The sequence below is a fragment of the Xanthomonas sp. NCPPB 3582 genome, assembly GCF_041475735.2.
GTDB classification, from domain to species: Bacteria; Pseudomonadota; Gammaproteobacteria; order Xanthomonadales; family Xanthomonadaceae; genus Xanthomonas; species Xanthomonas codiaei.
On the sequence record NZ_CM192968.1, the window covers coordinates 2,954,244 to 3,184,929 of the forward strand.

At 65.3% G+C, this 230,686-nt stretch carries 167 protein-coding genes, 5 tRNA genes, 2 other RNA genes and 6 pseudogenes (2 of these 180 only partly in view); 63 read left to right on the forward strand and 117 right to left on the reverse strand.

Annotated features, from left to right (window positions below; genetic code table 11):
- From ACCQ05_RS12425 to ACCQ05_RS12440, 4 genes are all read right to left on the reverse strand, one after another.
- Nucleotides 1-1,224, reverse strand: the 5' portion of a protein-coding gene (locus tag ACCQ05_RS12425) for a hypothetical protein (RefSeq protein ID WP_372390573.1). The gene continues 63 nt to the left of window position 1, outside the view; only the first 1,224 of its 1,287 coding nucleotides appear in the window; the start codon lies at nucleotides 1,222-1,224; its stop codon lies off the left edge, out of view.
- A gap of 27 nt (nucleotides 1,225-1,251) precedes the next feature.
- On the reverse strand, nucleotides 1,252-1,977 hold the full coding sequence (locus ACCQ05_RS12430) for a hypothetical protein (RefSeq protein WP_372390575.1): 726 nt from the start codon (nucleotides 1,975-1,977) through the stop codon (nucleotides 1,252-1,254).
- Between the two features lie 611 nt (nucleotides 1,978-2,588).
- Nucleotides 2,589-4,151, reverse strand: coding sequence for a sodium/sugar symporter (locus tag ACCQ05_RS12435; RefSeq protein ID WP_104540481.1), 1,563 nt, complete (start codon nucleotides 4,149-4,151; stop codon nucleotides 2,589-2,591).
- Between the two features lie 259 nt (nucleotides 4,152-4,410).
- Nucleotides 4,411-7,026: a glycoside hydrolase family 3 protein gene (locus ACCQ05_RS12440; protein WP_372390577.1), complete on the reverse strand. Its 2,616-nt coding sequence runs from the start codon at nucleotides 7,024-7,026 to the stop codon at nucleotides 4,411-4,413.
- Between the two features lie 431 nt (nucleotides 7,027-7,457).
- Here ACCQ05_RS12440 and ACCQ05_RS12445 point away from each other — a divergent pair, with 431 nt between their 5' ends.
- Complete coding sequence (locus ACCQ05_RS12445) at nucleotides 7,458-9,413, forward strand: PhoX family protein (RefSeq protein ID WP_228962099.1); 1,956 nt, start codon at nucleotides 7,458-7,460, stop codon at nucleotides 9,411-9,413.
- A 1,020-nt stretch (nucleotides 9,414-10,433) separates the two neighbouring features.
- Here ACCQ05_RS12445 and ACCQ05_RS12450 read toward each other — a convergent pair.
- The 8 genes from ACCQ05_RS12450 to pcnB all read right to left on the reverse strand — a co-directional run bounded on the left by ACCQ05_RS12450 (nucleotide 10,434) and on the right by pcnB (nucleotide 17,193).
- Nucleotides 10,434-11,060, reverse strand: coding sequence for an ATPase (locus ACCQ05_RS12450; RefSeq protein WP_372390579.1), 627 nt, complete (start codon nucleotides 11,058-11,060; stop codon nucleotides 10,434-10,436).
- A 3-nt stretch (nucleotides 11,061-11,063) separates the two neighbouring features.
- Nucleotides 11,064-11,408 carry a type II toxin-antitoxin system prevent-host-death family antitoxin gene (locus ACCQ05_RS12455; RefSeq protein ID WP_372394071.1) on the reverse strand — a complete coding sequence of 115 codons (345 nt, stop codon included), beginning with the start codon at nucleotides 11,406-11,408 and terminating at the stop codon, nucleotides 11,064-11,066.
- 157 nt (nucleotides 11,409-11,565) lie between these two features.
- Entirely contained in the window at nucleotides 11,566-13,080 is a 1,515-nt protein-coding gene (gene pgi / locus ACCQ05_RS12460) for a glucose-6-phosphate isomerase (protein WP_372390581.1), read from the reverse strand.
- Complete coding sequence (gene panD / locus ACCQ05_RS12465; RefSeq protein WP_104540474.1) at nucleotides 13,077-13,457, reverse strand: aspartate 1-decarboxylase; 381 nt, start codon at nucleotides 13,455-13,457, stop codon at nucleotides 13,077-13,079. The genes pgi and panD overlap by 4 nt, the downstream gene beginning before the upstream one ends.
- A gap of 189 nt (nucleotides 13,458-13,646) precedes the next feature.
- A complete protein-coding gene (panC, locus tag ACCQ05_RS12470; protein ID WP_104540473.1) occupies nucleotides 13,647-14,489 on the reverse strand; it encodes a pantoate--beta-alanine ligase in 843 nt (280 codons plus the stop codon).
- Entirely contained in the window at nucleotides 14,486-15,301 is an 816-nt protein-coding gene (gene panB / locus ACCQ05_RS12475; protein WP_372390583.1) for a 3-methyl-2-oxobutanoate hydroxymethyltransferase, read from the reverse strand. Before panB ends, panC begins: the two co-directional genes overlap by 4 nt.
- A gap of 35 nt (nucleotides 15,302-15,336) precedes the next feature.
- Complete coding sequence (folK, locus tag ACCQ05_RS12480; protein ID WP_372390585.1) at nucleotides 15,337-15,822, reverse strand: 2-amino-4-hydroxy-6-hydroxymethyldihydropteridine diphosphokinase; 486 nt, start codon at nucleotides 15,820-15,822, stop codon at nucleotides 15,337-15,339.
- Between the two features lie 3 nt (nucleotides 15,823-15,825).
- Nucleotides 15,826-17,193 carry a polynucleotide adenylyltransferase PcnB gene (gene pcnB, locus ACCQ05_RS12485; RefSeq protein ID WP_372390587.1) on the reverse strand — a complete coding sequence of 456 codons (1,368 nt, stop codon included), beginning with the start codon at nucleotides 17,191-17,193 and terminating at the stop codon, nucleotides 15,826-15,828.
- 48 nt (nucleotides 17,194-17,241) lie between these two features.
- Here pcnB and ACCQ05_RS12490 point away from each other — a divergent pair.
- Nucleotides 17,242-17,316 (forward strand) — tRNA-Glu (locus ACCQ05_RS12490).
- Nucleotides 17,317-17,591: 275 nt separating this feature from the next.
- Here ACCQ05_RS12490 and ACCQ05_RS12495 read toward each other — a convergent pair.
- From ACCQ05_RS12495 to ACCQ05_RS12510, 4 genes and pseudogenes are all read right to left on the reverse strand, one after another.
- Nucleotides 17,592-17,738: a hypothetical protein gene (locus ACCQ05_RS12495; protein ID WP_372390589.1), complete on the reverse strand. Its 147-nt coding sequence runs from the start codon at nucleotides 17,736-17,738 to the stop codon at nucleotides 17,592-17,594.
- A gap of 9 nt (nucleotides 17,739-17,747) precedes the next feature.
- Nucleotides 17,748-18,671, reverse strand: a complete 924-nt coding sequence (gene folE2, locus ACCQ05_RS12500) for a GTP cyclohydrolase FolE2 (RefSeq protein ID WP_372390591.1) — start codon at nucleotides 18,669-18,671, stop codon at nucleotides 17,748-17,750.
- Nucleotides 18,672-18,736: 65 nt separating this feature from the next.
- Nucleotides 18,737-19,543 (reverse strand): IS5 family transposase, encoded by an 807-nt coding sequence (locus tag ACCQ05_RS12505; protein ID WP_372360436.1) that lies wholly within the window; start codon nucleotides 19,541-19,543, stop codon nucleotides 18,737-18,739.
- Between the two features lie 42 nt (nucleotides 19,544-19,585).
- Nucleotides 19,586-20,433 (reverse strand): annotated as a pseudogene (locus ACCQ05_RS12510) (N-acetylmuramoyl-L-alanine amidase).
- Between the two features lie 220 nt (nucleotides 20,434-20,653).
- Here ACCQ05_RS12510 and ACCQ05_RS12515 point away from each other — a divergent pair.
- Nucleotides 20,654-20,878, forward strand: coding sequence for a hypothetical protein (locus tag ACCQ05_RS12515; RefSeq protein ID WP_372390593.1), 225 nt, complete (start codon nucleotides 20,654-20,656; stop codon nucleotides 20,876-20,878).
- 206 nt (nucleotides 20,879-21,084) lie between these two features.
- The gene (locus ACCQ05_RS12520) at nucleotides 21,085-21,555 is read left to right on the forward strand and encodes a hypothetical protein (protein WP_228962088.1); all 471 of its coding nucleotides are present in this window, start codon (nucleotides 21,085-21,087) and stop codon (nucleotides 21,553-21,555) included.
- Here ACCQ05_RS12520 and ACCQ05_RS12525 read toward each other — a convergent pair.
- The 12 genes from ACCQ05_RS12525 to ACCQ05_RS12580 all read right to left on the reverse strand — a co-directional run bounded on the left by ACCQ05_RS12525 (nucleotide 21,509) and on the right by ACCQ05_RS12580 (nucleotide 46,678).
- Nucleotides 21,509-23,047 carry an MASE1 domain-containing protein gene (locus ACCQ05_RS12525; protein ID WP_228962087.1) on the reverse strand — a complete coding sequence of 513 codons (1,539 nt, stop codon included), beginning with the start codon at nucleotides 23,045-23,047 and terminating at the stop codon, nucleotides 21,509-21,511. The two genes, ACCQ05_RS12520 and ACCQ05_RS12525, sit on opposite strands and share 47 nt — an antisense overlap.
- Nucleotides 23,048-23,380: 333 nt before the next feature.
- Entirely contained in the window at nucleotides 23,381-24,808 is a 1,428-nt protein-coding gene (locus ACCQ05_RS12530; RefSeq protein ID WP_372390595.1) for a sugar porter family MFS transporter, read from the reverse strand.
- A gap of 85 nt (nucleotides 24,809-24,893) precedes the next feature.
- On the reverse strand, nucleotides 24,894-26,231 hold the full coding sequence (gene xylA / locus ACCQ05_RS12535; protein WP_372390597.1) for a xylose isomerase: 1,338 nt from the start codon (nucleotides 26,229-26,231) through the stop codon (nucleotides 24,894-24,896).
- A gap of 33 nt (nucleotides 26,232-26,264) precedes the next feature.
- A complete protein-coding gene (xylB, locus tag ACCQ05_RS12540) occupies nucleotides 26,265-27,758 on the reverse strand; it encodes a xylulokinase (protein WP_372390599.1) in 1,494 nt (497 codons plus the stop codon).
- Nucleotides 27,755-30,127, reverse strand: coding sequence for a glycoside hydrolase family 95 protein (locus ACCQ05_RS12545; protein WP_372394073.1), 2,373 nt, complete (start codon nucleotides 30,125-30,127; stop codon nucleotides 27,755-27,757). The genes xylB and ACCQ05_RS12545 overlap by 4 nt, the downstream gene beginning before the upstream one ends.
- Nucleotides 30,128-30,218: 91 nt before the next feature.
- The gene (locus tag ACCQ05_RS12550; protein WP_372390601.1) at nucleotides 30,219-33,122 is read right to left on the reverse strand and encodes a TIM-barrel domain-containing protein; all 2,904 of its coding nucleotides are present in this window, start codon (nucleotides 33,120-33,122) and stop codon (nucleotides 30,219-30,221) included.
- 183 nt (nucleotides 33,123-33,305) lie between these two features.
- Nucleotides 33,306-34,976: a GH35 family beta-galactosidase GalD gene (galD, locus tag ACCQ05_RS12555; RefSeq protein ID WP_372394075.1), complete on the reverse strand. Its 1,671-nt coding sequence runs from the start codon at nucleotides 34,974-34,976 to the stop codon at nucleotides 33,306-33,308.
- An 83-nt stretch (nucleotides 34,977-35,059) separates the two neighbouring features.
- Nucleotides 35,060-36,982, reverse strand: coding sequence for a sialate O-acetylesterase (locus tag ACCQ05_RS12560; protein WP_372390603.1), 1,923 nt, complete (start codon nucleotides 36,980-36,982; stop codon nucleotides 35,060-35,062).
- Between the two features lie 106 nt (nucleotides 36,983-37,088).
- Nucleotides 37,089-39,350 (reverse strand): WD40/YVTN/BNR-like repeat-containing protein, encoded by a 2,262-nt coding sequence (locus ACCQ05_RS12565; RefSeq protein WP_372390605.1) that lies wholly within the window; start codon nucleotides 39,348-39,350, stop codon nucleotides 37,089-37,091.
- 111 nt (nucleotides 39,351-39,461) lie between these two features.
- Complete coding sequence (locus ACCQ05_RS12570; RefSeq protein WP_372390607.1) at nucleotides 39,462-42,182, reverse strand: TonB-dependent receptor; 2,721 nt, start codon at nucleotides 42,180-42,182, stop codon at nucleotides 39,462-39,464.
- Nucleotides 42,183-42,517: 335 nt separating this feature from the next.
- A complete protein-coding gene (locus ACCQ05_RS12575) occupies nucleotides 42,518-45,448 on the reverse strand; it encodes a TonB-dependent receptor (RefSeq protein WP_372390609.1) in 2,931 nt (976 codons plus the stop codon).
- A gap of 258 nt (nucleotides 45,449-45,706) precedes the next feature.
- A complete protein-coding gene (locus ACCQ05_RS12580) occupies nucleotides 45,707-46,678 on the reverse strand; it encodes a LysR family transcriptional regulator (protein ID WP_372390611.1) in 972 nt (323 codons plus the stop codon).
- 415 nt (nucleotides 46,679-47,093) lie between these two features.
- On the opposite strand from ACCQ05_RS12580, the gene ACCQ05_RS12585 reads away from it, so the two are divergent.
- From ACCQ05_RS12585 to fdxA, 5 genes are all read left to right on the forward strand, one after another.
- Complete coding sequence (locus tag ACCQ05_RS12585) at nucleotides 47,094-47,726, forward strand: 2-dehydro-3-deoxy-6-phosphogalactonate aldolase (RefSeq protein WP_372390613.1); 633 nt, start codon at nucleotides 47,094-47,096, stop codon at nucleotides 47,724-47,726.
- Complete coding sequence (gene dgoD, locus ACCQ05_RS12590) at nucleotides 47,723-48,871, forward strand: galactonate dehydratase (protein WP_104540455.1); 1,149 nt, start codon at nucleotides 47,723-47,725, stop codon at nucleotides 48,869-48,871. Before ACCQ05_RS12585 ends, dgoD begins: the two co-directional genes overlap by 4 nt.
- Nucleotides 48,865-49,776, forward strand: coding sequence for an SMP-30/gluconolactonase/LRE family protein (locus ACCQ05_RS12595; protein WP_372390615.1), 912 nt, complete (start codon nucleotides 48,865-48,867; stop codon nucleotides 49,774-49,776). Before dgoD ends, ACCQ05_RS12595 begins: the two co-directional genes overlap by 7 nt.
- Nucleotides 49,773-50,651 carry a 2-dehydro-3-deoxygalactonokinase gene (locus ACCQ05_RS12600; RefSeq protein WP_372390617.1) on the forward strand — a complete coding sequence of 293 codons (879 nt, stop codon included), beginning with the start codon at nucleotides 49,773-49,775 and terminating at the stop codon, nucleotides 50,649-50,651. The genes ACCQ05_RS12595 and ACCQ05_RS12600 overlap by 4 nt, the downstream gene beginning before the upstream one ends.
- 586 nt (nucleotides 50,652-51,237) lie before the next feature.
- Nucleotides 51,238-51,561 carry a ferredoxin FdxA gene (gene fdxA, locus ACCQ05_RS12605; protein WP_039404267.1) on the forward strand — a complete coding sequence of 108 codons (324 nt, stop codon included), beginning with the start codon at nucleotides 51,238-51,240 and terminating at the stop codon, nucleotides 51,559-51,561.
- 106 nt (nucleotides 51,562-51,667) lie between these two features.
- Here fdxA and ACCQ05_RS12610 read toward each other — a convergent pair whose 3' ends face one another.
- Nucleotides 51,668-52,186: a hypothetical protein gene (locus ACCQ05_RS12610; RefSeq protein WP_372390619.1), complete on the reverse strand. Its 519-nt coding sequence runs from the start codon at nucleotides 52,184-52,186 to the stop codon at nucleotides 51,668-51,670.
- Nucleotides 52,187-52,202: 16 nt separating this feature from the next.
- Nucleotides 52,203-53,111, reverse strand: coding sequence for a 4-hydroxy-tetrahydrodipicolinate synthase (dapA, locus tag ACCQ05_RS12615; protein ID WP_372390621.1), 909 nt, complete (start codon nucleotides 53,109-53,111; stop codon nucleotides 52,203-52,205).
- 92 nt (nucleotides 53,112-53,203) lie between these two features.
- On the opposite strand from dapA, the gene ACCQ05_RS12620 reads away from it, so the two are divergent.
- The 9 genes from ACCQ05_RS12620 (at nucleotide 53,204) to ACCQ05_RS12660 (ending at nucleotide 58,742) form a co-directional block, all read left to right on the forward strand.
- Nucleotides 53,204-53,830, forward strand: a complete 627-nt coding sequence (locus ACCQ05_RS12620; RefSeq protein ID WP_011036914.1) for a glycine cleavage system transcriptional repressor — start codon at nucleotides 53,204-53,206, stop codon at nucleotides 53,828-53,830.
- Nucleotides 53,831-53,844: 14 nt separating this feature from the next.
- Nucleotides 53,845-54,195: a ribonuclease E inhibitor RraB gene (locus ACCQ05_RS12625; RefSeq protein WP_372390623.1), complete on the forward strand. Its 351-nt coding sequence runs from the start codon at nucleotides 53,845-53,847 to the stop codon at nucleotides 54,193-54,195.
- Between the two features lie 39 nt (nucleotides 54,196-54,234).
- A complete protein-coding gene (locus tag ACCQ05_RS12630) occupies nucleotides 54,235-54,717 on the forward strand; it encodes a peroxiredoxin (protein WP_372390626.1) in 483 nt (160 codons plus the stop codon).
- 82 nt (nucleotides 54,718-54,799) lie between these two features.
- A complete protein-coding gene (locus tag ACCQ05_RS12635; protein WP_104540448.1) occupies nucleotides 54,800-56,197 on the forward strand; it encodes a PhoH family protein in 1,398 nt (465 codons plus the stop codon).
- Nucleotides 56,197-56,679, forward strand: coding sequence for a hypothetical protein (locus ACCQ05_RS12640; protein ID WP_372390628.1), 483 nt, complete (start codon nucleotides 56,197-56,199; stop codon nucleotides 56,677-56,679). Before ACCQ05_RS12635 ends, ACCQ05_RS12640 begins: the two co-directional genes overlap by 1 nt.
- 82 nt (nucleotides 56,680-56,761) lie before the next feature.
- On the forward strand, nucleotides 56,762-57,571 hold the full coding sequence (gene thiD / locus ACCQ05_RS12645) for a bifunctional hydroxymethylpyrimidine kinase/phosphomethylpyrimidine kinase (RefSeq protein ID WP_167394517.1): 810 nt from the start codon (nucleotides 56,762-56,764) through the stop codon (nucleotides 57,569-57,571).
- Nucleotides 57,568-58,449: an alpha/beta hydrolase family protein gene (locus tag ACCQ05_RS12650; protein WP_372390630.1), complete on the forward strand. Its 882-nt coding sequence runs from the start codon at nucleotides 57,568-57,570 to the stop codon at nucleotides 58,447-58,449. Before thiD ends, ACCQ05_RS12650 begins: the two co-directional genes overlap by 4 nt.
- 40 nt (nucleotides 58,450-58,489) lie before the next feature.
- Nucleotides 58,490-58,566 (forward strand) — tRNA-Arg (locus ACCQ05_RS12655).
- A gap of 99 nt (nucleotides 58,567-58,665) precedes the next feature.
- A tRNA-Arg gene (locus ACCQ05_RS12660) sits at nucleotides 58,666-58,742 on the forward strand.
- Nucleotides 58,743-58,903: 161 nt separating this feature from the next.
- On the opposite strand, the gene ACCQ05_RS12665 is transcribed toward ACCQ05_RS12660, so the two are convergent.
- Complete coding sequence (locus ACCQ05_RS12665; RefSeq protein ID WP_372390632.1) at nucleotides 58,904-59,896, reverse strand: DedA family protein/thiosulfate sulfurtransferase GlpE; 993 nt, start codon at nucleotides 59,894-59,896, stop codon at nucleotides 58,904-58,906.
- Between the two features lie 44 nt (nucleotides 59,897-59,940).
- Nucleotides 59,941-60,885, reverse strand: a complete 945-nt coding sequence (locus ACCQ05_RS12670) for a LysR family transcriptional regulator (RefSeq protein ID WP_372390634.1) — start codon at nucleotides 60,883-60,885, stop codon at nucleotides 59,941-59,943.
- Nucleotides 60,886-61,021: 136 nt separating this feature from the next.
- Here ACCQ05_RS12670 and ACCQ05_RS12675 point away from each other — a divergent pair, with 136 nt between their 5' ends.
- Nucleotides 61,022-61,723, forward strand: coding sequence for a pirin family protein (locus ACCQ05_RS12675; protein WP_372390636.1), 702 nt, complete (start codon nucleotides 61,022-61,024; stop codon nucleotides 61,721-61,723).
- Between the two features lie 505 nt (nucleotides 61,724-62,228).
- On the opposite strand, the gene ACCQ05_RS12680 is transcribed toward ACCQ05_RS12675, so the two are convergent.
- The 16 genes from ACCQ05_RS12680 to rlmE form a co-directional block, all read right to left on the reverse strand.
- Entirely contained in the window at nucleotides 62,229-64,181 is a 1,953-nt protein-coding gene (locus tag ACCQ05_RS12680; protein ID WP_372394077.1) for a methyl-accepting chemotaxis protein, read from the reverse strand.
- An 887-nt stretch (nucleotides 64,182-65,068) separates the two neighbouring features.
- Nucleotides 65,069-65,161: transfer RNA gene (locus tag ACCQ05_RS12685), tRNA-Ser, on the reverse strand.
- 83 nt (nucleotides 65,162-65,244) lie between these two features.
- The gene (gene csrA, locus ACCQ05_RS12690) at nucleotides 65,245-65,457 is read right to left on the reverse strand and encodes a carbon storage regulator CsrA (protein ID WP_003481884.1); all 213 of its coding nucleotides are present in this window, start codon (nucleotides 65,455-65,457) and stop codon (nucleotides 65,245-65,247) included.
- 139 nt (nucleotides 65,458-65,596) lie between these two features.
- Nucleotides 65,597-68,245, reverse strand: a complete 2,649-nt coding sequence (gene alaS / locus ACCQ05_RS12695) for an alanine--tRNA ligase (RefSeq protein ID WP_372390638.1) — start codon at nucleotides 68,243-68,245, stop codon at nucleotides 65,597-65,599.
- 101 nt (nucleotides 68,246-68,346) lie between these two features.
- Nucleotides 68,347-68,835 (reverse strand): recombination regulator RecX, encoded by a 489-nt coding sequence (recX, locus tag ACCQ05_RS12700; RefSeq protein WP_372390640.1) that lies wholly within the window; start codon nucleotides 68,833-68,835, stop codon nucleotides 68,347-68,349.
- A gap of 252 nt (nucleotides 68,836-69,087) precedes the next feature.
- Nucleotides 69,088-70,122: a recombinase RecA gene (gene recA, locus ACCQ05_RS12705; protein ID WP_104540439.1), complete on the reverse strand. Its 1,035-nt coding sequence runs from the start codon at nucleotides 70,120-70,122 to the stop codon at nucleotides 69,088-69,090.
- Between the two features lie 172 nt (nucleotides 70,123-70,294).
- Entirely contained in the window at nucleotides 70,295-70,936 is a 642-nt protein-coding gene (lexA, locus tag ACCQ05_RS12710; protein WP_104540438.1) for a transcriptional repressor LexA, read from the reverse strand.
- 83 nt (nucleotides 70,937-71,019) lie between these two features.
- Nucleotides 71,020-72,696 carry a 2-polyprenylphenol 6-hydroxylase gene (gene ubiB / locus ACCQ05_RS12715; RefSeq protein WP_372390646.1) on the reverse strand — a complete coding sequence of 559 codons (1,677 nt, stop codon included), beginning with the start codon at nucleotides 72,694-72,696 and terminating at the stop codon, nucleotides 71,020-71,022.
- 426 nt (nucleotides 72,697-73,122) lie between these two features.
- Nucleotides 73,123-75,672 carry a TonB-dependent receptor gene (locus ACCQ05_RS12720; RefSeq protein WP_372390648.1) on the reverse strand — a complete coding sequence of 850 codons (2,550 nt, stop codon included), beginning with the start codon at nucleotides 75,670-75,672 and terminating at the stop codon, nucleotides 73,123-73,125.
- A gap of 238 nt (nucleotides 75,673-75,910) precedes the next feature.
- Nucleotides 75,911-76,411, reverse strand: a complete 501-nt coding sequence (locus ACCQ05_RS12725; protein ID WP_104540436.1) for a CinA family protein — start codon at nucleotides 76,409-76,411, stop codon at nucleotides 75,911-75,913.
- Between the two features lie 453 nt (nucleotides 76,412-76,864).
- Complete coding sequence (gene hflX, locus ACCQ05_RS12730; RefSeq protein WP_104540435.1) at nucleotides 76,865-78,184, reverse strand: ribosome rescue GTPase HflX; 1,320 nt, start codon at nucleotides 78,182-78,184, stop codon at nucleotides 76,865-76,867.
- Between the two features lie 11 nt (nucleotides 78,185-78,195).
- Nucleotides 78,196-78,474 carry an RNA chaperone Hfq gene (hfq, locus tag ACCQ05_RS12735; RefSeq protein ID WP_005915027.1) on the reverse strand — a complete coding sequence of 93 codons (279 nt, stop codon included), beginning with the start codon at nucleotides 78,472-78,474 and terminating at the stop codon, nucleotides 78,196-78,198.
- A gap of 77 nt (nucleotides 78,475-78,551) precedes the next feature.
- Nucleotides 78,552-79,535: a tRNA (adenosine(37)-N6)-dimethylallyltransferase MiaA gene (gene miaA, locus ACCQ05_RS12740; protein WP_372390651.1), complete on the reverse strand. Its 984-nt coding sequence runs from the start codon at nucleotides 79,533-79,535 to the stop codon at nucleotides 78,552-78,554.
- Nucleotides 79,535-80,437, reverse strand: coding sequence for a dihydropteroate synthase (folP, locus tag ACCQ05_RS12745; RefSeq protein ID WP_372390653.1), 903 nt, complete (start codon nucleotides 80,435-80,437; stop codon nucleotides 79,535-79,537). The genes miaA and folP overlap by 1 nt, the downstream gene beginning before the upstream one ends.
- A 340-nt stretch (nucleotides 80,438-80,777) precedes the next feature.
- On the reverse strand, nucleotides 80,778-82,718 hold the full coding sequence (gene ftsH / locus ACCQ05_RS12750; RefSeq protein ID WP_228962061.1) for an ATP-dependent zinc metalloprotease FtsH: 1,941 nt from the start codon (nucleotides 82,716-82,718) through the stop codon (nucleotides 80,778-80,780).
- 60 nt (nucleotides 82,719-82,778) lie between these two features.
- Nucleotides 82,779-83,411: a 23S rRNA (uridine(2552)-2'-O)-methyltransferase RlmE gene (rlmE, locus tag ACCQ05_RS12755; RefSeq protein WP_372390655.1), complete on the reverse strand. Its 633-nt coding sequence runs from the start codon at nucleotides 83,409-83,411 to the stop codon at nucleotides 82,779-82,781.
- Nucleotides 83,412-83,476: 65 nt separating this feature from the next.
- Between rlmE and yhbY the strand changes: the two genes are divergently transcribed.
- Nucleotides 83,477-83,782: a ribosome assembly RNA-binding protein YhbY gene (gene yhbY, locus ACCQ05_RS12760; protein WP_372390657.1), complete on the forward strand. Its 306-nt coding sequence runs from the start codon at nucleotides 83,477-83,479 to the stop codon at nucleotides 83,780-83,782.
- A gap of 16 nt (nucleotides 83,783-83,798) precedes the next feature.
- Complete coding sequence (locus ACCQ05_RS12765) at nucleotides 83,799-84,179, forward strand: Mth938-like domain-containing protein (protein WP_228962058.1); 381 nt, start codon at nucleotides 83,799-83,801, stop codon at nucleotides 84,177-84,179.
- A gap of 193 nt (nucleotides 84,180-84,372) precedes the next feature.
- On the opposite strand, the gene ACCQ05_RS12770 is transcribed toward ACCQ05_RS12765, so the two are convergent.
- From ACCQ05_RS12770 to surE, 4 genes are read right to left on the reverse strand one after another with little or no spacing between them, the layout of a single operon-like run.
- A complete protein-coding gene (locus tag ACCQ05_RS12770; protein WP_372390659.1) occupies nucleotides 84,373-85,149 on the reverse strand; it encodes a peptidoglycan DD-metalloendopeptidase family protein in 777 nt (258 codons plus the stop codon).
- Nucleotides 85,146-85,760 carry a YqaA family protein gene (locus tag ACCQ05_RS12775; RefSeq protein WP_104540427.1) on the reverse strand — a complete coding sequence of 205 codons (615 nt, stop codon included), beginning with the start codon at nucleotides 85,758-85,760 and terminating at the stop codon, nucleotides 85,146-85,148. Before ACCQ05_RS12775 ends, ACCQ05_RS12770 begins: the two co-directional genes overlap by 4 nt.
- 18 nt (nucleotides 85,761-85,778) lie before the next feature.
- A complete protein-coding gene (locus tag ACCQ05_RS12780) occupies nucleotides 85,779-86,456 on the reverse strand; it encodes a protein-L-isoaspartate(D-aspartate) O-methyltransferase (protein WP_010365684.1) in 678 nt (225 codons plus the stop codon).
- Nucleotides 86,453-87,232 (reverse strand): 5'/3'-nucleotidase SurE, encoded by a 780-nt coding sequence (gene surE / locus ACCQ05_RS12785; protein ID WP_104540425.1) that lies wholly within the window; start codon nucleotides 87,230-87,232, stop codon nucleotides 86,453-86,455. Before surE ends, ACCQ05_RS12780 begins: the two co-directional genes overlap by 4 nt.
- Nucleotides 87,233-87,331: 99 nt before the next feature.
- On the opposite strand from surE, the gene ACCQ05_RS12790 reads away from it, so the two are divergent.
- Complete coding sequence (locus ACCQ05_RS12790) at nucleotides 87,332-87,871, forward strand: Smr/MutS family protein (RefSeq protein ID WP_104540424.1); 540 nt, start codon at nucleotides 87,332-87,334, stop codon at nucleotides 87,869-87,871.
- A 135-nt stretch (nucleotides 87,872-88,006) separates the two neighbouring features.
- On the opposite strand, the gene truD is transcribed toward ACCQ05_RS12790, so the two are convergent.
- The 9 genes from truD to ACCQ05_RS12835 form a co-directional block, all read right to left on the reverse strand.
- Complete coding sequence (truD, locus tag ACCQ05_RS12795) at nucleotides 88,007-89,116, reverse strand: tRNA pseudouridine(13) synthase TruD (RefSeq protein ID WP_372390662.1); 1,110 nt, start codon at nucleotides 89,114-89,116, stop codon at nucleotides 88,007-88,009.
- A 102-nt stretch (nucleotides 89,117-89,218) separates the two neighbouring features.
- Nucleotides 89,219-89,710, reverse strand: a complete 492-nt coding sequence (gene ispF, locus ACCQ05_RS12800) for a 2-C-methyl-D-erythritol 2,4-cyclodiphosphate synthase (RefSeq protein WP_372390664.1) — start codon at nucleotides 89,708-89,710, stop codon at nucleotides 89,219-89,221.
- A 3-nt stretch (nucleotides 89,711-89,713) separates the two neighbouring features.
- Complete coding sequence (gene ispD / locus ACCQ05_RS12805) at nucleotides 89,714-90,514, reverse strand: 2-C-methyl-D-erythritol 4-phosphate cytidylyltransferase (RefSeq protein ID WP_372390667.1); 801 nt, start codon at nucleotides 90,512-90,514, stop codon at nucleotides 89,714-89,716.
- On the reverse strand, nucleotides 90,511-90,867 hold the full coding sequence (gene ftsB / locus ACCQ05_RS12810; RefSeq protein WP_372390670.1) for a cell division protein FtsB: 357 nt from the start codon (nucleotides 90,865-90,867) through the stop codon (nucleotides 90,511-90,513). Before ftsB ends, ispD begins: the two co-directional genes overlap by 4 nt.
- A 3-nt stretch (nucleotides 90,868-90,870) precedes the next feature.
- Nucleotides 90,871-92,163: a phosphopyruvate hydratase gene (eno, locus tag ACCQ05_RS12815; RefSeq protein ID WP_372390673.1), complete on the reverse strand. Its 1,293-nt coding sequence runs from the start codon at nucleotides 92,161-92,163 to the stop codon at nucleotides 90,871-90,873.
- A gap of 125 nt (nucleotides 92,164-92,288) precedes the next feature.
- Nucleotides 92,289-92,576 (reverse strand): hypothetical protein, encoded by a 288-nt coding sequence (locus tag ACCQ05_RS12820; RefSeq protein WP_372390675.1) that lies wholly within the window; start codon nucleotides 92,574-92,576, stop codon nucleotides 92,289-92,291.
- Nucleotides 92,577-92,647: 71 nt separating this feature from the next.
- Nucleotides 92,648-93,478 (reverse strand): 3-deoxy-8-phosphooctulonate synthase, encoded by an 831-nt coding sequence (gene kdsA / locus ACCQ05_RS12825; RefSeq protein WP_104540417.1) that lies wholly within the window; start codon nucleotides 93,476-93,478, stop codon nucleotides 92,648-92,650.
- Between the two features lie 471 nt (nucleotides 93,479-93,949).
- Nucleotides 93,950-95,614, reverse strand: a complete 1,665-nt coding sequence (pyrG, locus tag ACCQ05_RS12830) for a CTP synthase (RefSeq protein WP_372390677.1) — start codon at nucleotides 95,612-95,614, stop codon at nucleotides 93,950-93,952.
- A 172-nt stretch (nucleotides 95,615-95,786) separates the two neighbouring features.
- Nucleotides 95,787-96,029: a hypothetical protein gene (locus ACCQ05_RS12835; RefSeq protein WP_104540495.1), complete on the reverse strand. Its 243-nt coding sequence runs from the start codon at nucleotides 96,027-96,029 to the stop codon at nucleotides 95,787-95,789.
- Nucleotides 96,030-96,190: 161 nt separating this feature from the next.
- Between ACCQ05_RS12835 and parE the strand changes: the two genes are divergently transcribed.
- Nucleotides 96,191-98,080: a DNA topoisomerase IV subunit B gene (gene parE, locus ACCQ05_RS12840; protein WP_228962049.1), complete on the forward strand. Its 1,890-nt coding sequence runs from the start codon at nucleotides 96,191-96,193 to the stop codon at nucleotides 98,078-98,080.
- Between the two features lie 416 nt (nucleotides 98,081-98,496).
- On the opposite strand, the gene ACCQ05_RS12845 is transcribed toward parE, so the two are convergent.
- The 3 genes from ACCQ05_RS12845 to ACCQ05_RS12855 all read right to left on the reverse strand — a co-directional run bounded on the left by ACCQ05_RS12845 (nucleotide 98,497) and on the right by ACCQ05_RS12855 (nucleotide 101,130).
- Entirely contained in the window at nucleotides 98,497-99,258 is a 762-nt protein-coding gene (locus tag ACCQ05_RS12845; RefSeq protein ID WP_372390679.1) for a YdcF family protein, read from the reverse strand.
- Between the two features lie 108 nt (nucleotides 99,259-99,366).
- The gene (locus ACCQ05_RS12850; protein ID WP_104540414.1) at nucleotides 99,367-100,494 is read right to left on the reverse strand and encodes an inorganic phosphate transporter; all 1,128 of its coding nucleotides are present in this window, start codon (nucleotides 100,492-100,494) and stop codon (nucleotides 99,367-99,369) included.
- Between the two features lie 9 nt (nucleotides 100,495-100,503).
- Nucleotides 100,504-101,130, reverse strand: coding sequence for a DUF47 domain-containing protein (locus ACCQ05_RS12855; protein WP_372390681.1), 627 nt, complete (start codon nucleotides 101,128-101,130; stop codon nucleotides 100,504-100,506).
- Nucleotides 101,131-101,403: 273 nt separating this feature from the next.
- On the opposite strand from ACCQ05_RS12855, the gene ACCQ05_RS12860 reads away from it, so the two are divergent.
- Both ACCQ05_RS12860 and ACCQ05_RS12865 read left to right on the forward strand, forming a co-directional pair.
- Nucleotides 101,404-102,744 carry a hemolysin family protein gene (locus tag ACCQ05_RS12860; protein WP_104540413.1) on the forward strand — a complete coding sequence of 447 codons (1,341 nt, stop codon included), beginning with the start codon at nucleotides 101,404-101,406 and terminating at the stop codon, nucleotides 102,742-102,744.
- A complete protein-coding gene (locus tag ACCQ05_RS12865) occupies nucleotides 102,728-103,399 on the forward strand; it encodes an exopolysaccharide biosynthesis protein (RefSeq protein ID WP_372390683.1) in 672 nt (223 codons plus the stop codon). Before ACCQ05_RS12860 ends, ACCQ05_RS12865 begins: the two co-directional genes overlap by 17 nt.
- A gap of 310 nt (nucleotides 103,400-103,709) precedes the next feature.
- Here ACCQ05_RS12865 and ACCQ05_RS12870 read toward each other — a convergent pair whose 3' ends face one another.
- On the reverse strand, nucleotides 103,710-104,210 hold the full coding sequence (locus ACCQ05_RS12870; protein WP_372390685.1) for a pyridoxamine 5'-phosphate oxidase family protein: 501 nt from the start codon (nucleotides 104,208-104,210) through the stop codon (nucleotides 103,710-103,712).
- A 60-nt stretch (nucleotides 104,211-104,270) separates the two neighbouring features.
- Complete coding sequence (locus ACCQ05_RS12875; protein ID WP_372390687.1) at nucleotides 104,271-105,272, reverse strand: LLM class flavin-dependent oxidoreductase; 1,002 nt, start codon at nucleotides 105,270-105,272, stop codon at nucleotides 104,271-104,273.
- Nucleotides 105,273-105,558: 286 nt separating this feature from the next.
- Here ACCQ05_RS12875 and ACCQ05_RS12880 point away from each other — a divergent pair, with 286 nt between their 5' ends.
- The gene (locus ACCQ05_RS12880) at nucleotides 105,559-106,962 is read left to right on the forward strand and encodes an MFS transporter (protein WP_372390689.1); all 1,404 of its coding nucleotides are present in this window, start codon (nucleotides 105,559-105,561) and stop codon (nucleotides 106,960-106,962) included.
- Between the two features lie 24 nt (nucleotides 106,963-106,986).
- Here the strand turns inward: ACCQ05_RS12880 and ACCQ05_RS12885 are convergent, their stop codons facing one another.
- Nucleotides 106,987-108,711: an ATP-binding cassette domain-containing protein gene (locus tag ACCQ05_RS12885; protein WP_372390691.1), complete on the reverse strand. Its 1,725-nt coding sequence runs from the start codon at nucleotides 108,709-108,711 to the stop codon at nucleotides 106,987-106,989.
- Nucleotides 108,712-108,769: 58 nt separating this feature from the next.
- Nucleotides 108,770-109,816 (reverse strand): phosphoenolpyruvate carboxykinase (ATP), encoded by a 1,047-nt coding sequence (locus ACCQ05_RS12890; RefSeq protein ID WP_372390693.1) that lies wholly within the window; start codon nucleotides 109,814-109,816, stop codon nucleotides 108,770-108,772.
- 155 nt (nucleotides 109,817-109,971) lie between these two features.
- Here ACCQ05_RS12890 and ACCQ05_RS12895 point away from each other — a divergent pair.
- A pseudogene (locus ACCQ05_RS12895) lies at nucleotides 109,972-111,526 on the forward strand (B12-binding domain-containing radical SAM protein).
- 245 nt (nucleotides 111,527-111,771) lie between these two features.
- On the forward strand, nucleotides 111,772-112,986 hold the full coding sequence (locus ACCQ05_RS12900; RefSeq protein WP_372390696.1) for a nucleotidyltransferase family protein: 1,215 nt from the start codon (nucleotides 111,772-111,774) through the stop codon (nucleotides 112,984-112,986).
- Nucleotides 112,987-113,236: 250 nt separating this feature from the next.
- On the opposite strand, the gene ACCQ05_RS12905 is transcribed toward ACCQ05_RS12900, so the two are convergent.
- From ACCQ05_RS12905 to ACCQ05_RS12955, 11 genes are all read right to left on the reverse strand, one after another.
- Entirely contained in the window at nucleotides 113,237-114,349 is a 1,113-nt protein-coding gene (locus tag ACCQ05_RS12905; protein ID WP_372390698.1) for a glycosyltransferase family 4 protein, read from the reverse strand.
- Nucleotides 114,346-115,476 carry a glycosyltransferase family 4 protein gene (locus tag ACCQ05_RS12910; RefSeq protein ID WP_372390700.1) on the reverse strand — a complete coding sequence of 377 codons (1,131 nt, stop codon included), beginning with the start codon at nucleotides 115,474-115,476 and terminating at the stop codon, nucleotides 114,346-114,348. The genes ACCQ05_RS12905 and ACCQ05_RS12910 overlap by 4 nt, the downstream gene beginning before the upstream one ends.
- Before the next feature lie 115 nt (nucleotides 115,477-115,591).
- Nucleotides 115,592-116,290 (reverse strand): class I SAM-dependent methyltransferase, encoded by a 699-nt coding sequence (locus tag ACCQ05_RS12915; protein ID WP_228962036.1) that lies wholly within the window; start codon nucleotides 116,288-116,290, stop codon nucleotides 115,592-115,594.
- Nucleotides 116,287-117,507, reverse strand: coding sequence for an amidohydrolase family protein (locus tag ACCQ05_RS12920; RefSeq protein ID WP_228962035.1), 1,221 nt, complete (start codon nucleotides 117,505-117,507; stop codon nucleotides 116,287-116,289). The genes ACCQ05_RS12915 and ACCQ05_RS12920 overlap by 4 nt, the downstream gene beginning before the upstream one ends.
- Nucleotides 117,508-117,519: 12 nt before the next feature.
- Nucleotides 117,520-118,362, reverse strand: a complete 843-nt coding sequence (locus tag ACCQ05_RS12925) for a class I SAM-dependent methyltransferase (RefSeq protein ID WP_372390702.1) — start codon at nucleotides 118,360-118,362, stop codon at nucleotides 117,520-117,522.
- A gap of 268 nt (nucleotides 118,363-118,630) precedes the next feature.
- The gene (locus tag ACCQ05_RS12930) at nucleotides 118,631-119,479 is read right to left on the reverse strand and encodes a Wzz/FepE/Etk N-terminal domain-containing protein (protein WP_372390704.1); all 849 of its coding nucleotides are present in this window, start codon (nucleotides 119,477-119,479) and stop codon (nucleotides 118,631-118,633) included.
- Between the two features lie 40 nt (nucleotides 119,480-119,519).
- Nucleotides 119,520-120,608: a hypothetical protein gene (locus ACCQ05_RS12935; protein WP_267475668.1), complete on the reverse strand. Its 1,089-nt coding sequence runs from the start codon at nucleotides 120,606-120,608 to the stop codon at nucleotides 119,520-119,522.
- 37 nt (nucleotides 120,609-120,645) lie between these two features.
- Nucleotides 120,646-121,599, reverse strand: coding sequence for a glycosyltransferase family 2 protein (locus ACCQ05_RS12940; RefSeq protein ID WP_372390706.1), 954 nt, complete (start codon nucleotides 121,597-121,599; stop codon nucleotides 120,646-120,648).
- The gene (locus ACCQ05_RS12945) at nucleotides 121,596-122,849 is read right to left on the reverse strand and encodes an O-antigen translocase (protein WP_372390708.1); all 1,254 of its coding nucleotides are present in this window, start codon (nucleotides 122,847-122,849) and stop codon (nucleotides 121,596-121,598) included. Before ACCQ05_RS12945 ends, ACCQ05_RS12940 begins: the two co-directional genes overlap by 4 nt.
- The gene (locus ACCQ05_RS12950) at nucleotides 122,846-123,970 is read right to left on the reverse strand and encodes a DegT/DnrJ/EryC1/StrS family aminotransferase (protein ID WP_372394079.1); all 1,125 of its coding nucleotides are present in this window, start codon (nucleotides 123,968-123,970) and stop codon (nucleotides 122,846-122,848) included. Before ACCQ05_RS12950 ends, ACCQ05_RS12945 begins: the two co-directional genes overlap by 4 nt.
- A gap of 149 nt (nucleotides 123,971-124,119) precedes the next feature.
- Complete coding sequence (locus tag ACCQ05_RS12955) at nucleotides 124,120-124,548, reverse strand: sugar 3,4-ketoisomerase (RefSeq protein WP_372390710.1); 429 nt, start codon at nucleotides 124,546-124,548, stop codon at nucleotides 124,120-124,122.
- A 314-nt stretch (nucleotides 124,549-124,862) separates the two neighbouring features.
- Between ACCQ05_RS12955 and ACCQ05_RS12960 the strand changes: the two genes are divergently transcribed.
- The 14 genes from ACCQ05_RS12960 to ACCQ05_RS13025 all read left to right on the forward strand — a co-directional run bounded on the left by ACCQ05_RS12960 (nucleotide 124,863) and on the right by ACCQ05_RS13025 (nucleotide 136,364).
- Nucleotides 124,863-125,483, forward strand: coding sequence for a cytochrome b (locus ACCQ05_RS12960; RefSeq protein ID WP_228962028.1), 621 nt, complete (start codon nucleotides 124,863-124,865; stop codon nucleotides 125,481-125,483).
- A gap of 71 nt (nucleotides 125,484-125,554) precedes the next feature.
- Nucleotides 125,555-126,901, forward strand: a complete 1,347-nt coding sequence (locus tag ACCQ05_RS12965; protein WP_372390712.1) for a cytochrome C — start codon at nucleotides 125,555-125,557, stop codon at nucleotides 126,899-126,901.
- 35 nt (nucleotides 126,902-126,936) lie between these two features.
- Entirely contained in the window at nucleotides 126,937-127,326 is a 390-nt protein-coding gene (locus tag ACCQ05_RS12970; RefSeq protein ID WP_104540388.1) for a c-type cytochrome, read from the forward strand.
- A 535-nt stretch (nucleotides 127,327-127,861) separates the two neighbouring features.
- Nucleotides 127,862-128,527: a hypothetical protein gene (locus ACCQ05_RS12975; RefSeq protein WP_372390714.1), complete on the forward strand. Its 666-nt coding sequence runs from the start codon at nucleotides 127,862-127,864 to the stop codon at nucleotides 128,525-128,527.
- Nucleotides 128,528-128,578: 51 nt separating this feature from the next.
- Complete coding sequence (locus ACCQ05_RS12980; RefSeq protein WP_208622709.1) at nucleotides 128,579-129,172, forward strand: RNA polymerase sigma factor; 594 nt, start codon at nucleotides 128,579-128,581, stop codon at nucleotides 129,170-129,172.
- Entirely contained in the window at nucleotides 129,169-129,819 is a 651-nt protein-coding gene (locus tag ACCQ05_RS12985) for a zf-HC2 domain-containing protein (protein ID WP_372390716.1), read from the forward strand. Before ACCQ05_RS12980 ends, ACCQ05_RS12985 begins: the two co-directional genes overlap by 4 nt.
- Nucleotides 129,816-131,150, forward strand: coding sequence for a S8 family serine peptidase (locus ACCQ05_RS12990; protein ID WP_372390718.1), 1,335 nt, complete (start codon nucleotides 129,816-129,818; stop codon nucleotides 131,148-131,150). Before ACCQ05_RS12985 ends, ACCQ05_RS12990 begins: the two co-directional genes overlap by 4 nt.
- 10 nt (nucleotides 131,151-131,160) lie before the next feature.
- Nucleotides 131,161-131,919 carry a heme ABC transporter permease CcmC gene (gene ccmC / locus ACCQ05_RS12995; RefSeq protein ID WP_104540383.1) on the forward strand — a complete coding sequence of 253 codons (759 nt, stop codon included), beginning with the start codon at nucleotides 131,161-131,163 and terminating at the stop codon, nucleotides 131,917-131,919.
- Nucleotides 131,916-132,116: a heme exporter protein CcmD gene (ccmD, locus tag ACCQ05_RS13000; protein ID WP_104540382.1), complete on the forward strand. Its 201-nt coding sequence runs from the start codon at nucleotides 131,916-131,918 to the stop codon at nucleotides 132,114-132,116. The genes ccmC and ccmD overlap by 4 nt, the downstream gene beginning before the upstream one ends.
- On the forward strand, nucleotides 132,113-132,583 hold the full coding sequence (gene ccmE, locus ACCQ05_RS13005; RefSeq protein WP_104540381.1) for a cytochrome c maturation protein CcmE: 471 nt from the start codon (nucleotides 132,113-132,115) through the stop codon (nucleotides 132,581-132,583). Before ccmD ends, ccmE begins: the two co-directional genes overlap by 4 nt.
- A gap of 61 nt (nucleotides 132,584-132,644) precedes the next feature.
- Nucleotides 132,645-134,633 carry a heme lyase CcmF/NrfE family subunit gene (locus tag ACCQ05_RS13010; RefSeq protein ID WP_372390721.1) on the forward strand — a complete coding sequence of 663 codons (1,989 nt, stop codon included), beginning with the start codon at nucleotides 132,645-132,647 and terminating at the stop codon, nucleotides 134,631-134,633.
- Entirely contained in the window at nucleotides 134,630-135,172 is a 543-nt protein-coding gene (locus tag ACCQ05_RS13015; RefSeq protein WP_372390723.1) for a DsbE family thiol:disulfide interchange protein, read from the forward strand. Before ACCQ05_RS13010 ends, ACCQ05_RS13015 begins: the two co-directional genes overlap by 4 nt.
- Nucleotides 135,169-135,654, forward strand: coding sequence for a cytochrome c-type biogenesis protein (locus ACCQ05_RS13020; protein WP_104540378.1), 486 nt, complete (start codon nucleotides 135,169-135,171; stop codon nucleotides 135,652-135,654). Before ACCQ05_RS13015 ends, ACCQ05_RS13020 begins: the two co-directional genes overlap by 4 nt.
- The gene (locus tag ACCQ05_RS13025; protein WP_506191523.1) at nucleotides 135,654-136,364 is read left to right on the forward strand and encodes a tetratricopeptide repeat protein; all 711 of its coding nucleotides are present in this window, start codon (nucleotides 135,654-135,656) and stop codon (nucleotides 136,362-136,364) included. Before ACCQ05_RS13020 ends, ACCQ05_RS13025 begins: the two co-directional genes overlap by 1 nt.
- Before the next feature lie 170 nt (nucleotides 136,365-136,534).
- Here ACCQ05_RS13025 and ACCQ05_RS13030 read toward each other — a convergent pair whose 3' ends face one another.
- The 4 genes from ACCQ05_RS13030 to ACCQ05_RS13045 form a co-directional block, all read right to left on the reverse strand.
- Nucleotides 136,535-138,607 (reverse strand): PAS domain-containing protein, encoded by a 2,073-nt coding sequence (locus ACCQ05_RS13030; RefSeq protein ID WP_372390727.1) that lies wholly within the window; start codon nucleotides 138,605-138,607, stop codon nucleotides 136,535-136,537.
- A complete protein-coding gene (locus ACCQ05_RS13035; protein WP_372394081.1) occupies nucleotides 138,594-140,108 on the reverse strand; it encodes an ATPase domain-containing protein in 1,515 nt (504 codons plus the stop codon). The genes ACCQ05_RS13030 and ACCQ05_RS13035 overlap by 14 nt, the downstream gene beginning before the upstream one ends.
- A gap of 344 nt (nucleotides 140,109-140,452) precedes the next feature.
- A complete protein-coding gene (locus ACCQ05_RS13040; RefSeq protein WP_372390729.1) occupies nucleotides 140,453-142,024 on the reverse strand; it encodes a PAS domain-containing hybrid sensor histidine kinase/response regulator family protein in 1,572 nt (523 codons plus the stop codon).
- Nucleotides 141,960-143,270 carry a PAS domain-containing protein gene (locus ACCQ05_RS13045; protein WP_372390731.1) on the reverse strand — a complete coding sequence of 437 codons (1,311 nt, stop codon included), beginning with the start codon at nucleotides 143,268-143,270 and terminating at the stop codon, nucleotides 141,960-141,962. The genes ACCQ05_RS13040 and ACCQ05_RS13045 overlap by 65 nt, the downstream gene beginning before the upstream one ends.
- A gap of 618 nt (nucleotides 143,271-143,888) precedes the next feature.
- Between ACCQ05_RS13045 and ACCQ05_RS13050 the strand changes: the two genes are divergently transcribed.
- A complete protein-coding gene (locus tag ACCQ05_RS13050) occupies nucleotides 143,889-146,000 on the forward strand; it encodes a methyl-accepting chemotaxis protein (protein ID WP_372390733.1) in 2,112 nt (703 codons plus the stop codon).
- Between the two features lie 389 nt (nucleotides 146,001-146,389).
- On the opposite strand, the gene ACCQ05_RS13055 is transcribed toward ACCQ05_RS13050, so the two are convergent.
- From ACCQ05_RS13055 to ACCQ05_RS13065, 3 genes are all read right to left on the reverse strand, one after another.
- The gene (locus tag ACCQ05_RS13055) at nucleotides 146,390-148,423 is read right to left on the reverse strand and encodes a TonB-dependent siderophore receptor (protein ID WP_372390735.1); all 2,034 of its coding nucleotides are present in this window, start codon (nucleotides 148,421-148,423) and stop codon (nucleotides 146,390-146,392) included.
- A gap of 367 nt (nucleotides 148,424-148,790) precedes the next feature.
- Nucleotides 148,791-148,880 (reverse strand) — tRNA-Ser (locus ACCQ05_RS13060).
- Nucleotides 148,881-149,257: 377 nt separating this feature from the next.
- Entirely contained in the window at nucleotides 149,258-150,274 is a 1,017-nt protein-coding gene (locus ACCQ05_RS13065; protein WP_228961943.1) for a LysR family transcriptional regulator, read from the reverse strand.
- 100 nt (nucleotides 150,275-150,374) lie between these two features.
- Between ACCQ05_RS13065 and ACCQ05_RS13070 the strand changes: the two genes are divergently transcribed.
- Both ACCQ05_RS13070 and ACCQ05_RS13075 read left to right on the forward strand, forming a co-directional pair.
- Nucleotides 150,375-150,953, forward strand: a complete 579-nt coding sequence (locus ACCQ05_RS13070; RefSeq protein ID WP_228961944.1) for an FMN-dependent NADH-azoreductase — start codon at nucleotides 150,375-150,377, stop codon at nucleotides 150,951-150,953.
- Nucleotides 150,954-151,013: 60 nt separating this feature from the next.
- A non-coding RNA gene (locus tag ACCQ05_RS13075) (sX9 sRNA) lies at nucleotides 151,014-151,090 on the forward strand.
- A gap of 373 nt (nucleotides 151,091-151,463) precedes the next feature.
- On the opposite strand, the gene serS is transcribed toward ACCQ05_RS13075, so the two are convergent.
- Nucleotides 151,464-152,744, reverse strand: a complete 1,281-nt coding sequence (gene serS, locus ACCQ05_RS13080; RefSeq protein ID WP_372390737.1) for a serine--tRNA ligase — start codon at nucleotides 152,742-152,744, stop codon at nucleotides 151,464-151,466.
- Nucleotides 152,745-152,855: 111 nt separating this feature from the next.
- Between serS and ACCQ05_RS13085 the strand changes: the two genes are divergently transcribed.
- Nucleotides 152,856-153,521, forward strand: coding sequence for an energy transducer TonB (locus ACCQ05_RS13085; protein ID WP_372390739.1), 666 nt, complete (start codon nucleotides 152,856-152,858; stop codon nucleotides 153,519-153,521).
- A 244-nt stretch (nucleotides 153,522-153,765) separates the two neighbouring features.
- Complete coding sequence (locus ACCQ05_RS13090) at nucleotides 153,766-154,332, forward strand: energy transducer TonB (RefSeq protein ID WP_228961947.1); 567 nt, start codon at nucleotides 153,766-153,768, stop codon at nucleotides 154,330-154,332.
- Here the strand turns inward: ACCQ05_RS13090 and aroA are convergent.
- The 3 genes from aroA to serC all read right to left on the reverse strand — a co-directional run bounded on the left by aroA (nucleotide 154,316) and on the right by serC (nucleotide 158,140).
- Nucleotides 154,316-155,632: a 3-phosphoshikimate 1-carboxyvinyltransferase gene (aroA, locus tag ACCQ05_RS13095; RefSeq protein ID WP_372390741.1), complete on the reverse strand. Its 1,317-nt coding sequence runs from the start codon at nucleotides 155,630-155,632 to the stop codon at nucleotides 154,316-154,318. The genes ACCQ05_RS13090 and aroA overlap by 17 nt on opposite strands.
- A gap of 120 nt (nucleotides 155,633-155,752) precedes the next feature.
- Nucleotides 155,753-156,988 (reverse strand): prephenate dehydratase, encoded by a 1,236-nt coding sequence (pheA, locus tag ACCQ05_RS13100; RefSeq protein WP_372390744.1) that lies wholly within the window; start codon nucleotides 156,986-156,988, stop codon nucleotides 155,753-155,755.
- Nucleotides 156,989-157,054: 66 nt separating this feature from the next.
- Nucleotides 157,055-158,140 carry a 3-phosphoserine/phosphohydroxythreonine transaminase gene (serC, locus tag ACCQ05_RS13105; protein ID WP_104543807.1) on the reverse strand — a complete coding sequence of 362 codons (1,086 nt, stop codon included), beginning with the start codon at nucleotides 158,138-158,140 and terminating at the stop codon, nucleotides 157,055-157,057.
- 175 nt (nucleotides 158,141-158,315) lie between these two features.
- On the opposite strand from serC, the gene msrP reads away from it, so the two are divergent.
- Together msrP and msrQ are read left to right on the forward strand one after the other, a co-directional pair.
- Nucleotides 158,316-159,284 carry a protein-methionine-sulfoxide reductase catalytic subunit MsrP gene (gene msrP, locus ACCQ05_RS13110; RefSeq protein WP_372390746.1) on the forward strand — a complete coding sequence of 323 codons (969 nt, stop codon included), beginning with the start codon at nucleotides 158,316-158,318 and terminating at the stop codon, nucleotides 159,282-159,284.
- 147 nt (nucleotides 159,285-159,431) lie between these two features.
- A complete protein-coding gene (msrQ, locus tag ACCQ05_RS13115) occupies nucleotides 159,432-160,088 on the forward strand; it encodes a protein-methionine-sulfoxide reductase heme-binding subunit MsrQ (protein ID WP_372390748.1) in 657 nt (218 codons plus the stop codon).
- On the opposite strand, the gene ACCQ05_RS13120 is transcribed toward msrQ, so the two are convergent.
- Nucleotides 160,030-160,839, reverse strand: coding sequence for an FHA domain-containing protein (locus ACCQ05_RS13120; protein ID WP_372390751.1), 810 nt, complete (start codon nucleotides 160,837-160,839; stop codon nucleotides 160,030-160,032). The two genes, msrQ and ACCQ05_RS13120, sit on opposite strands and share 59 nt — an antisense overlap.
- Nucleotides 160,840-161,075: 236 nt before the next feature.
- Between ACCQ05_RS13120 and ACCQ05_RS13125 the strand changes: the two genes are divergently transcribed.
- The 3 genes from ACCQ05_RS13125 to ACCQ05_RS13135 all read left to right on the forward strand — a co-directional run bounded on the left by ACCQ05_RS13125 (nucleotide 161,076) and on the right by ACCQ05_RS13135 (nucleotide 163,409).
- On the forward strand, nucleotides 161,076-161,351 hold the full coding sequence (locus tag ACCQ05_RS13125; protein WP_372390754.1) for a polyhydroxyalkanoic acid system family protein: 276 nt from the start codon (nucleotides 161,076-161,078) through the stop codon (nucleotides 161,349-161,351).
- A gap of 159 nt (nucleotides 161,352-161,510) precedes the next feature.
- Nucleotides 161,511-162,077 carry a phasin family protein gene (locus ACCQ05_RS13130; RefSeq protein ID WP_372390756.1) on the forward strand — a complete coding sequence of 189 codons (567 nt, stop codon included), beginning with the start codon at nucleotides 161,511-161,513 and terminating at the stop codon, nucleotides 162,075-162,077.
- 339 nt (nucleotides 162,078-162,416) lie between these two features.
- Entirely contained in the window at nucleotides 162,417-163,409 is a 993-nt protein-coding gene (locus ACCQ05_RS13135) for a restriction endonuclease (RefSeq protein WP_372390758.1), read from the forward strand.
- 382 nt (nucleotides 163,410-163,791) lie between these two features.
- On the opposite strand, the gene hutC is transcribed toward ACCQ05_RS13135, so the two are convergent.
- Nucleotides 163,792-164,529, reverse strand: a complete 738-nt coding sequence (gene hutC / locus ACCQ05_RS13140; RefSeq protein ID WP_372390760.1) for a histidine utilization transcriptional repressor HutC — start codon at nucleotides 164,527-164,529, stop codon at nucleotides 163,792-163,794.
- 107 nt (nucleotides 164,530-164,636) lie between these two features.
- Here hutC and ACCQ05_RS13145 point away from each other — a divergent pair.
- Nucleotides 164,637-164,713: non-coding RNA, sX9 sRNA (locus ACCQ05_RS13145), on the forward strand.
- 4 nt (nucleotides 164,714-164,717) lie between these two features.
- On the opposite strand, the gene ACCQ05_RS13150 is transcribed toward ACCQ05_RS13145, so the two are convergent.
- Nucleotides 164,718-166,094, reverse strand: coding sequence for a formimidoylglutamate deiminase (locus ACCQ05_RS13150; protein ID WP_372390762.1), 1,377 nt, complete (start codon nucleotides 166,092-166,094; stop codon nucleotides 164,718-164,720).
- 60 nt (nucleotides 166,095-166,154) lie between these two features.
- Here ACCQ05_RS13150 and hutI point away from each other — a divergent pair, with 60 nt between their 5' ends.
- From hutI to ACCQ05_RS13185, 7 genes are all read left to right on the forward strand, one after another.
- On the forward strand, nucleotides 166,155-167,360 hold the full coding sequence (gene hutI / locus ACCQ05_RS13155) for an imidazolonepropionase (RefSeq protein WP_372390764.1): 1,206 nt from the start codon (nucleotides 166,155-166,157) through the stop codon (nucleotides 167,358-167,360).
- A gap of 17 nt (nucleotides 167,361-167,377) precedes the next feature.
- Nucleotides 167,378-168,919, forward strand: a complete 1,542-nt coding sequence (gene hutH, locus ACCQ05_RS13160; protein ID WP_372390766.1) for a histidine ammonia-lyase — start codon at nucleotides 167,378-167,380, stop codon at nucleotides 168,917-168,919.
- 187 nt (nucleotides 168,920-169,106) lie between these two features.
- Nucleotides 169,107-169,964 carry an N-formylglutamate deformylase gene (gene hutG, locus ACCQ05_RS13165; RefSeq protein WP_372390768.1) on the forward strand — a complete coding sequence of 286 codons (858 nt, stop codon included), beginning with the start codon at nucleotides 169,107-169,109 and terminating at the stop codon, nucleotides 169,962-169,964.
- Between the two features lie 16 nt (nucleotides 169,965-169,980).
- Entirely contained in the window at nucleotides 169,981-171,648 is a 1,668-nt protein-coding gene (gene hutU, locus ACCQ05_RS13170; RefSeq protein WP_372390770.1) for a urocanate hydratase, read from the forward strand.
- A gap of 465 nt (nucleotides 171,649-172,113) precedes the next feature.
- Entirely contained in the window at nucleotides 172,114-173,238 is a 1,125-nt protein-coding gene (locus ACCQ05_RS13175) for an acyltransferase family protein (RefSeq protein WP_372390772.1), read from the forward strand.
- 236 nt (nucleotides 173,239-173,474) lie between these two features.
- Nucleotides 173,475-174,569, forward strand: coding sequence for an acyltransferase family protein (locus tag ACCQ05_RS13180; protein WP_372390774.1), 1,095 nt, complete (start codon nucleotides 173,475-173,477; stop codon nucleotides 174,567-174,569).
- A gap of 125 nt (nucleotides 174,570-174,694) precedes the next feature.
- Nucleotides 174,695-175,426 carry a hypothetical protein gene (locus ACCQ05_RS13185; RefSeq protein ID WP_372390776.1) on the forward strand — a complete coding sequence of 244 codons (732 nt, stop codon included), beginning with the start codon at nucleotides 174,695-174,697 and terminating at the stop codon, nucleotides 175,424-175,426.
- Nucleotides 175,427-175,552: 126 nt separating this feature from the next.
- Here the strand turns inward: ACCQ05_RS13185 and gyrA are convergent, their stop codons facing one another.
- The 5 genes from gyrA to ligA all read right to left on the reverse strand — a co-directional run bounded on the left by gyrA (nucleotide 175,553) and on the right by ligA (nucleotide 185,037).
- Nucleotides 175,553-178,252, reverse strand: a complete 2,700-nt coding sequence (gyrA, locus tag ACCQ05_RS13190; RefSeq protein ID WP_372390778.1) for a DNA gyrase subunit A — start codon at nucleotides 178,250-178,252, stop codon at nucleotides 175,553-175,555.
- 209 nt (nucleotides 178,253-178,461) lie between these two features.
- Complete coding sequence (gene mtnA, locus ACCQ05_RS13195) at nucleotides 178,462-179,526, reverse strand: S-methyl-5-thioribose-1-phosphate isomerase (protein ID WP_372390781.1); 1,065 nt, start codon at nucleotides 179,524-179,526, stop codon at nucleotides 178,462-178,464.
- A 1,094-nt stretch (nucleotides 179,527-180,620) separates the two neighbouring features.
- Nucleotides 180,621-181,304, reverse strand: a complete 684-nt coding sequence (locus ACCQ05_RS13200; RefSeq protein WP_167394726.1) for a DUF3011 domain-containing protein — start codon at nucleotides 181,302-181,304, stop codon at nucleotides 180,621-180,623.
- Nucleotides 181,305-181,576: 272 nt separating this feature from the next.
- Nucleotides 181,577-182,539: an EF-P lysine aminoacylase EpmA gene (gene epmA / locus ACCQ05_RS13205; protein WP_372390784.1), complete on the reverse strand. Its 963-nt coding sequence runs from the start codon at nucleotides 182,537-182,539 to the stop codon at nucleotides 181,577-181,579.
- Nucleotides 182,536-185,037: an NAD-dependent DNA ligase LigA gene (gene ligA, locus ACCQ05_RS13210; RefSeq protein ID WP_372390786.1), complete on the reverse strand. Its 2,502-nt coding sequence runs from the start codon at nucleotides 185,035-185,037 to the stop codon at nucleotides 182,536-182,538. Before ligA ends, epmA begins: the two co-directional genes overlap by 4 nt.
- A gap of 334 nt (nucleotides 185,038-185,371) precedes the next feature.
- Between ligA and ACCQ05_RS13215 the strand changes: the two genes are divergently transcribed.
- The gene (locus ACCQ05_RS13215; RefSeq protein ID WP_372390788.1) at nucleotides 185,372-186,496 is read left to right on the forward strand and encodes a pyridoxal phosphate-dependent aminotransferase; all 1,125 of its coding nucleotides are present in this window, start codon (nucleotides 185,372-185,374) and stop codon (nucleotides 186,494-186,496) included.
- A 249-nt stretch (nucleotides 186,497-186,745) separates the two neighbouring features.
- Here ACCQ05_RS13215 and ACCQ05_RS13220 read toward each other — a convergent pair whose 3' ends face one another.
- The 6 genes from ACCQ05_RS13220 to rpsF all read right to left on the reverse strand — a co-directional run bounded on the left by ACCQ05_RS13220 (nucleotide 186,746) and on the right by rpsF (nucleotide 193,072).
- Complete coding sequence (locus tag ACCQ05_RS13220; protein WP_372390790.1) at nucleotides 186,746-187,150, reverse strand: hypothetical protein; 405 nt, start codon at nucleotides 187,148-187,150, stop codon at nucleotides 186,746-186,748.
- Nucleotides 187,151-187,158: 8 nt separating this feature from the next.
- The gene (zipA, locus tag ACCQ05_RS13225) at nucleotides 187,159-187,893 is read right to left on the reverse strand and encodes a cell division protein ZipA (RefSeq protein ID WP_372390792.1); all 735 of its coding nucleotides are present in this window, start codon (nucleotides 187,891-187,893) and stop codon (nucleotides 187,159-187,161) included.
- 56 nt (nucleotides 187,894-187,949) lie between these two features.
- Complete coding sequence (gene smc, locus ACCQ05_RS13230) at nucleotides 187,950-191,453, reverse strand: chromosome segregation protein SMC (protein WP_372390795.1); 3,504 nt, start codon at nucleotides 191,451-191,453, stop codon at nucleotides 187,950-187,952.
- A 209-nt stretch (nucleotides 191,454-191,662) separates the two neighbouring features.
- The gene (rplI, locus tag ACCQ05_RS13235) at nucleotides 191,663-192,112 is read right to left on the reverse strand and encodes a 50S ribosomal protein L9 (protein ID WP_372390797.1); all 450 of its coding nucleotides are present in this window, start codon (nucleotides 192,110-192,112) and stop codon (nucleotides 191,663-191,665) included.
- Between the two features lie 286 nt (nucleotides 192,113-192,398).
- Nucleotides 192,399-192,629, reverse strand: coding sequence for a 30S ribosomal protein S18 (gene rpsR, locus ACCQ05_RS13240; RefSeq protein WP_002804494.1), 231 nt, complete (start codon nucleotides 192,627-192,629; stop codon nucleotides 192,399-192,401).
- An 11-nt stretch (nucleotides 192,630-192,640) separates the two neighbouring features.
- Nucleotides 192,641-193,072 carry a 30S ribosomal protein S6 gene (rpsF, locus tag ACCQ05_RS13245; protein WP_104540626.1) on the reverse strand — a complete coding sequence of 144 codons (432 nt, stop codon included), beginning with the start codon at nucleotides 193,070-193,072 and terminating at the stop codon, nucleotides 192,641-192,643.
- A 738-nt stretch (nucleotides 193,073-193,810) separates the two neighbouring features.
- Between rpsF and ACCQ05_RS13250 the strand changes: the two are divergent.
- Nucleotides 193,811-194,104, forward strand: a pseudogene (locus ACCQ05_RS13250) (transposase); the annotation flags it as partial.
- A 9-nt stretch (nucleotides 194,105-194,113) separates the two neighbouring features.
- Here the strand turns inward: ACCQ05_RS13250 and ACCQ05_RS13255 are convergent.
- A pseudogene (locus ACCQ05_RS13255) lies at nucleotides 194,114-194,218 on the reverse strand (IS5/IS1182 family transposase); the annotation flags it as partial.
- A gap of 1 nt (nucleotide 194,219) precedes the next feature.
- On the opposite strand from ACCQ05_RS13255, the pseudogene ACCQ05_RS13260 reads away from it, so the two are divergent.
- Nucleotides 194,220-194,456: pseudogene (locus ACCQ05_RS13260) on the forward strand (transposase); the annotation flags it as partial.
- Nucleotides 194,457-194,823: 367 nt separating this feature from the next.
- Here ACCQ05_RS13260 and ACCQ05_RS13265 read toward each other — a convergent pair.
- From ACCQ05_RS13265 to ACCQ05_RS13320, 12 genes and pseudogenes are all read right to left on the reverse strand, one after another.
- A complete protein-coding gene (locus ACCQ05_RS13265) occupies nucleotides 194,824-195,846 on the reverse strand; it encodes a 2-ketoarginine methyltransferase (protein ID WP_228964079.1) in 1,023 nt (340 codons plus the stop codon).
- Nucleotides 195,833-196,900 carry a pyridoxal phosphate-dependent aminotransferase gene (locus tag ACCQ05_RS13270; RefSeq protein ID WP_372390799.1) on the reverse strand — a complete coding sequence of 356 codons (1,068 nt, stop codon included), beginning with the start codon at nucleotides 196,898-196,900 and terminating at the stop codon, nucleotides 195,833-195,835. The genes ACCQ05_RS13265 and ACCQ05_RS13270 overlap by 14 nt, the downstream gene beginning before the upstream one ends.
- A gap of 35 nt (nucleotides 196,901-196,935) precedes the next feature.
- On the reverse strand, nucleotides 196,936-198,180 hold the full coding sequence (locus ACCQ05_RS13275) for an ABC transporter permease (RefSeq protein ID WP_228964077.1): 1,245 nt from the start codon (nucleotides 198,178-198,180) through the stop codon (nucleotides 196,936-196,938).
- An 18-nt stretch (nucleotides 198,181-198,198) separates the two neighbouring features.
- Nucleotides 198,199-199,437 carry an ABC transporter permease gene (locus ACCQ05_RS13280; protein WP_228964076.1) on the reverse strand — a complete coding sequence of 413 codons (1,239 nt, stop codon included), beginning with the start codon at nucleotides 199,435-199,437 and terminating at the stop codon, nucleotides 198,199-198,201.
- Nucleotides 199,434-200,156 (reverse strand): ABC transporter ATP-binding protein, encoded by a 723-nt coding sequence (locus ACCQ05_RS13285; protein ID WP_372390801.1) that lies wholly within the window; start codon nucleotides 200,154-200,156, stop codon nucleotides 199,434-199,436. Before ACCQ05_RS13285 ends, ACCQ05_RS13280 begins: the two co-directional genes overlap by 4 nt.
- Before the next feature lie 10 nt (nucleotides 200,157-200,166).
- Entirely contained in the window at nucleotides 200,167-201,402 is a 1,236-nt protein-coding gene (locus ACCQ05_RS13290; RefSeq protein WP_372390803.1) for an efflux RND transporter periplasmic adaptor subunit, read from the reverse strand.
- 127 nt (nucleotides 201,403-201,529) lie between these two features.
- A complete protein-coding gene (locus ACCQ05_RS13295; protein ID WP_372390805.1) occupies nucleotides 201,530-202,534 on the reverse strand; it encodes a TauD/TfdA family dioxygenase in 1,005 nt (334 codons plus the stop codon).
- Nucleotides 202,531-215,901 (reverse strand): non-ribosomal peptide synthetase, encoded by a 13,371-nt coding sequence (locus ACCQ05_RS13300; RefSeq protein WP_372390807.1) that lies wholly within the window; start codon nucleotides 215,899-215,901, stop codon nucleotides 202,531-202,533. The genes ACCQ05_RS13295 and ACCQ05_RS13300 overlap by 4 nt, the downstream gene beginning before the upstream one ends.
- 87 nt (nucleotides 215,902-215,988) lie before the next feature.
- Nucleotides 215,989-216,609: a DUF6817 domain-containing protein gene (locus ACCQ05_RS13305; RefSeq protein WP_372390809.1), complete on the reverse strand. Its 621-nt coding sequence runs from the start codon at nucleotides 216,607-216,609 to the stop codon at nucleotides 215,989-215,991.
- A 53-nt stretch (nucleotides 216,610-216,662) separates the two neighbouring features.
- The gene (locus ACCQ05_RS13310; protein ID WP_228964084.1) at nucleotides 216,663-217,844 is read right to left on the reverse strand and encodes a cation:proton antiporter; all 1,182 of its coding nucleotides are present in this window, start codon (nucleotides 217,842-217,844) and stop codon (nucleotides 216,663-216,665) included.
- 72 nt (nucleotides 217,845-217,916) lie between these two features.
- Entirely contained in the window at nucleotides 217,917-218,723 is an 807-nt protein-coding gene (locus ACCQ05_RS13315; RefSeq protein ID WP_372390811.1) for a thioesterase II family protein, read from the reverse strand.
- Nucleotides 218,724-218,875: 152 nt separating this feature from the next.
- A pseudogene (locus tag ACCQ05_RS13320) lies at nucleotides 218,876-230,686 on the reverse strand (non-ribosomal peptide synthase/polyketide synthase) (its annotated part continues 5,646 nt past the right edge of the window); the annotation flags it as partial.

Below are 230,686 nucleotides of genomic sequence, written 5' to 3' on the forward strand. Positions count from 1 at the left end.
ATCCTGCGGAATAATCAAAAGTGTCATATCTACGGTTCCATCACTCTTTTTAAATTTTGTGTAACGCCAGTCCTCCAGTTGGCCAATTTCACCATAGGTCGGGTGGTCGACAAACTCCATTGCCTTAAGGGCATTATGGTAATAATTGAAGTCAATTTCACAGATCTGCGTCATATTTGCAAAACGTGCTACGGAATTCCTAAAATCCAAATACACCGATTTTTGGTTTGATTTGGTTTCTTCAAGGTACCCAACAATATAACTCCAATTTGAGCCGAGACTCGCTTCTGCAACATAGTGGCTTTCATCACCAGGAATAGCCGAAAACTTCAGCCCCATTGATTCTCGAACAAGGTTCAAACTTAGGTCGTTGCGCGATTCCAACCCCTCAATCAACTTCAAAAAACGCTTACCGATCTCTCCGGCGCTGAGTGTCGGATTCTCGGTGGTGGCAACCGGCTGCATGGTGGTGGTCTCTTTGGCAGGTGGGCGCCGTTCGGCAGCGGATGCGCAGGCAGACAGCGCTAACGCGCACGATAGCGCAAGCCATCGCGCCGTTGATCTTGTCAGTTTGCCATATCCAGCATGACGGGAAATCAGGCCTGGCGCACTGACCGGCATATCCAACGCAGCGTAGTTAAGTTGGTCGCTAGCGGCTTGCAACCCCAGCGACGGCCGATTGATCCCCCTTGGCGTGCCGTCCTGCTGCACGGTATTGCCGTCGTAGGTGGCGCCGGCTGCCATGCTGTTGCCCAGTAGGCTGATGTGCTGCACATGCCCCTGGCCTACCGCCTGCTTGATCTGCGCCGCAAGCACCGGCGAACCATTCAAAGTGGCCTGCAGATTGCTCACCATGTCCTGATCCACAGTGTGCGTTTGCCCGGCAGGGTCCTGCCAGGTCCTGTAGGCAAAATCGACACTCATGCCCTGCAGCCCGATCACCGCCTTCAGATCGCTACTCGCTGCGCTGCCGCTGGGCTGGAAACTCGCAGCCGGAATCGTCACCACACCCGTGGCCTTGTCGTAACTGCCGGTCAGGTTGGGCGAGCCGCCCGGCACCTCCAACGCAAAACCCTTGAGTTGCCCGGACGCGGCCTGCTGGTTGAGCCGGGCAGCATCGGCGAGTACCGCTGCACGCAGCTGCGCCTCCTGCGCCAGCGTGGTGCCTGGCTGCGCGACAAAATGCGCCAGGGCGGCTTCGAGTTGAGGATTCGGACTCGTCATGCAACTGCCCTCCTTAGACGATCAATTTCAATTCAAAGTGCCGATGGATTTGACGCACAAGCGCCCGGCCTTCCCCGCAATCACGTTCTGCGGAATGATCGACAGTGTCATATCCACCGTCCCATCGCTCTTCTTGAACTTCGTGTAATGCCAGCTTCGCAGCTCGCCAATTTCCCCATAATTCGGCTCGACCAGGAACCCCATGGCGACCAAAACATTATGGTAATGATCGAAATCAAGTGCGCACACCGGCGTCATGTCGCCAAACTCTTCCTTCGAGTTGATGAACATGAGGCTGGCACCATTCTTCAACGAGCCGGATTCGGGGATGTACCAAAGCATGTAATACCACCCATCCCCAAGCGCCTGGCTGTACGAATAATGTTCACCCTTTGGCACGTAGGACAATGTGATTCCCGTAACATCCTTGATCCGCTCCACGCTCAAGTCGTCGCGTGATCCCAGCCCCTCGATCAGCTTCAGGAACCGCTTGCCGATCTCGTCGGCGCCGAGTGTCGGATTCTGGGTACTGGCAACCGGATGCATCGTGGTGGTCTCCTTGGCAGATTGCGGTGACTCCGAAGCGGTCGCGCAGGCGGTCATGGCCAAGACGCACGACAGCGCAAGCCAGCGCGCCTTTGACGCTTTCACCTTGGACACCGGCCTGGCGTAGTGCCAGATTAAATCCGGCAGTCCACCCGGCACCTGCAATGCAAAGCACTTGAGATGCGCATTGACTAGCTGTTCCGACATAAAGTCGTAACCCTCTTATTTGATGTATCAAGCATCAAGGTCAGCACATCAGCACTCGGATGGCTTTTTTCTTTCTCGGTTTAACAGCGCAATCCAGCCCGCAATCTCTGCAATAGCCTAATCCTCACGTCAAGACTGGATGCAAGCCCGCAATTTGCATGTGAGGATTGGCAGCCGTTTTGGTCTGCAATCCCATCCGCGGCAGATTGATACCCTTGGGCGTCCCGTCCTGCTGCACAGTCTTGCCGTCATAAGTGGCGCCAGCCGCCATGAGCGCACTGTAACAGGGACGCCATTAGAAACTGCAAGAACGGCCCACAAGCTGTGGGCAACCGCCAGACGGGAACGGAGGCGCCTCGGAAGCCTCATGCACAACGTGTACAAGGCCGCTTGTCCGCACGGTCCGTGCCGCTCTACCGGCTTCTTCAGCCACGAGGTGTCTGTGCCCGTTGACCAAAAGCGTCCGCCGGCAGTAAACCGCATGCGCAAGAGCGCATCGGCCGCCGAGCGGGCAGCCTCTTTCGGGCTGCCCGTCGGCGCGTTTGCGTGCGATGCCACAGAAGACGTTGCGAGCGCCTACCGACGCGAACGCACAGTGGCGCTGTGCGTTTCTACCAGAACACCGTATACAGCACGATCAGGATCGCGATCACGCCGGCCGCGCCGAGCTTGAAGCCCAGGGTGGTGCCATAGGCCACATCGTCGGTACGGATCAGGTCGCGCGCCTGCGTGGCCGGCGTCATCAGCGAGACCAGCACCGCCAGCACCAGCGCGGCCAGGAACACCACCCCGATGCGGTCCATGAACGGCAGTTCCGGCCACGCGAACTTGAGCGCGAACGACAACACCACCGAGCCGATCGCCGCGGTCAGTGCGCCGGCTTCGTTGGCGCGCTTCCAGAACAGGCCGAGCATGAAGATCACCACCACGCCCGGGGTGAAGAAGCCGGTGAATTCCTGGATGAACTGGAAACCCTGGTCGAAGTTGCCCAGCAACGGCCGCGCGGTGAGGATGCCGATCAGCACCGACACCGCGGCCACGATGCGGCCCACGCGCACCAGCGTCTTCTGCTCGGTGTGCGGACGGAACTTGGCGTAGAAATCCAGGGTGAAGATGGTCGCCACCGAGTTGATCTTCGAGGCCAGCGAGGCCACGATCGCCGCCACCAGCGCAGCGAACACCAGGCCCAGGATGCCGGTGGGCAGCAGCTGCATCATGGTCGGATAGGCCTGGTCGGGCTTGGCCAGGTCCGGCGCCAGCACCACCGCGGCGATGCCGGGCACCACGATCACCAGCGGCATCAGCAGTTTCAGGAACGCGGCGAACACCATGCCCTTCTGCGCCTCGCCGATGTTCTTGGCCGCCAGCGCGCGCTGGATGATGTACTGGTTGAAACCCCAGTAGCTGATGTTCATGATCCACAGCCCGCCCAGCAGCACGCTCAGGCCCGGCAGATCCTTGTAGAACGGGTTGTCCTTGCTCAGGATCATGTGGAAGTGCTCGGGGTGCGCACTCCACAGATGCTGGAAGCCGGCCAGCACGCCGCCGCCATCGCCGATCCGCGCCAGCGTCAGCCCGGCCACCAGCAGCCCGCCCAGCACCAGCAGCGTGACCTGCACGATGTCGGTCAGCGCCACCGCCTTCAGGCCGCCATACAGCTGATAGACCAGCGCGAACACGCCGATCAGCGCCAGCGCCAGGGTCTGGTCCATGCCGGTGACCTGGCTGACCGCGATCGACCCCAGCCACAGGATCGAGGTGAGGTTGACGAACACGTACAGCAGCAGCCAGAACACCGCCATCAGCGTGCGGATCCACTTGCCGTAGCGCTGCTCCAGGAACTGCGGCATGGTGTAGATGCCGTTGCGCAGGAAGATCGGCAGGAAGAACTTGCCGACGATCAGCAGCGTCAACGCCGCCATCCATTCGTAGGAGGCGATCGCAAGACCGATGGCATAGCCGGACCCGGCCATGCCGATGATCTGCTCGGCGGAAATGTTTGCGGCGATCAGCGACGCGCCGATCGCCCACCACGGCAACGACTTGCTGGCCAGGAAGTAATCCTCGGCACTCTTGCTGTGGCCTGCCTTCTCGCGCGAGACCACTTGCGCGAGCACGAAGATGCCGGTCAGGTAGACCAGCACGATCACGATATCCAACGTCGCCAAACCCACTGCACTCTCCTGTCTGGCTCTGGGGTATGCGCCGACGATCAGGCAGGGCTGCAGAATGCCGCCGCCGCGCAACAGGTGCGCAATGGCAGCGCGGCGAACCGCGTCTGCAGGCCATCCCGGCCGATCGACAACACCGCCCCCGCGGCGGCTGATGACGCCACCGCGATCGGTGGCCGCTGAGTTGCGTCGCCGATGTCGGCGACGCGCTTGTTTCGATGAATCGACGCATCGCCCGCAGGCACGCCTGCGGACCTGCGGCTTACTTGACCGGGCAATCCACCGTGACTTCGGCTTCGTTGAGCGCGCCCAGCGCCACCTTCGACACCGACAGGTCCAGCGCCGCGCCGCTCTCGATGCTGGCGACCTGGGTCAGCCTGGTCACGTCGGCACCGGCTGCGGCGAAGCACTTGAGCGGCACCCCCACCACCTTCCACTGGCCTTGCGGCAGTGCGGCCAGGGTTTTCTGCGCGTCCACACGGCCACCGCACTTGTCGCCGCAGCCCACGCCCAGCCATACCGGCGCCGTCACCGCGCTGTCGCGACGCACGGTCAGCTGCAGCTGCACATCGCCATTGCTCTCGCGCGACACGTCCAGCGGCTTGCCGGACACCAGCAGCACGCTGGCCGGCGTGGCACCGGACCACACCAGGCGGCGCGCGTCTTCCTGCGCCTTGTGATCGACTGCGGTCATCTTCAGGCTGCCATCGGACAGGCCCACCGGCAGCGTGGTTGCCGGCATGTTGGCCTGGCCGGCGTTGGACAGCTGCATCGCAATGCCGAGCGCCGGCTTGCCACGCACGAAGTACACCCCGCCCACCGACTGCTCGCCGGACACGCCGGATTCTTCCGGCAGCGCCGCCACATCGCCCTTGTCGGCGTAGGTCAGGCCGTAGCCGAACTTGAACTGCGGGTCGTAGTCCTTCTGGCCCACGTTATTGGCGAACTGCACCGCGGTCTTGGGCCAGGAGAAGCTGAGCTTGCCCTTGAAGTCGTTCTGCACGCTGCCATCGGCCTTGCGCAGCAGCACGTCGGCAATGCCCTCGCCTTCCGAACCCGGCAGCCACGCAGCGACGAACGCATCGGCCGCGTTGATGTACTGGTTCATCCACAGCGGGCGGCCGCTCAGGAACACCGCCACCACCGGGATGCCGTCGGCCTTGAACTTCTTCAGCAGTGCCAGCTCGCTGTCGTCGCCCGGCTTGTACAGCAGGGTGGCGATGTCGCCCTGGAATTCGGCGTACGGATTCTCACCGAACACCACCACCGCCACGTCGGGCTTGGTCTTGTACGCACCATCGACTGCCAGCTCGGCCTTGCCGCCGGCGGCCTTGATCTGCTTGTCCAGGCCTTCCCAGATGGTGTTGCCGTTGGGGTAGTCGCTGCGCTTGGTGCCGGTGCCCTGCCAGTTCAGCGTCCAGCCGCCGGACTGCTTGCCCATGTCGTTGGCGCCATCGCCGACCACCAGCACGCGCTTTTTCGGATCCAGCGGCAGGATGCCGGCCTGGTTCTTCAGCAGCACCAGCGACTCGCGCACCGCCTGACGGGCGATGGCGCGGTGCTCGGGCGCACCCAGCAGTTCGTACTTGCCGCCGAGCGGGCGCTTGGACGGCTTGCCGGCTTCGAACAGGCCCAGGCGCATCTTGACGCGCAGGATGCGGCGCACCGCATCGTCCAGGCGCTCGGTGCTGATCTGGCCGGATTTCACTGCGGCCAGTTCGGTTTCGTAGATGCCTTTCCAGCTGTCGGCGGCCATCGCCATGTCGACACCGGCAATGAACGAGGCCGGGCAGTTGTCCTTGGTGCAGCCCTTGACCTGCCCATGACCATTCCAGTCGCCGACCACGAAGCCGCCGAAGTTCATCCGGCCCTTGAGCACGTCGGTCAGCATGACCTTGTTGCCGTGCATCTTCTCGCCGTTGAAGCTGTTGAACGAGGCCATCACCGTCTGCGCACCGGCCGCAATCGCGGGCGGGTAGCCTGCGGCGTGGATGTCGCGCATGGTGGCTTCGGACACCTTGGTGTCGCCCTGGTCCTTGCCGTCGGTGGTGCCGCCGTCGCCGACGAAATGCTTCACCGACGAAATCACGTGGCTGCCGTCCAGGAACTGCGGCGTGCCCGGCGTGCCCTGCACGCCTTCGACCATCTTGCCGGCGAAGCTGGCCACCACGTCGGGCGACTCCGAATAGCCTTCGTAGCTACGGCCCCAGCGGTCGTCCTGCGGCACCGCCACGGTGGGCGCGAAGGTCCACTCCATGCCGGTGACGCGGGTTTCGGCGGCGGTGACTTCGCCGATCTTCTTGATCAGCTCCGGATTGCGCGTGGCGCCCAGGCCGATGTTGTGCGGGAACAGGGTGGCGCCGACGATGTTGCTCTGGCCGTGCACTGCGTCGATACCGAAGATGATCGGAATCGCGTTGCCGCCCTTGGAAGTATCCATCGACGCTTCGTAGAAGGCGTCGGCCAGCTTCAGCCATTCGGCCGGGCTGGCGTTGTACTTGCCGCCCGGATCGGAGTTGCCGCCGGCCAATACCGAGCCGATACGGTACTTGCGCACATCGTCCGGGGTCAGGCTGGCGATGTCGCCCTGCACGGTCTGGGCAACCTTTTCTTCCACGCTCATCTTGGACATCACATCGGTGATGCGCTGCTCCAGCGCGGCGTCCTGCGCGAACGGCCACTTCGGCGAAGGCCACTGGTCCGGATGGATGGTGGTGGAGGCCTCGGCGGGCGCTGCAGCCGGCGCGGTCTTGCCGGCCTCGGCGGAGGCGGTGTCCTTGCCTTGGCACGCGGCCAGCATCAGCACCGCTGCGGCGGTGGCCAGAGAGAGCGCGCGACGCGCGACGGGCGCGGCGGTACGACGAAGCAACATGTCCAAGATACGGGTCTCCAGGGTGGTTCTCCCACGACGCTGCGTGCGCCGCAGGCCATTAGGCGGCGTACGCTTGCGTGAATCCCCTACCCTGTCAACCGCGCTCGCCCCTATGCCAAATCACGGCCAACTTATTGGCCGGAGCTATAGCCTTGGAATACCGGCAGCTGCTGTCAAACCACGGAAATTCGCTGAATCCGGCGCGCCGCCTGGGATTGGGCGGAGGCCCACTTTGCTGCATCGCACCACCCGACGACCGCCCTAGTGCGCAGCCGTCGCCGACCATATGGGCGATGGCGCTTGCCCGGCCCAGCACATCCCAACGCAAGCCAACGGGTGAGCTCGCTGTCAAACAAGCGTCATCTGCCGAGCCTAGCGTGACCAGCCTGCCGGTGTGTATCCGCCACCGTTGATCGTCGCCTTTGCCTGGAGTTTCGATGTCCGCCTCCCCCGACCCCACCCGTCGCCGCCTCATGCAAGTGATGGCGGCCGTTCCTTTGTTGCCGCTCGGCAGCGCCAGCGCCGCCGCACTCCAGCAGCTGGGCAGCGCCGCATTGGCGGCGCGCCCGCTGCGGCCTTCGGAAACGCCGGCCCGACTGGTGTCGGCCACCTTCCATGGCATGCCTGCCCCCAGCCTGGCCAATCCTGCCGCCATGGCCACCACCACGGTGGGCTCGTCGCTGAGCGTGGCCCGCAGCGACGGCACCAACCAGCGCTATGCGCTGGCCTACCACCCGTTCTTCGTCACCGGCGACCAGGTGCCCGACGGCAAGGGCGGTACCGTGCTGGCCGGCGGCTACTACGACATCCAGCACCGCCCCATCATCGACCGCTCCAAACCCGGTGCCGAACGCCCGTTCTTTTCCGACTGCCCGGACGGCTCCTCGCTGCTGACCCTGCCCAACGCCAAGGTCCCGGGCGTCAAGGGCAACCACGTGTTCGCGGTGGTGCAGTTCGAATACACCACCCGCGACCAGGCCGGCAACGACACCAATCGTCACCTGCCCGCGCCCATCGCCGTGCTCACCCTGGATCAGGACCCGGCCACCGGCAAGCTGTCGCTGGTGAAGTACCACAACGTCGACACCGCGCCAGTGCACGGGTTGTGGACCACCTGCGGCGCCAGCCTGTCGCCGTGGAATACCCACCTGTCCAGCGAAGAGTACGAACCCGACGCCACCGCGCTGGCCGGCAATACCCAGTTCCGTAGCTACAGCACGCACCTGTACGGCGACCCGGAAAAGGCCAATCCGTACCACTACGGCCACCTGCCCGAGATCACCGTGCATCCGGACGGCACCGGCAGCGTGCGCAAGCACTACTGCCTGGGCCGCATTTCGCATGAGCTGGTGCAGGTGATGCCCGATCAACGCACCGTGCTGATGGGCGACGACGCCACCAATGGCGGACTTTTCATGTTCATCGCCGACCGCAAGGCGGACCTTTCCGCTGGCACCCTGTATGTCGGCAAGTGGCACCAGACCTCCGGCGTCGGCCCGGGCGCGGCCACGCTGAGCTGGATCAGGCTGGGCCACGCCACCAGCGCCGAGATCCAGGCGCTGGCCGACCGCCTTACCGCCGCCGACATCCTCGACGTGCATCTGAGCGACCCGGGCGATGCCAGCTTCACCAAGATCCCGTTCAACGGCACCTTCAACTGGATCCGCATCAAGCCGGGCATGGAAAAGGCCGCCACCTATCTGGAAACCCACCGCTATGCCGCGCTGGCCGGCGGCAGCCTGGGCTTCACCAAGCTCGAAGGCACCACCGTCAACGCCCGCGACAAGATCGCCTACATGGCCATGTCCTACATCGTCACCAGCATGCGCAACGGCTCGGGAGACGTGAAAGTGGAGGGCCCGGATGCCGGTGCGGTGTATGCCTTGAACCTGCGCGGCGGGCGCCGCGACAGCAGCGGTGCACCGATCCACAGCGACTGGGTGCCGATCGACATGGCCGCGCCTGCCGCGCTGACCGGCCACGACCTGGCGCAGCCCGACGCGCTGGGCAATCTGGCCGACCCCGAGCGGCTGGCCAACCCGGACAACCTCAAGTTCTCCGAATCACTGCGCACCCTGTTCATCGGCGAAGACAGCAGCCTGCACGTCAACAATTTCCTGTGGGCCTACCACGTGGACAACGGCACGCTCACACGGCTGCTGTCGGTGCCGGCGGGCGCCGAATCCACCGGCCTGCACGCGGTGGACCAGATCCACGGCTGGACCTATGTCATGAGCAATTTCCAGCATCCAGGCGACTGGGAAAGCCCGCTGCACGATACCGTCAAGGCCACGCTGGATCCGCTGGTACGCGCCAACTACAAGGACCGCTTCGGGGCCGCGGTGGGCTATCTCACTGGCGACCCGGTGGCGGTGCAATTGAGCAAGGCGTAAGCGCAGATGGTGTCGCTCGCAGTGCTGGCAAGGCGCTGCGAGCGGCATCGTCTTTCGTCCGTCGTATCACTGCGCGACGGAGGCTTGCATGAGGGCCTGCTGATGTATGGCCATCGCGCAGCGTCAAGGGCGCGGCACCCTCATCGCTTGCAGGACACGCCGCAAGTACGTCCCTGTAGACTCGGTGGCGGCATCCGTGCCGCCAAAGGTCCCCCAATCGGCGAGGACACCGCACCAGAGAGTCAGCTGGTGGTTCTTTGAAGAGCAAAGGACATCAGGTCGCGCGGTCCAGGGTTACTCGTTGCCGTGTTGAAACTTTGCACACCGACCTGCCCGACTGGTCCTTGTCCGCCCACCGTCGCGGGACCTTATGCGGCATGGATGCCGCATAAGAGCCTCCATGGACGGATTCACGGCGTGTCCCGCGATGGTGGGCGGGCAAGGGCCTTGCAGCCAAGCCGCGGCCCTATCGCTAAGTGACTGAAGCATCCACTGGATTTTCCTGCCACATTGAACAGCGCTGCGCAGGATGTCGTCATCCTCTCGGATGCAGTCAAACGCCTGATGGGTCGAGAGCGCGGTGCCCTTACCGCTCGCGGGACACGCCGCAAGTACGTCCCTGTAGGCTCCGTGGCGGCATCCATGCCGCCACAGGGTCCCGCAAACGGTAAGGACACCGCACCAGAGAGTTTGCTGGCTGCTTCATCGAAAAACATGCACACCGACCATCTCGACTGGTCCTTGCCCGCCCACCGTCGCGGGACCTTATGCGGCATGGATGCCGCATAAGAGCCTCCACGGACGGATTCACGGCGTGTCCCGTGATGGTGGGCGGGCAAGCGCCCTGCAGCCAAGCTGCAAGTCATTCGCCCTGCAGTGGGTCTATCCGAACGTCTAGTCCATCCAGGCACAAGATGTAAAAGCAGCCAAGAAGTTGCGTCGTCGCAGTGTCTGGATACAGTCAGAAGCTGAGTGAGTCGTGCGCATGGCACCCTCACCGCTCGCAGGACCGGACGCGCGTCAAGACACGCTGCGCGCTTCCAATGCCGCCATCACGATGGGCTTGGCCCACTGGGGCACCTGCGCCAATTCGGCCGGCGTTTGCGGGTAGTGCAGGCCGCTGCGGTCCAGTTCCAGCACGAGCATTGGCCTCGCCTGCCCCACCGCGTCGGCCGGCGCGCTGTTGTCGTAGACATGCAGTACTGCCAGATGCGGCAGCAACGCGATCAGGTTGGCGCGCGATGCGTCGTAACGCTCGCGGATTTTATGCTCAGCAATGGCATGGCCGCCGGCAGCGACCCGCGCTGCCACGCGCTGGAGGTGCAGGTCCACTGTCGCCAGCCCGCAGAACCAGACCGCCACCGTGTGCTGCGCGCAGGCCTCGCGCAGCACACGCGGAATGGTCCTCGCGCCCAACGTCGTTTCAAATGCGAAATCGCTGCCATCGGCCATGGCCCGGCGCAGTCGCCGTACGCCTTCCTGCCAGGCCTGCGCGTTCGCCTCGTCCTGCGCCCACCCCTGCTCCACCAGTTGCCGGGTGAACGCGTCCGGATTGAACCAAGTGGCGCCGTCTTCCTGCAGCATCTGCCCCAGCAGTGAACTCTTGCCGGCGCCGTTGACGCCAGCCAGTACCAGGATGTTGCCCACGGGTCAGAGCGAAGGCCCCAGCCTCACCTTCCTGCCGCGGCGCGCCGGCCGGACGATCGCCTGGGTCAACGCTGCGCCATCGCTCAGCGCGGCAAGATGCGTATCGAACCGGGTCTGCAGCGCCTGCAATGCCTGCGCGCGCGCCAGCGCCTGGTCCGACGCGCTTGCCTGACTCACCAAACGGCGATATTCCTCCGCATCCACCACCACCGCCTCGGGGTGATTGTGGTTGGTGATGACCACCGCTCCATGCGAGCGCACCTTGCGCATCAGGCTGGGCCAGCCCTTCACCTTGATGTCGGCGGCGGGCGATTTTTCGAGCTCGGGCAGATCGTGGAGGCGAGACATGAGACGGTCCTGTGCGCGGTGTTGGTCACCAGCGTACTCCTGACGTCCCATTTTGGGAAATTTGGCCATTTCTAAATGGCTGCACGACTGCCAGCCATTTCGAAACGAAACGGGGCCCGCAGGCCCCGTCGTCTTGCCACGAGCACTGCGCGAGCGCTCAGCCGCGCAGCTTGCCCAGCAGCTCGCGCGTCACCGGGTCGGCGACATCGGCAGACTCACCCTTGAGCGCCGGCAGCAACTGGCTGGCCAGCTGCTTGCCCAGTTCCACACCGAACTGGTCGAACGCGTTGATGCCCCACATCACCGACTGCACGTACACACTGTGCTCGTACATCGAGATCAACGCGCCCAACGCCTGCGGGGTGAGCGCATCGAGCAGGATCACCGTGCTCGGGCGGCCGCCCGGATAGCTGCGGTGCGGGTCGCTGCTGTCCTGGCCATTGGCCAGCGCCTCGGTCTGTGCCAACACGTTGGCCATCAGCGCGACATGGTTTTCCGCATACGGGTCGTCGTTGTGCACGGTGCCGATGAAATCGGCCGGCACCACGCTGGTGCCTTGGTGCAGCGCCTGGAAGAAGCTGTGCTGCACATCGGTACCTGCACCGCCCCACCACACCGAGACGGTGTCGCTGTCCACCGCCGAGCCATCGAGCTTGACGCGCTTGCCCAGGCTCTCCATCACCAGCTGTTGCAGATAGGCCGGCAACAGCGCCAGGCGCTGGTCGTAGGTCATCACCGCATGGGTGGCGCTGCCGAGCAGATTGCGGTTCCACACCGCGGTCAGCCCATGCAGCACCGCAACGTTTTCTTCCAGCGGGGTATCGAGCGCATGCGCGTCGAACTGCGCAGCGCCCTCCAGCAATTGTTCGAAACGTTCGAAGCCGATCGCCAGCGCGATCGGGAAGCCCACCGCCGACCACAGCGAATAGCGGCCGCCAACCCAGTCCCACATCGGCAACACCCGGCCCGGTGCGATGTCGAAGGCCTTGGCGGCGCGCTCGGGATTGGCGCTCACTGCGTACAGGCGTTCGCTGCCGCCCAGCCAGGCGTGCAGGATGCTGCCGTTGAGCAGGGTTTCCTGGGTGCCGAAGGTCTTGGAGATCAGGATGCCGGCGGTGCGCGCCGGGTCCAGCGTCGCCAGGGTGCGCTGCATGGCGGCACCGTCGACGTTGGAAACGAAGTGCACGCGAAAGCGCGCACCGGAGACCGGCCGCAGTGCATCGGCCACCAGACGCGGGCCCAGGTCCGACCCACCGATGCCGACACTGACGATATCGGTGACGTCGGTGCCTTCGAGCTGCTGGATCAGCGCACCCATCCGCTGCCGCACTTCTGCAGCGGTGGCATACGCCTCCGATGCCACCGGCGCGTCGGTCAGATCGCCACGCAATGCGGTATGCAAGGCGGCGCGCTGCTCGGTGACATTGACCTGCTCGCCACGGAACAGGCGCTGGAACGCGCCTGCCAGATCGCGCTCGCGCGCGATGGCGAACAAGGCGTCGAGCGCGGCGCGATCGTACTTCTGTCGCGCGAAATTGAAATACAACGGACCGACTTGCCTGGCGTACTGCGTAGGCCGCTGCGGCTCGGCGGCAAGCAATGCGGGGATGGCAGCGCCGCGCAGGCGCTGGGCGTGGGCGTGAAGCGCGTCGAATCCGTTGGTGTGTGTCATGCGGCCTGGGTGGGGATGCTGTGGTTGGTGTGGGAGATCGCGTTGTTCGCGCCCACATATACCAGATTGGGCTTGAAGGTCTTGGCTTCGTCTTCGCTCATGCTGGCAAACGCGGCCACGATGATCAGATCGCCCACCTGCACGTGACGCGCGGCGCCGCCGTTGAGCGAGATGATGCCGCTGCCCTCTTCGGCGCGGATGGCGTAGGTGCTGAAGCGCGCACCGTTGGTGACGTCCCAGATGTGGACCTGTTCGAATTCGCGGATGCCGGTCGCTTCCAGCAGCAGGCCGTCGATGGCGATCGAGCCCTCGTAGTTCAGCTCGGAGTGGGTGACGGTGGCGCGGTGGATCTTGGCTTTCAGCAGGGACAGATGCATGGACGGAAGGCAACGACGAAAGGAAAGCCGGCATTTTAGCGGAAAGCGCCCGCGCCCACCGGTTTGCGCTGCAGGCGGTCGTGAGGGCTTCAGGCCGCTGCCGAGGCGACAGCCTGACCTCGCCCAGGACAGGCCACGCAGCCAGCCATCAGCGCCGGCGGCTGGCGCACGACCGGCCGGCCGGCCGGATCAGAATTCCAGGTTGTCGATCAGCCGCGTGCCGCCCAGCCGCGCGGCGATCAGCGCCACGCGTGCACCGGAGGTGCCCTCGCCCGGCTCGCTCAGGTCCGGCAGCCGCACCACCGCGTAATCGACCTGGAATCCGGCCTGCTGCAGCGCGCCGGTGGCGGCCTGTTCGACCTGCGCACGCGGCGTGCCGGCGGTGTAGCTGTCGCGCATCTGCAGCAACACCTTGCGGATCTGCGCGGCAGCCGGGCGATCGTCGGCCGACAGATACTGGTTGCGCGAGCTCATCGCCAGGCCGTCGGCCTCGCGCACGATGCTGCCGCCCAGGATCTCGATCGGAAACGCCAGGTCGGCCACCATCTGCCGGATCACCGCCAGCTGCTGATAGTCCTTCTTGCCGAATGCCGCCACGTCAGGCTGCACCTGGTTGAACAGGCGCGCCACCACGGTGCAGACACCGTCGAAATGGCCTGGCCGGCACACGCCTTCGAGCACGTCGCTGACGCCCGGCGCGTGGATCGGCGTGGCCAGCGCCGTACCCAGCGGGTACATCGTGTCCACGTCCGGCAGCCACAGCGCATCGCAGCCGGCATCTTCCAGGCCGCGCAGGTCGGCCTCGGGGGTGCGCGGGTAGCGGGCGAAATCCTCGTTCGGGCCGAACTGGGTCGGGTTGACGAACACGCTGGACACCACCCGGTCGGCGTACTGGCGTGCCAGCATCACCAGCGAGTAATGCCCAGCATGCAGGTTGCCCATGGTGGGTACCAGCGCTACGCGCAGGCCCTCGCGCTTCCAGCCGGTGACCAGGGCGCGCAGGGCGGAAAGATCGGTAATGGTCTGGATCATGCGGCGTACGCGTGCTCTGCATCGGGGAAACTGCCATCGCGCACAGCCTGTGCATAGGCACGCACCGCGCCCGCCACCGAGCCGCCCTCGGCCAGGAAATCCTTGACGAACTTGGGACGGCGATGGCCGCTGTCCAGGCCCAGCATGTCGTGCATCACCAGCACCTGGCCGTCGCAACCGGGGCCGGCACCGATGCCGATGGTGGGCACCTGCAGCTCGGCGCTGATCTGCGCGGCGATCGGCGTCGGCACGCATTCCAGCACCACCATGCTGGCGCCGGCATCGGCCACCGCCTGTGCGTCGCGGCGCAATTGCTCGCCGGCTTCGCCACGGCCCTGCACCTTGTAGCCGCCGAAGCGCAGCACCGATTGCGGGGTCAGCCCCAGGTGCGAGCACACCGGGATCTCGCGCTCGACCAGGTAGCGGATGACCTCCAGCTTGTGCCCGGCGCCTTCGATCTTGACCATCTCCGCGCCGGCCTGCAGCAGCTGGGTGGCCGCATCGAGCGCACGCTCGGGCGTGGCGTCGGCCTGGAAAGAGAGATCGGCCACCAGCAGCGCCTGCCGCAGCGCCCGTGCCACCGCAGCGGTGTGATAGACCATGTCGGCAGTGGTCACCGGCAAGGTCGAATCGTGCCCCTGCACCACCATGCCCAGCGAGTCGCCGACCAGGATCAGGTCCACGCCATTGGCGTCGAAAGTGCGGGCAAAGCCGGCGTCGTAGGCGGTCAACATGACCAGTTTTCGACCCGCCCGCTTGGCCTCGGCCAGGGCGGGCACGGTCCAGGGCTTGCTGTCGCTATGGCTGCTCATGAAGTCATTACGTGGGGTGATGAGCCGGCCATTATCTACCCAATCGGCTCCAGCCCGCAGGCATCGATGGATTGCAGGGCGTGCCGCACTGTTCCATGTCCCGGAATGATCGCCTCCGGCGCCAGCTCGGACAGCGGCAGCAGCGCAAAGGCGCGCACATGCAGATGCGGATGCGGCACCTGCAGCCGGGGCAGGTCCAGCACCTGGTCGGCATAGAGCAGCAGGTCCAGATCCAGCGTGCGCGGGCCCCAGCGCTCGCCGGCCAGACGCTCGCGGCCAAAGGCCCGCTCGATGCCAAGCAAGGCCTCCAGCAGCGCCAGCGGGGCCAGCGCGGTATGCAGCTGGGCGACGGCATTGATGAAATCGGGTTGGTCTTCGCGCCCCCAGGCCGGGGTCCGATACAGGCGCGAAGCCGCGACCAGCGTGGACTGCGGCAACCCAGCCAGCGCGGCGATGGCCGCACGGACGCTGGCCTCGGCCGGGCCCAGGTTGGCACCCAGGCCGACAAAGGCGGTGTGCATGCCCTACTCGCCTGCCGGTGCGCCGGTGCGCCGACGGCGGCGGCGACGCTTGCGCGGCGCGCCGTCCTCGCCCTCGTGGTCGGCCTGCGCTGATTCGATCGCATCCACCAACTCCTGGCCGGATGACTTCTGCGCTTCGCGCCAGAACTCGACATCGGCCGCATGATCGGGCGAGGCGAACTGGCGCAAGGCCAGGAAATCGAACGCGGCACGAAAGCGCGGATGCGACAGGGTGCGGAACACGCGCTTGCGCTGACGCGAGGAGAAGCGCGTCTGCAGCAGCCAGATTTCCTGCATCGGCAACGAGAAACGGCGCGGCAGGGCCACACGCTCAAGTTGGTGCAAGGTGACCCGGTCGGCCGCTCGGCGCTGCGCATCTTCCGGCTGCACGCCCTGCGCCTGCAGCCCCATCAGCGTGCGGCAGAACGCCGGCCACAGCAGCAGCGCGAACAGGAACGCCGGCGACACCGGCTCGTCGTTGGCCACCCGCGCATCGGTATTGCGCAAGCCTTCCAGCACCATCGCGCGCAGCGCGCCGCTGCGGTTGGATTTCAGCGCCGCCGCGCTTTCCGGAAACAGCACGCCGAGCAGGCCATAGCGTTCCAGGCCTTCGAAACTGGCCACGCCATGCCCGGACAGGAACAGCTTGAGGATTTCTTCGAACAGGCGCGCCGGCGCAGCTTCGGACAACAGCCCGGCCAGGCGCGGGATCGGCTCGGCGGTACCGGCCTCGATCTCGAAGCCGAGCTTGGCCGCCAGCCGCACCGCGCGCAGCATGCGCACCGGATCTTCCTGGTAGCGCAGTTCCGGATCGCCGATCAGCTTCATCAACCGCGCCTGCACGTCTTCGAAGCCGCCGCAGTAATCGCGCACCGAAAAATCCTCGATGGCGTAGTACAGCGCGTTGCAGGTGAAGTCGCGGCGGATCGCGTCGTCTTCGATGGTGCCGTAGACGTTGTCGCGCACCAGCCGGCCGTTATCCAGCTCGCGGTCGCCGCTGCCGTCGTCGCTGTTGGCGCGGAAGGTGGCCACCTCGATGATCTCGCGGCCGAACACCACATGCGCCAGGCGAAAGCGGCGGCCGATCAGGCGGCAATTGCGGAACAGCGCCTTGACCTCTTCCGGCGTCGCACTGGTGGCCACGTCGAAATCCTTGGGATGGCCGCCGACCAGCAGGTCGCGCACCGCGCCGCCGACCAGGTAGGCGCCAAAGCCCGATTCGCGCAGGCGGTACAACACGCGCAGCGCGTTGGGGCTGATGTCCTTGCGCGAGATGGTGTGCTGATCGCGTGGAATGACGCGCAGCGTGAACGGGGATGTAACTGAGGGTTCGATGATGGCGCTTCCGTCTTGTGTTGCAGGATTGCCCAACGGCTATTACCTCACTATACTAGCGCGCTGCACAAGACGCGACAAAACGCTCCCTTCGTCTAGTGGTTAGGACGTGGCCCTCTCAAGGCTAAAACAGGGGTTCGAGCCCCCTAGGGAGCGCCACGTTGGTCCTGCCGCAGAGGACGCCAAGACCCCGCAATGCGGGGTTTTTGCGTTATGGCACCGGTGTCCTGCGCTAGGCGAGCCGCCACGCCACTACAGGCGGCAGCGCCGCGGCAACGGCACGCGCGGCTCGGATCTGGTGCATGCTGCTTGGAACTGCATGGTCGAGGCCGGTTCTCGTCCATTTCCCGTGGCCTACCAGCGTGTTCGACCTGCGATGGTCGCTCCACCCCGAGCCCGGCGCCCTATCCCGGCGCGCCTACCAGCGGCGTCGCTCACACCAGCCACATCAGTGCCAGCAGCACGGCAGGATCGACGAACAACGCGCCACGCAAGGCGTGTTCGCCACACTTCATTGCACTGAACGACACCGCGCGCTTGCGCAGCGTAGGTGTGATGCGTCTGCGGCCTTTGCAAAACATGCGCGCTCCTCAACTGGACAGCGGATGGATGTCGGCACGATCGCTGCCGGTTTCGGCAACGGCATCGTGCGCATGCAGGCTTTCCAGATGGCGCACTGCCACGTGGAATGCCGCGTGGCGCTCGGCCAATGCCGCACGCAGCCGACGGGCGGCGTCTTCGACGTACATCAGGTTGGCGCCGTTCAACCGCGCAAATGCCTGTTCGTCGATGCGACGTACCGCAGCTTGTACCGGCGTAGCGAGTGCGCGTTCGCACAGCATGACCAACGCACGAATGTCCAACCGCGATGCGCCATCGTCCAGATCAACGCGCACTTGCGCCACGCTGCGCTGGCTATGCGGGGTGGCGTACGAACCGTGTGCCTGCAGCCACTGCGCAATCTCGTCGAGCGGCATCGCGGTGCGGCCGTGGTGGTGCTGCACAAACGCCTCGCTCAACAGCTGCCGCGACAACGCCGCCGAGCACGGGCAGGTCGAGGCGTACAGGACCTCAATCTGCAGCTGCACCTGGCAGCGCCCTGCCCCGCGCTGCGCATCGATGCGCACCGGGTATGCGCGCCAGCCGGAAAGGCCTTCGCTGAGCAAGGCCGGCGTGCGCAGCATCACCTCGAACGCCAGCGAGACCCGCGCGGCACGGCTACCGCAATCGGCGTGGCTGTCGATCAAGACCTGCAGCAACTGCGACAGCATCGCCGGCGCCACCGGCTGCTCCAGGTGTCGGTCCAGCAGGCGATACAACCGCGACATATGGATCCCCCTGAGGTCGGCGCGCGGCAGATCCACCTGCACGCTGGCGCGCGCATTCACCGTCCCGCTGGGTGCGGCCTCGTCCAGGCGCACCGGAATGGCGATGTCATGCATACCCACCCAGCGCAACGGCGCGCCCGGCGCGGAAGGTTCGGAAACGGCAACATCGGGAAGCGTGGCGGACATTGCAAACTCGTCGATCAAAAAGTGGGAGTACGCGTCATACGCGAGCGGGGAAGGCCTAGAGCGTGTTATGAACTTTGAAATAGAGACGCGGCATTTCCAAGCATGAGGATGGAGAAGACGACGAAGTGGAGTCCGGCCAGGGTTTCCGGTAGGCGTTCGTAATCACGGGCCAGGCGTCGGAACCGATTGACCCAACCGAAACTGCGCTCTACGACCCAGCGGCGCGGTAGCAATACAAAGCCTTTCTTGGCCTCCGGCAGTTTGACGACGTGCAGCTCGATGCCTTCCTCCAGCGCAGCTTCGGCCGGCCCTTCGCCGGTGTAGCCTTGATCGACGAACGCCAGTTTCACCGTCTCGCCGGTGACATACTGAACTTCCTGCGCCAGCGATCGCACCTGGGCGCGTTCCTGCTCGTTGGCTGGGGTGACCTGCACTGCCAGCAGGTGGCCGAGCGTGTCCACCGCCATGTGCACCTTGCTGCCCTTCTTGCGCTTGTAGCCGTCGTAGCCGGCACGTGGTCCGCTTTCGCATGTGGACTGCACCGTTCGGCCATCCAGGATCACAGCACTGGGCTGCCCCTGCTTGCCTTGCGCCACTCGCAAGATCGAACGCAAGTCGTTGACCATGGCCTCAAAGCAGCCGGCCTGCAACCACCGTTGGGTTTGCTGGTAGACCGCCTCCCACGGCGGAAACTCGTGGGGAATCAAGCGCCAGGGCGCTCCAGCACGCGCCATCCAGCGCAACGCGTTGAACATCAAGCGCAGGTCATACTTGCGCTGCGGTGCCTGTGGATCCATCAGCGTCAAGTAGGGTGCAGCGAAGGCCCATTCTTCATCGGAAACGTCGGTCGGATAAGGGCGTGGCGGCTTCATCCGCTTACGATAGCCGCGAAAGCCTCAAGTTCATAACACGCTCTAAGAGCGGCTGATGTGCTGGGCGTTGAGGGCGAAGTAGTCGTCGATGCCGGCGTGCAGCGTTTGCGCAAGCTCGTCCTGATGGCTGTCGCCGCACAGGCGTCGACAGTCGTCGCGATTGCTCATGAAGCCGGTCTCCACCAGCAACGACGGAATATCCGGCGATTTCAGCACCGCAAAACCGGCCTGCCCGACCTCGCCCTGATGCAGGTGCGTGACTTGCTGCAGACGCCCGAGCATCAACTTGCCGAACGCCACACTGCTGGCGATGGTGCCGCTCAACGACAGGTCGGCCAGCACCTGCGACAGCACCGGATTGCTGGGCACCCGCAATCCGCGCTGACCGCGCCGGGATCCTTGCCGCCATGGCCAGCGTCGATGGCGATCACGTACGGATGCAGGCGTGAGCGTGTGACCGCTGCCGTCGCAGCAGCCGGATCCGCCGCGGGCAACGACGCAGCGCCGGGAGCGGCAACAAGATCGAACACCAGCACGCTGTCCTCCCATCGCGCCGTAGCCGTCAGCGGCTGCGCCAGATCGAGCACGACGCGCAGCCCATCACCATGCGGGCCGCTGCGGATGGCGGTGACTGCAGAACCTTCGGGCACTGGATCCATCTGCGGTGCCTGCGTCGAAATACCCGACAGGTCGACGACCAAGCGGGCCGGATTGGACAAGCTGAAACTGCGGTAGGCGACCTGCGTACCCAGAGCGAGTCGAAGCCGCAGCCCTCCATCCTGACGCTGCAGGTCGCAGGTGCGCAGCCTCGGCAGCGACTGCGCATGGACCAGGCTCGGCGACAGCACCAAGGCTGTGCCTGCCAAACCCAACACCTGCCGCCGCCTCATCGGGCCAATCCCGAAGAGCGGGCGCAGCCACCGCCCCACTTGGAGCATGGAAGGTCCGGCATGGTGAGTAGGCAAACAACACTCGGCAGCAAGGAACGCGACACAAGGTGACCAGAAGAAATGACAGATGAAGTGTTATAAAGTAACACTTTCTGCACAAAATCAAGCCCAGCGCGCACCGCCAATACCCCGACGTTCACTCTTACCAGAGAGCATCACGATGTCCGCCGTCATCCCAGCCAGCTATGGCGCCTGGCGCCACTGCATCGAAGTCGACTGCGCCCAGCCACTGACCGCGCCTTTCATCGCCCAACGGCTCGCCAGTCTGCGCAATCCCAGGGAACACCACACCCAGCAATTCCTGCGTCGCTGGGGCGAACCTCATCACCGGCGGGTGATTGCATGGTTTGAGCGTGCAGATGGCGAACTCAAGCCAAGTCGCTAGATAGCGCGCCTCAGCACCGTACATCGCGCTTGATCGGATAAGTCCAACTAACAGCTGACACGGTTAACTAATGCTCGCTGATCGGAGGACGGTATGCCGCAACGATTTTCTGCGACAAACGATCAACAAAATGTGCCATTCAACACGTAACGTATAGGCGCCTGAATCGCAGGCGGAGTTGCCCCATGCAGGGGGAAGGCAAAATCATGAAGAACGCAAAAATTTGGCTTATGGCTTTTTGCGCCATTTCTGGAATGTTGGCATCAGGCGTGACCATGGCTCAGTGCTGTGGCAATGGTGGTGTCGGCATACATGCAACGACAGGACTTGGCGATAGCAACCCCAAGGCTGCCAACCTGACCATGGACCCTTCGTTTGCCATTTATGAACTCCATCGTGATGGAGTGACATATCTTCAGATCAACGATGTAACGGGAGTCGTCCACGCAGTGGTAGCAAGAGTAGACAACGCACTCTGGACCTTGCCAATGGGCAAGGATGTAGAACGCGTCGTGTTGCCTGCAGCAAACAGGATTTCGGCAAGCACGAGTTCAAACAATCCGACGGTGGTTGATGCAACTCAGAGCGATCAAGCACGACTCGTCTACAAGACAAAGAACTTCACGGTGTTCAACCGGCGGGAAGCAACTGGGGAATACTGGATAGTCTCCCCCTGACTTCAACGGAGATGGGCTCGGCAACCATAAAGGTTAGAACCGAGGCATGGCGGCGGCGAAATATGCCGCCATGCGCTTTCAATCGCGCCTTCAGTTCGGCCTCTGCATCGTTTGTGTCGCACTTGGCCGCTTTAGCTGACGACGAATCCGAAATCACACGCAGCAAAACGCCTCTAGCACCTTTCCCTGTCCACGCACGAGCCTGGATGAAGTGTCTACTAGCCGATGGCAAGAGCTCAACACAATTTAGCGCACTGCGATAAGCGCTCAACTGTAGTTCCAATGATAGTTTCCTACAGTCACCACGAAACACGCATTGAAACTGAGATTGGCAGAAACGTTCAAGCGCTGGCGAACGCAACGCCTGATACAGCCCATGTGTCTCGATTTCCAGCGGGTACAGCGCAGCCACATACTGCTGAAGCAATCGCGACTCAAGAACACCGACTCGCGTCATTTCCATCGCCACAGAATGTTGCCCTTTCAGCCTCAAATCGGCTACCACGTCTTTGCGCATCTTGTTGATCTGCACGTTGATATCCGAGTATTCGAGTACCCGATTGCGCAGCATGCGTTCAGCGCTGGAATAGCTCGCCCGGGCTAGGGTGAAGGCGTCATCTCCTGGCTGATTCGAAACCTTATCGCGGGCAGGCTCGCGCAAACGAGCATTGAAGACAAAAAGAGCTGTCGTGGTGACCGCATAAAGCAACTGGATACTAAAAACCTCTTGATCAAAGAACCCGATCTGATACACCCGAGGAAGCGAGAACTCAATTGCGAAGCTTGCCAATAGTGATCCAAGAGCGCCGCCTCTCCACCCATGCCTGAAAGTCAACACGACCATTGGCACAAGCATCGCAATCATCAAGATGTTTCGGGTCGATGGATCTTGTGAAACCCCCAACAAGAAAAACAGGCTTAGAATAACAGCTACCGCGATTGCGAGATCTCGTTGAAGAGTCAGGCGTACAGGACCATCGTTCCAGTTCGACCACAAGATCGCAGGAAGAACCAAGACCAGCATGCCCAGATAGCTGCCCGACCAATAGCGCAATAGCAGGTCAAGCACGGGGTCAGCCCGCGGTCCGCCTAGGGTCGAATTTAATACTAAGCTACATATAGCATTCCAGAGAGCCACGACAAGAACAGCAGGAATAAACCATTGCTGGCTTTTGACAATGTGAGGGACCTGGTACCGAAGCAGGCCAATCGCCCCAGCAATCAAAGGCGCATGCAGGAAGGGACTCAGATATGACCATAATGGATTGAAGCCTTGCAATTCTCCAAGCGGAATACGCAAGAACAACATTGCCGCAGCGTCACCTGCCAACAGAAAAGGCCATTCACGATAAGGCCGGAAGAGCAAGGTGACTACACGCAAACCAACCGGCAGATACCATTGGTCGATCGACAAACGCCAAAGCATCAGAAACACCAAGCAGTAGCACACGCTGATCAGCATGCCCCTGACAAGCTCTTTAGCTACCGCCATACCACCGCTCCTTGGTCCCACGATTCGCCCTAGTTTGGAGGGAAACTGCCTACTGGAGTATAGCGGTGGCGCACAATTTGCAAAAAGAGCCGGTGCACTTCCAGGCGGTTATCGCCGTTGAAGATGTGCATTGCACTTTGCTGGTGCGTTGGGCCACGCGGAATCAAGCGGCCTGACACAACGGAGGCCATCACTGCAGGCAGTCGAGGCGCCTGAAGCGATGCAGGCATGCGGGACTTTGGAAAGACCTCATGCGGGATCATTAACGAAGAAGGCCGCGCATTGCGCGGCCTTCTTCGCTTCCCATGCCGATATCGGCACAACGCACTGAAATCACCCCTCCATCTGCTCCAATTCCTTGCCCTTGGTCTCGTAGACATACTTGAGCACGAAGAACACGGAGATGAACGCGGCGACGGTGTAGATGCCGTAGGCGCCGGCCAGGCCGATGCTGCCCAGCAGGATCGGGAAGCTAACAGTGATGGCGAAGTTGGAGGTCCATTGCGCGGCCCCGGCGATGGCCAGGCCCGAACCGCGGATCTGGTTGGGGAACATCTCGCCCAGCATGACCCACATCACCGGGCCCCAGGAGGCGTTGAAGAACACCACGTAGACGTTGGCCGCCACCAGCGCCAGCATGCCCATGGAATCGGACATGGCGAGCTTGCCGTTGGGGTCCAGCGAGGCGGTGGCGAACGCATAGGTCACCAGCGCCAGCGACACCGCCATGCCGGCCGAGCCTATCCACAGCAGCGGCTTGCGGCCGATCTTGTCGACCAGCATCACCGTGACCAGGCAGGCGCCGATGCTCAGGCCGCCGGAGAGCACGTTGATCAGCAGTGCGTCCTGTTCGGAGAAGCCCACCGCCTGCCACAGCACCGCGCCGTAGTAGAACACCACGTTGATGCCGACCAGCTGCTGGAACACCGCCAGGCCGATACCGATCCAGACGATGGGGCGGATCTTGCCGGTGGCCTTGTTGATCAGGTCGGAGAACTTGGGCTTGTGCTGGTCGGCCGACATCGAAGCGGCGATTTCGGCCAGCTTGGTCTGCGCGGCCGCGTTGCCGTACAGGCGCTTGAGCACCACCAGCGCCTGCTCGCGGCGGCCCTTGACCACCAGAAAACGCGGGCTCTCAGGGATGACCAGCAGCAACACCAGGAACAGGATCGAGGGAACCGCCTGCATCCAGAACATCCAGCGCCAGGCGGCCTGCCCCGCCCATAGCGGCTCGGTGGAGGCACCGGCGGCGTTGGCCAGCAGGTAATTGCTCAGGAACGCGCAGAACAGCCCGCTGATGATGGCGATCTGCTGCATCGTGGCCAACCGACCGCGATAGCGCGCCGAAGCGACCTCGGCGATGTAGGCCGGCGAGATGACGCTGGCCGCACCCACCGCGAAGCCGCCCATGACGCGGGCGAAGATGAAGAAGCCAGAGCTGTGCGAGGCGCCGGCACCAATGGCCGAGAGCAGGAACAGCGCGGCGGAAATGATCAGGACCGCACGGCGGCCCCAGCGGTCGGCCAGGCGGCCGGCAAAGAAGGCGCCGATGGCGCAGCCCAGCAGCATCGAGGCGACCTCGAAACCGGTCTCGGCGGCGGTGGAGTGGAAGGTCTGTTTCAGGCCATCGACGGTGCCATTGATCACGCCGCTGTCGAAGCCGAACAGGAAGCCGCCGATGGTGGCCACGCAGCTGATCAGGATGATGAAACGGGTGTTCTCGCCGGCATCGGGGGCGCCGTCAATGGAAACACTGGACATGGGTTCACCTGGGAACATGCAAGGGAGCGGCCACGGGGGTGGGCGCCATCGGCTGGCGACGCAATGCGCCGCCAGCCACGGGACATCAACGCGTCAGATACTGATTGATCAGATTCTCGTAGGCTTCCTGGCGGCCGCTGATCTGCGTGGGCGCATGGCCGGCGGCGTAGCTGGCCAGGTCCGCCAGCGTGCTCTTGCCCGCCGCAAAATCCGCACCGGCACCGCTGTCGAAGCTGGCGTAGCGCTCCTTGCGCCAGGTTTCCAGCGGCGAGGAGGTCAGCAGCGCGTTGGCTACTTCCAGCCCGCGTGCGAACGCGTCCATGCCGCCGATATGGGCCAGGAACAGGTCCTGCGGGTCGGACGATTCGCGGCGCACCTTGGCGTCGAAATTCAGGCCGCCCGGGGCCAGCCCGCCCTGGCGCAGCACCACCAGCATCGCGCCGACGGTGTCGTACAGGTCGGTCGGGAACTGGTCGGTGTCCCAGCCGTTCTGCGGGTTGCCGCGGTTGGCATCGATGCTGCCCAGCAGGCCGGCGTCGGAGGCGACCTGCAGGTCGTGCTCGAAGCTGTGGCCCGAGAGCGTGGCGTGGTTGGCTTCGATATTGAGCTTGAAGTCCTGATCCAGGCCGTGCTGACGCAGGAAGCCGATCACCGTGGCGCTGTCGAAGTCGTACTGGTGCTTCATCGGCTCCATGGGCTTGGGCTCGATCAGGAAGTTGCCGGTGAAGCCGATACTGCGTCCGTAGTCGCGCGCCAGGGTGAGGAAGCGCGCCATGTTGTCCTGCTCGCGCTTCATCTGGGTGTTGTGCAGGCAGGCATAACCTTCGCGGCCGCCCCAGAACACGTAGTTTTCGCCACCCAATGCAACGGTGGCATCGATGGCGGCCTTGACCTGCACCGCCGCACGCGCGACCACGTTGAAGTCCGGGTTGGTCGATGCGCCATTCATGTAGCGCGCATGCGAGAACAGATTGGCGGTGCCCCACAGCAGCTTGATGCCGGTGTCGGCCTGGCGCTGCTTGGCGATGCCCACCATGTGGGCCAGATTCTTTTCGTACTCGCCGATGTCATCGGCATCCGGCGCCAGGTCCACGTCGTGGAAGCAGTAGTACGGCACGCCGAGCTTGGTGAAGAACTCGAAGGCGGCATCGGACTTGGCTTCGGCGCGCGCCAGCGCGGTGTTGCCCACATCCCACGGATACGCACGCGTGCCGGGGCCGAACGGGTCGGCGCCATTGCCGCAGAAGCTGTGCCAGTAGGCCACCGCAAAGCGCAGGTGCTCGGCCATGGTCTTGTCGCCGATGGTCTTGTTGGCGTCGTAGACCTTGAACGCCAACGGGTTGTCCGAATCGCGGCCTTCGAAGCCGATCTTGCCGATGCCGGGAAAGTATTCCTTGGCGCCGATGTAGACGGTGTTGCTCATGGGGTGTGATGTCCTTGGTTCTGGGGGAGTGAATCAGTCAGCGTAGAGCGGGCTGACAACGTGCAGGTGCTTGAGGAAGGTCTGGTAATGATGCTGGTAGCGGGCCACGCGCTGCGGATCCGGCTGGGCGGCCAGCGCGTCGTCCACCTGCAGATGCTCCAGCACCACGTCCGACAACGCGTCGGTGCCACCGTCGTCGCGGTCGCAGGCCCATAGCGCCTGCAGGGCGGCACCGAAGGCCGCGCCCTCGGGCTGGGTCGGCACCACGACCGGCAGGTTGAACACGTCGGCGACCATCTGCCGCCACTGCGCGCTCTTGCTGCCGCCGCCGGTGAGCAGGATGGTATCGAACTGCAGGCCGGCAGCGACGAAGGCATCGAAGCCATTACGCAGGCTGTAGGTCGCCCCTTCCATCGCGGCGCGATAGAAATGCGCAGCAGTGGTGTTGTGCAGATCCATGCCGAACAGGCAGCCGCGCGCATCGGGCAAATTGGGCGTGCGCTCGCCATTGAAGAATGGCAGCAACACCAGCCCGTCGGCGCCCGGCGCGGTGTCGGCGATCATCGCTTCGGTCTGCTCGCGGGTGATGGAGAACATACGCATCACCGCTTCGGTGGCGACAGTGCAGTTCATCGTGCAGATCAGCGGCAGCCAGCCGCCGCTGGACGAGCAGAACGCGGCCCAGCGCGCCTCGTCGTCCACCACCGGGTGATCGGCGTAGGCGAACAAGGTGCCGCTGGTGCCCAGGCTCATCGTGAGGCGGCCCGGCACCACGTTGCCGGTACCGATGGCGGCCATCATGTTGTCGCCACCGCCGGTGGTCACGCGCACGCCGGCCGGCAGGTTCAGCGCCTCGGCCGCCGCGTCGGACAAGGCATAGACCGCGCCGGTGTCCACCAGCGGCGGCAGTGCGGTACGCAGATCGCGCTGCGCATCCACCGCACCGAGCATGCGCTCGGACCACTGGCGCGTGCGCACATCCAGCCAGCCGGTGCCGGAGGCATCGCCGACTTCGGCGAAGCGCTCGCCGGTGAGCCAGAAATTGATGTAGTCGTGCGGCAGCATCACCGTGGTCATGGCCGCGTACGCGTCGGGGCGATGCTTGCGCGTCCACGGCAGCTTGGATGCGGTGTAGCCGGCCAGGATCGGGTTGCCTGCGGCCGCCACGCTACCAGCCGCGCCGCCTACCGCGTCCATGATTTCATCGCATTCCAATGCAGTGCTGGTGTCGCACCACAGCTTCACCGGCGCGGTAACGCTGCCGTCGGCAGCCACCGGCACGAAGCCGTGCTGCTGGCCGGACACCGAGATGCCGCGCACCTGCGCGCGCTGCCCGGCATCGAGCTGTGCGAAGCAATGCACGATGCCGTCGATCCACCACTGCGCCTGCTGCTCGCGGGTGCCGTCGTCGCGGCTGATCAGCTCCATGGGCGCTGCGATGGTGGCGACCACGGCGCGGTCCTGCGGATCGTAGGCCACTAGCTTGACGCTCTGCGTGCCCACGTCCAGTCCTACGTACAAGCTCATTGCTTCACCAATCGGTTGTTGTTGAGTCCCACCTGCTGGGTGCGGCCCGCGCCCAGTTCCAGGTCCAGGGTCTGCCCTGCGTAGGACAGTTGATAGCGCCCGCCACGATCGCTGTGCAGGCGTGCCTGCTGCAAGCGACCGCCATCCCATTCCAGGTCGATGCTGGCACCGCCGCGCACGCGCAGGCCACGCACGCTGCCGCGCGGCCAGGCGCTGGGCAAGGCCGGCAACAGAAACACGCTACCGCCCCAGCTTTGCAGCAGCATCTCGGTGATGCCGGCGGTGCCGCCGAAGTTGCCGTCGATCTGGAATGGCGGGTGTGCGTCGAACAGGTTCGGATAGGTGCGCTCGGGCGAGATCAGCAATTGCAGGATGCGATACGCATGCTCGCCGTCTGCCAACCGTGCCCACAGATTCAAGCGCCAGCCGATGCCCCAGCCAGTGGCATTGTCGCCACGGATTTCCAGCGAACGCCGTGCGGCAGCCGCGAGCTCGGGCGTATCGCGCAGGTTGATCTGGCTGGAAGGATGCAGCGCGTACAGATGCGAGACGTGGCGGTGATGGATCTCCGGCGCGTCCATATCCCAATCCTGCTGCCACTCCTGGAACTGCCCGGCCTTGCCGATGCGGTTGGGCGGCAATTGCTCGCGCAGGCGTGCCAACTGCTGTGCCAGCTCGGCATCCACGCCCAGCAGCTTGCCCATGGCGATGCATTGCGCAAACAGGTCGCGCAACAGCTGCGCGTCCATGGTGGGACCTGCGCACACGGCCGCGCCGAACGGGTGCTGGTTTTCCGGCGACATCGACGGATTGGTAACCATCGCGCCGGTTTGCGGGTCGCGCACCAGGGTGGCAACGAAGAACTCGGCGGCGCCCTTGAACAGCGGGTAGATCTTGCTCAGGTACGCCCGGTCGCGGCCATAGTCCCAGCGGTCCCACAGCTGCTGCAGCAGCCAGACGCCGCCCATCGGCCACAGGCTCCACTTGGCGCCGTCGATCGGCCCGGCCTGGCGCCACAGATCGGTATTGTTGTGCACCACCCAGCCCGGCGCGTCGTACAACTTGCGCGCAGTGTGCGCGCCGGTCTGGGCCAGGTCGAACAGCATGGATTCCAGCGGCTCCACGCACTCGTGCAGTGCGTTGGACTCGCTGGGCCAGTAGTTCATCTCGGTGTTGACGTTGATGGTGTACTTGCTTTCCCACGGCGGCTGCATCAGGTCGTTCCAGATGCCCTGCAGGTTGGCCGGCTGGGTGCCGGGCCGCGAGCTGCAGATCAGCAGGTAACGGCCGTACTGGTGGTACAGCGCCGCCAGGGCCGGATCGTTGCCGGTGGCGAACCGCTGCACGCGTTCGTCGGTGGGCAGGCGTGCGGCCTCGCTGGTACCCAGGTCGATCGCCACGCGCCGGAACAGGCGCCGGTGATCGGCCAGGTGGGCGCGCAGCAATGCGGGGTAATCGGATGTGGCGGCCTTCTGCAGGCTTGCCGCCGTCAACGCCAGCGGATCGCCATCCACCGCGTCGAAACGCTGGAAACTGGTTGCGGCCGTCAGCAGCAACACCACTTCATCGGCAGCGTCGATACGTAGCCGGTCGCGCACATGGGTGACGGTGCCACCGGTGACCTTCGGCACTACGCGCAGGGCAAAACGCAGCTTGCCGTCGATACCGGCAAAGCCACCGTTGCGACCACTGAACAGCAGGCCGCCCTGCTCCACCGTGACCTCGCCGCCCTGCGGGCTGTCGATGCCGATCCGCAACGAAATGCCGCCCGGCCGATCGCAGGACAGGCGCACCACGATGCACTGCGACGGTGCCGACACGAACACCTCGCGACGGTGCACGGCACCACCGGAGCGGAACGTGGTGGTGGCCACCGCGGTGTCCAGATCCAGCTGGCGGCGGTAGTCGCTGATGCCATCGGCACGATCGAAATCCAGCAACAGATCGCCCAACGGCTGGTAAGGCATTTGCTTGAGCGGGCGCGACAACAGCGTGGCGTCGGCCAGTTGCTCGGCCTGCGCATAGCGGCCGGCAAAGATCAGCGCACGCACCTGCGGCAACGCGGCCAGACCCTCCGGGCTGGTGGAATCGTAGGGCCCGCCCGCGTAGAGCGTGTCTTCGTTGAGTTGCAGGCGCTCGTGGGCAATACCGCCCCACACCATCGCGCCGAGCCGGCCATTGCCGACCGGCAAGGCCTGCACCCATTCGTTGGCCGGTTCGCGGTACCACAGCTGCAGGGCGTCTGCCGGCGCCACGGCCGGCAACCCCGCGTCGCTGCCGGAGCGTGCGGCCTGCACGGCCACCGGTGCGGCACCCAGGACCGCAAGCGCGGCCCCGCTGGCCTTGCACAGCTCGCGCCGGGTCAGCACGGCCACCGCCGTGCTGCCTCACCGGAACCGCCCGCGACTGCCTTGCGGCGTTCCGGCATCTGCTCGCTCATCGACTGAAGACAGCCTGCGATCATCGACGACGCGCTTTGCCGGACGCAATCTTGCGCTGCAACACGCTGACCGGCTTGCCGTCGTACTGGATGCTGGTGTCGGACTTGGGCTCCAGCGCACCGGCATCGCTGCGTGGACCATCGACGAAACGCACGTTGATGGTGCGCTTGGCCTGCATGCCGGTCCAGCTGCCTTCGCGCTTGCCGATGCTCAGCTCGCCCTTGGCCTGGTTCCAGACCAGCGGGATGCGGCTGAACTCGCCCTTCTCGTAGCCGTAGCCCTTGCCGTCATCCTCGTACAGCGAGAACTCACCATCGGCACCGGTGTAGACCACCACGGTGAGCGGCGCATCCGGCGTCTGGTCCACGTATTCCTGCACCGGGCCGGTCGGCACGATGGAGCCGGCACGCACGAACAGCGGCATGCGTTCGATCGGCGCGGCCGCTTCGATGCTCTGGCCGCCTTCGTAGCGCTTGCCGGTGGCGAAATCCAGCCAGCTGGTGCCGGCCGGCAGGTACACCTGGCGCGAGGTGGCGCCGAAGCGGGTCACCGGTGCAACCAGGAACGCCGGTCCGAACAGGTACTGGTCGTTGATGTCGCGCACCTTCGCGTCATCCGGGAAGTCCATCATCATGCCGCGCATGATCACGCCATCGCGCTGATAGGTATCGCCGGCCAGACTATAGATGTACGGCAGCAAGGCGTAGCGCAGGCGGTTGTAGTAGGCCATGCTCTCGTAGAAGGGCGTGCCTTCCGGGGCGATGTTCCAGATTTCGCGGTACGGGAACTGGCCATGCGAGCGGAAGATCGGCACGAACGCACCGAACTGGAACCAGCGCGTATTGAGCTCGCGCCATTCGGGCAGGTGCGCAGGATCCTGGTTCTCGTAGCGCTTCTCCACCGCGAAACCGCCGATGTCGAAGGTCCAGTTGGGCAGGCCCGACAGCGCCATGTTGACGCCAGCGGAAATCTGTTCGCGCATATCGTCCCAACGCGACACGATGTCGCCGCTCCACACCGCCACCGCATTGCGCTGGGTACCGGCGTAGCCCTTGCGGGACAGGATGAACACGCGCTTGTTGTCGGCCGCACGGTCGCCCACGTACACCCCATGGGTGTGCGGCAGCGGGTACGAATTGAAGTACTCGGTGGACGTGCCCAGCGCGTTGGGCGTGGTGCGTGCCTTGCGCTCGCCGATATCCAGGTTGGAATGCACGTCCGGTTCGTCGGCGTCCAGCCACCAGGCATCGAAGCCCTTGCTGTTGAGCTTTTCGTTGACCTGGCGCCAGAACATCGCCTGCGCCTTCTCCGAGTACGGATCGTAGAACGAGTTCTTGTAGCCCTTGCCGATCCAGTCCAGCTCGCCCACTTCCACATTGCGCTTGAACATGAAACCGGCGGCATCCAGTTCCTTGTAGTTGGCGGTGGTGGGATAGAACTTGGGCCAGACCGAGATCATGATCTGCGCGTGCATGTCGTGCACGGCCTTGACCATGCCGTCCGGATCGGGGAAGTGCTGCGGATCGAAATCGTGCGAGCCCCAGGCGTTTTCCGGCCAGTACGACCAGTCGAGCACGATGTTGTCCAGCGACAGCTTGCGCTTGCGGTATTCGGCCACCGCGCCCACCAGCTCGTCCTGGCTCTTGTAGCGCTCGCGGCTCTGCCAGAAGCCGTAGGCCCACTTGGGCAGCATCACCGACTTGCCGGTGAGCTCGCGGTAGCCGGCCACGGCCTGATCGTAGGAATCGGCGGAGACGAAGTAGTAGTCGATCATCTGGCCTGCTTCGGACCACAGCGACAGGTCTTTCGCTTCGGCGGCAGGCAGCGGATCGCGGTGCAGCAGCGCGATGTAGCTGGGGTCGATCAGGTCCCATTCGATCTTGACGGTGTGGCGCTGGCCCGGCTGCAGATCGAGGGTGAACTCATGATTCCACGGGTTCCAGTTCTGGCGCCAACGATCGATCACCAGCTTGCCGTCCACGTACAGCTTGGCGTACTCGCTCGAGTACAGCGAGAAGCTGTGCTTGCCACCGGTGAGCGCTTCGATCTCGCCCTCCCAGCTGACCTGCATGCGGCTGTCCTTGTCCTTGGTGATCGCCTTCTTGGGAAACTTGGTCAGGTCGCTGAGGTACTGGTAGTTCACCTCCTTCTCGCGACGCTCGAGCACCTGCTTGCCGTTGATGGCATAGCGTGCGGTCAGCGCGCCGGCCTTGCCCTTGGCGTCGTACAGCTTGAGCGTCTTGGGCAGCGGCTGCAGGCCGCGTGGGTCGCCCAGGCGGCTGATCGAGTTGTTGTCCCACAGCAGGCCGTAATTGCGGCTGGACACCAGGTAAGGCACCGCCATGTCGATGTTGTTCTGCTGCAGTTCGACGTTGCGGCCCTTCTGGTTCATCCAGCCCTGCTGGTGCTGGCCGAAGCCGTACAAGGCTTCGTCGTCGGGCGACTGGAAGCGCTGGCGCACGCTCAGATACTGCTTGCCTTCGACCTTGAGCGGCGCAAAGCTGCGCCCGCCCGCAACTTCGGCCAGCACCGGTTTGCCGTTGGCATCGGCGAAGCTGACATGGCCGTCGACGGTGGACACGGTGGCGGTGACCTTGCCGGTCTTCAGCTGCACGCTGTCGCCCTGCTCGGCCAGCTGGAATGCGGTGTCGCCCTGCACCGGCACGCGCATCAGGCTGGGGCTGCGTGCGAAGTCGCCATCCGGATCGGCGCTGACGCGAATGATGCCGGCATCGACCACCTGCAGCCGCACCGGTGCGGCGCCCTTGGTGCTCGGCACCACGGTGACGCCATCGGCGGCCTTGCGTACTTCCTGCGCGTGCGCGGCGTTGGCCAGCAACGCCAACGACAAGGCTAGGCAATGGGCAAGCGGTGTACGTCGGTTGGCAGGCGCGGAGCCGGCGGAACGGATGGTGGTTTGCATGGTCACTCCCTTTGAATGTCGAATCGCTGCTGCGGGGGCGGCAGCGCATGGCTTTCGTTTATGAAGAAGCACGCAAGGCGGCGATGGTCGGGCAAGCCCTGTCGATGCGACGGAATCGACGTGCGGCATGACGATTCCGCGCAGCGGCCGCCCGCCCGAAGGCGGCGCCGTCTCACGTGGCGATTACTTGTAGGTGGCGAGCTTGATCTTGAGCAGTTGCGGCACGCTGGAGAAATTGACCCCGTAGTCGGTCTGATCCCCGTTCCAGTTGCGCTGGAACTTCCACTGCGTGCCCTCGTACACGCCCTCCTCGACGCGTTCGTAGATCATGTTGGCAGTGGCGTCGCTGGCCGGGTGCAGGGTCACGCGCGCATGGTAGCCGGTGACCAGGAACTCGTCCGGCCCCAGCTCGGCGATCAGGGCGGCGCCAATCGGTTCGGGATTGCCCGGTGGATCGCCCTTGAACCAGAACTGCGGCACGCCGTAGGTGATGGTGGCGCTCCAGCGATCGTTGAGCTTGAGTTCCTGCACGGCCTGGCCGGGTTCTTCGGCGGTGCCGTGCAACTTGCCTTCGGACGCGGCCTTGGCGAACGGGCGCATGCCCATGCTGACCGCCTTGTAGCCCAGTGCGAACGGCGCCAGGGTCTCTTCGTTGACGTGCTTGGCGCCCAGCGGGTAGTTGGAGTAACGGGTGAAGTCGATACCGAATGCCGACCAGCCGATGCCGTCCTTGCCCAGCGCCGGGAACAGATAGCGCGCGTACTCAGGACGGTTGCCGGTTTCGGCCACGAACAAGGCATTGTCCGGGCGCGCATAGCGGTCCAGCACCGTGGTGTACATGCGATATTCCGGCATGTAGATGTCCGGTGCCAGCAGGTCGATATGCGGGCCGGCGGCTTTCCACACGTCCAGCACGTTATCGGTGGGCCCGCCGCTGGCGTACTGGCCAGGTTGGCCCGGATTGAACGGCCCGCGCAAGGCGGCGTTGACGTACATCGGCAGCGGATATTCGGCCTTGCCGGCTTCGGTCACCTGATCGATGTAACGGCCGATCGACCATGCATGGAAGAACTCATCGGCATCGGCGCCGAATACTTGTGCCCAGGTGCCCGGCTGCTTGTTCAAGCGCTTGATCAGCTCATCCGGCACCGGCCCGTCGAACAGCTTCTGCGCCATCGGCGAAAAGTCGCGCACGCTGCCATAGGTGCCCGGCTCGTTCTGCGGCTGGATCATGATGACGGTGTGCTGCGGATCCACCTTCTTGAGATGCTGCATGAAGGCCACGAACGCCTTGCGGTCGGCGTCCAGTGTGGCCTGCGCATGCGGCGACAACGAGCCGATCGCCTTGCCCTCGCGGGTCATCACACGCGGGAAGCGCTGGTTGTCGGCCTTGACCCACAGCGGCGTGTAGGAGGGGCTGTTGTTCTTCCAGGTGGCGAACCACAGCAGCACCAGCTTCACCTTGTGCTCGCGCGCCTGGCTCAGCAGGGTATCGACGAAGGAGAAGTCGAACTTGCCTTCTTCCGGCTCCACCTGTTCCCAGGCGATCGGCACCTGCACGGTGTTGGGGCCCAGCATCTGCATCGCCGGCCATACCTTGTCCATGATGCCGGGATAGTTGCTGGAGTTGTTGACCTGCGCGCCGAGAATCAGGAACGGAGCGCCGTCGACCATCAAGACGTGCTTGCCGTCCTTGCTGACGAACTGCGGCATCGGCGTCTGCGTGGCAGGCGCCTGCGCAGAGGCAGGCGGAGTGGCTGGCGCAGTCGCCGCGGGAGCGGCGGTGTCGGGCTTGGCAGCGCTGTCCTGCTCGCCGGATTGACAGGCCGCCAGGGCCAGCGTCAGTGCGGACAACAGCAGAGGACGCAGACTGTGATGGACATTGGAACGGGAGGCTGCAGGCGTGACGGGGGAATGCATGGTCATAAGACTCCGTGTCACCAGGTATCGGTGCGGAAGGGGGAAATGGGTAACTGCTCGCGGTTGATCAGGTTGGCGTCGTCGGGGTTCTCGCTCCAGCCATAGCGCACCGCAACCGGCGCGCTCACCGCGTCGCTGTGCACGGTGATGCGGTCACCGTCGATCTGCGCGGTGGCCGGATGGAAGCGACGGTCGGCACCGGCGATGCGAAAGCCCTGCACCGCACCGCCGCCGCGCACCTGCAGCGCACTGCCTTGCAGATCGAATGTCAGCACCGCCTTGTCGCCGTCGAAACGCGCGCGCTTGAATACCGGCGCGCTGTACACCAGTGTCTCGCCATAGGCCACGTGCCGCGCAGCCAGCGCCAAGCGATGCCCGACATCGCGCTTGTTGGTGGGATGGATGTCGGTGGGGTTGCCGATATCGATGATCACCGCCTGCCCGGTTGCCGGCAGTGTCAGCGTCTTGGATTGCGACTCGCGCAGCAGCGCCCACGGGCTCAGCTCGCCCCTGTCGCCGCCGGCCCTGAAGTTGGCCAGCTGCACCCACAAAAACGGTAGCGCCTTCTGGCCACGTTCGGCGCGCCATTGCTGGATCATGGCGGCGAACTGCTCGCGGTATTTCACCGCACTGTTTTCGCTCGCATCTGTATTGGTTTCGCCCTGGTACCAGATCACGCCCTTGACCGGGAACGGCTGCAGCGGATGGATCATCTGGTTGTACAGCAGCGTGGGCAGCTTGTTCTTGTTGTCGACCAGCGAGACGCGCACCGCCGCAGGGCGGAACTTCCAGCCGCTCAATGCACGCCTGGCGCCATCATTGGTCTGCACGAAGCGCTGCTCGTCCGGGCCGTGCATGCCGCCACCGCCGCTGAGATCTTCCACGCGCACCGCGATGTGGTTGACGCCGGCCTTCAACGCCGCCTCCGGCACCTGGTAGACGCGCGGCAGGTTCCACTGCTTTTCGGTACTGCCCACCTGCTGGCCGTTGACGTAGGTGATGTCCGAGTCGTCGATCTGGCCCACGCCCAACGCGATGCCGGCCTTGGCTTGCGCCGCAGTCAAGGTGAAGGTGGTGCGGTACCAGGCAATGCCATCCATGCCATCGAAACCGCTGGCCTCCCATTGCTGGCTGGTCGGGATGCTGTCCCAGTCGCTGTCGTCGAAGTCCGGCTCACACCATTGCGGCGTGTCGCCATCAACCTTCGGCCAGCGCGCGATGCGTTTGCCGGTGGCGGCCTGCGCCGCTGCATCGCGCTGCTTGATCGCCTCGATGGCGCCCTGATTCTGGGTGGCGTTCAAGCCCAGCGAGGCGGCGTCCATCCAGGCCTCGATCGCGCTGCCGCCCCAGGTACTGTTGATGATGCCGATCGGCACGCCGGTACTGGCGCGCAGTTCCCTGGCGAAGAAGTAGCCCACCGCGGTGAACTCGCCGGCGTTGGTAGGCGTGGCGGCTTTCCAGTCTCCGCTGGCCAGGCGCGCTTCCGGTTGCACCGACCACGACTTGGGGACCTTGAAGTGACGCAGCTGCGGATCGTTGGCCGCCGCCACCGCCTGCGGGCCGTCGCTGGCCTGCGCCAACGGCCATTCCATGTTGGATTGACCGCTGGCCAACCAGACGTCGCCGACCAGCACGTCGCGCACCTGCAGCTGGCCACCGTCGCCCTGCACGCTCAGCACATAGGGGCCGCCCGCCGTGTGCGCCGGCAGGCTGACCTTCCATGCTCCCTGCGCATCGGCCTTGGCGGTGGCCCGCTTGCCGTCCAGGCTCACGCTGATGGACGCATTCGGTGTCGCCCAGCCCCAGACCGGCATTGGCTGGTCGCGCTGCAGTACCGCGCCATCGCCGAACAACAGTGGCAGGGCCGGCTGCGCCGCTGCGAGCGGGCTGACCAGCGCCAGGCCCAGCAGGCAGGCGCGGCGGACGAAGGTGACGGTCATGCAGTGATCTCCAGGGGCAGCGCGGCCAGTCGGCGCGCAACGAGGCAACGGGGGACGAAGCTGGACACGCTAGGACAACGCGATGACACGCATAGGGACGGCGCGCTCATCGCGGATCCCCGTAGAAGATGCCACGTCCGCCGGTCGCGAAATACACCCGGCCGGGAAGCCGTGGGTCGCCGGTGACGCTGTATGGCTTGCCGAAGCGATGCGCGTCGTCGTTGATGCGCCGCCAGTGCGCACCCTCGTCGTCGGAGCGGAACACCCCATCCACCCCGGCCACGCGACCGGCCAGGTACAGCGCCGGCGGCGCGCCGTCGCGCACCGGCTTGCCGATGCCGAGCGAGCGTGCCTCGTCCGGTGTCGACAGGGTCTGCAGGCGGCCGTCCTGCCAGCGCATCACGCCACGCGCAGGACTGGCCAGATACACCACGCCGGCGCGCCAGGGATCGGGCCGCAACTGCGGACGCCTGCGCTCGTCGCGCGCCGGCGTGCCCAGCGACTGCCCGGTATCGCGGAAACTGGCCGCACCATCGGTACTCTCGTACAGGCGCCCACTGAGCGCATCGGCGGCATACCAGCGCTGGGCATCGACACGGTCGGCCACCACCACCGCGGTCTCGGGCAGGCCCTGCACGCGCTGCCAGTGCCTACCGAAATCCGCGGTGCGCCACACACCGCCGTGCTCCGGCGCCCACACCACCTGCGCCGCATCGGCACCGATGGCGATCGTACCGGCGCCCTGCCCGGCCGGCGGCTCGCTGGCGAATGCACGCCAGTGCGCACCGCCATCGCGCGAGTAGAGCGCGCGGATTTCGTTGTTGCGGCGATTGCGCACGGTGCCGCTGCGGACCACCGTCAACGGTGCCTGGCCGGCGGCGTCGATGCTCTCGCCATTGGTCAGGCGCGGGCCGGCGTATTGCAGCTGCGCGCTGTCCAGATCGTCGTGGCGGAAGCCATCGATATCGCCGAGCGCGCTGAGCAGATGCGCACCGGCCATCGGGCTGAGCAGATCCAGCGGCACGGTTTCCTCCAGCCCACGGTCCTGGAACCACCAGTGCAATTGCTGCTGCGTGCGCGCGAACTCCTGCAGATTGCGCGAGGCCCAGATGCCGTAGCCGGTGACGAACAGCGCGTGGTTGCTGTCGAACGGATCGATCGCCAGCGCGCCCATCCAGTGCGGGGTTGCCTGCGCGGTCCACGGCGCAGTGCTGTGGTCGAACTGCGAGTCCGCCAGCAAGGGCGTCCAGCTGCGGCCGCCGTCGGTACTGCGGAACAGCTCATCGCGTGGCGTGCGGCGGCGGAAGGTACTGGCCAGCACGACCTGCGGCTGTTGCGGATCCACCGCCACCGCGCCCCAACCGAAGCCATCGCCGTTGGCCGGCTGCGCGATCGGGCTGATCTCGTTCCAGCGTGCCTGCGCCGGGGTGTACTTCCACAACGCGCCGCCGGCCATCAGGTCCGGGCCGGGCTGGTCGCCGTAGCTCAGGTACCAGTGTCCGTCGCTGCCGCCGGCCATGTGGCTGGGGCGCAGGCCCTTGGGTTGTCCAGCCACGGCAGACCATGTGCGGCCCGCATCGTCGGAGACGTAGAGGCTGGTCTGTTCGGTGGACACCCCGACATAGATGCGTGGCGTCGGCATCCCCTGCTTGCCGCTGGCCGCGTCGAACACCACGAACGCCACGCCCACCGCCTGTTCGCGCCCGACATGGTTGCGCGCGTGCGCTCCTGCAAACGCCTCGGCAGGAAAACCGGCGACGCGCGACCAGTGCGCGCCACGATCCTCACTGCGCCACAGGCCGGCATCGCGCGAGCCCAGCAGCAGCACGCGGCCATCGTGGGGGTCCACCGCCAGCCGCTCGCCATTGGCGCGGCCGAGCTGGTTGCCCCCCAGTTTGAACGGCAGGTCCGCACGCTGGAAACTGCGGCCGCGATCGAACGAGCGCAGCAGGGCCGCATGGCCGGCGCGTTCGTGCATATAGGTGCCCGCCGCCAGATAGATGGCCTCGGGGTCGGCAGGGTCGATGGCGAAGGCATCGATGCCCATCAGGTTCCAGTCGTTCGCACCCAGCCAATCGGTCAGGGCAATCCACTGCTGCGCTCGCGCGTCCCAGCGATACGCGCCACCGACATCGGTGCGTGCATAGGCAAGATCGCGCTCGGCGGGATGGAACAGCACGCCGGTGACGAAGCCGCCACCGCCGATGGCGACACTGCGCCAGTGATAAGGCCCGGGCGTGCCGGGCTCGGCCGCAGACACGTGGGGCGTCATGAAGGGCAACACCAGCGTCAGGCAAACGGCAGTCAGCCACGCATGTGCTGCGGAAAGGCGGCGCTTAGCAGTAGGCGGATCGATCATGGCGATCATTCCTCCAGCTCCCCTCGCGATCGATGGCATCGCCATCGATAGGAAAAACACCGGCCCGACGAGCTGCCTGCACAGCTCGCCGGACCGGAGACGCACTTCCTACGGCGCGTTCTACAGGCTGGCCCGCAGTGTCAGGCCATACCGACGATCGTTGATCACGAAGTCGCGGTAGCGCGACTCGTTACCCAGGTAGCTTTCGCGGCGGGTGTCGAGCAGATTCACGCCATCCAGCGAAATCGACCACACATCATTGAGGTTGAAGCGCAGCGAGGCATCCAGCTGGCCGAAGCCCTTGTTGTAGACCGGCAGGTTGCCGGTGCCGTTGCCCGCGGTGGTCACCAGCCAGTCGCTGCGCCAGTTGTAGGCCACGCGGCCCTGGAAGCGCTTGTTTTCGTAGCTGAGGATCGCGTTGTAGCTGTTCTTGGACAGGCCTTCCAGCGGCACCGTCAGTGCCTGGCCATTGGTATCGGTGGCGGTGGGGCTCGGCGCCTCGCTGTCGACGTAGGTGTAGTTGGTCTGCAGGCCGAAGCCGCTCAGCCAGCCCGGCAGGAAGTCGAAGAACTGCGTATAGCCCAGTTCCGCACCGCGGATCTTGCCCGAGTCGCCGTTGACCGGACGGGTGATCTGCCACACCTGGCCGTCGTACACCTCGTTGAAGACGGCGTTGGCGATGAAACCTTCCACCTTCTTGTAGAACACGGTGCCGTACATCATCGAGCCCTGGCCGAAATACCACTCCAGCGCGGTGTCGAACTGGTCGGCCTTGACCGCTTCCAGGCTCGGGTTACCCGCGTTGCCGGTGAAGGTCGAGGCGCCGTTGGAGGTACCGGTGCTCAGGCTCAGGTTGGGGTTGAGCTTGTCGAACGTTGGGCGCGAAATGGCGCGCGACGCCGCAAACCGCCACTGCAGCTGGTCGCTCAGCATCCAGCGCAGGTTCAAGCTGGGCAGCACGTCGGTATAGGTCTGCTGCGCGTCCACCGGGATCAGGCCGCCGCCTTCGGCATCGGTGCCGGTCCGCACGCCCTGCGAGCCCACTTCGGTACGCACCACGCGCACGCCGATGTTGCCGTCGAACGGGATGTCGCCATCCACGCCGAAGCGCAACACACCGTAGGCCGCGTAGGTCTTCTCGTTCTGGGTGTTGATGTTGTTGGGCGCAAATTCCAGCGGGCTGGCACCGAAGGTCGCCAGGCTCTGTTCGTAATTGGCCACCGCTGCGTCCGAGGCGGTCAGCGTGCGACCGAAGGTGCTGCTCTCACCGCGGAAGAAGTCGGTGATGGGGTTGGCCACCAGACCGATGCTGGGGAACTGCGAGAACGGCGTGCCCGAGCAATCGTTGATGCACATGAAGCGCCACACGTTGCCCTTGGTCTCGGCATCGCGGTCGGTGTAGCGCACGCCGGCCTTGAAGCTGCGCACGAAATCGCTGTCGAACGCCAGATCCATGTCCGAACGCCAGGCGAACTCGGTGCCCTTGTTGTCGTCCTTGTTGTCCAGGTGCCAGCGCCAGCCGTCGTAGTTGTTGACATCGGCCAGGTAGCCTTCTGCGCCGCTGGCATCGGTCACCGACAGGCGCGGCAGATCGCCACGAAAGTCGACGTTGAACTGCGGGCTGGTGTCCTGCCCGGTGGCGATGATGTAGCGGGTGCCCTTGGTGGTGGCATCGACATACTGGAAGTCGGTGCTCAGGGTCAGCTTCTCGTTGACCGTCCACTTGGCGCCCAGCGAGTAGTCGGTGGTCACCGAGTGGCGCTCGGTCAGGCTGGTGTTGGATTCGGTGGGCACATTCTGGAACGAGCCGTTGACGAATTCATTGCGGCTGTTGACCTGAATGCCAGGCAGACCCTGCATCGGACTCGCACCGGTCAGCGCGAAGAACGAATAGTCATGCCAGCTGAAGTCGTAGTCCGACCGCAGCACCTGCGTATAGACCTCGACATCGTCGTTGGGACGCCACTGCATCGCGAACGCACCGGTCTTGCGTTCGCGCTCGCCGACGGTGGTATTGATGCCGGCACCATGCGGCACCGATACGCCCTGGCCTTCATAGCCCGGCAGATCGGTCTGGGTGTACCACGGCTCGATCGAGATGGTGTCCTGGCGGAACGGGCTCTTCTGCTGCGAGTAGTTCACCAGGATGCCGATCTCGCCGATGCCGGTCTGCCAGCGATCGCTGAACAGGCCCGAGAACGCCGGCTTGCCGTCGTCGGCCAGATCGTAATGGTTATACTGCACGCTGCCGGCGATCTTGCGGCCGTCGTAGTCGAACGGCAGGCGCGTACGCAGGTCCACGGTGCCGCCCAGCCCGCCTTCGATCATGTCGGCCGACGGATTCTTGTAGACGTTGACGCCGCCGAGCAGCTCGGCCGACACGTCTTCGAAGCTCAGGCCACGGCCATCGTTGGCAGTGAAGATGTCTCGACCATTGAGTTCGGTACGCACCTGGGTCAGGCCGCGGATCGCGATCGAGCTGCCTTCGCCGTAGTTGCGCGAAATCTGGATGCCGGAGATGCGTTGCAATGCTTCGGCGACGTTGTTGTCGGGCAGCTTGCCGATGTCTTCGGCGACGATGGAGTCGACGATCTGTTCGGCATTCTGCTTGACCAGTTGCGCCTTGGTGACGCTGCTGCGCGTGCCGGTGACCTGCACCGTGTCCAGCTGCTGGGTGGTGGGGTCCTGAGCCGGTGTCGCAGTGGTGCTCGCATCCTGCGCATAGGCCTGCGCGCTCAACAGCGTGGCCACACTGATGGCCATCACGGAGCGGCGGAAATCACGGATCGAACGCTGACCCACAGCCCGGCCTGCCGGAATGTGGCGATGTTGCACTGACATGGTGCTCCCTCCCAGGACGCATGTACTGCTCGTTTTAGCGGGCCGGTGCGCAAACGCCCTGCCCGTCGTTGTTGCTGGCCTGCATCCGCCATCCGGCCATTGCCGGTCATGCGGATGCGTGGTCGCCCTGACGGGCAGACCTGCGACTGCGGCGGGAGCATAGGGTGCGGCCGTCATGCCACACCAATGAAATATTCCTGGAAATCTATTCTTTAAACCTATAGCAACCGCGCGAAACCTGACAGGTCTGGCATTGCGGGCCAGACCTGCCGATCAGCGCGAAAACAGCCTCGACTGCGCGGTTGGCTTCACAGTCGAGGCGTGACTGCGCGCACTTACCAGTTCATGCGCAGCACCAGCGAGTAGCGCCGGTCGTTGACGAATTGGCTACGCGTGTACAAACGTGTATCGACCTCGCCATCGGCATACGAGGTCGGCCCCATCAACACCTTGGTCTCGGTGTTGGTCAGGTTGTTGGCCTGGATGCCCAATTGCAGATGCTCGTTGAAACGATAGAAGAACGAGCCGTCGAGCTGGCCGTAGTCGTCCGACCATGTCGGCAGGCGCGTGGCCGCGTCGCTGGTGGTCAACAGGTAGCGCGAGCGCCAGCTATAGGCCAGACGGAACGAGAGCGGCCCCTTCTCGTAGATACCGGCCAGGTTGTAGCTGCGCCGCGACAAACCTTCCAGCGGCAGCTGCACCCCGGTGACGTTGGTACGTGTGTACGGATCGGTCGCAGTGTTCACGCCGCCCCGGCTGTCGACGAAGGTGAAGTTGGCATTGACGCCGAATCCGCTCAGCCAGCCCGGCAACGAATCGAAGAACTGCGTGTAGCCCAGCTCCGCACCACGAATGGTGCCTTCGTCCATGTTGTACGGCCGGGTCACCAGCCACTCGCGGTTGTCGTAGATCTCGGTGCGGTTCTGGGTGGCGAAGTAGTCCTTCACCTTCTTGTAGAACAGCGTGGCGTACAGCATGTCGCTGGTATCGAAGTACCACTCCAGCGCGGTATCGAACTGATTGGCCCGCATCGGCTTGAGCATGGGATTACCGGCCGAGCCCACGAAGCCGATCGGATTGCCTGACGGATCGGTATCCACCGACAGCTGGATGAACGGCTGCAGCTGGGTGTAGTCCGGTCGCGCCATCGCCTTGGAAGCGGCGACACGCCACTGCAGCGAATCGGTCAGGCGCGCGCGCAGGTTGAGGCTTGGCAACACGTTGGTGTAGCTGCCTTGCGAGTTGTTCTCGAAATACTGCCCTCGGTAGCGCGCCTGCAGCTCGGGCGTCACGTTGAGCTGGCTCATGTCCTGGAACTGGCCGAAGCCTTCGGCCTCGGCCTTGGTCTGCACGACGCGCACGCCGACATTGCCGTCCACAGGCACGCCCAACGCTTCATCGTTGCCGAAGTACACCACCATGTAGGCCGCCTGGGTGCGTTCGAACTGGTTGTTGGTGTCCTGCGGCCGATACATGTCCGGCGCCCACCCCGAGCCGCGCAGCGCGACGATCTGCTGCGACAGCAGCTGCGAAGCCCGGGCGTAGTTGGTGGCCAGCCCGCCATTGGGGAAGTACAGGTTGCTTGGAACGGCAACCTTGCCGCGGAAGAAATTGGAGAAGGCGAACTGCGAGGACTCGTTGGGCAGGAACTGCGACATCATCGCCAGCCCATTGGGCGTGCCCGGCACCGCGGCCCAGTTGTCCGACAGCACGCCCCAGTTGTAGCCGGAGTTCTTGTTGATCTGGTTGCGGTCGGTGGAGCGCATGCCGAAGCGCGCAAAGCGCAACCAGTCGCTGTCCTGGAAGGTGTATTCCAGGTCCACGCGCGCAGAGAACTGGCGACCCTCGTTCCTGCCGAGGTGGTCCATCGCCGCAGCCCAGAAATAATTGGACTGGGTTCCGGCGAACGCCGGATCGGCGATGGTGATACGCGGATAGCGGCCGGACACGTCGTAGCTCAGCCCCGGCAGATAGATCGCACTGAAGACGGTGAAATCCAGTTGGTCGTTTTCCGACTGCACCAGTTGCAGATCGCCCTTCAGTTGCAGGTTGTCGTTGAGGTAATGGCTGAAGCCCACCGACAGATCCGAGGTGGTGGTGCGCTGCGCGGAGTACCGGTTGTCGGTGTTGAAACGCACGCCGTCGCCGGTGAGCAGGCCACGCCAGGAGTTGGAAGAAGGCGAGCCGCTCTGGAACACGCCATCCTGGTCGTAGCGGAAGGTTGTGCCCGGCGCCGGAACGATGTTGTTGGTGCCATCGTTGAAGAACGCCGCACGCTCCTGCCAGTTCATGTCGTAGCGCGACCGCAGGTACTGCGCATAGATCTCGGTGGAATCGCTGGGACGCCACTGGAACGAGGCCGCGATGCCGTTGCGCTTGCGTTCGTAGTCCAGCTGCCGCCAATTGACGCCGCCCGGCACGTAGACCTCGCTACGATTGCTACCGGCCAGCACCGGCGCATCGCTGCGGCGAACGTACGGCTCGGTCTGGATGCCGTCCGAGCGGGTGGCCAGTTCCGAATGCGCGATGTCGAACATGAAGCCCATCTCGCCCACGCCGGTCTGCCAGCGGTCGCTGAACAGGAACGAGGCCGACGGCTTGTACTTCTTGCTCATGTCGCCCCAGTTGACGTCGACGTTGCCGCCGATGATGCGGCCCGGATTGTCGAACGGCATGCGCGTGCGCAGATTGATCGTGCCGCCCAGGCCGCCTTCGATGATTTCGGCCGACGGATTCTTGTACACGTCCACGCCGGCCATCAGTTCCGCCGGAACATCCTCGAAGCTCAGGCCACGGCCGCTCCCGGCGCTGAAGATGTCGCGCCCGTTGAGTTCGCCGCGCACCTGGGTCAGGCCACGGATCATCACGCCGCTGCCTTCGGCGGAGAAGTGATCGGGGTCGCTGCGCGCGGCGAATTGGTCGATGGTCACGCCGCTGACGCGCCGCAGGGTCTCGGTGACGCTGCGGTCGGGCAAGGCGCCGATGTCCTCGGCGCTGACCGAATCGACGATCTGCGCGGCATCGCGCTTGATCACCTGCGACTTGATCAGGCTGGCGCGCACGCCGCGCACCTCCACCGTATCCAGGTCGACCGCGCTGCTGGCTTTGCCCGAGGGTGCGCTCTGCTGGGATGCGGCCTGCTGGGCATACGCCGGCGCAGCGAGCAACAGCCCGATGCTCACGGCCATCGCCGAACGCGGCAGGTGCGACAGATAACGCGCGCGCACGCCCGTTCCCGCCGAGGCATGGCTTGAAAACTTGAACATCTGAATCCCTCCCAGGACGCAAGACGACTGAAGACTGGTTGTCGCGACGCAAGGCGCGCCGCGTGATCGAGCAGAACAGGCGCTGGCGCCCGCCCCCACTTAACTCCTACAAGGCGGCTTGGCCGCCGATCACCTGCCCGACTTCACGTGCGCTTCAGCGTGCGATCTGGCGCACAGATATAGGCGTCCGGTCTAGCGCCAGCCAATGAAAAATTCACAGCCTGGTATTACCTCAAGGAATACAAATGGAAGAGCCTGTTAAGCAAGGGATTCCGGCCCGCGCAGCGCGGGGTATAGGCGCCTGGCGGTGGAGCGCAGCGCCTGCAAAATCCGCTCGGCACCCGGCGGGAGGATGTAATCGCGCCGACGGATGATGCCGAAGGACTCCATCCGCACGCCCAGTTCGATCGGCAGCACAGTCAGCAACTTGGCCTGGATCAGCGGCGCCACCGACTCCACCGGCAAGGCGGTCAGCATGTCGGTGCCGCGCAGCAGGGTCGAGGTGACCGGCAGCGACGAGGTTTCGATGGCATTGGTCGGCGTCTGCACGCCATGCTCCATGAACATCGAATCCAGCCGTGCGCGCAGCACGCTGTCGGCCGGCGGCAGGATCCAGCCATGCCGCACCAGATCGGCATGCTGCAGGCCGGCGCGGCTGGCCAGCGGGTGGCCGGCGCGGGCGATCACCGAATGCGGCTCGTCGGCCAGCGGCTCGAACTCCAGCTCGCCCACCCCTTCCGGCCCCAGGATGCGGCCGATCACGATATCCAGCTGGCCATCCAGCAACTTGGCCACCAACGGGCGGCTGTAGTCCATCTCCACCCGCACCAGGATGTCGGGAAACTCGCGTTTGACCTCGGCAATGGCCTGCGGCACCAGGTTGGTGCCCGGGTTGACCACGGTGCCGATCGACGCCTGCCCCATCCGTCCGGCGCGCAGGGCGGCGATTTCCTCCTGCGCGCGGCCGATCTCCGACATGGCCGCGCGGGCGCGCCGGATCAGCACATGTCCGTACCAGGTCGGCTCGACACCCCGGGCATGCCGCTCGAACAGCTTCACCCCCAGCATGTCCTCCATTTCGGCCAGCAGCTTGGAGGCGGCCGGTTGCGTCATGCTGGCGGCCTCGGCCGCGCGCAGGACCGAGCGTTGTTCGTGCAGATGCAGCAGCAGCAACAGTTGACGGGTTTTCAGGCGGGCTGCGTTGAACCAGGGAGTACCGGAATTTGCCATGGGGTGCGGTTGCGGCCGTGTATTCGTCGGAGGAATAGAATATGCCGAAAATTTCATTTGCAGCACATATCTCACCGCGCGAGGCTAGCGCTCGCCGCAACAGGAGCCTCTACCTCCCGGGCGCGGCCAGAACAGACGTGACCCGCCTCGACCAGGCGATAACACGCACGCCATGACCGCGGAGGTGGACGACGATGACGGCAACTTGCCGGCCGCTTGCGGGCCGTAGCGGCATGCGTGTGCATGCCGGGCGTGCCCATCGGCGTCGCATCGCGGCGCTGCCACCGCACTTCGTTTTTCTTCCCGGATTGCGCATCGGCGGCGACCTGTCGCCTGCGCAGTTGCGCAAGCTCCCCCGACGTTGCCGGCCGCTTGGCCGCCAATGGCCGCTTTCCGCTCTATCGCGAGTAACCGCATGACCTCAGACACCACCGCCAGCCTGTTCGCCCTGCCGCTGATCGCCATCCTGCGTGGCATCACGCCGGAAGAGACGCCCGCCCATGTCGGCGCGCTGATCGACGCCGGCTTCGATGCGATCGAGATCCCGCTCAATTCGCCGCGCTGGGAGCAGAGCATTGCCCTGGCCCAGCAGACCTATGGCGAGCGCGCCTGGATCGGGGCCGGCACCGTGCTGCGCAACGAAGACGTGGACACCCTGGCCGGGATCGGTGCGCGCTTCATCGTCACCCCCAATACGCGCCCCAGCCTGATCCGCCATGCGGTATCGCGCGGGCTGACCGTGGTGGCCGGCTTCGCCACCGCCAGCGAAGCCTTCGACGCCATCGACGCCGGTGCCACCATCCTGAAGCTGTTCCCGGCGGCAACGTATGGCGCGGCACATGTGCGCGCGCTGCGCTCGGTGCTGCCCACGCACATCCCGGTCTACGTGGTCGGCGGCGTCAGCCCGCAGACCCTGGCCGGCTTCATGGCCCAGGGCGCGGCCGGCGCCGGCATCGGCGGCGAACTGTACAAACCCGGCCAATCCCTCGAAACAACCCAGACGCATGCACGCGCGTTCGTGCAGGCCTACCAGGAACTGCAAGGATGAAGATCACCCGCCTCACCACCTACCACGCCGCACCGCGCTGGCTGTTCCTCAAGGTCGAGACCGACGAGGGCATCACCGGCTGGGGCGAGCCTGTCATCGAAGGCCGCGCGCGCAGCGTTGAGGCCGCCGTGCACGAACTGGCCGGCTACATCGTCGGCAAGGACCCGGCGCGCATCAACGACCTGTGGCAGACCATGTACCGCGCCGGTTTCTATCGCGGTGGCGCGATCCTGATGAGCGCCATCGCCGGTATCGACCAGGCGCTGTGGGACATCAAGGGCAAGGCGCTGGGCGTGCCGGTGTACGAGCTGCTGGGCGGGCTGGTACGCGATCGCATGAAGACCTATCGCTGGGTCGGCGGCGACCGCCCCGGCGCCATCATCCAGCAGATCACCGACTACCGTGCGCTGGGCTTTGACACCTTCAAGTTCAACGGTACCGAGGAAATGAAGCTGATCGACAGCGCGCGCGCGGTCGATGCGGCGGTGGTCAAGGTGGCCGAGATCCGCGAAACCTTCGGCAACGCCATTGATTTCGGCATCGACTTCCATGGCCGCGTCGGCGCACCGATGGCCAAGGCGCTGCTGCGCGAGCTGGAGCCGTTCAAGCCGTTGTTCGTCGAAGAACCGGTGCTGGCCGAACAGGCCGAGTACTACCCGCGCCTGGCCGCGAGCACCTCGATTCCGCTGGCCGCCGGCGAGCGCATGTTCTCGCGCTTCGAGTTCAAGAACGTGCTGTGCGCCGGTGGCATCGGCATGGTGCAGCCGGACCTGTCGCATGCCGGCGGCATCACCGAATGCGTCAAGATCGCCGCGATGGCCGAGGCCTACGATGTCGGCTTCGCCCCGCATTGCCCGCTCGGCCCGATCGCGCTGGCCGCCTGCCTGCACGTGGACTTCGTCTCGCACAATGCGGTACTGCAGGAACAGAGCATCGGCATCCACTACAACGAAGGCGCCGACCTGCTCGATTACGTCGTCAACAAGGACGATTTCCAGTGTATCGATGGCAGTATCGCCGCATTGCCCAAGCCCGGGCTCGGTGTGGAGATCGACGAAGACATGCTCAAGCGCGCCAACGAAAATCCGCCCGACTGGCGTAACCCGGTGTGGCGTCACGCCGATGGCAGCATCGCCGAATGGTGAGCACGCCCGAACACACCGCCGTACTGGCGGTCGACAGCCGCTGCACGCACGGCGAAGGCGTGCTGTGGTGCGAACAGCGCCAGGCGCTGTACTGGGTCGACATCGTTGAAAAGCGCCTGTGGCGGCATCATCCGGCCACCGCGCAATCGCGTTACTGGACGCTGCCCGATCGCCCGGGCTGCCTGGGCCTGATGGACGATGGCCGCGTGCTGGTTGCGCTGGCCAAGGCCATCGGCATCGTCGACCCGGACAATACCGAGGCAGACGCGCTTGCCTTCGAGAAGCTGGCCGACATCGAAGCCGACAACCCGCTCACGCGCAGCAACGATGGCCGCGTGGATCGGCACGGCAATCTGGTGTTCGGCACCATGGACGAACACGACAGCAAGGCCGCACGCGGCGCGTTCTACCAGTTTTCGCTCAGGCACGGCTTGCGCGCCTTGCCGTTGCCGGGCGTCTCGATCCCCAACTCGATCTGCTTCAGCCTCGACGGCCGCACCCTGTACTACTGCGATTCGGTGCGCCCGCAGATCCTGTGCTGCGATTACGACCCGGAGACTGCGCAGACCAGCAATACGCGTGTGTTCACCACCCTGGACCGCGACGACGCCGAACCGGACGGCTCGATCATCGACAGCCAAGGCCATCTGTGGAATGCGCAATGGCGCGCCTGCCGCGTGGTGCGCTACCGCCCCGACGGCAGCGTGGAGCGCATCGTGCAGTTGCCGGTCAAGCACCCCACCTGCGGTGCGTTCGGCGGCGCGGCGCTGGATCGCCTGCACGTGATCTCCTCGCGCCTGGACCATAGCGCCGAAGAACTGGCGCGCATGCCCGAGGCCGGCAGCCTGTTCGTGTGCGACCTCGCCATCGCCGGCCTGCCCGAAAGCCGGGTGGCCAGCGCATGATCGCCATCGACTGGGGCACCAGCAGTCTGCGCGCCTACCTGCTCGACGCCAGTGGCGCCGTGCTCGACCAACGTCGCGGCAGCGACGGCATCCTCGCCTGCCAGGGCCGTTTTGCCGACGTGCTGAGCGCATTGATCGACGGCTGGGAGGGTCCGGTGCTGCTCTCGGGCATGATCGGCAGCCGCAATGGCTGGGTCGAACAGGCCTACCTGCCCTGCCCGACCGACACCGCCACCCTGGCCGCGGCCATGCGCCGCTACGACGACCTGCTGCCCGGCCGCACGCTGTGGTTCGTGCCCGGCGTCAGCACCGGCGAGCGGACCGGCGTGCCCGACGTCATGCGCGGCGAAGAGACCCAGCTGGTCGGCCTGCTCGCCAGCCTGGGCCAGGGCGACCACGTGGCCTGCCTGCCCGGCACCCACAGCAAGTGGGCCACGCTCGCCAACGGCCAGTTGACCGACTTCGCCACCGTCATGACCGGCGAGCTGTACGCGGTGCTGTGCCAGCACAGCATCCTCGGCAAGCTGATCCCCGACGCCCATGCCGAGCTCGACGCGCCTGCGTTCCTGCTCGGCATCGAGCGCAGCGCCGAAGCGGGCGGGCTCAGCCATCACCTGTTTGGCACTCGCACGCTGGGTTTGTTCGACCGCCTGGACGCGCAGGCCCTGCCTTCGTACCTGTCTGGCCTGTTGATCGGCCACGAACTGCGCGAGCACCGCGGCACGCACGCCACCGTGCACCTTGTCGGTAGCCCCGCGCTGGCGCAACGCTACGCACTGGCGTTGCAGCATCTGGGCGTTGAGAGCCAGTTGCACCCGGAAGATCTGGCGGCGACAGGGTTGTTCGCGCTGGCCAGGCAGCGCGGGCTGGTTTGAGGCAAGCCCCTCTCCCGCGGGGCGAGAAAGCACGGCTTACGCGCCACTGGCGCGTGTGCATTGGAGCGCCAGCGCCGCCCGCGCGGACCGGGGCGCAGAGCGCGGGTCCGGGTGAGGATACGTGGCAAAGCCACAACGCCACTTGGTGCGTCACTCGTGAAGGCGCGTGGCGACGCGTTTGACGTCGCAGGCGGTGACAACTTCCGAGGCGCCCCTCATCCGGCGCTGCGCGCCACCTTCTCCCGAAGGGAGAAGGAGCTAAAGCCCCTCTCCCTGCGGGGCGAGAAGGCACGGCTTACGCGCCACTGGCGCGTGTGCCTTGGAGCGCCAGCGCCGCGGGCGCGTGCCGGGGCGCAGAGCGGGGGTTGGGGTGAGGGTACGGCGGCAGGCAGCCAACTCGACGAACTCACCCAACACCGCTCCAAGCGAGCACCGCCATCAGCCAAGCTCACCAACCGACAGGCACCACCTGCACAGGACGGCACGCAGCCGCCCACCAGGATCGCGGGCCAACCCCAACGATCGCCAACCCCACACCCACCGCCGGACTGCTTTAGAATTGTCAGGCTAAACGCCGGATTCCGCCATGCCTTTTGTTGTCACCGAAAACTGCATCAAGTGCAAATACACCGACTGCGTCGAGGTCTGCCCGGTGGACTGCTTCCACGTCGGCCCGAACTTCCTGGTCATCGATCCGGACGAGTGCATCGATTGCACCCTGTGCGAACCGGAATGCCCTGCCAACGCGATCTATCCGGAAGACGATGTGCCGGCAGGCCAGGAGGCCTTCGTCGCGCTCAATGCCGAGCTCGCCAAGGCCTGGCCGGTGCTGACCGTGCGCCAGGAGCCGCTGCCCGATGCCGCCGAATGGGACGGCAAGCCGAACAAGCTGCCGCTGCTGCAGCGCTGAGGCCGCCTGTTCCTGGCGCAATCGCCCAGCGCCATCACCACAAGCGACGCAAAACGAAACGGGCGCCTCAGGCGCCCGTTTCGCTGTCCAGCGGTGCCGAGACCACTCAGCCGCCGAGCTTGCTCTTCAGCGAGGAGATCACCGCCACCGGCGCGGCCGCCGTGGCCGGCATGCCACGCGGGTCCACCGCCGACACGTAGCTGCCGGCTTCCACCTTGACCACGCGCACCAGGAAGCTGGACCCCTCGTAGCTCACGTCGTAGGAGCCGAGCATCTGCGCCTTGCTGGCGATGGTCAGGCCCGGAATATCGGCCAGCGCGGCGCCCACCTTCGCGAACACCTCGTCGCGCTCGCCCGGCACGTTGAAGCCGCTGTTGGCGCTCGCCGACGGCGGCATGTTGGTGTTCTGCTGCGCGGTGGAGGCCAGGGTCGGCACCTTCATCGCACCGGAGGTGTCGGGCAGGTTCAGATCCGGCGGCACTTCCAGCGGGCGGGCTTCCGGTGCCAGCGCATAGTCGCCGCGCGCGCCCTTCTTGAACCAGCTGCAACCGCTCGTGGCAGCGACAGTGGCGGTCGCCAGCAACGCGAGCGACAGCACGCGGACGGGGGAAACGGAATGACGCATCGATAGATCTCCTGGGTCAGGCCGCGAGCATTTCGCGGCTGGAAAGCGCTTCCAACGCAATGGCGTCGGCGGCAAGGCGGTCGGCGGCAGGCTGGTGCGCCGCGGAAAGTGGGAGCAGCGGCAGGCGCAGGCCTTGCCCGATCCCGGCGCGTTGCAGCAGCGCCTTGACCGGGATGGGATTGGATTCGATACCGCAGAAGCTGTGGTACTCGCTCAGGCGTGCGTCCCAGGCCAGGGCGGCCTCGCGCCGGCCGTTGCGCGACAGATCGCACAGGCGGCGGTAGGCCGAAGGCAAGGCATTGGAGGCCACCGAAACCAGACCATCGGCGCCGGCCAGCATCGCCTGCGCCGCACTGCCATCGTCGCCGCTGAGTACCACGAAGGAGCCACTGCGCAGCGCCACCAGCGCGGCCACGCGCTCGGATTCGCTACGCGCCTCCTTGATGCCGACGATGTTGGGGTGATCGACCAGTTCGGCCACCGTCTCCGGCAGCAGGTCGCAACCGGTGCGGCCGGGCACGTTGTACAGCACCACCGGCAGCCCGCCCTGATCGGCCACGGCCTGGAAATGCGCCTTCAACCCAGCCTGGGTCGGGCGCACGTACGGCGGCGTGACCACCAGCGCGTATTGAGCGCCCAGCGCCGCGGCGCGGCGCGTCTGCGCAATGGTCTTGGCGGTGCCGGACAGGCCGGTACCGGCCACCACCGGCACGCGGCCGGCCACCTGGGCCACCGCTGCACGCAGCAGCGTGTCGTATTCGTCGTCGCTCAGGGCGGCCGCTTCGCCGGTGGAGCCAGCGACCACGATTCCCTGCACACCACCGTGCAGCTGCTGCTCCAGCAGCCGCCGCCAGGCATCCAGGTCGAGTGCGCCATCGGGACCGAAGGGGGTCGCCAGCGCGGTGATGATGCCGGAAAGGGACAAGATTCTGCTGCTCTTACGTGACAGGAAAGGCCCGCGCGGGCGCGGGTTGAGACCACCTGCATGTTACTTGCGGCGCGAAAGCACGGGCAAGTATGCTGGTCACCGCCAGGGCGCCTGCCCGGGCGGCCATTCAGCCTGATGCAATGCCGGAAGCCCCTTTGACCGACTCCACTCCCCGGCCTTCGCCGACCGAAAACCACCTCCTGATCAACGCCTACACGACGCATCCGGAGTCCCCCCTGTTGCCCGTCACCCGCCGCATCGCCGACAGCGGCTGCAATCTCGTGGACGCCCGCCTGGCCACGGTCGGGCGCGATGTCTCGGTCACCGCACTGGCCACCGGCTCGTGGGACTCGGTCGCCAAGCTCGAAGCCATGCTGACCCGCCTCGAACGCGAGGAAGGCCTGAAACTGGTGTGGTACCGCACCGGCCCCAAGCAGGCGCAGTCCAACCTGCTGCCCTACATCGTCGAAGTGATTGCCGCCGACAAGCCCGGCATCCTGTTCCAGCTGGCCGATTTCTTCGACCGCCAGGGCATCACCATCGAAAACCTGCAGAGCACCCGCTATCGCGCGATGCAGACCGGCGCGGAGATGTTCTCGGCGCAGGTGACCATCGGCGTGCCGGCCAACATGCACATCGCCGCCTTGCGCGACGATTTCCTGGAATTCTGTGATCACCTCAATCTCGACGCGATCATGGACCCGATGAAGTTCTGAGGCAGGAGTTCTCCATGGCCATCGCACTGTCCGCGCTGAAACAGATGTTCGACCACATCCGCTCGGAAACCGACTGGAATCTGGACGGTCCGCTGCGCTGGGAATACTTCTTCGCCGACCCGGCGCAACAACCGCTGCAACAGCTGGCCGAACAACTGACCAAGGACGGCTACCGCGTCATCGACATCTTCCTCGGCGAACGCGACGAAGACGATGGCGACGACGAGCAGTCGTATTTCCTGCACGTGGACAAGCGCGAGCATCACACGCTGGAGTCGCTGCATCAGCGCAATGCAAAGTTCGATGCGCTCGCCAAACGTTTCCATGTGGCTGCTTATGATGGGATGGATGTCGGCCCGGCCTGATCGGCCGCCGACCGCCTCTCCCCTTTAGGCCAAGCAATGATGACCGACGCAGCAACCGAACTTTCCGCCGCAACCCTCGACCTGCCGCTGGCCCTGTCCGGCGGCGCGCAGACCAGCTTGCGCCACTACGCCGGCAAGTGGCTGGTGCTGTACTTCTATCCCAAGGACAGCACTCCGGGCTGCACCACCGAAGGGCTGGACTTCAACGCGCTGCTGCCGCAGTTCAAGAAGGCCGGCGCGGCGGTGCTGGGCGTCTCGCGCGACTCGGTGAAGTCGCACGACAACTTCTGCGCCAAGCAGGGGTTCGCCTTCCCGCTGGTCAGCGATGGCGACGAGGCCTTGTGCCGCGCCTTCGACGTGATCAAGGAAAAGAACATGTACGGCAAGCAGGTGCTCGGCATCGAGCGCAGCACCTTCCTGCTCTCGCCCGAGGGGCGCATCGTGCAGCAATGGCGCAAGGTCAAGGTGGCCGGCCATGCCGACGCCGTGCTGGCTGCGTTGAAGGCGCACGCCAAACAGTGACATCCCTCGTTTCCCGCGTCCTCCATCACCCTGCCCCGGCAGGCGTGATGGCTCGCCCCTGCTCCATCACCTGGAAGACCCAATGACCCGAGGCAAGCGCATCTACGTGCTGGACACCAACGTGCTGATGCACGATCCCACCGCGCTGTTCAAGTTCGAGGAACACGATGTGTTCCTGCCGATGCAGGTGATCGAGGAGCTGGACAACGCCAAGAAGGGCACCTCCGAAGTCAGCCGCAACGCGCGCCAGGTCAGCCGCTTCCTGGACGAATTGCTGGAAAACACCAATGCCGAGCAGATCCAGGCCGGCATCCTGCTCAGCCACCCGCAAGGTATCCAGCTCAAGGGCCAGGCGGCGATCGGCCGGCTGTACTTCCAGATCCACCCGATCGACCCCGGCCGTACCTTCGGCGCGATGTTGCCGGACAACAAGATCCTGGCCTCGGTGCTGGCGCTGCGCGAGGAAAACCCGGATGTGCCGGTCATCCTGGTGTCCAAGGACATCAACCTGCGCATCAAGGCCTACATCAGCGGCCTGGTCGCCGAGGACTACCAGAACGACCGCGCGCTGGACGATTTCAGCCTGCTGTTCACCGGCGCAGTCGAACTGCCGGAAGATTTCTGGCAGAAGCACAACGAAGACCTGCGCAGCTGGAACGAGCGTGGCCGCACCCATTACGAGATCGTGCTGGCCGAGGACGAGGACTGGTATCCCAATCAGTACCTGTACCTGCCCGGCGACGACGAGGTGGAACTGCGGGTGGCGCGGGTCGGCGGCGGCAAGGCCACGCTGTGCCTGGTCGACGACTTCCGCCACACCCAGCACGCGGTATGGGGCATCGCGGCGCGCAACCGCGAGCAGAATTTCGCGCTCAATGCCCTGATGGACCCGGAGATCGACTTCGTCACCCTGCTCGGCACCGCCGGCACCGGCAAGACCCTGCTCGCATTGGCTGCCGGCCTGGCGCAGACGATGGACCAGCAGCGCTACCGCGAAATCATCATGACCCGCGCCACGGTCAGCGTGGGCGAGGACATCGGCTTTCTGCCGGGCACCGAAGAAGAAAAGATGACCCCGTGGATGGGCGCGCTGACCGACAACCTGGAAGTGCTCACCCACAACCAGGAAGGCGGCTCGTGGGGCCGCGCGGCCACCAACGACCTGCTCGCCAGCCGCATCAAGATCCGCTCGATGAACTTCATGCGCGGGCGCACCTTCCTGTCGCGCTATCTGATCCTGGACGAGGCACAGAACCTCACCCCGAAGCAGATGAAGACGCTGATCACCCGCGCCGGCCCCGGCACCAAGATCGTGTGCCTGGGCAATGTCGAACAGATCGACACGCCCTACCTCACCGAAACCACTTCGGGCCTGACCTACGCGGTGGACCGCTTCAAGGCCTGGCCGCACAGCGCGCACATCACGCTGCGCCGTGGCGAGCGCTCGCGCCTGGCCGACTTCGCCTCGGAGGTGTTGTGATGCGCCCCCTGCGCGGCGCCTTGGCGCTTGCGGCGATCGCGCTGGGCGGCTGCGCCAGCACGCCCTCGCCGTCCAGCGTGCCGACCAACCTCAAGAGCGGGCAGTCCTGGATCATCAGCCGCCAGGGCATCGCCGAGCAGGTGCTGGACACCTGCTCGCGCGACAGCCCCGCCCGCCAGCCCGGACGCATCAGCGGCTACTGGGCACCCAGCCCGAAGCAGATCGAACTGCTGGAGTCGCGCCAGGATGCACTGACCCCGACCATTGCCGAACCGCGCGAGTACGACCGCCAGTACGTGGGCGTGGTGATCCAGGGCCAGCAGCTGATCTACATCAACGCCTTCAAGCTGCCCAACGACCCGCCGGTCAAGCCGGCCCGGGAGGCGATCCGGGTCTGCGACGGTGGCAGCGCGTTCTGGGGTGCGCTGTACGACCCGCAGACCGGGGCGTTTTCGGAAATCGCCGTCAACGGCAGTCCCTGACGCGAGGCTGCTTCGCGCCAGCGGGCGCACGCCTCGCATCCGCTTGTGCACAGGCGCCGCCCGGGCAGTGCAGAATCGGCACATGACCACGCCCAGCACGCTGTCCGCCTTGACCATCGCCGGCTCCGATTCCGGCGGTGGTGCCGGTATCCAGGCCGACCTGAAGACCTTCGCCGCGCATCGCGTGCATGGTTTGTCTGCCATCACCGCGCTGACCGCGCAAAACACCCGTGCGGTCACCGCGGTGCATGTTCCGCCGGTCGCCTTCCTGCAGGCGCAGGTGCAGGCCTGTTTCGACGACTTCCAGATCCAGGCGGTGAAGCTGGGCATGCTGGCCAATGCCGAGGTCATCCATTGCGTGGCCGACCTGCTCGAAACGTATCGCCCCCCGTTCGTGGTGCTGGACCCGGTGATGGTGTCCACCAGCGGCGCGCGCCTGCTCGAGGACGCCGCGCTGGACGCACTACGCAGCCGCCTGCTGCCGCTGGCAACGCTGATCACGCCCAACACGCCCGAAGCCGAGCTGCTGACCGGCCGCCGCATCGACGATGCGGATGCCGCCGAGCACGCCACCGCGGCCCTGCTCGATCTCGGCGCACAGGCGGTGCTGCTCAAGGGCGGTCACCTGCTGGAGGGCGCGCGCGTGATCGATCGCTTCGATGACGGCGTCACCCAGGACGTGTTCCTGCATCCGCGCCTGCAGGTGGATGCGCACGGCACCGGCTGCAGCCTGTCGGCGGCGATCGCCGCACAGCTGTGCCAGGGCCTGTCGCTGCTCAACGCCTGCGAAGCGGGCATCGACTATGTGGCGCGCGCCATCCGCATCGGCCAGCGCCCGGGCCATGGCGAGGTGCTGGTGCTCGACCACTTCGGCGCCGCGCCCGGCGCATGAGCGTGCACAGCCACACCCTGACCGCCAGTGCGGCGGATGGACACCGCTGGCAGGTGATCCGCTGCGCGCCCGTACAGCCGGTCGCCTCGCCGCTGTGGCTGCCGGCATTGGGCGTGGCGGCACGGCATTACCTGCCTTTTGCGACGGCGCTGGCCTCCATAGGCATCGCGGTGTATCTGCACGAATGGCGCGGCAACGGCAGCAGCACGCTGCGCCCATCGCGCCAGCACGACTGGGGTTTTCGCAGCTTGCTGGCCGATGACATCCCGGCCAGCCATGCGCTGATGGCGCTGCACGATCCGCAGCACCCCCACATCGTCGGCGGCCACAGCCTGGGCGGGCAGCTGGCCTGCTGCCATGCAGCCTTGCAGCCGGCGCGCATCGCGCAGCTGTGGCTGGTCGCCAGCGGCTCGCCGTACTGGCGACGGTTCCCGCGCCCCATGCGCTACGGGCTGCCAGTGGCGTATCGCCTCCTGCCCTGGCTGGCACGCGTGCAAGGCGTGCTGCATGGGCGCTCGCTGCGCTTTGCCGGCACCGAGGCGCGCAGCCTGATCGCCGACTGGGCCCGGGTCGGTCGCAGCAATCGCTATCGCGCCGCAGGCACCGCATGGGATCTGGAACGCGCGCTGGGCGCGCTCACCGTGCCGATCACGGCGGTGACCCTTGCCCGCGATCACTTCGGCCCGCCTGCAGCGCTACAGACATTGCTGCGCAAGATGCCGCACGCACCAGCCGCTGTGCAGCCGCTGGACGATCTACAACTTGGGGTGCGCAGCGATCATTTCGCCTGGATGAAAGCGCCCGCCGCGGTGGCTGCAGCGCTGCTGGGTATGCGAAACAACGCGGTCGACGGCACCCGAAGTTCACAAAGGGATTGACGACCCATGCGGGCATCCGCATAATTCCGCTCCTGACGAGGCGCCCGTAGCTCAGTTGGATAGAGTACCTGGCTACGAACCAGGCGGTCGGGAGTTCGAATCTCTCCGGGCGCACCATCTTCAGAGAAGTACAAAAAGACAGCAGTGAAGCGCTGTTTTTTTCCAGTTAAACGTCCGCTTGCAACGCATCGGATGGGCAAGACAAAAACAAGATATGCGCCCGTAGCTCAGTTGGATAGAGTACCTGGCTACGAACCAGGCGGTCGGGAGTTCGAATCTCTCCGGGCGCACCAATCTTGAAGAAAACGACCAGCTTGCTGGTCTTTTTTTTGCCTGTCGTCCTGGCCCGGATTCATCGATGAGGCAGCATCGTCGCCGATCGCACCACCGCGCAGGCCGTGGCACCGTCGGTCGTTGATCGCCGCGCTCCTTTCACGCACGCGCGCGCCGATGATCACATCGTCGCACCTCGCGCCTCCACGTCGACGGCCACCACCACCGGCGGCAACGAGGTCACCGGGTAGCCGGCGGCGTGCCATGCGTCCAGCCCACCCAGCAACGGCCGCACGTCGCGATAGCCGCGCGCGCGCATGCGCCCGGCCAGCCATGCGGCAGACACTTCGCCCGGGCACGCGCAATAGATCACCACCGTACGTTCGCGCGGCACGCTGGCAAGGATCTGCGCAAGCTGTCGCTCATCGGCGAACACGGCGCCGGGAATCGTGTACGGCTGCAGATCGCGGTACCCGGGTGCACGAATGTCCAGCACCGTCGGGCGCTGCTGCGCATCGCCATCCAGCAACGGCAGCAGTTCGTCCACCGCGATGCGCGCCTGTTCCAGCGACCGCAGCAGGCTATGCCGGCGCCACCAGCGCCAACCGACATAGCAGGCCAGCAGCGCCGCCAGCACCACCACCGCACCGGACCCCAGCTCGGACAGGAACGCCAACACGTCCTGCACCTGGTCGGCGAACAGCGCCCCCAGGCTCAGGCCGGCCAGCGCCCACAGCGCGGCCCCGAACGCGTCGTAGCGCAGGAACGCCGCCAGCCGTACCTGGCTGGCACCGGCCATCGGCACCGACACCATCGACAGGCCGGGCACGAACTTGGCCACTGCCAGCACGCGCACGCCCCAGCGCGAAAAGAACCGCTCGGTCTTCTTCATGCAGGTGTCGCGCGACAACGACAGGCGGCACAGCGACTGCAAGGTGCGGTTGCCGAAGCGGCGGCCGGCCAGATACCAGGCCAGATCGCCAAGCAGGCTCGCCAGCACCGACAGCCCCCACGCCGCCAGGCCTGCCAGCCAGGCATCGCCGCCGCCCGCCAGCGCGTAGCCTGCGCCCACCAGCACCAGCGTCGGCAGTGCCGGCACCGGCAGCCCGAGCGACAACGCCAGCACGTTGGCGAACACCAGTGCCAATCCGTACTGTTCGATCAAGCCTTGCATGCGGGGATCCTGCGCGACGGCAAGCAGGCATTATCCGCGCTTGCCTAACCGCGCGACTGCCCGGCGGCAACGGAACGATACGTTTCAGCCAGCGACTGCGACCAGCGCTCGAACAGCCCCGGGCGACGCAGCGCCTGGCGCCACCAGTTCAGGGCCTCGCCCTCCTCGCCCGGCCGCCACGCCAGGTAGAAGGTTTCATCGGCCTTGCGTGTCTCCACCGGCACCTCCTGCAGGCGCCCATCCTGCAACGCGCCGCGCGCATAGGGCTCGGGCAGGAAGCCATAGCCCACACCGGCCAGCTGCAGCAGCAGCTTGGTGTGCATGTCGGGCACGGTCAGCACATCGCGCCCGGACAACAGGCCCACGGTGCGCGGCAGCAACCGCCGTGCCGAATCGGCCACCGCGATCGCCCGGTGGTCGGCCAGCTCGGCCGGCCCCGGCAGGTTGGCGCCCGCCAGCGGATGGCTGGACGCCACCGCGAACACGAACCGCACGCTGCCGATCGGTTCGGCCACATAGCCGCCACCGCTCGGCCCCTCGCCCGCCGCCACGATCAGGTCCACCCGCCGGTCCAGCAAGGCCTCCCAACCGCCGGATAGCGATTCGCTCAGCACCCGCAGCCGCGTGCTGTCGGCCACCTGGTAAAACGCCAGGATCTGCGCCTGCAGCAGTGTCGTCGGCAGGATCGCATCCAGCCCGATCGCAAAGTCCGATTCCCAGCCCGAGGCCACCCGCTGCACCCGCACTTCCAGCTCCTGCGCCGCGCGCAGCAGGTGGCGGCCTTCGCGCAGCAGTTCGCGCCCGGCCTGGGTCGGGGTTGCCTTCGGCCCAAACCGCTCGAACAGCTGCACACCCAGGTCCTCTTCCAGCCTGGCCACCGTGTAGGAGATGGTCGAGGGCACTTTGAACAACATCTTGGCGGCGGCGGCGAACGAGCCGCGCCGGTCGATCGCATCCAGGATCTGCAACGCGTCCAGGCTGATTTTCATTGTTCGATTTTTTCGATAATAGCGGCCAAATCTACTCGCTTTTTCTTCCTCGTGCAGAGGCGGAGACTATGCCTCAAGCCGCTGGCACACCGATCCACACCCCAGCGCCAATTCGAATCTACCAAGGAGAAGCAGCATGTTGAATGTCCGCAAGAGCGAAACCCGTGGCCGCGCCGAGCATGGCTGGCTGTCCTCGCGCCACACCTTCTCCTTCGCCAGCTACCATGACCCGCGCCATATGGGCATCGGCCCGCTGCGGGTGATCAACGAGGACAAGGTGCAGCCGGGCGAAGGCTTCGGCACCCACGCCCATCGCGACATGGAGATCATTTCCTACGTGCTGGGCGGCGCGCTGGAACACAAGGACAGCATGGGCACCGGCTCGGTGCTGCACTATGGCGATGTGCAGCGCATGAGCGCCGGCAGCGGCGTCACCCACAGCGAGTTCAATCATTCGTCCAGCGAGCCGGTGCACTTCCTGCAGATCTGGGTGATGCCCGAGCGCGCCGGGATCGAGCCGAGCTACGAAGAAAAGCACTTCGCTGCCGACAGCAAGCGCAACCAGCTGCGCCTGATCGCCTCGCCGGGCGGTGACGATGGCTCGCTGCGCCTGCATCAGGATGCACGGCTGTATGCGTCGATCCTCGATGGCGAGGTCCGCCTGCAGCAACCGCTGGCCGAAGGCCGCATCGGCTACGTGCAGGTGGCGCGCGGCAGCCTCACCGTCAACGGGCAGGTGCTGTCGGCGGGCGATGCGGTGCAGGTCATCGGCGAGCCGGAGATCGTGCTGGCCGATGCCCGCGATGCCGAAGTACTGGTGTTCGACCTGCCCAAGTAAGCGGACAGGCGTACACGCTTCCCTCGCCGACAGATGGGCGTAGCAGGCAATGAGCGGCGCCCTGCTTCAGTGAGGCGTCGTCTCTTTCTGCGCAGGCACTGGCCTGGCCGGTCTTCTGCGGACGCGCCGATCTGCAGCCATTGCCTGCACCTGGCCTGCGCTTTGGCACCGCATCCAGACAGCGCGCACTGGGTGGCCTCCAGCCGCATCGTCAGGTGACGGCAAGGCGCCCGGGATCCCCGAGGGTACAGGCGCGATCGAAACTGGCGAGGCAGAAGGCAACGCGGGCAGCATTCGCGCTTTAGGGCGGCAGTGTCGCTCTTCGCTCGGGACCGGGCAGATCCTGCGCGGACGTACCGCTGTCCGGATTGCCCTGCAAACACGCGGCCGTGCAACTTCCATCTGCGTCGTATCGACGCTGCGCCAGGGCGCGGGACGATGTGTCGATCCGCCATCGACCTGGACCAGGCACCGTCGTCGCGGCGCCCTGCCCGGCTGATACGCATCAGGCAGCCTGCGGGCGGAGCCGCTGCGCGGTAGCATCCGCAGTGACGGCATGCGGGACAGCGCCCTCGGCGTCGCCGTTGACCAGCGCAAACAACGCATCGGCATCGGCCTCCAGCACACGTGCCGACCGCGCCAGGTCATCCACCATCTGCGCCTGGTCGCGCGCCTGCACGCCGATCGATTGCAAGGCGGTGTTGGCGGTGGAGATATCCTGCGCCTGCTGGTGACTGGCAGCGGCGATCTGCTCCACCGTCGCGGTCACGCGCAGCACCGATGTCACCAGATCCTGCATCACCACACCCGCCTGCTCGGCCAACCGCGAGCCATCGCCCACCTGGTCGGTCGCATTGTCGATCAACGAGCGGATCTCCCGGGCCGACACGCTGCAGCGCTGCGCCAGGCTGCGCACTTCGGTGGCCACGACCGCAAACCCACGCCCCTGTTCGCCGGCGCGCGCGGCCTCCACGGCTGCATTGAGCGCCAGGATATTGGTCTGGAAGGCGATGCCGTCGATGACCTCGATGATCTGCCCGATCCGGTCGGTGGCCGAACGAATGCCGGCGGTGGTCTGCACCACCTCGGCGATGACATCGGCACCGCGCCGCGCCACTGCCGCGGAATCTTCGGCCATGCGCTGGGCCGAGCCGGCGTTCTCGGAATTGGTGCGCACGGTGGCAGCCAGCTGATCGATGGTACCGGAGGTCTGCGCCACCGCACCGGACTGCGCGGAGGCGCGCTTGACCAGCTCCTGGTTGCTGACGGAAATATGGTGCGACTCGCGCTGCACGTTCTGCGCAACGCTCATGGTCTGCCGCATGAGATCGCGCATGCGCTCGGCCGAGCGCACCTGGTCGGTCACGTCGGTGGCGTACTTGACCACCTTGTACGGCCGCCCGGAGACATCCAGGATCGGGTTATACGAGGCCTGGATCCACACCGGGCTGCCGTCCTTGCGCAGGCGGCGGTAACGCCCGGCGTCGAATTGGCCACGCGCCAGCTTCGCCCAGAAATGCCGGTAGTCCTCGGACGCGCGGTAGGCCGCATCGACGAAGATCCCGTGATGCTGGCCGATCGCCTCTTGCGAGGAGTAACCCAGGATCGCCAGGAAATTGTCGTTGGCCGTCAGCACCCGACCGTCCAGGTCGAATTCGATCACTCCCATCACCTTGTCGATGGCCTGGATGCGACCATCCGCATCGGCCGAATCGATCACCTGGCGGGTGACGTCGGTGGCGTACTTGACCACCTTGTAGGGCCGCCCGCGCTCGTCGAGCACCGGGTTGTAGGAGGCCTGGATCCAGACGTCCTGGCCGTTCTTGCCGATGCGCTTGTAGCGACCGGCGTCGAATGCGCCGCGTCCGAGCGATTCCCAGAACGCGCGATACGCCGCGGACTGACGCGTGGCCGCATCCACGAACATGCCATGGTGCTTGCCGCGGATCTCCTCCAGCCGGTAACCCATGACCTGCAGGAAATTCTGGTTGGCATCGAGCACCGTGCCGTCCAGCGAAAACTCGATGACCGCCATGACCTTGTCGATCGCATCGATGCGTCCTTCGAAATCGGCGGTCTGGCGCACCTGCGCGGTGATGTCGGTGGCGTACTTCACCACGCGATAGGCCTTGCCCGCGCGATCGAGCAAGGGGTTGTAGGAAGCATTGATCCAGACTTCGCGCCCGTGCTTGTCCAGCCGGCAGAAGCGCCCTGCACTGAAGTCGCCGCGACGCAGCGCCTCCCATAACTGGCGGTAGCTTTCGCTGTCGCGATCGTTTGCGGTGACGAACATGCGGTGGTGCTGGCCGACCACCTCCTCCAGCCGGTATCCCATCAGCGACAGGAAGTTCTGGTTCGCATCCAGGATGCGCCCATCCAGATCGAATTCGATCACCGCCATCACCCGGTCCACTGCGTTGGCCTTGTGCTGCAGACCGCGACCCCGGGAAGAGAACAAACGTCCAAGCAACGGTAGGCGCATCACGTCGAAATCCGGGATAGGGGTCACGTCCCTTAGCGACATCCGTGCGCATAACTTGATCCTTATTCACCCAACGCATCGTCGAGCGATTCGGACGTGGCGAACCTCGATCCAACCGAACCGACCAGGCCGCTACGCCACGGACGCGGCAACGGCAGGGCCGTGGCCAGGCACTCAGCTCGCAAGGCAGCTGCTGTCGGAGCAACAACGCCGACCATCTGGTCATGAGCAACGTGCAACTACGACCAGCGCAGACGTCGTCTCGGACACCGCTTGCGCAGCTGCAAGGGCGAGCGCCGCACTGACACAAGCAGCCCTGCATTTTCCGGACACACGCGACTGGCTCCCAACGCTTTCCCGACAGGCACCGAGCGACTCAGGCAGGCAGCAGACCGGTCGTCAGCAAACCAGGTTGCAAGCAACCAGCCTGCATCGCCGTGCCGCAGGTTGGCGGGCCGATCGGAGCGTTGCAGCGTGCCGAGGCCCCACGTGTCGTTTTGAATCCAACGGCAGGCGCGCGTAGAACCACGCGCCGATAGCGATGCCGGCAGCGCCGAGGTCGGGTCCTTGCAGATAAAACTCAAGCTCGTCCAGCGAACGTGCAGGCACGCAACCCTGCGGATGCACGTATAAGCGACCAGCTCCAATCGCCCCGGCGACCACGATGGGAGCCCTCGGCCAGGAACACGCAGACCGACACGGCGACCACAAGGTGATGCATCACAACCGGCTCGGCCGTGTGTCTGCACTGCACCGGTGCTCATCGGCGCTGCTGTCGTGCCGGCCCTCGCAAGCCGAATGCGCACACCGAGCATGCAAAATAAAACGCCCGCAAATCAATGATTTGCGGGCGTCTAGAACGCTGGCGGAGCGAGAGGGATTCGAACCCTCGATAGAGCTTTTGACCCTATACTCCCTTAGCAGGGGAGCCCCTTCAGCCACTCGGGCATCGCTCCAGTTTTTGCGGCCTGCCGCGATGTCCGTGGCAGGCCGCGAAGAATACCGGGTAAGAGGGGCTAACGTAAACCCTTTAGTACGATCAATTCGAAGAATCGTCGCCGTGGTGCGCGCCAGAGGCCACCGGCTCGTCCCCACGCTGGATGCGCTGGTAGATTTCTTCGCGATGCACAGCAACATCCTTCGGTGCGGTGATGCCAATACGCACCTGATTACCCTTGACGCCGAGCACGGTGACAGTGACCGAGTCGCCGATCATCAAGGTTTCGCCTACCCGGCGAGTGAGGATCAACATTTTGCAAATCTCCTGGAACCGGTGGGTTTCCCACCAGCGTCGACGGCCTCCTGAGTGAGACGCGCCCTAGGTAAAGGGAATAGACCAGAAATGGTAGCGGGACATCCTGCTAGCCAGCAAGGCATAGCAGGACAAGTGTTCAGCCCAAGTGTTGCTTGACCCAGGAGGGCACGCCGTCGAGAGCGGTCGCAAGGGCGGGCCCATCCTCGCCACCACCCTGGGCGAGATCCGGACGGCCGCCGCCCTTGCCCCCGATCTGACTGGCGATATGGCCGAGCAGTTCCCCTGCCTTTACCTTGCCAGTTGGGCTCCCGTTCACACCGGCAACCAGGGCGGCCTTGCCCGCCGATGCACCGGCCAGCACGATGACCGAATCGCCCAGCTGTTGCTTCAGGCGGTCCATCGCCTCGCGCAAGGCCTTCGCATCGAATCCTTCCAGACGCACGGCGACGACCTTGACCCCGGCCACATCGACTGCACCGGCGCCGAGATCGGCAGTCGCGCCGGAGGCCAGCTTGGCCTTCAACGATTCCAGCTCACGCTCCAGGCGCTTCTGACGCTCGGTCAGCGCGCGTACCTTGTCCACCACTTCACCGGCATTGCCACCCAGCAGACCGGCGGCCTCGGACAGACGCCGCTCCTGGTCGGCGACATAATCCAGCGCACCCTGCCCGGTCACCGCTTCGATGCGACGCACGCCCGAAGACACACCGCCTTCGGAAGTGATCTTGAACAGACCGATGTCGCCGGTGCGGCTCACATGCGTGCCGCCACACAACTCGGTCGAATAGCCACCCATCTTCAGCACGCGCACGCGCTCGCCGTATTTCTCGCCGAACAGTGCCATTGCGCCGAAATCCAGCGCTTCCTGCATGGCCATGTTGTGCACTTCGACGCTGTGGTTGGTGCGCACCTCGGCATTGACCTTGCGCTCGATCACCGCGAGTTCTTCCGCGGTGATCGGCTGGAAATGCGAGAAGTCGAAACGCAGCCGGTCCGGCGCCACCAACGAGCCCTTCTGCTGCACATGTGTGCCCAGCACTTCGCGCAACGCAGCGTGCAGCAGGTGCGTGGCCGAATGGTTGAGGATGGTCTTGCCGCGGCGCTGTACATCGATGCCGCCCGCCAGCACATCGCCCAGCGCAAGCGCGCCTTCGGTGATGCGCCCCACGTGACCGTGGAACTGGCCGGCGAACTTCTGGGTATCGGTGACGTCGATCGACACATCGGTGTTGCTCAACTGCCCGCTGTCGCCGACCTGACCGCCGGACTCGGCGTAGAACGGCGTGCGATCGGTGAACACGATGACCTCGTCGCCGGCCTCGGCACGTTCGACCGGGCGGCCCTGCTTGAGCAGGGCGACGACCTTGAGGGCGTCGGCGTCATGCGCCTCGTAACCCAGGAAGACGGTTGGCGACATGCTGGCGACCAGATCGGCCGGCAACGCGACGCCGCCGCCGAACTTGCCTGCTGCACGCGCGGTCTCGCGCTGACGCTCCATGGAAAACTCGAAGCCCTCCATGTCCACCCGCATACCGCGTTCGCGCGCGATATCGGCGGTCAGATCGACCGGAAACCCATAGGTATCGTAGAGACGGAACACATCTTCGCCCGGGATGACGTCCTGCGACCGCGCCGCCACGTCGTCGAAGATCTTCATGCCGGCATCCAGCGTCTCGGCAAAGCGCTCCTCCTCGGCCAACAGGGCGCGGGCAACGGTGTCCCTGGCCACCACCAGTTCGGGATAGGCCTCGCCCATCAATTCGACCAGGGTGGGCACCATCTTGCTGAAGAACGGCTGGCGCACGCCCAGCATCCAGCCATGGCGCAGCGCACGCCGGATGATCCGGCGCAGCACATAGCCCCGCCCTTCATTGGACGGCAGCACGCCATCGACGATCAGGAACGAACAGGCGCGGATGTGATCGGCAATGACCCGTAGCGACTTGTTTTCCAGATCGCTGACGCCGGTCAGCTCACTGGCCTTGCCGATCAGGGTCTGGAACAGGTCGATTTCGTAGTTGGTATGGACGTGCTGCAGGATCGCAGCCAGCCGCTCCAACCCCATACCGGTATCCACGCACGGCGCCGGCAACGGCACCAGGGTGCCGTCGGGTTGGCGATCGAACTGCATGAAGACCAGGTTCCAGATCTCGATGAACCGGTCGCCATCTTCGTCCGGAGAGCCCGGAGGACCGCCGGCGATATGGTCGCCATGATCGAAGAAGATCTCGGTGCACGGGCCGCAGGGGCCGGTGTCGGCCATCTGCCAGAAGTTGTCCGAGGCGTACGGGGCGCCTTTGTTGTCGCCGATACGCACGATACGGCTCTCGGGAATGCCGATCATGTCGCGCCACAGCGCGAAGGCCTCTTCGTCGGTGTGGTAGACGGTGACCAGCAGGCGGTCGGCCGGCAGCTTCCAGACCTGGGTCAGCAGCTCCCAGGCCCAGGCGATGGCGTCCTTCTTGAAGTAATCGCCGAACGACCAGTTGCCCAGCATCTCGAAGAAGGTGTGGTGACGCGCGGTGTAACCCACCGAATCCAGGTCGTTGTGCTTGCCGCCGGCACGCAGGCAGCGCTGCACGTCTGCGGCTCGCACATAGCTGCGCTTCTCTGCGCCAAGAAAGACGTCCTTGAACTGGACCATGCCGGAATTGGTGAACAACAGGGTCGGGTCGTTGCCCGGCACCAGCGGCGCGGAGGGCACGATGGTGTGACCCTTGCCCTCGAAAAACGCAAGGAAGTCGCTACGGATCTGGGAAGTGCTGAATTTGGCAGGTGCGTTCATGTGCTGGCATTGGGCGGGCGGCAGTCCCGGTCACCCAATGAGATGTGGGCGCAGATGAGCGGAACAACCTGAAACCACGAAGGGTAGCAGGCCTGACGCCCTCAGTCCTCAAGGTCGAAGCGCGTAGCGCTGCGAATGCTGTTGCCGTCGAAACCCCGCCGGGCCAGCAGATCGGCGGCCTTGCGCCGCTGCGGCAGATCCACCGGTCCCTGCTCGCCGAACCGGCGGCGGACCAGCTCGCGCGCATTTTCGGTCCAATCGCCCTCAAACGTCGCCATTGCGGCGCTGATGGCCTCGCTGTCCAGGCCATGGGTACCGAGCTCGGCACGGATATGCAATGGGCCGTAGCCCGAATTTGCCTTATTCCGCACCACTGAAGCGGCAAACCGGGTGTCGTCCTGCCACCCCTCGCCGGCCAGGCGATCAACGGCCGCCTGCGCGGCGTCCGGCTCGATCCCGCGCGCCAGCAGCTTGCGATTCAATTCCTTGCGCGAGTGCTCGCGCCGCACCAGCAGCCCCAGTGCGCGTTGGACCGGCGTCTGCTCCTTGAACCGGCGGCCCCGCTTGGGTGCGGGCTCTTGCTCGTCCATCGTGACGTATCCCTCGATTGCTGCATCAATGCGCCGTCCCTGGCGCCTGCCCTCCTGGCCCTCGATAGATCTACCGCGGGACGCGACGGCACTGACTCCGCCGTTCCCGCGATAGAAAAACCTGAAACGACCTCACGCACCGCATCGGTAAGAAGCAGAGCGGCCGAGGCTGCCACACCGCCCTGGAAAGCAACGCGCCGCAGCCTGCCGGTCGCGCCAGCCGTCGCCAGCGTGCCCGGTCACCGATGCCGCTTATTCCTTCTCGGCGTCGTCGCCTTCTTCGCGCGGCGCCTCGGCGGGCTGGAACTTCTCGCGCAGCTCGGCCTCGAGCTTGGCCGCTACCTGCGGGTTGTCGCGCAGATAGCCACGCGCGTTGTCCTTGCCCTGACCGATACGCTCGTCGCCGTAGCTGTACCAGGCACCAGCCTTGTCCACCAGCTTGGCTTCCACGCCCATATCGATCAGTTCGCCTTCGCGGCTGATGCCTTCGCCGTAGAGGATCTCGGTGACGACCTGCTTGAACGGAGGCGCCAGCTTGTTCTTGACTACCTTGATCTTGGTCTGGTTACCGATGATCTCGTCGCCCTTCTTGATCGCGCCGATGCGACGGATGTCCAGGCGGACCGAGGCGTAGAACTTCAGTGCGTTGCCGCCGGTGGTCACTTCCGGGCTCTGGCCCGGCATCATGACGCCGATCTTCATGCGCAACTGGTTGATGAACACCACCAAGGTGTTGGAGCGCTTGATGTTGCCGGTGAGCTTGCGCAGCGCCTGGCTCATCAGGCGGGCCTGCAGGCCCGGCAGCTGGTCGCCCATCTCGCCTTCGATTTCCGCCTTTGGCGTCAACGCGGCGACCGAGTCGACCACCACGATATCGACCGAACCAGAGCGCACCAGCATGTCGGCGATTTCCAACGCCTGCTCACCGGTATCGGGCTGCGACAGCAGCAGGTCGTCGACATTGACGCCCAGCTTGGCGGCGTAGATCGGATCCAGCGCGTGCTCGGCGTCGATGAAGGCCGCGGTGCCCCCCTTCTTCTGGCATTCGGCAATCGCCTGCAGGGTTAAGGTGGTCTTGCCCGAGGATTCCGGGCCATAGATTTCCACCACCCGGCCCTTCGGCAGACCGCCGATCCCCAGTGCGATGTCCAACATCAGCGAGCCGGTCGGAATGACTTCGACCGCCTCGATCACGCGGTCGCCCATGCGCATCACCGAACCCTTGCCGAATTGCTTTTCGATCTGGCTCAGTGCGGCGGAAAGGGCGCGCTTCTTGTTCTCATCCATCTGGGTGATCCTTGTCAGTGATTTCGGTGTGGAGCCAATGTAGCGGTGGTGTATCGCACAGACTGAGACTGCAGGCGACACACTCAGATTAACGATGCGATCCGTTCCCAGGCAGCGGAAAAGACTGCAATGCCGGCTGGGAAAACGACCAGCGCAGGCATCGGTACAGCGCTCAGCGATTGGGTCTCAGCAGCCCGCAATACAGGCCTTCGATGGCGAAGTCCTGATCCGGCTGCACTTCGATCGGGGCATAGTCGGGATTGCGCGGCAACAGCCGGATCCGGTCCTTGCCGATCTTCAACAGCTTGACCGTGATTTCTTCATCGATCCGGGCCACCACGATCTGCCCGGAGCGCGCATCGCGGGTGCGGTGCACACCGATCAGGTCGCCGTTGAAGATGCCTTCGTCGCGCATGGAATCGCCTTGCACCTTGAGGAGATAGTCCGGCGATGGCGAGAAGAACACCCGATCCAGCACCACGAAGTCGTCCGAGCCGATGTCGGCACCGATCGGCAGGCCGGCCGCCACGCGCCCCAGCACCGGCAACCGCAGCACGTCCTCGCGCGGCGGTGCGCTCACCGCCGGCATGCGCGCCACCGCGCCCTGCCCGGCCAGGCGAATGCCGCGCGCCTGCCCCGGTACACGGCGGATCGCGCCAGCCTGCTCCAGGGCCTCAAGGTGATACTGCGCCGCGCGTACGCCCTTGAAGCCGAACGCACGGGCGATTTCGGTCTGCGAGGGCGGGACGCCATCGGCGTCGATGCGCTCGGCGATCAAGGCAAGGATGGCGTGCTGGGTATCGGTCAGGTCCATGGTTAGTAGTATTACTACTAACCGCGCAGTGTGCAATCCCCTCCCGGCCCGCTCAGCCGAGCAGCACGTGTCGATGGCCCTGGCTAGCGCCGACTGCGCCAGATCGAAAACAGGATCCAGATGCCGCACAACCCCGCGCCGATGAAGCCGCCCACGCCCAGGCCGAGCAGCCAGCGACTGGCGCTGCTGCCGACGCTGTTCATCACGATGGACGAGCCGATCACCAGCGCGGCAGTCACGATCCCCATGGTGAGCCGGTTGGCGGCGCGATCCACCTGCTCGCCGAATTCGCGCAGGGCGCGCGTCTCCACATGCAATTGCAGCTTGCCGCGACGCGCCGCCTGGATCAGGCGCTTGAGATCGCGCGGCAGGTCGCCGATCAGGTCGATCGCGCCAGTCACGGTACGGCGGCTGCGCCGCAGCATGGCACTGGGCGCATAGCGTTGCAGCACCACGCGTTCGAGATACGGCCGCGCTTCGGTGGCCATGTCGAAGTCCGGGTCGAGCTGGCGTCCCATGCCTTCAAGAGTAAGAAACGCCTTGATCATCAGCGCCAGATCCGACGGCAGCGTGAGCCCATGGTCGCGCAGGATGGCGGTGACATCGCCGAGCATCGCACCGATGCGCAGTTCCTTCAGCGGCACGCCGCGGTATTCGTCGACGAATGCGCCGATGTCCTGCTGCAGGCGCGCCTCGTCGATATCCAGACTGGTGCCGGCCCACTCCAGTAGCACATCGATGACCGCGTCGGCGTCGTAGCTCACCATGCCGTGCAGCAACTGCGCCACCTGGAAACGGCGCTGCTCGGACACCCGGCCGACCATGCCGAAATCGATGATGGCGATACGACCGTCGCGCAGATAGAAAATATTTCCCGGGTGCGGGTCGGCGTGGAAACAGCCGTCCTGCAAGACCATCTTGAGCACGATGCCGGCGCCGGCGCGCGCCAATGCCTGGCGATCCAGGCCTGCGGCATCCACCGCCGGCATGTCGCGGCCGGGAATGCCATCGATGAATTCCTGCACGTTGAGCGCATCGCAGGTCCACTCCCAATACACCGCCGGCACCACCACCTGCGCATCGTTGGCGAAATTGGCGGCGATGCGCTCGGCGTTGCGGCCCTCGGCAGCGAAATCCAGCTCGCGCCGCAGCGAGACGGTGAATTGCTGCACCACTTCGGCCGGGCGATAGCGCTTGAGGTCCGGAGCGCGGGTTTCGACGATGTCGGCCAGCCGCGCGAGCAGGCGCAGATCCGCGTCGATGGTGTCGCCGATGCCGGGGCGGCGGATCTTCAGTACCACCGGCGTGCCGTCGGCCAGCCAGGCACGGTGGGTCTGCGCCAGCGAGGCAGCCGCCAGCGGCTGCTCGTCCAGCCGGGCGAACACGCCCTCCGGTTCCGCGCCCAGCGCGGCAACCAGTTGCGGCCGGATCTGGTCGAACGGCAAGGCCGGCACCGCGTTCTGCAGTTCGCTGAGCTCCTCGATCCAGTCCGGCGGCAGCAGGTCCACGCGCGTGGCCAGCACCTGCCCCAGCTTGACGAAGGTAGGGCCGAGTTCCTCCAGCGCGCGGCGCACGCGCAGCGCGGCCGACATGCGCAGGCGGCCTTCGACATTGTTCCAGTGCAGCAACCTGCCGGCGCGATCGAGCACATCGGCCAGCCCGATGCGGCGCACCACATCGCCAAAGCCATAGCGAATCAGGACGGATGCGATTTCCTGCAGGCGCCCCAGATCCCGCACCGTGCCAAGCGCTTCCCACATCAGCGCACCGCCTGCTGCGACGCACACACCCGGGACTGCGGGGCGCTCGGCTGCACGGCCCGCATGCGCCGGGTAATCAGCCGGTACCGCCGCGAGATGCCATGAGCGAACCGCCGCATCCGGACAGATGCGCACGCATCGCGCAGGCGCAAGACCGGGCCGTGACGGTCGTCCGTCTGCGCCATCGCAGCCTGGACAGGCGATGCAGACCAACCGATCCGCGCACCTGGCCGCTCATGCAGAACAGGAGGCGGCAAGGCGTCGGGCACGGCAGCAGGAAACGAAAACATCGGCACGCAGCGTTGGCAATGAGACCTTGTTTGTAGCCGATCCATCCGCCAATGTCGCGCCCCGGACCGATCGGTACTCAGCGCGCAGTGGGCTGCATGCTGACGCCGTGCCGCTGCACGCAGGTGGTTGCACGGCTCAGTAGCGCAAGCGCAACGTCAGCCCGTAGGTACGCGGCGCACCCAGGAATGCATTCCACGAGCCGGCCTGCAACGGCGTGTCGATGACGATCTGCCGATAGGTCTCGTTGCCCAGATTTTCCGCCCATGCCTCCAGCAGCCAGCGTTTATCGGTAGCCCCGATGCCCACCCGCGCGTTGAGCAAGGTGTAGCCCGGTTGTGCCTTCTGCGGATCAAGATCCGAACCGGCGTTGTATTCGGAGGTGTATTTGGCGCCGATATTGACACGGCCGGTCAATCGGTTGCCTATCGCATGTTCGTAGGTCGCCGACAGGTTGGCCGACCAACGCGGCGCAAAACTCAGGCGACTGCCTGGCAACAGCGCAAGCTCCGCATCCGGCAGCGGGTCGTTGCCATAGGTGGTGTCCGCATAGCTGAGCCCGCCTTGCAGCATCAGCCCGGGGAGTGCGCCCTGCCACAGAACCTCGGTGTCGATGCCACGCGACACCACGGTGGGAATGGAGCGCACCACGAAGCTGGTGCCGAGGAAGTTGTTGAGCTGGAAATCGCTGAAGTCCTGGTAGAACAGCGCCGCGTTCAACAACAGATTGCCGCCCAGCCAGGTGCTCTTGGCGCCGAGCTCATAGCTGTCGACGAACTCGCCCGGGAACGAGGTGTCGTCCACCGGCACGATGCCCTGCACACCGCTGGACAGGCCGTCGGACGATTGCACGCGATCCAGGTTGAATCCACCGGCCTTGTAGCCACGCGCTGCCGATACGTATGTCATCAGCGCCTCGTTCCAGCGATACGCCAGCTTGGCGGTGCCGGACCACTCGCGCTCGGTACGGCGCTGCTCGGTCATGCGACCGGCGTGAGCGATGTTGGCCCAGGGCAGACAGGTGAAACCGATGACTTGCGGTGCGATGGCCGGCACGGCGGCCGCAGGTACGCCACGCGCGGTGAGCGCCGCGCCGATGCGCCGCACGGCCGCCGGGTCGACCTGCCCGTCCGGGGAAAAATAGCGGGCGCAGGCAGGGCTGCCATCGGGATTGGCGAAGGCCGATCGCAGCGCCTTGTGTTCGTAGGTGTAGCGCAGGCCGACCACCACATCCAGCGCGTCGGTGGCGTGCCAGGTGTTGTTGGTGAACAGCGCCGCGCTGGTACCGTCCTGACGGAAACGGTCCTGGCTGCCCTGGCCGCGAAACAGGCTTCCCGTCGGCAGCCCGGTGACGTCGGCGAGAAAACGCGGCGCATCGGCACGTGCGGCCAAGGCCGGATTGATGCGCGCCAGCAGCACACTGGAGAGATACGGTTCGTACGCGTCACCGAAGCGGTAGGACTCGTTGCGATGCAGGGTTTCATCGGCATAGAACGCGCCCACCAGCCAGTCCACGCGTTCGGTGGAACCGGCAAAGCGCAGTTCCTGGCTGAAGGTCCTGAACTTTGTGAGCATCTCGTCCTCGCGCGCGTCGCGATACAAGATGTCGGCCGCGCCATAGTCGAAGTCCAGGCCGTTGACCGACTTCCAGTCGCGTAGTGCGGTGATCGAGGTCAGCACCGCAGCGTCGAGCCAGGGCGTGGTCCAATCGACTTGCGCCGACACGCCCTTGTCGTGAATGTCCTGCGCCGTGCTGCGGTTGCTGTAGGCACGCCGGCGTTGCGGCTCGGCACGCGGGCTGGTGCCCTGCCCGCCCGGCGCCAGCGCATCGATCAGGGCGGCGGTGGGGCCACGCTCGGTGGTCACGGTGACGCAGCAGTTTTCCTTGCGGCTGGTGGCATCGGCGGCAAGGTTGATCTCCAGATCGGCGCTCGGCTCCCACAACAACTGCACGCGTGCGGTGCGCAGGTTCTGGTCGCCGTCATCGGTGGCCGTGCGCGGGCCGGCGCCGGTCACCACCTGTTCGAAGCCGTCGCGCTGCCGTCTGGCGGCATAGACACGCAACGCAGCGCTGTCGCTCAGGGCGTCGTTGAACGCAGCGGCCACCCCCAGCGCGCCATAGTTGCCGGCCGTGAGCTCGGCATCGGCGCTGCGGGTGAAACTGGGCCGGCGCGTGACCACGTTGATGACGCCGGCCGAGGTATTTTTGCCGAACACCGTGCCTTGCGGCCCCTTCAGCACCTCGATGCGTTCCAGCTCGCCCAGATCGGCGAAGCCCACGCCATTGCGCGCACGCGCGACACCATCGATGACTACACCCACCGACGATTCCAACCCGGCGTTGTCGCCCACCGTGCCGATCCCGCGAATGCGCGCGGTGGTCTGCGCCGCACTTTGCGAACTGGTGACGATCAGGCCTGGCACCAGTGCCTGAAGTTCCTTGATGTCATGCACGCCACTGTCCTGCAGCAGCTGCTCGGGCAACACCGATACCACGACAGGGACGTTCTGTAGCGCTTCCTCGCGTTTTTGCGCGGTGACCTTGAGCGCCGCCAAGGTGGCAGGTTCGGAGGGCACCGTAGTTGACTGCTCCGCGGACGAGGCGACCTGCGCATGGAGACAAGGCGCAGGTAGCGCCATGAGCAAGGCGAGCGCCAATGCGGCGCGAGGTTGCTGCTGCAGATTCATGCGTTTCCCCCCGGCGAAGGCGCGAACAAGGCAGTGCCACCGACCCTGCATGCGCACACGAAGCTCCATCATCATTCAATTGCGCAGCGCGTCATATGCAACGAACCGAATGCGCCGTGCGCGTGGCGAACCCGACCGCGCGCCAATGCGCATGCAAGCCATGCGCCGGACCGGCTCATCACAGGACGAGTCGATGTGCTTGCGACCACATCCAGCCGTCGCCAAGCAGCCGCAGCAGTTACATCTGAAGCAGCGCGCTCAACCCGTGGAGCGCAGCCACCACCGTCTGACGACGCACGGCATCACGATCGCCGTCGAACCGGAACAACTGTGCGGATGCGTAACCGCCGCGCCGCTTCCAGCCGATCCAGACCGTACCCACCGGCTTGTCCTCGCTACCGCCGCCCGGGCCGGCGATGCCGGTCACCGCCACCGCGATGCTGCCGCCGGAGGTCACCAGGGCGCCGGACACCATTTCGATCACCGTTTCCCGACTGACTGCGCCATGGACTTCCAGGGTCTGCGGACGCACCCGCAGCAGGGCCTGTTTCGCCTCATAGCTGTAGGCCACCATGCCGCAATCGAACCAGTCCGAGGAACCGGCGATATCGGTCATGGCCTTGGCGATCCAGCCACCGGTACAGCTTTCCGCGGTCACCAGACGCTCGCGCGCCGCGCGCAACTGCGCGCTCAGGGATTGGGCAAGCTGCAGCAGATCGTGATCAGTGGGAGACGTCATTGCGGGGATCAGGCATGGGCAGCGATCACTTTTATCCGAATTTGTGCGTGCTGTCTCCCCGCACCGTGCGCGCGGTGATCGGCCGCACGCCTGTCGTTCCCATCGACTGGACGACGGTTGCAGATTGCCCACGCGTGCCCACGATGCGCGGCCACCGCTGATTTGCCGCAGCAGGTGGCATGGCATGCAGCTGCACGCTGTGCATGCATCACCATTCCACGATCAGCTGCTCGCTGCCTGGCGTCGATGGCGTTTGCTGACGCGCACCGCATCGCCTTCGAGCTTGCGCAGGGCAGCGCGGTGGCAGGCCCATGTCGCTGGCGATCGCCCCGCCCTTGCGTGGTGAAGCACACGACCGGCCGGATGCGGCGTGCGTTCCACCACACCCGGCACAGCAGGCCATTGGTTGGCCGGTTGCTGTCCACCGCCCGGCAGGCCGGACGGGCGCGGGGATCAGGTTTCCCAGTCTTCGCGGCGATCCGGCAACATCGCCCGCAGGGGCGCACCGTCATCGCCGGCGGCCAGACGCTCGGCCTCGACCATCGGCAGATCGACCTCGAGCAGCCAGCCGTCTTCATCGACCTGCTCGCCGCGTACCACTTCCAGCTGATGCAGCTTGGAGCGCAGGCGGCCGGCCGAGGGCGGCAGCCGCAGTTGCCCGGTCACATGGCGCAGATCCAGGCGCTGGCCGAGCGCGTGTTGCAGTTCTTCCAGCCCGCGGCCATCGCGCGCGGAAATCCATACGCGCTCGCGGCGCGCCGGATCGGGAATGCCGTCCTGGGCGTCGTGGCGCACTTGCGCACCTTCGATCCTGTCGATCTTGTTGAACACCAGCAGCTGCGGCAGATCGCCGGCACCTACGGCATGCAACACCTCGTCCACCTGCAGGATGCGTTCTTCGCGCAGCGGGTCGGCGGCGTCGACGATATGCAGCAGCAGATCGGCCTCGCGCGCCTCGGACAGGGTCGAACGGAACGCGGCCACCAGTTCGTGCGGCAGATCGCGCACGAAGCCGACCGTATCGGCCAGGATCGCGCTGCCTCCCGGCAAGGCGATGCGCCGCACGGTGGGATCGAGCGTGGCGAACAACTGGTCGGCCGCGTACGCATCGGCGCCGGTCAACGCATTGAACAGCGTGGACTTGCCGGCATTGGTATAGCCAACCAGCGCAATGCGCGGCAGCTCGCTGCGCAGCCGCGCGCGGCGCATCTGGTTGCGCTGCACCTCGACCTTTTCCAGCCGTTTCTGCAACTGCTCCACCCGCTTCTGCAGCAGACGGCGGTCGGTTTCCAGCTGGGTTTCGCCAGGGCCGCGCAGGCCGATCGCACCGCCGCGCTGGCGCTCGAGGTGGGTCCAGCCGCGCACCAGCCGGGTGGCCATATGCCGCAGCTGCGCCAGTTCCACCTGCAACTTGCCTTCGTGGCTGCGCGCACGCTGCGCGAAGATGTCCAGGATCAGCCCGGTGCGGTCGATCACGCGCCGTTCCAGATAGCGCTCCAGGTTGCGTTCCTGGCCGGGCGACAAGGTGTGGTTGACCAGCACCAGATCCGCGCCGGTGGCCTCGGCGGCCGCCTTGACCTCTTCCAGCTTGCCACTGCCGATCAGGGTCGACGGGCTGGGTTTGTCGATGCGCGCGGTGAGCGTCGCCGCCACCGTGGCGCCCGCCGACTTTGCGAGGTCGGCGAACTCCTCCAGCACATCTTCTTCGGCAGGCCCACCGGAGTGGGTCTGAATCAACAACGCGTGTTCACCCTTGCGTGAGCGATCAAACACGCACTACTCCATTACTGCTCGACGTCGTCATCTTCCGCCTGATTGCCTTCATTGGATTGCACATACCCACCACCCGGCCCCACACGCACGTTGCGCGCCGGCACGACCGTGGAAATGGCGTGCTTGTAGACCATCTGACTCACGGTGTTGCGCAGCAGGACCACGAACTGGTCGAACGACTCGATCGTGCCCTGCAGCTTGATGCCGTTGACCAGATACACAGACACCGGCACCCGCTCGCGCCGCAGCGCATTGAGGAACGGGTCCTGTAAAGATTGCCCCTTAGCCATCGAAAACTCCTGTTCATTATTGTTCTTATTGTCCCGGTCGACACCTGCCATCCCCAGCCGGTCCCGGAAACGGGATGTTACACGCCTGAAGCCTGCCGTACAGCGGGACGATGGGCGAGGAAGCCGACAAGTGCGTCCTCCAATTGATGTCGGTCACGCTCCGGGTCGAACCAGCGCGCGTCGAGCTCGCCACGCAGCCAGGTGAGCTGCCGCTTGGCCAGTTGCCGGGTCGCCTGCACCGCCTTGTCGCCAAACTCCGCCAGGCTGCCGGCGCCGTCCAGATACTCCCAGGCCTGGCGGTAGCCCACCGCGCGCACTGCCGGCAGATCCAGCGGCGCGGCCACCGCACGCATCTGCGGCAGCGCCCGCAACGCTTCCACTTCGCCGAGAAAACCCTGCGCAAGCATCTGCTCCAGCCGCTGCGCAATCCGCGCATGCAGTACCGCCCGCTCGCGCGGGGCCAGGATCAGCTTCAGCACCCGCACCGGCAACCTTGGCGGCGCCGGCAGGCTCTGCCAGTAGGTGAGCGGCCGGCCGCTGATGCGATGCACCTCCAGCGCGCGCTGGATGCGTTGCGGGTCGGTGGCATGAATGCGCGCCGCGGCAACAGGATCGATCCGTGCCAGCTGCGCATGCAGGGCGGCCCATCCGAGCTGCTCGGCCTGCGCTGCAATCGCCGCGCGCACCGCCGGGTCGGCCTGGGGCAGTTGCGACAGGCCCTCCAGCAGCGCGCGGAAATACAGTCCGGTGCCGCCAGCCAGGATCGGCAGCTTGCCGCGCGCAAGGATGTCGTCGATCGCGCGCCGCGCATCGCTGGCGAACTCGGCGGCCGAATAGGTCTGCCACGGATCGCGCAGATCGATCAGATGGTGCGGCACCGCCGCGCGCATCGCCGCGTCCGGCTTGGCTGCACCGATATCCAGCCCGCGATAGACCAGTGCCGAATCGACGCTGACGATCTCGCCATTCCAGCGCTGCGCCGCCTCCACCGCCAGCGCGGTCTTGCCGCTGGCGGTGGGGCCCATCAGCGCGATCGCCAGCGGGCGGCGGTCCGCTGGCATCAGTCCTCGTCCGGCCAGCGGATCGTCGGCGCAGCCGGCGCCGTCACCCGCGGCACCGGGATCGCAGCGACCGCGCTCCAGACCTTCAGCGCGTCCACGGTCGCGGCCACGTCGTGCACGCGCAACACCAGCGCGCCGTGCTGGGCGGCGATCAGATGCGCGGCCACCGAACCGTGTACCCGCTCGGCGGCCACTTCGCGGCCGGTCACCTCACCGATGCTGCGCTTGCGCGACAGCCCCGCCAGCACCGGCAGGCCGAATTCCTGCAGGCGCTGCAGTTGCGCCAGCACGGTGAGATTGTGTGCGGTGGTCTTGTCGAAACCGAAGCCGGGGTCGAGCAGCAGCCGACGCTTGTCGATCCCTGCCATTTCCGCGGCGAAGATGCGCTCGGCGAGGAAACGATGCACCTCCCCCACCACGTCGTCGTAGTGCGGGGCCTGCTCCATCGCATGCGGCGCGTTGCGCGCATGCATCAACACCACCGGCACCTGCAACTCTGCCGCCGCCTGCAATGCGCCCGGCGAGCGCAGCGCATGCACATCGTTGATCATGCCGGCCCCAGCCGCGACGGCTGCGCGCATGACCTCCGGCTTGAACGTATCGATGCTGATCGGCACTCTCGTCTGATGCGCCAGCGCCTGGATCACCGGAATCACGCGCTGCAGTTCGTCGTCCAGCGACACCGGCGCTGCTCCGGGACGGGTGGATTCGCCACCGATATCCAGTACCGCCGCGCCCTGCTCCACCAGCCGCAGGCCATGGGCGATTGCCGCATCGCACGTGGCATGCTGGCCGCCGTCGGAGAACGAGTCGGGCGTGACATTGACGATGCCCATCACCTGCGGCGCGTCCAGTCGCAGGCTGCGACCGGCGCAATCCAGTTTGAGGGCGGTGTCGAACATCGGGAAGCTCCTGCATCGGTGGTACGAGGTCATGGGCGGCACGCCGCGCTGGCATGAGCGCACTGCAGCGATGGCGACGGCCGCCGTGTCGTGTCATCGCAGCCGGCCAGCGCTGCGGTCAGCGGTCAGCGTGTCTGCCATTGTCGCGCAGCGCGCGGCATCTGGCATCTTGCGCAACCGCGCGCCTGTCCGGTCACCACAGCCTGCGCACCACCAACACAGTATGCGTATTGCCGCCCTTCCCGCAGACGTTCCCACATTGCCTGACGCTGCAACGCATCGGGGCCAGGAATCGCTTCCTGGCCCCGACGCTTGTTACGTCACGCTGGTCGGCGGCAGCTTATAGCTGCTCGGCGGGACCTGCGATCGGCGGCAACGGACGCGGGCTGCCCTTGTCGTTGTTGTTGCCACCGTCCTTGTCCGACTTGCCCCAACCGGCCGGCGGCGGCGGGTCGCGGCCTTCCATGATGGCGTCGATCTGCGGCACGTCGATGGTTTCGTACTCCAGCAACAGCTTGGCCATCACGTGCAGCTTGTCGATGTTCTCGGTCAGGATGGTCTTGGCGCGGTTGTAGGCACCATCCAGGATGTCGCGCACCACATCGTCGATCTTGCGTGCGGTTTCATCGGACACGCTCTTGTGTTGCGTCACCGAACGCCCCAGGAATACCTCGTCCTCTTCCTCGCCATAGGCGATCGGACCGAGCTCATCGGACAGGCCCCACTTGGTGACCATGTTGCGCGCCATCTTGGTCGCGCGTTCGATGTCGTTGGAGGCGCCGGTGGTCACCTTGTCCGCGCCGAAGATCAGCTCTTCGGCAACGCGTCCGCCGTACAGCGTGGCCAGACGGCTATGCAGGCTCTCGCGGGTGGAGCTGTAGCGATCGCCCTCGGGCAAGAACTGGGTGACGCCCAGCGCACGCCCACGCGGGATGATGGTGACCTTGTAGACCGGATCGTGATCCGGGACCAGGCGACCGATGATGGCGTGGCCGGCCTCGTGATAGGCGGTGTTGGTCTTTTCTTCCTCGCTCATCGCCATCGAACGACGCTCGGCGCCCATCAGGATCTTGTCGCGTGCGCGATCGAAATGATCCATCCGCACTTCCTTGACCGCCTCGCGCGCGGCGAACAGCGCCGCCTCGTTGCAGAGATTGGCCAGGTCCGCACCCGAGAAGCCAGGCGTCCCTCGCGCAATGAACATCGGCGCCACGTCGTCGGCCAGCGGCAGCTTGCGCATGTGCACGCGCAGGATCTGCTCGCGTCCCTTGACGTCCGGCAGGCCCACCACGACCTGGCGGTCGAAACGGCCCGGACGCAGCAGCGCCGGGTCCAGCACGTCCGGACGGTTGGTCGCGGCGATCACGATCACGCCTTCGCCACCCTCGAAGCCGTCCATCTCGACCAGCAACTGGTTCAGGGTCTGCTCGCGCTCGTCATGACCGCCGCCCAGGCCGGCACCGCGGTGACGGCCCACCGCATCGATTTCGTCGATGAAGATGATGCACGGCGCATGTTTCTTGGCCTGCTCGAACATGTCACGCACGCGGCTGGCGCCGACGCCGACGAACATTTCCACGAAATCCGAACCGGAAATGCTGAAGAAAGGCACCTTGGCCTCGCCGGCGATCGCCTTGGCGAGCAAGGTCTTGCCGGTACCCGGCGGACCCACCATCAGCACGCCGCGCGGGATCTTGCCGCCCAGCTTAGTGAACTTGGTCGGGTCACGCAGGAATTCGACCAGCTCGCCCACTTCTTCCTTGGCCTCGTCGCAACCGGCAACGTCGGCGAAGGTGATCTTGATCTGGTCCTCGCCCTGCAGCTTGGCGCGCGACTTGCCGAAGCTCATCGCGCCCTTGGCGCCACCGCCGCCACCCTGCATCTGGCGCATGATGAACAGCCAGAAGCCGATGATCAGAATGACCGGCAGGAAATTCAGCACCAACGACCAGAACCCGGGGCCGGTGGACGGCTTCTGCCGGGTCATTTCGATGTTCTTGCTGTACAGCACGTCGACCAGCTTGTCGTCGCGCGGACCGTAGACGGTGGCTTCGCTGCCGTCGGTGCGCTTGAAGCGGATCGCGTTGACGGCCAGGTTGGTCTCGTCGGTGTAATCCACCGACTTGACGCGCCCGGAATCCACTTCCTTCAGGAACTGGGTATAGGTGATCGAGTCGGCACCGACACCGCCCGCCATCCGCGGCGAGAAGCTCTGGAAGACGACCATCAGCACAACCGCGACGACCACCCACAGCAGCAGATTCTTGGTCAAGTCGTTCATCCTCATTGGCTCCGGTGCCCTCTACTCTTTAATTCTTGAAACACGGTGGTCACTGCCAGCTTACTTGATCTGGACACGCTTGCCCTGACCGAGCGCATAAACTTCCGGGGAGCGCTTGCGCGAGGCCGCCGGCTTGCGGATCGTCACCTTGTCATAGCGGCGGCGAAGCTCGCGAATGTAGTCGTCGGATCCCACACCCTGGAACAGCTTGATCAGGAACGCCCCGCCCGGTTTGAGGTGGGTGTCGGCAAAGTCCATCGCCAGTTCCGCCAGGTGCATCATCCGCGGTTGGTCGACCGCATCCATGCCACTCTTATTGGGGGCCATATCCGACAGCACAAGGTCCACCGGCACATCGCCCAGCAGCGCTTCGAACTGCGATAGGACGGCTTGCTCCCTGAAGTCGCCGTGAAGGAACTCCACGCCGGCCAGGGCGGGCATCTCCAGGATGTCCAAGGCCACCACCCGGCCGCTGTCGCCCATGGACTTGCGCACCTGCTGCGACCAGCCGCCCGGCGCGGCGCCGAGGTCCACCACCACCATGCCGGGCCTGAGCAGGCGGTCGCGCTGCAGCAGCTCCTCCAGCTTGTAGGCCGCGCGCGAGCGCATGCCCTCGGCCTGGGCCTTCTTGACGTAAGGGTCGGCGAAATGTTCCTTGAGCCAGCGCTGGCTGCTTTTACTGCGGGAAGGCATTGGCAAAGGGGTCCGAACGGGCCGCCATGATACCCTGAACGCCCTTTGCTGCCCTTCGATCCTGCATGTCCATCGTTCTCACCTCCGCCCAGACCCGTTTCCTGCGCGGCCAGGCCCACGACCTCAAGGCGCTGCTGCAGACCGGCGGCAAGGGCGTCACGCCGGCATTCCTGGCCGAACTCGAGGAAGTGCTCGAGCGCCATGAACTGATCAAGGTGAAGGTGGCTTCCGAGGACCGTGAGACCCGCGATGCATTGATCGCCGAGTTGGTCGGACAGACCGGCAGCGCCCTGGTACAGCGGATCGGCCACATCGCCATCCTGTACCGCCCCAGCAAGGAAAAGCGCCAGATCGTGCTGCCGCGCGGTTGAACCTGCGAGTGCCTTCATGCCTTTGAGCCAGGAACACCCCGATTACACCTACGCCTTGCGCGCGGCCGATGGCCGCCATGCCAAGGTGAACGAGCAGATCCTGCAACGCAGCTTCGTGCTGATGCCGGACGAACTGGTCGACCATTGGCCGGTGCAGGACCTGGCGCACCTGCAGGCCAGCCACATGGACGCGGTCCTGGCGCTGGCCCCGGCCGTGATCCTGCTGGGCACTGGCGACCGCCAGCAATTTCCCAGTGCCCAGGTCCTGGCCGCCTGCCTGACCCGCGGCATAGGCCTGGAAGCGATGACCAACGCCGCCGCCGCCCGCACCTACAACGTGCTGGCCAGCGAAGGCCGCCGGGTGGCACTGGCGATGATTCTGGAAGGGCGGGATTAGGGAGTCGGGATTGGGGATTCGCAAGAGCGGACTACTGCAGTGTTTCGCGCTCGCGCGTGCAGCCAGGCCGGCTCGCCGATGAGGCGCTGCCGCTGACGACCGCCGAGCGATCGAACGCCACACCCCGCGCAGGGCGCCCGCCTAGGCGCTGTTGCGAATCCCAAATCTCGAATCCCGATTCCCCGCGCCCGAATCACTTCCTGGGCAAATAGAGCAACGGATCCACCGGCTTGCCGTTGTAGCGGATCTCGAAGTGCAGCATGTCGCGCGCGGCGCCGCTGCGGCCCATTTCGGCGATCTGCTGGCCGGCCTTGACGTTCTGGCCCTCGTTGAGCAGGCGCTTGCGGTTGTGGCCGTAGGCCGACAGCCACTGGTCGTTGTGCTTGATGATGATCAGCTCGCCATAGCCGACCAGGCCGGCGCCGGAATAGACCACGACACCATCGGCGGCCGCACGCACGGCCTGGCCGCTGGTGCCGGCGATATCTACGCCCTGCCTGGTGGTCTCGCCGCTCACGAACGTACCGACCACCACGCCATCGGCGGGCCAGCGCCATGAAAAACCGCTGCTGACCGGCGCGGCGACCGGTGCGGCCGGACGCGCCGGGACCACGGTACCGCCAGCCACCGGGGCACTGCTGCCGGGCTTGCTCGCCCCGCCGGGATACAGCTTGAGGATCTGCCCCGGATAGATCGTGTTCGGAGACGACAGGCCGTTCCAGGCGGCCAGATCGGCGGCCGTGATATTGGTCCGGCGCGAAATCGCATACAGGGTGTCGCCGCGCTGCACGGTGACGGTGGCACCGGGGCGCGGTATCGACGGCCGCGGCGGCGCCGCAGGGCGCGACGACGCAGAAGCGCCGCCGGCACCGGGCGAACGCACCACCGTGGCACTGCAGGCGGTCAGCCCGATGGCGACCATGAGCATGACTGCTGTCTTGCGTACCGAATTCATCTGCGTCTTGCTCATCCGTTCGTTGTCTTCCATACCAGCCAGCCGGCGCCGGCCGCGAGCACCGCCATCGCCACCCAGCCCAGCGGCTCGATCCACCTGTGCAAGGCGGCCTCGGCCCGCGCGCCACCCAGGCGGATGGCACCGGCCACCAGGTACACGCGCTTGCCGCGCCCCACCAGCATGCTGGCGATGAACGGCAGGATCGGCACGCCGACCACGCCCGACGCCCAGGTGAAGATCTTCAGCGGGATCGGGGTGAAGCCAACCAGCACCAACGCCCAGAAGGCCTTCCAGGGCGAGTCGGCCACCAGCACGCGCAGGGTCTCGATCTGCGCCTGGATCTTCGTGCTCCAACCCAGCCATTCGATCAACGGCTGCAGTGCGGCGAAAGCGAAGTGGCCCAACAGATAGCCGACCAATGCGCCGCAGATCGAACCGATCAGGCTCAAGGTGGCGAACCAGAGCGAGCGTTTGGGCTCGGCCAGCGACATCGGCGCCAGCATCACCTCCGGCGGCACCGGGAAGATGAAGCCCTCCACGAAGCTGAGGCCGGTCAGCAGCGCGGGTGCGCGGCGGTGGCGCGACCAACGGATGGCCACGTCGTACAACGGCCCGAAAATCTTCATCGTGAAACTCTCATGGGGTCAATCCAGCATGCCCGACAACAGCGGGACGAACGTGACCGGGGCCAGAACCTGTTGCTCGATCGCCCCGTCGGCAGCGCGAGTGAGTTGCACCAGCGACTGCGAGGACGCACCACCGACCGGGGCGACCAGCCGACCGCCGACCGCCAGCTGATCGACCAGCGCATCGACCAGCGCCGGCGCAGCAGCAGTCACCACGATGGCGTCGTACGGACCATGCTCGGGCCAGCCGATGCGGCCATCGTCGTGTTTGCTGCGCACATTCATACCGAGATGGCGGAAGCGCTTGCGCGCCTGCCGCAGCAGATCGCCGATGCGCTCGACCGTGTAGACCTCCAGCCCCAGCGCGGCGAGGATCGCGCCCTGGTAACCGGAACCGGTGCCCACTTCGAGCACCTTGGTCGGCGCCACCTGCAGCACCGCTTCGGTCATGCGCGCCACCACCCAGGGCTGGGAGATGGTCTGGCCATGGCCGATCGGCAGCGCGGTGTCTTCGTAGGCGCGCGAGGCCAGTGCCTCATCGATGAACAGATGCCGCGGCACGGTGCGCATCGCATTGAGTGTGGCTTCGTCCTGGATGCCGGCCTCGCGCAGGCGCTCGACCAGGCGGTCGCGCACGCGTTGCGAGGTCATGCCGATCCCCACCGACTCCGGTTGCAGGCGCAGCCTGGGCGTCATGCCGGTCCGTCCAGCGCGGCGGTCAGGCCGCCGACCCAGCCGGCCACGGTCTCCAGCGCCTGGTAGCGGGTGAGATCGACATGGATCGGCGTGATCGAAATCCGCCCGGTGCGCACGGCGTGGAAATCGGTGCCGGCGCCGGCGTCCTGTTCGGGACCGGCCGGGCCGATCCAGTACACGGTGCGGCCGCGCGGGTCGCGCTGCGGCACGCACGGCTCGGAACGGTGGCGGTTGCCGAGCCGGGTAACCTCGAAACCGAGCACATCCGACCAGGGCAGATCCGGCACGTTGACGTTGAGGATGGTGTCGGCCGGCAACGGATCGGCCTTCAACCGCGCAACGATTTCCACTGCAGCGCGTGCGGCGGTCTCGTAGTTGTGCGCTTGGTGATTCTGCGTGACCAGCGACACCGCCACGGCGGGCAGGCCCAGGAAACGGCCCTCCATCGCGGCAGAGACGGTGCCGGAATAGATCACGTCGTCGCCCAGATTGGCCGAGTTGTTGATGCCGGAGACCACGATATCCGGGTCGTAATCCAGCATGCCGGTGAGCGCCAGATGCACGCAGTCGGTCGGCGTGCCGGCCACCGCGCAGGTCTGCGCGTCGATGCGGCGGGTACGAATGGGAACATCCAGCGTCAGCGAATTGCTGGCGCCGGAGCGGTCGCGATCGGGCGCGACCACCATCACTTCATGACCGGCACCACGCAGTGCCTCGGCCAGGATCTGGATGCCGGGGGCGTCGACACCGTCGTCGTTGCTAACCAGTACGCGCATGGGACTCCTCGGAAAACCCGGTCATGATACCGGATGCGTCCACGGGCTTGCCGCTTGATCTTCGCGTGCGCCTGGGGTTGGAACGGTTAGGCTGTACCCATGTCGCATTCCGAAGACGAAGACGAGGGCGCGCTGTTCCGCGCGGCCATTGGCGCGGTCCAGCCGATCCGCGAGGTGGCGCCGCCGGCCAATGCCAAGCCGCGGCCGAAGCCGCGCGCGCGCATGGCCGAGCGCGACGAGGCGCAGGCACACACCGAATTCGCCCGCCTGCTGCGCGACAGCGCGCCGCTGGAAGCCGGCGACATCGCCAGCTATCGGCGCGACACGCTGCCTGCCCGGCTGTTCCAGCGCCTCAAGCGCGGGCAATTCTCGGTGCAGGACGAACTGGATCTGCACGGCGCCAGCGCCGCCCAGGCCGAGGCCTTGTTGCGCCAGTTCCTGCTCGAGGCGCACGCGCACGAACATGGCTGCGTGCGCATCATCCACGGCAAGGGTCTGCAATCGGACAACGGCGCGCCGGTGTTGAAGAACCTGATGGACCGCTTGCTGCGCCAGCGCAATGACGTGCTGGCGTTCCATTCTGCGCCGCCCACGCAGGGCGGCACCGGTGCGTTGCTGGTGCTGCTGGCGCGGCGTTAGCGCCGATTGGGCGATGGGTCGCCGGTGTGGCATGCGCTTGCGCAAAGGACGCGTTGACGGGCAGGCCTGTCGCGGCCAGGTCCGCTCCTACGACGATGACGTGTTTGCCGGGCCGCCGACGACCACCGGACAGGCCTAGGCATCGGAACGCAGGCCGGCATCGAGACGCCCGGCATCGCTGACGTCGCCCAGCTCCCACAGCACCGCGGTGGCGTAGCAGCCCGGCGGCAGTGCGAATTCGATCTGCAGGCTGTCCGCCTCCAACCAGCGATACTCCAGCCGTTGCGGACGCAAGCGCAGTGCGCGGCGCTCCTGCTTCAAGCCCGCGGCCTCCAGGCCGTGTCGCAGCACGTCCGATTGCGGATCGGACAACGCGCCCTGCTCCACCGCCGCCGCCTGCCCGGTCGAACGCAGCTCGCCGGCACCCCACAACGGGCCGCTGGGGTGGATATCGAAGCGCGCCAGCCGCTCGGCCAGCACCTCACTCCACGGCTCGGGACCGAATACGCTGCGCGAGCCATCCAGCATCCAGGCTTCGCCCTCCAGCGCGGCGTCCCAACTGCCCTGCTGCACGCGCGCGGCCAATACGCGATTGAACAGCGCCGAGCGCGCCGCCGACAGCAGGATCGAACGCTGGTCGTTGCGCAGCCGCCGTTTCGATGGCGGCGCCGGCGCCAGGCTGCCGTCGGCGCGCTGTACATGGCCGAACATCGCCAGCGCCGATGCCACGTTGCCGCCGTCGCGGCCGAAGCGTTGTTCGCCGAACCAGTTGGGAATGCCGCGCGCGGCGATCGCCTGCAGGCGTTGCTCGATGGCCTCGCGCTCGCCGTGCACGTCGCGCAGGGTCAGCACGAAGCGATTGCCCAGCAATGCGCCGCGTTGCAGCTTGCGGTTGTGCCAGGTGCTGTCGATCACTTGCAGTTGCGCGTCGTCGAGCGTGGCCAGATCCGGCGCCACGCGCCTGGGCAGGTGCACGCTGAAACGCTGCGTGGTGACCGCATGGCGATCCTTCAAGCCGGCGTAGCTCACCCCCATCTCGGCGATGCCTGCCCAACGCGCGAGCGCCTTGGCGACATAGGCGGTGTTCTGCCCACGCTTGCGGATGGTGAGCAGCAGATGCTCGCCTTCGCCGGAGGGCTCGAATGCCGGCTGCTCGTCCACCTGGAAGTCCTCCGGCGTGCTGCGCATGACCGCACGCAGCACCGCTGCGCCGTGCGCGCGTGGAAGAACGGAGGTCTCGCTCATGCAGTGGTTTGCCTTCGCGCCGACGCAGCGTGCGCTGTGGGCCGATGGCTCGGCGCGGAATGTCGCCTGGCCTGCCGGATGGGGCCGACAGGCAGGAGTGGATCAGGCAGCGATCTTGCCCAGCAGCACCGCCGCCTGTGCCGCGATGCCTTCGCCGCGGCCGGTGAAGCCGAGCTTCTCGCTGGTGGTGGCCTTGACGCTGACCGCATCGAGTTCGATCGCCAGCAGGCCGGCAATGCGTTCGCGCATCGCCAGCGCGTGCGGGCCGACCTTGGGACGCTCGCAGATCACGGTGATATCGGCATTGCCGACCCGCCAGCCACGCTCGCGCAGCAACTGATCGCAATGCTGCAGGAATTGCGCACTGTCGGCACCCTTCCAGCGCGCATCGCTGGGCGGAAAATGCTGACCGATGTCGCCCAGCGCCAGCGCGCCCAGCATGGCATCGCACAACGCGTGCAACACCACGTCGCCGTCGCTGTGGGCGAGCACGCCGTGGCTATGCGCCACCCGCACGCCGCCGAGCATCACGTGGTCGCCAGGGCCGAACGCATGGACGTCATAGCCTTGGCCGATGCGGAAATTGAATGACATGGATCAAACCTCTTCGGGACCGGGGACCCAGGACCGGGGACCCGGAACGGCAGATGCCAAGACAGTAGACGGTGGACCGAGGCTGTCCGGGTCCCAGGTCCCGGGTCCCCGGTCCCGTCTCGCCAGTTCGAACTCAAAACGCGCCAGATCTGCCGGCGTGGTGACCTTGAAGTTGTCTTCGGCCCCTTCCACCAGCAAGGGGCGCAATCCCAGCCGCTCCATCGCCATCGCCTCGTCGGTCACGTCCACCCCGGCGGCCGAGGCCTCGGTCAGGCCGCGGATCAGCTGATGCCGGCGAAACAATTGCGGAGTGAGCGCGCGCCACAGGCGCTCGCGCGGTTCGGTGCCGTCGATGCCGCCGTCGTCGCCGGCACGCTTGAGCGTGTCGCGCACCGGCGCCGCCAGAATCGCGCCCACCGGATCGCTGCGGCCGATTTCCAGCAATCGATCCAGATCGGCCAATGCCAGATTCGGGCGCGCGGCATCGTGCACCAGCACGAAATCGTCCGCGCGTACGCTGTCGGGCAATGCCAGCAGGCCGGCCAGCACCGAGGCAGCGCGCGTCGCACCGCCGGCACAGGTCAGCACCGGCTTGGCCTGCACCGCCGTCCAGCCCGGCCAATCGACATCATCGGCAGCGATCGCCACCAGGATGCCGGCCACCGCCGGATGTGCGGCCAGTGCCGCCAGGGTGTAGGCCATCAGCGGCTGCCCGGCCGCGTACAGGTATTGCTTGGGCCTGGGCCCACCGAACCGGGTGCCACGTCCGGCCGCAGGCACGATGGCCCAGATCGAGCCGGTCACGGATGGTCCACCGGATCGGTGGAAGCAGGCGCTTGCGGTGCGGAAGCCGCAGCGTCAGGCGATGGCAGCGGCGCATCCTCGACCACGCGGTAGAACGTCTCGCCCGGCTTGATCATGCCCAGCTCGCTGCGCGCGCGTTCCTCGATTGCCGCCTCGCCATCCTTCAAGTCCTTGACCTCTGCGGCCAACGCCTGGTTGCGTTGGCGCAGGCCTTCGTTGTCCTGTGTCTGATGCGCGACCTGGGCTTCCAGCATCATGACTTCACCGGAATTCCCAGGCCCGAACCAGAAGCGGTACTGCAGCCAAGCCAGCAGTACCGCCAGCACCAGCAGTAGCCAGCGCCAGTTGCGCACGGCTTATCGCTTGATCGAAACGAACGCGTCGCGGCCGGCGTAACGCGCGCCGGAACCCAGCGCCTGCTCGATGCGCAGCAACTGGTTGTACTTGGCCACGCGGTCGCTGCGGCACAGCGAGCCGGTCTTGATCTGGGTGGCGGTGGTGGCCACGGCGATGTCGGCGATGGTGGTGTCTTCGGTTTCGCCCGAACGGTGCGAGACGATGGAGGCGTAGTTGGCCGCATGCGCCATCGCGATGGCTTCCAGCGTTTCGGTCAGCGTGCCGATCTGGTTGACCTTGATCAGGATCGCATTGGCGGTGCTCGAGTCGATGCCCTGCTTGAAGATCTTCGGGTTGGTGACGAACAGGTCGTCGCCCACCAGTTGCACCTTCTTGCCGACGCGCTCGGTCAGCAGCTTCCAACCGGACCAGTCGTCCTCGGCCAGGCCGTCTTCGATGCTGATGATCGGGTACTGCGCGACCCAGTCGGCCAGGAAGTCGACGAACTGCTCGCTGGTCAGGCGCTTGTTCTCGCCGACCAGATTGTACTTGCCGTTGTCGTAGAACTCCGAGGACGCCACGTCCAGGCCCAGCAGGATGTCTTCACCGGCGGTGTAGCCGGCCTTGCCGATCGCTTCGAGAATGGTGTCCAGCGCTTCGACATTGCTGCGGAAATCCGGCGCAAAACCGCCTTCGTCGCCCACCGCCGTGCTCAGGCCATGGCCCTTGAGCACCGACTTGAGCGAATGGAAGATTTCGGTGCCGGCGCGCAGCGCTTCGGAGAACGAGCCGCAGCCGACCGGCAGCACCATGAATTCCTGGAAGTCGACATTGTTGTCGGCATGCGCACCACCGTTGATGATGTTCATCATCGGCACCGGCAGCGACACGTCCGATTCGGTGATGGTGGACAGGTACTGCCACAACGGCTGCTTGCGCGAGGCGGCCACCGCATGCGCAGCGGCGAGCGAGACGCCCAGCAGCGCGTTGGCGCCCAGGCGGCCCTTGTTCTCGGTGCCGTCCAGATCGATCAGGCGACGGTCCAGGCCCTGCTGGTCGGCGGCATCGAAATTCTTCAGGGTCTCGGCGATGGTGCCGTTGACGTTGTCCACTGCATGGCGCACGCCCTTGCCCAGGTACCGGGTCTTGTCGCCATCGCGCAGTTCCACCGCTTCCTTGGTGCCGGTCGAGGCGCCCGAGGGGACGGCCGCGCGACCGAAGGAGCCGTCTGCCAGCGTGACTTCCGCCTCCAGCGTGGGATTGCCGCGGGAATCGAGGATTTCGCGGGCGAGGATCTTGGCGATAGTGGTCATAGGTCCGTTCGGTTACCAGTAAGGGGGGAAGTACACCGGAAACAAGCTGCCGGATTATCGCCGTACACCGCGCCATTGCCAAATCGCATGGGCCAGATGCGTGCCTGGCCGGCACGACTGCGCAGCTAGGCCCGCAGGCCCAGCAGCGACACGCAAAACAGCAGGAGCAAGAGCAACAGCAGCGCCACGCCCATGGCGGCAGCGCCCGGCTGGCGACGCAGCGAGAACGCGACCGGGCTGGCGACAAGACCGCCCACGGTCGCCACCGCGCCTGCCAACAGCGTGACAAGCATCGGAATGCGCGTGGCCTGTATCGCCTGGTTGCCGTCGCCCGGCATGCCGATGCTGGCGGTCACCAGCAAGACCATCACGGCCAGGCAGGCCCATGCAGCGAGCGACAGACCTAAGGCCATCCAGCCCCAGGGCCACTTCCGCCACTGCCGGCGCTGGCGACGCGTTGCCACCAACGCCCGCGGCACGGAACTCATGCGAAGCGCGCGAACCCGTGCTTCTTGGTCACTGCGTCCAGTTCCATCAGCGTTTCCAGCAGTTCTTCCATGCGATCCAGCGGCCACGCATTGGGACCATCGGACAACGCCTTGGACGGATCCGGATGGGTTTCGGCGAACAGGCCGGAAATGCCTACTGCCACGGCGGCGCGCGCCAGTACCGGCACGAACTCGCGCTGGCCGCCGGAGCTGCTGCCCTGCCCGCCCGGCAACTGCACCGAATGGGTGGCGTCGAACACCACCGGGCAACCGGTGTCGCGCATCACGCTCAACGAGCGCATGTCGCTGACCAGGTTGTTGTAGCCGAACGAGGCGCCACGCTCGCAGACCATGATCTGCTCGTTGCCGGTGGACTTGGCCTTGTCCACCACCGGCTTCATATCCCACGGCGCCAGGAACTGGCCCTTCTTGATGTTCACCGGCTTGCCGGCGGCGCAGACGTTCCTGATGAAGTCGGTCTGGCGCACCAGAAACGCCGGGGTCTGCAGCACATCGACTACCGCGGCCACTTCGTTCATCGGGGTGTATTCGTGCACATCGGTGAGTACCGGCACACCGATCTGCTGCTTCACCGCAGCCAGTACCTTCAGGCCTTCTTCCAGCCCGGGGCCACGAAAGCTGGTGCCCGAGGTGCGGTTGGCCTTGTCGAAGCTCGACTTGAAGATGAAGTTGATCCCCAGCTTGCCGGTGATCTCCTTGAGCTTGCCGGCGACATCGAGCTGCAACTGCATCGACTCGATCACGCACGGGCCTGCAATCAGGAACAACGGCTGGTCGAGGCCGACTTCGAAGTCACACAGTTTCATCAGGTCACCTATTGATTAAAGCCCCTCTCCCATCGGGAGAGGGGTTGGGGTGAGGGTAAGGCTTGCGCGTGGTAACTGAGTGATTGGGTGCATGAGGCTTCGCCCGTACCCTCATCCGGCGCTTCGCGCCACCTTCTCCCGACGGGAGAAGGGAGTTGCCATGATCTGAGCCCTCTCCCGTCGGGAGAAGGGAATTGCCATGATCTGAGCCCTTCTCCCGACGGGAGAAGGGAATTGCCATGATCTGAGCCCCTCTCCCGTCGGGAGAAGGGAGTTGCCATGATCTGAGCCCCTCTCCCGTCGGGAGAGGGGTTGGGGTGAGGGTGCGGTTGCGAAGCACTGCTGAAGCATGATGGTTTGCCTAACTGGCGCGCAGCGATGCGCTCGTCATGGCTGCCACCTTCAAGTGCATTGCGGCGCATCTTCATCCGCCCCTTCGGGTCACCTGCTCCTGACAGGAGAAAGAACAACTCACGCACGCGCTTCCTTGAGCAACTTGCCGCCAGCCTTCTTCTCGCGCGCAGCGCGCACGAAGCCGATGAACAGCGGATGCCCGTCGCGCGGCGTGGACAGGAACTCCGGATGCGCCTGGCAGGCCAGGAACCAGGGGTGCGCATCGCGCGGCAGCTCCACCACTTCCACCAGCGTGTCGTCCATCGACTTGCCGGAAATCACCAGGCCGGCATCTTCCAGCTGGGTGCGGTAGCGGTTGTTGAACTCGTAGCGGTGACGGTGACGCTCGGCCACCACGTCCTTGCCGTAGACCTCGCGCGCCAGCGTGCCCGGCTTCAGGCGCTGCTCCTGCAGGCCCAGGCGCATGGTGCCGCCCAGGTCCGACTTTTCGTCGCGCTTTTCGACTTCGCCGGTGGCGGTGCGCCACTCGGTGATCAGGCCGATCACAGGATGCGGCGACTGCCGATCGTTCTCGGTGCTGTTGGCCGCGTCCAGCGCGGCCACATGGCGCGCGTAGTCCACCACGGCGGCCTGCATGCCGTAGCAGATGCCGAAGTACGGCACCTTGTGCTCACGCGCGTACTTGGAGGTCAGTACCTTGCCTTCGAAGCCGCGGTCGCCGAAGCCGCCCGGCACCAGGATACCGTCGATATCCTGCAAGGCCGCCATGTCGCTGCCTTCCAGGTCCTGGGCTTCCAGCCATTTCAGGTTGACCTTGGTGCGCTGGCGCAAGCCGCCGTGACGCAGCGCTTCGGCCACCGACTTGTAGGCGTCCTGGTGATCGACGTACTTGCCGACCACCGCAATGGTGACTTCATCCAGCGGGTGCTTGACCGCATCCACCACCGCCGCCCACTCGGACAGATCGGCCGCGGCGACCTTGTCGCGCAGCTTGAACTGATCGATGACCAGTTCGTCCAGGCCCTGGCGCAGCAGTTCCAGCGGCATGCCATACAGCACGTCGATGTCCGGGCAGCTGATCACCGCGCGCTCGGACACGTTGGTGAACAGCGCGATCTTGCGACGCTCCGAATCCGGCACCGCCTGCTCGGACCGGCACAGCAGCACGTCCGGCTGGATGCCGATCGAGCGCAGTTCCTTGACCGAATGCTGGGTCGGCTTGGTCTTCAGCTCACCGGCCGCCGCGATGTACGGCACCAGGGTGAGATGCATGAACATGGCCTTCTCGGCGCCGCGCTCGGTGCGCACCTGGCGGATCGCCTCCAGGAACGGCAGCGACTCGATGTCGCCGACGGTGCCGCCGATCTCGATCAGCGCCACGTCGAAACCGGCCGTGGCCTCGTCGATGCAACGGCGGATCTCGTCGGTGATATGCGGAATCACCTGCACGGTGGCGCCCAGGTAATCGCCGCGGCGCTCCTTGCGGATCACGTTCTCGTAGATCCGGCCGGTGGTGACCGAGTTCTTGCGCGACAGCCGCGTGCGCACGTAGCGCTCGTAGTGGCCAAGGTCCAGGTCGGTTTCGGCACCGTCGTCGGTGACGTAGACCTCGCCATGCTGGAACGGGCTCATCGTGCCCGGGTCCACGTTGATGTACGGGTCCAGCTTCATCATCGTGACCTTCAGGCCACGCGCTTCGAGAATGGACGCAAGCGAAGCTGCGGCGATGCCCTTGCCTAGCGAGGACACTACACCGCCTGTTACGAAAATCAGGGGAGTCATGGGGCTCAAGGCCTCCCGGAAAGCCATAGTTTAACGGGTGATGGGCCAATGCCCAAGGGTTGCGTGACGAGGAGGGCATCCCGCGCGGAAAAAAGCCTGCAACCCGCTGTAAATGCAGACGCCCCGGGCTGAGCCGGGGCGTTGCGTGGTGCGAGTTGCCGATGCGCGAGGATCAGCGCGCCGGCTTTTCCTCTTCTTCTTCCTCGCGCGGGGCGCTGTCGGCCTTGGGCTTCTGCGCGGCAGCGGCGGCGCGGCGCTCGGCCTTGCGCTCGGCTTCGGTCTTGGCCTTGGCGTCGTCGGCCTTCTGCGTGGTGGCGCCCTGCCCGGTCTGCTGCGGGGCGGCCTGGGCCAGCGCCGGCAAGGCCGCCACAGCGGCCGCGCCCAGGGTGAGCATCAGGATATGTTTGAACTTCATGGTGTCCTCCGGTTCGGTCACATCCTCAGGTGGGGACGTTCGGTTCCGAAACCAACGCCAGGGTAGCCAAGCGCACCCAGCCCTGCACTGAACGCCTGCCACGTGCAAAAAGTCGCCCCAGCCCGCACACTTGCGCGTCGTTTCACGTGCCAACGAGATGCATGAACACCCGTTATAACGCCGCCGATATTGAAGTGCTGTCAGGCCTGGACCCGGTCAAACGCCGCCCGGGCATGTATACCGACACCGCGCGCCCGAACCATCTGGCGCAGGAAGTGATCGACAACTCCGTCGACGAGGCGCTGGCCGGACACGCCAGGCAGGTCGAAGTCACCCTGTACAAGGATGGCAGCTGCGAGGTGTCCGACGACGGCCGCGGCATGCCGGTGGACATCCATCCGGAAGAGAAGATCCCGGGCGTGGAACTGATCCTGACCCGCCTGCATGCCGGCGGCAAGTTCAGCAACCGCAACTACACCTTCTCCGGCGGCCTGCACGGCGTGGGCGTGAGCGTGGTCAATGCGCTCTCGACCAAGGTCGAGCTGTTCATCAAGCGCGAAGGCAGCGAGCACCGCATGGAGTTCCGCGACGGCAACGCCGCCTCCAAGCTGGAAGTGGTCGGCACGGTGGGCAAGAAGAACACCGGCACGCGGCTGCGTTTCTGGGCCGACCCCAAGTATTTCGACACGCCCAAGTTCAATGTGCGTGCGCTGCGCCATCTGCTGCGCGCCAAGGCCGTGCTGTGCCCCGGCCTGACCGTCAAGCTGCACGACGAGGCCACCGGCGAGCAGGACAGCTGGTATTTCGAAAACGGCCTGCGCGATTACCTCAAGGGCGAGATGGCCCAGCACGAGCTGCTGCCGGCCGAGTTGTTCGTGGGCAGCCTGAAGAAGGACACCGAGATCGTCGACTGGGCCGCGGCCTGGGTGCCGGAAGGCGAGCTGGTGCAGGAAAGCTACGTCAACCTGATTCCGACCGCGCAGCACGGCACCCATGTCAACGGCCTGCGCTCGGGCCTGACCGATGCGCTGCGCGAGTTCTGCGACTTCCGCAACCTGCTGCCGCGCGGGGTCAAGCTGGCGCCGGAGGACGTGTGGGACCGGGTCACCTTCGTGCTCAGCCTGAAGATGACCGACCCGCAGTTCTCCGGGCAGACCAAGGAGCGCCTGTCCTCGCGCCAGGCCGCCGGCTTCATCGAAGGCGCCGCGCACGACGCCTTCAGCCTGTATCTCAACCAGAACGTGGAGATCGGCGAGAAGATCGCGCAGATCGCCATCGATCGCGCCAGCGCGCGCCTGAAGACCGAAAAGCAGATCGTCCGCAAGAAGGTCACCCAGGGCCCGGCCCTGCCCGGCAAGCTGGCCGACTGCATCAGCCAGGACCTGTCGCGCACCGAGCTGTTCCTGGTGGAAGGCGACTCGGCCGGCGGTTCGGCCAAGCAGGCGCGCGACAAGGATTTCCAGGCGATCCTGCCGCTGCGCGGCAAGATCCTCAATACCTGGGAAGTGGCCTCCGGCAGCGTGCTGGCCTCGGAAGAAGTGCATAACCTGGCGATCGCGATCGGCTGCGACCCGGGCAAGGACGACATCACCGGGCTGCGCTACGGCAAGGTGGTGATCCTGGCCGACGCCGACTCCGATGGCCTGCATATCGCCACGCTGCTGACCGCGCTGTTCCTGCAGCATTTCCCTGCCCTTGTGGCCGCCGGCCACGTGTTCGTGGCGATGCCGCCGCTGTTCCGCGTGGACGTGGGCAAGCAGGTGTTCTACGCGCTGGACGAGGAAGAAAAGACCACGCTGCTGGACAAGATCGCGCGCGAGAAGATGAAGGGCCAGATCAGCGTGACCCGCTTCAAGGGCCTGGGCGAAATGAATCCGCAGCAGCTGCGCGAATCCACCATCCATCCGGATACGCGCCGGCTGGTGCAGCTGACCATCGACGATGGCGAGCAGACCCGTTCGCTGATGGACATGCTGCTGGCCAAGAAGCGCGCGGGCGACCGCAAGCAATGGCTGGAAACCAAGGGCGATCTGGCGTCGCTGGAAGTTTGAATCGGCTGAAAATCTGAAAACACCAAGCAGCTAAAGCTTCGCCCCATCGGGGCGAGAAGGTGCCGCTTGCGCACCTGTCTTCTAGCGCCCGCGCCGCCAAACGGGCCAGGGTGCGAAGCGAAAGTTAGGGTCAGGGTGAAGCCGATGATTCACCCTGGTGGCGCGTAGCGACGCGCTGGCCATCGCAGGCAGTGATATCCCTCCAAGGCGCCCCTCATCCGCCTGCGGAGCACCTTGCCGCGCGGGAGAAGATGCGGTGACGCATCATCGACCAGCATCATCATTTCCAAGCGCCGCGCATGCGCGTTGCCCCACCGATCTGCAAGTGGCAAGCACCGTCGCCAGCACATCAGCCGAACAGATCTGACAGCGCACCAGCCGTTACGAATCCCTAATCCCGACTCCCCAATCCCCAATCACAACGCACCAGGCTCGCTGGCCTTCACGTTCCAGCCCAGCCATTGGTAGAGCTGGTAGCGCGCGATGCCCAGGTACTCGTGCAGGGCGACATCGGCCAGGGTGAAGTTGTAGCTCTGCGGCAGGATCGACCACGTGGCGGTCAGCCAGTCGGCACGTACCGGCACCGCCTCGATGCCGAAGTGGCGGAAGTACAGCTCGGCGCGGCGCAGGTGGGTGGCCGATGACACCAGCACGATGCGATCGGGCCGATGCGCGCGCAACAGCGGCTGGCTGAACTGGGCGTTCTGCCAGGTATTCATGCTGGACGGCTCCATGATCAGGTCCGCGCGGTCGATGCCCAACCCGATCAGCACGCGCTGATAGACCACCGCCTCGGACAGACCCAGGCCGCGCGCATCGCCGCCGCTGATCTCGATCTTGCAGTCGCCACCGCGACGATGGCACTGCTGGTACAACCGCGCCGCTTCGACGATGCGGCCGTACGCGAACAGATTGGCCTCGGCCACCGCATCCGGGCCCTCCGGGCGCACGGTGCCGGCGCCGAGCAGCACGATGACGTTTCGCGCACCCCACGCGTCGAAATCGTTGACCCCGGTGCGCTGCAGGTGTTGCAGCATCCACGACGGCAGCGGTCCGCAGCCAACCGCCAGCACCAGCGCCAGCGTGAGCGCACCCAGCGTGCGGGAAAACCGCCGCAGCCCGCGGCGGTCGATCAACCAGGCAAGCCCGAACAACACGCACACCAATGCCAGCATCATCGAAGAAGGGTCTCGCTCAGGGCGCGCCGGCGATCGCGCTGCACGCGGACGGCCGGCGCCAATGGCACTGCATCGTGATCACGGTGCATGACCGCACCGCGACACCACTCATGTCCAGCCAAACAGTTCGAAGGCGCGCAGGATCAGGTAGGCCACGCCGCCGGCGGCAGGAATGGTGAGGATCCAGGCCCAGACGATGCGCTCGATCACGCCAAGGCGCAGCGAGCGCGGATTTTTGGCAAAGCCCACGCCCATGATGGCGGTGGAGATGCTGTGGGTGGTGGAGACCGGCATGCCGAAATGCGCGGCCATGGTCAGCACCGTGGCCGAGCTGGTTTCGGCGGCAAAACCATGGATGGGATGCAGCTTGACCATCTTGTGGCCGAGCGTCTTGATGATCTTCCAGCCGCCCGACGCGGTGCCGGCCGCCATCACCACCGCGCAGGTCAGCACGATCCACATCGGGATGCCGTCGCCGGCCGCCAGCCCGGTACCCGGGTGCAGGAAGGCCAGCCAGCCGGGCAGATTGTCCAGCGCGCCGGCCGACTGCGCGCCGATCAGGGTCATGGCGATGATACCCATGGTCTTCTGCGCATCGTTGTGCCCGTGCGCGTAGCCCATGTACGCGGCCGAAGCGATCTGCGCCTTGCCGAAGAAGGCATTGACCCAGCGCGGCCGTGCCAGCCGCCCGATCGGGCCGCCCAGCCTGGACATGCCGGCGATGATCGCCCACAGCAGCACCATCACCACGATGCCGAGCAGGAAACCGGCGATCGGCGAGGTGACCATCGGCACGAACACCTTCCACAACAGGCCCTTGTTCTTGGCCCAGTTGCCGATGTTCTCCGACCAGATCAAGGCATCCCAGTTGTTGTGCGCGGCGGCCAGGCCGGCGCCGCACAGCCCACCGATCAGCGCATGCGAGGACGACGACGGCAGGCCCTTCCACCAGGTGATCAGGTTCCAGATGATGCCGCCCAGCAGCGCGCACAGGATCACCTGCGGAGTGACGTCCACCACGTTGGTGTTGAGCAGGCCCGAAGCGATGGTCAGCGCCACTGCGGTGCCGGTGAGGGCGCCGATCAGGTTCATGCCGGCCGCCAGCATCACCGCCCAGCCCGGCGAGAGCACCTTGGTGGCGACGACGGTGGCGATGGAGTTGGCGGTGTCGTGGAAGCCGTTGATGAACTCGAACACCAACGCGGCCAGGATCACCACCAGTACAAGGGTAAGCACGCGGCGGCCTCAGCTGTTCTTCAACACGATCTGGTACACCACCACCCCCGCCTCGCGGCAACGGTCGATGGCTTTTTCCAGGATCTCGAAGAACTCCTTGAGCAGGAACATCTGCAGCGTGTCCAGGCGGCCGGAATAGATGTCGCGGTACAACTCCAGCATCAGCCGGTCGGCCTCGTTCTCGAGCATGCGCAGCTTGTCGTTGAGCGCGGTTATGCGATCAATGTTCATGCGCGGCAGGTCGTCGACCATCTCCACCACCACCGCGGCCGCCTGTTCCAGCATCGCCGCGCGCGGGGCGAAGTCGATGTGTTCCAGGTGCTTGGTCGCCAGCGAATAGCGGTCGGCGAATTTCTCCACCTGCTTGGGAATCTTGTACAACGCCGAGCCCAGCGCTTCGATGTCTTCGCGCTCGATCGGGGTCATGAAGCTGTCCACCAGGGCCTGGCCGATCTTGTCGGAGGCCGCGCGTTCGCGCAGGCGGGCGAGCTTGAAGGCGTCCAGCGCGGGCTGCCGGTCGGACTCGCGCATCATGGCGTGCAAGGCCTTGGTGCTGTCGTAGGCGGCCTGCGCCGCTTCGTTCAGGAGCGAATAGAACTGCTTGCCGGAACCGAAGATGGTCTGCAACGAGAACATGGGTGGAGAACTTCCTGCCGTCGAGGGAGGACGGCACCAAGGGCGAATTATGACCGTTCAATGACCCGTCTGGGTATATCGGTGCTGGCGACGGCCTTCACATCGGCATTTCCCGGCTCGAACCACCCTGTGGTTTGCTACCATGCCTCCCGCGCCTTCGGGCGCACCCTATGGACGACGACCCTATCCCCCCCGCTTGCCGCCCCGCCCCCGTGCGCGCCGGCCAATGCAGTGCAACCCCGCCCTCCCCTTCATTGACCGGGGACTGCGCCCGTGGTTGAGTTTCTGATCGTCATCGCCCTGATCGTCTTGAACGGTTTCTTCGCCATGTCGGAGATGTCGTTGATGACCTCGCGCAAGAGCCGCCTGAAGCAGATGGCCGGCTCCAGCAAGCGCGCCGCGCGGGCGCTGGCGCTGGCCGAAAGCCCGGAAAACTTCCTGTCCACGGTCCAGATCGGCATCACCCTGATCGGCATCCTGACCGGCGTGTTCGGTGGCGAGGCGATCGGCGAGGCCATCAGCAACTGGCTGCAGGGACTGTTTCCGGCACTGTCGGCCACCTTCGAACTGGTCGGCAAGCCGCGCCCGTATTCGGTGGTGATCGGCAGCGCCCTGGCGGTGGCGTTGATCACCTTCCTGACGCTGATCTTCGGCGAACTTGTCCCAAAGCGGCTGGCGCTGCGCAATTCCGAGGACATCGCAGGCGTCGTTGCGGTGCCGATGGCCTGGCTGGCCAGAATCGCCGCGCCCGGGGTGTGGGTGCTGGCCCGTTCCACCCGGCTGGTGCTGCGCCTGCTGGGCATGGGCAAGGACGAATCGGCCTCGGTGACCGAAGAGGAGATCCGCATGCTGGTGGCCGAAAGCCACGAGGCCGGGGTGATCGACGCGCACGAGCGCGACATGATGAACCGCGTGATGCGGCTGGGCGACCGCACTGCCGACAGCCTGATGACCCCGCGCAACCGCATTGCCTGGCTGGACGCCAATGCCGCCCCAGAGCGCAACCTGGCGGTCATGCGCGAACACGAATTCTCGCGCTACCCGGTCTATCGCGGCAGCGACCAGGACATCGCCGGCGTGCTGGAAGTCAAATCGCTGGTCACGCGCATGGACGGGCATGGCGCGCACCTGTTCCAGGCCTTGCGCGATACGGTATTCGTGTCCGAATCCACGCATGCGATGAAGCTGCTGGAGATCTTTCGCGAAGAACAGCAGTCGATGGCGCTGGTGGTGGACGAATACGGCGAGATCCGTGGCCTGGTGACCATCAGCGACCTGATGGGCGCGGTGGTCGGGCGTCTGCAGGCGGTGGAAAATACCGACGAGGACGCGCTGGTGGTCACGCGTGCCGACGGGTCGCTGCTGATCGACGGCTCGCTGCCGGTGGAAGAACTGCGCGAAGTGCTGGGCGCCGAGTTGCCGGACGCTGAGGATGGCGATTACCACACGCTGGCCGGGCTGTGCATCTACTACTTCGGGCGGATTCCGCAAGCCGGCGAATTCTTCGATTGGGCCGGCTGGCGCATCGAGATCGTGGACCTGGACGGCGCGCGCGTGGACAAGCTGTTGCTGAGCCGGGTCGGCGACGAGGGCAGCGATGACATCGTCGGCTGAGGGCCGGCCGCCGGCCGGGGATGCGGACGAGGACCAGATGCGCTATCGCAACGAAGGCATCCGCAGCCTGCTGGCGGCCTTCAGCGATGGCGACCCGGAGCAGGTGCTGCGCGTACGCGAGATTCTGGCGGACCTGCAGCAAAGCGCGTTCGGCGTATTCCTGTTTCTGGCGATCCTGCCCTCGTTCATTCCGATTCCCGGCGTGGCCGGCGGCATCAGCGGCCCGCTGACGGTGTTGATCGGGCTGCAGATGATGTGCTGCCTGCGCAAGCCATGGGTGCCGGCCTTCATCGGCGAACGTGGGCCGCGGCGGCGTACCAGCCAGCGCTTCGTGACCAAACTTGCGCCCACCTTGCGGCGGCTGGACCGCCTGCTCAAGCCACGCCTGCATGGGCTGCTGGATCGCCTGCCGGCGCAGGTGTTCACCGGCGTACTGCTGGTGATGGTCGGCGTTCTGCTGACCTTGCCGATCCCGTTCACCAACTACATTTTCGGGCTGATCCTGCTGTTGTTCGCATTGGCCTTGCTGGAACGCGACGGCGCGCTGCTGCTGGCAGGCTGGGCGGCGGCGCTGATCTCGGTGGCCGTGTTCGGGGTGACCTCGGATCAGCTGGTGGATCTGATTCGCGGATGGTGGCCGGTGGCTTGGCGGTAGGGCTGGAGCCAGCGCACGTTTTAGCGCCTTTGGTTGCGCGTGTCCCGGTGTTGCGAGCGGTTGAGTCAACCGGTGCTGATCTGCGCAGTGGGGATGTTGTTAGGCGGATCAGTGCAGCAGGTCTCGCTAGCCTTAAAGCGCAGGCTATTCGTAGTTTCCGGTCGCTTCGTACCCTCACCCCAACCCCTCTCCCGACGGGAGAGGGGCTAATTGCGCGGAGGTGATGGGTAATCCCGCCAGCGAAGGGCTCGTGCGCTGTGCTGCACTTGCAGCCTGCTCTGCATTTATCAGCGGTAGCCGGATCGGGGCTTTACTTCAGGTCGACCACACGGTTGTCGGACAGGCTGCCGGGGTCGTCGGTCACCGCGGTCATGACGAAATACAGCGCCTTGCCGAGCAGGCCGCTGGGGCCATCCCAGTATTCGGCCGATTCGGCGCGTACATGGATCAGGCGCAAGGTGGGATCGTCCTTGCCGCCTGGGAAGAACACCTTCATCGCCGGCGACCACAGTTGCTCGATCTTGGCGCGGTCGTGCACCACCTGCGCGGTGCCGGCCACCGACACATAGGTGTTCTTCGATGCCGAGGCGTAGGCCACGTTGACGCGCGCGTCGGCGGCGATTTCTGCGACCTTCGGGCTGTCGGCGGCGGTGGCGAACCACAGGTCGCCGTCGAATTCGACCTCCTGCGTGCCCAAGGGGCGGCTCACTAGCTTGCCGTCGGCCGAGACGGTGGTGAACATTGCGATGTCCACCCCGCGGATCAATTCGGCCAGCTGCTTGATGCTCTCGCTGCGTTCGTGAAGTTGCATGCGTGCCTTCCTAATGGATGTGCACGCATCTGAGCGGATCGCCATGCAAAACGACGTGAATCACGCAATGGTCACGTCCAGCTCGCGCACCGCGGCGGCGGCGATTTCGAACGAGCGCAAACGTGCGCTGTGCTCGTAGATGTTGGCGGTGAACAGCAACTCATCGGGCGCATGCCGCTCGATGAAGGCCGCCACGCCCTGCGCCACCTGCTCGGCGTCGCCCAGCACCGTGCAGGCGAGCGCGCGTTCCACTCCGGCGCGCTCGTGCGGCTGCCAGAAACTGTCGATGTCGTCGATCGGCGCCGGAATCTTGCCCGGCTTGCCGCGGCGCAGATTGACGAAGCTCTGCTGCTGGGTGGTGAACAACCGGCGTGCCTGCGCCTGCGTTTCGGCGGCCACCACGTTCAAGGCCAGCATCACGTATGGCTTGGCCAACTGCGCGGACGGGCGGAATTCGCGGCGGTAGATCGCCACCGCTTCATCCATCGCATCGGGAGCGAAATGCGAGGCGAAGGCGAACGATAGCCCCATGGCCGCCGCCAGGCGCGCGCTGAACAGGCTGGAGCCCAGCAGCCACACCGGCACGTCGAGACCGGCACCGGGGACTGCCTGTACCAGCTGCCCCGGCACGGCCGGCGCGAAGTAGCGCAGCAGTTCGGCCACGTCCTGCGGGAACTGGTCGGCGCTATCGAAATAACGGCGCAACGCACGTGCGGTGGGTTGGTCGGTGCCGGGCGCGCGGCCCAGGCCCAGATCGATGCGCTGCGGATACAGCGAGGCCAGCGTGCCGAACTGTTCGGCCACCTGCAGCGGTGCGTGGTTGGGCAGCATGATGCCGCCGGCACCGACGCGAATGGTCTTGGTGCCGCCGGCCACATGGCCGATCAGCACCGCGGTGGCGGCGCTGGCGATACCCGGCATGTTGTGGTGTTCGGCCAGCCAATAGCGCTGGTAGCCCCAACGCTCGGCGTGCTGCGCCAGATCCAGCATGTTGGCGAAGGCGTGGGTGGTGTCGCTGCCTTCGCAGACTGGCGCCAGATCGAGCACGGAAATAGGGGTCATGAAATGACTCCGGATCAAAGAGGATGTGCCAGAGATGGGGCCGACCGCCGGCATTGCCAGCCGCCTGCGCGCCGCCGTGCGGGATTACAGCATTCCAGCAATCAAACAGCGGGGCGGCGAATCAGCGGCCTCGGCCGTGCGCGGGCGCCCATGCGCTTGCGTCAACCGATCGGCTGCCGGCCGGCATGGACGCCGGCACGAACGCGTCGAGCGCCCGACGAAGCACGCGCCGGGTGGCGAGCGGCCGCTGGCTATGATGGCGTTCACTTGGCTGCACGCTACGACCATGGCCTCCCCTGCTGCATCCGCGCACAGTGCCGACGTTGCACAGATTGCCGCGCGCATCGATCGCCTGCCCGCCAGCGCCAGCGTGTGGCGGCTGGTCGGCCTGCTGGCGCTGGGCGGCTTCTTCGAGCTGTACGACCTGTTCCAGACCGCCTACATCAGCCCCGGCCTGATCGCCGACGGCATCTTCGCCCAGGGTAGCGATGGCGCATTCGGCATGTCCGATCAGGCCGCGTTCGCCGCAGCCACCTTTCTGGGGCTGTTCGTGGGCGCTGCGCTGCTGAGCCCGTTCGCCGATCGCTTCGGTCGACGCCTGGTGTTCACCCTCGCCCTGGTCTGGTACACCGCGGCCACCGTGGCGATGGGGCTGCAGAGCACGGCCACCGGCGTGATCGTGCTGCGCTTCTTGGTCGGGATCGGCTTGGGCATCGAGCTGGTGACCATCGACACCTACCTGTCCGAACTGGTGCCCCGGCATATGCGCGGCGCGGCGTTCGCGTTTGCGTTCTTCGTGCAGTTCCTGGCGGTGCCGGCGGTGGCACTGAGTGCATGGCTGCTGGTGCCGCACGCGCCCCTGGGCGTCAGCGGCTGGCGCTGGGTGGTGCTGCTGAGCGGCGTGTTCGCACTGGCGATCTGGTGGCTGCGCAGCCGCCTGCCGGAATCGGCCCGCTGGCTTGCCAGCCAGGGCCGCTACACGGAGGCCGATGCGGTGCTGGCACAACTGGAGGCGCGCTGCGAGCGCGACCTGGGTGCGCCATTGCCGAAGCCGCAGGCGCCCGACGCCCTGCCCGCCGCCCAGGTGCAGCTGTCGCTGCTGTGGCGCGCGCCGTACCGCGGGCGTATCGGCATGCTGGTGGTATTCCATGTCTTCCAGGCGATCGGCTTCTTCGGCTTCGGCAACTGGCTACCGGCGCTGATCGCGGCGCAGGGCACCGGGGTGACCAAGAGTCTGGCCTCTGCGTTTGCGATCTCGCTGGCCTACCCGCTGGCGCCGCTGCTGTTGCTGCGCTTTGCGCAGCGCTGGGAAAACAAGTGGCAGATCACCGCATCGGCGCTGGGCGCGGTGCTGTTCGGCGTGCTGTTTTCGCTGCAGCACCAGGCCGCCGGCATGGTGGCGTGCGGGGCGATGATCGCGTTCTGCAATGCCTGGATGAGCTTTGCCTATCACGGCTACCAGGCCGAGCTGTTTCCCACCGGCCTGCGCGCGCGGGCGGTGGGGTTCTGCTATTCGTTCAGCCGCTTGTCGACGGCGGTGAGCAGTGTGCTGATCGGCTGGCTGCTCACCCAGGTCGGCAGCCATGGCGTGCTGGGCTTCATCGTGATCAGCATGTCGATCGTGGCGAGCGTGATCGCTGTCTTCGGGCCGCGGACGCGCGATCGCGCGCTGGAAGAGATCGCCGGCTGACCGTTGTGCGTCGCCGCTGCGCGCTCATGCGCCGCGGCGAGTTGCCATGGCCGCGCCCCTGCCCTGCGCTTTCGCGGCAGCTGCACCACCCAGCGCAACCGTGCGGTCGGCTACCGCGGCCAGACTGGTGCGGTGCGACACCACCACCAGTGCGGTCTGCGGCAACCGCTGCCGCAACGTCACCAGTACCTGCTGTTCGGCATCCGCATCGAGGGCGCTGGTGGCCTCGTCCAGCAGCGCCAGGGTCGGGGCACGCAGCAACACCTGCGCCAGCAACAGACGTTGCAATTCTCCGCCGGACAGGCGCCCCTCCTGCCCATTGATGACGGTGTCCAGGCCCTGCCCTTCGCGCTGCAGCCGTGCGCTCAGGCCGACATCGCACAGCACTTCCCACATGCGGAAATCGGGCGTCCCCGGCAGCGCCCAGTCCAGGCACTCGCGCACGTTGCGTTGCCAGGGCCGCACCGCCTGGCCGACGTAGGCGCTATGGCGAATCAGGTGTCGATAGGCCGCAAAATCCAGCCGACGCCCGCTCATCTGCGCCTGGAACAACAGCGGCGGCGTTTGCCCGGACAGCACGTCCATCAGGCTGCTCTTGCCGATGCCGGAGGGGCCAACCACCAAGGTCATCTCCCCCGCCACGAGCAGCAGGCCGTCGATCGCAAGCGCGGGCAGCGGAGGTGCCAGATCGATGCGCTCCACATGCAGCACCGCCGGCAACGGGTCGGCAACCGCGTTGGATGCATGCGCACCTGCGGTGCCCAGATCCACGTAGCGTCGCCACAGCTGCAGCGCCGGCCAGGCCGATCGCAACTGCTGCACGCTCTGCCGCGTGGTGACCAGATACGGCAGCAGGCGGCCGAGCAACAGACTGACCGTGATCAAGGCGGCGCGGTCGGCGCCCTGCCACAGGTTGGCGAGCACCAGGATGCCGGCGATGGCAGCCACCGCGGTGAGCTCCAGCACCAGGCGGCTGGCGGCCACCAGTTCCTGCTGCTGCGCGTAACCCTGTGCCAGGCGGGTGGACATGCGCGCGTACTGCAGGGTTTCCACCGCTTCGCGCTGAAAGGAGCGCACATGGCGCAGGCGGCGTGGGAAGTCCTCGCTCAACCAGAACAGCTGGGTCATGTCGGCCACGTAGGCGCGGCTGATGCGCGCCTGCACATCGCTGCTGGAGATGCGCAGGCCCAGCCATGCCAGCAGCGCGAGCAGCGGTGTCGCCAGCAGCAACGCAGGCACGATCAACACCGCCACGCACACACTGACCAGCGCGGTGATGCCGGCCACCATCAACTGCAAGACCGCACTGAACCCTTGTGTGGCGATTTCGATGTTGTAGGTGAGCACGTTGGCGATTTCCGCCGAACTGGCGCCCGACAAGGCCGGCAGCGGGGCACCCATCAGCGCCGCATGCACGCGCTGGCGCAGGCCGAGCGCATACCGGGCGGTCATGCGTGCAGCCAGCCGCGCGCCGTGCCAACGCAACAGCGCGAACAGCACGCTGACGACGACGAACACGCCTGCCTGCACCGGCAGGCCACCGGGCACGGCCAGCCGGTAGCCGGCCAGCTGCACGCTGTGGCCGGGTTGCACCAGCGGCAACAGACATACCGCCACGAGGCTGCCGACGAATGCGGCCGCCAGCGACAATGCCACGTACAGTGCGACGGCCGGCCGGTCCGCCGGCACCAGCGTGTCGACGAAGCGATGCAGCACCGCCCAGAACCGATTGCGCGCATGCCGATACATCAGCCGCCCACACCGCCTGCAGTGCCGACACGCGCATGCGGCCGGTCGCGCAGCTGTCTCATTGCAGCACCTGCAGCAAGGCATCCAGGCAGGCCTGCGGATGCGGGCCACGGTGCAGGCTGAACATGCCGATGCGCTGCACCTGCGCCACGAAGCGCTGCCACCCGGGCTGACCGGCGGCATAGGGCTGGTCTCGCTGCAGGCACGGCGCTATCTGCGCGGCTGGCACCGGCATCAACAAACCATTGCCCGATGCGCTGGCAGGCCGCTTGGACAACATCACCACGGCACCCAGCTGCAAGGGCGCGGGCGCAAGCGTGGCATGGCCGTGACGGATGTCGACTTCGAACTTTTCCACGCCGCTGCGGCGACGAATGATCGGCGAGCCAGCGATCCATGCGCGGGTGGGCGCATCGACCAGGCCCAGGGCTTCGGGCCGCAGATGCAGGAAGTTGGCGACGCCGGTGGTCAGCAGGCTGTCCGGCGCCACGAACACGCCGTCTTCGGCGATGAACTCCAGCCCATGCAGCAGGCTGTGCAGCGCCAGCGTGGATTTACCCGCGCCACTGACGCCGAGCAGCAGCACGCTGCGGCCGCGCCGGCCCACGCAGGCGCCGTGCAGCGGCACCAGGCCCATGCCCCGCGCGGCCAGCAGGAACACCGCAAACTCGATCAGTTCGTAGCGCACGTGGTACGCATGCGCCAGCATGTCCTCGGAGACCACCAGCATGGCGCGGCGCTCCGGGATCGACAGCATCAGATGGTTGCAGGCGTCCATCACGCCGCAGATCAGGCCGCCCACCGCATGCGTGCGCACCGGTGGCGGCTCGGCGGCCACGCTGCCGTGCGCGCGCGGCAGCAGATCCAGGGTGAGATGGAACTGCGGCGCGCCGGCCAGATGATGTGCAGGCAAGCCGGCATAGGCGGCATCGACCAGGGCCAGCAGCGCCGGGCTGTCGCTATGGAAGTGGAACAGCGCACCGAGAATCTGCCGCTGCACGCTGAAGGCACGCGCGCGTTGCTCGCCGAACGGGTCTGCCGCCACCGCGGCCTGCGCCGTCTGTTCCAGCGGCTGGTATTGCGCCAACGCAGCCGACTGCGGCATGCCTGTCATCCAATGCACCGATCAGCCGGTGTGTGCCGAGGGCAGGCGCGAAGGTTGCATCGCCGTGCGCGATGCGCGGGTGCGTCCCGTCGCCGCCATGTGCAACGCAGCGGCGCAACCAAAGACGCCTGTGCGCGCACCTACTGCCGAGCCGAATGCCGGTGTCTGCGCACGCCGCCGCTGCGCGCCACCTGGCGACAGAACGAGAGCCTTGTGCAGATGCTAAAGATCCAGGTCAGTCATTCGTATTTCCTGCGTTACGACTCCAAACAATGGGAGCGCGGCAAGCCTTATCCGCCGCTGGCCACCTTGCAGATCGCGGCATTGCTGCGCGAGCGCGGGCATGCCGTGAACCTGTTCGATGCCATGCTGGCCGACGGCGTCGAGGACTACGCCGGCGCGCTGCACGACGCGCAGCCGGAGCTGGTGGTGTTCTATGAGGACAACTTCAACTTCCTCACCAAGATGTGCCTGAGCCGCATGCGCGAGGCGGCCTGCCGCATGATCGGACAGGCGCGCGCGGCCGGCTGCCGTGTGTTGGTGGCGGGCTCGGATGCCTCCGACAACCCGGACGCGTTCCTGGCCGCCGGTGCGCATGCGGTCCTGATCGGCGAAGGCATCGCGCCGTTGATCGAATTGATCGAGCGGATCGAACGCAATCGGCAGATCGACACGCAGGCCTGGCTGGCCGGTGTCGCGCGCATCGCCAGCAGCGATCCGACGGCGGTACGCGCGCATCCGGGTGCGCAGCCACCGGATCCGCGCCTGAGCGGCCTGCCGGCCTGGGACCTGGTCGACATGCCGCGCTACCAGCGCTTCTGGCGGCAGCGACACGGCTATTTCAGCCTGAACATGGCTGCCTCGCGCGGTTGCCCGTTCCGCTGCAACTGGTGCGCCAAGCCGATCTGGGGCAACCACTACACCCGTCGCGGCGCCGAGGACGTGGCCGCCGAAATGATCCATCTAAAACGCAACTTCCAGCCCGATCACCTGTGGATGGCCGACGACATCTTCGGCTTTCATATCGATTGGGTGGAGACGTTTGCGCAGCGCCTGAGCGAGGCCGATGGCGCGATTCCATTCACCATCCAGACCCGCGCGGATCTGGCCAGCGAACGCATGGCCGCGGCACTGGCGCGCGCCGGGTGTGCAGAGGCCTGGATCGGTGCGGAAAGCGGCAGCCAGCGCATCCTCGACAGGATGACCAAGGGCACCGACGTGGCCGGGGTGATCGCCGCCCGCCAGCGGCTGGGCGCGCATGGAATCCGCGTGGGTTTCTTCATCCAGCTGGGCTATCTGGGCGAAGAACTCGAGGACATCCTGGCCACGCGCGCACTGGTGAGCCAGGCCAATCCGGACATCATCGGCGTCAGCGTGTCGTATCCGTTGCCCGGCACCAAGTTCTACGAAGAAGTGAAGAACCAGCTCGGCGGCAAGACGCATTGGCAGGACAGCGACGACCTGGCGATGATGTTCCATGGCGCCTACGACTCGGAGTTCTACCGCAGCGTGCGCGATCTGTTGCACGCCCAGGTGGACCTGCAGCAGGCGCGGGGCACGATGACGGCCGACGCCGTTGCGCAGGCCTGCGAGCAGCTGGAAGCGCGCTGGTCCGCGTTGATCGCCTCCGAACAGCTGCACCGCACCGAACCGCTTGCCACCCTGCGCGCACGGCCATCACGGCCGTTGGCCACGGTGCTGGTGGGCTAGCGTTTCCTGAATCTGCCGGCGAACGCGAAACGGACGGGTGTGCATCGCGACATCGCCAACCCGGGCGATCGGGATTGCCACCCCGCCAACGCAACCGACGCACCCGACGCACCCGACGCAATCGTGGCGCGCGGCAGCGCCATCGCCAGACCGATACGCCAAGACGCCAAGACGCCACCACTGTGCGGTACCGCCACCGACTCGCAGCACCGCCCCGCCCCTTCGACCTCCCGGATCACGCCCGCATGCAGCCTTCGCTTCGTACCATCCGACACGGCCTGCACACGGCCACCGAGCGGCTCGCGCACGAGCTGGCGCAGCCGGGCGACGATTCGCCGCAATGGGACCGGCTGCAGTGGCAGCTGGCCGCGGCGGCAGCGGCGGCACATGGCGTGTCGCCGCTATTGCAGCGCCGCTCGTTGTGGCAGAACGCGCACTGGAACAGCTTCCTGGACGAGCAACGCCAGCATGTCGAAGACCGCCACCGGCGTATCGCGCTGCTGCTGACCCGCATCGACAGCGCCGCGCGCAACGCCGGCATCGCGCTGGTGGGATTGAAGGGCACCGCCTTGCATCGGCTGGGCGTGTACCTGCCCGGCGATCGTCCGATGGCCGATATCGACCTGCTGGTGGCGCCAGAGGACGCGCTCGCCACGGCCGCGCTATTGTGCGAGCTGGGGTATGAGGCCTCGTTCCAGCAATGGAAGCACCAGGTGTTCAAGCCGGTGCAGGGCGATGCGGTGGCCGGATTGGGCGAGCACCGCGATGCCCCGATCAACATCGAAGTGCATACGCGCATCCAGGAGCGCCTGCCGGTGCGCAGCGTGGATATCACCGCACGCATCTGGCCGGAGCACGCACAGCCGGGCCTGAACCCCTATCCTTCCATTGGCGCCCTGATGTGCCACCTGCTGCTGCACGCAGCCGGTGGCATCTGCCATCGCAGCATCCGGCTGATGCATCTGCACGATCTTGCGTTGCTGACCACCCGCATGGGCCCACGCGATTGGCAGCAGTTATGGGAAGACCCGGCGGTGTCGCCGTGGTGGGCGTTGCCGCCGTTGCAGTTGCTGCAGCGTTACTACCGCGCGGTGGTGCCGGCGCAGGTCATGGCGCGGCTGCACGCCGAGTGCCCGCGCCTGCTGCGCCTGCGTGCCGGTCGGCAGACGCTCACCACCGCCTCGTGCTCCAACCTGTGGCTGTCGGCCCTGCCCGGGATCGAGTGGTCGGGTTCGTTGAGCGAGGCGCGGCAGTACCTGCGCGAACGCGTGGTGCCGTCAGCGGAGAGCCGCAAGGAGCGTGCCGACATGCTGCAGACCCAACTCTGGCTGCAGGATCAGCCCTGGGTGCGCCAGACCCAGGCACGCCGGCTGATGACGCGGCTGACTCGCCCGGTTCCGCGCACCGACATGCTGTACGTGGTGCGTGCGGCGCTGGATGGATATCTGCAGCCGGCGTGAGGCTGGGCAGGCGGGGGGGCGCATCGTGGAATCGCCCCTCGATGGACGCGCCAGCCCGGCAGCGCCGCTGGCCCAAGCCTGCGCCACACCATCGAGCGCATGCCGCACAGGCGAAGACGCGCGCATTCACGCCGCTCGATCGCCTCGGGCTGGGACTCGAACACGCATCGCATCGGTAGCCGCATCTCCAAGCTGCGGTTTGCGCGATGCGTACCGCTCTGACACGGCGCGCATTCCTGGGCCAATGCGCTCAGCGCAGCGGTCGCCGCTCGCAGAGCTGGCGGTAAAGGTGTTCGAACTGGCGTGTGGTGAACGCCGCATCTTCGCGAACCGCGCGGCATTGCGCGGCCCATGCCAGGCGCAGGCGCAGTTCGTCGTCGCCAAGCACCTGCCGGATGGCCTCGGCCATGCCCGCCCAATCGCCTGGCGCAACCGCCAACGCTGCAACCGGTGCCCACTCGGTGAGATGCCCAACCGCGGTGCCGACGGTGGGAACGCCGGCAACGGCGGCTTCCAGCAACACCATCGGGCCGGCTTCATGCAACGAGGACAGCACCAGCAGATCGGCCGACAGCATGAGCGGGCGCAATTCGCGCTGGGTCCTGAAGCCGAGGAAGCGGACCTGCTCCTGCAGGCTGAGCTGCTGCACCAGGCGCTGCATGGCACCGTCCAGCGTATCGACGCCGACCATGTCCAGCGTAAAGGCGACGCCGGCGCGCTTGAGCGCGGCCATTGCCTGCAGCAAGGTGCGCTGATCCTTGACCGGATTGAGGCTGGCGACATGCAGCAGACGCGCGCTCGCACCGTGCCGGGCGCGCGGCGGCGCCGCCGGCCATGCGCGCAGATCCACGCCCAACGGCACCCGCTGCGCGTGGAGGCCCAGTGCCTGCAGGGAGGCGATGATCGGTTCGCTGGCAGCGGTCACCCGGTCGGCCAGGCGCAGGATCACCGCTTCGCGCAGGCGTCCACGCCAACGCCGGCGGCCGCCGTAGCCGATCGCATGCAACGCCACCAGCTCGCCACCGGCGATATGCACCACGCTGGGACGCCGCAACAGCCGCGCCGCGAGGACCGCGATCAGGCTGCAGTAGCCGGAGAAGATCGCCTGGATCACATCGAATGGCGCGCGCCGGTGTTCCTCGACGATGGCTGCCACCGCACGCAGGCGCGTGCGCCGCTCACCGATGTTGTGCACCCTGGCGCCGCGCAGCATCCAGGTGGCCGGCAGCGGCTCCTGATGCAGGACGAACACATGCACCTCGTGATGGCGCGCCAGCCATTCGATCAAGGTCAGGAACACCGGAATCACGCGGACCTCGCCACTGCGGTCCACCCCTCCCGGCACCACCAGCGCCAGCTTCATCGCGTGGCCCCCTGCGCGTGGCCCAGCAGACTGGCGTAGGCCCGGGCCCATTGCCGCCCCACTGCGGCAAACGACAGGTGTGCATCGAAATGCGCGCGCACGTGCGCCCGGCTGGGCCGCTGCCGCGCTGCGCGCACCAATAGTTCCGACAGCGCGGCGGCATCGCCCACCGGCCAGAGTTCGCCCACCGCGCCGGCAGCGCTGAGCGCACGAAACGCCGGGATATCGGTCAGCAGCGGCAGGCTGCCGCAGGCATAGGCCTCCAGCGCCGCGTAGCCGCAGCTTTCGGTATGGCTGGCAGAGACGAAGATGTCGCTGGCCTGCAGCAGGGTCTGCACGTGCGCATGCTCCACCTTGCCCAGCAAATGCACGCAGCGCGCCAGCAGCGGATCATCGCGCAGGCGTTGCTGGATCTGCGCCAGCAGCGGCGCCTGGTCGAACACGCACCACAGGCGCAGGCCGGGCACGACGCGTGCGGCCAGGGCGATCGCATCGAGCACGCACAGGGGATCCTTGGCCGGGCTCAGATGACCCACCCACACCACACAGGGATCGCCGTGCAGGCCGGTCTGCTCGCGCGCCAGCGCCTGTGCGCCCGGTGTGAAGCGGCTGCTGGATTCGGGAATGGCAAACAGCTGCGTGGCGGCACCGAACAGACCAGCGCGCTGGAACGGCCGCGCCAGTTCCAGCGAGGTGAATGCGATTCCGGCAACGGCACGGTAGCGCGCCCGCCACACCGCACGGCTCCACCAGCGCGGCGGACGATTGGCATGATCCTGCAGCAGGATCGGCGTATGCGGCAGCTCACGCGCGAGCCGTCGCGCATCGCCAGCGAACTCCAGGCCATGCACATGGATCACATCGACGTCGAGTTCCTGCAGCAGCGCCTGCAGCGCGCTGGCGCGTGCAGCGCTGCCACGCAGGCCAAGGGCGGTAAAACGATAGGCCACGCCGTGCCGCGACAAGCGTGCCTCCAGCGCGGAGGCCTGAATCACCGACACGCGGATACCCGCACTGGCCACCGCTTCGGCGATGTCGGCCAGCGACGGCCAGTGCGCGAACACCTGCTCGATGCTCAGGCCATCGGGAGTCGCCACCAGATTGAGCTGGACCACATGCAAGGTCATGGGCTGCACAGCAGCGCGCGATGGACGTGCACGCCACGACGCGCAGGTCCGTAGCACTGCAGCGGGCGACCGGTGGCGAGCGCCGCGCGGCGCCACTGCGGATACACCACGTCGTTCACGCGACGCGCCGCAGCCGCAGCACCAGGGCCACCGGGACCTGCAGCGCCATCTGGTCGAAATGCGCACCAGCGGGAATATCGTCCGGGTCCAGCATTGGCTCGGCAACGGCTTCGATCGCAAAGCCCAATGCCGTGCAGGCCGCATGCCAGTGGCTATACAGGTGCTGGGTATGACGCACGGCGTAGTGGCGACCGTCGGCCTTGAAATCGCGGCGCCACCCCAGCGCATCGCCGATCGGGTGCACGTCGCTGCACAGCACGATGCCATCGGGACGGGTGACGCGGTGCAGCTCTTCCAGCGCCGGCCATAGTCGCGGCAGATGCCCGACCACCAGCCCGCAGACACTGAAATCGGCCACCGCATCGGCGAGCGGCAACCGATCGAGGCTGCCCTGCCGCAGGCTCACCCGCCCAGCTGGCCAGTGCTGCGCCAGTTCGGTACCGGCACGCTGCAGCATCTGCGGCGACAGATCGACGCCGGTGACGTGCCGCGCACCCCGCCGCAAGGCATGAAACATGTAACGGCCGCTGCCACAGCCTGCATCCAGCACATGCTGCCCCTGCAGCACCGCCGGCATCAGGCCGAGCATGGCGCGCTCTTCGGCCAGCATCACCGGATTGTGCGCATGCGGCGGATACGCCTGCGCCCATAGCGCATACGCATCCACTGGATCGAGGACCGGCACCGCGCTCACGACGCGACCCCGATGGCGAGCAGTGCGTCAGATGCCGAAGGCGCTGCGCGCTGTACGCACTGCAGGCCCGGTTCCAGTGCCAGCACCGCCGGATCCGCCAGCGCGGCGTCGAGCAACTTGGGACGGCCGTCCAGCAGCACCGGCACGGTCTGGATGCCGGCGGCATCGAACCACGGCGCGAAATCCGGATCGGCAATGCGTGGCTTGCCGTCGCGGATCACGGCGCGCAATGCGCTGCGATCGCAACCGATGATGCTGTTGGCGGGCTCGCCGCCGCGGTCGCGCACGATCACCAGGTCCGCAACCGCGCCAGGCGCGATACGCCCGCGCGATGCCGTCCGCAGGATGCGTGCCGCGTGCCCGGTGACCAGGCCAAGCAGCAGATCCGGCGCCAGGCCGCTGTCGGCGGCGACCAGCAATTCGTCGAGCAGATCGCGCGAGCCGCTCACGCGCGAATCGCTGCCCAGCGCTAGCCGCCCGGCCATGCACAGGCGCCAGGGGTCCAGGGTGCGACCGAGCAAGTTCAGATTGCTCGACGGGCACCACACCACGGCCGCACCGCGCGCGATGACCCGTTCGATGTCCTGCTCGCCCATCCCCACGCCGTGGATCAGCACCGTATTGGATGCCAGGCAGCCAAGCCGGTCGAGGTCGTCCAGCTCGGCGCGCGCCACCGCATCGGTGCCTTCGGCCAGGTGGATCATCCATGGATGCGCCGACGGCGTGGCCGCAAAGCTGCCCTGCACCGGCGGCCCGTAGCCTGTCCAGCCCAGCGCGTAGCTCCAACCGAACTCACGCAGCACGCTTACCGGATACCCGGCTTCATCCAGGGTGGCGTGCCAGGGGTCGTGCTGCGCCACGCAGGTCACGCCGGCGAGCAGATTCTTCAAGCCGCCGTGACGCAGCCGTACCGCCTTGGGCACACGCAGCGCCGCGGCCACCTCGGGGTGCTGGAAATGCGCCTGGAACGCCTCGATCCACGCATAGCTGTTGGCGAACGGCGCCACCTGCGGCAGCGGTGGGACGCAGTTGACCTGCAAGTGCTCATGCGCATTGATCAGGCCCGGCGCCAGCACATGGCCCTGCAGATCCAGCCGCAAGGTTCCGGTGCCCACCGTACCGCCGAAGCGGCCATTGCGCATGTTGACCGCCACGTGCGACACCCCAGCCAGGGTGATCGCGCGCGCGCCCTGCAGACAGACATCGGCCATGGCCATCGGGCTCTCCACTCAGCGCTTGCGCATCACGATCAGGAAGTGATCGCCCATGTCGCGCAGCAGTGGCAGTCCGCCGAGCCGATCGTCCAGCGCGCCCAGGCGCTGCGCCAGGCGCGGATGGCGCTCGCAAACATCTACCAGATACGGCGGCGGCAGGAACAGGCTCAGGGCGCGATAGCTATCCAGCACGAAGTGCTGTTCGAAGGCGCGATAGAACTCGCGCGGCAGGTGGTACCAGGTCCAGATGGTGTGGCCGTTCATGCCCACCGCCGTTGCGCCCTTGGCCGCGCGCACCGCCGCCCGCTTGAAGCGACCACGCAACGCGTAGTGGCCGACTTCCCACGGACAGATACGCCCGATCACCGAGAACACCAGGCAGCCATCGGCACGCAGCAGGCGCGCGCATTCGGCGGCCACCGCCGGCAGGTCCGGCGCGCAGTTGAGCGGGCCGAAATTGGAATACATGCCATCGAACGTGCCGTCCAGCCGATCGAGCTGCTGGATGCCGACATGCGCGGCAGCCAGCCGTTCTTCCAGGCCCTGGCTGGCAGCACGATGGCGAGTGCGCTCGACCATGGCCGGCGACCAATCGGTGGCCAGCACGCGATACCCGCGCCGTGCGAATTCGGCGGCATCCAGCCCGGTTCCGCAGCCCAGGTCCACCAGCCGCGAGCCCACCGGCAATTCGGCAGTCACCGTCTCCCACAAGGTAGTGCGCATACGCTGGATCAGCGCGTTGTTGCCGCGTGGGCCGTCGTAGTCGGGGGCGACGCTGTCGAACGCACGTTGCGTCTCCAGCAATTGCTCCGGTGCGACCGTCCCGCCACGCGCCGCATGCTCACTGACCACCGACATGCATCGCCTCCCACACCTGTCCTGCTGAACTCACGGCACTCTCCGGGCGCGGAGCCGCCACTGCGGCATCGCTTGATAGACCCGTGAGTGCCACCGCCCGCTGGTTTGGTTGCAGGCAGGTTGGCGCGCCGATGCATGGGGATCACTTGCAGACTGCAGACATCCAACGGCGCTCGCCGCGATCACGACCGCAGCGCCCAGGCCACAGGCGTGCGCAGCGCAGCCGTGCCGGATGCCGGCCGCAAGCGCCGAGCCGCAGCAGCCGATCTCAGGCGACAGCCGCCGACGTCCCCGCCACGCGGCGGCGCCAGGCATTGCGCAGCACCGCCGCCAGCACTCCCAGCCCAGCACCGCCGAGCAAACCGAGTGCCCCCACCATCGCGGTATTCGGAAATGCGCGCTGCTCTGGCACATACACCGGCCACGCCAACGAGGTCTGATAGGTATAGCGGTCGGTCAGCCGCGCCACCAGATCGTCGCGCTCGGTCTTGATCGCGCGGATGGTGGTGTTGCTATCGGTCAGCAGCACACCGGCCAGCACCTGCGCCGGGCTCGTCGCGCCACCCTGCCCGGCGTCGAGTTGCCGCTGCAGCTGGTCGCGGTTGCGCGTGGCAACACGCAGGTCCTCGCTCAGGCCCTGCAGGCGGGTGCGGGCGAGTGCGAGCGCGGTGGTGTTGGTGTCGCCGTGCAGCTGCTTCAGCGTATCGACCGTCGTCATCGCCAGGCGGCGCGCCTGCTGCGACGAATCGGCACGGATGGTGATGCCGATCAGATTGGCATACGGATCGGGGTCCGGCTTGAGGCTGCCCCGGTACAGCTGCGCGGCGCGGCTCTTGAGCGGCACGCCGGCCCGCTGCAGCACCGCATCCTGAAACAGCCGCGTCTTCATGCGATCGATCACGCGCTGGAACGGCTCGACCTTCGGGTCGCGGCCGGCCGGCGTCGGACCGATCTCGCCCACCTGGATCCATGCGGTGGCCTCCCACTGTGGCCTGGCCACGCGCAGGAACACCACACTGAGCCCCACCACCACGACGAACGCGGCCAGCGCCCAGCGCCACTCGCGGCGCAGGATGCGCCACAGGTCGATCAGATAGATTTCGTCGTGTTGATTCATCGGGCGCAGGCTCTGGAACAGGAAGGTGGAATCGCCGCGCTCACGCGGCAGACGGTTGTGCGGCGCGACGGTTGGGCAACAGCACGGTGCAGGCGTGCAGCACCAGACACAGCGCGATGAAGCCGAAGTTGGTCCAGGTGAAGGCCTGTGGCGCGAAAGGCGACATCAGGCAGGCATAGGCCAGGCGCAGGAAGATCAGCACGTGGAAGATCGACAGCGATCCGTTGAGCCGCCGCACGCTCCACACCAGCCCGGCGTACAGCGCCAGCAATGCGAGCACGGCTCCCGGCGCGCCCCAGGCCATCAGGAACGGAAAGAACTCGGTGCCCACATTGATATTGGGCGCATCCAGCGGAATGCTGGTACCGGCGGTAGCGATGGAGCCACTGAAGGGCACCAACTGGTTGATCAGGAAGCTGGCGTTGACGTAGCCCTTGGCCAGCATCGCACCGAAGTTGTACGGCCCCGCGCTGATGTACAGCAGCAGCCACTGTACGCCTTGCGGCATGGCCCGATAGAACGTACCGAACGGCAACGCCACCGTCGCCAACGAGCCCGAACGCAGCGTGCCCAGCACCGAAAACACACCGCCACCGGCCAGCACCAGCACGACTATCGTCTTCCACGGCAGCCGGCGCAGCGGATCGCGGCGCAGCAGCATCACTAGCACGAAGGAGAACAGGCCGGCAAAGATGCGGTTGCGGTCGATCACTAGGATGGGAAAGACGAACCCGAATGCCACCATCGCCGCACGCAGGCCGCGATGGCGCACGCAGAGCAGCGCAATCGGCGGCAGGATCCAGCACATGTTGGAGATGTGCCGCACATGCGAGCGCAACGGACTCAGGGTCGCATACGACGACGGATCGCTGAACAACGGAATCGGAAACAGCACCACATCGGCAATGCAGAACAGCGTGACGGCCGCCGCCAGCGCCATCGCCAAAAAGGCATCGCGGGTGCCGGCATAGCGATAGCTGCGGAAATATTCCGCCGCGGGCAGCCGGATACGCAGTAGTGCATCTAGTGCAGGGGTTAGTAAGCCAATGATCGCCAGTAGCGCAATCCCCTCCACATAGCCGGATGGCAGCGCATAGATCAGCCATGTGACACCACAGCTAACCAGCATTGCCGGCACAAGATAAAAGGACGGCCACCGCAGCGACTCAGCCACCCACTGCTCCCTGGGTCTTCGGGGCCGGGCGACCCAACGCGGCCACGAAGCGCTTCCACGCATAGTTCAGAAGCCAGTAGCCGACGCAAAGCGGCTGTCTCTGTAGAAAAGCAATCTTGGCAGCGATGTAGTCGGCCTCGGCATGCAGCAATGTGCATTCGGGCGCGTCAAACAGATGGCGATGGCGCATCGCAACAGCCCTGAACTCACTCAGGTTGGCAACACGCCTCTGCACATCCCGGGTTTTACTGGCGTTACCCCCGTGCAATCGGTACGCACAGACCGTACTGTCTACAAACCCCAACCCATCGCGCGCTACCAGCCTGAGAAAAAAATCCCAATCCTCAATGCGCAATCGTTCGTCCCAAGCAGTACGGGCATCGAATGCGCTCGCCCTGAGCATGATGACCGCCCCGCTAATCGCCCACCGAGTGATAATCATGCGACGAATTCCAAGCTCTGACAGATATGCGCTCTTGCGAGCGCCATGCAGACCGGACATTGCACTCGAATACAGCAGTTTTCCATCCTGGTCAACGACGCACGCATCACCGATAACAGCGCTTTTGACAGCGTTCTCCAAAAGAAAACTGACCTGTACCTCCAAGCCTCCTGGGATCAGATAATCGTCACTAGCCACGACGCGAAGGAACGACCCACGCGCACGCAGCGCAAGCTCATTCAAGGTGGCGGCTACGCCACGATTGTCGCGCCGGACGAACTGCACCGGAACAGTACTGCCATGTGCAGCGATCCACTGTGCGACTACTTCACCGGTCTCATCAACGGAACCGTCATCGATGATAACGATCTCCTTTTCCGGATATGGATCTTCCAGGACGCTATCCAGACACCGTCCAACGAACCGTGCATGATTGAACGCAGGGACCAGAACCGATACCAACGGCCAGTGCGCATGCGACTGTTCTGGCAAATGCAGCGTCATTCCGACTGCTCCAGATAATACCTAACCACCACCAGGCTAAACAAAAAATACAGTACGTAGTTGGCAACGAAGGCGTACATTGCGCCAATTACACCGAAACGTGCACTGAGCAAACAGACGAGCACGAAATAGCTGGCTGCGAACACGCACTCAGAAATCACGAAGGTACGCGTCATAGCCTTAGCCAGCATTACATATGACGATACGAACGCGGCGATCTTGATCGCATCACCGAGCAGCTGCGGACCGTATAAAGGAAGCGCAGCGGTGAACCCTTCGGCAAACAAAACACGGGTTACCCACTCGCGGCACAGATAGATACCTAGCGCCGAGACGATCACTGCCGGCATGACGTGGCAATAGGCCGCACGCAGCTCACGTACAAGTGCCAACCGTCCATGCAGAGACGCCAGTTTTGGAAGGTAATACACATTGATCGTGGTAGTGAAGAACAGAAGGTATGCATCCGACACCCGACTGACCGCTTGCCAATGACCCACCTGCTGCCATCCGAAGTGCGCTACCAAATGATCACGCACCAAGATTGCGGCAAGCTGTGGCGCCAATGTGGAGGTCAGGGTCATCACCGAGAACGCGGCGAGCTTTCGCGTCATTCCCGAATCGAAGTGAGCACGCAACATTGCGCCGGAGAAATACGGGCTGCATCTAAGCGCAGGCACGCAGGCAAACAACCACATCGCCTGCGCCAACACCCAGGCCATCAACACGCCTTGCAAATGCCATCGACCGGACGCCCAGGCCACGGCCAGTACACTTACAACAGAGCCGCTGACCTGTACAACCGCCAGGCGACGGAAATCATTGAAACCGTTGATTACTGCCAAGATGTAATTCACGAGCGCAATGCCTACCTGCGCCAAAGCCAGCATACAAATCAATGTCTGGTAGCTTCTATCGCCAAACAGCCGCTCTGCCAACAGGCCACTGCAGGCCAGCACCAGCATTGCCATCAGCAGCGATGCGTATCCGGTATACCGAAGCGCCGCGCCGAGCAGCCGCGCAAGCAAGGCGGCATCATGGCGGTACTCAGCCACATACTTGACAATCCCGGTACCGATGCCACCACCGGCCAACACAGCCAACACGGACATCAGCGCAAGCAACTGGCCGAGTCGTCCCACACCTTCCGGACCGGCATAGAGCGCAACGAGCTTGAGCACCACCAGTGCCGCGAACAGTCTGGTTAGCGTGGCAACGCCGGTATAGGCGCTGCTGCGCAGCACATTCATGCTGACGCCTCGAATGTCTGGCAGGCAGTGATCACACGTGCGACGTCTGCTTCTTGCAGCGTGGGCCCCATTGGCAAGCTCAACACCTCACGATGCAGCTGTTCGCTGATGGGTAAAGAGGCGGTCCCCAGCATGGCGTAGGCAGGCTGCAAATGCGGGGGAACCGGATAGTGAATCAGGGTCTGAATGCCATGGCGGCCCAGGTAGCTCTGCAGAGCGTCGCGATGCGAACTACGTATGACAAAAAGATGCCAAACGTGCCGTTCGGGTGAAGTGACAGCGGGTAATGCGATCAGAGGGTGCGCGATTGCGTCCAGATAGCGCCGCGCCACGGCGCGGCGGCGCTGAACGTCCTCATCCAGATGCCTGAGCTTGACCCGCAGCATCGCAGCCTGCATCTCGTCCAGGCGGGAATTGACGCCCTGATACAGGTGCTCGTACTTGAGTTCGGAGCCATAGTTTCGCAGTGCACGTATGCGCCGGATCAACTCAGTGTCGGAAGTCGTGATTGCGCCGCCATCACCTAGCGCGCCGAGATTCTTGCTGGGAAAGAAGCTAAAAGCTGCGGCGTCGCCGAACGCACCTGCCCGGGTACCATCGCAGCAGGCACCATACGCCTGGGCAGCGTCTTCAATCAACAGCAGCCCATAGCATCGCGCCAGCGCTTGCAATGTCGTCATATCGGCAAGCTGACCGTAGAGATGCACTGCGATGATGGCGCGAGTCCGTGGACCAATCGCCTTTTCCACAGCTGCCGGGTCAAGATTGAAGCTACCCGGCTCCGGCTCTACTGGCACCAGCACAAGATTGTTCTGGCTGATTGCGAGAAATGTGGCGATGAATGTATTGGCCGGGACGATGATCTCATCGCCCTCGCGCAACACACCCAGATCGCGATAGCCGCGCAAGATCAGCGATAAAGCGTCCAGCCCATTACCTACGCCGACCGCATGTTCGGTGCCGCAATAGTCTGCAAATTCCTGCTCGAACGACGACAGCTCCTGACCAAGAACATATCTACCCGAATCGATCACGCGAGCCGCTGCAGCCTTGAGCTCCTCGGAATAGCGCGCATTGACTGCACGCAGATCAAGAAACGGGACGTCCTCCCGCGGCGCCATCAGATTCACCGCTGCACCCTCGCCCCCCTTCTGGCTACGATTTACCGGCAGCGCCTGCACGGTAGTAGGGGAGCAACTTAAGATTTCAGTAGACCGACTGTCATGCGCGCCTGTCGAAAAGAACCTGGCGTTGCCGGGCGGCGGGTTATTCACGAGCATGCCTCCAATCGACTAAGCCCACGAACTTCGCTCAGAAATTCGTCGTAATCCAGGATGTAATCGCCCGGATCGTAGTACTGATCGGCCAGCACCATCAGCACGCAATCGGGGCTGAAATGGTGCAGGTCGCGCCACACCATGCGTCCCAGCAGCAAGCCTTGCGACGGGTCGTCCAGGCGTACCTCGGTCGGGCCATCGCCCTTGCCGTCGTCCAGCAGAATCGCCACCGAGCCATGCAGGGCCACGGCCAGCTGGTTGAGCTGACGGTGGGCGTGCTGGCCGCGATGCACGCCGCCACGGGTGCCGAACAGGTAGTACACACGACGTATCTCGAACGGGACATTGCGCTGCTGCTCCAACGAAACGAGCGAGCCGCGATCGTCGCCGTGGGTATGCAACTGGATGGGTTCGAAGGCCATGGTCGGGTGGGCGTAACCGCTGACTGCACGTAGTGCGACATGCCTGAGTGCGCCGGGATGTGCGAAAGGTTGCGCGGTGTTACGGCCCTGCGAAACAGCGTCCGCGCAAGCGCAGCAGCCGGCGCTACGCCTCGTCGGCCACGCAGCGACGCGATAAAAATTCGTTGGCGCGATGCAACCTTTCATCGGCATCGCCGCACATATCGATGCACGTTCACCTGGCCGCTGCTGTCGGCCGGCGTGGGGAGCCAGGCCTGGCAGCGCAGTGCGGACTGCCGGAACCAACGACCACCACCGGTGAGGATACCGACCAGATGCGTTCACCCCCTCAGGCGCCCGACGCGACAGCCACCGCCAGTGCCGCCACGCGGCCGTTGCCGGACCAGGCAGCGCCGGCCGCGCACGTCATTCCACTGCCCAAACCCATGCGCGTGCTGCACTGGCTGACGGTGCTGTGCCTGGTGATGGCGGCCAGCTTGATCCTGCTGCGTGCCGAACTGGATGGGCGCGCACTGCGCCAGTGGCTGCTGGAAGGCCATCGTCACTTCGGCCTGATGGTGCTGCTGTTGTTCGTGCTGCGGGTGGGCCTGCGCCTGCGGCTGCGCGCCCTGCCGCCCGGCCCGCCCGCATCGCTGCTCATGCGCCTGGCCGCCGGCACCACCCATCTGGCGATGTACGGCCTGATGCTCGCATTGCCGCTGATCGGCTGGTCGCTCAGCAATGCCTTCGGCAAGACGGTCTATCTGTTCGGCCTGGCCCTGCCCAACCTGGTGGAAGCCGATGCAGACCTGGGCGACACCCTCGGCGCCTGGCATCTGAACGCCGCCTGGGCGCTGCTGGCCCTGGTGCTGGTGCATATCGGCGCCGCGCTCTGGCACCACCTGGTGTTGCGCGACGGCTTGCTGCGCCGCGTGCTGCCGGGCAAGCACGCATGAGCACTGCCGGTTCCCCCGCCCGTCGCCGTTTCCGCCCTGCCCTACTCCGTTCCGTCGAACAAGGACTTGTCATGCCTACTCCCCAGCCTGCTCCGCACCGTGCCGCCGCATCGCGCACTGTCTCCCTGACGTCCTTGTTGTGCGTGTCCGGCCCGCTGTTGCTGCTGGCCAGCACGCAGGCACAGGCCATTCCCTCATTCGCCCGCCAGACCGGCTCTTCGTGCGCGGATTGCCATATCGGTTCCTACGGCCCCTCGCTCACGCCCTACGGCATGCGTTTCAAGCTGGGCGGTTTCACCGATACCAATGGCGAGGGCACCAAGATTCCGGTTTCCGGCCAGCTCACCTGGTCGCGCAACAACCCCAGCCGCGGCGACAGCACCGCGCGCCTGCGCCAGGCCGATCTGTACCTGGCCGGCCGGGTCAGCGACAACGTGGGCGGTTACTCCAAGATCCGCTCCACCAACAGCGGCAATGCCACCTTCGATACGCGCCTGGACGATGTGGACCTGCGCTTTGTCAGCAAGCCGTTCGAGATGGCCGGCAAGGACACCATGATCGGTGTCAGCGTCAACAACAATCCGGGCATTTCCGACCCGATCCATGTGTTGCCCAACGCCTCCACGTTGACCCCGGCCTCCAACGGCGGTGCATCGACGATGCTCAGCTCCTCGGCGTTGTCCAACCGCGTCATCGGCGCCAGCGTGTACGGCCTGTACGACAAGAACTGGTACGGCGAGGTGGGCAGCTACAGCGCGCTGTCGCCCTCGGCGCAGGATCGCCTCGGCTGGCCGATCAACGGCGACCCGGGCAAGCTCAGCGACACCAGCTATGCACGCCTGGCCTATATGAAGGACATGAAGCGGCAGTTCTTCTCGGTTGGCCTGACCGCGCTCAACACGCGCCGGCAGCGGCCGCGCAACGGGCCCAGCGACGATCTCACAGACTTCGGCTACGACCTGACCTATCAGTTCCTCGGCACCCGCGAACACGTGCTGTCGCTGGCCTACGTCAACATCTACGAGCGGCGCAAGTACGGCAGCCCGCTGATTCCTTCCGACCCGACCATGCCTGCGCTGGAACGTGGCAGCGTGCGCGACCAAACCATCAGCATGAACTACGCGTTCAAGCAGACCTACGGCGTGCTGGCTGCGCACATGATCAACACCGGTTCGTTCGATGCGGCGCGCTACCTGCCGGTAGGCATCCCCGACACCACCAGCAACCTGATCCTGCTGTACTGGACTCCGTTCGGCAAGGACGGCACCTATACCTCGATGGCCAACCTGCGCCTGTCCGCCGGCTGGTTCCGCTTCGACAAGTTCAACGGCAGCACGTCCAACGTGTTCCGAGGGCCGCCACTCACCAACCCGCGCGATCTCAACAGTTTCACGGTGTCGGTCAACCTGACGTTCTGATCTCCCCCACGTTGCACGCAACCGTACGGACCCACATGCATCCATTCAACAAGACCCTGATGTGCGCTTCGCTGGCCGGCCTGCTGCTGGCCGGTACCACCCTGTCCACGCCGGCACGTGCCGCCGATGGCAAGAGCGTGTTCACCACCGAATGCGCCGAATGCCACAGCGCCACCCAAGGCAAGAACAAGAAGGGCCCCTCCCTGTTCGGCATCGTCAACCGTCAAGCCGGCACCGTGGCGGACTTCAGCGGCTACTCGCCGGAACTCAAGGCGAGCAAGCGCACCTGGGATGCGGCCAGCCTGAAAAGCTTTCTCAAGCAGGATTCCAAGAAGGCCCTGCCCGGCACCAAGATGAAGTACGAGGGCCTGGAAGACGAAAAGGAACTGGACGCCCTGATCGCCTACCTCAACACCCTGCACTGATCAGCGCCGGGCGGGACAGCGCCACGGCGGCCGGCAAGGCGCCGATGGCGAGGCGGGAGATGCCGGCGACGGCGTGTTGGGCCGGGTTCGGCGCTCGCGGGGGATGAGCGCGTCGCACACCGCCGTGCCTGCCGCAAGTCAGGCACGGCCGACGAGCCGTCGCATCCGCCGCGGGCATCCGCAGCCCCGCGCAGCCGCACCGCACAGCCGGGCGGGACCGCGTTGCGTGATGCAGTCTCTTCGCGTATACGGACCGAACCGTCGCAGCTGCGGCGGTCTCGTGCTGCGTGATGGGTCACTATCGCGCCCCGCTCCGTGCCGATATCCAACGCCCTTGCCGAACGTTTTGCCTACCAAGCAGACCCTCTTGCGAACGCGGCGCCACTGCGCCTGCGACGGGCAGCCATGGGCCGCAACTGGCGCAGCGTCGCGGCGCTATCGACTCCTTTCCGCCGGCCCGCACTGCACACACCCGCACTGCCGACAGCGGCTGCTTCGCCGCACGCGGCTGCGCCGGGGACTGCTGCTCGCGCTGATGGCCAGCCCCTGCGGCAGCGCGCTGGCTGATAGCCTGGGCGGCGCGGTCGCGGTCGCCTCGACCCTGATCGACCGCGGCATCTCCATCGCCCCCAATCGCGTCACCCTGCAGGCGGCCGGCTATTGGCTGCCCGCACCCGGTTGGTCGATGTCGGCCTCCGCGGCGTTGCAATCGCCTTCCTTCAGCAGGCCGGTGGCGCTCACGTTGCAGGGTGCGCGTGGCTGGATGCTGAACGACCGCTGGCAAATGCAGGCCAGCCTGCTGTACTACGCCTATCCGGCCGACCGCCAGTCGCGCAGCTTCGACCGCCAGGAAGCGAGCCTGGCCTGGTCCTACCGCGACCTGCTGACCTTCTCGCTGTCCACCTTCAATTTCCCGCGTGCACAGCGCTCGCCATGGATCACTGCGGTCGACGTCACCGCCAGCATTCCGCTGTCGGCCAGGTTCAGCCTTTCGGCAGGCGCCGGCGTCTCGGATTTCCCGGCCATGGCCTACGGCGCACCGAGTTCCGGCCGCTATCGGTATGGGCAACTGGGCCTGACATGGAACCGCGCGGCATGGACGGTGAAGCTGGACCGGGTACTGACCAGCAACAACACCCCGCGTGCGCAGGGCGGCCCGGGCGAGACGCCGTGGGTGGGCATGGTCTCGCGCAGCTTCTGATCCAACCGCAACCTTTTGCCCGCTCGCGGGCACCTAGAAGTGTCCTCTGCCATGCCTGCTTCGATGAATGACTCCGACACCCTCGGCGATGCCACCGATCGCATGCTGCTGCGTCGCATGGCAGCAGGCGATCGCGACGCCCTGGCGAGCATGTACCACAGCTACCACGGCCGGCTGTGCCGGTTCCTGTCGCGGCTGACGCGCCGGCCGGACATCATCGAAGAGGCCATCAACGACTGCTTCTGGATCGCCTGGCAGAAGGCCGGCGACTTCCGCGGCGATTCGCAGGTGTCCACCTGGATCATGGGCATCGCCTACCGCTGCGGGCTCAAATGCCTGCGCCAGCACGACGGCGAAGCCATCGACGACACCGCCGTGGTGGAAGACCACGCCCCCAGCGCCGACGACGGCGACGACCGCGAGCTGCGCGACTGGCTGGACAAGGGCATGGAGCGGCTGTCGCCGGACCAGCGCCTGGTCATCGAACTGGTCTACGGCGTCGGCCACAAGCTGGAAGAAGTCGCCGACATCATGCAGTGCCCGGTGGGCACGATCAAAGCCCGGCTGTTCCACGCCCGGGTCAAATTACGCAATGTGCTGCCCGGCCTGGCCGGCAGCGCTCCTTACACGGAGACCCTGCAATGAAGACGTTTTTCATCGCGCCTGGCAAGGAATGCTCGCACGCCTGGGAGTTGATGCCGGCTGTCTTGCTGGATAGCGCCACCGAGGAAGAGAGTGCCTGGTTGATCGCGCACGTGGCCAAGTGCGCCTCCTGCGGCGCCGAGTTCGCCCAGCAGAACCGCCTGCGTCAGGCGCTGGCATTGCCCTGCGCCGTCAAGCTCGACCCCAACGCCGGATTGCAGCGCCTGCTCGGCCGCCTGGACGCTCCCGAACAGCGCATCGCACCGCCGCCGGCCGCACGCCGCTCCGGCAGCTGGACGGTGCGCGCCCTGGCCGCTGCGGCGCTGGTACAGGCCATCGGCCTGGGTGTCATGGGCGTCAAGCTGGCGTCGCCGGCGCCATCGCACGACTACCGCACGCTCAGCAGCGCCACCGCGTTGCCGGTGCCGCAAGGCGCCATCCGCGTAGTGCCGGACGCCAGCATGACCGTGGCCGACTGGGATCGGCTGCTGCATGCGCAGCAGCTGCAGGTGGTGGGCGGACCCAACGCCATGGGCGCCTACACCGTGGTACCGGCCGCACCGCAGCCGCCAGTCCAGCCGCAGCAGACGGTGCAGCAACTGCGTGCCAATCCGGGCATCCGGCTGGCCGAGATCGTCTCCGCTCCATGAGCCACCTGTTCACTATCGGCCTGCTCGCCGCCCTGCTTGGCACCGGCTCGCAAGGCACCGCACAGGCCGCCGCCCCCCTGCAGGACTCTGCGCAAACCGCTGCCGCCGGCACCGCGCCGGCAGCCGCTGCCACCGATGCGCACACGCCCGACAGCAGCCGCGACATCCTGCTGGCGGTGGCCAACCCGCTCAGCGCACCGCCGGCCCGCGCCGGCTCCAGCCTGATCGGCTATGCCTCCAGCTACTACGGCGCCGGCCAGAAGGCCGCCGTGCGGATGGAAGCCATTAAGCAGCGCTACAAGTTGCGCGAGGTGGCCGGCTGGCCGATCACCTCGCTGGGCCTGTACTGCGCGGTGCTGCAGCCGCCGCCGGGCGTCTCGCGCGACGAGCTGGTCAGCACGCTGGCCGACGACGAAGGCGTGGAGCTGGTACAGCCGGTGCAGGATTTCTCGGTGTTTTCCGCCGATGCCGCCGCAGACAAGAACACGCCGTTGTCCGTTTACAACGACCCGTACGTGGACATGCAGCGCGGTTTCATCGACACCGATGCCGCCAGCGCGCAGGCGGTGACCCAGGGCCGCGGGGTGGTGGTGGCGGTGGTCGATACCGGCGTGGACACCAGCCACCCCGACCTGAAGGCGCGCATCCGCGAAGTGCACGATCTGGTCGACAACACTCCGGTCACGACCAGCAGCGATTCGCACGGTACCGAAGTGGCTGGGATCATCGCCGCCGGCAGCAACAATCATCAGGGCATTGTCGGCATGGCACCCAAGGCCATGCTCAACATCTACAAGGCCTGCTGGTACGCGCCCACCATCGGCGCCACTGCACGCTGCAATACCTTCACCCTGGCCAAGGCGCTGGCGGCGATCAACAACAGCGCCGCGCGCGTGGTCAACCTGAGCCTGGGTGGCCCGGCCGATCCACTGCTGAGCAAGATGCTGGCCCACTTGGTGCAGCAAGGCCGCATCGTGGTCGCGGCGATGCCGCCCAATGGCCGGCTGGATGGGTTTCCCAATGATGTGCCCGGCGTGCTGGTGGTGCGCAGCAGCGGGAGCGGCGCAGCCATGCCCGGCGTGCTGAGCGCCCCCGGCAAGGACATCCTGACCACGCAGCCGAACGGCCGTTACGACTTCACCTCCGGCTCGTCGATGGCCACCGCGCATGTCAGCGGCATGGCCGCGCTGCTGTTGTCGCTGCAGCCATCGATGGATGCCAGCGCACTGCGCGAGCTCCTGCAGCGCACCAGCAAGGTTTCCGACGGCCAGCTGCAGGTCAACGCCGGCGCCGCAGTCGATGCGCTGTCGCCTTCCAGACATTCCAACTGACGACACCGGCATGACCAAGTGGATCCCGTTGTGGTTGCACAAGCTCAGTTCGCCGCCGATGTTCTATCGCGTTGCAGGCGCCGTGCGTCCGTGGGCGCTGGCGCTGGCGCTGCTGCTCGGCACAGTGGCCGCCTACGGCGGGCTGGTGCTGGCGCCGCCGGATTACCAGCAGCACGACGCCTACCGCATCATCTTCATCCACGTGCCCAGCGCCTGGATGAGCCTTTTCATCTACGCCGCGATGGGCGTGTCGGCGTTCATCGCGCTGGTGTGGCGGATCAAGCTCGCCGAAGTGGTGACCATGGCCTCTGCGCCGATCGGCGCGGCCTTCACCTTCATCACCCTGTGCACCGGCGCGCTGTGGGGCAAGCCGATGTGGGGCACCTGGTGGACCTGGGACGCGCGGCTGACCTCGGAGTTGTTGCTGCTGTTCCTCTACCTGGGCGTGCTTGGCCTGTATCACGCGGTGGAAGACCGCCGTCAGGCGATGCGCGCGGCCGGCCTGCTGGCGCTGGTGGGCCTGGTGAACCTGCCCATCGTGCATTACTCGGTGGTGTGGTGGAACACGCTGCATCAAGGCTCCACCGTGCGCCTGCTCGGCCCGTCCAAGATGGGTGCGGACATGCTGTGGCCGTTGCTGACGATGATGCTGGCCACCAAGTGCTACTACGTCGCCAGCCTGTTCGGCCGCGTGCGGGTGGACCTGCTGGCGCTGGAAAGCGGTAAGGACTGGGCACGCCGCATCGTATTGACGGAGCGCACCGCATGAGCGCCTTTCTGGCGATGGGCGGCTACGGCCAGTACGTGTGGACCGCGTACGCGGTGTTCGTGCTGGTGCTGCTGGCCGATCTTGCGTCGCCGTGGCTGCGCCGCCGCCGGCTGCCGCGCGCGCTGCGCGGGCAACTGCAGCGGCAGATGCCGCGCCGCAGCCGCGAGCAGCCGGTGCTGGAGCGGGACGCACCATGAACGCCACCCGCAGACAACGCCTGTGGCTGGTGGTCGGGGTGCTGGCCGCCGCCGCGCTGGCCGGGACACTGATCGTGCTGGCGCTGCAGCGGAACATGAGCTATCTGTTCACGCCCAGCCAGGTGCATGCCGGCGAAGCGTCCGGCTACCAGCAGTTTCGCCTGGGCGGCATGGTCAAGGCCGGCTCGATCCAGCGCGCCAACGACTCGCTCAAAGTCAGCTTCACCGTCATCGATAAAAACGCAGCCACCCAGGTCGAGTACACCGGCATCCTGCCGGACCTTTTCCGCGACAACCAATCGGTGATCGCCAACGGGCGCATGCAGGGCGAGCGGTTCGTCGCCACCGAAGTGCTGGCCAAGCACGACGAAACCTACATGCCGAAAGAACTCAAGGACGCGATGGCCGAAGGCCATGTCGGCAAGCCGATCCCTGCCACCGCCGCGCCATTGGCTGCGCCGCGTTGATAGGACGCAGCACGCATTCCCCATCCGATGACCTTCTTCTGCCGCACCGTGCGAACCGCCCATGACGCCTGAACTTGGCCAGATCGCATTGATCCTGGCGCTGCTGCTTTCGCTTGCACAGGGCGTGTTGCCACTGATCGGAGCCTGGCGCGGCAATACCGCGTTGATGGGCATCGCACGGCCCGCCGCCGCCGGCCAGGCGGTGTTCGTGTGGCTGGCCTTCGGCCTGCTGGCCTGGTCGCTGCTGTCGCTGGATTTTTCGGTGGCCTATGTCGCCGCCAACGCCAACATCGCCCTGCCCTGGTACTACCGCATTGCTGCGGTGTGGGGCGCGCACGAAGGCTCGCTGTTGCTGTGGATCGCCATCCTGGCCACCTGGACGGTGTTGCTGGCCGCCTTCAGCCGGCATCTGCCGCAGCACTTCGCCGCCCGCGTGCTGGCGGTGCTGGGACTGGTCTCGGTGGGCTTTCTGGCCTTCATCCTGCTCACCTCCAATCCGTTCGGACGACTGTCGCCGATTCCGCTGGACGGCCGCGAACTCAACCCCGTGCTGCAGGACCCGGGCATGACCTTCCACCCGCCGGTGCTGTACACCGGCTACGTGGGGTTTTCGGTGGCCTTCGCGTTTGCGGTCGCCGCCTTGCTGGGTGGCGAACTGGAACAGGCCTGGGTGCGCTGGGCGCGCCCCTGGACCAATGTGGCCTGGGCCTGCCTGACGGCCGGCATCGTGGCCGGCAGCTGGTGGGCATACGCGGAACTGGGCTGGGGCGGCTGGTGGTTCTGGGACCCGGTGGAGAACGCCAGCTTCATGCCGTGGCTGGTGGGCACCGCACTGATCCACACCCAGGCGGTCACCGAAAAACGCGGCAGCCTGCGCGCCTGGACCATCCTGCTGTCGATCCTGGCATTTTCGCTGTCGCTGCTGGGCACCTTCCTGGTGCGCTCGGGCGTGCTGACCTCGGTGCATGCCTTCGCCGCCGATCCGCGGCGCGGCCTGTACATCCTGATCTTCCTGATCGCGGTGGTCGGCGGTTCGCTGCTGCTGTACGCGCTGCGGGCGCCGAAGATCGCCAGCGGCAAACCCTTCGCCGCCGCATCGCGCGAGACCGGCATCCTGATCGGCAACCTGCTGCTGACCGTGGCCGCGGCGATGGTGTTGCTGGGCACGCTGTTTCCGCTGATCGCCGACGCGTTCGGCATGGGCAAGGTCTCCGTTGGCCCGCCCTACTTCGGCCTGCTGTTCCCGCTGCTGATGCTGCCGGTGGTGCTGCTGCTGCCGTTCGGCCCGTACCTGCGCTGGGGCAAGGCCGAGGCCGCACCATTGAAGACGCTGGGCACGCGTGCCGGCATTGCCGCCATCGCCTGCGCGCTGGGCGGCAGCCTGGTTGCCGACGGCCAGGCCAAGGCGATCGCCGGGATTGGCGTCGCCGCCTGGGTGGCCGCAGGCACTGCGTTGTATGTGGTCAAGCGCTGGCGCGAGATGCCGCGCGGCCGGCGCTTTCCGGCGGAAATGGCCGGCATGCTGATCGCCCACGCGGGCGTGGCGGTGTTCGTGGCTGGCGTGCTGGTATCGGAAAGCCTGTCGGTGGAGCGCGACGTGCGGCTGTCGCCCGGCCAGAGCGCGCAGATTGCCGGCTACAACTTCCGCTTCGATGGCGTGCAGCTGGTGGACGGGCCGAACTGGAAGGCCGAACAAGGCAGCGTACGGGTCAGCCGCGATGGCCAGTTGGTGGCGCAACTGCACCCGCAAAAACGCCTGTACAGCAGCGAGCGCATCCAGACCGAATCGGCGATCGATCCGGGCATCACCCGCGACCTGTATGTGGCGCTCGGCGAGCCACTGGACGATCAGCACATCGAATACGACTGGACGCTGCGGCTGTACTACAAGCCGCTGATCCGCTGGATCTGGGCCGGTGGCCTGTTGATGATGCTGGGCGGCTTGGTCAGCGCCTGCGCACGGCGCTTCCGCGCGCCGGTGTCCACCCCCACGGCCGCTACCTCGCCGGCATACGATGCGCGCCTGCTCGCGCAGGAGTCGCACCCGTGAAGCGCATGCTGCCCCTGCTGGGGTTCTTGTTGGTGGCCGCACTGTTCGGCTTCGGCATCTACTGGACCATGCAGCACAACCCGCGCGAGGTGCCCTCGCCGTTGATCGGCAAGCCGGCGCCGGCGTTTTCGCTGCCGCGACTGGATGCGCCCGAGCAGCGCGTCACCCGCGAGCAACTGCTGGGCAAGCCCTATGTGCTCAACGTGTTCGGCAGCTGGTGCGCCGAATGCGTGCACGAGCATCCGGTGCTGATGGCGCAGGCCGGCAGGCTTGGCGTGGCATTGATCGGCTACAACTACAAGGACGCGCCGGCCGATGCCAGCGCGTGGCTGGCGCGCTACGGCAACCCGTATGCGCTGGTGATCGCCGACGAGCCGGGACAGACCGCGATCGACTTCGGCGTCTACGGCGCGCCGGAAACCTTCCTGATCGATGCGCAGGGCACGATCCGCTACAAGCATATCGGCGTGCTCACCCCCGCCGTCATCGATGCCGAGCTGTTGCCCGCCATCGCCGCGTTGCCCAAGGGGGCGCCATGATTGCGGGCTATCGCCGCCTGCAGGCACACCGCCGTCGACAGGCCCGGCAGCTGCGCCTGTTGCTGGTGTTGCTGCTGGGCGTGCTGCTGGCGCCGTGCGTGCAAGCGCAGGCGGTGGACCCGCTCCCCTTCAAGGACCGCAGCGAAGAAGCGCGCTATCAACGGCTGACCGCGCAACTGCGCTGCCTGGTGTGCCAGAACGAGAATCTGGCCGATTCCAACGCCAGCCTGGCACGCGACCTGCGCCATCAGGTGTTTGCGCAACTGCAGGCCGGCAGGAGCGATGCGCAGATCAAGCAGTACATGGTCGAGCGCTATTCGGATTTCGTGCTGTACGACCCGCCGGTCAGGCGCGGCACCTGGCTGCTGTGGTTCGGGCCGCTGCTGATGCTCGGCGCCGGCGCCGGCGTGGTGATCCACACCGTGCGCAAACGCGCGCGGGTGGGCACACCGGCAGCACCGCAGGCAGAGGAAGAGTGGTGATGACCGGTTTCTATCTCGCCAGCGCCCTGCTGGTCGCCGCCGCGCTGCTGCTACTGCTGTTTCCGCTGCTGCGCAACCCGACGCGCCATGGCAGTGGACGTTACGCGCTGCCGGTTCTGCTGGCGGTGGCCCTGCCGATCGCTACCGCCGGCCTGTATCGCCTGGTGGGCACGCCCGAGGCGATCGTGCAGCGCGTGGTCGCCGCGCCGCCGCCGGCCGCACCACCAGGCGCACAAGCCGTGCCCGTGGCCGAGCCTGCGCAAACGCAGGCTGCCAGTGCCGCGCAGGACGCGCAGATGCAGGCGCTGGAGTCGTGGATGCAACAGGCCAAGACGCATGAGCAGAACAACCGCCCCGCAGAGGCACGCCAAGCCTATGCGCAAGCGCTGAAGATCGCCCCGGATACCAGCGCCGCCATCGTCGGCTGGATCGCCGCCGACATGGCGACGCACAGCGACTTCGCCATCGATGCGGCCTCACGCGCGCAGTTGCAGCAGCTGATCGCGCGCGAGCCGGACAACCAGCGCGGGCTGTGGCTGCTGGGCATCAGCGACTTCCAGCAACGCGACTACACCGCGGCCACCACCCACTGGCGTCATCTGCATGGCTTACTGGAGACCGGCTCGCCGATGCAGAAGGCGGTAGCGGACAAGATCGCCGTGGTCGAAGCGATGGCCAGTACACGGCAACCCGGTCGCGCGGCGCGCTGAGCATTGCTGCAGGTGCTCGATCAACGCGCGACGTCATCGCGCAGGCACGCGTCGAACAGCCCTGGTGTTCGGCAATGCTGCTCGGGCGCGCCGCACCCACGTCGGCAGCGGGACGCCAGCAGTGGTGACGCACCCCTGGCCATCGGCCCGGCACCACCCCGCGCCGTGGCTCAGGACGAAGGTCCCAGCACCTCGTGCAATTTCCCGCTGAACTCGCCCAGCGTAAACGGCTTGGCGATCATGCTCATGCCCTGGCCGAGAAATTCGCCGCGGTCGCGCGCGGTCTCCGCATAGCCGGTCATGAAGATCACCGGCAGATCGCCGCGCGACTGCCGCGCGATCTCCGCCAGCTGGCGCCCGTTGAGCCCCGGCAGGCCCACATCGGTGACCAGCAGGTCGATCCGTTGCGGCGATGCCAGGATCGGCAGCGCGGCGTCGGCATCGGCCACCACCTCGGCCTGGTAACCCAATTCGCCCAGCAATTCGGTGACCAACAGGCGGACCTGTTCGTCGTCCTCCACCACCAGTACCAGCTGTCCCTGGCCGGCCACCACCGCGCCGGCCTGCGGCTCCAGCGCCACGCTCTGCACGCTGTTGCCGGCCGGCAGGTACAGGCTGACCGTGGTGCCCACACCCACCTGCGACTCCACCCACACCTGTCCATGGGACTGCTGCATGAAGCCATAGATCATCGACATGCCCAGCCCGGTCCCCTGCCCGATCGGCTTGGTGGTGTAGAACGGCTCGAACACGCGCTCCAGCACATCCGCCGGCATGCCGGTGCCGGTGTCGGTCACCGACACCACCGCGTAGTCGCCCGGCGCCAGGGCGATGCCACGGCCGAGTTCGAGCGCGCTGTCCTCCACCCGCAGGTGCCGCGTGGCGATGCGCAACAGCCCGCCATCGGGCATCGCATCGCGGGCATTGATGGCCAGGTTGAGCAGCGCGCTTTCCAGCTGGTTCTCGTCGACATAGGCTTGCGGCAGCGCATCGCACAGATCGGTGTCCAGGCGCACCGACTCGCCCAGCGTGCTCGCCAGCAGATCCTGCAGCGATAGCACCAGATCGTTGACGTGCAGATGCCGCGCTTCCAGCGATTGCCGGCGCGAGAACGCCAGCAGCCGCTGGGTCAGCGCGGCAGCACGCAAGGCCGATGCCGAGGCCACATCCAGAAAGCGTCCCAGCCCTTCGGTGCGCCCCTGATCGATGCGCAAGCGCGCCAGGTCCAGCGCCGACAGGATGCCGGTCAGCATGTTGTTGAAATCGTGCGCGATGCCACCGGTGAGCTGGCCCACCGCCTCCATCTTCTGCGCCTGGCGCAGCGCGGCCTCGCTGGATTCGCGCGCCTGCATCTGTTGCTGCAGCTCGGCGGTGCGCTCGGCCACCTTGGCTTCGAGCAGGCTGGCCTGCTGCTGGATCGACTCCATCGCCTGCGCGCGCACCGTGATATCGGTGGCAAATACATGGAATCCGTCCACCTGCCCGTCCGCGTCGAAACGCGGCATGTAGCGGATTTCGGCATCGCGACGGCGCCCGTCGGCGTGCGGCCAGCTCGCTTCCACGGTGAGCGCCTGGCCGGCCAGTGCCGCCTCGATCCAGGCACGGCGCTCGGCCACCACTGCCGGGCCCACCACATCCACCAGCGGCCGACCGATCACATCCTGCGGCGGAATACCGATCCAGTCTTCGTAGGAACGGTTGGCGAAGCGGTACACCAGATGCTTGTCGATGAAGGCGATCAACACCGGCAAGGCATCGGTGACCCGGCGCAGCTCCGCTTCGCTCAGCGCCAGGGCGGCCCGGCTCTCGGCCAGCTGCGCCATCTGGTCGCGGATCACGAACTGCTTCTGCCGCGACCGCAACGCGGTGGAGACCGCGCTCAACAGCGAGGCCGAACTCAGTGGCCGCTCCAGCTCGATGACATTGGTCATTTCGGCCGGCAGGTTGGCATGCCGGCCGCGATGGCTGCCACGCGGTGCGCGCAGCAGCACGAACGGAATATCCGACCACGCCGCCTGGCTTTGCAGGATCTGCTGCAGCTCCTGCAGATTGCCGCCCACCGCTTCTTCGGTCAGTACCACTACCCCGGAGCTGTCGCGCAGGTCGCCGGCCAGCGCGGTCAAGGCGCCGTAGACCCTGTGCGTCAGCCCGCGCTCGCCGACGATGCTGGCAATGCTGTCGGCATCGCGCCCGAACGGCGCAATGATATGAACGATCGATCCATCCGCATCACACCTGGTCAATTGCACGATCCAGCAACGGCGCACCGTCTCCCACGAATTGCGGCGTGCCGGTCAGCACCCCATGGAATTTCTCGAGCGGCTCGCTCAGATGCAGGCCGGTGCTGCCGATCCGCATCTCGCGGATCGAATCTTCATGCGCGCCGCTACGGTTCTTGATGACCGACAAGGCCTTGCGAATCCGCCCCTGCGCTTCGAAGAACCGGAACAGGATGACGGTATCGGCCATGTAGGAGATATTGAGATTGCCGGTTGACATCGTGCCCACCAGACCATGCTGCGGATTGATCAGGAACGTGGTCACGCCGCTCTGGTTGAGATACGACAGCAGCTCATGCATCTGCAACATCAGCTGTTTTTCCTGCGGCATCGACGATAGATAGCCGTTGAGGCTGTCGATCACCAGCACGCGGCAGTTGCGCGCCTCCACACTCTCCCGCACCGTCCAGGCGAACTCGCCCGGTGCCAGCTCGGCCGGGTCCATCTGATGCAGTTCCAGCAGCCCCGATGCCAGATGCTTGCGCAGATCCATGCCCAGGTTCTCGGCCCGCGTCAGCAACGTACCGGTGCGCTCGTCGAACTGCAGCACGCAGCAATGCTCGCCACGTTCGCAGGCCGCGCTCACGTATTGCAGGGCAACGTTGGTCTTGCCCGAGCCGGCAGGTCCGGTCAGCAGCGTGCTGGTGCCGCGCAACGGGCCGCCATGCAACAGTGCATCGATGCGCTCCACGCCGCTGGACACCGTATCACCGACGAACGGCACGTGGTGGTCGGAGGCGATCAGCCGCGGATAGATCCGCATGCCGCCGGTGGCAATGGCGATGTCGTGGTAGCCGGCGATGAAATTGACGCCCCGCAGTTTCTGCACCTGCATCCGCCGCCGCGCCGCACCGAAATCCAGCGTCATCCGCTCCAGCGAGATCACCCCGTGGCACAGGCTGTGCAGATGCGCATCGCGCTCGCCATTCTCATCGGTCAGATCATCCACCAGGAACACGGTGATATTGCGTGGCGCGAAGAATTGCTTGAGCGCCAGCACCTGCCGCCGGTAACGCAACGAATCCTGCGCAAGCAGGCGCAGCTCCGACAACGAGTCGAACACCACCCGCGCCGGCTTGACCCGATCGACCTCGGCCTGGATCAGCTTGATGGTGCCGTCCAGCTCCATCTCCCAGGGATGCAGGATGGATTGCTGGCGGCCATCGCCCAGGAACGCTTCTGCCGAAGCGAGCTCGAACACATGCAGCGCCTGCAAAGACCAGCCATGCGAGGCAGCCACCTCGTTGAGCTCATCGATGGTTTCCGAGAGCGTGACATACAGGCAGCTCTCGCCCTTGGCGGCACCGTCGAGCAGGAACTGCAGCGACATGGTGGTCTTGCCGGAGCCGGGCTGGCCTTCCAGCAGATACAGCCGGTTGGCGGGCAGGCCACCGCGAAGGATGGTGTCAAGCCCCGTCGTTCCGGTAGTGATACGGTTTGCGATCATCGGCTTCACGTTTTCCATGCCGTCAAATCTAGCATGCATGCGCGATTGCCCATTGCCTGGCCCTGAACTGATCACCTTGCTTGGCTTGACATGCCGGGCCACCACCCGAATTTTGCGTGATCGATCAGACATTCTCGATGATTCACGCTGTGACACGCATGGGCGAAGATCGTCATTCGTGACTTCTCTCACCCTTGTTTGTGAGGACGCCGACACATCCGCCACGGGAGGCACATCGCGTGAGACGCAAAGCGATCGCTGTTGCGCCTGCTCGAAACCGCAGTGAGCGACGCATCACCCCATGCACGCACCCTCGCGGTCGAGCACCACGCCCTTCGTACAGTGATCGTCGACATCCTGCGTCATTGCGAACGCCATTCCAGCAACCGCGCCACGCGCCGCTCCAGGTCGGCTGCCAGGAACGGCTTGGTCAACACTTCCATGCCATCGTCCAGTTGTCCCGCGCCCACCGCTGCGGTCGCTGCATAGCCGGTCACGAACAGCACCGGCAAGCCGGGCCGGTACTGCCGGCCCGCATCGGCAACCTGGCGCCCGTTCAAACCGCCGGTCAGCCCGACATCGGTCACCAGCACATCGATGGCCTCCGATGAGCGCAGCCGCTCCACCGCGGCGCTGCCTTCGCCCGTTTCGATCACGCGGTAACCGGCCTCGCTGAGGACCTCGCAGATCAGCGAGCGAATGGCAGGCTCGTCTTCCACCAGCAACACGCTGCAACTCCGCACCGCGGCGGGCGACGGCTGCTCGGCCGCGTCGCTGGTCTCGGCGCTCGCCTGCTCGCCGTCGAACCGCGGCAGGTACAGCGCCATGGTGGTCCCCACACCGACTTCAGACTCGATGCGCACGTGCCCACCGGACTGGCGGGTGAATCCATAGATCATCGACAGGCCCAGTCCGGTGCCCTGCCCGATCGGCTTGGTGGTGAAGAAGGGCTCGAAGACCTTGGACATGACATCGGCGCTCATGCCAGTGCCGGTGTCGCGCACGCTCAGGCACACATAGTCGCCCGGTGGCAGATCCAGTTGCTGCGCCGCGGCCTGATCCAGCGAGCGGTTATGCAGGCTGATGACGAGTTCGCCGCCATCGGGCATGGCATCGCGCGCATTGAGGCAGAGGTTGAGCAAGGCGTTTTCCAGCTGCGGCGCATCCACCAGCACCTTCCACGCCTGCGGCGCCGGCAACACCTGCAAGCTGATCGATGGCCCCAGGGTCCGCGAGATGATCTCGCGCATGCCCTGTACCAGCGTGTCCACCTCCAATGCGCTGGGTGCCAGCGTCTGCCGACGCGAAAACGCCAGCAGGCGTTGCGTCAGCGCAGTCGCGCGCGCAGCGCTGGTCTGCGCCATGTCCACGTAGCGCTCCAGCCGGTCGTACCTGCCCTGCTCCACACGTGTCTGCAACAGCTCCAGCCCCACCGTGATGGCGGTCAGCAGGTTGTTGAAGTCGTGCGCCAGCCCTCCGGTCAATTGCCCCACCGCCTCCATCTTCTGGCTCTGGCGCAGTTTTTCCTCGGCCAGCAGCAATGCCGCGCTGCGCTCGCGCACGCGCTCCTCCAGCGTCTCGGTCAGCAGGCGCAGCTGCTCTTCGGCCTGCCGCCGGTCGGTGACATCCGATGCCGTGCCGAACCATTCCTCGATCTCGCCGCGCACATCCAGCAGGGGCACCGCACGCAGCAAGGTCCAACGGACGCGCTGCGCGGCGTCCAGCACGCGGATCTCCAGCTCCAGGCCGGCCTTGTGGGCGATCGCCGTTGCGATGGCATCGGCCAGTTGCCCGCGATCGTCCGGATAGATCCATTCCAGCTGCCAACGCGCATTGCTGGGCAGGCCATCGTCCTGCAGGCCATCGCCTTCATGCAGGCGCAGCGCGCTCCAGTCGGCGGTGGCGGAAAAGATCGATTGCGACGACGCGCGCACCAGCGCATCCAGCCGACGTTCGCTCTTGATCTAGGCCTCGCTGGCCAGGCGCTCGGTGGTGCGGTCGCGCAATACCTTGACGAAGCCGATCGCCGCTCCGGTCTCGTCGCGCAACACCATCAGCGAGCCGTTGGCCCAGAACCATTCGCCGGACTTGCGCACATGCCAGCGCTCGTCCATGCCGCTGCCGCGCGACATCGTCGGGAGTGAAGGTGCGCTCCAGCGACTGCCCGAGCATCTCCGCCTCGCTCCAGCCCAGAATGCGACGCGCGCCCTCGTTCCACGAGGTCACCCGCCCGCGCATGTCGGTGGCGATGATCGCGTAGTCCATCACGCTGTCCAGGATCTGCCGATTGCGCACCTCCGCCTCGCGCACGGCGCGCTCAAGGCTGATGCGGTCGGTGATATCCAGGCCCTGCACGAAAATGCCCGAGACAGTGCCGTCGGCGCCGGCAATCGGCTGGTAGACCAGGTCCAGCAGGCGTCGCTCGCTGGGCCCGCCCGGCACCGCCTGCACGTCGTACACCAGTGCGTTGGCCGAATAGGCGCGCCCGGACTGGTACACCTCGTCCAGACGCTGCACATGCCCCTGTTCGACCGCATCCGGCAAGGCCTCGGCCAACGGCCGGCCGATCACGTCGCGGTGGCCGACCAGGCGCGAATAACACGGATTGGCGAATTCGACCCGATGCTGCGGCCCACTCAGGAATGCCATGAACATCGGCGCCTGCTCGAACAGGCGGATCAGGCGTTCGTGCTCGTCGGCCAGCCGCGCCTGCGCCAGCTTGCGCGCAGTCACCTCGTTGGTGACGCAAAACGCGCCGCCGACCTGGCCATCGTCGAGATAGATCGGCGAGAACGAGAACGTCCACCAGGTCTGTTCCGGCGCGCCATAGCGGTTCATGCCGATCGGCACTTCTTCAAAGCGCGATGCACGCCCTGCGAACGCTGCCTCGATCGGCGCGCGCACCGCCTCCCAGGCATCGGCCCACAGCTCGCGCAGCGGCGCGCCCAGTGCCTGCGCCTGCCGCGGCCCCAGGATCGGCGCATACGCATCGTTGTAGAAGAACGTCAGCGCGTCGCCCCACACCACGTACATGCTCTCCGGCGAGGCCAGCATCAGGTCCACCGCATTGCGCAGCGGCGGCGGCCAGTGCGCAACAGGCCCCAGCACGCTGCCATCCCAATCATGCGTGCGGACCGCCTGCGCCATGGTGCTACTGCCGTGCGGAAACGAGGCGCTCATGCGGCGCGCACACACGGCGCGGTTTGACGCTTGCCGCCGCACGTACCGCAGCGAGCACTCCCCGCGCGGCATGCAGCCGGCTGACCGGTCGACCATCGATGCATCGTTTCAACCATTGAGAAGGACCAGGACCCACCACACGCGAACGACCCGCAGCGCATCAAGGACACCACCGGCCGCACATCATCTTGCCTGCGACCGCCGACGTCCAGCCGCCAGCGGCAAACCGACTGAATCGATCACATGGACACTCCGCCGCGCGGGCGCGTCGGCGGCCGCAGGCCGGCTGTACGGCGCCGGAGGCTGCCCCGGCGCCGCAGGCCGCCGTAGTGCGCGAGACAGGCACTCGGGCGCCACGCCTCAGTGCAGGTCAGGCGATCGAGCGAGCCTTGGGGGTAAGCATCGCCATGCGTGATTCGGCAAGCCAGGCCGCTTCGAGCAGATCCAACCGCACCTGAACCCGCTGCGGCGCAGAGTTCAGTTTCATTGGTCGAGGCCGCTATCGATCAGGTCGAGACCCACCCGATGCTACGGCCCTTCTGCCTCCCCGGCCGTATCGCAAGTCTTCGCCTCCCTGCTATTGGGGACCTCCCGCCCTATTGCCTGTCGGATCACCCTATGCATTTCCTCTCGAATCTGCGCATTGGTCAGCGCCTGGCGCTCGGCTTTCTCGCCATCATCGTTTTGATGGTGATCCTGACCGTGGTCGGCATCCAGCGCGTGCGGAGCATCGATCAGCAGCTCACTGCCATCAACGAAGTCAACAGCGTCAAGCAACGCTATGCCATCAACTTCCGCGGCAGCGTGCACGACCGCGCGATCGCCTTGCGCGATGTGGTGCTGATGGACGAGCCGGCAGAGCGTCACGCCGCCGAGCAATCGATCGACAAGCTTGCCGCCGATTACGCCCGCTCCGCACAGCCGCTGGACGCTCTGATTGCGGCGTCGACGGACGCAAACGAAAAGGCGATCCTGCAGCGGATCAAATCCATCGAGCAGCGCACCATGCCGCTGATCGCGCAGGTCCGCGCGTTTCGCGATGCTGCGGACAAGCCGCATGCCGAGCAGCAGCTGTTGCAGCAGGCACGCCCCGCCTTCATCGACTGGCTGGCCAGCATCAACGCCTTCATCGACCTGCAGGAAGCCAAGAACCGCCTGGCCGCCAGACAGGCCGTCGCCACCGCACGTGGCTTTGCGATGCTGATGGTGATCTCCACCATCGTTGCATTGCTGCTCGGTGCAAGCATCGCATTCCTGCTCACCCGCAGCGTGGTGTTGCCATTGCGCCAGTCGCTACGGCTGGCCGAGCGCATCAACGAAGGCGACCTGCGCAGCCAGAACACCCCGACCGCCAACGACGAATCCGGCCAGTTGCTGCGTGCCATGCAGCAGATGCAGCACCGCCTGCAGGACGTGATCTCCGCACAGCGCACCATGGCGAGTCGGCATGACGCCGGCGAGATCAGCTACCGCACCGATGCGCAGCGCTTTCCTGGCGAATACGGCCACATGGTGCAGGACACCAATGCGCTGGTGCATGCGCATGTGCAAACCCAGCTGCGCATGACCGAGGTCATGGGGCGCTACGCCGTTGGCGACCTGACACCGGAGATCGAACACTATCCTGGCGAAAAAGCCGCCATCACCACCACCATGCAGCAGGTCAGGCAGAACCTGCGTGCCATCAATGCGCAGATCCACGCACTGACCCAGGCCGCATGCGCCGGCGACTTCGCGCTGCGCGGCCAGCCGGAACACTTCGAGCACGACTTTCGCCTGATGGTGGAAAACCTCAACACCATGATGGCCACCTCCGACACCAACCTGGCCCGGTTCTCCGAGCTGCTGCGCTCGATCGCCGACGGCGACCTGACCGTGCGCATGTCCGGCGACTTCCACGGCGTGTTCGCCTCCATGCGCGACGATGCCAACAGCACCGTGCACCGGTTGACCGACATCGTCACGCATATCCAGACCACCTCCAACAGCATTGGCTTTGCCGCCGAAGACATCGCCAGCGGCAACCAGGAACTGGCGCGCCGCAGCGAACAACAGGCCGCCAGCCTCGAGGAAACCGCCGCCTCGATGGAAGAGCTGACCTCCACCGTCAAGCAGAACGCCGAGCACGCCGGCCGCGCCAATCAGCTTGCCGTAAGTGCCGCGTCCATTGCCTCGCAGGGCCGCGATGTGGTCGCCCAGGTCATCGACACCATGTCCGGCATCGAAACGGCGTCCAGGCGCATCGCCGACATCATCTCCGTCATCGACGGCATCGCCTTCCAGACCAATATCCTTGCCCTGAATGCCGCCGTCGAAGCCGCACGCGCCGGCGAACAGGGCCGCGGATTCGCCGTGGTGGCATCGGAAGTGCGCACCCTCTCGCACCGCTCCTCCGACGCCGCCAAGGAGATCAAGCGCCTGATCGACGACTCGGTGCAACGCGTCGCCGATGGCTCCGCACTGGTGCATACCGCCGGCACCACCATGGGCGAGGTCGTCGCCAGTGTCCAGCACGTCACCGACATCATGGGCCAGATCTCCGCCGCCTCGCAGGAACAGGCCGGCGGCATCGAACAGGTCAACCACACCATCGCCCAGATGGACGAAACCACACAGCAGAACGTCCGCCTGGTCGAAGCCGCGAGCACTGCTGCGCGTGCACTGGAAAACCACTCGGTGCAACTGACACGCGCGGTGGAGGTGTTCAAGGTCAATGCCGCGGTGATGTGAGCTGTGGCGGTGCGGCCTGTCAGCCTACCGCCTTACGTCACATCTGCATGCGATCCAGACGCGGACTGTGAACTGCGCGACTGGGCGAAATCGGGGAGACGTCGGGCTTGGTAAAGATCCTTCCTCATCATGTCGCTGCACCGGGAATTCAACGCATAGGCAGTGATTCTCGCTGCGGCCACGTGGTTGCAGATCTCTCCGCCGCTGGCAGCGCGTGTGCTGAACCCGGCCGATTCCGACGTGTTCAGCGCAACGCACGCACCAGATCTCGGCGTTTGAGTCCTCTCACGAGTCAAACAGAAACGCAGCCCTTTCCAGAACCTTTGACGACGGCCAGCAGCGTTGACGGCATCCAGTCCACGAATTTCCAGAACTCGCCAGAGCATCAGCTAGAGATCGATCCGGAGCCGGGCCTCGAAACGCCGCGGCTCTCCAACCATGACCCGTGTCTCGCCGTCAGCGAAAGGATAATACGTGCGATCGAAGACGTTGCGCAGGCCTAGATCGAGCGATGCAGTGCGGCTGCCCGCCATGACCAGTGTTGCACCGATGGATGCATCTACCACCACATAGGACGGCAGCTCAAAGCTATTGGCTTCGTCTCCCTGGCGCGGACCCACATAGCGCGTGCCGCCGCCGATCTGCCAGCGAACCGGACCAGTGGTCCACTGCGGGCGGGCGACCAGCGAAAGCGACGCCTGGTGGCGCGCAATGTTGGGCATCATGTTGCCTTCCGTCTCCGGCGTATCCTCAAGGATCTCAGTGGCGGTGTAAGCGTAGGCGCCGACCACATCGAGCCACGGTGTGATACGTCCAGCGATATCCAGCTCGACGCCTCGCGACTGCGCCTGGCCAACGGCTCGCGCCGTGTCATCATCCAGGCTGATCACCACATTGCGCTTGTTGATGTTGTAGAGGGCCAGCGTCGCCGCCAAGCGCTCGCCAAGGTCCACTTTGGCGCCGATTTCGTGTACACGCCCCTTCTCAGGATCGAATGCCCCCTCTGCAGGATTGCTCGACAGGTTGGGCACGAATGAGGTCGCGTAGTTGGCGTATAGCGAGGCGACGGTCCCAAGCTTGTAGACGAGACCAAGGCGCGGCAGCAACTCTCCTCCATCAATGTCCTGAGTGACCACATAGTCACTCCCCACGCCTTCCTTTTGCTCCCAACGCTGATAACGCAGAGCAGCCGACAACACCCAGCGCTCGCCGAGCGACACAGCGTCCTGCATGAATACCGAACTGCTTGTCAGATTGGAATTGAGATTGCGCGTGTCCGGGTCGACCTCGGTCGGCATGGCAACCGTGCCATAGATCGGGTTCCAGACATCGAAGCCGCCAATGCGAAGCCGCGCCAATTCCCCATCGGTGTGGTTGTCCGTGTTCTCATGATCCACACCGACGAGCAGCTCATGACTTACGTACTGGCTGTTGAAATGACCCAGGGCGTCGGCAACGATGTAGCGCGATAGATCGTCCACACCCTCACGGCCGTCGAACCTGCGCCTCAGCAGTCCTGTGTCACTGTCGTAGCCATCCGACCGGGCGCGAACATCATCGTAGCGGTTGCGGTTGTAAGCAGCGGTCGCACGAAGCGTCCAGTCTTTCGATAGAACGTGGCGCATGCGCAGCGTGGCGAAATCGGTCTTGCCGTCCATTTTCGAGAACGGCTCGACCAGCGATCTGTCGCGTGGGATCGCCAAGGGCTTGCCGTCGACGAAGAACGTGCCGTCGTCGAATGGCATTGAGTAATCGGTATGCTCGACGGCAAGGACGACCTCGGTAGACGCATTGCGCCAGGCCAGCGACGGCGCTACCAGGCGGCGGCGCTGCGTTCCGAAAGTCCGCCAGTGATCGACGTCGTCGTACGAGGCGATCGCGCGATAGGAAAAGCCGCTCTGGCCGATCGGCCCGGTAGTGTCGACCATCATGCCGCCACCCCCGACACTGGTGGAGTTCAGCTGCAGCTGCGTGTGTTCAAGCTGCTGTGGTTGCTTGGAGATCACATTGATTACGCCACCGGGCTGCTGGATGCCATAGAGCGATGACGCCGGGCCCTTGAGCACTTCGACCTGCTCGGTGGTCGCGCTGAAGTTGCGGTTCTGCATCGAGCGAACGCCATCTCGCAGGATTGATCCATTGGAGCTGTCGCCGAATCCACGGCGCAGGAAGGCATCCTGGGTACCGGCACGGTTGGGTGCCCGCATCACGCCACTGACGTTGACAAGTGCATCGTCAAGCGTGCGTACGCGCTGATCGTCCAACATGGCAGCTGTGACCACCTGGATGGACTGAGCGACATCCAAGATGGCTGCATCCGTGCGTGTGGCGGTATTGGCACGAGGCGCGGCATAACTTGTTCCGCGCACGCCACGGACCTGGACAGCATCCAGGTCTTGGGCATCGGGAATGGACTCGGCCAAGGCAGGAGCCGGTAGAAGAGCGAGCAAGCAGAACGTGGAGCGACGCATCGGTGTGGGGGACCTGGTGCATGCGGCCGCCCCCACACGATCTACGCACCGAGGCATGGACCTTCCATTAGCGACCGGTGGATGGGGGGCAATCCCGACTACGCCGACGGTGGGGACGGATCGGCGCAATCGAAGAGTAGCAAATGAGAATGATTTTTACTACAAAAATGAACGATTGTCCTGATGGTGCGCGCGGATCGCCAGATACCGGTGCCGGCGTTGAACGGCACGGGTTGTAGATTCGGGATATGCCCCGAGCGTGTCTCGGCTTCGATCAACGAGCCTTCAAATGCTGTTTCTTTTAAGATTTGCCATGGGTTGGCGGAGAGAGTGGGATTCGAACCCACGGAAGGTTTGACCCTTCGCCGGTTTTCAAGACCGGTGCCTTAAACCGCTCGGCCATCTCTCCGATGCTGTTGCGCATGACCGCCGAAGGCATCGGTCGTCACGCTGGCGACCCGCGTTGCGCGGTGACGCCTGATGGTGGCCGCACGGGCATCTTGTGCTGGACCACCACTCCCAGGAGTGCTCCCGGGCGCGCATTCTCGCATGCCCGGGCGCGTTTTGCTTGGTGACACCACTCGCTTCCGGCTGGCGCAGCGTCGTGCGGCGCCATTGGTGGCCGGCCGCTACTCGTGGTGATCGGCGGGATGCACCCAAGCATGGATGGATGCCTGCCGAACGTCTGCAGCGAACTGACTGCCGAGCAGCTCGCCGGCTGCCAACCAACCTGTCAGCCAGCGCAGCATCCAGACACAGCCTTCAGCCGGCTTCGATAACGACCGCTCAGCCAGCCTCGGCCACCGCCAGGCGCGGTGCAGTGCCGGCGGCACGCCTGAGCTTTTCCGCCAGTTCGGCGCAGTTGCCGCCGCAGTCCAGACGCGAGCGTTCGATCTCCTGCGGCAAGTGCTCGGCCAGGAAGTCGATGAACACCCGCACCGCCGGCAGCAGGCCGCGACGCGAGGCGAACACGGCGTGGCAGATGCCTTGCGGCAGCGACCAGTGCGGCAGCACCACTTCCAGCTCGCCGCTGCGCACCGCTTCGGCGCACACGGTTTCCGGCAGCATGGTGATGCCGAAGCCATCGCGCGCCATCGATTGCAGCAGCGGGAAATCGAATCCGGCCAGCCGCGGCTGCAGATCCACGCGGCGCATTTCGCCGTTGGGGCCGTGCAACTCCCAGCGCTGGTGGGCTTCGTCTTCGCTGGTGCTCATGGTGGTGTGGTTGGCCAACTCGCTCGGGTCTTTCGGGCGTCCGGCGCGATCCAGATATTTGGGGCTGGCCACCAGCAGCTCCTGCACCTGGCCGAAGCTGCGCATCACTAGGCTGCCATCGTCATCCAGGCGCGAACGCACGCGCAACGCGATGTCGTAGCCTTCATTGATGACGTCGACGCGCCGATTGCTGATGTTGAGCTGCAGCCGCACCTTCGGGTATCTGGCCAGGAATTCCGGCAGCAGCTTGGGCAGCTGGATCTGCGCGAGCGAGACAGGAACGCTCACCCGTACAAGACCGCGCGGCTCGGCGCTGAGACGATCCACCACTTCGCGCGCGGCCTGGGCCTCGGCCAGCATGGTCTGGGCATGGCGGTGCACGCTGGTGCCCACGTCGGTGACCGCGAAACGCCGCGTGGAGCGCTGCAGCAGGCGCACGCCCAGGTCGGTTTCGAGCTGGCTGATGCGCCGGCTCAGGCGCGATTTGGGGATACCGAGCGCGCGCTCGGCTGCGGCGAAGCCGCCGTGGTCCACCACCATCGCGAAGTAGTACAAGTCATTCAGGTCGTGCATGGCGCAGGTATCCATGGATAGAACGATAACTGATATTTAACCACCTTTATCCCAACAGAGCAACGACCTAGGCTGCACCCCTCCGCAGCACTGCCGCATCCCATAGGTCCTTGCCATGAAGCTGCTCCATCTCGATTCCAGCGCCCTGGGTGCCAATTCCATCAGCCACGAACTCAGTGCCGCCGTGGTGAAGCAACAGCGCCTGCTCCATCCGGACCTGCAGGTGAGCTACCGCGACCTGGATCGGGACCCGATCCCCCATCTCACCGGCCAGTCGCTGGCGCAGGCCGATGCGGCCGAGGCAGCCGCCGCCGAGCAGGTGATGCAGCAGTTCCTGGATGCAGACGTCGTCGTGATCGGTGCGCCGATGTACAACTTCAGCATCCCCTCCACGCTGAAGGCGTGGATCGATCGGATCGCGGTGGCCGGGCGTACATTCCGCTATACCGCCACGGGGCCGGAGGGCTTGGCCGGCGGCAAGCGCGTCATCATCGCCAGCGCGCGTGGTGGCGTCTACCCCGAGACGAGCAACGATTTCCAGGAACCGTACATGCGTCAGGTGTTCGGCTTCCTGGGCATCGACGAGGTGAGCTTCGTACGGGCCGAAGGCGTTGCCTACTCGCCGCAGCACCGCAGCGACGCGCTTGCCCAGGCCCTGGCATCGCTGCAGCAGCCGGAAGAAGTGGCTGCGTAGAGCAGATGGCAAGACGACTGCGCAACCGCCAGGCGGGCGCGGCCAGTATCCGGAATCGGCATGAACTACGCGCAGATTCCGGTGCTGGGCGCACTGTCCGCACCCGTCTGACGATTGCTCGCCAGGTGGTGTCCGCCGCTCTTGAGCGCGCAGTTTCTCAGCACTCGTCGCAGCACATCGCGTATTGAGAGATGTGGTGGCTTGTGCCTGCGCACCCGCCAGCGTATCTACGCATCCAACCGCGGGCATGCGAGATCCTGGTTGGCGCTTGCACCAACACTTCAGATCGCGGGCATGCGGATCGCAAAACAAACAAAAAGGGGCCTGCGCAGGCCCCTCTTTGCTCGTCGTCCTGGATGCTGCTGGTCGTGGCGAGGCTGCAGACCGATGCGCAGCAGCCAGCACCAACCGGGCTGCGAATCGGCCGTGCGTAACGGTATCGACGTCACGCAGACACGTTGCCGCGCATCGGAGCCGATGCGTGGCGCACCAGCCCCGATGCGAGTGGCATCAACCGATCCTTTCCAGCCCGCCCATGTACGGACGCAGCACCTGCGGCACATCGATCGAGCCATCGGCGTTCTGGTAGTTCTCCATCACCGCGATCATCGCGCGGCCCACCGCCGTGCCCGAGCCGTTGAGGGTATGCAGCAACTCCGGCTTGCCGCTGGCCGGGTTGCGCCAGCGCGCCTGCATGCGCCGCGCCTGGAAATCGCCGCAGTTGGAGCACGAGGAAATTTCGCGATAGGTGTTCTGCGACGGCAGCCAGACTTCCAGGTCGTAGGTCTTCATTGCCGAAAAGCCCATGTCGCCGGTGCACAGCAATACCTTGCGATACGGCAGGCCGAGTTGTTCCAGCACCACTTCGGCGCAGCGCGTCATGCGCTGGTGTTCGGCCTCGCTGTCTTCCGGCGCGCAGGCGGTCACCAGCTCCACCTTCTCGAACTGGTGCTGGCGGATCATGCCGCGGGTATCGCGGCCACCGCTGCCGGCTTCGGCGCGAAAGCACAGCGAATGCGCGGTCATGCGCAGCGGCAGGCGCTCGGCATCGACGATCTCATCGCGCACGATGTTGGTCAGCGGCACTTCGGAGGTGGGGATCAGATAGCGGCGCGAATCGCCCACTTCGGTCTGGAACAGATCCTCTTCGAACTTGGGCAACTGCCCGGTGCCGCGCAGCGAATCGGCATTGACCAGCAGCGGCACATTGGTTTCTTCGTAGCCGTGCGCACCGACATGCAGGTCCAGCATGAATTGCGCTAGCGCGCGGTGCAGGCGCGCGATCGGACCGCGCAGCACGGTAAAGCGCGCGCCCGAGAGCTTGGCAGCGGTCTCGCCATCCAGCCAGCCGTGCGGCGCACCGAGTTCCACATGGTCCTTGACCGCGAAGTCGAAGCTGCGCGGGGTGCCCCAGCGCGACTGCTCCACGTTGTCGGTCTCGTCCTTGCCGTGCGGCACATCGTCGGCCGGCAGGTTGGGCAGGCCCAGCGCGATGCTCTCCAGCTTGGCGCGAATGCTGTCCAGCGCGTCTTCGGACGCCTTGAGCTCGTCGCCGAAACCAGCCACCTCGGCCATCAGCGCGGCCACGTCCTCGCCTTTGGCCTTGGCCTGCCCGATCGCCTTGGATTTCGAGTTACGCAGGCTCTGCAACTCCTGCGTGCGCACCTGGATACGCTTGCGCTCGCTCTCCAGCGACTCCAGTTCCGCAGTGTCCAGGGAGAAACTGCGCGTGCTGCGCAGGCGCTCGGCAAGGTCGGCGGGATGGTGGCGAAGCAGGGCCGGATCTAGCATCGGAAGTCTATGTGTCGGTGGAAAGCGCAAGATTATCGCCTGTTCCGCCACCTGCTGCGATCGATTCACCGGCGCTATGCCAGAATTGCCGCGATCCTTCAGGTGAGCCCTATGCCCGCGCCCCGCTCCGCGTCCGATCGCCACATCGTCCTGCGCCTGCCCCGCCACACCCTGAAAATTGCCGGCATTGCCTTCGGCGCCGGCCTGCTGCTGTTCCTGCTGGTCTGGGCCACCGGTCGCAAGGACGACTTCTACAAGGCCTCGCCCAGCCAGCCGAGTGCCAACGCCCCGGCCAGCGACGACACGCTGCAGCCGCTGCCTGCACCACTGCCGGCGCAGGACAGCGCCAGCGACATGCCGCAGGCCAAACCGCAGCAGGAAGACACCCCCACCCTGGTGGAAACCGCGCCGCCGCCCCCGCCGGCACCGTCTTCCCTGCCCGAAGACGCGGTCCCCGGCACCCCGGGGACCGCAGCGCCGTCTGCACCGGTGGCCGGCGGCAACCGCCCGGTTCCGATGCAGGGCCAGATGCCGCCACCGCGCTATCCGTCGGCGGCGTTGCGCCGTGGCGATGCCGGCGACGTGGTGGTGCGCGTGGATGTGGACGCGGCCGGCAATCCGGGGGGAGTCACCCTGGTGCAGCGCAGCGGCTCACGCGACCTGGACCGCGCCGCGATGGAGGCCGTGCGGCACTGGCGCTTCCACCCGGCGCAGCACAACGGCCAGCCGGTGGCCGGCAGCCTGGACATTCCCTTCGAATTCAAGCCGGCGCAGTAAGCGGGCCTAACAGCTGCCGCTGCGCAGGGGTAGCGCGGCCAACCACCCGGCGCGAAAGATCGAAAAATCCTGTTAAAACGTAAACTTGGACGCCACCCGAGCGGACCCCATCGCGCCCCGTTAGCGTCACTAAGCTGAATCACGACATAGCCAGGGTGTGGCAGATATGCCCCGCCTTAATTGCCCCTCAGCAAACGCCGAACAGACTAGCCGGGTCATCAACAGATGCGCCAGGAGGTCGGCCATGTCCTTCACCTCGAATCCTTCATCCCACAGTCCGGCCTTGCCACGTGCTGCAGACACGCGCAGGCAAGACATGGAGAGCGACGGCGCCTCGCCCTGGCTATGGGCGACCTTGATTGCCGTGCTGGTGGTGATTCCAAGCTGGTGGTGGGCGCGCCACAGCGACGAATCGTTCGCCCCCGATACGGCCCCTGCCCCGGCGGCCAGCAGGCAGATCCTGCCCAGCGCCGATGGTCCGCGTGCGATGACCATGGTGGCGCACCAGCCGGCACGTGCGCCGGTCAGCAGCAAGGAAGCGATTCCGCTCCCCGGCAATGCGTTGCCCGCCTACCCGGCCGAGTTGGCGCGTGCCGGTCTAGAAGGCAGCCGGACTGCAAGGCTGCAGCTGGATGTGCAGGGGCGCGTGCGCGAGGTGACCATCGTCGAGCGCAGCGGCAGCGGCGATCCGCGCCTGGACGCGGCGGTAGTGCGCAGCTTGCAGCAATGGCGTTTCGAGCCGGCCACACGCGACGGACATACCGTGGTCAGCAGCGTCCAGGTGCCGGTGGAGTTCAGCGCGCAGCGCTGAGTCCGAAGCCCGCGCCCTGCGCAAGGGTGTCGAAGTCCGGGAACGAGGTGGCCACGTTCGCCACATCGTTGATCTGCACCTTGTCGGTAGACAGTTGCCCGGCAATCGCAAATGCCATCGCAATGCGATGGTCGCCATGACTTTCGATCACGCCGCTGCCGATGGCCCCGCCGTGGATGGTGGCTCCATCGGGCGTTTCGTCCACCTGCACGCCCAGCGTGCGGAGCCCGGTTGCCATGGCGGCCAGACGGTCCGATTCCTTGACCCGTAGTTCGGCCGCGCCGCTGACCACGGTCTGCCCGGAGGCTGCGGCCGCCGCCACGAACAGCGCGGGAAATTCATCGATCATGTCCGGCACCAGCGCTTCGGGAATTTGCGCGCCGTACAGCGGTGCATGACGCACGCGCAGGTCGGCAACCGGCTCGCCGCCATGTTCGGCATGATTGCCCTCGCTGATATCCGCGCCCATCAGGCGCAGCGCTGCCAGCAGCCCGGTGCGGCGTGGATTCAGGCCCACCGCGCGCAACACCACGTCCGAGCCGGGAACGATGCTGGCGGCGACGATGAAGAACGCCGCCGAGGAAAAATCCGCCGGCACCGCGATGTCGGTGGCACGCAGCCGCTGGCCGCCACGCAGGCGCGCCTTGCCGGGCGAAAAGTCGATCTCCACACCGAACGCCGACAGCATGCGTTCGGTGTAGTCGCGGGTGGGATGCGGCTCGCTCACCAAGGTCTCGCCCTGCGCGTACAAGCCGGCCAGCAGCACTGCCGACTTGACCTGGGCGCTGGCCACCGGCGAGACGAAGTCGATGCCGTGCAGTACCTGCCCGCCCTGCACCTGCAGCGGTGGCGTGCCATCGTCCTGGGTCTGGATCCTGGCGCCCATCTGCGCCAGCGGGCCGGTGACGCGTCGCATCGGCCGCTTGGACAGGGACTCATCGCCCACCAGCACGCTGTCGAAGCGTTGCGCCGCCAGCAGGCCGGCCAGCAGCCGCATGCCGGTGCCCGCATTGCCGCAGTCCAGCGCCTCACTGGGCGCCTGCAGCCCGTCCACGCCCACGCCATGCACGATGCGCCGCGACGCCGATGGCGTGTCGATGCGCACGCCCAGCCTGGCGAAGATCGCCGCAGTGGAACGGGTATCTTCGCCCTCCAGAAAACCGTCGATCTGCGAGACGCCATCGGCGAGCGCGGCGAACATCACCGCCCGATGCGAGACCGACTTGTCGCCGGGAATGGCCAACGTGCCGCGCAGGGCGCTGCCTTGCTGCGCGATCCAGTGCTGGGTGCTGCTGCTCATGCGAATGATCCGAATGCTGCGGCATCGCCGTACCGGGCGATGCGCTGGGTGAGAAATGGCGGCGCCATCATCGCCGAAGCGGCGGCGCGCCGGTGACGGCCTGGGGCCGGGCACACCTGCTCAGGGAATGGCCACCGGATACGAACCCAGCACCTTGATCTGTGCCGAATGCGCTTCCAGCTCGGCCAGCGCCTGCTTCATCGCCTCGTCCTCCACATGGCCGACCAGATCGATGAAGAAGCCGTATTCCCACTTGGCCTGATGCGAGGGCCGCGACTCGATGCGGTTCATGCTGATGCCATGGCGCGCGAACGGGCTGAGCACGTCGAACAATGCGCCCGGCTTGTCGTGGATGAACACCAGCACCGAGGTGCGGTCGTGCCCGGACGAGGGGAAGATCTGCCGGCCGATCACCAAAAACCGCGTGGTGTTGTCGTCGTCGTCCTCGATCGACTTCATGATGACTTTCTTCAGGCCATACACATGGGCGGCGCTCTCGCCGCCGATCGCTGCGGCATCTTCGGCATTGCGCGCGCGCCGTGCGCCTTCGGCATTGCTGGACACCGCGATCTTCTCCACCTTGGGCAGGTGCGAACGCAGCCAGCCGGCGGTTTGCGCAAAGGACTGCGAATGCGCGTAGATGCGCTCGATATCCTCGAGCCGGCCGTTGCGCGAGAGCAGGTACTGATGCACGCGCAGCTCGACTTCGCCGCAGATCTTGAGGTTGGAGGTCAGGAACATGTCCAGGGTGACCTGGATGGTGCCCTGGCCGGAATTTTCCACCGGTACCACGCCGAAATCGGCGTTGCCGGCTTCCACTTCCTGGAACACTTCTTCGATGGTCGCCATCGGCAAGCCCACCGCCGAGCGCCCGAAGTGCTTGAGCACCGCCTGCTGGCTGAAGGTGCCTTCCGGACCGAGATAACCGATCTTCAGCGGCTCCTGCTGGGCCAGGCAGGCGGACATGATTTCGCGGTACACATGCACCAGCACTTCATCGCTGAGCGGGCCTTCGTTGCGGTCCACCACCATGCGCAGCACCTGCGCTTCGCGCTCGGGGCGGTAGTAGTCCACCGCCGCAGCCAGCTTGCCCTTGGCCTTGCCGACCTGATGGGCGAAGTTGGCGCGCTCGGCGATCAGCGCCTGGATCGTGCGGTCGATCTCGTCGATCTTGGCGCGCACGTCGGCGAGCACCGGTGCCGCGGTGACGGGCTTGCCGGCCGGTTTGGCCGATGTGCCTGACGATTTGCCTGCCGGCTTGGCAACCGGCGCGCTCGCGGCGGACTCCCCGGTGGCTTTCGCCGGTGTGCGTTTGCCGCCGGCGGCGGGCGTGGACTTGCTGGATCTGGATGCCATCGCTGGGCGTTCCTCGAAAAGACGGCGCATGCGCCTGCGCGGCCTGCGCCGCGGATGGAAGTGGGCTCAGCCGTGACGCTGCTGGAAGTCGTGCATGAAGGCCACCAGCGCCTGCGCGCCGGCCACCGGCATGGCGTTGTAGAGCGAGGCGCGAATCCCGCCCACCGCCTTGTGGCCCTTCAATGCAAGCAGGCCGGCGGCCTTGGATTCGCTGACGAACAGCGCATCCAGCTGCTCATCGGGCAGGAAGAACGGGATATTCATGCGCGAGCGCACCGCCGGCTTGACCAGGTTGCGATAGAAGCCGCCGGAACGATCGATGGCGCCGTACACCAACGCGGCTTTTTCCGCGTTGCGCCGCGCGAACTCCTCCACCCCGCCCTGCTCCAGCATCCACTTCACGGTCAGACCGAGCAGGTACCAGTTCCAGGTCGGCGGCGTGTTGAGCATCGAGTCGCGTGCCAGATGCGAGGCATAGTTGAAGATGTCCGCACGTGGCTGTCCGGCGCGCTCGAGCAGGTCGCGCCGCACGATCACCAGCGAAATCCCCACCGGCCCCAGATTCTTCTGCGCGCCGGCATAGATCAGCCCGTAGCGCGAGATATCCAATGGCTCGGAAGCGATGGAAGAACTGAAGTCGGCGAACAGCGGCAGGGTCCCCACCGCCGGAATGTCGCGGAATTCGACGCCGTGGATGGTCTCGTTGGCGGTGATGTGCACGTAGGCCGAATGCGGCGACAGGGTCCAGCTGGCCACCGGCGGAATGTCGATGAAACCCTCGGACTGCGCATCGGCGGCAATGCGTGCATCCACGTACGGCGCGGCCTGCTTGATCGCGGTCTTGCCCCAGTGCCCGCTGATCACGTAGTCGGCGGCCTGGCCGGGCGCGGCGAAATTCAACGGCAACAGCGCCTGGATCGTAGTGGCGCCACCGGCGGTGAACAGCACGGCATAGTCGTCGGGAATCGACAACAAGGTTCGCACGTCGGCCTCGGCCGCGGCCGCCACCGCCATGAAGTCGGCGCTGCGGTGGCTGATTTCCACGATCGAGGCGCCTACGCCATTCCACTCGACCATCTCCGCCTGCGCCTGCCGCAGGACCGATTCCGGCAATGTCGCAGGGCCGGCACTGAAATTGAACGCGCGAGTCATGGCACACCTTGTCGAGCTAGCCTTCTAGTATGCCGCAGCGCACCGGGCTTGGCAGCGGGCAAAAAAGTTGCAGCTGCATCCTTTTGACTGAGCGTGACGTAACGTGGTGGTGCACCGGAGCGAACTCTTGTCCCGGTTGGTTACTCTCACGCTGCAGCCACTGCCGGAGCCCGCCATGTCGTTTCGCGATGCCCTCAAACTGCCCGCCAGCCAGATCACCGATGAGTCCGTCTACCGCGAGCGGCGTCGGCTGCTGCAGCTGTTGGCATTGACCCCGGCAATCGGCGTGGCCGGTTGCGCCGAGGCCGACCCGCCACCGCCGCCCAAGACCGTGGTGACCCCGGCGCAGGCGCGCAGCGGCTTCCGCACCGCCGAAGAGCTGACCAAGCTGGAAGACGTCACCAGCTACAACAACTTCTACGAGTTCGGCACCGACAAGACCGACCCGTCGAAGGCGGCCAAGACGCTCAAGCTGTCGCCATGGTCGGTGAAGGTCGGCGGCGAATGCGAAAAGCCCGGCAGCCTGTCGCTGGATGAGCTGCTCAAGGGCGTCGCCTCGGAAGAACGCATCTACCGGCTGCGCTGCGTGGAAGGCTGGTCGATGGTGATCCCGTGGACCGGCGTGCCGCTGGGCGAGGTGCTCAAGCGCTTTGCGCCGACCTCCAAGGCCAGGTACGTGGCCTTCACCACGCTGGCCGACCCGCAGCAGATGCCGGGCGTGCGCTACCGTTCCATCAACTGGCCGTATCGCGAAGGCCTGCGGATCGACGAGGCGATGCACCCGCTGACCCTGTTGGCCACCGGCCTGTACGGCAAGCCGCTGCCGCAGCAGAACGGTGCGCCGCTGCGGTTGGTGGTGCCGTGGAAGTACGGCTTCAAGAGCATCAAGTCGATCGTGGAAATCCGCTTCGTCGAGAAGATGCCCGAAACCGCTTGGCACGATCTGCAGCCGTCCGAATACGGGTTCTTTTCCAACGTCAACCCGGCCGTGGACCATCCGCGCTGGAGCCAGAAGACCGAGCGCCGCATCGCCGGTACCGCCAGCAAGCTGTTTGCCGAGCGGATTGCGACCAAGCCATTCAACGGCTACGCCGATCAGGTCGCCTCGCTGTATGCGGGGATGGACCTGAAGAAGTGGTTCTAGCCGTGTAAACCCGACACGTTGATATCGACCTGCGGTAGGAGCGCACCCGGGCGCGAAGGGCCTTACCGGTCCGGTAACGCCTGTCGCGGCCAGGTCCGCTCCTATCGTTTCATTCCCGCGCGGCATCGCTTCCTTCTTCGAGATCGCATGGCCAAGACCTCCGTCCCCCTGATCGCCGCCAAGACCCTGGTGCATGTCGCCGCGCTGGCGCCGATGGCGTTGCTGGCCTGGCAGTTCTGGCAGGTGTGGCAGACCGGTAGCGATGCGCTGGGCGCCGATCCGGTGGCCGAGATCGAGCACCGCACCGGGCTGTGGGCGCTGCGCTTTGTGTTGATCACCCTGGCGATCACACCGCTGCGCCAGCTCACCGGCCAGGCGGTAGTGATCCGCTTCCGGCGCATGCTGGGGCTGTATGCGTTCTTCTATGCCAGCGTGCATCTGGCGGTGTACATCAGCCTGGACCTGCGCGGTTTCTGGACGCAGATCTTCGAAGAGATCCTCAAGCGTCCCTACATCACGGTGGGCTTTGCCGCGTGGCTGCTATTGCTTCCGCTGGCGATCACTTCCACCCAGGGCTGGATGCGCCGGCTCAAGCGCAACTGGGGCCGGCTGCATCAGCTGATCTACCCGATCGGGGTACTGGCGGTGCTGCACTTCTGGTGGCTGGTGAAGTCCGATATCCGCGAGCCGGCGCTGTATGCCGGCATACTCGCCGCCCTGCTGGGCTGGCGGGTCTGGAAAAAACTCAGCGCGCGCCGAACCACAGCAAGGCGCTCAGCGCCGCCGCCAGCAGCACCGCGCTGAGCAGCAGCCACGGCCAGCGGGCGACCTTCATCGGCGCACGCACCGGTTCGGCCACCGCGCGCGGCGGCGGTGGCGGCTCGGAATCGGGGATATCCCATGTCGTGCCGTGATGGATGCGCGGCACCTCCACCACGAACCGGTGGCGGGCGTCGAACACCACCTGGTCGCCGGCCTGCAGCCAGCCATCGCGCACCTGCACGCCGTTGATCCAGCTACCCTCTTCCGAGCCCAGATCGCGGATCAGCACACGGTCGCCGTGGCGTTCCAGGCGCGCGTGCTGCGCGGTGAAGGCCGGATCGTCGATGACGATGTCCGCGGCGGGGTCGCTGCCGACCAGGCGCGAGCGATCCAGGGTGAAGCTGCGCCCGTGATGGCGCCCACCCAACCCGCGCAGCAACAGGCAGACCTCGCCGAGGCCGGCATCGTCGGGCGGCAGATCGTTGGCTGGGGCACTGGAGGGCGCACTGCGCAGCAGCATCTCCACGCCATCGGCGTAGATCGCATCGCCGGGCCGCAGCAAGGCCATGCGACGCACCGGGCGTCCGTTGACGTGGATGCCGCGGATGCCGTTGGCCACCTGCAGCCACAGGCCGCGCTGGTCCAGGCAGAACTGCGCCAACAGCAGCGCCCCCTGCGCATCGGCCACCACCCGCACGCTGCCGGAGGCATGCCGTACGATCCGGTGGACGCCGGGCTTGAGGGAATGATCCGGCTGCTGCCGGTGGGTGAAATGAACTTGCAGGTCGCGCACCGGCCGCAGCCTAGCAGGTTTGCCGTGGAGAGCGGCCAACCAGCGCATCGCGCCAGCGCGGCGGCGGCCAGTTCGCGTCGATAAGGCGCTGCATACGCGACCAGGCCCAGGCCTGGTCGCCGGTTCGCAACGTTAGCTCGCCACCATGCTGGCCTGGCGCGATGCGTGACCGCACTTGGAGCCAGGCGCGCGCATGCGCACAATGCGCGCCTACTTCCGTATCACCCAGGCACCTCATGTCCAGCATCGATATCCGCCACGACCATTCCTTGACGCCGGCACAGGCCCGCGCAGCGATCGACGAGGCGGCGCGCAAGCTCGCCGATCGCTACGGCGTGGCCTCGCACTGGGAAGGCGACACCTTGCGCATCTCGCGGTCGGGCGTGGATGGCGCGATCGCCCTGCTGCCGCAGCAGGTGCATGTGACGGCCGAGCTTGGCTTCCTGCTGTCGGCGATGCAGCCGATGGTGGAATCGGAAATCCGTCGGCTGTTGTCGGAAAAGCTGGCCTGAGCGCATCGCCGCTGCCGCTGCTTCAGCGCCAAGTCACCCGCCCCGCGCGCGATGGGCGGATGCTTGGGCAGGCCTGACCGGACCGCGTTTCACCTGTCCGATGCAAGGCCGGCACTAGGGTGAACCCAACGTCACTTCGGCAATCGACAGGAGCATCGCATGACGACCGGATACGATCAGAACGGCAACCGCGACACCGCGGCTTCGGGCTTCCAGGCCCAGGCGGAGCAGATTTCGCGCCGGCTCGGCGAATCGGCGCAGACCGTGTGGCTGGCCGGGCTAGGTGCACTCGGGCGCGTGCAGAACGAAGGCAGCAAGTTGTTCGACTCGCTGGTGCGCGAAGGCGCCGCCTACGAGCGCAGCGGCCAGCGCAAGGCGGCCGACAGCGTGGACGAGCTGCGCGAGGAGGTGGAAACCCAGTTCGAGCAGGCCCGTGACACCGCGGTACGTGGCTGGGACAAGCTGGGCAAGGCCTTCGACGAGCGCGTCAAGGGCGTGTTGCGCACGCTCAACATCCCCGAGCAGGAAGAGCTGGAGAACCTGCGCCGCGAGGTCGAGTCGCTCAAGGCCCAGGTACGGGCCAACACCGCGGCCACCAAGCGCGCCAACCGCACCGCCAACCAGGCCGCGCAGGCCGCCAGCAGCGACTCCGCAGGTAGCGGCGGCTCGACCGGCGCCAGCGGAGCATCCACCACCGGCAATGCCGCGGCATTCGACGGCGAATAGTGTCCGGTTCGCGCGGGCGGGCCGCCATCATCGGAGCGCCGCGCCGGAGCTGGATGCGGTGCGCGCTCCGAGCCTGATTCTGGCGATGCACGGACGGCGGTTTTGCTGTGAGCCTTGCGATGTTGCAAAGCAACATGGTTTTGCAGACAATCGGAAACGACCCGCCAGTCCCGCTTCATGAAGTCCGTTTGCTCCCCTCCCCTCACGGCTTCGGACTGGCGGGTCTTTCGCTGCCTGGATCACGGCTCGTGACATCTCCGGCAGCGATCCATTGACGAATCCCGCGCGAAGGATTCTTCTAGGGGTATCGATTCGTAATACGCGCCATACCTTCGCTTGATGCTTATGCCTTCCTGGACCCTGGCGCTCCTGGCTGCACTGCTGCTCTGGCTGGCGGCGTGCGCCTACCTCTGGTTGGTGCGACGTCGCGCCAACGAAACCACCGAAGGCGTGCGCGCCCTGGCAGCCATGCATTGGCGCGACTTTTCCGCGGTGGTGCTGCGTGTCCTGCAGGACCAGCGTGGCTGGCAACCGACCCAGCTGCCGCAGGACGGCCTGCCGACCGCCGACTTCATGATGCAGACCGATCACGGCACCCGCCTGGTGGCCTGCAAACACGGTCGCGGCTACCGTATCGGCGTGGCGGCGGTGAATGAGCTGGGCGCGATGGCCCGCCTGGCCGGTGCCGGTGGCGGCGTGATGGTGACCGAAGGGCGCATGGAGCGCGAAGGCCTGGCCGCTGCCGAAAAACAATCCATCGAAGTACTGGACGGCACCCGCCTGTGGCCCCTGCTCAAGCCCTATCTGCCGGGGGATGTGGAGACCGGCGTGGTGGGCATGGCCAGGCGACGGGCCATCCGCCACAGCGTCATCGCCGGTGCCGCACTGGCCACGCTGGCGCTGGTGGCGGTTGTGGGACTGCGTCCGCCGGAGCCCACCCCGACACCCGCCCCCGTTGCCGCGGCCCCGCGCGCAGCGGCGGGCACGACACCGCCGGCGACGCCAGCCGTGTCCGCGGCGCCGCCTGTCGCAGCCACACCGGCACCCACTCCCTCACCAGCAGCGAATGCCGCCGAGCCGGACGCGGAAACGCTGCAGGGCTACCGCCGCGATGTCTCCAAGGCGCTGGCGCAGACGCCCGGGCTGGTGCGCGGCATCTGGATCACGCAAGCCACGCTGGCGGTGGATCGCACCATCGAGGACAGCGCCGCGTGGCCGCTGATCTGCGATGAACTGAAGCGCTACCCATATCTGCGCACCGTGCGCGTGCAGCTCAATCCGCGCGCAGGGGTGGCCGAACCGGTGCGCTGGCGGCAGTGCACGACGATTTGAGTTCGGGATTCGGGAATCGGGATTGGGGATTGGGGATTGGCGCGGTGAGAGGTATGTCATGCCAGTGCGCCAGTCTGGTTGCGAGGTGAGGGACACTAGGTTGTCGCTGTAGTTGATCCACTTCGTGTGGTCTGGTGTTTGCGCGACAGACGGTGCGACTCGTTAGCTGCGTTCTTGATGGCGGTTGACGGAGATGCTGCAGCAACTGTGCGTGAGTCGCCATCGCCGCGGCGCTTGCGTGACCGTCACCAGGCGGCCCTCGTTCCCCACTGCGACCGCACGAGCGCGCTCGCTCGCGAACGATCTGGTGATGCGGATGCCTGGCACCGTTGCCGGAGCTACCGCACCGCGGAGGTGCTGTACGCCCTTCCACGCGCTGCCTTCAGCGCATCCCCGGCGCGAAACGCGCCACCAGGTCGTAGGAGCCGCCCAGGAACAACTGGCGTACGTAGGTCACCGGCTGTTCGCCGCGCCAGGTGTGGCGGTCGATGACCAGACAGGCGGCACCTTCGTCCACCTGCAACTGCCTGGCCTGCGCGGCGTCGGCGCCGACGGCGCTGATGCGGTGTTCGGCGCGCGTCCACGGCACGTTGCGCAGCAGCCAGCTGCCCGGCGCCAGCTCGGTGAACGGCTGCGCCAAGGCATCCGGCACGGTGGTGATATCGATCACGCGCTGCTCCAGCGCGAACGGGCTGCCATCGGCCAGATGCAGGCTTTCCAGCGCCAGCAGCTTGCCGGTGCTGCCCAGCGCACGCTCCTGCGGCACCCGCTGGCGCACGTTGCGCAGCCGCCGCGAGAGCAGCGAGAAGCTGTAGCGGTGACCGCGCGCAGTCATTTCCACCTCGATGTCCGGGATCGAGAGCGCCACCTGCTCCAGATGCGGATGCGGCCGCGCCACGAACGAGCCGGTGCGGCGACGACGCTCGATCATGCCGGCGTCGGCCAGCAGGCCAAGCACCTTGTTGACCGTCATGCGCGAGCAGCCGTATTGCGCCATCAGCTCGTGCTCCGGCGGAATGCGGTGCCCGGGCGGCCAGTCGCCACTGTGGATCCGTCGCTCCAGATCCTGCCGGATGCGTTGGTGCAAGGTGCCGGGCGCGGCGATGGGGATGGCGGTCAAAGCAGAGGTCTCCGGTCAGGCCTGCATTGTGCGCGCATCCGCTTAGACCAGCTAACGGAACGACTGCGCTCACCGCCAGGCGGGCGCGGCGCTTGCTCGGACTCGGCATGTACCCCTTCGTACACTCCGGTTGCTCCGCGCCGTCCGCACCCACCCGACGACTGCCCGCCACGCTCTGCGAGCCGCTTTTAGGTGCCCAGCACTGTTCGCAGGATTTGCGCAAAACGCGTGGCGATCCGCGCACGGTCCACATGCTGTCCGTCGCGCACCACCGCCCGGCCGTTGCGCCAGACGTTGCGGACCGCAGTGCCGCGCGCGGCAAACAGCCAACTATCCAGCACCGCATCGTCGCTGCGTGCCAGCAAGGCCGGATGGGTCAGGTCCAGCTCCACCAGGTCGGCGGCCGCACCGACCCGTATACCGTGCTGCGCGATGCCGAGGGCCTGCGCCGCGCCCTCACCGGCGCACTCGTACAACCAGCGACCGCTGGAAACATCGGCCGGCGCCAGCACATTGCGCGCCTGCAGTGTCAGCCGCTGGCCGTATTCGAGCAGGCGCAGCTCTTCGGCGGCATCGATCAACACGTTCGAGTCCGAACCGACGCCGAAGCGACCGCCGGCCGCGGCAAAGGCCTGCATCGGAAAGATTCCGTCGCCCAGGTTGGCCTCGGTGATCGGGCACAGCCCGACCACTGCGCCGCGTTGCGCCATCGCCTGCACCTCGCTGACGGTGACATGCGTAGCGTGCACCAGACACCAGCGCGTATCCACCGGCGCATTGGCCAGCAGCCACTCCACCGGCCGCTGGCCCGACCACGCCAGGCAGGCGTCGACCTCGCGCTGCTGCTCGGCGATATGTATATGGATCGGCCCCTCGGTGAGCGGCTGCAGGTCCAGCAGTTGCTGCGGCGTGACCGCACGCAGGCTATGCGGCGCAAGCCCGAGCACGGCATCCGGCAGCGCCTTGAGGCCGTGCCGGCAGTCGTCGAGCAGGCGCGCGAAACCGTCGATATCGTGGATCAGCCGCCGCTGCGCCGCGCTCGGTGCGGCGCCGCCAAAATCCGAGTGCGCATAGAACACCGGCAGCAGGGTCAGCCCGATCCCGGTAGTGGCCGCGGCCGCCGCGATGCGCGCGGACATTTCGCCGGCCTGCGCATAGGGCGTGCCGCTGGCGCTGTGGTGCAGGTAGTGGAATTCGCCCACCCGGGTGAAGCCGCTCTCCAGCATTTCCACATAGGCCTGCTCGGCGATCGCCTGCAGGCTGTCCGGATCGAGCCGGTCGACGAAGCGGTACATCAGCTCGCGCCAGCTCCAGAAGCTGTCGCCGCTGCGCCCGCCGACCTCGGTCAGCCCGGCCATGCCGCGCTGGAAGCCATGACTGTGCAGGTTGCCCAGGCCGGGCAGCAACACTTCGCAGCGGATATCGCCGCCAGCGGATGTGGCCTGCGGCTGCACCGAGACGATGCGCCCCTGCGCCAGGGCGATCCGCACCTGGCTGGCCCAGCCGTCCGGCAACAAGGCCCGGGCGGCCCAAAACACCTGCGCATGTGCCTGCTCGTCTGCCACTGGACACCTCCGATTGACGACCCTATTGTATATACATATCAGACACCCCGAGCCTGCGCCATGCATTGCGACGTTCTCTGGCACAACGCGCAACTGATGACCCTGAACGCCGCCGATGGTGGCCTGGGCATCGTGGACGACGGCGTGGTCGCCTGCCAGGACGGCCGCATTCTCTACGCCGGCCCGGCCGCGCAGGCTCCCGCATTCGCCGCCGGCACCGCGCATGATTGCCAGCGGCGCTGGATCAGCCCGGGCCTGATCGATTGCCATACCCACCTGGTGTACGCCGGCAACCGCGCCAACGAGTTCGAACAACGCCTGCGCGGCGCCAGCTATGCGCAGATCGCCGCGGCCGGCGGCGGCATCGTGGCCACGGTGCGCGCCACCCGCGCTGCCGACGATGCGGCGTTGCTCGCTGCCAGCCTGCCGCGCCTGGATGCGCTGCTCGCCGAAGGCGTGACCACGCTGGAGATCAAATCCGGCTACGGGCTCACCCTGGAAGACGAAACCAAGCAGCTGCGCGTGGCAGGCGAGCTCGCCAGCCTGCGCCGGGTCGAGGTGGTGCCCACTTTTCTGGGCGCGCATGCGGTGCCGCCGGGAAGCGATGCGCAGGCGTATATCGATGTGGTCTGCACGCAGATGATTCCCGCCGTGGCCGCGCAAGGGCTGGCCGAGGCGGTGGATGTGTTCTGCGAGCATCTGGCATTTTCCACCGCGCAGGCCGAACAGGTATTCGTCGCCGCGCAGGCGCACGGCCTGCGGGTCAAGATCCACGCCGAACAATTGAGCAACCAGCATGGCGCAGCGCTGGCCGCGCGCCATGGCGCCCTGTCGGCCGACCATATCGAATACCTGGACCAGGCCGGCATCGAGGCGATGGCCGCCGCCGGCACGGTCGCGGTGCTGCTGCCGGGCGCGTTCTACTTCACCCGCGATACCCAGCTGCCACCGATCGCCGCGCTGCGTACGGCCGGCGTGCCGCTGGCCTTGGCCACCGACTGCAACCCGGGAACCTCGCCACTCACCAGCCCGCTGCTGGCGATGAATATGGCGGCCACCTTGTTCCGCATGACCGTGGACGAATGCATCGCCGGGTTCACCCGCGAAGCGGCGCGCGCGCTCGGCCGCGGCACGCGCCTGGGCCAGCTGCGCACCGGCATGGATTGTGACCTGGCGATCTGGGACATCCAGGCGCCGGCCGACCTGGTCTATCGCATGGGCTTCAACCCGCTGCATGCCCGCGTCTGGCGCGGGCACCTGACCTGATCACCCCTGGAGTTGTCATGAGTGCTTCCGTTGTTCTGCAGCCCGGCGCCGTCACGCTTGCGCAGTGGCGTGCCCTGTATCGCGGTGCCGATGCGGTGCTGGACCCGGCCTGCGCCGCGGCGGTGCTGCGCAGCGCGCAGACCGTGGAGGCGATCGTCACGCGCGGCGAGCCGGTCTACGGCGTCAACACCGGTTTCGGCAAGCTGGCCAGCGTGCGTATCGAACGCGAGGACCTGGCCACCCTGCAACGCAATATCGTGCTGTCGCATGCCGCTGGCGTCGGCGAGCCCACGCCGGTGCCGGTGGTGCGGCTGATGATGGCGCTCAAGCTCACCAGCCTGGCCCAGGGCGCTTCTGGTGTGCAGCCGGACACGCTGGCCCTGCTCGAGGCGATGCTGCGCGCTGGCATCACCCCGGTGGTGCCCTGCCAAGGCTCGGTTGGGGCCTCCGGCGATCTGGCGCCGTTGTCGCATCTGGCGGCGGTGATGATCGGCGTTGGCGAGGCCTTCGTCGGCGGACAACGGCTGCCGGCGGCGGACGCCTTGGCGCAGGCGCAGCTGCAACCGCGCGTGCTCGGCGCCAAGGAAGGACTTGCGCTACTTAATGGCACCCAGTTCTCCACCGCCTGCGCGCTGGCCGGCCTGTTCGAGATCGAAACCGTGTTGCAGGCGGCACTGGTCACCGGGGCATTGTCGGTGGAGGCGGCCAAGGGCTCGGATACGCCGTTCGACGCGCGCATCCATGCCTTGCGTGGGCAGCCGGGACAGATCGCCACCGCCGCCGCGCTGCGCGCGCTGATGGCCGACTCGGCCATCCGCGAATCGCACCGGCTCGGCGATGTGCGCGTGCAGGACCCGTATTGCCTGCGCTGCCAACCGCAGGTGATGGGCGCAGCGCTGGATGTGATGCGCCAGGCCGCGCGCACGCTGGAGATCGAAGCCAATGGCGTCTCCGACAACCCGCTGGTCTTCAGCGATACCGAAGAGGCGCTGTCGGGCGGCAACTTCCATGCCGAGCCGGTGGCATTTGCGGCGGACATGCTGGCAATGGCGGTGTGCGAAATCGGCTCGATCAGCGAACGCCGCACCGCGATGCTGGTGGACCCGGCCCTGTCCGGCCTGCCGGCGTTCCTCACCCCGCGCCCGGGCTTGAACTCGGGCTTCATGATTCCGCAGGTCACCGCTGCGGCATTGGTGTCGGAAAACAAGCAGCGCGCCTATCCGGCCAGCGTCGATTCGATTCCCACCTCCGCCAACCAGGAAGATCACGTGTCGATGGCCGCGCACGGCGCGCGCCGCCTGCTGGCGATGGCAGAGAACGCCGCGCACGTGATCGGCATCGAGTTGCTGGCCGCCGTGCAGGGCTGCGACTTCCACGCGCCGCTGCGCTCCAGCGCCGCGCTGGAAGCCGCACGTGCCCTGCTGCGCGCACAGGTGCCGACGCTGCAGGACGACCGCTACTTCCACCCGGACATGCTGGCCGCCAGCGCACTGGTGCGTTCCGGCGCATTGTCCCAGGCAGTGGCGATCGCCTTGCCGGGCGTGGAGCAGCACGCATGATGCGACGATCTGCAGAGCGCCTGCGCAGCTGCTTGGCACCCCGCCATGCAGCGCCTGGTATCGCCATCCTGACGACCAGCGCACATGCCGGCGCTGCGGGTGCACGTTTCGCGCGGCGCGACGGCCAGACCCACGCGCATCACCACCACGCATCGCGTGCCGCCGCGCAGGCAACCGGAGCCCGGCCATGAGCCCCCTGCCCGACTGGCTGGACATTCACCAAGGGCAGGCGCCCCTGCTGATCAGCTTTCCGCATACCGGCACCGAGCTGCCCGATGACGTGGCCGACCGTTTCGTGTCGCCATGGCTGGCTCGGCGCGATGCCGATTGGTGGGTGCATCACCTGTACGACTTCGCCCAATCGCTGGGCGCCACCACCGTGCGCACCGCGATCTCGCGCTCGGTCATCGATGTCAATCGCGACCCCAGCGGCGCATCGCTGTACCCCGGCCAGAACACCACCGGCCTGTGCCCGCTGACCACCTTCGACAACCAGCCCCTGTATGCCGACGGCCTGGCGCCGGACCAGGCGCAGATCGACCAGCGCCGCGCGCGCTGGTTCGACCCGTATCACGCGGCGCTTGCCGAAGAAATTGCGCGCCTGCGCCAGCTGCATTCCAGGATCGTGGTGTACGACGCACACTCGATCCGCTCGGTCATCCCGCACCTGTTCGACGGCGAGTTGCCGCAGTTCAACATCGGCAGCAACGACGACCGCAGTTGCGACCCGGTGCTGGTCGATGCAGTGGAACAGCTCTGCCGCAGCAGCGGCTCCAGCACGGTGCGCAATGGCCGCTTCAAGGGTGGATGGATCACCCGTCACTACGCGCAGCCCGAACACGGCGTACACACGCTGCAGATGGAGCTGGCATGCCGCGGCTACATGCGCGAACCGGACACCATCACCCCGGACACCTGGCCCACGCCGTGGCAGCCGGTGCACGCGACCGCATTGCGCGCAGTGCTGCGCCATGTGCTGCTGGCCTGCCTGCAGTTCGCCGGCACCGCCTCACCCGCCACCACGCCGCCCGCGGCCCACCGTTGATTGCAAGGAACCCGGCATGACCCGTCACGATGCAACCCGCGTCATCCGCGCCGCCACCGGCAGCACGCTCACCGCCAAGAGCTGGCTGACCGAAGCGCCGTTGCGCATGCTGATGAACAACCTGGACCCGGACGTGGCCGAGCGTCCGCAGGAACTGGTGGTCTACGGCGGCATCGGCCGCGCCGCGCGCGACTGGGAATCCTTCGATGCGATCGTGGCCGCGCTCACCCGCCTGGACGACGACCAGACCCTGCTGGTGCAATCGGGCAAGCCGGTCGGCGTGTTCCGCACCCATGCCGATGCGCCGCGCGTGCTGATCGCCAATTCCAACCTGGTGCCGCGCTGGGCCAATTGGGACCACTTCAACGCATTGGATAAAAAGGGCCTGGCGATGTACGGCCAGATGACCGCCGGCAGCTGGATCTACATCGGCGCGCAAGGCATCGTGCAAGGCACCTACGAAACCTTCGTGGAGATGGGCCGCCAGCATTACGGCGGCAACCTGGCCGGCAAGTGGCTGTTCACCGGCGGCCTCGGCGGCATGGGCGGCGCGCAGCCGCTGGCCGCCGTGATGGCCGGCGCGTCCTGCCTGGCGGTGGAATGCCGGCGCTCCAGCATCGACATGCGCTTGCGCACCGGCTATCTGGACACCTGGACCGACTCGCTGGACGAGGCATTGCGCCTGATCGAGCAGTCGTGCACGGCGAAGAAGCCGCTCTCGGTCGGCCTGCTCGGCAATGTCGCCGACGTGCTCGACGAACTGCTGCTGCGCGGAATCAAGCCGGACCTGCTCACCGACCAGACCTCTGCGCACGACCCGGTCAACGGCTACCTGCCGCAGGGCTGGAGCGTGGACGAATGGGACGACAAGCGCGTCAGCGCGCCGAAGCAAGTGGAAGCCGCCGCGCGCGATTCGATGGCCAACCACATCCGCGCCATGCTCGCCTTCCACGCGCTCGGCGTGCCCACCGTGGATTACGGCAACAACCTGCGCCAGATGGCGCTGGAGCAAGGCGTGTCCGACGCCTTCGACTTCCCCGGCTTCGTGCCTGCCTACATCCGCCCGCTGTTCTGCCGCGGTATCGGCCCGTTCCGCTGGGTGGCGCTGTCCGGCGATCCGGAGGACATCGCCAGGACCGATGCCAAGGTCAAGGAATTGATTCCCGACGATGCGCATCTGCATCGCTGGCTGGACATGGCCGCGGAAAAAATCGCCTTCCAGGGCCTGCCGGCGCGCATCTGCTGGGTCGGCCTGGGCGACCGCCACCGGCTGGGCCTGGCCTTCAACGCCATGGTCCGCAGCGGCGAGCTGAAGGCGCCGGTGGTGATCGGCCGCGACCATCTCGATTCGGGCAGCGTCGCCTCGCCCAATCGCGAAACCGAAGCCATGGCCGACGGCTCCGATGCGGTCTCCGATTGGCCATTGCTCAACGCCCTGCTCAACACCGCATCGGGCGCGACGTGGGTGTCGCTGCATCACGGCGGCGGCGTCGGCATGGGCTTCTCGCAACATGCCGGCATGGTCATCGTCTGCGACGGCAGCGAGGCCGCCGACCGCCGCATCGAACGCGTGCTGTGGAACGACCCCGCCACTGGCGTCATGCGGCATGCCGACGCCGGCTATGCCATCGCAACCGATTGCGCTCGCGACAAAGGCCTGGATTTGCCTGCCATCCTGTCCTGACGCCGCCGCGTGCTCGCTGACGCAAGGTGGGCGAATCGCCGCTGCAGCAAACCGCAGCGTCCGCGCGACCATGGTCAATCCGGCAGCGGCCGCAGCTGTCAGACGGCGGCGTCATGTGCGCGATTGTCACGCATGGATCGCTGCAGACAGGCATCGGGAGATCTCGTCATGCGTGTCACCAACGCGTGTCTGCACGCAGCTGCTTCATGCCCAACGCATCAGCTCCCTACGCGGACGTCGGCGCGGCCTGCGGTCGAGCTTGACACACCGTGACCCCTGTCACGACTATCGCCAGCGTCGGGCAAAACGATAATGCGTGACCCGCCGATCGAGTAAGCTCGCGGCAAGTCGGACGACCGAGGGGGATGCGTCCGACCGGCACTGAATCTTGAAATGCACGCAAACGACATTGCGCCTTCGGCAGGCGCGGGTTTTTCGCATCGATCACACTGAGAGCCCCCACTCATGCAGCAGGAACAGCGCATCGACTCGTTGACCGGTATTCGCGGTCTTGCGGCATTGCTTGTGGTCTACGCGCATCTTGCGGAAGAAAAATTCTTCACCGATACCCACCTGTTTCCCGGTGAAATGGGCGTCATGGTGTTCTTTACCCTGAGCGGGTTCCTGATGGCCTTTCTCTACGGAGAGAAAGATCCCAATTACCCTGCAGTGGCGCGCTACGCCATTTCCAGATTCTCACGCATCGCGCCGGCCTACCTGACCGTCGTGCTGGCGTCCTATCTGATCTACAACCTGGTCGATCCGCAGTTCGTCTACGCCATCAGTCACGACAACCTGCTACGCCATCTGTTGTTTTCCGGCAACGTATCCGCGCTGTGGAGCATTCCGCCGGAAGTCCAGTTCTACGCGATCTTCGTGGGTATCTGGTTTGCGCTGCGTGCCTTCCGCACCAACAGCAATGTCACCCTGATGGTGGCGGTGCTCGGCACCGTCCTGATGCTCATCGCCTACAGGGCACAGCTGCCCGGCACCTTCGTCGGCTCCAAGATCCATTATTTCCTGGCCGGCGTGGTGTTCGGCCTGGTGCGCACCCGGGTTGGCGCCGGCGTCGACATGACCACCCTGGCGACGCTGCAGGCCGGCGTCATCGGGCTGGTGCTTGCCGTCGTCCTGGGCATTGTCGATGTCGATCTCGGTTCCAAGCGCGAGCTCTACCTCACGCTGGAGACCGCCGGCTTCGCCGGCATCTTCGTGTTCCTGTTCTCCTTCGACACCGGGCTGAGCAAGCGCCTGCTCGGCAACCGCTTGATGATGCTCAGTGGCGAATGCAGTTTCTCGATGTACCTGCTGAATATTCCGATCATCTACGCCGCCCTGGTGATCATGGACGGCCTGCCGCCAAGGCCGGCCCTGGCCTTGCCGATCATCGCGGTCACCCTTGCCGCTGCCTGGACGATGTACCGGTTGATCGAAATGCCTGGAAACACCCTGTTGCGGCGGCTGGGCACGTGGCTGTTGCTGCGCCCGCGCAGCGCGCCGGTCATCGTGCCTGCGGCGGTGGAAGGTGCGGGGCCAGTGCTGATCCAGGCGCCACAGGTCGAACAAGGCGCACCAGCCGAGCGTCCGTAAGGCCGCGTTGCTCCGACCAAAGCCCAGCCGATCCACAGTGCAGTCGCAAGCGACAGCGTGACCGCATGCAGCCCGCCTTGCAGCCGCCCAGCCCTTGGCTCTTTTCTGCGGCCATACTGTCGGGTACGCTTGTGTTCGGGCCAGGACTCATGGGGACTCCTGTCTTCCCGCAGCACGAGGTGCGCCGCCGATAGGCGCCATCGCGCCTGCCAGCAAATGAATGGAGTGGGACTTCAATGGAGCAGGAACGACGGATCAATGCGCTGACCGGCATTCGCGGCCTGGCTGCGTTGATGGTTGTCTACGATCATCTGGGCGAACAAGGCTTCTTCGTCGGCAGCGATCTGCATCTGGGCGAACTCGGCGTCATGGTGTTTTTCACCCTGAGCGGGTTTCTGATGGCTTTCCTCTATGGCGACAAGGATCCGAGTCGCCGGGCGATCGGCCGTTATGCCATTTCCAGGTTCGCACGCATTGCGCCGGCGTATCTGGTCATCGTCGTTCTCTCCTATCTGATCTACACCCTGATCGACTCCAACTTCGTCTATCCCATCCACAACGGCAACCTGCTACGGCACCTGCTGTTTTCCGGGAATGTATCGGCACTGTGGAGCATTCCGCCGGAGGTGCACTTTTACGCCATCTTCGTCGGACTGTGGATTTCCCTGCACGCCCTGCGCAGCAAGGGCAACGCTGCCCCGCTGATCGTGGCGCTGGCTTTGGTGGTTGTCCTGGTCGCTTATCGCGCCCAGTTCCCTGGCACCTTCGTCGGCTCGAAGATCCATTACTTCTGCGCCGGCGTCGTGCTCGGCCTGATACGCAGCCAGATGCCCGCCATGGCGGGCATGACGGCAGTAGCCTGCGTGCAGGCTGCAGTCATCGCGCTGTGCGTCATGGTCTTCAGCGGCGTGATCGATCTCGACCTGGGTACCGCGCGCACGCTCTATCTGGACCTGGAAACTGCCGGGTTCGCGGGGGTCTTTGTCTTTCTTTTCTCCTTCGACACCCGATTGAGCGCGCGCCTGCTGGACAATCGCCTCATCCGTCTGTGTGGCGACTGCAGTTTCTCGGTGTATCTGTTGAATGCGCCGGTCATCTATATCTGCCTTGCGCTGCTCGGCAACCGCGCTCCACAGCCGACCCTGGCGCTGCCGGTGCTGCTGGCGATCGTGACCGCATCCTGGTTGATGTACAGGTGCATCGAACTGCCGGCCAATACCCTGCTGCGTCGCTTCGGGCTGCAGTGGCTGCGCCAGCCTGCAACCGCGCTGGGGGTTCATGCGCCGACCATCCCGGCAACGCCCGTGCCGGCGGGCGACCAGCTACGCTGAGCCGGACGCCCGGTCGCGCACAGCGACGCGGCACCTGAGCGCCCCCTCTCGCAGCGGTGCAGTGATTGCCCTCAAGACTGACCGTTGCAGGCCGACAATGTATGCAACGTTTCGAGGAATCTCCCATGGGCATCCTGATCTACCTGGTGCCTGCATTCGCACTCTGGGCATTGATCGCCACCGCGCTGGCCTTCGTGCGCGGCCGGCAGTTACGTGCCGAGTCCGGGCAGTTGGCCAGTACCCAGGACAGCCTTGGCCGCTACCAGGCGGCCTTGTCGCAGCTGAAGGCACGCGCGGCCGCCAGCGCACTGGAACTGGAATCGCTGCAGCGCAGCTACACCGTCCTCAAGCAGTCGCTGGAACAGCAGGAGCAGACCGCAGCCCAGCACGACGACCCGGCTGCCAGCCAGGTCATCCCGATGGTGATGGTGCAGCGGCTGGATATCGCCAACGAAATCGGCACGCTGTTCGCGCACGTCGCCCGCGTGGCCCGCAGCCTGCGCCGCTACAGCGCCTATAGCCGCGGCCACAGCGCGCCCGAGCCCAGCACCGCCCGCTACGACCTGCACTGGCTTGCGGACTGTCTGCACAGCTTCGACCAGATCGGCCACGCACTGCTGCGCGGCAATGTCGCTGCATTGATCACGGCCTGCCAAGATCTGCTGTCGATGTACGACCACTATCTGAAGGATGGCTCTGGCTACAACAGCCGCGACACCTTCCAGCGCCTGAGCAGCGATGTGCCTCTCTCCGATGCCACCGACGCAATCCGCTCGATCATCGTCAAGGCGACGCTGGCGCAGGATGTGCAGGACGCGGTGCAGGACGATGCGGTGGTGGCAGCCAGCGCGGGCTGATTCGGGATTTGGGATTTGGGGTTGGGAAGCGAGGCGACGCGCCGATGACGGTCACTTGCGCGCTGCCATAAAAAACGCCGACGTTTGCCGGCGTTTTCGTTCAATCGCAGCGATGCGGAAGCGTGCTCATTGCTCGCTCGGCGGCGGCGCGGCGGCAGCGGTGCCCGCTTCTTCCACCACCTCGTCCACTTCATCCAGCGACGCATCCAGGCGTTCGACCGCCTGCAGCTTCTCGCCCTTGGACAGCCGGATCAGCGTCACGCCCTGGGTGTTGCGGCCCACCCGCGAGATCTCCGAACCGCGCGTGCGCACCAGGGTGCCGCCATCGGAGATCAGCAGTACTTCGTCGGTGGCGCCCAGCAACACCGCACGCACCAGCTTGCCGTTGCGCTCGGTGGTCTGGATACCGATCACGCCCTGCGTGCCGCGGCCCTTGCGCGGGTATTCGGCCAGCGGGGTGCGCTTGCCGTAGCCGTTTTCGGTGGCGGTGAGGATGTAGGCCACATCGCCATCGTCGGCGACCTCGATCACCGCCACCTCGGCGCCATCGGCGGTCTCCACCACGTCCTCGCCGTTGTCTTCCTCGGCCTCGTCATCGACGCCGCCGGCACGCTCGGCCACGATCAGGCTGACCACTTCCTCGCCCTTGGTCAGACGGATACCGCGCACGCCGGTGGCGGTACGGCCCATCGAACGCACGGTGGATTCGCCAAAGCGCACGGTCTTGCCATTGGATGCGAACAGCAGCACGTCGCGGTCGCCATCGGTCAGGGCAACGCCAACCAGCGCATCGCCCTCGTCCAGGTTGATGGCGATCTTGCCGCGCGCCAGGCGGAACGCGAATTCGCTCAGCGGCGTCTTCTTGACCGTACCGTTGCGGGTGGCGAAGAACACATAACGGTTGTCGGCGTATTCGCGCACCGGCAGCACCGCCTGCACCCGCTCGCCGGCTTCCAGCGGAATCCAGTTGATGATGGGACGACCGCGCGCGTTGGAACCGGCCTCCGGCAACTGGTGCACCGGCAACCAGAACACCTTGCCGCTGCTGGTGAAGGTCAGCAGCGTGTCATGGGTGTTGACCAGCCACAGCTGGTCGATGAAGTCCTCTTCCTTGGTCGCAGCCGCCGAACGGCCGCGGCCACCGCGACGCTGTGCGCGATACGCGCTCACCGGCTGGCGCTTGGCATAACCGGCATGCGAAAGGGTCACCACCACGTCTTCCGGCGCGATCAGATCCAGGATATCCAGGTCTTCTTCGCTGTGACGGATCTCGGTGCGGCGCTCGTCGCCGTACTCTTCGCGCACGTTGATCAGCTCGTCGCGGATCACCTGCAGCAGCACGTCCGGGTTTTCCAGAATGCGGATCAGGCCTTCGATGACGCCGAGCAACTGCTTGTACTCGTCGGTCAGCTTTTCCTGCTCCAACCCGGTCAGGCGATGCAGACGCATTTCCAGGATCTGCGAGGCCTGCACTTCGCTGAGCTGGTAGAAACCGTTGATCAGGCCCACGCCCGGTGGCAGGTCTTCCGGCTTGGAGGCCTCGGCGCCGGCCGCGCCCAGCAGCGCACCAACCAACCCCGGTGCCCAGGTCTTGGCCAGCATGCGCTCGCGCGCTTCCTGCGGGTTGGCCGAGGTCTTGATCAACTCGATCATTTCATCGATGTTGGCCAACGCGACGGTCAGGCCTTCCAGCACGTGCGCACGCGCACGCGCCTTGCGCAGCTCGAAGATGGTGCGGCGGGTGACCACCTCGCGGCGGTGGCGGATGAACGCCTCCAGCATCTGCTTGAGGTTCATCAACTGCGGGCGGCCATCGATCAGCGCCACCATGTTGATGCCGAACACCGACTCCATCTGGGTCTGCTGGTAGAGGTTGTTGAGCACAACCTCGGCCGATTCGCCGCGCTTGATCTCGATGTAGATGCGCATGCCGTCCTTGTCGGACTCATCGCGCAGCTCGCTGATGCCTTCGAGCTTCTTTTCCTTGACCAGCTCGGCGATCTTCTCGATCAGCCGCGCCTTGTTGACCTGGTACGGGATCTCGGTAACGACGATCGCCTCGCGGCCGTTGTCGGCCACTTCCACATCGGCCTTGGCACGGATGCGCACGCGGCCGCGGCCGGTGCGGTAGCCGGCGGCGATGCCGGCGGTGCCGTTGATGATGCCGGCGGTGGGAAAATCCGGGCCGGGGATGTATTCCATCAGCCCTTCGACATCCAGCTCCGGGGTGTCGATCAGCGCGATGCAGGCGTTGATCGCTTCGGTCAGGTTGTGCGGCGGAATGTTGGTGGCCATGCCCACCGCGATACCGGCCGAGCCGTTGACCAGCAGGCTCGGGAACCGGGTCGGCATGACCGTCGGCTCCAGTTCCTTTTCGTCGTAATTGGGCTGGAAATCGACGGTTTCCTTGTCGATGTCGGCCATCAGCTCATGCGCCAGCCGCGACATGCGCGACTCGGTGTAACGCATCGCCGCGGCAGAGTCGCCATCGACCGAACCGAAGTTACCCTGGCCGTCCACCATCATGTAGCGCAGCGAGAACGGCTGGGCCATGCGCACCAGCGTGTCGTAGACCGACTGGTCGCCGTGCGGGTGGTACTTGCCGATGACGTCGCCGACGATACGCGCCGACTTGAAGTAGGCCTTGTTGCTGTGCGCGCCCAGCTCGTGCATCGCGTACAACACGCGTCGGTGCACAGGCTTCAGGCCGTCACGGGCATCGGGGAGTGCACGGCCCACGATCACGCTCATCGCGTAATCGAGATAGCTCTTGCGCATCTCGTCTTCCAGGTTGACCTGGATGATTTCCTTGGCGGTTTCTGCCATTCGGGTTCCGTAAGTGAGGTGGCGGGCGAGCCGGAAAGCCGCGTCGGGGGCGCCTTGGTGACAGGCTGCCGGCCCCACGCTCCCGCCGATCGATTCAAGCGCCGGATTGTACCATGAAGGGGCAGCCGGATGCCGCCGGTTTAGCGGCCAGAAACAAGCACTTGCGGGACTTTACGCGCCGTTTGCGGCGCACCGCCCGCGCGCCGGGTTCAGCTGCCGAACGCGGCCTGCATGCGCCCCTGGTCGGGCTGCTCGATCACCCCGCGCTCGGTGACGATGGCATCGATCAGGCTGCCCGGGGTGACGTCGAACACCGGGTTCCAGGCATGGATGCCCTCGGCCACCGTACGGACCCCGCCCACACCGAACAATTCGCCCGGATCGCGCTGCTCGATCTCGATCCGGTCGCCGTCGGCCGTGGCCATGTCCACCGTGGACGAGGGCGCCACCACCATGAACTTGACCCCGTGGTGGCGCGCGGCGATGGCCAGTTGGTAGGTGCCGATCTTGTTGGCGGTATCGCCATTGGCGCAGATGCGGTCGGCGCCCACGATCACCCACTGCACCAGGCCGGACTTCATCAGATGCGCGGCGGCCGAGTCGGCGATCAGGGTGGCATCGATGCCGTCCTGCTGCAGCTCCCACACGGTCAGGCGCGCGCCCTGCAGCCACGGCCGGGTTTCGCCGGCAAACACCTTGGCGATGCGCTGCTGCGCCATCCCTGCCCGGATCACGCCCAGCGCGGTACCGAAGCCGGCGGTGGCCAGCGAGCCGGTATTGCAGTGGGTCAGCACACCGCTGCCCGGAGCGATCAGCCCGGCACCCAACGCACCCATCTGGCGATTGGCGGCCAGGTCTTCATCGGCAATGGCCTGCGCCTCGCGCGCGAGCACCTCGCGCCAGTCGGCACCGGCCGCGCCCAGCACCCGGCGCATGCGCATCAATGCCCAGGCCAGGTTCACCGCCGTAGGACGTGCGGCATTGAGCCGCAGCAGCGCCGGCTCGAGTTTCTGCAAGGCCGCACTGCCGTCGTTGGCATCGATATCCCGCGCAGCCAGCAGCACGCCCCACCCGGCCGCAATGCCGATCGCCGGCGCACCACGCACGGCCAGCGAATGGATGGCCTCGGCCACCGCATCGCTGGTCTCGCAACGCACATGCTCCACCACGAAGGGCAGCTTGCGTTGGTCGAGCAATTCCAGGGCGTCGCCGGTCCACAGCAGCGGACGGATGTGGTCGTAGCGGGCGTAATCGATATGGGCGCTGTCGTTCATCGCCCTATTGTAAGGCGCACGGGCAGTCCAGTCAGTGGACTGGCATTGCTCGGATCGTCGGTCTTCCGCAGTGATGCATCAAACGCAAAAGCCCGGTTGGTCGAGGGCGCGGTGCCCTCACCGCTTGCGCGACACGCCGTAAACCCATCCCTGCGGATCGGTGGCGGCATCCCTGCCGCCAACGGTCCCGCAAGCGGCAAGGACACCGCACCAGACAGTTGACTGGTGGTTTATTGAAGAACGGGGGCAGCGCGTGGCTGCGTGCCGGTTGCTTGTTGCAAACCATGCACGCCGACCATCTCGACCGGCCCTTGCCCGCCCGGCGTCGCGGGACCCTTGGCGGCATGGATGCCGCCACGGAGCTTACATGGACGTACTTGCAGCGTGTCCTGCGATGGTGGGCGGGCAAGGGCCCTGCCGCAAACGCCACGACCTCGAGTGCGCGGTGCCCCCACCGCTCGCGCGACACCCCATAAACCCATCCCTGCGGGCTCGATGGCGGCATCCATGCCGCCAACGGTCGCGCAAGCGGCAAGGACACCGCACCAGACAGTTGACTGGTGGTTTATTGAAGAACGGGGGCAGCGCGTGGCTGCGTGCCGGTTGCTGGTTGCAAACCATGCACGCCGACCATCTCGACCGGTCCTTGCCCGCCCGCCGTCGCGGGACCCTTGGCGGCATGGATGCCGCCACGGAGCTTACATGGACGTACTTGCAGCGTGTCCTGCGATGGTGGGCGGGCAAGGGCCCTGCCGCAAACGCCACGACTTCGAGTGCGTGGTGCCCCCACCGCTCGCGCGACACGCCGCAAATCCATCCCTGCGGATCGACGGCAGCATCCCTGTCGCCAACGGTCCCGCAAGCGGCAAGGACACCGCACCAGACAGTTTGTTGGCGATTTTTGCTGAAGAACCAAAGCCTCCGCATCGCGCCGTTTAGCGTTGCTGGTTGCTGGTTGCCGGTTGCTGTGCCGAAACTCTGGGCAGCGATCGACGCGACTGGTCCTTGCCAAGCCGCAGATCACCCGCCATGTGCAGCGAAAGCAAAACCCTGCGCACGGCGATGGACCAACACGCAACAGGCTCGACAGCCGCTCAGTCGACGATGAACTCGGCGCGGCAGCCATCGTTGACCCAGACCCCATCGCGGCTCCAGCCCCAGGTCTGGCCTTCCACGCACGGGGTCTTGGACATCTGCCGGCCCAGTCGCACGGCACGTTCCACCGACACCCCGCAGGTGCGCCGCGCGCTCTTCTTCGACTCGCAGGTGACCATGCGCGGCATGGCGACGAAACCGGAGCCATCTTCGGCACCCACCTCGAATTCGCCGTCGCAGCCGCGCGACACCCAGATCTCGTTACGACGCGTTCCCCAGGTGCGGCCTTCCTTGCACGGCCACATCGAGCGCTGGCGCAGCAGCCGCACCGGCGCGCCACGCAGCACCACCGGGCACACCACCTTGCCGCCATTGGAATCGCAGCGCACCACCCGGCGCATCACGGTGGCCGTGGGCGCGCTGCTGGCGAATTCGGCGCGGCAGCCCTGCTCCACCCACACGCCATCGCGGTCGACATCCCACTCGCTGCCACGGATGCAGCTGGTCTCGGACAGCTGGCGCACCAGCTGCACGCCGCCGGTCACCTCCATGGGGCAATGCACGCGCGCCATGTCCTTGGACTCGCAGCGCACCACGCCCGAGCCGCGATCGGCAGCGCGTGCGTCGGCGACCATCAGCAGCGGCAAGCACCACAGACCGCATAAGCTGATCAGCCACTTCATGCCAACAATCCTCACCCCGAAACGATGTACGTCGCGCCCCCGTGGACGTGAAGATGAGAGCACCATCGATGTGAAGATAGCAATACGGCGGGCGTGACAAGACTGTGGCAACCCGATGCGGTCGGCCCGTTGCCCCAGGCGAAAATCAGCGGCTTCGTGCGTGCAAGGCTGTCACCGAGGAGCAACCGGCATACGATTGCCACTGCGGCGCAGGAAGCGCTTTCCGGCATGACCGTTCGCGCTGGCCGCGCTGCCAGCGCTGCCAGCGCGACTCAGGCGCGGGCGAACTCGAAGGCCAGCACGTCGGCAATCTGCGTGGTGCCGCGCAGGGCCATCAACAACCGATCCACCCCCACCGCCACGCCGGCGCAATCGGGCAGTTGCGACAGCACCGCCAGCAACGGTTCGTCCAACGGCAGTTGCGGCAGCCCGCGCGCGGCGCGCACGGCGTTGTCGCGCTGGAAACGCGCACGCTGCTCGTGCGCATCGTTCAACTCGTGGTAGCCGTTGGCCACCTCGTAGGCACCCAGGTACAGTTCGAAGCGCTCGGCCACCGGCGGATCGGCGTGGCGGATCCGCGCCAGCGCGCATTGGCTGGCCGGCCAGTCGTGCACCACGGTCAAGGTATCGGCGGCAAAGCCGGGCTGCAGGCAGTGGGTCATCAGCAGGTCCAGCCAATCGTCGCGCGTGAGCCCGTGCGCATCGATGGCGATCGCCTGCAACGGCGCACGCAGCGCCTGGATCGGGTCCAGCAACGGATCGATGCCCAGCTGCTGCACGAACAGCTCGCGGTAGCTCAGTACCTGCACCGTCGCCTGGCGTTCGACCAGGGCCAGCGCACGCTGCACCAGTGCGACGGTCTCCTGCGCCAGCGCACGGTCGTCCCAGCCCACCCGGTACCACTCGAGCATGCTGAACTCGGGGTTGTGGCGGCCGCCGGCTTCGCCATTGCGGAACACGCGCCCAAGCTCGTAGCAATCGCCCAGGCCCGCGGCGAGCAGGCGCTTGAGCGGATATTCCGGCGAGGTACGCAGCCAGCGCAGCGGCGCGCCGGCATCCACGTGCCCGCTGAAGCGGGTGCTGAAGCTTTCGATGTTCGGCTCGGTGTTGCCCGCCTGCGACAGCACCGGCGTTTCCACTTCGATGACATCGCGCTCGGCAAAGAATGCGCGGATCGTGGCATTGAGCCGCGCGCGCAGCTGCAACGCGGCCAGGTCGAGCTGCACCGCGGTCACGGCTGTTGCCCGTGCTCGCCCAGGAACGCCAGCAGGCGCGCCTCGTCCCAGATCTCCACGCCCAGCGACTGCGCCTTGTCCAGCTTGGAGCCGGCCTCTTCGCCCGCCACCAGGAAGGCGGTCTTCTTCGACACGCTGCCGGCCACCTTGGCGCCCAGGGCTTCGAGCCGCTGCTTGGCCGCGTCGCGGGTCAATGCGGCCAGGGTGCCGGTGATCACCACGGTCTGGCCATCCAGCGGACCGGCCTGCACTGCGGCAGCTTCCGGCAGACGCGCCAGCACGTTGTCCACCGCCTGCTGCGCAGCGCTGGCCAGGGCCGCGTTTTCCGGGCGATCCAGCCATTGCAGCAGCGCGGCGACCACCGGCGCCGGCACGCCGGCCTGTTGCAAGGCATCGGAGCCGGCAGCGCGCAGCGCATCGAACGACGGCACGGCGGCCGCCAGCTGCTGCGCACGCACGGGAGTGACCTTGGGGATGTCCATGTCTTCCAGCACGCTGGCAAAGCTCAGCGCGTCGCGCAGCTTGGGCGATGGCGGATGCACATCGCCGATGCGCACCCCGCGTTGCAGCAGATCGTCGATGGCCTGCTGATTGCCGGGCTGATCGAAGAAATGGCCAAGCGAGCGCGCCACTTCGCCGCCGATGTCCGGCACGCGCTTGAACAGCGGCCACGGCAGATGGCGGATCAGCTCCAGATCGCCGAACCAGACCGACAAGGCCTTGGCCGTGCTTTCGCCCACGTGCTCGATGCCGAGCGCGAACAGGAAGCGCTCCAACGTGGTGTCGCGCGATGTCTCGATCGCCTCGATCAGGTTCTCGGCCCACTTGGTGGCGATCTTGCGGCGATTCCAATCGAAGCCAGGCAGCCCGGCGCGCAGCAAGTCCGCCTGCCAGGTTGGAGGAGCTTCGCGCTCGCCGGCCAGATCCACACCGATCTGCGCCATGGTGGTTTCCAGCGTCGCGTATGCGCCGGTTGCCAGATGCTCGCGCGCCTCGCGCAGGAACGCATGCGGGCTCTCCGCGGCACTGATCAGGCGCAACTGCAGCAACTGATCCACGGTGAGCAGGTACAGATCGGCCACACCTTTCACCAGCCCGCTGTCCACCAGTACCTCGATGAATTTCTCGCCCAGGCCATCGACGTCCATCGCGCGCCGCGAGACGAAATGCCGGAACGCTTCCTTGCGCTGCGCCGGGCAGGTCAGCTCGCCGGAGCAGCGCCACACCGCCTGGCCTTCTTCGCGCACGATCTCCGAGCCGCACACCGGGCACTGGGTGGGCATGCGCCATTCCTGCGTGCCGGCCGGGCGCTGATCGGCCACCACGCCGGCCACTTCGGGAATCACATCGCCGGCGCGTCGCACGATCACCGTATCGCCCACGCGCACATCCAGCCGCGCGATCTGGTCGGCATTGTGCAAGGTGGCGTTGGTGACGATCACACCGGCCACATGCACCGGCTTCAGGCGCGCCACCGGCGTGGCCGCACCGGTGCGGCCGATCTGGATCTCGATCGCCTCCACCGTGGTGGACTGCTCCTGCGCCGGGAACTTGTGCGCGATCGCCCAGCGCGGCGCGCGCGAGACGAAGCCCATTTCGCGCTGGCCGGCCAGATCGTCGAGCTTGTAGACCACGCCGTCGATATCGAATGGCAATCCATCGCGCGCTTCGCCGATGCGTTGGTAGTACGCCAGCAAACCTTCACTGCCCTGCACCACCTCGACCAGCGAGCTGACCGGAAAGCCCCATTCGCGCAGCTGCGCCAGGATCGCCGAATGGGTCGGCGGCAGCGTCCCGTCGCGCACCTCGCCTACGCCGTAGGCGAAGAAACTCAGCGGGCGCTGCGCGGTGATGCGCGCATCCAGCTGCCGCAACGAGCCGGCCGCACCATTGCGCGGGTTGGCCAGCACCTTGCCGCCCTGCGCGCGCATCTGCGCGTTATAGGCCTCGAACGCGGCGCGCGGCATATAGACCTCACCGCGCACTTCCAGCACCGTCGGCCAGCCTTCGCCGCGCAGGCGCAGCGGAATCGCCTTGACCGTGCGCAGATTGGCGCTGACATCCTCGCCGGTGGCGCCGTCGCCGCGGGTGGCGCCCTGCACGAATTCGCCGTCTTCGTAGCGCAGGCTGATCGCCAGACCATCGAGCTTGGGTTCGGCACAGAACAGCGGCTGCCTGACCTCCAAGCGTTCGCCGATGCGGCGCACGAACTCGCTCACTTCCTCATCGCTGAAGGCATTGCCCAGCGACAACATCGGCAGGGCGTGCCGCACTTCGGCAAAACGCGACGCGGCCAGGTAGCCCACGCGCTGGGTCGGCGAATCCGCGCTGGCCAGCGCCGGATGCTCGGCCTCCAGCGCCTCCAGCTCGCGCATCAGGCGGTCGTAATCCACGTCGGCCATCTGCGGCTCGTCGAGCACGTGATAGCGATAGTTCGCGTCTTCGATGCGACGGCGCAAGGCCTCGATGCGCTGCGCGGGATCCGGGCTGACAGTCATACTGATCGCTGGGCTGACTCTGGGCCGCTCATTCTAACGGGCCATGCCTGTGCACAAACGGCGGCTAGGCCTCTCGCCCATGGGTCTTCGGCACCGACTGACTGGGAGGGCGATACCTGAGCGCAGGCTAGTCGCCCCCTCCGCCGCCGCAAGCCTGACCTGCACGAGCACGGCGAATTTTCGGCGGACCACACGCCAGATCCGCCGCTGCCAGCAGCCCGCTTCGTCTGCCGTCGCCGGAACGGCGTGGCGGACAGGAGATTCCCCGATAGGCAGGGCGCCCCAAACCCGATAGCGTGGCGCCCTCTTTGCCCTGTCCGTCTGGAGCTCACCCGTGTCGTTGCCCGTCTCGCGCCGTTCGTTTCTCAGCCTCGCCACCTCCGGCGTGGCGGTGTCCGCACTGGGGCTGATGTCGCCGGCCGAGGCCGCTCGCAAACGCGCGGCCGCGCCTGCCGCCCCCGGCGTGGCCCCCGCTGCCGGCACGGTCTACCTCAACTACAACGAACACCCGCTCGGTCCCTCGCCCGCCGCCCTGGACGCGGCAACGCGGTCGCTGGCGCGCGCCGGCCGCTATCAGTTCGAGATGGAGCTGGATCTGCGCAACCTGATGGCCGGCGAATTGCAGCTGCCGAGCGATCACATCGCGTTCTTCCCAGGCTCCAGCGACCCATTGGGCCGCACCGGGTCGCTGTTCACCTCGCCACGCGCCGGCCTGGTCACCGCCGACCCGACCTTCGAAGCGCTGGCCGACGTCGCCACCGTACAGAGCGCACCGGTGCGCCGGGTGCCCTTGCGTGCCGACGGTGCGCACGACGTCAAGGCAATGGCCAAGGCCGATCCCACCGCCGGTCTGATCTACGTGTGCAACCCCAACAATCCCACCGGTTCGATCACTGCGCGTGCCGACATCGAATGGCTGCTGGCCAACAAACCGGCCAGCGCGGTGCTGGTGGTCGACGAGGCCTATATCCAGTACAGCAACGAAACCTCGGTGGTGGACCTGGTGCGTCAGCGCCAGGACCTGATCGTGCTGCGCACGTTCTCCAAGCTGTACGGCATGGCCGGTCTGCGCCTGGGCGCGGCCATCGCCGCTCCGGGCCTGTTGAGCAAGCTCAGCCCCCAGGGCCGCAACCCGCTGCCGGTACCGGCCATGGCGGCCGGCATCGCCAGCCTGCGCGATCCATTGCTGGTGCCCACGCGGCGCGCCGAGAACGCGCGCGTGCGCGAGGACACCATCGCCTGGCTCAAGGGCAAGGGCTACACCTGCCTGCCATCGCAGGCCAACTGCTTTGTGGTGGACATCAAGCGCGATGCCAAGGTGTTTGCCGACTCGATGCAGAAGCAGGGCGTCATCGTTGGCCGTAGCTGGCCGATCTGGCCCAAGCGCGTGCGCGTGACCGTGGGCACCGAGGCGGAAATGCTGCGCTTCCGCGAGGCGTTCGCCAAAGCCAAACGCTAATCGCTCAGTGAAGCGAAGCACTTATCCCTTCTCCCCTCGGGACATTGTCCTCCTTCATGGGGGAGAAGGTACCCCGCAAGGGGCGGATGAGGGGCGCCTCGAGAATCTGCCAGCGTCTGTAATGGCGAACGCGTCGCCACGCGCCGTCAGAATTGAATCACCGACTGCTCCGCTGCCACGCTCCCCACCCCCACCCTCACCCCAACCCCTGCTCCGCACCCCGGCCCGCGCGCTCCAAGGCCCGCGCGCCTACGGCGCGGGAGCCGTGCCTTCTCGCCCCGCAGGGAGAGGGGCTTTAGCGCGCAGCGTGCGCCGGATCCACAGATAGCTGATCACAAACGTCAGCAGCATCGAGCCGGCATTCCACAGCAGCAGTTCGCGCAGCATCGGTGGGCCGTGCAGGATGTGCATGTAGTAGCGGCGATCCAACAAGGCGATGGCGTGCGGCATGAACACGCTGACGAAGGGCGTTGGCACCGGCGCGACCATCACCGTGACCGCGGCCGCAAAGCCGCCTACCAGCCAGCGCGAATGCCGCGGGCGTTTGCGCAGGCGCGCGGCAATCCTCGTGAATATCCACAGCAGCGGCATCGCCAGGATCGCCCACAGCACCAACAGCAACGCCACCGCCAACACGCCCTGCAGGCTCGGCATGGCTCAACTCACCAGCGTGGCGACTTGGTCAGCGGCGGTGCCTGATGCTGGCGGTCGTAGGCGCGCAATTCGTCGCGGATATGCGCCACCCGCTGCCGGCCCAGCGCATTGCGGCCATCGTCCAGCACCACGCCATCCAGTAGCTCGGCCATGCGCTGCACGGTGGGCAGCATCTTTTCCCAGGCATCGAGCGCAGTCATCGGCGCCGGCAGGGTCAGGAAGAAGGCGATCGCCGGCGTCTGCATCTCGCGGATGTTGGCCATGTCGAAACTGCCGGGCTTGAGGATGCTGGCCATGCTGAAGATGGGTCCACGCTCGGGATGGCCCTCGACCAGGCGGTGGAACACATTCATGTGGCCGAACACCAGCCCGGTCTTTTCGGCGGCCACCACCACGTCTTCGCCGCGCAGGATCTGGCCGGCCTTGGCAGCGACGAACAGCGACACGATCTTGTCGAAATCCTGGTTCGGGCGCTTGCCGACATCGTTGCCGCCGGCGGCGTCCTGCGTATCCAGCGCCAGCTCGCTCTGTTCGGCACTGCGCTCGCTGCGTTCGGACGCTTCGCCCTCACTCCCTGCATCGCCGGAAATCACCGGCTCGCGGCGTTCGCGCGGTTGTCCCTCGTCCTTGTCCACCCGGCGCCCCTGTGGCGACTTCTTCGGGCGGCCGAACAGGAAGATGGCTGCGACCAGCAGCAGCCCGGCGATCAGGATGCCGATCCGGATCATGGCCATGTCGGACATTCAGCGTGCCTCCGCAGTAAAGTGACAGGTGTCGTCATTCCGACAAGCATGGCACGTCATGCCGCACCCGCCAAACGCGCGGCCTCTTCCAGGTCCACGCTGACCAGGCGGCTGACGCCCGGCTCGCGCATGGTCACGCCGGATAGCTGACGCGCGGCTTCCATCGTGGCCTTGTTATGGCTGACGAACAGGAACTGCACCTTCTCGCTCATCTCGCGCACCATGTTGGCCAAGCGGCCGACATTGGCCTCGTCCAGCGGCGCATCCACCTCGTCCAGCAGGCAGAACGGTGCGGGATTGAGTTGGAAGATCGCAAATACCAGCGCCACCGCGGTCATCGCCTTCTCGCCGCCGGACAGCAGCGAGATGCTGGACACGCGCTTGCCGGGCGGGCGCGCCATGATGGTCACGCCGGTATCGAGCAGGTCCTCGCCGGTGAGTTCCAGGTATGCGTGGCCACCGCCGAACAGGCGCGGATACAGCGCCTGCACACCGGAATTGACGCGGTCGAAGGTGTCCTTGAAGCGGCCGCGGGTCTCACGGTCGATCTTGCGGATGGCTTCCTCCAGCGTTTCCAGCGCGGTGTTGAGGTCCAGGTTCTGCGCGTCCAGGTATTCCGAACGCTGCGCAGCTTCGCCGTATTCCTGGATCGCCGCCAGATTCACCGGCTCCAGGCGGCGCATGCGGCCATCGATCTGGTTCACCGCCGCTTCCCACTCGGCGGCGTTGGCCGCTTCGGGCAGGCCGTTGACCACGTCCTCGAGCACGAAGCCGGCCTTGACCACGGCAGCAGAGAGCTGCTCGGCGTTGAGCACCAGCGCCTGTTGATCGAGCTTGCGCTGGTTGATGCGCTCGCGCTGCGCCAGCGCCTGCTCATCACGCTGCTGGCGGGTCTGCTCGAAGCTGCGCAGCTCGCCATCGATGCTGTCCAGCAGCGTGCGCGTCTCGCCGAGCACGCGCTCGGTGCGCACACGCTCGCTCAAGGCGGCCTGGTGTTCGTGTTCCAGCGTTTCCACCGGGGAATCGCCCTCGCTGAGCTGGGCCACCAGGTCTTCCAGGCGCGTGTCGAGCTGGCCGCGCTGGCTGTCCATGCGCTCCAGGGTCTGGCTGAGCGAGGCGATCTGGGTGCGCTGGGATTCCAGCGTGAGCGCCAGCGCATGCATCGCATCGCGCACGCCGCGTGCGGCATCGCGCGCCTGATCGCGTGCATCGGTGAGCTGGCGGCGCTCGTTTTCCAGCGCCTGCCGCGTGCCCTGCAGGTCGCCCATCAAGGTGACCGCATCCTCGAGTTTCGCACGTGCCTCGCGGGCTTGTTCGCGGCTGGTGTCCAGCGTTTCCAGCAGCTGCGACAACTCGGTTTCGATGCGCTCGATGCGCGTGCGCGCTGCATCGACCTTGCCCTGCTGGCTCTGCAACTGGCCGGCCAGTTCGGAGACGCTGCGGTGGGCCATGTACAACTGGCGCTGCGCATCTTCGCGCTGCTGCTCGGCCGCCAGCGACTGCTCGCGGAAGCCGGCAAGCCGGTGTTCCAGATCGGCCTCGCGCTCCTGCAGGGTTTCGATCTGGGTGCGCAGCTCCTGGATTTCGCGCTCGCGCAGCAGCGCGCCTTGTTTGGCCGCGCCCGAGCGCGACACGCGCACCCAGCCTTCGCCCAGGCGTTCGCCATTGCGGGTGATGACCGAGTCGCCCTCCGGCAGGCCGGGTTGCAATGCACGTGCGGCGTCCAGATCCTCGGCGGCGTGCAGGCGCGCCAGCAGGCGGCGGATCGCGATCGGCCCCTGTACCTTGGCGGCCAACGAGGTCGGCGCAAAGCTGGCGCTGTCGGTGGCACTGGACACCAGCGCAATGCGGCCCTCGCCCAGCTCGCCCAACGCATCGACCAGCTGCTCGGGCGCCTCCACCAGCACGCCTTCGATCAACTGCCCCAGCGCGCTTTCGACGGTGTTTTCCCAGCCGCTTTCCACCGTGATGCGTTCGCCTACGCGCGCCGCCGAATCCAGCCCGCGCGCCTTCAACCATGCCACTGCCGCGCCCTGCTCCTGGCCCAGCGCAGCCTGCTGCAGGGTTTCCAGCGAAGACAGCCGGCCACGCGCGGCCTGCGCCTGCTTGCGGACCTCGGCCAGCTCGCCCTGGCTGGCGCGTTGCTGGTCCTGCAGCGAGGCCAGCGCGTGCTTGCGCGCTTCCACCTGCTCGTTCAATCCATCCAGCGAGGTCTTTTGCGTTTCGTGGCGCAACTCGATCTGCTCGAACGCCTCGGCCAGCGCGTCCAGGTCCAGCCCGGCGCGTTCGTTGACCAGCGCTTCGCGGCGGCGCTCGGCCTCCAGCGACTGGCGGTCCAGATAATCGACGCGGGTGCGCTCCACTTCCCCGGCCCGCGAGGCCTCGCCGGTGTCGCGGTTATGGGTTTCCCAGCGTTGCTGCCAGTCGGCCAGCCGCGCTTCGGCCTCGCGCAGGGCTTCCTGACGGAATTCGTGGTCTTCGCGCAGCTGTTCCAGTTGCGGCTCGGCATCGGCCACCGCCTCGCGCAGGACGCTCAGCTTCGCCGAGTCGCCGCTGATGTGCTGGGTCAGCTCCTGCAGCTGGCTCTGCGCCTCGTCGCGCGCCTTGTGCAGGCGATGGGAGAGTTCACGCTGGTGCTGGATCTGCTGCTCGATCCGCGCCAGCGCGCTGCCCACCTGGTAGACATCGGCCTGCGCCTTGGCCACCGCCTCGGCGGCCTCCTCGCGGCGCACGCGTCCGGTTTCGATGCGCGCCTCGGCATCGCGCTGGTCGGCGATCAGTTGCTGCAGGCGCGTCTCTTCCTGGTTCAATTTCTCGCGCAGGCCTTGCAGCTGACCATCCAGGCCGCGGTACTCCAGCGCCTTCCACTCGGCATCCTTGATCCGGCGCTCTTCCTGCAAGGCCTGGTACTGCTCGGCCTGGCGCGCCTGACGCTGCAGATGCGCCAGCTGCTTGGTGATTTCCTCGCGCAGGTCGCCCAGGCGGTCGAGGTTTTCGCGGGTGTGGCGGATGCGGGTTTCGGTTTCCTTGCGGCGCTCCTTGTACTTGGAAATGCCGGCGGCTTCTTCCAGGTACACGCGCAGATCCTCCGGGCGCGCCTCGATGATCTGGCTGATCATGCCCTGCTCGATGATCGAGTAGCTGCGCGGCCCAAGACCGGTGCCCAGGAACAGGTCGGTGATGTCGCGGCGGCGGCACTTGGTGCCGTTGAGGTAATAGGCGCTGTTGCCGTCGCGGCTGACCAGGCGCTTGACCGAGATCTCGTTGAACGAGGCGAACTCGCCACTGATGGTGTGATCGGAGTTGTCGAAGATCAGCTCCACCGTCGCCTGCGACACCGGCTTGCGCGCCGAGGAGCCGGAGAAGATCACATCGGTCAGCGAATCGCCACGCAGGCGGCTGGCCGAGCTCTCGCCCATCACCCAGCGCACCGCATCGATGATGTTGGACTTGCCGCAGCCATTGGGACCGACGATGCCGGTCATGTTGGTGGGCAGGTGCAAGGTCGTCGGGTCGACGAACGACTTGAAACCGGACAGCTTGATCGTGGACAGGCGCATGGACGGCTGGGTTCCGGGCACCGCGCGGACATGGCCGGCAGGCGCGTTTCCTGTGGAGCCAGCACCTAAACCCTTGATCGAGAAGATCTGCGGGCCGTGGAACCGGCAATGGGGCATGAGTATAACGGGCGTCGCCACCGCACTGCGGCCGGCCTAAAAGACGAAGGGCGCCTAACAAGGCGCCCTTCGGGTACTGCGTGCGGCGTGGATCAGGCGTCGGATTCGACGATGACCTTGACCGAGGTTTCCACATCGGCGTGCAGGTGCAGCACAACGTCGTACTCGCCGACATTGCGGAATGCGCCTTCGCCCAGGATCACTTCGCTCTTTTCCAGCGGCAGGCCGGCGGCGGTGAACGCCTCGGCGATGTCGCGCGGGCCGACCGAACCGTACAGCTTGCCTTCGGTCGATGCATGCGCACCGATGGTGACGCTGGCGCCTTCGAACTTGGCGGCGCGGCTCTGTGCGTCGGCCAGGATGCTGTTGGCCTTGGCTTCGTACTCGGCGCGCTTGGTTTCGAACGCTTCGACGTTGGCGGCGGTGGCCGGCACGGCCTTGCCCTGCGGCACGAGGAAGTTGCGGCCGTAGCCCGGCTTGACGCTGACCTTGTCGCCCAGGTTGCCCAGGTTGGTCACTTTCTGCAGAAGAATCAGATCCATGGTGGTACTCCGTTATTCGTTAGCGCCGGCACATGGGCTGGCGCAACGGGTGCTGTCCGAAAAGACGGGATTCGGGAATCGGGATTTGGGAATCGCAAGAGCGCGATCAACACCCCATCCCGCATAACCGACCTCTATCCATTAATAACCCGCACATGGATGTGCGGGCTTTTGTGAGGGACTCACATACATCCGTGCGGGCTTTTGTGAGGGACTCACATATATCCGTGCGGGCTTTTGTGAGGGATTCACATACAACCGTGCGGGCTCTTCCGAGGGACTCGGATCAAACGTCGTGATTGTCCGTGTACGGGATCAGCGCCAAGAAACGAGCGCGCTTGACGGCCGTGGCCAGCTGGCGCTGGTACTTGGACTTGGTACCGGTTACGCGACTCGGCACGATCTTGCCGTTCTCGGTGAGGTACTGACGCAGGGTGTTGAGATCCTTGTAGTCGATCTCCTTGACACCCTCGGCGGTGAACTTGCAGAACTTGCGACGACGGAAGAACTTGGACATGACAGCGCTCCTTAAGCGGCTTCGGCGTTGTCGCCGTCGGTATCGTTGGCGGCGGGGGCATCGCCCTCTTCGTCGTCGCGACGACGACGCTCGCTACGCTCGGGCTTGTCGCCCTTCTCGTCCTTGCTCTTCATGATCAGCGACTGCTCGGTGTCGGCGCCATCGCGCTTGACGACCAGGTGGCGCAGCACCGCATCGTTGAAGCGGAAACTTTCCACCAGCTCGCTCAGCACGGCCTGGTCGACTTCGATGTTGAGCAGCACGTAGTGCGCCTTCACCAGGTTCTGGATCGGATAGGCCAGCTGGCGGCGGCCCCAGTCTTCCAGACGGTGGATGGTGCCGTTACCGCCCTCGATCAGCGACTTGTAGCGCTCGATCATGGCCGGGACCTGTTCGCTCTGGTCCGGATGGACCAGGAACACGACTTCGTAATGACGACTCATGTTGTTTTACCTTTCGGATGTGGCCACGTGGGCCGGACAGCTCCCCGCAAGTCCGCGCAAGCGGCCGGTGGAGCAAGGGTTCCCGCCCGAGACCGGGCAGGAAGCGGGAAAGTATGGCAGTTCAGGCGCTTAGCCGCAACCGGCCGCCCAGCAAGGACATTCCAAAGCCCCTCTCCCGCCGGGAGAGGGGTTGGGGTGAGGGTGCGGAGGCGAAGCCCTAGCGACTGTCCACCGCGCTTGGCTTGGCCTGGCTTCGCCCCGCACCCTCTTCCGCCCCTTCGGGGCACCTTCTCCTCCATGAAGGAGGACAATGTCCCGAGGGGAGAAGGAAGCAAGCGATCGCGCAATGCTAAGCCCCTTCTCCCGCCGGAGAGGGGCTGGGGTGAGGGTATGGAGGCCACGCCTTCAATACATCCACCAACCCGAGACTTATCAACAACGCAAGGCGTCGCCCGTGCCCTCATCCGCCCTGCGGAGACTTTCTCCCGGAGGGAGAATGCAGCAGATCAGCGGCGCTCGGCTTCGGTGGTAAAGCTTTCACCACCTCAGCATCCGTCATTTATTGCAATTAAATCAGGCCCTCAGAAGGGCCAAGTCCAGTCGGCACCCCTTACGCCGTTAACGCATCCCTGGTTTGGGGTACATGGGGAATTTGGGCCGCCATTTCGGTATGCCAAGCATGTCGTACTGCACCAACAGGCCTCCGGCCACGCCTATTAGGTTATTGGGACGAATGGGCACCACCTGCCGGCCATGGAGCGCTGTGCAGCCGACGTCCCGCCGCCGCAGACCAACGAGCCACAGGAACGGATGCTGCATCGGCTGAGCACGCGTGCCGGCCGGGCGCTGTACGGCCTGCGCAAGCAAACGGCCGAGCCGCTGTTCGGGATCATCAAGCGGATGATGGACTGGCGGCAGCTGAGCCTGCGCGGGCTGGCCAAGGCGCAGAACGAATGGAGCCTGGTGACGATGGAATGGAACATCAAGCGGCTACATATGCTAGACCTGTTTACGGATACGGAATACAACTAGGGCGCGTCATCAATTGAGCAGGATGACCGATGCGATCCAATAGATCGCTCCAAGGAAGTTGCGGGCCATCTTGTCGTATCGGGTAGCGATGGCCCGGTATTGCTTGAGTTTGGCCGAAGCCGCGCAGGAGGAAGGCATCGAACTGCACGTCGTCAAACTGCCGGAGGCCAAGAAAGGCTTTGTATTGCTACCGCGCCGCTGGGTCGTGGAGCGCAGCTTCGGTTGGGTCAATCGGTTCCGACACCTGGCTCGTGATTACGAACGCCTAACGGAAACCCTGGCCGGACTCCATTTCGTCGTCTTCTCCATTCTTATGCTTGGAAATGCCGCGTCTCTATTTCAAAGTTCATAGCTCGCTCTAGGCGGCCCGAGGCCACCAGAAGTATGCCGCAAATGCGCAGGAATCGACAGGCTGGAACATCAATGTCCAGTGTTTGGTAACGAACGATGTCGCATATTTGGTTCGACGCCTACACGCGTGACCCGTATGTCCACCTCGTCCGACACCGCGTCGATTACGACGTTCTGTTGCAGGCAAACCTGGCGCGCGTGTTCGGTAAGCGCGACGCAGCACAGCATCTCAAAGCGATTCCCGACCTCAATTGTTTGAAATAATGCATCTCCTGAGAGCTCCCGGCGTGAACGTACGATCTCAGCCGGGAAGAGATGGAGGCGGAGGACGGCCGGCTCCAACTCCAGACTATCTACCAGACGGAAACTCAGGCCGTCAACAAATACCCCACTTCCAGGCCTGTCGAGTCGACGTTCGAGCTGGTGGTGTCCTTTGCGCTCACCGCGTATCCCGCATCGTTAAAGATGCTTTCCCATTCACTCGGGGTCAGCAATTTCTGGTTCGTGAAGTAGTGCAGGAGGTAGTAAGGGTTGTAATAGGCCTTGGCGAGGCCGTGCTGCATGATGCCGGGTGTCGCGATCTGATCGTCAACCTCGATCACAGCAATGGCCGATTTCGGGCAGCTCTTGCGGATGGTTGAAAGAAAACGGACCACCTCTTCCCGCCCGCGCTGACCCATGATTTCGTGCAAGACGAAACCGAGGATGAACAAGTCGGGCTTGTTTTCAGAAGGCCTCGTGACCCACTCTGCCGCGTCCGCACAAATGATCTCCACTCGATCACTCATGCTGCGGGATGCAATGTATTCCCGGGCGACCACGCAGCTGCTTTCATTGGGTTCGATGCCGATGGTCTTGATGCCGGCAAAATATTCACAGAACTCGATGAGATACATGCCATTACCGCAGCCCATGTCGCAGATGGTCGCGGGAGGAGAACTCATTTTTTGAATCAACTTCTTGGTGAGTGGAAAAGCGTCGTAGTGGCTGATTCCGCAACTCCCCACTCCAACACTGACGATCTCTCTTCGAGCCACTCCGGAGCCGGACTTCAATTTTTCTCCGATCTCGAGAAAGGTGCCACCGTAGCCGCCAACGAGCATCGTGTACCAGGCTCGAAACTGCTCCAGATCCCTGCCCCTTTTGCTCAGCTCGAAAAGCTCACCTTCCCGAACCAGGATGTTCTCGTTGACGAGATACATCAGGAATCCGTAGACCCGCGCCCTGTCAAGCCCGATCTCGTCAGAGATTCCATTAACGCAGGATTTCCTGGAGCGCAGTACATCATATATTCCACTCGAGAAGAGATGGTGGATGCTGCTTGCCAGAACGAACTGTCGGATAGGCTGGATTCCCTCGACTAGCTTAGATTCAAAATCATTTGCGATCATATTTGCGTAACTCAGAATTGTTGCGGAATTGATTGGAAAGCGGACTCCACTCGGGCCCACGCAAATGGGCCCCGGCTTCGAACGCGTTGTGAATTCCTGCGATGGCGGAGATCAGCCGCTCATTCTGGCTCTTGAGGCCGATGGAAACTCGTAGATAGTCCGGCAACCCGAGTGGCCCTGCATCCTTGACCAGGATGTTTTCCTCCTTAAGTCGTTCCTGATAGGAACGGCCATTTGTCTGGATCAGGAGGAAATTTGTTTCCGTGTTTCTGACACCTAAGCCGACGGCTTCGAGCTCTCGAAACATCCGGTTCCTTTCCTCCACGTCGGCACAGGCGCGTTCCATGAAGAAAGCCTCGTTCTTGAGGGCGCTTTCAATGAGCGCCAGCGATACGGTGCCCAATGCACAGTAACCTCCCAATTCCCTCAGCCCAGCGATCTCTTGCCCGGGCCCCACCACGACTCCCAGCCTGAATCCGGCCAGTCCATAAGCCTTCGATAGGGAATGATAGGTGAGCTGATTCTTCTCCAACGGCGACAGGTTATTCCATTGTGAGTAATGCCGGTAGGTGCGATCGAGAAACAGGATTCCGCACGCGCTGCGGATTTCTTCGAGATCGCGCTGACACACAGTATTGCCCGTCGGGTTGGATGGATTGGCGATCAGGACCACATCCGACTTGCAGAACTTCTTGATGTCGTTCCGATCGATCGTAAAATCATCGGGACGCAATGTAATGGTCAAAGTATTGGCCGCAAACAACTTGAGCCGCTGCCAATACCCATCGAAGCCGGGCTTCATGTAAACGAAGCGCATATGCCTGAAATGGTGCGCCATCCGATCGACGCAATCATCGACTCCATTCGTGAAGAGAACGTTCTCAGGTTCTACGCCGTAGAAGTTCGCCGCAAACGCGGTGACTTGCTGCTCGTATCCGATTGGATATCGGGAACTCGCGGCCAATGCGCCTTGAATGTCGTCCAGTAGAAATCGTGGCATCTCGTGCGGAGATTCATTCAGGTGATGTCGAGATGCCGAATTCATGAGCGTCATCATTTTGCTCCCCAATTCTTTTTGGTCTTCGCGAGTCATTCGTAGCGCAACGATTCGATCGGATTCAGGCGCGATGCTTTTCGCGCCGGTATCACGCCGAACGTCAGGCCGACGAGACTGCAGAAAATCATTCCGTAAAAAGCCCAGGCCAACGGTACGGTAGCCTTGAGCGAGGTGATCAACGCCAACACATATCCGAGACCGAAGCCGATCGCGATGCCAATCACGCCGCCGATATTGCAGAGCACCGCCGCTTCGAACAGAAACTGTCGCAGCACGTCTTTGCGCCTGGCGCCGAGCGCCATGCGGATGCCGATTTCTCGGGTGCGCTCGGTCACCGACACCAACATGATGTTCATGATCCCGACGCCGGCGACCAGCAACGAGACGGTGCCGATGACGAACGCGCCCACCTTGAGCCCGGCGGTGATCTTGTTGAAATTCTCGATGGCGCTTTGATTGGTGAAGTAATAGAAATTATCGTCGTCGTGTGGCTTCAAATGACGAAGGCGTCGCAGGGTCATTCGCACTTCTTCGATTGCATCCAAGAGCACTTCCGGACTCCTCGCGTGCAAAGTGACATTGACCGAGCGCGGCACACCCTGGGAGTCATAGTTGCCGTAGACGCTGGTGAACGCCGATATCGGAATCAGCGCCATGGCCTCGAAGCGACTACTGAACGCCGACACCTTTTCCGTGAAGACTCCGATGACTTCGTACTTCTGCCCATCCATCAGAATTTTCTTTCCGATCGGATCGACGTACGGGAAGAGTTCATTCGCGAGCGCGTGGCCCAGCACCACGACTTTTCGTCCCGCCATCAGGTCGACGCGGGAAAGATTTCGACCCGACTCGATCGCATGTGCGTTGACGTCGGAATATTCCGGTGTCCCGCCGCAGATGAAGACGCTGGCCTCCGCGGAGCTTCCATTGTAGGAAGCGCTGCTGCCGTCCTCCCAGAGTTCGACGCCGACGGCGTCGATCAGCCTAGCGTTCTCACGAATGGCCTGGGCTTCGGATTGAGTGACGGCGGGCCAGTATTTGGAGGCAGCCAACTGCTCTTCGCTCGCGAAACCCTTCGGCAGTCTTTGCAGCCGGAACGTTTGCGCTCCGAAAACCGTCATCTCGGTCTCGATGGATCTCTGGATCGCGGCAACGGCTGTCATCACCGCGATGATCGAGGCAACACCCAAGATGACGCCAACCAACGTCAGCGATGAGCGCAGCTTGTTGTCACGGATCGCATTCAGCGCCATGAACAGGGTCTCAGAAATTTGCATTAGTCAGCTCCGCGAAGTTCATTCGTAACGCAACGCCTCAATTGGATTCAAACGTGCGCCCTGTATCGCAGGTAGCAACCCAGAGCAGACGCCGACCAGAGTGGCGATGAGCAAGGAACTGAGAAAAACTGCCGGCGACAAACTGACGGGCATGGTGGGTTCGTTGGCCAGTTGGGCAATTCCCCAGGAAAACCCTGTGCCGATCAATCCACCGAACAAACAGATCAATGCCGACTCGAACAGGAACTGCAGCAATATGCTGCGCCGCTTCGCGCCGATGGATTTGCGGATGCCGATTTCCCTGGTACGTTCCTTCACCGAGACGAACATGATGTTCATCACGCCGACTCCGCCAACGAACAGCGCGATGCCCGTGATGAGCGATCCCACCAGTACAACGACGCCGACCGTGTCGTTGTACGACGTGAGGAGAGAGTCCAACGTGCTGATGGAGAAGTCATCCGGCTGACCGGGACGCAGGCCTCGAATCCTGCGCATCGCATCGGTCACTTCGTACTGAAAATCGTCGATCGATTCGAGTGAGGGCGCCTTGACGGCGATGTCGACGTTCGCGCGACCGGACGGATTACCGAACACTTTCTCGAACGTGGTGATCGGGATGTAGATCTGACGGTCGAAGTCCGGACCGTCGAAGAAGCCGTTGGTCCGCTTGTCCATGACGCCGATGACGCGGAAATGCTTTTCGCCAATCTGAAATGTTTTGCCGAGGGGCTCGATACTTCCGAACAATCCTTCAGCCACAGTGGCGCCCAGCACCGCAACGTCGAACTTGTTCTGCTCGTCGAACGGCAGGAGAAAACGTCCGCGCTCCGGTATCAGATCGGAGAGCTGGCTCTCTTTGTCCGTCGTACCGATGACCGTGATTCCGGTCATCTTGCTGGCGAGAAACCTAGCGGGTTGGTCGATGCTGATACTCGGCACCACGATGGCCCTGCCCTGGAGACGAGTCGCCAGAGCGCGACTCTGATGCAGGTCCAGATTTCGCCGGGTCCGATATTGCGCGCCAGAACTCAGATCGACCCAGGGAGTTCTGGACACGTAAAGAACGTCTGCACCGCCGGAAGCGAACGACTGCCGGAATACGTTCTGCATGGTGTTGGCCGCGATCATGGTCGTGGTGACAGCCACGATGCCAATGATGACGCCCAACGCGGTCAACGCACCGCGTAACTTGTTGGCGATGACCGCGCTCCATGCGATCCTGGCGGCCTCGGCGATGTCGATTTGCACCTTCACGACTGCGCTCGCCTGCAGTCACTTTCGATCAATCCGTCCTTCAGGCGCACCACACGCTGGGCATGCGCGGCGATGTCCTCTTCGTGGGTAACGACGACGATGGTGTTTCCCTGGCGGTGCAAGGCATCGAACAGCGCCATGATTTCTTCGCTGGTCGTGCTGTCCAGATTTCCGGTCGGCTCATCCGCCAAAATCAATGAAGGCTTGCACACGAGCGCCCGTGCAATCGCCACGCGTTGCCGCTGACCGCCAGATAGTTCGTTCGGTTTGTGCTTCATCCGGTCGCGAAGACCGACTGACTCTATCGCGCTTTCCGCGAGAACCCGTCGCTCCGCTTTGGACACCCCCTTGTAGATCAGCGGCAGTTCGACATTCTTGAAGACGGAAATTCGCGGCACGAGATTGAACGTCTGGAATACGAAGCCGATCTTCCTGTTGCGGATTTCAGCCAGCGCATCGTCGTTCAACTTGCCTACCATCTGCCCGTCTAGCTGATAGCTGCCCGACGTCGGCACATCCAGGCAGCCGATCATATTCATGAGCGTGGATTTTCCCGAGCCCGACGAGCCCATGATGGCGATGTACTCGTTGTTGTTGACGCGCAGCGAGACACCGCGCAGCGCCTGAACGGTCTCACCGCCCAGTTGATACGACTTGATCACGTTGTCGATCTGCAGCAGCGCCTGCTGTGCGTCTACCATGTTGGCGTCCGTAGTCATCTGCGTGGTTTCAGGAGCCCGCCACTAAGCCTTTCTCGGTGACCTCGACGGCATCGCCGTCATTCAAGTCACGAGTGATCGCTCGGTAACTTCCCGAAACCACGTTTTCACCTTCTTTCAACCCATCGAGAATCTCGATTCGATCCTCGTTCTGGATGCCGACCTTCACCTGACGAGCGACGGCCCTGCCGTTTTCCACGAGATACACGAGCTGCACGTAGCCATCCGTGTCGACGATGGGCTTGCTACCCACGGATTTGCTGTCGATCTGCCGCCATTGCGCCACCGGCCGCAAGGTCACCGATTGAATCGGTACGCTCAGCGCGGACTGCCGCGTATCCGTCAGAATGTTGGCGTTGACCGTCATTCCCGGTCGCACCTGACCACCGCCCTCGGTAATCGCCACCTTCACGCGGTATTCTGTCTTCTGCAGTACTTCGCCTTGATCAGCCAAGCGCGCGCTTGACGCGACCTCTGCCACACGGCCCACGATCACGGCTCCTGTAAGCGCGTCAACCGAGAGCGTGGCGGGCTGGCCAATCTTCACCTTCTTGATGTCGTTCTCGTCGACGTTCACCGTGGCTTCCATCTGGCCCAGATCGGCGATGATCATGATGACGTCTTCCTGGAACTGCGAACCGATCACGATCTCCCCCGCCTCTCGCCTCAACACACTGACGGTGCCGGAAATGGGCGAAAAGAGGCGCGTCTGGGCCAGGTCGTAGTTGGTTTGCTCGAGCTCACCCGTCGCTTTTCTGATTTGCTCCACGGCAGACGAATAGCTGGCCGCTTCCACTTCGTAAGCGCTCGTAGAGGAATCCAAAGCATCGCGGGATACCAACTGCCGCGCGAACATAAGCTTGTCGCGTTCGAGTCGACTCTCGGCGAGCTTCCTTTTAGCCAGAGCGAGCCTGGCTTCATCCTGGGCGACATTCAGTAACGCTTCCTGGCTCGCCAGACTGGCCGCGCGTCGCGTGTTGTCCAGTTCGACCAGCAGTTGATCCTTCTCCACCTGATCGCCTTCCTTGACGTGCAAACGCGTGATCCTCGCGCTGATGTCGGCGCTGATCTTCACTTGAATGGATGACTGGATTTTTCCCGTCGCACGGACCCTCTGCTCGATGGTTGCCCTTTGAGCCGGCTCCACCTGGACCGGAAGCGCATCCTCTTTGTTGATGCTTTTCCCCAATACAACCAGGCTGAGGCCGACGATCAGGACAACAGCAACGATGACTAGTTTCTTCATGATTAGCACATCGGTAATTGGGAAAAATTGTTCATGGCGAAGACTCTTGGCCCAAGCGACATGGGATCAGTCGAGGATGTTTAAACCGGGCGAGCGCCCAGCGGGTTGCGCAGCGCGTCCTATGCGCTCATGGGCAGCTCTCCACGCTATCTGCATCGATGGAACGCGCCATCCCCACCAGCACTTGCCGATCGCCGACGAACGAATCGCGTCCATGCGAATATAGCATGTTGTCCAGCAGCAATAGATCGTTTCGCTGCCAGTCAAAGCGTATGGCGTGACTCTGGTAAATGTTCCGGATGAGCGTCAGGTCCGAAGTCGCGATGGGTGCGCCGTCTCCGTAATAGGTGTTGCGTGGCAAATCCGCTTCGCCCACCGTGGCGAGCAGATTCCTCTGCAGTTCTTCATCCAGGCTGGACACGTGGAATAAATGCGCCTGGTTGAACCAGACCTGCGCGCCGGTGACCGGATGGCGGATGCTGGCCTGATTGATTTGCCGGGTACGCAGCCGATTGCCGTCCAGCCACTCATGACTGATCTGGTTGGCCTGACAGAACCGCTCGACCTCATCGCGCTCCTTGGTCTGAAAGACGTCGTTCCAGTGAACGTCGATATCCGAATAGTTGCGGACGTACATCACGCCATCCCGCTCGAAGCGATCGCGAACCGCATCCGGAATCAGCCGGTACACGCGTTCGCTGTTGCAGATCGGCGTTGCGCCACCGTGCTCCGACGGTACGGTGCACAGGAAACCGAGGCGCATCGCCCAACGATTGCCGTAGGCATTCTCGTTGTGCTGGGGAATCTGCAGCGAAGGATGGTATTCCGTGGCCGTGTAGACGTTCCCTCGCAATTGCGTTCTGGGCGTCGACCGGTACACGTATTCCAGGAGCTCCGCTCCGAACAACGTCGCGAGCGTGACCCCGAATTGCTGGCTGCCGGCGAATTTCAGTCCGCGGATCAAGAGCGCGCCGTTGGCTTGCAGCAATCGCTCCACGTGCTCGTGGTTTTCCGCTGCCCACTCGGCCACCCGGGCGGAACCCTGATCGACATGGAGCAGCAAGCGCGTGCCCTGGATCGAATCCAGATCGTCGACGGACACGTCGGACAAGTCGGTGATCGTTTTAGTCATGGACTTCTTCCGCATGAACTTCCTTCGGCAAATACTTTTGCATCTGTCTTCCTAACCGGGTTGCCGAGTTGTCGCAATAGCGCCAGCAAGTCGGTGCGGAGCTCGCGCATCCGATCCGTGCTGAAATGCCGGCGATCGAATTCGATGCTGCCGTCGATACCGTCGCTATCGCCACCGGAAATCGCCAACTTGACGGCGTAGGCGAACCGATCGGATGCGTAACGAACCTTGAGCTCGCCTCGCTCCTCCTTGCCCGATTTGTCGGATCCGGTCTTCGCGTTGTGGAAATTCACGTAGTTGAATGCCGCATAGGTTATCGACTCGACATCGACGAGCTTTCGCACGCGTTCGGCAGGAAACAGGGAATGCGCGTCCATGGTCAGCAGTTTTCGCGCGGTCGCGACGATTGCTTCGGCGTCGCTGTGATGTGTCGACAAGCGAGTGCAGATGGGCAGCAGACTCCAGAACAGGCCGATCGCTCCCAGCGGATCGCTGAGGCGCGGAGAACGACCGCTGCACACGACGTCCACGGTAACCGTGTCGACCATTAACAGATTCCCGAGCGCACGTTGGTAGGCCAGCAGCAACAGGGTTTTCAATGTCACGCCCTGCTGCTCTGCCTGGCGCTTGAGTTCGCTGACCAGTGTGGCGTCGACGTGTAGACCCAACGCGTTGCTCGCGCTCGCATCCGCCGTGATCGAATCCAGCGCGGGCATTGGCTGGTAATCCGTCATGAGCCCACGCCAGGCCTGTTGGTGATCCGCGAAGGTTTGCTCTTCCCGTTCCAACGCGACGTGTTCCTTGAACACGTTGACCGCCGCGGGTGTGCGCAGCACCGCTCGTTCATGACCTGACTCCCGGTACAGCGCCATCAGCTCGTTGCGCAGTTCCACCAGCGACCAACCGTCGATGATCGCGTGGTGCGTGGAAATGAACAGGCCGTAGCGCTTCTTACCATAGACGAGCAAGGTGAACCGGATGCCCGTGTCGCCCAGCGCGAACGGCCGGTCCTGCGCAATCAGGTTCGCCACCGCTTTCTCTTGCGCCGCGGAGTCCAGCTCCGACAGCTCGACCACCGCCAGTTGGAAGTCGACGCTTTTCAGCACCAGCTGAATATGCTCGCCGCTTTCCATGCGATGAAATCGGGTGCGCAGTACGGGATGCTTGTGGAGCAGATGGCGCAACGCGGCTTCCAGGCGCGCTGGTTCCAGCACGATGCCGTCGATGTCGTAGATGACACGCGGCTGATAGACCGCCTGTTCCAGACCGTGCGCACCGTGTTGTTCCAGCATGCGCTGCTGCATGGCCGTGACGGGGTAGCAATCTTCCACGGCTTCATCCATGAAAGGCGATGGATCGAATGCACCCGTCAACAAGTGTAGTGGCGCCGGCTCGGCGAGCGCGCGTGAAGCGCGTTGCTGATGAAAAGCAGCCAACTCGGCAATGGTCTGGTGGAGGAACACATCCTTCACATCGAGCGCGATGCCCGCGGCTTGCGCACGCTTCACGATCTGCACGACCCGGATCGAATCACCACCCACGGTGAAGAAGTTGTCTAGGATGCCGATTTTTTCGACCTGCAGCACGTCTTGCCAGACTACGCAGAGCTGCGTTTCCATCGGCGTTGTCGGCGCAACATATTCTGCGCGTGCCACGCGCGTTTCCGCCATCGAGAGCAAGGCGCGCCGGTCGATCTTGCCGTTCTCGGTCAATGGAATACGCTCGAGCACGACAAAGATCGAAGGCACCATGTACGGCGGCAAGAACGAGAGCAGATGTGTGCGCAACGAATTGGGCAAATGCTCGTCGTCCCGATTCGGCACGACATAGGCGACCAATCGCTGTTCCCCGCCGTGATCACCAACAAGCAGCACCACGCACTCCTTCACGTAATCGCTATTGAGCAGTTCATGCTCGACTTCGCCCAGCTCGATGCGGAAACCCCGCAACTTGGCCTGATGATCGATGCGGCCAAGGTATTCCAGTTCACCGGCGGTGGTCCAGCGCACCAGGTCGCCGGTGCGATACAGGCGCTGCCCGGCTCCGCCGAAGGGGCTGTCGATGAAGCGCTCGCGGTTGAGTTCCGGACGATTCAAGTAGCCTCGCGACACTCCGGCACCGCCTACGAACAGTTCGCCGGGCACGCCGATGGGTTGCAACGACATCGCGTCGTTGCACACATGGCAGAGCAGGTCGCGCAGTGGCACACCGATGACGCTCGAAGGTTTGCCCACGTCGGTGGTCCAGATCCGTCGATAGGTGACGTGTACGGTCGTTTCGGTGATGCCGTACATATTGATGAGCTGTGGCTGATCATCTCCGTAACGCGCGAGCCACGGCCGCAGTCGCGGCGGATCCAGCGCTTCCCCACCGAAGACGACATAGCGCAGGCGATCCAGTTCGCCCGCCTGTTGAGCCTGCTCGATGAGCAGATAGAAAGCCGAAGGCGTCTGATTCAGCACCGTCACCCCTTGCTCTTTCAGGAGTCGATGGAAATCGGGCGCGGAACGGGTGACTGCATAGGGCACGACAACGAGGCGCCCGCCGTACAACAACGCGCCCCAGATCTCCCAGACGGAGAAATCGAAAGCGTAGGAATGGAACAGGGTCCAGCAGTCGTTGTGATCGAAGCTGAAATGCTCGGCGCTGCTGTCGAACAGGCGTACGACGTGGCCGTGCTCGACCACGACTCCCTTGGGCTTGCCGGTGGAGCCTGAGGTGTAGATCACGTATGCCGCATGCGCGCTCGTGACCGCGGTGTCCTCAAGGTCCACCGCCGAACACCGGCCAATGCCTTCCGCGTGCCCGGACGCGTCCAAGTACAGTACCTGCGCAGTGGTGGGCGGCAACCGGGACTGAAGATCCTGGTGTGTGATGATCCAGGTGGCACCCGAGTCGTCAAGCATGTGTTGTGTGCGAGCAGCAGGATTGTACGTATCCATCGGCACATACGCGGCGCCGGCCTTGAGGACCGCAAGGATGCTGACGACCATGTCCGCCGAGCGCTCGATGAAGAGACCGACGAAGTCGCCCGTCCGCACACCGGACATCCGCAAGTAGTTCGCCAGCCGGTTGGCGCGTTCGTTCAGCTCGCGATAACTCAGCCTAGCACCTCCGTGAATGAGCGCGACGTTGTCCGGCCAGCGCGCCGCTTGCTGCTGAAAGAGTCGATGCAGACAAACGATCGGCGCCGCCCCGCTCACCGCCCGCGCCGCTTGCGCAGCGAAGAAACGCTGGTTGCTTTCCGTCACCACTGACAGCTGGCCAAGCGGCTTTTCCGGGGCCTCCAGCACCGCCTCGAGCAGAAGCACATAGTGCTCCGCCAGGCTAGCAACCGTTTCGGCGTCGAAGATATCGGTGCTGTAGCTCCACTCGACTTCATGGCCGTCGACACCCGGCCCAACCTGCACCGACAACTCGAACTTCGCCAGCGATTGTTCGCGCGCAATTCCCGAGATCTGGACTCCAGGCAAGGACAGATCGGTCTGCACCTGGTTTTGCAGCGAGAACAGGATCTGGAACAGTGGCGAGTGATTGAAGTTGCGCTCCGGACAGAACCGATCGACCAGCATCTCGAACGGCACATCCTGATGTTCGAAAGCCTCCAGCACCGTGGCCCGGGACGCCGCTAGGAATTCGGCGAACGACTGTTCCGTGTTCAACCGGCTGCGCAACACCAAGTTGTTGACGAAGAAACCGATCAGCGGAGCCAGCTCCTTGCGAGTGCGACCCGCGATGGGCGTGCCGACCACGATGTCGTTCTCGCGACTCCATCGTCCCAACAGCACGGCGAACGCGGCGTGCAGCACCATGAACAGAGTGGCGCCCTGTGTCTGGCCCAATTCATTCAATTGTTGCACCAGCGCCGAATCGAGCGGCACCGTGAGCGCCTTGCCGACGAAGCTCGGCTGCAGCGCACGCGGCCGATCCAGGATCAGGCCATGCACGGGCGGAATACCGGCGAGCTGCTTTTGCCAGTAATTCAACTGCTCTTCGAGGTAGTCGCCTCGAATGTGCGAACGCTGCCAAGCGGCGAAGTCGGCGTACTGGATTGCGAGTGGCGACAGCGGACTCGATCTACCCTGGACGAACGCCGCGTACAACTGGACGAGCTCTTCCATGAGCACGCTCATGGACCAGCCGTCAGAAGCGATGTGATGCATGTTGAACAGCAGCACATGAGTCTTCGCGTCCAGGGCGATGAGGCTGAGGCGCACCATCAGGTCCTGGTCCAGGCGGAAAGGCGTGAGGGCATCCGTCTCGGCAAGACGCAGAAATTCCGCTTCTCGCTCTTCTTCCGGCAGTCCAGACAGCTCGAAGCGCGCCAGCGGAAGTGCGTCGACCGGCAAGATACGTTGGCTCGCTTCCCCGGTCGCCGAGGTGGCGTAGATCGTGCGCAACACTTCATGTCGTCGCACGATCTCGCTGAAAGCCGCGTGCAAGGCGTCAACCTGTAGCTCGCCCTCCAATCTCAGCGCGACCGGCATGTTGTATTGCGCGCTGCCCTGCGTCAGCTGATCGATGAACCACATTCGCTGCTGCGCAAAGGACAAGGCCAAAGGCTGCCCATCGCGAACCACAGGGCTCACGACGGGAAGCGCCGCCGATCTTTCTTTCGTCGCGATCAGACCGGCCTGTGCGGCCAGTTCGGAATATTCGAACAACTCGCGCAACGACAAGTCGACGGAAAAACGTTCCTGGATCGCAGATGCGAGACGCACGGCACTCAGGGAGCTGCCTCCCAACGCGAAGAAATTGTCACGACGGCCGACGACAGTTTTGCCTTCGGGCACTGGCAAGGCCTTACGATCCAGCTTGCCGTTGGGCGTCAGCGGAAAGGCATCGAGCACAACGAACGCGCTCGGCAGCATGTAATCCGGCAGGCGCGAAGCCAGCTGCGTCAGCGACTCCCCCGCGGAGAAGCACGTCTCGTCGTGGCACGTGAGATACGCCACCAGGCGCTTGTCGCCCGGCATGTCCTCACGCAGCAGCACCAGCGCCTCCCGCACATTCGGCTGCGCCGCGAGCTTGCTTTCGATTTCTCCAAGCTCGATGCGGAAGCCGCGGAGTTTGATCTGGGAGTCGCGGCGACCCAGGAATTCCAGTGAGCCGTCCGGCAGCCATCGCACCAGATCGCCGGTCCTGTACATGCGCGCGCTCGCATCGCTCGCGCCGAGCTCACGTGCAAACGGATCGCTTAGGAACCGCTCGGCGCTGAGTTCATCCCGGTTGAGATAGCCCCGCGCCAGCCCGGCCCCGGCCACGAACAGCTCACCCGCGACTCCGACCGGAACCGGTTGCAATGTGGGCGTCAGCACATAGAGACGCGTATCGGCGAACCCTCGGCCGATGGGCACGTTACCCGCGCCAGCCAGAGGTTCGGACGTCACCGGATACCAAGTGCTGAACGTCGTGGTTTCGGTGGGGCCGTAGACATGCAGCAGCCGCTTCGGCATGCCTTTGCGAACGATAGTGGCAACCGCGCCCGGCGACACGGCCTCGCCGCCGAACAGCAACGTCCCCAACGCGGCAAAACAATCCGGTTTGCTTTGCGCGTGTTGATTGAACAGCGCGGTGGTCACGAAGAGCACGTTGATGCCGTCTTCGCGAATCTGCGCCGCCAGTCGCTCGGCATGGACTAGCGTGTCTTTCTCAACCACGACCAGGCGACCGCCGTTGAGCAGCGCGCCCCAGATTTCGAAGGTTGCGGCGTCGAACGACGTATTCGAGGCCTGCGCCATGACCGTGGTGCTGTCGAGCTGCACGTAGTCTTGCGTGGTGACCAGGCGCACCACGCTGTGGTGCTCGACCATCACGCCCTTGGGCTCACCGGTCGAACCCGAGGTGTAGATGACATACGCTAGGTGAGAGTCGTTCAGATCGGGAGACTTGACCGGATCATGCGTGGGCTGCGACTTCAGAACCTCACCATCGGACGGCGCGTCCAGCACCAGCGTCGGCAGCGCATGCATGCCCACTCGCTCCGCCAGCGAAAGTTGTGTCAGCAACGCCACGGGAGCGCTGTCGGACAGCATGTACTGGATGCGATCCTGAGGATAGGTAGGGTCCAGCGGGACATAGCAGCCACCGGCCTTCAGCACGGCCAGCAGGCTGGTCACCATGTCCACGCCCTGCCTGAGGCATACAGCGACCCGGTCGTCGGGCTTCACACCCAGGGACCTCAGGTAGTGCGCCAACTGGTTCGCGCGCGCATTGAGCGTGGCGTAGTCGAGCACTTCACCTCGATGAACCACCGCCACCGAGTCCGGGCATGCGTGAACCTGCGCCTCGAACAGTTCGTGCACGAGCGCGGTTCGTGTGTAGTCGGAGGTGGCATGGTTGAAGCCCGCTAGCAGTTGCTGTCGCTCACCCTGAGGCAGGATATCCAAGGTCAGAACGTCTTCGCTGTTACCGTCTTCCACTGCGCGGCCCACGTTCTGGATCGCGGAACTGAAATAGTCAGTGACGCGGGTGACGCTCAATAGTCCGATCCAGAGTGTCGACAGTGCGATTTCGATCTCACCCTGCGGCGCTTCGTAGACCGGCGCCTCGCGGCCGCTGGTCCCGAGCGCCGGCAACGCGGGATCATGCGCATCGTAGGCAGAATCCAGAGCGAGCCGCTGTGCACGTGTGCCGACCATCGATACCGGCAGGCGCTGGATCGGGCACTCCGGCTCCGCGACCAGTGCGGCCAACAGCTGCGCAAACGCGTCCGCCATATGGGCGATGCTCTGCGCGGCGAACAGTTCCGTGCAGTACTCCCAATTGGCTCTGATGCCATCCGGACCGTCGTGTAACGCCAGCATCAGATCGAACTTCGCGGTGTGTTGTTCCGCCTCCAGCGCCTCGATGCTCAAACCAGGCAGTTCCAGTTTCGACTGATCCTGGCTGCTTTGCAGCGTGAACATGATCTGGAACAGCGGGCTGTGGCTGAAGCTGCGTTCCGGCTGCAGTTTTTCCACCAGTATTTCGAATGGAATGTGCTGGTGTTCGAAAGCCGCCAGCGCCATGCGCTTGTTTCGTTGCAGCAGCATCGCGAAAGAAGGATCGCCGGACAAGTCGCTGCGCAGCACGAGCGTATTGACAAAAAAGCCGATCAACGACGCGAGCTCGGGTTGTGCCCGATTTGCGATGGCCGTTCCCATGACGATGTCGGTCTCACCGCTGTACTTCATGAGCAGCGTCGCGAAGGCCGTCTGCAGGGTCATGAACAGCGTAGTGCCCTGAGCGACGCTCAATGCGTGCAGTCGTTCGCTCAGCGATTGGTCGAACTGCTGATCGTGCACCGCACCGGCGAACCGTTGCACGGCCGGCCGCGGGAAGTCGGTGGGTAGCCGATGCACTTGCGGCAGGGCCGCCAACTGACGCAGCCAGTAGTTCAAGTGCCGGTCCAGCACTTCTCCTTGCAGCCAACCCCGTTGCCACTGGGCAAAGTCCGCATATTGCGCCGGCGGGGATGGCAGCGCCAACGGCTCTCCATCCTTGAATGCCCGATACAGCTTCACGAACTCGTTCACAAGTACATTCTGGGACCAGCCGTCGGAAGCGATGTGATGCATCGTGAACAGCAACACGTGTTCTTCGGAGCCCAACACGAGCACCGCAAGCCGGAGCATGGCGTCCTGCCGCAAATCAAACGGCTTGTTGGCTTCCGCTTCCGCCAGCTCGCGCGCTCGCCGGCTCCGTGACTCATTTGGAATGTCGCGCAGATCCACGGTCGAGAACGGAATGGAATCCAGCTCACGAATGCGCTGACAGGGCTCGCCTGACTCCGAAGCGGCATAAACGGTTCGCAACACTTCATGTCGGGCGACAATCGCATCTAGCGCTTTCTTCAGCGCTTCGACATCCAGCTCGCCTGTTAACTGCAGCGATAGCGGCATATTGTATTGAGTGCCGCCGGGCGCGATCTGGTCGATGAGCCACAAACGCTGCTGCGCGAACGACAACGCCAGCGGCCGGCCGTCGCGCGCCGCTTTTTCAATCCGCGGTAGTTCGACTCGCCGATCTTTCGTGGCAATAAGTTCCGCCTGCGCGGCAAGCTCCGGATGCTCGAACAACTCACGGAATGTCAGCTCGATGCCGAAATGTTCCCGGATCGCGAACTCCAGGCGCACGGCACTCAAGGAACTGCCGCCCAGGGCGAAGAAATGGTGGCGACGGCCGACGGCAGGAACACTCAACACGTCTTGCCAGAGTGCTGCCAGCCGCATCTCGAACTCGCCCCTCGGAGCTTCGTATGCGGGGCCTTCCGCTTCAAGGTCCTTCTCGACATGCGCGTCGATCTTTCCGAGGTACTCGAGCTTGCCACCCGGCAGCCAGCGTGCCCGATCGCCCGATCTGAGCAGCGACACCGCGGGATCGTCCGAAAACGGATGCGGTACGAGACGCTGTGCCAGCTCCGGGTGGTTCGAACTGCGTTGCGCGAGGCCGGTACCCGCGATGTACAACTCTCCCGCAACGCCGATGGGCAACAATTGCCGGTCTCGATCCAGCACGTAGAGTCGGGTATCCACGATTGTATTCACCTCTGCCTCCGAGCCTGACAACTCGTGGATGAATGCGTCTGCTGGATGCGCTACCGGCGCGCCAGCGAATTCTTCCAGCAGCCGGTGCCGTGTCCTCGCGGAGACGAATGGCAACGAATGGATCAGCCTGTTCGGCTCCGCCACGATGCCGGCCAGCAACTCGGCGAAAGCCTCGGCCAGGCTCGCGATGCTCGTCGCATGGAACAGTTCGGCGCAGTACTCCCAATTCATCCACACGCCGTCATCGGTTTCGCGCAGCGCCAGCGTCAGATCGAACTTGGCCGTGTGCTGTCCCTGCTCCAGGGCCTGCATGCTCAAGCCGGGCAACGTCAGCGTGCCCTGCTCGCCGGTCTGCAGCGTGAACATGATCTGGAACAAGGGGCTCTGGTGGAAACTGCGCTCGGGCTGCAGTTTGTCGACCAGCATCTCGAAGGGGATGTGTTGATGCTCGTAGGCCTCGAGCGACGTTTTCCTGGCCCGTTGCAGGAAGTCGATGAACGACGGGTTGCCCGACAAATCGCTGCGCAACACCAGCGTATTCACGAAGAATCCGATGAGGGGCGACAACTCCGCCTGCGTGCGGTTTGCGATGGGCGTGCCCATCACGATGTCGGTCTCGCCACTGCAGCGCGCCAGAAGTACGGCGAATGCCGCCTGCAGCGTCATGAACAGCGTGGTGCCGCTTTCCAGGCTCAATTTCCGCAGACGTTCGCCCAGCGCTTGGTCCAGACGCTGCAAATGCAGCGCACCCGCGAAGTGTTGCACCGCCGATCGGGGGAAATCCAGGTGCAAGCCGTGCACGGCGGGCAGGCCATCCAGTTGCGTCAACCAGTAGTCCAGTTGTTGCGTCAGCACTTCACCTTGCAGCCACTGGCGCTGCCAGTGGGCGAAGTCCGCATATTGGATCGACAACGCCGGCAAGGAATGATCGGCACCTCTCGAAAACGCGTCGTACAGCGCGGCGAACTCCGTCGTCAGCACGCCGATCGACCAGCCGTCCGAGGCGACGTGGTGCATGTTGAACAGCAGCACGTGTTCCTGCCCGGACAATGCCAGCAGACTCGCCCTCAACATCAGGTCGTTGCCGAGATCAAATGGCCGCGTGGCATCGGCTGCCGCCAGCGCGTGCACGCGTTCTTCTCGCGCAGCCGCGTCGAGGTGCGTCAGATCGACCACCGTCATCGGTATCGAAGAAGCGGCCTGCACGACGACGTAGGCTTCGCCCTCGTCACGGGTGCAAAAAACGCTGCGCAAGACTTCATGTCGCGCGACGATCGTATCCAGCGCACGCTGCAATGCTTCCCGATCCAGGAGACCGCGCAGCCGGAAGGCGAACGGCATGTTGTACTGACTGCTGCCCGCTAGCCTGTCTATGAGCCACAGGCGCTGCTGCGCGAAGGACAAAGGCAGCGCCGACTCCCGCGACACGCGCGGAATCCGCACGATCGATCCCGTGGTCGCCGAGTCGATCAAGCCCGCCAGTGCTCGAATCGTCGGGTGGGAAAAGACGTCGGCGATCTTCAGGCTTGCGGCGAACTCCTGATTGACGGTACCGACCAGGCGGGTGACCAGCAGGGAATGTCCGCCAAGTTCGAAGAACGATGCCGTCACGTCGTCACAAGGGACATGGAGCAAATCGTTCCACAGTGCGGCCAGGCGACGCTCGGTCTCGGTCTCCGGGGGCACCGTCGCCTGTACCGGATCGAACCCGGGTTCCGGCAAGCGGCGCCTGTCCACTTTTCCGTTGGCGGACAGCGGCAGCTCGTCCAGCAGGACGATGCCGGAAGGCACCATGTAGTCAGGCAGCTCCTGACGGAGCGCATCGCGCAACTGCGTCGCCAACTGCTCGTGACCGGATTCCCCGGCAGGCACGGCATACGCCACGAGGCGCTTCCCGCCGTGCTCGTCTTCATGGGCGACGAGCACGGCCTGGGCGACCCGAGGATCGCTGCGCAGGTGGTGCTCGATTTCCTGCAGTTCGACGCGGAAACCGCGGATCTTCACCTGGTCGTCGCACCGCCCCAGGAATTCGAGCGCGCCCTCGGGCAACCACCGCACCAGGTCGCCGCTCTGGTAGAGCCACTCGGCATGCGCATCGCCGAAAGGATTCCGGATGAATTTGTCGGCGGTGAGATCGGGCCGATTGAGGTAGCCCTTCGCCAGCCCCTGCCCGCCGATGTATAGCTCGCCGCTGACACCCGCGGGCACAAGCTCCCGTGCCGCGTTGAGCACATACAACACGGTGTTGTCCATCGGACGACCGATGGGAATGGTTTTCTCCAGACGGTCCAGTTGCGCCGTGACATCGAACATCGCGCAACCGACGGTCGCCTCGGTGGGACCGTAGTGATTGAAGATCTGGCTGCACGGAAAACGCGATTGCAGTCCGCGCGCCAGTTCCGGCGGGAAGCCGGCGCCGCCGATGACGAAGACGTGCGCCGCTTCCAGGCGGGTGGCGGACGGCAGCAAATCCAGCAATGCCTGCGCATGCAGCGGCGTCATGCGCAGAAGGTAACGGTCCTGCGCGAAAGCCAGACGCGTCGCCAGCGCTTCCAGTTCCCCTTGCGGCGGTATGAACTCGACACACCCTCCCGCAAGCAGGGGCAGGAACAGACTGGGGACGGTGATGTCGAATGCGTGAGACGTCACCACCAGCGAACCGGCGAGCTCCTGTGCGTAGTAGCGACCGAGTGCATAACCGCAGTAGTCCGCCAGGCTGGCGTGCGCGATCTCGACGCCCTTGGGCACGCCCGTCGACCCCGAGGTGTAGATGATGTAGGCGCTGTCGTCGGGACCCACTTCCGTGCCGTACGCAGCGGGACCGTGGTCCGGGTATTCCGCGAACCATGTCTCGGCCAGGACATCGTCCAGCTCGAGCAAGTCGATGCCGGACACGGGCACCTTGGCACGCAGCGCGGACTGCGCCACCACGAGTTCGATGCCCGCGTCCTCGATCACGACCGCCAGCCGTTTCGTGGTGCTGTTCGGATCGAACGGAACATAGGCGGCGCGGCATTTCCAGATCGCTAGCAGCGCCACCATCAGCTCCGGCGATCGTGTGGCATGCACGCCAACCACCGCGCCCGGCTCGATGCCCGCCTCCATGAGGCAATGCGCCAGGCGGTTGGCTTTTCGATTAAGTTCGGCGTAACTCAGCACCGCGTCTGCGCATCGTACGGCGGGGGCGTTCGGTGTCCGTGTGGCCTGGTCCTCGAAGCGCCTCGGCAGGATGCAGTCGTGCGAATGGTCCGCGACCTTTGCGTTCCACTCGACCGCGATCTGGTGCCGTTCCGCGCTGTCGAGCATGGGGAGATTCAGGATCGGCGTATCCGGCGCCGCGACCATGCTCCGCAGCAGCGTGCCCAGATGCCGGCACATGCGTTCGATCGTGGCAGGCGTGAACAGCGCGGAACAATAGGTCCACGTCGCCTGCAATCCATCCGGGAACTCTTGCATGCCCAGGTGGATGTCGTACTTGGCCGCGACATGCCCGGTATCGACCTGGGACAGGGTCAACTCAGGCAAACGCAGTTCGTCCTGCTCGTTGTTCTGGAGCACGAACATGATCTGGTACAACGCGCCGTGACGGGTGCTGCGCTCGGGGCGCAGCCGGCCGACCAGCAGTTCGAAGGGAATGTGCTGGTGATCGTACGCCTGCAGCGCCATCTGCTTGTTCTTCTGCAGCAGCTCGCTGAAACGCGGGTTTCCGGACAAGTCGCTGCGCAGGATCAGCGTATTGATGAAGAAGCCGATCAACGGTGACAGCTCGGCCTGGGTACGATTAGCGATGGGCATTCCCATCACGATGTCCGTTTCATTGCTGTAGCGGGACAGCAGCACCGCAAACGCGGTCTGCAACGTCATGAACAGCGTCGTGCCTTGCGCCAGGCTGAGTGCCTTGAGCTGATCGCTCAAGGTCCGGTCGAAGACATGGACGTAACTGCCTCCTTCGAAGCTCTGAGCGGCAGGTCGTGGGAAATCCAGCGGCAGACTGTGCACCTGCGGCAAATCCGCGAGCTGTTTCTCCCAGAAATCAAGGTGCTGCTCCAGGACGTCGCCTTGCAGCCAGTTTCGTTGCCACCATGCGAAATCGCGGTACTGCACCGGCAGCGGCGGCAGCGGATCCGCCGCGCCGTTCGAATAGGCGTCGTACAAGGTCACGAATTCCTGCGTCAGCACGCCCATCGACCAGCCGTCCGAGGCAATGTGATGCATCGTGAACAACAGGACCTGCTCGTGTCCGGCAAGCATCACCAGGCTCGCGCGCAGCATCAGGTCGCGCCGCAAATCGAACGGTTTCTTCGCCTCGGCGAGCGCCAACGAGCGCATGTGCTCGTCACGCTCCTCGGCGTCGAAGTGCGAGAGATCGACGACGGCGATGGTCACCGGCATCGCATCCATCGTTCGAACGCCCGCCTCCCCATCGCCCAGCGTGCAGTACACGCTGCGCAAGATTTCGTGACGCACGACGATTCGATCCAGCGCCCGTTGCAACGCATCCCGGTTCAGCTGGCCCGTCAGGTGCAAGGCATACGGCATGTTGTACTGGGTGCTCACGCCGCCATCAAGCTGATCGATGAACCACAGTCGCTGCTGCGCGAACGACAGCACCGGAGCGGCATCGGCGGGACGAGCGCGCAGCTGCGAGACCTTCGCCTTCTTTCGTGCCTCGATGAAGTCGATGATGTCCTGCTTGTTCGACTTGATTTGCGACTTGACGTCCTCGCTCAGCGCCTGCCAGTTGCCTTCGATGAGCAACTTGTCCTGCGAAACGCTGAGCTTGACCCCTTGCTTGATCAGGGCCCGCAGCAAATCTCTGATTTCCGTCGTGCTTTGCACTCTGTCTCTTCCTCTTCGTGCAGCAGGGGCTGTCCCAGGCAATCCTTCTCGTGCGCTCTTCGATCCGGCGCTACCGGCCGTGTCGTCTCACAGCCTCTGCAGCACCCAGAACAACGGCTGGAAGGCGAGGTATTGCCACCGCGATATCAGATGACTGGCGAAAACCGGCGCCAATTCGGCGTTGCACGCCTCGGTCAGGTGCTGTCTGAGATGCATCCACTTCCGACCCAGCTTGGTCAGCACGAACTTCCCGACGAACCCGAGGTCCAGGCACTGATCCAACGTGTTCGCGTACTCCATGTGCAAGAGGGCAACCCACTCTTCCTGCGAAATGGGCGTGCGTCTTTCCGCCTCGCGGAACCGGATGGCCTGCGGCGCTCCGCTTTCGAACATGCTGATCCGGCGAATGGAACAGAAGAGATAGACCAGCCGCTCGGCGTCCTCGCCAATCAGCGCGCGGACCTCGTCCCTGTCGTCCAGCGTCAACGCATTGCGCTTGAAGCCGTCGGTGCCGTACATGCTGTGGAACAGCCCGGCGTAACACACGGACTCGGGCAATCCCCAGCGGCGAAGCAAGCGGTAGGTTCCTTCCAGATGGTCGAGGAAGTGCCGCCCGGAGTGGAGTTGCTTGCCGGCGCCCAACCCGATCAGGTACTGGCGGCAGGACTCGAATTTCTCGTCGGTCGGGGGATGTGCTGTCTCGCTCATGCGATCTCTTCAGTTTGCCGAATTCCATGTGCATGTGGCTGCCGGAAGACCGACTACGCTGTCTGGCTTTGGCTTTGCGTCAGCCACTGCCTCAGCAGCAATGGCGTGATGACCGTGGTCGCCATCCCGACCAGCAACAGCGCGGAATACAGCCCCTGATCAACCAATCCGGCGTGATAGGCGATGCTGGCCACCACCATCTCCATCACGCCGCGCGCATTCATGATGGCGCCCACGCCGAGCGCTTCCTGATGAGGCATGTTCTTCAACCGCGCCATCACGTAACCGCCCAGCAGCTTGGACGCGATCGCGACCAGCACCAGACCCGCCACCAGCGACGGGTTGTTCAGCGTGCCCAACTGGAACTGGATCCCCTGATACGCAAGGAACAATGGTCCGAACAGGCTGACCGTGATCACTTCGCAGCTGCGCTCCAGTTTCTCGAAGTGCGCATCGCCGATGAGGTCGCGGGTGATCATCAGTGCTGCGAAAAAGACACCGATCACGAAGTGGAATCCAAGCAACTCGCTGAGCGCGCCGAATGCGAACGTGAACAACAGCGTCGCGATCAGCACGGTATCGGAATACTTCGAGCTGGTCTTGCGAGTCAACCGCAGCGCACTCAAACGCAGGCATGCGAGGTGACCAACCCCGATAAATGCGAGGAGCGCCACCAGTTTGGCCATCGAAATGCCCGCGGCGGGCAACCAATTCCCGGCCGATGGCGAGGCCAGCGAGAGCGCGACGCCCAGCACCATCAGCACGATGACATCGGACAACAGCGCGCTCGCGATCGCCACTCTCGCGATGCTCGTGTCGAGCATGCGGAAGCTGCTCAGGATGCGCAGTGCGACCGGCAACGCCGTCACCGACAGACACAAGGTAACGACGAGCCCCGGAATCAATGCCATCCCGACCAGCCAGGCGAACGTGCCTGCCGCGGCGGTCGGAATGGCGAACCCCACCAGCAGAGCGAACGAGCGCTTGCCGCGAAAGACATCGAGCACGTGCCGCATGCCCATTTCGAGGCCGGCAGCAAGCACGATGAACAGCACGGACAAGTCGGAGATGGCGGAAAACGTCGGGCCCGCTTGCATCCAGTTCAGCGCGGACGGCCCGAGCAGGATGCCCGCCACCATGTGACCGACCAGGGCGGGTTGTCCCAATCGCTCGGCGAACCACCCGAAGAGATGGGCGCCGATCAGCATCAGACACAAAGCTTCGATGAGCGTCATGGGAAATCCGAATCCTTTCTGCTTGAAATCATTGCGGGGTGCAAAACCTGCTTGCCGAGGGACGATGTCATGTCAGCCAGTCGCTTCCCGTAGATCCTCGGCCACACGCCCGGTTGTTAGCCCGCCAAGGATCTCGCCGACTCTTTCCAGAACCAGCGCCTGCTGCGAATGAATGAAGAAGTGGTCGCCGGAGAATTCCGCGAACGCGATGTCTCCGGTTTCGAAGTTGGCGCGCCATGCCTCGATATCCGCCTCTGGAATATCCGTGTCGAGTCGCCCCCAGAAAATGCTCGCCGGCGTGTTCAGCTTGATGTCGGCGCAGTACTTGTGGGTCTCGCTCACTTTGAAATCGGCGCGCAGGACCGGCACGAACAAGTTCATCAGCTCCATGTTGCTAAGCAGTTCTTCAGGCGTGCCGTTGATGGAGCGCAACTCTTCGATGAAGGCATCGTGCGGAAGGTCGTGGGTATTCGGATGCACACGAGGCAGATGCGGGGCGCGTCTGCCGGACAGGATGATGTGCTGCAAGCCGCCGATGCCGCGCCGCTGCAGCTCTCTGGCCAATTCGAAGCAGATCAGCGCGCCGTTGCTGTGCCCGAAGAACACGAAAGGCAGATCGTCGAGGCCACGCAGCTCGACGATGAGACGCGCGACAATCTCGGCCAGCGAATCGATCGGCTTTTCGCTGATCCGGTTACTGCGGCCCGGCAACTGCACCCCGACGACGTCGACGCCCTCGAATACCCTTCCCCATGGTTCGAACAGACCGGCGCTGCCGCCGGCGTACGGAAAACAGAACAGGCGCAGCCGTGCCTGATGATTGCGCTTGAATCGCATGAACCAGGGGCTCTGCCTGGATTCGGACTGGATGATTTTCATCACAACTCCCAGACCTCGGCCGACGAATGCCGGTCTTTCTCGCTTGCCGGTTCGCTGCCGATGCCATCAAGACCACGCGCCAATTCGTTCTCCTCATCGATGTATGCGCTCAACTCGAACACTGTTTGCAGGTTGAAGACCTCTCGCAGCGGGATGTCCAGGTCGAATTGCTGGCGCAGCGCCGAGACCATGCGCGTCGCCAACAACGAGTGGCCTCCCAACTCGAAGAAGTTGTCGTGGATGCTGACGCGCTTCAATTTCAGCAGGTCTTCCCAGAGGGCGCAGATCCTGGCCTCCGTTGGAGTGCCGGGCGCGGTGTAGTGCTCGCCACCGGCGTGTTCGTCGCCGACATCCGGAAGTGCCTTGAGGTTCCGCTTTCCATTCGGCAACAGCGGAATGGCATCGAGCACGACGAAGGCCGAGGGCACCATGAACTCGGGAAGCTGACTGCGAAGCAGGGCACGCCATTCACTGGCCAGGCCTGCGCGCTGCTCCGCCACCACGTACGCCACCAACTGGACCGGCTTGCCGCGAGCCACCACGACGACGTCCTTCACCTCCGCGTGACGACGCAGCACGGACTCGACTTCGCCCGTTTCGACTCTGAATCCGCGCACCTTCACTTGGTGGTCGATTCGGCCCATGTATTCGAGCTCACCGTCCCTGCTCCAGCACACCAGGTCGCCCGTCCGGTACAGACGCTCTTCGACACCGTTCGGGAACGTGTGCTGGATGAATCGCTGGGCCGTCAGCTCCGGCCGGTTGAAATACCCCGCGCCCACGCCGGGCCCACCGATGTGCAGTTCGCCCACTTCGCCGATGGCCGCCAACTGGCGGCGGACGTTCAACACGTAAGCACGGACATGGCGGGTGGGGCGTCCGATGGGCACGTTGGCGTACCCCTCCATGGATCTCTCGACATCGAAGCAACTGGCGGTGACCGTACATTCGGTCGGGCCGTACGTGTTGAGCACGCGCACCTTCGGTGAAACGACTGATTGCCATTGGTGCACGGCGGCCTTCGACATCGCCTCGCCGCCGATGATCAGCAGGCGGGCATCGCTTTCATTCAAGGCTTCCAGCCCTGCCGGGCTGAAACACAACTCATGCCAGAAGGCGGTGGACAGGCTCGCGACGGAGATTCGATGCTCTTTCACGAACTGGCAGAAGGCCCGGGGCCCTGCCAGGATGTCGTCGTTTCTCAGCACGAGAGCACCGCCCGTGAGCAACGAATTGCTGAAATCGTCCATGAACATATCGAAAGACAGCGTCGAGAACTGCAACACGCGATCGTCTGTCTTCGCTCCGTAGTCGTGCCTCGCTACTTCGCAGTACGCGACCACGTTGTCGTGCGTGATCAAGGCCCCTTTGGGCTCCCCCGTCGAGCCGGAAGTATAGATCATGTACGCCGTGTTTCGTGACGTGAGACCCCAGGCGCGCGGCTGCGGATTCTCCCGCGAACTCCGCGCCACGGCCTCGGGCGGTGCGTCCAGGAACAGGAGCAGCGCGTTCGAGTCCCGCAGCTTCTCTGCCATGAATGTCTGGGTCAGCAGGCAATGCACGCCCGAGTCCTTCAGCATGAATTCGAGGCGCTGCCAGGGGTAGTTCGGATCTAGCGGCACATACCCGCCACCGGCTTTCATCACCGCCATGATCGCGACGATGGCGTCGAGTGAACGCTCGACGCAGATGCCGACCAGCACGTCCGGGCCAACGCCCTGCTCCGCAAGATGGTGCGCCCACTGGTTCGCACGCTGGTTCAGCTCGCCATAAGTCAGGGACTGCTGGCCATCGGTCACCGACAGCGCGTCCGGCTGGGCGCGAACGAGTGCTTCGAACACTTCATGGGTACAACGCCCCGACGCATGGACCGAGGCCTGACCGCACCACGTCGTCAACATCGCGTCTTGTTGTGTCGCCGTGAGCAGCGGCACGTCGCCCACGGGCTGCTCGGGCTGGGCCACGACCGCGCGCAGCAGCAGTTCGAAGCTCTCGGCCAGGCGCGCGATACTGTCGGCCTCGAACAGGTCGACGCAGTATTCCCAACTGCCCAGCAAGCCATCCTCGGTCGTGTCGATGGTCAGGCTCAGATCGAACTTGGCGACCTGGTAGCCGGTGTCCACCGTATCGACGCGCAGGCCGGGGAGGGCGAGTTCGGGATCGAGGTTCTCCTGCAACGCGAACATCACCTGGAAAACGGGGCTGTGGCTCAGGCTGCGTTCGGGGTGCAACGCCGATACCAGCATTTCGAACGGCACATCCTGGTGTTCGTAGGCGTCGAGGGCGAGTTGGCGGGTCTGCTCGAGCAGCGACGCGAACGATGCGTCCATCGTCACTTCGTTGCGCAGCACCAGGGTGTTGACAAACAAACCGATGACCGACGCCAGCGCGGGATGCGCGCGGTTGGCGATGGGCGTGCCGATGACGATATCGGTCTCATTGCTGTACCGCGCCAGCAGGGCGGCAAACGCCGCTTGCAAAGTCATGAACAGGGTCGTGCCATGCGCCTGGCCGAGCGCCTGCAGTTGCGTGCGCAGGGCCTGGTCGATCGGGCGCCGAAGCGTTGCGCCGGCGAAGCTTTGCGACGCCGGTCGCGACTTGTCGGTCGGCAGGCCATGCAGCGACGGAATTCCCGCCAACTGTCGCGTCCAGTACGACACTTGCCGCTCAAGCGTTTCGCCGTGCAGCCAACCTTGCTGCCAGTGCACGAAATCAGCGTACTGCAACGACAGCGGCGGCAACGGGTTCCCGCCACCGCGGGCGAAAGCACCGTAGAGCTGCACGAACTCATCGATGAGTACACCCATCGAGGCGCCATCGGAAGCGATGTGGTGCGTCGTCATGAGCAACACGTGCTCCGTGTCGCTCAGCCGCAGGATGCTGGCGCGAAGCATCTGACCGAAACTCAGATCGAACGGCTTCATGGCTTCCGCCGCCACCTGCGCGCGCAGGCCTTCTTCGGTCGAGCTCCCCGTCAACACGTCGATCTGCAGCGGAGTCGGTGCATGGATGACCTGATGGGGCTCGCCGCTCTCCGTGACCTGGTAGCTCGTGCGCAGGATCTCGTGCCGGTCGACGATCGCGTCCAGCGTGACCTGGAGCGCATGCAGATCCAGGCGGCCGTGCAGACGGATCGCCAGCGGCATGTTGTATTCGTTGCTGTTGCGATCCATCTGATCGATGAACCACAGGCGCTGCTGCGCGAACGACAGCGGCAGTGGCCCGTGGTCGCGCGGCACCCGCTCGATGCCCGGCTGCAGCATCTGCCGTTCTTTCGCTTCGATGACGAGCGCCTGGGCACGCAGTTCGGCGTTCTCGAACAGCTCGCGCAGGGTGACCTGGACGCCGAACCTTTCCTGGATCGCGAACTCGAGCCGCACGGCGGTCAGCGAGTTGCCGCCCAACGCGAAGACGCTGTCCAGCGCGCCGATCCGGGGCCGCTCCAGCAATTCCTCCCAGATGGCCGCGAGCGCGCGTTCAGTCGGCGTCTCGGGCGCCACGTAGGGGAGCGTCTCCAGCCAATGAGGCTCCGGCAACCGCTGGACATCGACCTGGCCATCCAGCAGCCGCGGCAACGCCGGGAGCATCTTGAATCCAGCTGGCACCACCGCCTCCGGCAGATGGTCCTGCAGATACCGTTGCAGCAGCTGGAGCGCCTCCAGTTCGCGTTCGGGCATCTGCTCGGGAACCAGCCAGGCGACCAGACGAGCACGGTCTCCGTCGCCGCTGCAGAGCACGCAGGTCTCGCGCAAGCCCGGCCAGGCTTGCAGCTGGCGGCGGACCTGCGCCAATCCGAAGGTGTGCCCCTGGATACAGACCTGGTCGCTCACGCGGCCGAGCAATTCAAGGCGACCGGCCAACCATCGCGCCAGCTCCCCAGTGGGTTCGAGACGGCCGTCCGGCTGTGCGGAATACAGCTCGCCGGTGACGCCGGGCGGGACATGACGCAGCTTCCCGTCCAGAACGTACACCGGCCTGTCGTGAAGGGCCGCCAGCAAGGTCTCGGTGCCCTCTTCCATGTCCTGCGCATCCGGGCGAGTCGCACTCGTCAGGCGTCGCACCTGCGCCTGCTCTTCCTCGGCGCGGGTCAGCAGCGGCAACTGCGAGACCGTCTTGCCGTGCGCGTCGGCGATGCCGCTCAGAATTTCGCGGAAGTGCCCCAGCATGGTGTCGAGCGTCGCGGAAGCGTATCGATCCGTCCGGTAGGTCAGACGGAAAGACAGATCCTCCAGCAGCTGCGCGCTCAAGGTGAGCCCGTAGTTCGTCTGCTCGTCGCCCTGCAGCGCCTCGACGCGCAGGTCCTGTCCGGTGCTCGCCGCATCGGGCTCCGGCAGGTTGTTGAAGGCCAGCAGTGTTTCGAACAGCGGCTGGCCGCGCGGCAGATCGCTCAGCGCCTGGATGTCCAGCAGCGGCATGTAGGCGAATGCTTCGCGCTCGACGCTCTCCCGATGCAGACGCTGCAACCAGGTCACGACCTCCACATCCGCCGCGAACTCCATGCGGACCGGCAGCGTGTTGATGAACAAGCCGACCACCCGTTCGACGTTCGGCAAAGTCGCCGGACGACCCGAGATGGTTTCACCGAAGAGGATGCAATCGCGGCCGCTGTAGCGATGAACGAGATAACCCCATGCCCCCTGGATCAGGACGTGCGTCGTCAGGTGATGGGTCCTGGCGAACGCCTGCAACTGCTGCGTCAACGCGACGCCGAGGTGCAAGCGCTGCTCGTCGTACTCCGCCGCGGTCGAGTGCGCGGACGCGCCGGCCAGGCCCAACTCGGTGGTGGCGCGGATGTCGCCGACGCGCTGTTGCCAATACCGGTGGGCAGCCGCTCGATCCTGGTGAGCCAGCCATGCGACATAGTTCGAATACGGAACAGGTGCCGGTAGTTCCACCACACGCTCGTGCAGGAGCGCCCGGTAGACCTGCATGAGCTCGTCGAACAGCACCATCTGCGACCAGGCATCCATCAGCGCGTGGTGATAGGAGACGAGCAGACGGGTTCGCGTCTCGGTCAGGCGCATGACCGCCAGGCGCAGCAGCGGCGCCTGGGTGAGATCAAAGCCACGCTTCTTGTCCGCCCGACTGTACTGCAGGAATCGTTCGACCTGCGCCTCGACGTCGAGGTCGCGCCAGTCGAACGCCTGCCAGTTCACGGTCGCATGCGCGCGCACCAGCTGGACGAGGCGATCGCCGACGAAGATCGTGCGGAAGATGTCGTGCCGTTCGATGATCCGTTGCCAGGCGCTGCGGAACAATGCCTGATCGAGCTCACCGACCAGCGACAGGTCGAGCTGTGTCACATAGGCGCCGCCGGCGACGAGCTCGTGGAAGATCAGGCCCTGCTGCATCGCCGTGGACGCGTAAAGCTGCTGCAGATCCGGGTACGTCTGCTGCCACTGCCGCACTTGCGCCAGGGTGGCCTGCGCCAGCGGGAAGTCGCTGGGCGTGTAGTGGACGTCCGGCGTGTCGAGGCAGTACGCGATGATCTCCTTCAGCGCCGAGTGGATGTCGTCCAGCAGCGCCTGCATGCGCGCGGCGTCCTGCGCCAGGCCATTGAAGCCCATGCCGAACGACAGGCGGCCGCCGCTGATCAGCGCCGTGATCTCCGCGCCGTGCTCGCGCTGGCGGCGCGGACTCACCGCATGCCCCGCAAACTCCGTGGCGAAGGCGATGCCGTCCGCTTCCGATTGATCGAACTGGCCGAGGTAGTTGAACAGGATGTCGTTGCGCGGCGTGGAGGGCGCCAGGGACTCGATGCCCGCGAGATGCCGCAGCAGACCGTAACCGATGCCTTTCGCGGGCACGGCACGCATCTGTTCCTTGACGTGCATGATGAGGTCGCCCACGGACGACGTGATCGGTGCGCGCAGCGCGAGCGGGTACAGACTGGTCAGCCAGCCCACCGTCTCGCTGTGATCGATCTCGTTGCTCAGGGCTTCGCGGCCGTGACCTTCCATGCTGAACAGCAGCGTCGACACGTTGCCCCAACGCTGGAACCCGCGCAGGACGGCGGCCAGCAGCAGATCCGGCGTTTCCGTGCGGTACGCGCGGTGACAGCCCTTCAGCAGCGCATCGGTGTCGTCCGCATCGAGTTCGAAAGACACGACGCGCGTCGTTCCATAGCTCTGGTCGACCACTCCGACCGCCGCGATCGGCAGGGGCGGCACCGTCAACTGCGCCTGCCAGTAGTCCAGTTCGTTCCGGACGCTTTGGCTACGCGCGTGCTGCTCAAGGAAGTGGCCCCACGCCTGCAGCGAGGATCGCTTCTTCGCCAGCATCACCTCGCCCCGCCCTTCGCGCAATTGCCTGTAGCCCTGCTCCAGGTCCGACAGCAGCACGCGCCAGGAAACGCCGTCGATGATCAGGTGATGCGCGATCAGCAACAGGCGGCGGAATCCCGCGCCTGCTTCGAACATCACCGCGCGGAACAGCGGCCCGTCGCTCAGCGACAGACTGGCTTGCATGCGCTCGCCGATGCAAGCGATCTGTGCGCCCCACTCCGCCTCGTTCACATCCCGCAGGTCCTCGAATGCGATCGACGCCCGCACCATCGCCGGATTGAAGTCACGATACTCGCCGTGCCAGACGCCGTCCCGCTCGATGAAGCGCAGGCGCAGCGCGTCATGGCGCTGATGCAGCGCGGTCACCCACGAGGCCAGCTGCACCTCGTCCAGCGTATCCGTCACCGTCAGCAGCACCGACTGGTTGTAGTGATGCTGATCGATCGCGTCATCGCTGCCGAGGAACCAGCGCTGGATCGGCAACAACGCCTGCGCACCCGTGACCGCTTCCTGCGGCTGGACGACGCCCTGCCCCTGCCGCGCATGCGGCGCCAGTTCACGAATCGTCTGGTGCTGGATCAACTGCTGCACGGTTACCTGGATGCCCTGCGACGTGCAGCGAGCAATCAGGCGGATCGCGAGGATCGAATCGCCACCGATGCTGAAGAAGTTGTCGGTGACGCCCACACGCTCCAGGCCCAGCACGGATTGCCAGAGTGCGCAAAGTTCCTCTTCCAGCAGGCTTTGCGGCGCGACGTAGTCGGCCTGCAGCGCGCCCCCCATCTCGGGATCCGGCAGCGCCTTGCGATCGATTTTCCCGTTGGGCGTCAGCGGCAACGCAGCCAGCGTCACGATGGCGGATGGCACCATGATTTCCGGCAGATGCTGTCGCAGGTACGACTTCAGCACATCCGATGCGATCGCCTGGGTCGATGCCTTCGCCACGACATACGCAATCAGTTGTTTGGGCTCGCCGCGCGCGATCACCACGACCTGTGCGATGGCCGCATGCGAAGACAACGTGCTCTCGATCTCGCCCAGCTCGATGCGATGACCGCGGAGCTTCACCTGATGATCGATGCGCCCCACGTACTGCAATCGACCATCGGCCGAGCGACGCACCGAATCTCCCGTCCGGTAAACGCGCCCACCGTGTTCCGGCATTTCGCCCGCGAATGGATTGGCGAGGAATCGCTCCCGGGTCAATGCTTCGCGCTCGAAGTAGCCACGCGCCACTCCGTCGCCGGCGATCAGCAATTCGCCGACCGCGCCCGTCGGCGAGAGCTGCTGTCGACCGTTGACGACGTAGAGCTGGGTATTGGCCAGCGGCTTACCCAGGTGCACATCTCCGCCCGAAACTTCCGCGACGGACGACCAGATCGTCGTCTCGGTCGGGCCGTACATGTTGAAGATCTGGCCCGGCACCACGGCCTCGAGTGCGTTCGCGAGCTCGGTGGGCAGGGCTTCGCCGCCAACCAGCAATTGCCGCAATCCACCGAGCGCCTGCCGCCCGTCTTCGTCGATGACGAGTTCACGCGCATAGGAAGGCGTGCACTGCATATGGGTGACGCGATGCCGCTGAATCAGCTCGAACGGCGAAGTCGATTTCTCCAGTCGCTTCGCCAGCAAGCGCTGCTGCGCGCTCTGCTGGCGCAGGCTCGACTGCATCCGCTTCAACAGCGGCAGATACGCGACGACGTCGGCATGCTCGACACCGAAATCGATCAGGCACGCAATTTCATCGATGCCCAGCCGGCGCAGTTCTTGCGCCCGTCGGCAACAGGATTCGACGGTGCCGAACAATCCGCTACGCGCGAAATGATGCTCGAAGCCCAGCGCCAGAAGCGCATCGACATCGGTGCCGACATCGAGACCGGCCTGTTCCGCCAATGGCTTGAGCAGATCCAACGACTGGCGGAAGTAATTCTTCAGCGGCTGCTCGACGGCCTGCTTGACCGACTCGGCATCTTCTCCGACGAAGGTATGCAGCATCAGCGCGATGCGGCCCGCGTCGAAGCCTGCTTCCGCGCGTGCCCGCCGATAGATGGTGATCTTCTCGCTGAGCGCTTCTTCGCTTTGCCCCAGCAGGTGCGTCAACACATTGGCGCCGATGGAACCGGCATAGCGGAAAGTTTCCGGACTGCCACCCGCCGTGATCCAGATCGGCAACGCGGCCTGGATCGGCTTCGGATGCAGATGTACCGTCACCGGTTTTCCGACGCCGTTGGTACGCTCGATGCCTTCCCCGCGCCAGAAGCGACACAATGTGTCGATTCCTTCTTTCATCACCTCGTAGCGTTTCGCGTAGTTCTGCGGAGCGAAGATGAAATCATTGGGGTGCCATCCCGAAGCGATGGAGAGCTCCACGCGACCGTCGGAAATATTGTCGACCATCGACCACTCTTCCGCGACCCGGATCGGATCGTGCAGCGGCAGCACGACGCTGCCGGAGCGGATCGGAACGTTGCGGGTAACCGCGGCGATGGCGGCGGCGGCGATCGACGGATTCGGGAATGGATCACCGAAGTTCGCGAAATGCCGCTCCGGCACCCAGACGCCAGCGAGACCGTGGCTATCGGCAAACCGCGCTCCATCCAGCAGCAACTGGTACTTGTTGGTGGCGCGACTGTCTTCGGCCGCGAAGTAGAACAGGCTGAAATCGATCTCGCCGATCTCCGCGACCGGCATCGGACGTTCCGCCTGCAATACCACATGGTGGCCACGCGACAGTGTCCAGAACAACTCGAGTACCGAAATATCGAAACTGATGCTGGTGACTGCCAGCCACGTCTGCGCAGCGACGGACACGCCCAGACGCTGATCGAGACCCGTGAAGAAATTGATCACGTTGCGGTGTTCGATCATGACCCCCTTGGGCTTGCCGGTGGAGCCCGAGGTGTAGATCAGATAGGCCAGATTCGCCGGACCGAGTGTGGACACCGCGGAAGCTTCGCTGGCCAGCAGTGCCGACAGATCGGCCCAGAGATCCGGTTCGTCCAGGCACAACGTTTGGCAGTGCGCTGGAACGGAAAACATCGGCACAACGTCGCTCTGCGTGAGCAGCCACGAAGCTCCCGAATCGTGCAGCATGTAGTGCAGGCGTTCGAGCGGGTAGCCCGGATCGAGCGGCACGTACGCGGCGCCGGCCTTGAGTGTGGCCAGCAACGCAACGAGCATTTCCGGCGAACGCTCGATGCACACTCCAACCCGCGCCTCCTCCTGCAGGCCGCGATTGCGCAGGTAATGCGCCAGCCGATCGGCGCGCTCGTCGAGCTCACGGTAGCTCAGGCTGCCGGTCTCACTACTCACGGCAGGCGCGTCCGGCGTGCGCTGCGCTTGCAACTCAAATGCTTCATGCACGAGTTGCGCGCGCGGGTAGTCGCAGGCGCTGTCGTTCCAGGTTCGCAGCAGGGTCTGGCGCTCGGCTGCGCCCAGCAAGGCCAGCTCGTCGATCGGTGTCTCCGGCGCCGCAGTGATTGCCTGCAGCAACACCTCGAAGTTTTCCGCCAGGCGCACGATCGTGTCGCGTTCGAATAGATCCGTGCAGTATTCCCAATCGATCCGCATGCCGTCCTCGTGTTCGGCGATGCTCAGGCTGAGATCGTATTTCGCGATGCCGCGGTCGAAGTCGAGTATCCGCACATTCAGATCCGCCAACGTCAAGTCGACGGAGTCATTGTTCTGCACCGTGAACATGACCTGGAACAACGGCGTGTGGCTGATCGTTCGTTCGGGGCGCAGCGCGTCCACCAGCATCTCGAACGGGACATGCTGGTGCTCGTATGCGCCTAGCACCATTTCCTTGCTGCGCGCGAGCAGTGCCGTGAAATCTGGATTGCCCGACAGATCGTTGCGCAACACAAGTGTGTTCAGGAAAAAGCCGATCATCGGCGCGAGCTCGGCGCCCGGCCGATTCGCGACGGGAGTGCCGATGACGATGTCCGACTCGCCGCTGTAGCGTCCCAGCAGGACCGAGAACGCGGCCTGCATAAGCATAAAGAGCGTGCAATCCTGGCGACGACCGAGCGCGATCAAACTATCGCCGAGATGCTTGCCGAGCGACTGGCTGACCAACGCACCCGCCACGCTTTGTTTCTCGGGTCGCTTCTTGTCGAGCGGGAAACTGTGCACCACCGGCAGATCGGCCAGCTGCTGCGTCCAATACGCGAGCATTCGCCGCAAGCTATCGCCGCTGAGTTGTCGCCGCTGCCATTGGGCGAAATCCGCATACTGGACAGGCAACACTGGCAATGTCGACGAAGCGTTGCCGCTGTGCGCGGCATAAAGCGCCATGAATTCGCGTGCGAGCACCGCCATCGACCACCCGTCGCCCGCGATGTGATGCAAGTTCAGCAGGAGCACGTGATGGCTCTCGTCGAGGCGAACCAGAGTCGCTCGGAGCACCGGGTCGCGCGTCAGGTCGAACACTTTCGCGCCATCGGCTAGGGCCAGCGCGTGCACGCGCTGTTCCTGCTCTTCCTGCGCAACCTGGGGCAGCTCGATCACACGCACTTCGAGCGCGTGCGCTGCCTTGATGATCTGCACGCCTTCGCCAGCCGAGTCATTGACGTAAACCGTTCGAAGAATCTCATGGCGATCGACGATGCCGTTCAACGCCAGCGTCAGCGCCTTCTGATCCAGCTTACCCTGCAGGCGCAAGGCCATGGGTATGTTGTATTGGCTGCGAAACTCCTGGTTGTCTGGATCCAGTTGATCGATGACCCACAGTCGTCGCTGCGCGAACGACAAGGGCAACGGACGACCATCGCGCTGCGTCGGCAGTACGGATTCCCAAGCGCTGCTCGGCGCCCGCTCGATGGTGGCAGCCAGCTCGCGGAGCGTGGGACGCTCGAAGATAGACCGTAACGCCAGTTCGGCACCCATCCTGGAACGCAACTCGGAAACGACCCGGGCCGCCAGCAGTGAGTGGCCTCCCAGTTCGAAGAAGTTGTCGTGACGACCGACGCGCGCAACTCCCAGCAGTTGCTGCCAGATTTCCGCCATCGCGACTTCGATGCCGGTGTGCGGCGCTTCGTATTCACGTCGATCCAGAGCATCGCTGTCCGGCATCGGCAACGCCTTACGATCCAGCTTGCCATTCGCGGTCAAATCGAAGGCATCGAGCATCACGAACACGCTCGGCACCATGTAGTCCGGCAACTGCGCTCTCAGCTCCGACCGCAGATCGTCCGTGGACACATGCGCGCCGGCGACGGCTGTGAAATAAGCCACCAGCCGTTTGTCACCCGGCGAATCCTCACGCGCCAACACCGCCGCTTCGCGCACGCCGGCGCACGCGGCGAGCTTGGCTTCGATCTCGCCCAGTTCGATCCGAAGGCCGCGGATCTTGACCTGGAAATCGTTGCGTCCCAGGAACTCGATGTTGCCGTCCGGCAGCCAGCGCACCAGGTCGCCGGTCTTGTACATGCGCGCGGACGGCGCATCCGAAAACGGATCCTTCAGGAAACGCGCCGCGGTCAATTCCGCGCGATTCAGATAGCCACGCGCTACACCGACACCGCCAATGTAGAGTTCTCCCGCGACGCCGATGGGCACCGGAGCGCCCTGCTGGTCCAGGATATACATCTTCGTGTTTGCGATCGGACGCCCGATCGACACAGCACTCGCCAATGCAGGCGCGTCGCCGACATGACTGGCATAAACCGTACAGCCGACGGC

Coding starts and splice junctions, on each gene's coding strand:
- ACCQ05_RS12430 (WP_372390575.1), bottom strand. CDS start 1,977: ATGTCGGAACAGCTAGTCAATGCGCATCTCAAGTGCTTTGCATTGCAG.
- ACCQ05_RS12445 (WP_228962099.1), top strand. CDS start 7,458: ATGTCCGCCTCCCCCGACCCCACCCGTCGCCGCCTCATGCAAGTGATG.
- ACCQ05_RS12455 (WP_372394071.1), bottom strand. CDS start 11,408: ATGTCTCGCCTCCACGATCTGCCCGAGCTCGAAAAATCGCCCGCCGCC.
- pgi (WP_372390581.1), bottom strand. CDS start 13,080: ATGACACACACCAACGGATTCGACGCGCTTCACGCCCACGCCCAGCGC.
- panD (WP_104540474.1), bottom strand. CDS start 13,457: ATGCATCTGTCCCTGCTGAAAGCCAAGATCCACCGCGCCACCGTCACC.
- panC (WP_104540473.1), bottom strand. CDS start 14,489: ATGATCCAGACCATTACCGATCTTTCCGCCCTGCGCGCCCTGGTCACC.
- panB (WP_372390583.1), bottom strand. CDS start 15,301: ATGAGCAGCCATAGCGACAGCAAGCCCTGGACCGTGCCCGCCCTGGCC.
- folK (WP_372390585.1), bottom strand. CDS start 15,822: ATGCACACCGCCTTTGTCGGCCTGGGTGCCAACCTGGGCCCGGCCGAG.
- ACCQ05_RS12495 (WP_372390589.1), bottom strand. CDS start 17,738: ATGTTTTGCAAAGGCCGCAGACGCATCACACCTACGCTGCGCAAGCGC.
- folE2 (WP_372390591.1), bottom strand. CDS start 18,671: ATGTCCGCCACGCTTCCCGATGTTGCCGTTTCCGAACCTTCCGCGCCG.
- ACCQ05_RS12505 (WP_372360436.1), bottom strand. CDS start 19,543: ATGAAGCCGCCACGCCCTTATCCGACCGACGTTTCCGATGAAGAATGG.
- ACCQ05_RS12515 (WP_372390593.1), top strand. CDS start 20,654: ATGTCCGCCGTCATCCCAGCCAGCTATGGCGCCTGGCGCCACTGCATC.
- ACCQ05_RS12520 (WP_228962088.1), top strand. CDS start 21,085: ATGAAGAACGCAAAAATTTGGCTTATGGCTTTTTGCGCCATTTCTGGA.
- ACCQ05_RS12525 (WP_228962087.1), bottom strand. CDS start 23,047: ATGGCGGTAGCTAAAGAGCTTGTCAGGGGCATGCTGATCAGCGTGTGC.
- ACCQ05_RS12530 (WP_372390595.1), bottom strand. CDS start 24,808: ATGTCCAGTGTTTCCATTGACGGCGCCCCCGATGCCGGCGAGAACACC.
- xylA (WP_372390597.1), bottom strand. CDS start 26,231: ATGAGCAACACCGTCTACATCGGCGCCAAGGAATACTTTCCCGGCATC.
- xylB (WP_372390599.1), bottom strand. CDS start 27,758: ATGAGCTTGTACGTAGGACTGGACGTGGGCACGCAGAGCGTCAAGCTA.
- ACCQ05_RS12550 (WP_372390601.1), bottom strand. CDS start 33,122: ATGCAAACCACCATCCGTTCCGCCGGCTCCGCGCCTGCCAACCGACGT.
- ACCQ05_RS12560 (WP_372390603.1), bottom strand. CDS start 36,982: ATGACCGTCACCTTCGTCCGCCGCGCCTGCCTGCTGGGCCTGGCGCTG.
- ACCQ05_RS12565 (WP_372390605.1), bottom strand. CDS start 39,350: ATGATCGCCATGATCGATCCGCCTACTGCTAAGCGCCGCCTTTCCGCA.
- ACCQ05_RS12570 (WP_372390607.1), bottom strand. CDS start 42,182: ATGTCAGTGCAACATCGCCACATTCCGGCAGGCCGGGCTGTGGGTCAG.
- ACCQ05_RS12575 (WP_372390609.1), bottom strand. CDS start 45,448: ATGTTCAAGTTTTCAAGCCATGCCTCGGCGGGAACGGGCGTGCGCGCG.
- ACCQ05_RS12580 (WP_372390611.1), bottom strand. CDS start 46,678: ATGGCAAATTCCGGTACTCCCTGGTTCAACGCAGCCCGCCTGAAAACC.
- ACCQ05_RS12585 (WP_372390613.1), top strand. CDS start 47,094: ATGACCTCAGACACCACCGCCAGCCTGTTCGCCCTGCCGCTGATCGCC.
- dgoD (WP_104540455.1), top strand. CDS start 47,723: ATGAAGATCACCCGCCTCACCACCTACCACGCCGCACCGCGCTGGCTG.
- ACCQ05_RS12595 (WP_372390615.1), top strand. CDS start 48,865: ATGGTGAGCACGCCCGAACACACCGCCGTACTGGCGGTCGACAGCCGC.
- ACCQ05_RS12600 (WP_372390617.1), top strand. CDS start 49,773: ATGATCGCCATCGACTGGGGCACCAGCAGTCTGCGCGCCTACCTGCTC.
- fdxA (WP_039404267.1), top strand. CDS start 51,238: ATGCCTTTTGTTGTCACCGAAAACTGCATCAAGTGCAAATACACCGAC.
- ACCQ05_RS12610 (WP_372390619.1), bottom strand. CDS start 52,186: ATGCGTCATTCCGTTTCCCCCGTCCGCGTGCTGTCGCTCGCGTTGCTG.
- ACCQ05_RS12620 (WP_011036914.1), top strand. CDS start 53,204: ATGCTGGTCACCGCCAGGGCGCCTGCCCGGGCGGCCATTCAGCCTGAT.
- ACCQ05_RS12625 (WP_372390623.1), top strand. CDS start 53,845: ATGGCCATCGCACTGTCCGCGCTGAAACAGATGTTCGACCACATCCGC.
- ACCQ05_RS12630 (WP_372390626.1), top strand. CDS start 54,235: ATGACCGACGCAGCAACCGAACTTTCCGCCGCAACCCTCGACCTGCCG.
- ACCQ05_RS12635 (WP_104540448.1), top strand. CDS start 54,800: ATGACCCGAGGCAAGCGCATCTACGTGCTGGACACCAACGTGCTGATG.
- ACCQ05_RS12640 (WP_372390628.1), top strand. CDS start 56,197: ATGCGCCCCCTGCGCGGCGCCTTGGCGCTTGCGGCGATCGCGCTGGGC.
- thiD (WP_167394517.1), top strand. CDS start 56,762: ATGACCACGCCCAGCACGCTGTCCGCCTTGACCATCGCCGGCTCCGAT.
- ACCQ05_RS12650 (WP_372390630.1), top strand. CDS start 57,568: ATGAGCGTGCACAGCCACACCCTGACCGCCAGTGCGGCGGATGGACAC.
- ACCQ05_RS12665 (WP_372390632.1), bottom strand. CDS start 59,896: ATGCAAGGCTTGATCGAACAGTACGGATTGGCACTGGTGTTCGCCAAC.
- ACCQ05_RS12670 (WP_372390634.1), bottom strand. CDS start 60,885: ATGAAAATCAGCCTGGACGCGTTGCAGATCCTGGATGCGATCGACCGG.
- ACCQ05_RS12675 (WP_372390636.1), top strand. CDS start 61,022: ATGTTGAATGTCCGCAAGAGCGAAACCCGTGGCCGCGCCGAGCATGGC.
- csrA (WP_003481884.1), bottom strand. CDS start 65,457: ATGTTGATCCTCACTCGCCGGGTAGGCGAAACCTTGATGATCGGCGAC.
- alaS (WP_372390638.1), bottom strand. CDS start 68,245: ATGAACGCACCTGCCAAATTCAGCACTTCCCAGATCCGTAGCGACTTC.
- recX (WP_372390640.1), bottom strand. CDS start 68,835: ATGGACGAGCAAGAGCCCGCACCCAAGCGGGGCCGCCGGTTCAAGGAG.
- recA (WP_104540439.1), bottom strand. CDS start 70,122: ATGGATGAGAACAAGAAGCGCGCCCTTTCCGCCGCACTGAGCCAGATC.
- lexA (WP_104540438.1), bottom strand. CDS start 70,936: ATGGACCTGACCGATACCCAGCACGCCATCCTTGCCTTGATCGCCGAG.
- ubiB (WP_372390646.1), bottom strand. CDS start 72,696: ATGTGGGAAGCGCTTGGCACGGTGCGGGATCTGGGGCGCCTGCAGGAA.
- ACCQ05_RS12720 (WP_372390648.1), bottom strand. CDS start 75,672: ATGAATCTGCAGCAGCAACCTCGCGCCGCATTGGCGCTCGCCTTGCTC.
- ACCQ05_RS12725 (WP_104540436.1), bottom strand. CDS start 76,411: ATGACGTCTCCCACTGATCACGATCTGCTGCAGCTTGCCCAATCCCTG.
- hfq (WP_005915027.1), bottom strand. CDS start 78,474: ATGGCTAAGGGGCAATCTTTACAGGACCCGTTCCTCAATGCGCTGCGG.
- miaA (WP_372390651.1), bottom strand. CDS start 79,535: ATGCCAGCGGACCGCCGCCCGCTGGCGATCGCGCTGATGGGCCCCACC.
- folP (WP_372390653.1), bottom strand. CDS start 80,437: ATGTTCGACACCGCCCTCAAACTGGATTGCGCCGGTCGCAGCCTGCGA.
- ftsH (WP_228962061.1), bottom strand. CDS start 82,718: ATGAACGACTTGACCAAGAATCTGCTGCTGTGGGTGGTCGTCGCGGTT.
- rlmE (WP_372390655.1), bottom strand. CDS start 83,411: ATGCCTTCCCGCAGTAAAAGCAGCCAGCGCTGGCTCAAGGAACATTTC.
- yhbY (WP_372390657.1), top strand. CDS start 83,477: ATGTCCATCGTTCTCACCTCCGCCCAGACCCGTTTCCTGCGCGGCCAG.
- ACCQ05_RS12765 (WP_228962058.1), top strand. CDS start 83,799: ATGCCTTTGAGCCAGGAACACCCCGATTACACCTACGCCTTGCGCGCG.
- ACCQ05_RS12770 (WP_372390659.1), bottom strand. CDS start 85,149: ATGAGCAAGACGCAGATGAATTCGGTACGCAAGACAGCAGTCATGCTC.
- ACCQ05_RS12775 (WP_104540427.1), bottom strand. CDS start 85,760: ATGAAGATTTTCGGGCCGTTGTACGACGTGGCCATCCGTTGGTCGCGC.
- ACCQ05_RS12780 (WP_010365684.1), bottom strand. CDS start 86,456: ATGACGCCCAGGCTGCGCCTGCAACCGGAGTCGGTGGGGATCGGCATG.
- surE (WP_104540425.1), bottom strand. CDS start 87,232: ATGCGCGTACTGGTTAGCAACGACGACGGTGTCGACGCCCCCGGCATC.
- ACCQ05_RS12790 (WP_104540424.1), top strand. CDS start 87,332: ATGTCGCATTCCGAAGACGAAGACGAGGGCGCGCTGTTCCGCGCGGCC.
- truD (WP_372390662.1), bottom strand. CDS start 89,116: ATGAGCGAGACCTCCGTTCTTCCACGCGCGCACGGCGCAGCGGTGCTG.
- ispF (WP_372390664.1), bottom strand. CDS start 89,710: ATGTCATTCAATTTCCGCATCGGCCAAGGCTATGACGTCCATGCGTTC.
- eno (WP_372390673.1), bottom strand. CDS start 92,163: ATGACCACTATCGCCAAGATCCTCGCCCGCGAAATCCTCGATTCCCGC.
- ACCQ05_RS12820 (WP_372390675.1), bottom strand. CDS start 92,576: ATGGCCTTAGGTCTGTCGCTCGCTGCATGGGCCTGCCTGGCCGTGATG.
- kdsA (WP_104540417.1), bottom strand. CDS start 93,478: ATGAAACTGTGTGACTTCGAAGTCGGCCTCGACCAGCCGTTGTTCCTG.
- pyrG (WP_372390677.1), bottom strand. CDS start 95,614: ATGACTCCCCTGATTTTCGTAACAGGCGGTGTAGTGTCCTCGCTAGGC.
- ACCQ05_RS12835 (WP_104540495.1), bottom strand. CDS start 96,029: ATGAAGTTCAAACATATCCTGATGCTCACCCTGGGCGCGGCCGCTGTG.
- parE (WP_228962049.1), top strand. CDS start 96,191: ATGAACACCCGTTATAACGCCGCCGATATTGAAGTGCTGTCAGGCCTG.
- ACCQ05_RS12845 (WP_372390679.1), bottom strand. CDS start 99,258: ATGATGCTGGCATTGGTGTGCGTGTTGTTCGGGCTTGCCTGGTTGATC.
- ACCQ05_RS12855 (WP_372390681.1), bottom strand. CDS start 101,130: ATGTTCTCGTTGCAGACCATCTTCGGTTCCGGCAAGCAGTTCTATTCG.
- ACCQ05_RS12865 (WP_372390683.1), top strand. CDS start 102,728: ATGACATCGTCGGCTGAGGGCCGGCCGCCGGCCGGGGATGCGGACGAG.
- ACCQ05_RS12870 (WP_372390685.1), bottom strand. CDS start 104,210: ATGCAACTTCACGAACGCAGCGAGAGCATCAAGCAGCTGGCCGAATTG.
- ACCQ05_RS12875 (WP_372390687.1), bottom strand. CDS start 105,272: ATGACCCCTATTTCCGTGCTCGATCTGGCGCCAGTCTGCGAAGGCAGC.
- ACCQ05_RS12880 (WP_372390689.1), top strand. CDS start 105,559: ATGGCCTCCCCTGCTGCATCCGCGCACAGTGCCGACGTTGCACAGATT.
- ACCQ05_RS12885 (WP_372390691.1), bottom strand. CDS start 108,711: ATGTATCGGCATGCGCGCAATCGGTTCTGGGCGGTGCTGCATCGCTTC.
- ACCQ05_RS12890 (WP_372390693.1), bottom strand. CDS start 109,816: ATGCCGCAGTCGGCTGCGTTGGCGCAATACCAGCCGCTGGAACAGACG.
- ACCQ05_RS12900 (WP_372390696.1), top strand. CDS start 111,772: ATGCAGCCTTCGCTTCGTACCATCCGACACGGCCTGCACACGGCCACC.
- ACCQ05_RS12905 (WP_372390698.1), bottom strand. CDS start 114,349: ATGAAGCTGGCGCTGGTGGTGCCGGGAGGGGTGGACCGCAGTGGCGAG.
- ACCQ05_RS12910 (WP_372390700.1), bottom strand. CDS start 115,476: ATGACCTTGCATGTGGTCCAGCTCAATCTGGTGGCGACTCCCGATGGC.
- ACCQ05_RS12920 (WP_228962035.1), bottom strand. CDS start 117,507: ATGGCCATGGCCGATGTCTGTCTGCAGGGCGCGCGCGCGATCACCCTG.
- ACCQ05_RS12925 (WP_372390702.1), bottom strand. CDS start 118,362: ATGTCGGTGGTCAGTGAGCATGCGGCGCGTGGCGGGACGGTCGCACCG.
- ACCQ05_RS12930 (WP_372390704.1), bottom strand. CDS start 119,479: ATGAATCAACACGACGAAATCTATCTGATCGACCTGTGGCGCATCCTG.
- ACCQ05_RS12935 (WP_267475668.1), bottom strand. CDS start 120,608: ATGCTGGTTAGCTGTGGTGTCACATGGCTGATCTATGCGCTGCCATCC.
- ACCQ05_RS12940 (WP_372390706.1), bottom strand. CDS start 121,599: ATGACGCTGCATTTGCCAGAACAGTCGCATGCGCACTGGCCGTTGGTA.
- ACCQ05_RS12945 (WP_372390708.1), bottom strand. CDS start 122,849: ATGAATGTGCTGCGCAGCAGCGCCTATACCGGCGTTGCCACGCTAACC.
- ACCQ05_RS12950 (WP_372394079.1), bottom strand. CDS start 123,970: ATGGCGCCGCGGGAGGACGTCCCGTTTCTTGATCTGCGTGCAGTCAAT.
- ACCQ05_RS12955 (WP_372390710.1), bottom strand. CDS start 124,548: ATGGCCTTCGAACCCATCCAGTTGCATACCCACGGCGACGATCGCGGC.
- ACCQ05_RS12960 (WP_228962028.1), top strand. CDS start 124,863: ATGCGTTCACCCCCTCAGGCGCCCGACGCGACAGCCACCGCCAGTGCC.
- ACCQ05_RS12965 (WP_372390712.1), top strand. CDS start 125,555: ATGCCTACTCCCCAGCCTGCTCCGCACCGTGCCGCCGCATCGCGCACT.
- ACCQ05_RS12970 (WP_104540388.1), top strand. CDS start 126,937: ATGCATCCATTCAACAAGACCCTGATGTGCGCTTCGCTGGCCGGCCTG.
- ACCQ05_RS12975 (WP_372390714.1), top strand. CDS start 127,862: ATGGCCAGCCCCTGCGGCAGCGCGCTGGCTGATAGCCTGGGCGGCGCG.
- ACCQ05_RS12980 (WP_208622709.1), top strand. CDS start 128,579: ATGCCTGCTTCGATGAATGACTCCGACACCCTCGGCGATGCCACCGAT.
- ACCQ05_RS12985 (WP_372390716.1), top strand. CDS start 129,169: ATGAAGACGTTTTTCATCGCGCCTGGCAAGGAATGCTCGCACGCCTGG.
- ACCQ05_RS12990 (WP_372390718.1), top strand. CDS start 129,816: ATGAGCCACCTGTTCACTATCGGCCTGCTCGCCGCCCTGCTTGGCACC.
- ccmC (WP_104540383.1), top strand. CDS start 131,161: ATGACCAAGTGGATCCCGTTGTGGTTGCACAAGCTCAGTTCGCCGCCG.
- ccmD (WP_104540382.1), top strand. CDS start 131,916: ATGAGCGCCTTTCTGGCGATGGGCGGCTACGGCCAGTACGTGTGGACC.
- ccmE (WP_104540381.1), top strand. CDS start 132,113: ATGAACGCCACCCGCAGACAACGCCTGTGGCTGGTGGTCGGGGTGCTG.
- ACCQ05_RS13010 (WP_372390721.1), top strand. CDS start 132,645: ATGACGCCTGAACTTGGCCAGATCGCATTGATCCTGGCGCTGCTGCTT.
- ACCQ05_RS13020 (WP_104540378.1), top strand. CDS start 135,169: ATGATTGCGGGCTATCGCCGCCTGCAGGCACACCGCCGTCGACAGGCC.
- ACCQ05_RS13025 (WP_506191523.1), top strand. CDS start 135,654: ATGACCGGTTTCTATCTCGCCAGCGCCCTGCTGGTCGCCGCCGCGCTG.
- ACCQ05_RS13035 (WP_372394081.1), bottom strand. CDS start 140,108: ATGGAAAACGTGAAGCCGATGATCGCAAACCGTATCACTACCGGAACG.
- ACCQ05_RS13045 (WP_372390731.1), bottom strand. CDS start 143,270: ATGAGCGCCTCGTTTCCGCACGGCAGTAGCACCATGGCGCAGGCGGTC.
- ACCQ05_RS13050 (WP_372390733.1), top strand. CDS start 143,889: ATGCATTTCCTCTCGAATCTGCGCATTGGTCAGCGCCTGGCGCTCGGC.
- ACCQ05_RS13065 (WP_228961943.1), bottom strand. CDS start 150,274: ATGGATACCTGCGCCATGCACGACCTGAATGACTTGTACTACTTCGCG.
- ACCQ05_RS13070 (WP_228961944.1), top strand. CDS start 150,375: ATGAAGCTGCTCCATCTCGATTCCAGCGCCCTGGGTGCCAATTCCATC.
- serS (WP_372390737.1), bottom strand. CDS start 152,744: ATGCTAGATCCGGCCCTGCTTCGCCACCATCCCGCCGACCTTGCCGAG.
- ACCQ05_RS13085 (WP_372390739.1), top strand. CDS start 152,856: ATGCCCGCGCCCCGCTCCGCGTCCGATCGCCACATCGTCCTGCGCCTG.
- ACCQ05_RS13090 (WP_228961947.1), top strand. CDS start 153,766: ATGTCCTTCACCTCGAATCCTTCATCCCACAGTCCGGCCTTGCCACGT.
- aroA (WP_372390741.1), bottom strand. CDS start 155,632: ATGAGCAGCAGCACCCAGCACTGGATCGCGCAGCAAGGCAGCGCCCTG.
- pheA (WP_372390744.1), bottom strand. CDS start 156,988: ATGGCATCCAGATCCAGCAAGTCCACGCCCGCCGCCGGCGGCAAACGC.
- serC (WP_104543807.1), bottom strand. CDS start 158,140: ATGACTCGCGCGTTCAATTTCAGTGCCGGCCCTGCGACATTGCCGGAA.
- msrP (WP_372390746.1), top strand. CDS start 158,316: ATGTCGTTTCGCGATGCCCTCAAACTGCCCGCCAGCCAGATCACCGAT.
- msrQ (WP_372390748.1), top strand. CDS start 159,432: ATGGCCAAGACCTCCGTCCCCCTGATCGCCGCCAAGACCCTGGTGCAT.
- ACCQ05_RS13125 (WP_372390754.1), top strand. CDS start 161,076: ATGTCCAGCATCGATATCCGCCACGACCATTCCTTGACGCCGGCACAG.
- ACCQ05_RS13130 (WP_372390756.1), top strand. CDS start 161,511: ATGACGACCGGATACGATCAGAACGGCAACCGCGACACCGCGGCTTCG.
- ACCQ05_RS13135 (WP_372390758.1), top strand. CDS start 162,417: ATGCTTATGCCTTCCTGGACCCTGGCGCTCCTGGCTGCACTGCTGCTC.
- hutI (WP_372390764.1), top strand. CDS start 166,155: ATGCATTGCGACGTTCTCTGGCACAACGCGCAACTGATGACCCTGAAC.
- hutH (WP_372390766.1), top strand. CDS start 167,378: ATGAGTGCTTCCGTTGTTCTGCAGCCCGGCGCCGTCACGCTTGCGCAG.
- hutG (WP_372390768.1), top strand. CDS start 169,107: ATGAGCCCCCTGCCCGACTGGCTGGACATTCACCAAGGGCAGGCGCCC.
- hutU (WP_372390770.1), top strand. CDS start 169,981: ATGACCCGTCACGATGCAACCCGCGTCATCCGCGCCGCCACCGGCAGC.
- ACCQ05_RS13175 (WP_372390772.1), top strand. CDS start 172,114: ATGCAGCAGGAACAGCGCATCGACTCGTTGACCGGTATTCGCGGTCTT.
- ACCQ05_RS13180 (WP_372390774.1), top strand. CDS start 173,475: ATGGAGCAGGAACGACGGATCAATGCGCTGACCGGCATTCGCGGCCTG.
- ACCQ05_RS13185 (WP_372390776.1), top strand. CDS start 174,695: ATGGGCATCCTGATCTACCTGGTGCCTGCATTCGCACTCTGGGCATTG.
- gyrA (WP_372390778.1), bottom strand. CDS start 178,252: ATGGCAGAAACCGCCAAGGAAATCATCCAGGTCAACCTGGAAGACGAG.
- mtnA (WP_372390781.1), bottom strand. CDS start 179,526: ATGAACGACAGCGCCCATATCGATTACGCCCGCTACGACCACATCCGT.
- ACCQ05_RS13200 (WP_167394726.1), bottom strand. CDS start 181,304: ATGAAGTGGCTGATCAGCTTATGCGGTCTGTGGTGCTTGCCGCTGCTG.
- ligA (WP_372390786.1), bottom strand. CDS start 185,037: ATGACTGTCAGCCCGGATCCCGCGCAGCGCATCGAGGCCTTGCGCCGT.
- ACCQ05_RS13220 (WP_372390790.1), bottom strand. CDS start 187,150: ATGCCGAGCCTGCAGGGCGTGTTGGCGGTGGCGTTGCTGTTGGTGCTG.
- zipA (WP_372390792.1), bottom strand. CDS start 187,893: ATGTCCGACATGGCCATGATCCGGATCGGCATCCTGATCGCCGGGCTG.
- smc (WP_372390795.1), bottom strand. CDS start 191,453: ATGCGCCTGTCCACGATCAAGCTGTCCGGTTTCAAGTCGTTCGTCGAC.
- rplI (WP_372390797.1), bottom strand. CDS start 192,112: ATGGATCTGATTCTTCTGCAGAAAGTGACCAACCTGGGCAACCTGGGC.
- rpsR (WP_002804494.1), bottom strand. CDS start 192,629: ATGTCCAAGTTCTTCCGTCGTCGCAAGTTCTGCAAGTTCACCGCCGAG.
- rpsF (WP_104540626.1), bottom strand. CDS start 193,072: ATGAGTCGTCATTACGAAGTCGTGTTCCTGGTCCATCCGGACCAGAGC.
- ACCQ05_RS13265 (WP_228964079.1), bottom strand. CDS start 195,846: ATGATCGCAAATGATTTTGAATCTAAGCTAGTCGAGGGAATCCAGCCT.
- ACCQ05_RS13270 (WP_372390799.1), bottom strand. CDS start 196,900: ATGACGCTCATGAATTCGGCATCTCGACATCACCTGAATGAATCTCCG.
- ACCQ05_RS13275 (WP_228964077.1), bottom strand. CDS start 198,180: ATGCAAATTTCTGAGACCCTGTTCATGGCGCTGAATGCGATCCGTGAC.
- ACCQ05_RS13285 (WP_372390801.1), bottom strand. CDS start 200,156: ATGACTACGGACGCCAACATGGTAGACGCACAGCAGGCGCTGCTGCAG.
- ACCQ05_RS13290 (WP_372390803.1), bottom strand. CDS start 201,402: ATGAAGAAACTAGTCATCGTTGCTGTTGTCCTGATCGTCGGCCTCAGC.
- ACCQ05_RS13295 (WP_372390805.1), bottom strand. CDS start 202,534: ATGACTAAAACGATCACCGACTTGTCCGACGTGTCCGTCGACGATCTG.
- ACCQ05_RS13305 (WP_372390809.1), bottom strand. CDS start 216,609: ATGAGCGAGACAGCACATCCCCCGACCGACGAGAAATTCGAGTCCTGC.
- ACCQ05_RS13310 (WP_228964084.1), bottom strand. CDS start 217,844: ATGACGCTCATCGAAGCTTTGTGTCTGATGCTGATCGGCGCCCATCTC.
- ACCQ05_RS13315 (WP_372390811.1), bottom strand. CDS start 218,723: ATGAAAATCATCCAGTCCGAATCCAGGCAGAGCCCCTGGTTCATGCGA.